This is a genomic window from Bacillus sp. FS02 (assembly GCF_024398395.1).
Classification (GTDB): Bacteria; Bacillota; Bacilli; order Bacillales; family Bacillaceae; genus Bacillus; species Bacillus altitudinis.
The window spans coordinates 2,642,230-2,871,841 of the sequence record NZ_CP074101.1 but is presented as its reverse complement, the minus strand read 5'-3'; the positions used below and the strand labels follow the sequence as shown (position 1 = coordinate 2,871,841).

The following is a 229,612-nucleotide window of genomic DNA, read 5'->3' as shown; positions in this document are numbered from 1 at the left end:
ACCTGCTTCTCCAGCTCTCTTCCCGCTCCTCTACATTTAAAGCATCTAAATACTCTTGTGAAATAATGCCGTGATAAGTCGTTTGCCAGCTCTTCACATGAATTTCAGCAATTTTAGGAATATCATTATGTACTGCATGTCTAACCTTCATCCACGCACCCCTTTTAGCCATTTCTTACTCTATGTTTCATATGATAAGTTTCTATTTTATAAAATTCAATCCCTAATGGATATTCGTTGACATTTTGTCAACACCCCTATATATTGGGTACGACTTCTTCTATTGAAGAGTTGAACTTTATGAAAAGGGGGAAGAAGAGATGGAATTTAAAACAACTGAGCTTCGGCAGTTTTTAAAAGAACAACTGCAAATACGTTCTCTTTCATTAAGAGAACTCAGTACACAAACAGAAATTGATAAAGCCACACTGTCTAGAATCATGAACGGAAAAAGAAAACCGACTTTGAACCATTTACAGCGGCTTTCAGATGCTCTACACATTTCTTTAGATCATCTATTGGCCACGGCCGGATTTTCAATTAAAAAAGAAAGAGTTCACGGTAATACGTTCATTCAAGCAGTAGAAGAGATTGAGCGAACGCTGAAAGATCATGATGTCTATGACGGGACGTTCAGCGAGAATGAATTGAAACAGAAGTTAAATGAATATGAAACCTATAGTCAATCAGATGAGGGAAAAGAAACAATCTCAGCAAATTTTGAAAAAAAGATAGATACGATAAGCGGTGTTGGACCATTTCTTGATCAATTGAAAAGCATGTACTGCTCGTTCATGAGCGGACGGGGGACTTCTCGAGAATTGATGTTGATGGGAGGCGCATTACTTTACTTCATTATGCCCGTTGATTTAATACCAGATTATATTTTTCCGATCGGCTATATTGATGACGCTGCAGCGGTGCAGGTCGTATTAAACCAGCTGACAAATAGGTCATAGCAGGTGACGGAGACATGAAAAAACAGAACAGCATTGACTTCGCATTATTATTCACTGTCATTTGCTTCTTTGTGATCAGCCTACTAGCTGTGTATAGCGGATCGGGACAGTATGAAACGCAAGATATGTTTTATTTCGTCAAAAGACAAGTTTTCTGGTATATCGTCGGCTTTGGCCTTATGGCGGCAGTTGCTTACTTTGATTATGAACTGCTTGAGCGGTTATCTTTTCGATTATTTGCAGGTGGTCTCTTCCTCATCATTCTCGTTCATTTTTTTGGCACGAATCAAAATGGCTCCCAAAGATGGATCAACTTGGGGCCCATGAAAGTGCAACCATCAGAATTTATGAAAATTTTTGTCATTCTTCTGTTAGCGGCTATTTTAAATCGATACAAACATCAGCGCTTTTCGTTTAAAGAAAGCATGATTCCTACAATGAACATCATATGCTGGACCTCTGTTCCTTTTTTCCTGATTTTAATTCAGCCAGATTTGGGGACGGCACTTGTGATCTTGTCTATCGCTTTTACACTGATGCTTGTGTCAGGCATTTCAAGTAAGATGATCGCTGCATTAATCGCTTCTTTTCTCGCGCTTCTTGCATTTTTGACCTACTTGCACAATGAACATTTTGAGCACTTTACAAAAGTGATTAAACCTCATCAGCTTGATCGCATTTATGGGTGGCTCTCCCCTGATGAATTTGATTCGACATATGGGTATCAACTGAAACAAGCAATGCTTGGCATTGGGTCAGGGCAATTATCAGGAAGCGGGTATACAAAAGGAAATCAAGTACAAGGGGGAAATATCCCTGAAGCCCATACAGATTTTATATTTGCAGTCATTGGCGAGGAATTTGGTTTTATCGGCGCCTCCCTATTGATCTGTTTATATCTTATGATGGTCTATCGAATGATTCATGTGGCTATGCATGCGAATACCCTTTATGGGCTTTATATATGTGCTGGGGTGGTTGGGCTGATCGTCTTTCAAGTCTTCCAAAACGTTGGGATGACAGTAGGGCTAATGCCTGTGACTGGTCTTGCCCTTCCTTTTATCAGTTATGGGGGTAGTGCGCTTTTAACCAATATGATCGCCATTGGCCTTGTGTTTAGTGTCAATTTGAGGTCCTCATCCTACATGTTTGGACGTAACTGGGATTGAAGGTGATGTCATTGATTCTTTCTCACCTAAAAAAAATCGACCACATTCTTGCTGGGACGATTGTTTGTCTTTGTTTCTTTGGATTGCTGATGGTGTACAGTGCGAGTTATCCTTTAGGCGAAATAAAATATGGACAGGGCAGCTACTTCTTCATGAAACAGTGGCAATGGCTTTTGATTGGGTTCTTCTTTTTCATCGCTGCAGCCCTGGTTCCATATCAAGCTTACCGTAAATGGATTCGTTGGCTTGTGATGCTGTCACTGCTATGTCTTCTCCTTGTCCTACTTCCAGGAATCGGTGTTGTCAAAAACAATTCACAGCGATGGATTCATTTGGGCTCTCTGATCATCCAGCCGTCTGAGGCTGTGAAATTAGTGATGATCATCTATTTTGCCTATGTATATGCAAGGAAACAAGCGTACATTACATCCTTTAAAAAAGGAGTATTGCCTCCACTTCTTCTTTTAAGTCTAGCTTTTTTATTGATTTTAAAACAGCCAGATTTAGGTACAGCAGTTTCTATTTTATTGAGCTGCGGTATCGTCTTATTATGTGCTGGACTTAGAACACGCCACCTCATTCTACTAGGTTCGACGGCTGCGGCAGGAATCACTTTTTTTGCTGTGACCGCTCCTTATCGTTTGAAACGAATCACTTCTTTTCGTGATCCTTTCATGTATGAGGATGGAGATGGTTATCAGCTGATCCATTCTTATCTCGCCATGAATTCAGGAGGGCTTACCGGGAATGGTTTAGGCGGAAGCATTCAAAAACTAGGGTTTCTTCCTGAAGCCCATACAGATTTTATTATGGCCATCATTAGTGAAGAGCTGGGAATCATGGGGCTGTTGTTTGTGATGGGTGCCTACCTACTCATCATGTATCGCGCCGTTCGAATCGTTCAAGGTTTACAAGATCCATTTGGAAAACTATTAACGATCGGGCTTACTTTTCAAATTATGATTCAAGCAGCCTTTAATCTCGGAGCTGTCTTTGGGCTTCTCCCCATTACAGGCATTCCTCTTCCCTTTATTAGCTACGGCGGATCTTCATTGGTGTTCATGATGATATCTGCAGGCATTCTTGTGAATCTCTCTTCATCTATCAAAAGACACCGGCATGTGCCCCAAGTAAAATAGACACCCTCTATCAGAAGGTGTCTTTGATTTTTATTCTTCTATTTGACGATCAGCGATTTCTTTTTTTCTTGGCTGTTTGATTTCATTCGTCAGTTCTTGGATGCTTTGTTTCACATTGCCTTTGCCAGAGAAATTCTCAATAATTTCTTTAACATCAATTCCAGAAGAAGCTTTCAGACTTTCTTGAAGACTGGACATAAGGTTTGTCGCATAGCTGGTCACTTTGTTGGCACCGCTGCCTTCCCCGTTACCACCTGTATCAACAACTGTAATTTTATCAATGTTAGAAAGTGGAGCAGATACTTGTTTCGCATATTCAGGTAGCATTTTCACAATCATATCAAGAATCGCCGCTTGACCATACTGTTCGAATGCTTCTGCAATTTTCTCTTTCGCTTCTGCTTCCGCAAGTCCTTTCAACCTAATGACTTCTGCTTCTGTTTCCCCTTTTGCACGATCGGCTTCTGCTTTGGCAAGCCCGTCAATCCGAACTTTCTCTGCTTCTGCTTTTGCCATTGCTTCAATGCTGTATTTCTTCGCATCTGCTTCTGCAAGACGCTTCGCTTTTTCCGCCGCAGCCGACTGCTCAACAGCATAACGGTCCGCATCTGCTTTCTTTTTCACTTCAGAATCGTATTGACGCTCACGACGCTGGATCTCTTTTTCTTCTAATTCAATTTGCTTCTGACGTTCAATGATTTTGACTTGCATTTCTTGTTCAGTTACGTGCTGACGATTACGAGCTGTTTCAAGATCATACGCTTGGTCAGCGCTTGCTTTTGCTGTATCTTGTTCACGTCTGAATTCTGCTCTTTTCAGCTCATTGATTTTTTCTGCTTCAGCGATTTCAGTGGCACGCTCAAGCTCAGATTTCTTAGCATCTTTATCTGCTTCTGCACGTTTGATACGTGTTTCTTTATCTGCTTCTGCTGTCGCAATATCTGCATCGCGTTTCACTTGAGCAATTCTAGGTTTACCTAGTGATTCTAAATAGCCATTTTTATCACGGACATCTTTGATTGTAAACGATACAATGACAAGACCCATTTTCGCTAGATCTTGAGAAGCGACACGCTGTACTTCTTGAGAAAATTTCTCTCTGTTTTTATAAATCTCTTCAACTGTCATTGACCCTAAAATGGAGCGAAGGTGTCCTTCTAGTACTTCTCTTGCTTCATTTTCACGATCTTCTTTTGTTTTCCCTAAAAACTGTTCTGCAGCAGTGGCGATTTCTTCAATTGATCCGCCAATTTTAATGATCGCCGTTCCATCCGCCATGACTGGTACACCTTGTTCAGTATAGACTTCAGGCGTTGAAACATCTAGCTTGCTAGATAGTAAGCTGAGCGGCTCTGCTTGTTGAAAAACAGGGAGTACAAAGGTACCTCCACCTCTTACAATCTTAATCTTGTTTCCACCTTCATCCACGTGGACATTTTTACTTCCGAGGTAACTTCCTGTGACAATTAATGCTTCATCTGGACCAGCTGTCCGGTATTTCGAAACAAATACACCAATAAGTGCAATGAGAATCACAAGCACAATTCCAATAATAATTAATATGGTTGTTCCTGGCATAGCATTCCCTCCTAGATTTCTTCATTTGGTATAACAGATAACACGCCTTTGTTCACTTCGACGACCAGCACCCGGGTTCCATATGGAATCTCCTCTTCGTCGAAACTGACGGCAGGCTTTGAGATTTTCCCGCTGTTACTAATTAACAGCACTTCTCCAAACCCATCTTTTGGTACAGATACAATGATCTCCCCAGTTCTTCCTTTTAGGTCGGCCTCCGTATATGAAAGAGATTCTTCAGCAGAGGAAAGCGGGACTAAGACAAATACATGTAAACAAGTAACGAGAACCACTGCGAGGATGGCAGATAATACGGCGCCAAGTCCACTTCCTACAATTGCTGTTTTTTCAGAGATAAATCCTCCAGCCGAGAAAAAGGTAAGAAATGCGAGGATCAATGTTGGTTGAAGGAACGGGACAGGAATCGCTTCAAACAATCCATCAAATACATCGCCAAAAAAGACGAAAACAAGCGTCAGGATTCCTGATACCATCAATATGTATAAGTACAGCGTCTGAAGAGGCAGCCCAAACACATCCATCTTCCTCACCCTTTCTTTATGAAATGAGCAGCCTTTCATTCATTTAGACCATGCTCACATCCAAGTGTATTCCTTCTAACAGGTAATACGAACCACTTTTGTAAAGGTTTCATTTTTCATCACAATTCATTAAAGGATTTCTCGGATAGCTAAAGAATGATTGTCTTGTACCAGTATGATAAAATTTGATCTTGAGGTGAGAGAAATGAGTTTATTACATGATGCAAGACAAGAATTGTGGCAAGAGCTGCAAGGTTTGAACGAAGAACAATTGAATCAAAAATTATCTGATGATACTTGGAGCATTCAAGAGGTTGCAGATCATTTAAAGAAAATGGACCTAATTTCAGCAAAACATCTAGCTGCCGAGGGGAAAAAAGCACCGATTAAAGAATATGAGCCAAAGCCGGTGGAAATGGCAGAGGATCGTTCAAAAAAAGCCACTGCGCCTAGTATTGTTGAGCCAGAGCGCAAGCATGTGACACCTACACATTTAAAAGATGAGCTTGATACAGCTCGTGAGAAATTAAATCAAATTTTATCAACGTTTACAGAGGAAGATTTCAAACGCGTGATTGCACATCCTGTGTTTGAAGAACTTTCATTAAAGCAATACCTTGATTTTATCGGTGCACACGAAAAACGCCATATTCATCAAATTAAAGAAATTAAAGAACAGCTATAAGATGTAAAAAAGGCTCCCAGAAGGGAGCCTTTTTTCATTGTTACACTGTTTTAGGTGTTAAATCAAAGCAGCGAGCGTAAATCCAGTTGTATGCTTTTTCGTTCAGGTCTCTTGGGTTTCCAACGGTTTGCGGATCTTTCATTGCTTCTTTAGATAAACGGTCGATCATATCTTTTGGTACACCTTGTTCTTCTAATGAAGGAACTTCTAGGTCTTCCACTAAATCATACATCCAATTCACTGCTGCTTTTGCAGCTTCCTCTGTTGTCATTCTGCTTGTATCAATACCGAATGCTTGCGCAATCCGGGCGAATTTCTCTGGGTACCCTTTCCAGTTATATTCCATGACAGGTCCCATCATTGCCGCTACACATTGACCATGTGCGACTGGAATAATGCCCCCAAGCGTTTGGCTCATCGCATGGGCTGCGCCAGCTGATTCACTGCCATAGGAAAGTCCGGCAAGCATCGCAGCTTGTGCCATGCCATATCTTGCTTCCAAATCCTCTCCATCGGCAAAGGCACGGCGAATATAATGAGCAGCATATTCAATGGCCATGAGCGCTACCGCATCTGTAATTGGCTGAGCAAACTTCATCGTATAGCATTCGATCGCGTGCGCAAGCGCATCGATACCCGTCATTGCCGTCACATGCGGCGGCATAGATACATGAAGCTCAGGATCAATCACTGTTAGGTGAGCTGCAATGAGCGGTCCACCTGTGTTGAATTTAAATTCCCTTTCTTCGTCAGTGATCACTGCCCACTGCGTGACCTCTGAACCTGTACCAGCCGTTGTCGGAATTGTGGTTAACGGAGGGATTCTATTTTCAAGCGGTTTTTTCCCCTCAGCCGCTTCGTAATCAAGAACTGATCCTTCATGAGTCGCTTCCACACCGATAGCCTTCGCTGTATCCATTGAGCTTCCGCCGCCTACTGCGACTAAACCATTACAGCCTTCTTTTTCATATAACGCAGATCCTTCATTCACTAAACGGACTGGTGGGTTTGGCTCTACTTTATTAAATAGAACCACATCAACTTGTGCTTCTTTTAATGAAGCAATCACTGGATCTACAACACCTGCTTGATAAATACCAGGATCTGTGACAAGCAATACCTTTGAAACGCCGTATGCTTTCACTTCTTCCCCAACATGTTTCACTGCCCCAATGCCATGCTTGATGACAGTCGGAATTTCAAACGTATGGAATTTTTGCATGCTTTCAATTTTCATATTTAAAGTCATATAGAATCTCCTCCAGATAAGTGATATTTATTTAAACCAATGAACCGCTTCTGGTTTTGTATTTCGATATAAATGTTTTAGTTCCGTATATTCTTCAAGGCCCGTACGTCCTAATTCACGTCCAAGACCTGATTGTTTATACCCGCCCCACGGTGCTTGGGCAAAATAAGGATGGAAGTCGTTGATCCATACCGTGCCTAATCTTAATTGACGAGCCACTCGTTCGGCTTTGCCGATATCAGAAGACCACACCGCTCCTGCTAAACCATAAATCGTGTCATTTGCCAGCTCGATGACTTCTTCCTCTGATCGGAAGGATTCGACAGTGAGGACTGGTCCAAACACTTCTTCCTGTACAATTCGCATGTCTGATGTACAGCCTGAGAAAATCGTCGGCAAGTAGAAGAACCCTTTTTGAAGCTCCTCTGCTTCAGGTCGTTTCCCACCTGTTTCTAATGTTGCGCCTTCGTCTAAACCGATGCTGACGTATTTTTCTACTTTTTCTCGATGCTCAGCTGAGATGAGCGGTCCGCTCTGGGTTCCTTCATCAAAGCCGTTGCCTAGCTTGATTTTTTTCGTACGCTTCACCAGTTCTTCTAAAAATTCATCATGAATAGATTCTTCCACTAACAAGCGTGAACCTGCTGAACACACTTGCCCTGCATGGAAAAACACAGCATTCATTGCCTGGTCAACCGCTACGTCTAAATCAGCATCTTGAAAGACGATATTCGGGTTTTTCCCGCCGAGCTCAAGGGCGATTTTCTTCACATTCCCGCTGGCTCCCTGCATGATTTTCTTACCTGTTTCAATACCGCCTGTGAATGAAATTAAATCGACTTGGTCATTGACAGCCAGCTCATCTCCAACAGTTGCTCCAGGTCCAAGTACTAAGTTGGCAACGCCTGCTGGAACACCCGCTTCTTCCATAAGTTTGAAAACTTTGATCGTGGTTAATGGTGTAATTTCACTTGGCTTTAGTACGATTGTATTTCCAGCTGCAAGTGCAGGAGCGATTTTCCAGCTCGCTTGAAGCAATGGATAGTTCCAAGGAGTGATTTGACCGCATACACCGACAGGTTCTCGGACTAATTCACTTTTTGAGTTTGGAATAGGCGATGCAATGATTTCCCCGCCATCCTTATCAGCAAGCCCCGCATAATATTGGAACACGTTCGCAATATCGTCCATATCCGCTTTGCTTTCTTCTAATGTTTTGCCGGTATCAAGTGATTCTAATTTGGCTAATTCATCTAGGTCTCGCCTAATCAATTCAGCAATTTTAAACACAATATTTCCTCTTTCAAGTCCAGGCATGTTTGCCCAATCACCTTGATCGAAGGTTTTTCTCGCTGCCTTAATGGCTAACTGCGCGTCATTTCTTGATCCTTCACTGACTGTCGCGATCACTTCTTGATTAAATGGATTGATGATATCTCTTGTGTCGCCACTCTTAGCGCCAACCCATTGTCCATCGATAAATAGTGTTTGACTCATAGAAGGAACCTCCTCTGATTCTCTTTGGTAAGTTTGTTAAATAAAAATTTAACGTTTTGAACATAATTAACTTAACATGTTCAAATTTTTCTGTCAAAGGGGGATATGCTTCTTTTATTTTGACATTTTGCATTCTTTCGTTAACATATAGTCCATAAAGATTTTTTTGAACGTATTGAATTCACTTAATAGAAAGCAGGGACAAGATGAAAAAGCAGGAACAGCCACAAGCAGAAGAACGCATTTTAGCTGCTAAAGATCTCGTCATTGATTCCATCGCTGAAACAATGGATCTCTATGGCATTACTAGAAGTGCGGGTATTCTATATGGGACGATGTATTTAAATGAGGAAATGACGCTGGATGAAATGCGTGAAGAGCTGCAAATGAGTAAACCTAGTATGAGTACGGGTGTGAAAAAACTGCAAGACATGAATATTGTCAAAAAGACCTTTCACCGTGGCCGAAGAAAACACAGCTTTGTTGCTGAGAAAGACTTTTTTAAGTTTTTCATGAACTTCTTCCCGCAAAAATGGGAACGAGAGGTTGAGGTCAATCTAGCAGCGATTGAAGAAGCGCAAGAACGCCTTCAAGATGTAGCTCGTGATGATCAGGCGGAGGAACATGAAAGAGAGGAAGCGAAACAGCTCATTGAACAGCTTGAAAGCTCAAAAGCCTATTATGACTGGCTTAGACGATTAGCCCACTCGGTTCATTCGGGAGACATCTTTGACTATATTCCGATTGATCAGAAAGAAAAATAGCCGGGGTGTTTGTGTTTTACAGCTTGAATTTTACAGGAGGATTGATTATAATAAGTTATGTCGTAATACTTCGGGGCATTAGCTCAGCTGGGAGAGCGCTACGCTGGCAGCGTAGAGGTCAGCGGTTCGATCCCGCTATGCTCCATTATCAAAAGCCTATCCAATGATGGATAGGCTTTTTCATTTGATTTTACTCATAAAAGCTTATTTGTCTGGTTCTTGAATTTGATAACCAAAGACTCCTTTTATCTCAACATCCCCACAGCCTTCTTTTTTGGTCAGTTTAATACCATGGGGTCTATAAATGTAGCGCCCACTTGATAAAATTCGGTCTGTTGCACTTAGATCATATTGGTTACCTGTATACTCTTTGACTGATGACGGAAAATCCGTTCCTGATAAGGATGTTCTGTAGAGTGTCACCTCTAGAGTACAACCCTCTGCATTTAGTATAGAAAATTGGTAGCCGTGAGTAGATGGATATTGTTCAGGATTATTTTGACCTCCTGGTACCCACAGATATTTTTCCTGTTCCGTCATGATGAAATCAACTTCTACTTCTCGATAAATGGTCTTAGCTGCAACCTTTTCCATATTAAAATGGAACATGACAATGAAACAAAGAGACATCATTACACATATCCGCTTCATACAACCCCTCCATTCATTTTTACCATTATACAACAAATAACGCCAAAAATGGTTTTATTTTACTTTTTTATAATAGATAAGGGTTGATTCATTCCATATGTGTTAACTTTCTATGACCTTTCTTAATGTTTCTTTGGTCTTTGGACCATATATGCCATCTGGGGTTAACCCATGCATCATTTGAAATCGAGACACTGCATTCGCAGTCTTGGGTCCGTAGTACCCATCGATTCCATTATTGATCGCTCCCTTATCAGGATAAAAATAAATCGATGCTAAGGCTTGTTGTACAGCTTTTACAGCTGACCCTTTTGTAAGAGGCTTCGTCACTTTTAAAACACCTGCAGGCAAACTGTATGTTTTTTTTGACCTTGTTGGTTTTAGATGTTGATCTCGTTGATATGGTTTTGATAGATGTTCCTTTCACAGGTTTAGCTGTTGTCATTTGACTGGTAGATGCTGATGCAATACCAGCTTTGAAGCCATCCCACCGATTTAACAGCTTACGCGGACACTCCTTCCCGCTCCAATGCTTATGTGGCACCACGTTAGATAAAGGAATTCCTAAATCCCCCATCAGTTTCCGAATAAGCCATTGGGCGTTTTTAACAGCCTGTTCAAAGTTAGCGCCTGCATTTTCACAAATTTCAATTCCAATTGATTTCAAATTGCCGGTTCCCCTGCCATCTCCTGCGTGCCAGCCATTTTCGTTTAAAGGTAAATGCTGATAAATGACCTGATCATCGACCGTGTAGTGCCAGCTAACCCCGGTACTTGCCCGAGCAACAAATGCTGCATGATTTGCCGCATCAGCCCCCCGTCCAGTGTTCGATGTATTATGCACCGTAATATAGAGCGGCTTCATCCTGTTTCCTGGTCTGTTGCGATTTTGTTTTGGGATGAGTGCTTGAATGATCTTCACCATATTGTTTCTCCTTTAAGAATTATTTTGTTAACCCTCTTTGTTTCAGGGCATCTTTTTGCAATTGACCTTTATAGGTCACATAATTATTTTTAAACCAAGCGATCATGGCAGTGACCATAGTGAAAATTGTGGAACCTGCCACATATAGTGCCTCTCCTACGGTTTGCACTTGCTCCTCGCTAATCGGCAGCACTGTTTGTCCAAACATGACAAGCGTTTGGTTGATAAGCGCAATAAAAAGAAGCACTGTGCGAATCACAGTGCCTTTGTCGAATGTTTTCATGATGTTTTCCTCCTATTTTAAATTCCGTTCAATTTTATCGAGCTTGTCGATCACGACGTCATACTTCTCACTAAACTTTGCTAACACATCATTTTGCGCCTCGATTTGCTCATTGAGTTTGTTTTCTCGTTCTTTTGTTGTGTTGAGAACATAAAACAGAATCCAGCAAAAAAGAACGGCGAATGGGCCTTGTGTCATTAAGTTTTGAACGACATCTACTTCCATTGGAATCACCTTCTTTCCGGCAAAAAAATAAAGCCATTAGGCTTTGTATATTTCTCCAGTTATATTTTGATAGTCTTCTGCCGAGATCCAGCCAATGCTTACATAAAATGCAATGTCCTCTGGGCCGTAACACTGCCAGTCCCAGAATTGTTTGATATCCGCTACAGTTGGAAACATCAATCTGAAGCACCTACTTTTTGCATAGCTAATAGCTGCGTTAATTGTTTTGATAACAAAGCATTTTGTTTCTTTAAAAGTTCTATATCACTTGGCGGGAGAAGGGCCGGTTTTAAGCTGTCTATATACTCTTGGGTCGCTGATTCATACCATTGTTGTTTTTTCACATCAAATGCAGCCTTATAAAAAGAAGGATTATTGGGTGGTGCAATTGTTGTGCATTGCTCTGGAATAATATAATTTCCTTCATCATCCCTTTCGAACACTTCGATAGGTCTGATCAATTCATTTTGCTGATTGTATTCATAGGCTTGTATCATTTGTATCACTTCCTTAATTTAATGGAACAACCATGTCTAAATAGTAGCCAGTTACTGCACTGTTATTCACTGCATGTAAACCAGTTAGTTTTAGCTCTCCTGTATTATAGATATATAATTTACTATGACCCGTTGTACCTGATACCAGAACTGATACTACTATTCCTTTATCTGGTAAACGATCAGCTGGAATCCATCCAAAAATAACTTCTCTATTTGCTTTTAGGTGGCCTCTCAGCAATAATAAATTTCCCCATTTCACATATTCAACTGGTCTATCCCCTATAGAAGAGCTTTTGTCTAAGGTAACACTAAGCCACGAGACATTTTCAAACTCAGTATTGGTCATTAGCTGTTTCCAGCCTCTGAAAATACCATCTGTATGAGTAGTTCCGTACCAATGGCTATTATCGTAGCTTCGACTCACATGAAATGTTTTGCGATTATTTCCCGTTTCTAAAATATCTACATTAAACCACGAGGCATCGGTCGTCGTTGGCATATTCACTGCATTCGTTCCAGAGACATAATAAAAACCAGAGGGCAAGGTGAGTATATCTGTGCCAGTTGGAATAAGCATTCTAGTTCCATTTGCATTTAATAATGGATGATCGTTCAGCCTCTTCCACCCGCTCCATTCTTGCTGAGTGCCCGTGACATCAGTCGTTGATCGATTGATGTACATATCACCTGTATTATTTGCCCCTATAATCCAGCCATAGGTATTTTCACTAAAAACAGATAAGGCTCTCATAGAACTTCTTGTTGGCAGATCAGGGTGTGCTTCATGGATATACCACGAATGGACGCCTGGTAATTTTGTGAGCTTATCTAAAATACTAGGATCATTTGCATTAATTCTTTCGTAAGCCCTTCCGTCATCAGCAGTAATTTTAGATAATTGTCCTGCATCCCATTTATTTCTTTCATTTTGAGTAGGTAATTGAAGCCAGTTGATTCCGACATCATTCACATGATAGGAAAAACAAAATGCGTTGCCCGATGTATCAATTGCAATTCCTACACCGATGTTATTTTGACCTACTAACTGAAAGCCTCTTAAAGCCGCATTCCCGATTGCGGGAGAATCGACTACTCCAGAACCTCCTGGCGCATAAAATGAACAGGCACCTAAAGATTTAATTCCATTATAAATACTCCCGCCAGCAGGGATATTAACCAACTGGGCCCCGTTATCATTCGTCATTTTATAGAGCTGGGATTGATTCCATTTCTGCTTTTCTGTTTCAGCTGCATGAGATGTTGTGTCATTTTTGTGTTGATTGATTTGGTCCAATAGTCCAGCATCATTTTCAAGAATTACTTTAACCATGTTATTAAACAGTTCCGCATGGGCTTTGTCACTGGTTTTGAAAATACGAGGTGTCTTTATCTCCATCAGATTCTCCTTTCACCTTTCAGTTTTATTACATTATCTTGTACTGAACTTAAAACCAAATGTAATAAACTCAGTGGGATTGGCATTATTTGAAGAAGACTGCACACATACATTTCCATTCTTATCTATTAATGTACGATGAAATTGAGGTACTCCTGGTGTCCCTATACTTGAAGCAACTCCTATAAAATGCATCGCTTGCTGCGGCCGATATGGTGCAGGCAAGTTAAACACTGGATTATTTCCTAAAATCCCACCTTTTATCGCACCTACGATCTCGACTTCCCCTAAGAGATTCTTTCGATATTTAACTGGTAAATTAACAGGATCATATTCTTGCCAGTTGCCTTTAATTTCTTTAGGTGTTTCCCAAGCACCATCTAATAAATCGGAAAGCGTTATTTGCTTCTCCCAAGGTGTCCATGATTCTGCATTGTGTTTAAGAACTCTAAAGTAGGTGTTCTTCCCATAAACAGATTCATAAGCTATTTGAACTAATGTATTGCCATAACTCATGACCAATAAAAACACTCGATTCAAGGAAGAAGAGGGACCGTTTACTCCTGTATTATATATGAGATACATCCCTGTCTCAGTAAGGGTATTGTAGTCTGTCTCGCTAGAAAATCCATGATAAAAGGGCTTTCCATTATCTTGAGTGATTTTTACTAATTGACCGTTATCCCACCTGTTTCTATCGCTTTCTGTAGGCAGCTTTGTCCAAGTAATCGATGTATGACCGGTCTGATAATAAAAGGAATAAGCAATCCCAGAACTATCCACCGCAAAGCCAGTGCCGATATTTTCTTGTCCTACTGTCTGCAGTCCCCTGATTGAAACATTCGATGAAGCCGGGGAATCCTCCACACCAGCAGCTGCATAAAATGTACAAGTTCCTTTATCTTTTATCGCATCAAATATTCTTCCGTCAGTTGACACATTGATCAGCTGTCTTCCACTATCTGCTGTGATTTTATAGCTCTGTGAATCATTCCATTTTTTCTTTTCTATTTCAGATGCGTGTACTTTCGCATCATTTGTATGTTTTAAGAACTGCTCTATTAATCTATGATCATTTTCAAGAAGTACTTTGACCATGTCATTAAACAAATCAGCATGTGCTTTATCATTTACTTCAAAAGGCTTTGGTTCTTTTACTTCCATTCAATTTTCACTCCCTTTCTTTGATGCTTGGTGCCATTTCTTTCAGCTGCTCTAGAGTAAGAATTCTTTGCTCATATCCTTCATTTAAATCTTCCATTGAACAATCACCTAGTTCGACTGCTTGTTTGACCAATTCAGGGGTCACCCATTTAAAATATAATGCCATTACCCAATAATTCATGATTCACTATCTCCTTTAAATAAAAGGATCTCATTTTTTAGCTTCTTTAGTTCGCTTGTTAAATGATCACATTGATGTTCAAGCTGTTTTCTCATTAGCTTTTCTTTAGCTACTTCTTGTGCTAGATAATCTAGCGGCAGAGGTGGTTGATATCTTGGATTGATTTGACATTCCTCCCACCATTCTTTCAATTCTTCTACCGTTGGCTCGGGCACATCTAGATGCCACTCGTTTATATACGAACCGTCTCCGTCATTTCTAAGTTCAAAATCTTTTTGCGGGTCTGCATCGGGGTATTTATACTTAATGGCTTCATATAAAATCATCAGAATCCTCCTATACTCTCGGGAAATTTCGTCCGCCTATTTCTGTAATGTCGAAATAGTTGTACCAGCCTGAATTTTCCGACACATATCGACTAACGTCTCCGTCATACCCTACATATAGGTACATTTCTAAATAGTCTCCCTTATTCGCTGGCACATTGGCAGCACCATAAAGCCCGGTACTTAAGCTCAATGTATCAGATGGGCTTGCAGGACTTTGTCTATGGTGAGCAATATTTTTATATCTTTTTCCATTCAAATAGATCGATAATTCAAAGTTCGCGTATCGTTGAAAGCTTTCAATATAAACACCTGCATTCACTGAATACATTCCGTTTTCAGGGCAGATGAACCGATTATTTTTGATATCAAAATTGTTATGACTGTCTTTAATTTTTCGATTAAAAAGGACTTTTTGATACTCTCCTTTGGTTAATAACTGCTTTCCAGTTGTACCTATATTGGCATGACAAAACCCTGAGATTTTGTGCCATTCAGTCCAGCCAGACCCCGTCCACCAGTGACGACACCACGTACCTGTACTATCAAAATAGCTGCCTGCTTCGTTTCCAGTTCCATAGTAATATTGAATAAATCGAAAGTTACTATATTTTTCATTTTTCACAAAGCCAAATCTCGTAGGATAACCGGTATCATTCGCTTGTCCAATATCCATAAACGTAATACCTATTGGATATTCCTCGCCGCTGACTGATGCATCTTGAATGGCTTGATCGCCTGTTAATTTGAATAAACTTTCATTCGTGATCCCTGCTATTTGTTGACTGAGCGCATTGTCATTCTCCACAAGTGTGTTGACCATCCGGTTAAATAAGTTGGCATGGGCTTTGTCAGAGGTTTCAAACGGTAAAGGTGATTTTATGTCCACTTCTTTTCCCCTCCATTAATAAATATCATCAATCTCAAAAACAAATTCGATGTCGCCGTCTTTTTGTTTGTCTGTCATGGTTCGGATGGCGGTGAATTTGCCCGCTTCGTCGACAAGGGCTAGTTCATTGATGACTTCGCCTGCGAGTTCTCCTTCAGCGATGGTGCAGGTGTAGCGGATTTTTGCCGGTTCCATGAAGGTAAACGAGTCAATATTTTTTTGAATCAGTTCTTTTTTGAGTGCTTGTTCGGTTCCGTCAAGAGAGATTGGTTTTCCATCCTTTGTTCCTCCACTTCCGAACGCCATTTTGACGACTTTTGTGAGTTTTGTTCCTTCTGCTCGTGCCTTTGCCATTTGTTGACGTGCATATAGTGTGGTTACGGTTAATTGATCAGCCATTGTGATCCTCCTTATAGGTCTATTTTTTTAGAAGTTGCTGCTAGCATTTTTGATCCATCAAGCGGAATGGATCCATCGAGAATCCAATAATGCTCCTTGATCAGTAAACTGCCGTCTTGTTCATTTTGAACATGTACCGGTAAGCGGAACGTCATCCTCTTTTTCATTTGATGTGAAAGCTGGTTCTTTGCGCGCAAAGTCAGCGTAGCTGCTTGCTTCGTTTCATGCGATGCTCCAGTCATGACATAATTCAGACGATATGCTGTTTCTTTCTCTTGTTGAAGCAGCATTCTCATCTTTAATGAATGCCGAAAGCGAGCAGGGACCTCCGTAGTACCTCGTATCCCGCTGAGATAGAACGTTCCATTTAATACGAATTCACCATTGAGTAAAATTGGAATATGATCGAAAAAGCCCACTCTGCTTCGCAGTGTGAGCCGCTGGTGATGATCATTTGTTTCATGAACATCGGTATGATGAATGGCGGTGAACGTATACGCCAAATGTGCTGGCTTTAACGTTTCGAGTATTTCGACGATATATCTTGTGTTTTGCAGGTCATCTAGGTTGACACGCAATGCAAAATGATAACGGTTGACTGTAAGACGGATGATCGCACTTGGATTTTTAAGAAATCGATTCACAGATTTCTCTAATGAAAGATACGTAATTGGTGGAATGTTCGACATCATATTAAGTAATCGCGCTCTGCGCAGCTCAATCGAATCATCTGACTCTCGCTGCACCTTGAGCATTCTTTCCCACCGATTCAATCCCCACGTCGCTGTTAAAGGGAAAAATTGATCCGTTACATCAAAAATGGATTCATCCAATTGTTCAAACTCTGGCGCCTCCGTTTTTAGTAAATGATCCACATCATAAATCTCTGTGAAATAAGGCGGCAAGTAGTTTTTCATTTCATCAAGTTTGCTCAATAACCTTCACCTGCCTCAGACGTGGTATCTCAATGTCCTGTAATACTAAGTTTTTTGACTCCCCATTCAATAAGACGTTTGCATAATCGGACACACTCTCTGAATGGTACAAAATATCATTTAAAGCGGACATTCGAATCGTACTTTTTTCAAATGCGATTGATTTTAACAGTGCTTTGACCTTTTCTTCTATTTCTTTTTGCGCACCCTCAAGTGTCCAGTCCATCTGAAGTTCGACGGACACTTCTACGTCAATATCCAGCCACTTGGCGCTTTCCACAGTTGCTTTTGAGCCAATAGGAGCTTGCCCTTCTCCTTCTCCCGGTACAGGATCGATATACTCCTGGACCCTTTTGACAAGAAGCTCAGATGCTACATCTAGATTGCCATCTGTGATGACAATTTTGACCGTTCCCTCTCCATTCCATAGCGGGAAAACTTTCGCTCTGCCGACACCAACCACTTCCTCGGCCCACTTTTTGTAATGTGCTCTGTTGGCACTGACAGCCTCTCGCCTTGCGCGTATTAAATACCGATCGTATAATGACGCATCATCTTCTTCCTCTTGCCCTGGTATCACCAATTCCTTCATGATCATCGACTCTAGACCTGGAATGGTATCAAGCGATAGCAGCGGCTGACCTGTTAATTGCCCATTGCCGGCTGTACCAGTTGTCTCGCATTCTAGTGTACCGTCCTTTGAAAATTGAAAATAAACGTCTTCAATAAAGAATCTTGATCCTGCTGGAATGTTTACGTTCTCTGGTTGAATGGTTACGGACCACACCGCTTTGGTGGCTGGCTTTCGTTCAATCCCTACTTCTGCCGCTCGGCGATCTAAAAATTCCCCCTGTGCTGTATCAGCAAAGACAAGCTCAAACACTTGATCAAGCCAAATATACGACTGAGCCAGTTCAGCAGCAGCAGGCGCCAAGGCATTCCAAATGACGCTGTTTTCTCTTTTATCTATGTCATCTGGCAGCCTGTCCAGCATTCTTTCCATCAACGCCTCATACGTTTGCTCCTCAAACATCTCCCTCCATCACCTCCTCTATTTCTAATGTGCCTTCATCTGTGACAATGGTTAGTTTGACTTGAAAGGCATCATTTTGCTTCGTGACCTCTATCTCTTCAATATGATCAATCCGCTCATCAACGACCAATGCTTCTTCAAGCAATCTTGGAATCTCCATTTCTTTGTATTCATCAGTTGCTTCAGTATCAGTCAATAGCTCCTGAATTTCAGTGCCAATATCGTGACTGTAAATGGGATGTGCATAGCGCTCTGTTCGCAATGTCATATAAATAAATTGACGGATCGATTCAATGCCTGTAATGGCTTCATTTGTCAGCCTGCCATTTTCAAAATCTATGCGATACGTCGTCGAGGTTTCTACCTCTTCATCTTCCTCTGTTTCCTCGATTTCTTCCTCTGGTGAAAGTGCCACGTTCATCACCTCCCTTACAATTTGTCGATGATGTAAAAGGACTGCCCTCCTGCCATTGCAAGTACCATAATGCTGTCTCCCCTTTTCAACTCATCATCCTCACCCTTATTTAAGCGTTTAGGCCAAATAAGCAGTTCTTCCGGAATGATCAGCTTACTGTTTTCATTTAATCGGATGTGAAGAGGCGAAGCCATTGTGACCTCTCCAATCACCAGATCAATTGGAGAAGCTGCATCTACTGCATTGACAGCGAGTCGTTTAATTGCTTCACTTAATCTCATGCTTGATCACCCTTTGGCATGGAATTTTTCTCAACGACGTCAATTGTCATGGTGTGCTTCACTCCATTGAATTCATGCTTGTCTTGATCGATCCAGTAGGTTTTTTTGATGTTGATTTCAGGGATTTTCAAATAGATTGGCAGACCGCTTTGCAGTTCAGGGATTCCGAGTGCTTGTATGCTTTTCACTTCTTGTTTGACGCCTTTTTTTTCAGCTAGGCGTACTTTCGCTCTTTTTTGAAGCTGCGGCTGGTTGATTTGACCTGTGACCGTCTCCACATGCTGTAAAATGCCGTACTGACTCTGACCCGCTTTGTCCTGTTCGATCACCACAATATCTGATTTGCTACCTTTTTTCTTATTCTTCCCCTGTTCGTCTACAGACGTGCGCATCTTCACACGTGTTGCTGTCTCTTCAATGGAGGTGCTGTACTGATAACCGATGAGGTTGACGCCTGATTCAATGACCCACACGTCCTCTGGATCGGGCCAAGCTCTCAGCCCCATCTTGCCTTTAGCAGAAAAAATTTGATAATTTCTACCGGTTTGCCGCTTCGTTTCCTTCAATGCTTTTAAAATGATGTCATATAAACTCGTGTCATTTTTAAAAACGAGAGACTTCATGACATGTCCTGTATTTGCGATGGATGTCATAGGAATTTGAAAGTCTGCCCCGATCCGCCTCAAAATTTGATCTGCCCGTTGATTTGAAAAAACATATACATCTTGGTTTTTCACTAAATATTGGAGCATATCGTATGCGGTAAAGGTCAGCTTTCCTTCAACAGGCGTCCTAGAAAACACGATGCCTCTGAACAGCTCTTTTCCTTTCCATTTAAAAAGAACCGTGTCTCCTTCTGAGACACGGTAATATGTTTGACTGCCTTGCTTTGTGATAATATTCGCCTGAATAGAGCGAGGGGCCTGATACCTTTGCCCCTGAAGTGTCACACTCTCTGTGACAAGCTCATACATCGTGCCGCTTCTGATGGCAAAAAGCTCAATCAATGTCAGCCCCCCTATTGTGGTATTTTCAATTTTTGCCCTGGAAAAATCCAATATCCCGGCTGTTTAATATTGAGTTTACTTCGTTTGATCATCGCTGCTTTATTGGCATTCCAAATACGCCGCCATTTTGTACTATCGCCATAAAAACGGCCTGAAATGGCCCACAGAGTATCTCCCTTTTTGACAGTGTACAATTTTGGTGGTGTTTTTGAGGGTCTTTTCTTTTTGGTTTGTTTTGCTTTTTTCTTTCGTTTGATTTTCCTAGGCGATGCGGTTTTATATTCCTTTAACTCGATCGTAAATTCACGATCCCCTATGTCATAAGACCCTTCCTTGTGTGTGAAGCTCTCAATGCTGCACGTCATATTGATTTTAGTCCCTGTCACAATCAGTCGCACAGACTTCTTTGAACGCATCATTCGTTCAATTTTCGCTATTGCATTCTCTGGTGATGGAATGCTTTTATATTCAGCAATTGGCGAATATTTCTTAGGAAATAATGAGGTGAATGATACTTGTTTAGCCGATGGTACATCAATAAAAGTCAGTTCTCCAAAGGAGGAGACCTTCACTGTTTCATTTTGTACATTATTTGTGATCTCAAGTTCGGATGGAAGCACAGGGAATCGCAACTTCTCCTTGCCTTGGGAAATCCACAATTGATACACTGATTTACCCATCGATCACGACCCCTTTCGTTCCTGTCTGAAGCTCTACTTCCAATTCGTCTACAAGCATTTGTCTAATTTTTTCGACAAGCGATTGCTGATCCTGTCCATTACGGAAATGCTGATCACCATTAAACTGGATGGTGATTTGTTTATTACCAGACGTTGTTGTATTCCCAGCTGACTGTGCTGAGGTAACTTGCTGCATCTGTGATTCTGGTAAAGGAGCAGATGCATTTGATGGATCATAGACTTGCATCCCAAGTGCCTTTGCTGCCTGCGTCAATAAATATCTCCCGCGAATGCCTCTTTCTTCTGGAATAATCCACTCGCGTTTGTTTCCTTCACCGACTCTAGCTACCTGCTCCTGAGTAATCAATCCGCCATTGGCGTAGCCTTTATAAGGACCGCCTCTTCTCATACTCCGTAATCCCGGTGTATTGAAGACTGTTCCATATCTGCCCTTAATGTAGTTAATGGCTGCTACGGCATTATGAATTGGGTTCCAAATATCATTCATGCCCTTGCCTTTATTAGAATGAAAGGTCGGCCCAATGGTTTGCATTAACCCTTTAGAAGGCGTTCCCTTCTTGGCGTTGGAATCCCACAAGTTGATGGCTTTCGGGTTACCATTTGATTCGTGCTGAGCGATTGTCATAAGACCTGGAAGCCAGCTCATCGATGTGCCAGTCGCCATCAGAGCTGCCATGAGCCATTGCTGAACACTAAGACCTGAAGCACCCATACCGCTGAACGCTCCGATTAATGAACCCGCTTGATTTTCAGCAAACTTTTTCACATCAACTGAATCGAGCCCTTTGACGACACCAATCGATGCGAATTTCCCTAGACTCATCATGACACGCGAAGGAGAATGAATGTCTAGTTCTTCTCTAAACGCCTGTTCCACTTTCTTCGCCATTTCTTTGGCAGCTTGTGTGACTTCACTTGCTTTTGAACGCATGCCGCTATTGAAGGCATCGATCATTCCTGAACCCCATCCTGGTGATTCTTGTTTGGCTTGCAGGAATGGTTGTTTGACGTGTTGGTCTACGTATTGGCTTGTGCCAATTGATGTGGCATTTTGACCTGTTGCAAAGCCACTAACAGTTCCAGAACCCCAAGTTGGTGATGCTGTCATCACTTGTTGGTATGGTGCTTTTACACGACTTTGCAAAAAGCTATCAGTTCCTGTTGGTGTCATTTGCTGGCCAGTAGCAAATGCCGATACCGTTTGTTGTCCGTACTTTCCTGAATCTGATGTCATTTGATTAAATGGCTGCTGAATGTTTTTTTGCTTCCATTGATCAAGTGAAACCACTTTTTGATTCAGCCCTTGTTCAAAATCATGATTAAATTGCTCACCTATGCTGGCAGATTGGATGTTTCCATTCATTGAAACCGTTCCACCAATTGAACCGGCAGAAGCAGTTGGAGCTGCTGGAGCATTTGGCGTTATTGGAGCTGGAGAGCTAGAAACTGGACTTGCTGCTCCGCTGCTGCTTGGCACAACAGACATTCCAAGATGAGAAGCAGCTTGTGCAAGCAACATCTTCCCACGGCCCCGGTTATTTTGAGTTGGAATGACAAATTCGTTACCCGCTTCACCAATCCATGATAAGGTAGGCTGGGTGATATAGCCGCCTGTTGCATTATTATCAGGTTTTTTCTTTCCAACGATCCAATTTATTACAACATCTACAATACCGCCTGCTTTTTCAAAAATCTTTTGAACCCAACCAAATGCTTTAGAAAAACCATCACTTATGGCACCTGCCACTTTTACGATCGGTGTCTGAATATTATCTTTAAACCATTTGGATAATCCATCCCATATATCTGTCACCACTTTATACGCTTCTTCAAACTTCTTCCCAATGCTATCTTTGATGGTTCCAACCGTTTCTACAAGCGGATTCCATACATTGTTCATAAACCAAGAGGATACTGCTCCAAAAATTGATTGAATGGTTTTCCACGCATTTGATAATGCTGTCCAAATCCCCGTAGCGACTGTGACAACTGTGCTGCTTAGCGGTGTCCACACATTCTCAATAAACCAGCCTGCTACTGCACTGAATGTTTCTTGTATCCACGTCCAGGCATTGACTAGACTTGACCAGATCGTGGTTGCTACCGTAACGACTGTGTCGCTTAGCGGTGTCCAAACGTTTTCAATAAACCAGCCCGCAACTGCACTGAATGTTTCTTGTATCCATGTCCATGCATTGACTAGATTTGACCAGATCGTGGTTGCTACCGTAATAACTGTATCGCTTAACGGTGTCCACACATTTTCGATAAACCAGCCCGCAACTGCACTGAATGTTTCTTGTATCCATGTCCATGCATTGACTAGACTTGACCAGATTGTGGTTGCTACTGTGCCAACCGTGCTGCTTAATGGTGTCCACACATTTTGTATAAACCAGTCCGCAACTGTAGACCACACTTCAACAATTTGATCTTTGATTTCAATGGCCTTTTGGCCAATCTTCTCAAATCCACCGCCATCAAACCATTTTCCAATTGTTTCACCGATAGATTCTCCACCCATACTTCCAGCGATGCCGCCTACTAAGCCGCCTATGGCTGTACCTACCCCTGGAACTACACTGCCAATAGCAGCACCTGCTGCAGCACCTGCCATTCCACCGGCGATTCCTCCTCCAGTCGCACCGATTTTTTCACCAGCATTCTCTTTTTTCATACCAATTAGATTTGTTGCACTAAGTACACTGCCTAGAATAGGTACTTTCTTTAATAATTTACCGCTCCCTTTACCGATATTTTTCAACGCATCCCCTAATTTACTTGGAGGTCTTCTATTCATTTCGGTTCTTGTTGTGGCATTTGGATTTCTAGGTTGTCTTGGTGATTGACCATTTCTATTTTTAGTTTTAGTAGATCCTCCCCTGCTTAAACCTCTTGCACAACAGGGACAACAACTATTGCGAAACAAACCTTTACCACCTCGCGGCTTAGATTTCTTATTGGGAGCTGAATTTGATGGTGTGGATGTTGGCGCTGTTGTTGGTGCCGTTGTTGGCGCTGTTGTTGGCGCTGTTGTTGGCGCTGTTGTTGGCGCTGTTGTTGGCGCTGTTGTTGGCGCTGTTGTTGGCGCTGTTGTTGGCGCTGGAGTGCTACTTCCATTCGATTGATCACCTGCACCAAAGAGACGATCTAATACATTGGTCACCAATTCATCTAGTTTTTTTTCAGGATTAAATTTAATCTTCTCTTTTATTCTTCCGATCACATCTTGCTTGTACTCTTCCATTTTATTTTCAACCCAAGGAAGTGCCTTTTCGTCCCAAAACTTTCTAGGACTTAATTTTTCTTTCACCTTGTCTGCAACATCACCTGCATATTTTTGAATTTCATTTAACCCTTTATTAGCAAGGCTCTGGAGCCAATCCTGTTTAGGTTCATCCGTTTTAACTGGCGGACTAACAGCCTCAGGTTCTTTTTTTATATTTTGTTCTTTCACAACTGACTCTGCCTGATCTCGTTTTTTCAACTTACTCTTTGCATTGTCTTGAACAGATACTCTGATTTCGTGTTTAGCCATTGTCAAGCTTTTGAGTGTCTTTTTGATTCGTTGAATGGCAGCGGTGGCTTGGTCAACCATGTTTAATCTCATATAGTATGTTCTGTTCATGAGCTGAAGGATTGATTTTTTGATCGATGACATTTTTCCTGACAACTGATCATTCAGTTTGAACGTCAGCAGGATTGGACTTGCTTGTGATTGTTTCAAGCGATCTATACTGGATTTAATGACATCTAGTCCTTTTGCTTGAATCGATATGACCATCTGTTTCGGTATCATGTTCAGCTGGTTTGTTAATGATTTGAGATCACGATAGATTCCTTGATCTAGCTTCATGGATAATACAGAAAACCTTCTCATCGATAAATTGAGGTTCCTTAGCTTCTTTTCATCCATTTCCAGGCTTATTTTCACCGGTTTTCTAAATGGCTTTAGCTGCTTCTCAAACGTTTGAAATCGTTTTTGAATGCGCAACAGCTTCTTTGATACTTTGTCTTCTAATTCAAATCGTGCAGTGAGCTTCGCCAGTTTATTTCCCTCCTTTCTTTGCTTCTTTTTCTAGCATGTCGAGTTTGTAGCTGATGAGTCCGAATAAGAATGCCTTAAATTGTCTTGGTGCTTCGTATAAATCGAGAAGTTCTGATGGGGAATAGTGAAGCTCATGCATGGCGTAATATAAAAACACCGCTTCCTTATCCCCATCTTTTATTAGTTTTTTGCTGCGTCTTCTAAATCTTCAATTTCGTCTTCAAATCCATTGATTTCAATCGCTTTGTTTAACCAGTTTGCGTATTCACCGCCGACAGATAAAACACGTTTTGCAACTTCAACTGGATCTTGTGTGCTGTAGGCTTCTCTTAATTCCTTTGAGCGGAAATCTGGATAAATCGTCGATTCAATGGCAATTCGTGCGTAGAAGCGCTGGCTGTCTAAGTCTTTCACACGGCCTCTGCCTTTGACATTTTTGAACGTGGTGTTTTCTTTTTCCAGTTCATCAATACGTTCCGTAGTAATCGCTTTGAAGACAAAAGGAATGACATTCCCTTTTTTATCAACAAAACGCTTAGAAATTGGTACTTTGACCTCTTCTGCTTCTACTGTTTGTCCTGGCATAAAAAATGAAAGATCAAATGTTTGTTTTTCGCTCATGTTTAAAAACTCCCTTTTGTTTGTTTTTTGAATACAAAAAAGCACATCCATTTTTGAATGTGCTTTCCAATCTTTTCATGTATAATATAACTCGTACAATTGAACGGCTTGCTCAAGGGTGTCTGGCTCATCCCCGATAGGAAGGGGGTGATGCTCATGTCAACGTTCCAAGCGATTTCCCTAATGCTTTTATTCGGGATGTTTATCCTTGCTTTGTTGACGTATATAAACAAAAAATAGACTCCCCTTGAGCTTTGGTAGGTGAAAGGGAAAGTCTATCCTTAAAACTATCTAATTGATAAGCCAGCCCCTTGAAGGGCCTCATTGTACATTGCCGGGATGTTAGCGCATCCTGGCTTCTTTTTATTGTATGCAAATCGCTTTGCATGTAAACATCATTTTGTGTGTCATTGAATGCAATGTGCATTACAAATGCATTCATTTTTCATTACATTTGCATTATAGCATATTTGGTTTTTATTTAGCTAATTAATTAGCTAATTTCCTCCGCATTTCTTAGAAAGAATTCTTCAGCTTTTCAGGCAGATCAAAGTCTTCAAATGTAAATGGAACTTCTTCTTCAAGTGCCTCTGAATCGACATCTAGTCCAGCAATTTTAGCTGAATCAAAGTTGACATCGAATAATGTCACACGCTCTGTGCCTCGGCCTGATGATTTATCATCAATTACCGCTTGAAGAGTGAAATAAGGATCTTCCCCTTTTTTCACATAGTTGAGCATGAGTTGAACGAAACGTGACGTAACTTTATAGAATGTTGCCGTTCCTGTTCCGTTTGCCCCAGTTGTTTTATGGCCAGTCATTCGGCGGCCCATTACGTTCACTTCTGATTTATTTTTCTCCACGTTTGCTTCAAACGTTTTGATAAAGGCAAGTTCCTCACCTTCTAAGAAAAGACGACCTTCTTTACCTGAGATTGTATTTTGCGCTTTAAAAGCCATCTTACTTCACCTCCACATTGAAATAGAATTTTTCTGCTGCGTCTACTGGCTGTACTGCTAAATCGATGATAAACCCATCACGATCTTCATTGAGGCCAATGACGATATCTGTTTCTGAGTTAAAGCCTGTAATACCGCTGCCATCTTGAAGTTGTGTGAGATACTGTGTAATCAGTGTTTTCACAAGCTGCACTCCATCATCAGATGCTGGAATGTCATTGCCATTGGCTTTGCGTAATTTAATCAAATTTTTCAGTTCAAATGTTAAATCATTGTTGATTGCATCTAGCACACGGATGATTTTGTTTTTCGCCATTTGCTGGTTCTTTTCAACCGTGAAGCTTGTCAAAGAGTTAATATCTTTTTCAACGCTCACCGTGCGGTCTCTTGCATCGAAAGTGAAAAGAAACTCTCCTTGTGATAAACGGTATTCTACTTGATCATTATCAAGACGCTCTAATGTATCGACTGCGCCTTCGTATTCAACAAAGGTCAGTGACTGATTAAAAGTCGCTCCTGCACTTGCTCCTGCGACCCAAGCTGTTGTTTGAGCAGGCGCGAGTTCTGTTCCGTCTTCTAAAACAACACCGCTTGTGACATTGATGATTCCTTCTTGATCAGCTGCATAGTTAGCCACAACGCCTTGTACCTTACGTCCTTGCTTATTACGTAAACGCTCAATAAATGACGCGAATGTTGCTTTTAATTGCTCACTATTATCGACTGGGAGTGCAATGACATCAAAGTATTCCGTTTCAGCTGCTTCTAGGAAAGCTGTATAATCTGCGACACTTGCCACACCGTTTTTCCCGCCGCTTAAAGCCGCTCCAGCAGTAATGACCGCTTCGCCTTCACCAGAAAATTGAACGTATTTGTTTTTCACAAGATCTTTGACATCTGTGACCACCTGTTTATCGACAATATCTGTTCCAAGATAGGTAATGACGTCACGTTTTGTGCTGTCGAGTACATTTTCTGCCACTTGAATGGTAATCTCATTTCCTTTTTGACCACCGTAATTGGCAGTAACCACAAAGTTTTCTGCGATTTCCGCTTTGGCTGGCTCTCCTTCGTTTAGGCGGTAAAGCAAGACCGTTTGCGCTTTTTTCTTCGCTTCACGGAAAAGAAGAAGTGACTTATCATCAATGTTAAGCCCGACCTTTTTATTTAAGTCTTCCATATCGGAAACGGAAATAAAGGTTTTTGGTTCTCCCCAGCTCATGACAAGAGGAAGTGCAACTGTTCCTCGCTCGCCTAAAGTAATTCGCTGCTCTGCTGTTGTTTTAAAATTAAAGTAAATGCCAGGACGCTTTTTCTCTGTACCTGGTGTAAAAGTGCCTCCGTTCATCCTTTAAACCTCCTTGGACAAAAAAGCATCGATGTGCTTCTTTGCTTCTGTTTTTGTAATTGGTTGATGTTTGATATAAAAAAGAGCACCTTCTAGGATTTCTGGTTTTACCCCAAAAAGATCCTTACTGTGCTCTTTTAAGGCTTCAAATGAAAAGCCAAATTCTTTTTCTTCGCCCGCTGTTTGATCGAGCTGTGTTTTTTTAGTCTTGCTCACGTTTGATCACCCCATCTGAAAAATTGATATCTTCTAGGCTTGGCTGTTTATCTCGGTTGTACCAATAGCTGCTATCCCATGTCAGGACAATCGCTGCTACACCTTGATCTATGATTCTTGTTTCCACTCTTTTTATGCGGACATAATCATCAAGCACCTCTCCATCTTCACTGATCATCTGAATGATTTGACGATCAGCAAGCAATGCATCGACGACTGTTTCCGCCGCATCATGCGCTTTTTCTGTATCCATATGAAACACTTTCACTTGCAGCGAATAAGATTTCATAAAAGTAGACACTGTATCTGGACCACTAATGACAGTCACTGGCGGCACATAAACAGATGGCACTTGAAAACGCTCTGGCAGAAGACGATCATACATTTTCACTGGATAGCGTGTGTATATATAATGCATGATTGCCCCGACTTCTTGATTCATTCCATCACCTCCCAAAATGTCGATCGATCCAGCTTTGAAGCTTTCGATCCAGCGAGTGTTCAAACATTTGTTCATAGAGCATGACGGCATGATCCCAGTACCCATTTCCTTCAATCCATTGAGATGAAAGCATCATGCCAGTACTGGCATTCGGATCATATTCAAAGCGGCTGCCGTTCCATCTGCCAGGCACCCATCTTCGTTCTCCATTTGAAGAAATGGCATGTCCATCATTCACGTAAGAGGCATAATCGAGCTGTGTCCCTACTTCTAGCGTGAGCCCGCCTCGGGAAGTGAGAAAGCGATTCTCCTTGTCACCTTTTTGAAAGGAATTGAGGAGACGGCCTGTATCAACAGCCTTTTCTTTGATGATTTCATCTTGAATGATGTCTAAAAACTGTAAGCCCATTTCCTGTAACCACTCTTGATATTGCGCCGTTAAGCTGCCACTATTTGCCTGTTGGAGCTGGGATAGCAGCCGGTCAAGTCCATCAATTTTCATAGGTTTTCCTTTCTGACGGCCATCACTTCCATGTGATGATTTTTCACTCTTTTTGGCTGCTGCAACTTGAGTGAGATGCCGTTCCACACCATTTTGTCATGCAAGCGAATGTCGCTTGCTAAAGGGAAATGGACGAGATAGGACTGATAGATGACTGTATTCGGTTCTTCTTGCACGAGTGACTGGCTTTTTTCTACAACATAGCAAGCCACATCTCTCATACTTGGTGTATCAGGATACGTGAGATCCGTCTGCAGATCTCCTGCTGGTATACCAAATTTGCCGCGGATTGCCTCTTCATTCTCTAAGTGAAAAAGATCACAGCGATCCGTTAATAGAGAATCATAACTCATAATGATCTCACCTTTAAATTGGCGCTGCCGCCAGTTAGTGAAGGTTCAATATAATCAACAAGAAGGGCATACACATAAGGTCTGCCTTTCACTTTGTCCGCTGCCTTTGCATATGAATAATCACCCATTTTTTCTGAAGTCAAGCCTTTCATCATGGATTCATCATCATTCAGCATGGCAAAATACTGGGCCATTTTTAATAAGGCGATCCTTGCTTTTTCAGGAATGGGCTGATATTTTTCATGTGTAAAATCGTGCCCGACAATTTGAAATACCGCTGCTTCTGCTTCAATAATATCTGCCGCTAGTCTCTCTACAGAACGATTTTTCACGCGATCAAATACAGAATAGGCTTGTAGTTCCTCAGCAGAAATGATCATAGCCTGCTGTCACCTACTCTTTCACTTTCATTACTTTGGCTACAGCATCCTCTTCCTCAAATTTGCTGTCGAGCTTCGCTGTCAGAACAATGATAAACTTACGGCTGCGAATATCTTTTTCTACTTCAATACGAATATTGCGAGAAAACCCTACGATAATGTTTTTCGGATGTGTCAGTAAAATATCTGATACGTCTGTTCCTTCTTCATCATATGGCTGCATATTGGCAAGACCTTTGACCGGAACACCGAATGCAGAAGAAAGTCCGCCTTGAATCGCCGCGTCTCCGAGACCTGTCTGACGGTTTGCTACTTGGTCTTTCCACTCGACCTCTAAACTTGGGGATGTATAAAAACGGAAATCCTGAGGTACACGTAAATATTTTGACGGCATCGCTTTATAGGCTTGTTTGAACATTTGACGGCTAATTTCCGCTCCATTCGCATCGACAATATGAGAAACTGCCTGTTTTCGTACGCCATCCATTTGAGCTAAAAATGGATCTTGTGATGTTGTATCACCGTTGACGATCAGTTCTTCAATATCGACTGCCGCTCGTTCCGCCAGCATTTGCATAATGGTCTGCTGAATCCCGTCTTTTTCAATGTTGTTTTCAATGCTGTCGTACGTCATATGGATCTCAGCAATGACTTCTTTTGCATTGAGCTGGACAGTGCTTGTCGCTGGGACAACACGGTCTTTTGCATCAAGCGCTTTGCCTTCTTCTGCTGGGCGTAAAATGCGCTGACCGAAGCCGATTTTTTCGATTTTTTGTGAATCACTTTCCATTGGAATGATACGTGCATCATTTAAAACGGTTGGTGTATTTTGCATCATTCTAATGAATGTGTTGGATTGGGCTGCGTTCATGAGACCGCCTGTTTTTAAGCTGGCAAGTGTCATTTCAGCCTTGCGAATCAACTCTTGATTTCTCACACTTTTTCCTCCTTATTTAGGCTTATAGTAAGCCATCCCATATGGGCTTTGTCATATCATTTTGTGTATCGTGATTTGTTTGTTTAGAAATGCCCCGCGCTTTTTCAAGCATGTGTATCCGCTCTGAAATAGGCAGTAGCTGTTGCTGAAGCACTTCCTGAATCGCTGCTTTTTCTCTGCCGGCTGATTTCTCTAAGGAAGAGAGCTGATGACGAATTGGCGCAACCACTTGCTCCAGCACTTTTTGTACAGGTTCTTCTTCACCTGTTTGATCTGTCCCTTGTTTATCCGCTTGTTGTAAAACGTTGTCGATGGCCATTTTTGCTTTTTCTAGTTCGCGTACTTGATCAGTCGTTAATCCGGCATCTTGCTTTTGAACGGATGCTGGTCTTTCGCCAATCGTTTGGAGGACATCATTTGTTTTCAACACATCCTGCACGATTGGAATCAATTGTTCAAGTGCCGCTCTTACGCTAGACTCATCACCATCACTTGACTGCAACGTTTCCAGCAGATGATCTAAAACGCTCCAAAATTGTTGTGGCATATTTGCACCTTCCTCTTTCAAAAAGAAATTTTTCAGCAAAGAAAAAAGCCCTCTCTCGTTCGTTTCTTGAGATAGGAGCTGATCGTGTTCCTCTATTGCGATGATGTCTGCTGTTCCAGCCATTGAGTAGCCTGTAATATGGCCTTGCTGAATTTGGTCCCAAATATCTTGTGATGCCTTTGTCACAAGTACCCAAGATCCTTTTTGAATCAGCTCCCCGCCTACTTCAAAATCCGCTGGGGCAATGTATGATTCGACGACTTCGCCAACACCGTCTTGAAAATCATGCTGTTTATCAATGTGACGGGCATCTTTCATAAAACCGTGTGCTGCTCTTTCAATTTCTTTGGCCGACATAAAGTCTTGATGTGCATCAGGTGTATTGGGTTCATACACGACGCCATATACGAGGCGATGGGCATCCTCTGCCTTCGTCAGGACACTGACTTCTTTTTGAAAGTCAGGCTGCTTTTTCTTTGCTTTCATCAAGAAAAATTTCTTTTGGTTGGCGGCCTTGTCCACATAGGAAACATGTGTAATTTTTGCGTTTTTTAATTCCCTTGGCATATGTTCACCCCCTTTCAAAAAAAGCTCACGTCCTTCTATTTCTTCAGCTGGTTTGACTCGGATGGAGACAGCCCATCAGCTGTTTTTATGCGGCTTTCTAAAGGTCGGTGGTAGAATTCTTCCGGCCATTCCTCTAACGTCTTACCAAGAATACGCCCCGCAAGATCTCGTAAATCATTTGGCGATACTGCCCCAGCCTGAATAAATGGTGTCAGAACCTTTGCTATCTCTAATGGATCTCTAAAGTCAGGACCATTTAATAGAAAGCGGACATGCCATATATCTAAATCCGGGAGAAAAAGAGTATTGAGCTTCCCTGTAATAAGATGCCGCTCTGGCTGAAACACTTGCTCCTCCGTTGTTTTTCGCGCGGTATCTGCTGTGGCCTTGTTATAATCTTGTGACTCTCCTGTGTAAATAGGCGGCAGACGAAAAGCGGAGCGGATTTTGTTTCTCGTCTTTTCATCGTATTCTAAAAAGAGCGCATCCTCTTGTAGGATTTCCGCCAAGGATTTAAAGTTCACTTTGACACTTGATACATCTTCTTCACCTGTTAATCCTTTTTCTGTCGGAAGCCCTTCTACTTCAAGCAATAAAAACTTATGCGCATGATCAGACCCTTCAATATCATCCATATAATCTTGTAGCTGCTGATAAGAAGTCTCTGACAGCATGCCGTTTTCGACAATGATGGCACCAGGTACATGCCGTCCTTGCTTAAAATAAAGATAATTCAGCTCTTCTGCTTTTCGTGCGCCATACATATTGACGATGTTGCCAATCCAGCGGGGAATCCCATACGTCCCACTGCCAATTTTAAAATGAATGACTTCTGTTGCTTGAAGTGGTTCTGGTGTAGCATCATCGTACTTGCCTGTTTCATAATTTAATATGCGCGGATCACCATACTCCTTGAAAAAGACTTTCTTCTCATTGATGACCTGCACATATTTTCGGAATCGTTTCTTGCGATTCATCGTCTTTAATTCGCCGTTTTCTGTGTAGCGGAATTCGACGTCGACTGGCTCACTCAGCTTACAAATGCGAATATGGAGTGCATCCAAATACTCGATTCCTGCCGGCTTTCCTTGTCCATCCCGCAGCACCTCTAAAAAGCCATTTCCTGTTTTCTCCCGGTCTTCTAGGACATAACCAAGAATCACGTCAGCAGACTCATCATAGTTCATGTATTTTGTAAACTCTTCGAGTCTTGTCCATTCCTTCTCGGCTGTCTTCTTTTTGACCGGTTTCACATCTTCCGCATTGAAATCAAAGGCGTATTCCACCCCAAAGCCAAAGCCTAAAATGTTTGTTCGATACGCATCTATACATTGCTGAAGAATCGTTGAGTATTCTGCCATGCTTTTTAATTCATTGATATGGTAGGGCGGCGGGACAATGTCATCTTTTTCGTATGAAAATTCATCCTCATACATTTGTTTTGTATGATCAGACATGTTGGCCTTCATAATCGTTGCTTTTAATTGTTTCATTGTATGGACCTCCTCTCTCGGTTTGGACGGACACGCTCTGAAGCAGTCTGTTTCAAATCGGTCACCTCATAATCATCTAGCGCATACCAAATGGCAGATAATGTGTGTGGATCGATTTGAAATTCATCTTCCTCTAAGCGGCCGTTCTTATCTGCCTTATAGGTTAGTGATTGAAGTTCATAGATGGTATAAGGGCAAGCATCAGAACAAATGATTTTCTTAAATCGTTTGATTTTCTTTGTATATTGCAAACGTGACCCTTGAAACTTATGCGCAGCGACCATTTGAAATCCGTGCTGCCGAAAATAGTGAATCGTTTTAGGTTCTGCTGCATCTGCCTTAATCAGTTCCTTTGATTCAACAAATTCTTTCAAATCAACAGCTGTTTCATCATCCGTTTTCCCGCGGTCGTAATATTCCCAATAAATATATAAGTACTTTTTTTCATGATCGACAGCTAACCGAATGAGCGCATTGTAGGATTCGACAAATCCAAAATCCATCCCCGCCCGTTTCAGCGGTCTTTCAATCTGCCCGATCGCTTCTAATACGTCAGCATGCTGTCTGACCTCAAATTGCGGAAACACTTTTGTGCCATTGATACCGAAGTATCCTTTCCTTGCAATTCGATAAAGGTCTGGATCGTATTCTTTCAGCTCATCCAGCTGCTTGACATAGCTTTTAGGAAGAAATAGATTGTCTTCTGCTGTTGAGTGGTGATAGTACGTATCTTTTATCACGATGGTTCGCTGTTTGTATAAGGTTTCGTCATCAAGGACAAAACGTTTCAGCTGCTCATCTCGAAAGAAATGTCTGTACGTCCAATTATCCTGACCAACGGGATTCGTCGATAACATCATATAAAGAGGTAAAACCGGATGTCTCAGCCTTCCAAGCAGTTCTTTAAACCCTTCATAAGAAACCTCGGAACACTCCTCAATCCAAATCATTGAGATGTTGTTGATCGACTTCAATTTCTCAGGCTTGTCCAGTCCTTTAAATAAAATGCTGCTCCCATTGCGAAAAGTGAGAGCAAGCGGTGAACTGCGGCACTTTACTAGATGATCGATGCCAAGATCGCTGACGATTTCTTGTAAAAGAGAATAGGTCGACTCCCGGTGCGTATCATACACTTCTCGAATGACAAGTGCTGTCCGTTTTTCCTCAAGCAGCTTTAAGATCAGCTTTAAAGCAATGTGATAGCTTTTGGATGAGCCATAGCCGCCTACTAAAAACTGAAACTTTTGATTCCAATCGAACAAAAAGTGTTCAAAGTGAGGATTGACTTCTTTTTCAATCAACGGCGTCATGAATCGTCCTCTTTTCTTTTGATCATGATATGAAGATCTTCTTCTTTTTCCTCACGAACTGCTTTTTTTGTTTTTTCGATTGTCAGCTCAATTTGCTTCAGCCTTAATCTTCGTTCATCTTTCGCATGAGCGAGCTCTTCAAACTGTTTAATCAGCCGTCTTAGCTCTCCCATTGCACGAGATTGGGCATTTAAAAAAGTGGCATGCCGATCCCATGAAAATTGAAACGAAAATTCCTCTGCCGTGATCTCTGGCTCTGGATGAATGCCTTCGTCTGTTTCTTCCTCTAATGAAGAAGGCAAGTATGTCGCCTTTTTCAGTTCTTTGATCATGTCATCTTGATCTGCTACATGCATGATGCGCTGCGCTCGAATAATGGCTGCGTATTGAATTTGAATTTGATCCCAGATGATATCAAGAGATGTGCGTCCATCCATTTTTTCCATGATTTCAATCGTTTCATCTGAAAGAAATTGATGAAAGATCGAGTGCGCCTGCTTTGACGGTGTTTTTTGTCTTTGCCAGCCGTATCGTCTTTTCCATGATTTGACGGTATGGATGGAGACGTTGTATTGATCCGCTAGCTGCTGGTACGTCATCCCTTTCATATAATCCTGCTTAGCCTCTATCCGTTTATCTTTCATTTACATTCACCTGCCGCCTCCTTTTAGTTCGAATGATTCCCTGAAGAGGAATCATTTGTGCCGGGCTAGCAAACATTCGTTTGGTCTTTCTAACTATAGGTGGCAACTGTAAGACAAGCTTTTGAAGATTGATGTGATGAAAGAAAAAACGCCTATTCAGCTGCTTTGAATAGGCGTTCTTGTACTTTTTTGGACATTTTGGTCCGAGCTCTTTCCATATGTTTTTGGACTGTTCCTTTTTTTACATCTAGCATGATCGCAATCTCGCTAAATGACAGACCCTGCGTTGTGTGCATAAAAAATACGTCTTTCTCTCGATCTGTCAAAACGGATAAGGCTTCGTCAATTCGCCTTTTGTCCCGCTCACTTACCTCTCTTTCTTTCTCTTGAATGAGGGTGTATTCATGTGATAAAGCCTCTAATACCTCTTGATTAGCAAGAATGGTGCGCTGATACACAGACCGTCTATCTAATCCTCTGCGTGCGCCCGGCTCTCTACCGATTTGAAGCCATTCCACCACGTATTCTAAATCACTGACCATACTGGCGATCATTTTTTGATCATGTTTGTCCTGATCTGACATCTGTTTCTCTTCTTTGTCTTTCAATTGTTCATATCGTTTTCTGGCATCTTTTAAACTTCTTTTATATTCAATCAGTAAATCTTGCATCTATGCTCTCTCCCTTTTTTAAGAAAATAAAAAACGGACACCAATCAGCCCCTTTCTATAGGGTCTTGATCAGTGTCCGCAGGCTTTCCGTCTTGGACTTATTCAGTTGTTTTTGTTCATCAGACTAGCTGATTTTAAAACCAATCTCATGATCGACTCTTGCAAAATGCCCTTTTGCTGTTTGAATAATTGTTTTTCCATGCTCAGGTACATCCATCATATAAGCCGTTCCTACGTTTCCATCTAACACAATGACTTGAATCTTTCCTTTTTCCATTTCACCGACAAATGTCTGGTTTTCTTGAATCATGAGTTGTTTTGGCTCGTTCATATGCTTGTCTCCTTATTTGGTGGTGAGGATCTCATATCATCACCCATCGTATTTAAAATGATTTCCATTCGAGGACGCATGCTATAAAACTGTGAAACTCTTAATTCTACAATCTGTAAAGAGGCGTCATCGGTAAAGGCATGAAGTGCTTCTTGTATATACTGCAAATTTGGTTGAAGAATGCTGATGTGTACCGGGCGTATCAAGCCTTTTTCAGCAGATGTACGCGTGTCTTGGCTGTTCGCTAGATCAATGGGCATATTGTAAAATGAGCGAATGTCGAGTGATAATGCGCCTTTTATTTTGCTTGTGCATTGCGCTTTTGTGGCTGTTTGAATTCTGTTTATCAATGTCTCTTTTGTGCATAAATGTTCTTTTTCAATGATAAAATGAAGGACCATGCTACGATCTCCCGTCATCCTTCGCCCACTGCCGAATGTCTTGTTCGTTTTGACCCGCATTGAGCAAACATTTCAGGAATGTCATGATTTGCTTCAATCGATTCATGTCGCATTCATCCTTTCCTTCTTCTTGTCATCAACGGCTTTTTCTGCCATGAGGGTCATGTATGTGCGTTTTTCTTCTGCCGTGGGGAAAGCAAAAATCGGCTCTTTTTGATGAAAAGTGATCCAGCCGCCAGCTTGTACTAGGCAATGCTGGGCTTCTTTTCGGGCATCAAATGTCATCTGATGTCTCATCATCATCAAATCCTTTCTCACGGTCCTCGTCCTCTAATCGATAACCATTTCGGGACATTTCATATGGCCAGTAACGTTTTGGATAGCCGAAATCATTCATTTGTGTCACCATCGGATGTTCGATACTCATTCTGTTTGTCTCCCCTTTTTAAGAACGGTCTTCCTCAAGACTATTACTCTTTTTGTGTAACTTTTGACCAAAAAAAAGCTCTTGAACACCGATATTTAGCAAATCTGCAATATGCTTGGCTATTTCTAAGCTGGGCTTTGTTCGGCCCATTTCTATATTTGCATAGCCACTCGTGTACTTATATCCAAGTTTTTTCGCCATATACGTTTGTGTTTTTCCTTGTAATATTCGTTCTTCTCGTAAATTTTCAAGTTTCATGTTTCCACCTCTTACTCATTATGTGTAAGTTATATTCATTATGATAATATACACAAAACGAGTAAGTCAATCATATTTTTATTCTTTTTGTGTATTTATTTATCTTTTCCGTGTAATTCATGATAAAATTTACACATAATATGAAAAAAGGTGTTTCCGATGGATAATTTGACTGGAAAGATTCTAACTGAATTAAGAGAGAAACATGGATGGAGTAAGTCTACCGTTGCCAAAAAACTCGGATTAAAGGCGATGTCGACCTATGCTAACTGGGAGTATGGATTGAGAAAGCCAGATGGTGAAATGATTGTGAAAATCGCCGAGTTATACGGGGTCTCAACAGATTATCTTCTCACAGGTAAAGACAAAAACGCCTCTGATGACGATCTTGCAGATGATCCTGATTTGCAAATTGCGTTTAAAGCTGCCTCCGATTTTTCTGAAGAAGCACGAAGACAAACCATCGACTTTATTAACTACATTAGAGAGAAAGAAAAACAAAAAGGCCGTCAGCCAAAACAGACAGACGACAAATAAAAGATCTCTTTTCATAAAGCATCACATAGCTGGGTAGATACCCAGCTTTTTTTATGTCTCTTTTTCCCCCTAAAAAAGAATGACATATGAATAAAAAATCATGTTTTTTGGGATAAAATCGTCTTCCCCTACATAATATGTGACAATTTTCACCAAAAATACTCATTTTTCCACTTATTTTGATTGACATATAATTCTATTATTATTAATATATGTATATACCAAAAAAAGGAGTGTTACCGATGAAAAAATTAATGAAAGCTTGTACATTGTCTTTAGCTGCTTTAGGTGCTCTTACGTTCTTCCAAACAGAAGGTGCTCATGCAGCTGCACAGCCTAAAGAACCAGTTATAGCAAAAGCTCCTATTATGAATAAAGTGATTACGGTGAACCGCACACTTACTGTAGGTTCTTCAATCGCTGTTTCACTTCCAGCAAGTCAAATTTCTGTCTCAGGCGCAACGTATGCCATTCAATTAGACCAAACTGCTCCAAACTTCACATGGATCCGTGCTGTACAACGCGGTTCTGTTACAGTGTCTTACTATAATTCACTAGGGGAGCTTGTTATTAACTATATTACTGTTCGTTAAGCGATTTTTTTCATATGAAAAGGCGATGACTATATGTTCATCGCCTTTTTGTGTTTTTTGTGTTTTTACTTAGGATGCTTACCAGTGCTTGCCAATCTCTATCTATTATGTTAACTTTTAATAAAAATAAGTTTACATATTGAGAGGGGCTTATGATGGGAAAAATAACGTCTTTGTCTTGGGAAACGATCGTGAAGAAAGCCATCAATGATGAACCAATTACGATGGAAGAAGGTCTAAAAATTCTTGAAGCAGACGACGCAGAGTTGCTGCCTATTATGCATGCTGCTTATCAGGTGAGATTTCATTTTTTTCAAAAAAAGGTGAAATTAAATATGATCTTTAACGCCAAAAGCGGATATTGTCCTGAAAACTGCGGGTATTGTTCACAATCGGTGATTTCAACAGCTCTGCTTGAGAGATATACAATGCTTGACCAAAAAACCATTGTGGCCGGTGCGCGTGAGGCGTTAAAAAGAAAAGCGGGGACTTATTGTATTGTAGCAAGCGGGAGAGCACCTTCGCACCGTGAATTAGATGAAGTCACCGCAGCAGTAAAGGAAATTACTGAGACGATGCCTTTGAAGGTGTGTGCATGCCTTGGGTTATTAAATGAAGAAAAAGCGAAACGGCTGAAGGAAGCGGGTGTTCATCGGTATAATCATAATCTCAATACACATCAAGATCATCATGCTCAAATTACAACGACCCATACGTATGATGACCGCGTATCGACCATTGAGAAGGTCAAACAGTCAGGGATGTCACCATGTTCAGGGGTTATTATTGGAATGGGCGAAACCAATCAACAAATTGTCGAAATGGCTTTTGCGCTTAGAGCCCTTGATGCGGATTCGATTCCCGTCAACTTTCTCCATGCAATTGAAGGAACGCCTCTTGAACATCAAGAACGTACACATCCAATCAAAGCGTTGAAGGTTTTGGCACTGATGCGATTTATCAACCCGGCTAAGGAAATTCGAGTATCTGGGGGAAGAGAGTTTAATTTACGAACGCTTCAGCCTCTCGCATTATATGCAGCGAACTCTATTTTTGTAGGCGATTATTTAACGACAAAAGGACAGCAAGTTCAAACCGATCATCACATCATTGAAGATTTAGGTTTTGAAATAGAAGAATGTGCGCTTTAAAAAAAGTCTGCCGATGAATCGGCAGACTTTTGACGTTGAGATTAGAATCTTTTATGGAAATCGACAGTACCGCTTCCTTCTTCGCGGTCAAAGCTGCCAACAAAAGTCCAGTTAATATAGCCCCCGTCACCATTGTTGACAAACGTACCATCTTCAAATACCCAAATACCAAACGTAATGCCGTCATATTCAACACTATCATAATAAACAACATTGTTCAGTCCGCTAAAATCATGATCTTGGCTTAAGTTTTGAACAACTACGTTGTAATTTTGACCTGCTTCATAGAATGCACTGTATGCCGCATTTTTTACAAATCCATCACGATTTTGAGATGATTTTACTGCTTGTTCAATTTTATCGGCAATGGCTACTGGATCAATCGAGACACTTCCATCGACACCTGTTGTCGTAGCAGCTTCAGCCTTTTGACCAAAAGTCGTAAGAGATAAAGGGACAGCAACCATTGACGTAGCAATCATAGAGCTAACAAAAAATTTACTTGTTTTCCTCATTATTTCTAACTCCTCCTTTAATTGGTATGTTTATGTACTACCCTTTTCTTTGTCACTTAAACACTAATTTAAGAAAAAACTTCTTTTTCTACCAATTAAGAGGCTGTTTTTACTGTTTAAAAGAGCAAAACAACAAAAAAACTACTCTTTTAAAAGAGTAGTTTTCCATCATTACATAAACATGATGAATAAAATCAGACCTAGGATGATTCGGTAGATCGCAAAAGGCACAAGTTTGATTTTATTAATCAGTTTTAGGAAGAATCGAACAACAAAGAGAGCCACAATAAACGCACTCACAAAGCCCACAATAAAGAATGGAAGCATGTCTGTTGTTAAATATTCGGCATTTTTAACAAGTGTTAAGAGGCTTGCTCCCGCCATAATCGGCATGGCCATAATAAACGTAAAGTCAGCCGCCGCTCGGTGATTCAGTCCAAGAATAACACCACCTGCTATTGTAGAACCTGAACGCGAGAAGCCTGGCCATAGTGCTAAACATTGAAATAGCCCGATATACAGCGCTTGTCTGTACGTCATATTATCCACAGAGCTTGTTTCTGTTTTACGTTTATTGATCCAATCAGCGACAAGCATCAGCACAGCCCCTAAAATCAAACCGACAGCGACCGTTCTCACATCAAACAAATATTTATCAATATAATCTTCAAATAAGAATCCTAAAATGACGGCTGGGACGAGTCCAACAGCAATTTGAGCAATGGTCAGCTTATGTCCGCTGCGTTTTTGTTCTTCTGTGATATTTTTCTTTAAGCCTAATAAGTTCAAAATACGATCTTTGAACACGATCATGACAGCTAAAATAGAACCTAACTGAATCACGACTTTAAATGTGTTTGCAGCCTCTGGCGTAATGATGTCTTTTGATTTTAGCCAAAGATCATCAACAATGATCATATGCCCTGTAGACGAGACAGGTGCATACTCTGTTAATCCCTCGACAATTCCTAAAACCAGTGCCACGAATAAATCCCATAGATTCATGATTTTCTTTCCTTTCAATTCTGATCTTTTGAAGGCAAACATCTATGTCCACATAAAGACAAGCTTTCTTTTTCGAAAGCTCGTCTTTATGATACTATATTTTTTTCTAAAAAAGATTATGACATCAAACCTTTTCTTCTTTATACAAATTGGATCGCATTTTGAACCAATCAAACAGGTGGGTCGTGATCACTTTCAGAACGGCATACGTCGGAATCGCAACAATGATGCCGACGACGCTGAACAATTTACCTGCTGTTAATAGAACAAAAATAATCGTAATCGGATGGATATGAAGGTTTTTCCCCATGACCTGAGGAGAAATGAATTTCCCTTCAATAAGTTGAACCACTGTCCAGACAATGATGAGTTTTAAAAGCATCACTGGTGATGTCACAAGCGCAATCACAATCGCTGGTGTAATCGCAATGGTTGGACCAAGGTATGGCACTACACTTGTACATGCCGCAATAATCGCCAGCAGCAGCGCATAGTCAAGTCCAATAATCATATAGCCAATTAAAAGAAGAATACCGATACAGAAGCTGACAATGATCTGCCCGCGTATATAAGAACTTAGACGATGGTTCATTTCGTGAAGCACGATATGAGTATGGTCTCTAAACTTATTCGGGATAAATTTCAAGAAATAGTCAGGCAGTTTTTTGCCGTCTTTTAATAGATAAAACAGAATGAACGGAACCGTCACGATCGAGATGATAATTTCAGTAAGCGCCCCTAAGAAAGTGCCGACTCCAGTAAAAGTACTTTCCAAAATCTTCGTCGCTTGACTTGACGCTTTACTCACCAATTCAGAGACGTTAAAGTTCATCGTTTTCTGCACTTGACTAATAAAGTTGCTTCCAGTTAATTGTCTAATCTGTTCTTCTACCGTATCAACGTATTTTGGCAGATTATGAAACAGACTCATCGTTTGTGCTTGTAAAAAAGGAATAATAGATACAATGGTCACTGTAATGATCCCAATAATGACGATATATAAAAGCAAAATCGAAAAGATCCGTTTGACCTTAAATCTCTCTAATAAATTCACAATTGGATTTAATAAATAATACACAACCCCCGTTAAAATAATCGGTAAGGCAATGGTTTTGATGAGTACAATGAGCGGTGTGAAAATAAAAGATGCTTTCATGAAAACAAGGATATTCAACCCTATTAATAGCAGGATGAGTAAAAAGAGAACAAACTTGTTATCAAGAAAAAATTTTCTAAATCGACTGCTCCACATTTGCATAGAATTCATATCTTTCCTCCAAACACGGGCTATTTTATTAGTAAATTGTACACTACTTGATCATCATTTTGTGATCATTGTTTTAGCTTTTTTTCACGTTTCGCAATGGACATGGCCCATCCAATCAAAATCGGTTGTCCGATTAACCTCATCCATAACAAGGCTTGTTCTGTGCTCTCTTGCCCTGGAAATGGAATCCCTTCTCTCGCAGCAAATAGGTTCGCAGGGAAAATGAGCACCAGATAGACAGCGATCATTTTTGCTGCCACAATCCTTACGTTTGGAAGAAGTAGTAATACGGCCAACAGCCATTCCAAGCATGCGGTGGCATAAATGATGCCATAGGGAAATGGCCATCCAGACATCATGCGGGCAAAGCCGCTTGGCTCTATCACATGAAAAACACCGGCTGCTATAAATAAAAGCGCGAATGCGTATGTACTTCCTATATGTAGGATGCGCTTCATGTTCGTTTCCTCCTCCCTCCTTCTCAAGTATTACCCGAATGAAGGAGGAAACTATCCACTTTTCGTACATTTATATTCTTTATGTAAGACGCATCAGCTAAGGTAAAGGTTTCATCCGCTTTTCAATAAAAAAGAAGATTCTTTCATACAAACGCTTTCAAAGCATGTATAATCAGAGAAAAGCAGAAGGAGGGAATGTGATGATTCGATTTGCTGTCATCGGAACGAATTGGATTACAGATCGATTCTTACAGGCTGGTGAAGGAGTGGCGGATTTTACATGTACGGCCGTCTATTCTCGGTCTGCTGAAAAAGGACAGGCATTTGCAGACAAGTATGGCATTGATACCGTCTTTACTAATTTACAACAAATGGCGGCAAGTGATGCGTTTGATGCTGTGTATATCGCAAGTCCAAACGCCCTTCACAAAGAGCAAGCGATGCTGATGATGGCGCATCAAAAACATGTATTATGTGAAAAACCATTGGCCTCTCACCGGAAAGAGGCTGAAGAAATGATTGCTGCTGCGAAAAAATATCAGGTGTGCTTAATGGAAGCGATGAAGACCACATTTCTGCCGAATTTTCTTCAAATCAAACAGCATCTTGATCAACTAGGCCCCATTCGGCAAGTGATCGCTCATTACTGTAAATATTCCTCAAGATACGATGCCTACCGAAACGGTGAGATTCCAAATGCTTTTAAGCCGGAATTATCCAATGGCTCCTTAATTGACATCGGCGTGTATCTTGTCTTTCCCATCATTTATTTATTCGGGCTGCCACATCAAATCACCGCGAGAGGCTATACACTTTCTTCTGGAGTAGATGGGAGCGGTTCATTACTTTTACAATATGAAGGACATCAAGCACTTCTTTTCCATTCAAAAATCTCAACATCTCATGTATCTGCTGAAATTCAAGGGGAGGATGCCACGATGGTGATTGATCAATTCCATCGCCCTTCTCGTATCATCATCCATGATCGGAATGGACAGCAAACCGATATTTCTATTAAAGATGATCAACCGGCTATGTATTATGAAATCGATCACTTCATTCAATGCATCAAGCAAAAAAAGGGGCAGTCTCCAATCAATACATTTGCCTTATCTGTTCAAACCATGTCCGTCATGGACGAGGCGAGAAGACAAATGGGCATTATCTATCCAGCCGACAGACAAATGTAATGAGGCATTGAATGAACAAAGGGCGTTTTACAGCCCTTTGTTTGTTCATGTGAATCTAGTTTGCCGCTAATACATCGGCAAATGCTTTCACATATGGCGGAAGGTCCGGCGGGCGTCTGCTAGATACAATATGACCATCTGTCACAACCGCTTCATCAAACCATTCTGCTCCAGCATTCGTCATATCATCTTTAATACCAGGTGTACTCGTTACTTTTTTACCTTTCAGGATACCAGCTGAAATGAGCACCCAGCCGGCATGACAGATTTGTCCGATCGGTTTGCCCTTTGCATCAAACGTACGAACGATGTCTAATACTTCTGGATATCGGCGCAGTTTATCGGGCGCCCATCCCCCAGGAACGAGAACCGCATCATAATCATCTGCTTGAATGGAATAGAAGTCTGCATCTGATACAGCCGGCACTCCGTACTTCCCGATATATTCATGATCTGCTTTTTCGCCTACGAGATGGGCAGTTGCCCCCTCTTCTCTTAATCGCAAAACGGGATACCATAGCTCTAAATCTTCAAAATCATCACTGACTAACGCAATGACCTTCTTATTTGATAAACGCATAACATCTCTCCTTTTCTTCGGATTTCCTCTATTGTACGAGATCATCTCTTAAAAAGAAAAGCGGTTCCCCTTGAGGAGAACCACTTTCTATTATTCACTGATCTTGAATTTTTTAATTAAGTCACGCAATTCTTCCGCCATTTGGGAAAGCGTCGTCGAAGAAGAACTAATCTCTTCCATTGATGCCAGCTGTTCTTCTGCTGATGCCGCGATATCTTGAATACTTGCTGAACTCTCTCTCGATACATCTGCAATTTCATTCACTGCTTTAGAAATTTGCTCAGATCCTTTTGAAAGCTCACGAACTGTCGTATTCATTTCATTGATTCTTGTCGCAATTTCTGCCGTTTGCTGATTGATTTGTGAGAAGCTTTCTTTTGTTTGGTCTGTAATTGATAGACCATTTTTTACTTCTTCATTCACAGATTTGAACATATTTTGAGACGTTTCAATTTCAGAGACAATTTCTTTGACGAGTTTTTCAATCTCTTTTGCAGAATCTGATGATTGAACCGCCAGCTTACGGACTTCTTCTGCTACAACCGAGAAGCCTCTGCCTGACTCGCCCGCACGTGCTGCTTCAATGGCTGCATTCAGAGCCAGTAAATTCGTTTGATCTGCTATACCGTTAATGACACCTAAAATGTTGGTGATATCTTTTGATTTATGCTCTAATCCGTTGATCACACTTTCAGCTTCTTTCACTGAATGATCAATCGTTTTCATTTGGCCAACTGTCTGTTCAACAAGCTGTCCGCCTGTTTCTGCGACTGTTTTTGATTGAACCGATGATTCTGTAATGACATCAGATGTTTGTGCAACTTCATTTAGCCCTTCGTTCATTTGTTTCAAGTGGGCTGCACTTTGTTCCACCATTTCACTTTGATTTTCGTTTCCGTTCGAGAATGTTTCAATGGATGATGTAATATGTTCGGTTGCTTTTGTCGTTTGACCTGCACTTGCCGTCAGTTCTTCCGACGATGACGCCACGTTTTCAACAGATGTCTGTACAGCTTGGATCACATCTCTGAGTGACTCACTCATTTCATTAAAACTTGTACCGAGCTGACCAATCTCATCCTTTGACCGGACATCAATTTTCTCTGTTAAATCTCCTTCGCTAATCTTCTTAGAAGAGGAGACAAGCATGGAAAGTGGTTTTGTAATAGAACGGATGATAAAGAAGATGAGAATACCGCCAATGATGAGCGCACCAGCTAATATAATGGCCGCCATGTTGAAGACTGGCTGCGCCGCTTCTTCTACTTCACTGACAAACATTGTACCGGCAATTTTCCAACCAGTCGCTTTGTTTGTTGTGAACTCCATTTGCTTTTCTTTCCCTTCAAACATATAACTCATTGAACCTTTGTCTTGTGTATAAAGCTTGTCTACCCAATCACCTGTTAATTTTGTTCCTGCTTTTTTCGTTGGATGTGCCACGTATGTTCGATCTGGGCTTCCGATAAAAGCATGACCTTCTTTACCAATATTGATACTATTAGACTCTTTTACTAGATTCGCAATGTCCAGGTTCATGGCAATAACACCAGAACCGTCCTCTAGTTTTTTAGAAATCGTCACAACAAGTGTACCAGTTGATGCGGTTGGGTATGGAGCGGAAACAGACAGCTCACCGTTTTTCGCCCAGCCATCTTTGTACCAATCCCGCTCAGTTGCGACATAATCAGCAGGCATTTTTTGATTTGGATATCTTGAGAACACTTTTCCATCACTTGAAGCAACAAAGATGCCTTCTGTGTCATCATTCATGCTCATGAATTGCTCAAAGCGCCCTTGAATATCAGTCGTTCCTTTTTGCCCCAGCTTTTTCTTCGTAATCCATTTGCTAAAGAAATCGGCTGCGTCTGTTTTTACTTTCACAACCTTCGTAATGTTTTTGTCCAGCTGTTCTACATTTTCCTTTGCACTTTGCATGATTTGATCATTTAAAGAGGTGCTCGCCGTATGATATGAAGAGAATGCCAATACGATAATTGGGCATAAAAGAATAAATAAGAAAGAGAAAACGAGCTTTTTTGATATAGATGGTTTTTTGAAATACTGTATGAAATTCATAAAAAAGAAAACTCCTTTTAGTAAGATAGTATATATATCGGAAGTACTACTAGGTTCTTTACTTTTTTAATTTATTAAAGTCTAGATAAGTCCAAAATACCCAAATTATGTGCAAAGAACGGAAAAACACCTGACGTCAAAACGTCAGGTGTTCCATATGACTCTTATATTTTAAATTGTTTGATGAGCTCTCTCAGTTCTTCTGCCATTTGGGATAAAGTGGCGGAAGATGAGCTGATCTCTTCCATTGATGCCAGCTGTTCTTCTGCTGAAGCCGCAATATCTTGGAAACCTGCGGAACTTTCACGTGAAAGCTCTTTGATTTGATTGACTGCTTGTGAAATATCGTTTGAGCCATGAGAAAGTTCTTGGGCTGATCCATTCATTTGTTTCATTTGTTCTGTCATTTCTGATGTCTTATGGGTGATTTTCTCAAAACTCACTTTCGTTTCATCTGTAATGTTTAATCCAGATTGAACTTCACCTGCTACTTGTCTAAACATCTTCTGCGACTTTTCAATTTCATCTACGATTTCGTTCGTCAGACTTTCAATTTCTTTTGAAGAGCTGCCTGATTGCTCTGCAAGCTTGCGAACTTCTTCAGCGACCACAGAGAAGCCTCTTCCTGCCTCACCTGCACGTGCGGCTTCTATCGCTGCATTTAAAGCAAGGAGGTTCGTCTGATCTGCAATGCCGTTGATAACTCCAAGAATGCTTGTAATGTCCTTAGATTTCTGTTCTAGCCCTGCAATCACAAGCTCCGCTTCTTTCACTGCTTGTTCAATCGTTTGCATTTGACCTGCTGTTTTTTGAACGAGCTCTCCACCAGCCTGAGCGGTTTTGCTAGACTCGATAGATGATTCCATCATATGAGAAGTCGTGTTGACCATATGTGATAAGCTTCGATCCATGTCGTTTAACTGGACAGAGCTTTTTTCGATCATCTCATTTTGATGTTCATTGCTGTTTGAAAACTGTTCAATAGATGAGGTAATATGCTCAGTTGCTTGGGCTGTCTGTCCTGCACTAGCTGTTAATTCTTCAGATGAGGCAGCCACATTTTCAATTGAATTCTGGACGGCTTGAATGACTTGTTTCAGCTTTGCCGACATATCGTTAAAGCTCTGTGCAAGCTTGCCGATTTCATCGTGTGTGCGCACCTCGATATGCTGGGTGAGATCCCCCTGACTGATTTTCTCAGCAGATTCAGAGAGCTCTATGAGTGGTTTTCGAATCGATTTAATAATAAAATAAATCGCGATTCCACCGATGACAATCGCAGCAGCTAGGATGATCATGGTTAAGTCAAGCACTGGCTGTGCGGCTTCCTTCACTTCGTTGACATACATTGTTCCCGCAAGCTTCCAGCCTGTCGCTTCATTTGTGTCATAAAACATTTGCTTCGGCTGTCCGTTAAATTCATATTCGAAACTTCCTTTTTTATTGTGATACATCTTTTCGATGAAATCGCCTGTCAGTTTCGTCCCGGCCTTTTCCGTTTTATGAGCAATGTAACGTTGGTCTGAGGTAGCGACAAACGCATAACCTTCTTGACCAATTTTGATGCTGTTTGTATCTTTCACAATCGTGTTCAATCGTACATTTATACCAATGACACCAGAACCATCTGCTAACTGTTCTGATATTGTGATGAGCAGGTCATCTGATGACTTGTCTGTAAAAGGATCTGAAATGATGAGTTTGTCATCTCCCATTGATTGTTGAAACCATGGTTCATTTTTTGCGCTTTTGGCACTGCCTTTATGAATCTCGGAATATTCAGTTAGTTTACCATTCTGATCTGCAACAAATACTTCTACGACATCGTCGTCTGTTTCCGATAGTTGCTCTAATTTCACCTTAAGTAAATCCTTATTTTTAGAGGCCAGTTCCTTTTTTTTCACCGATTTAGATAAATATGAAACAATATCAATTTTAGGCTGTACATCTTTATTGATCAATTCATTTAATTGATTCACACCATTTGCAGCGCTAGACATAATCTCATCATTGAGAGACTTAGACGCCACTTCATAGGAAAATGCGGCCAACACAAGAATGGGCACTAGGAGAATCGCTAAGAATGCAGTAATTAATTTCTTTGACATCGTAAAGTGCTTAAAAAAGTTGATTTTTTTCATGACTCTACTCCTTTTGGTTTATGATTTGGGATCATCCCCCTCTATTTTTAGGTAATACGGATTATTTTTCAAGGTGTAATGCTCGAAAACTCACCAAAATAAGCATATTTACCTATTTCTTTCGTTATGTTCAGTTCAAAAAAGAACCCCCTAGCTGGAGGTTCTTTTCATTTTGTTTATTCAACTTTAAATTTGCTAATCAAATCACGTAATTCTTCTGCCATTGAAGAAAGGGTGGCAGAGGATGAGCTGATCTCTTCCATTGATGCCAGCTGTTCTTCAGCTGAAGCGGCAATGTCTTGAATATTGGCGGAGCTTTCACGTGATACGTCTGCAATCTCACGGACAGCCTCAGAAACATGTGCAGATCCTTTTGACAGCTGGACAACTGTTCGATTCATTGTTTGGAGCTGATCTGAGATTTCTTTGGTCATGTCGAAAATATTGTGGAAGCTGACTTTCGTTTGTTCAGTAAAGCTTAAGCCTGATTGAACTTCTTGATTTACTGCTGTGAATACTTCTTGTGATACATCAATATCTTGAACGATTTCTTTGATTAAGTTTTCAATTTCTTTCGCTGAGTTGGCAGATTGAACAGCAAGTTTTCTTACTTCTTCTGCTACAACGGAGAAGCCTCGACCAGATTCGCCAGCTCTTGCTGCCTCAATCGCTGCATTCAGCGCAAGTAAATTCGTTTGATCTGCGATGCCATTAATGACACCAAGAATCTGGGTGATATCTTTTGATTTGCTTTCCAGCGCACTGATGACATTCTCTGCTTTTTTCACTGATTGATCAATCACGTTCATTTGAGAAGCGGTTTTTTCCACTAGCTGTCCGCCTTCTCCTGCAATCTCTGTTGATTTGATGGATGAAGCGGTAATCGATTCAGCCGACTCATTCATGTGCTGAAGGCCTCTGTTCATTTCTTCTAACTCTTCTGAGCTTGATTCCACTTTATCATTCTGGCTTTCGTTACCAGTAGAGAATTGTTCAATGGCTAATGTAATATGCTCTGTTGCTTTACTTGTTTGTCCTGCGCTTGCGGTCAGTTCTTCTGATGAAGAAGCGACATTTTCAACAGAGGTTTGGACGGCGCCAATGAGGGATCTTAATGAGTCAATCATCGTATTAAAGCCTTTACCAACTTGTCCTATTTCATCATCTGATTGAATCTGAAGTTTATCACGTAAATCACCATCGCTGACCTTTTTCGAGAAACGGGCAAGATTGGATAATCTACTTGAAATAGAGCGGACAATAAAGAAGATGAGGGTTCCTGCTACGATCAGTGTCACACTGAACACAATAATGGCAGTATTGAAAACGGGTTTAGCTGCATCCTCTACTTCTGATACGAGCATCGTGCCGCCGATTTTCCAGCCGGTTAGTTCATTGGTGACATACGCCACCTTTTTATCTGTTCCATTGAGTGTATAGCTGCCGTTTCCTTGTTTGTTTTTAAAAATAATGTTCGCCAAATTCTCATTGACTTTGCTTCCTGGCTTTTGGGTTGGATCTGCTAGCACGGTTTTATCCTTCTCCATGATGAAAGCATATCCTTTTTGACCTATTTTAATTTCTTTTAGCTTTTGAATGAGGCTGTCAATTTCCATATCAAGACCAATTACCCCTGAGCCATCTTTCGTTTTTTGGGCAATGGTGATGACCATTTTACCTGTAGATGCTGCGACGTATGGCTTCGTGATGACTTGTTTACCATCAGCACTCATGGCCTCTTGATACCACGGACGCTCTCTCGGATCATAGCCTTCAGGCATTTTTTGAACTGGGTATTGCATGAACAAGCCCTTTTCTGAACCTGCATAAATGGCTGAGACATCTTTTTCATTAATTTTTCCGTATTGCTGCAATTCTTTAATGGTAGCTTTTCTATTTTTTTCTTGAAGATTAACCGCTTTGAGATCATCTGTAAACAGAGTCACAGCCTCTGCCTTGTTCCCAATATTCTCATCGATTAAGGTATCAAATGCATTGACCTGACTCATCGCACTGCCCATAATCTGTTTGTCTAACTCTGTTTTTGATGTAAAAAATGCACTGATTGTGAGTGCGACGGTTGGCAGTATGAGGACTACCAAAAAGGCAATAACTAATTTTTTAGAAATGGATGGTTTTTTGAACCATTGGATCATTTTTCCCATTTTCTCTTTCCCCCTTTACTTCTCTAAAGTTATTATCGGATGAAAGGTTTATTTTTAGAGGGCTGGAAATGACGTTTAAAAATAAAAAAAATACCCAGACAATTCTGGATATTTTTTCATCGTTTTTTAATCAATTTTAAATTGACTTGTCAGCTCTTTTAATTCCTCAGCCATATTGGCAAGTGTGACAGAAGAGGACGAAATTTCTTCCATAGATGCCAATTGTTCTTCAGCAGATGCCGCAATATCTTGAATGTTCGCCGCACTTTCTCTTGAAACTTGACGCATCTCTTGCATGGCTTGTGATACAAGTTTTGATCCGCTTGATAGGTCAACCGCTGTATCATTTAATTGAGTGAGTTTTTTCGACATACCTTCTGCCGCCTCATAGATGTTTTGGAAGCTTTCTTTTGCTTCTTCTGTCATCCCAAGTCCTGCATTTACTTCTCGGTTAACAGCTTTGAACATCTCTTGAGATTTGGAAATTTCCAATACAATTTCTTGGATCAGCTTTTCAATTTCTTTCGCTGAATCTGCAGATTGGACCGCTAGTTTTCTGACTTCCTCTGCTACGACAGAGAAGCCGCGCCCTGATTCACCTGCTCTTGCTGCTTCTATGGCTGCATTGAGTGCAAGTAAATTCGTTTGATCTGCGATGCCATTAATGACATTTAAAATGCTCGTAATATCTTTAGATTTGTATTCTAATTCTTTCATGACTTGTTCAGCTTCTTGTACAGATGTATCGATATGTTTCATTTGATTCGCTGTGCTTTCAACGATACGTCCGCCTTGTCCAGCCGCTTCTGTCGATTGAATGGAGACAGCAGTCACTTCTGATGAAGTTTGTGACATACCTTGTAATCCTTCATTCATTGCGACAAGCTGATTCGTGCTAGATTCGACTTTCTCATTTTGTGCTTCATTCCCATTTGAGAATTGTTCAATCGACATGGTGATATGCTCTGTCGCCTGACTTGTTTGGCTGGCACTAGCAGTCAGCTCTTCTGAAGCTGAAGCTACATTGTCGACAGATTGCTGGACCGCTCGGATAACTTCACGCAAAGATTCACTCATCTTACTAAAGCTTCTTGTGAGGTCTCCTATTTCATCCTTCGATTTGGTTTCGAGGGTTTCCGTTAGATCCCCTTCACTCACCTTTTCTGAGAAATCAACAAGCCTTCTAAGTCCAATTGTGATGGAGCGAACGATAAAGAAGATCGCAATACCGCCAAGGATAAAAGAAGAAATTAAAAGAATAATGGCAGAATTCCAAACTGGCTGTGCTGCTTCTTCTGTTTCTGATACAAACATCGTTCCAGCAATTTTCCAACCTGTTAAATCATTTGTTACAAAAACGAGACGTTTTTGCTCTCCTTTATTCTCATAAGTTGATGTTCCTTCTTTGCTGCTGTAAAGGATTGATGAAATATTTTCAGTCACTGCAGATCCCGATTTTTCTTCTGGATGAGCGACAATCTGTTTGTTTTTATTTGCAATAATTGGATATCCTTCTCGTCCAATTTTAATGTCTTTGATTTTATCGACAATGTCTTGAACTTCAATGTCGATTCCTATTGCTCCAGACCCGTCCTTCAAGCGTTGGGCAATTGTGACAACCATGCTGTCTGTTGTGGCTGAGACGTATGGATTGGTGACAACAGGTTCACCTGTCTCGTCCTGCATCGCCGCTTTGTACCAGTCACGAGTTGTTGGGTCATAGTCCTTTGGCATATCCACTTTAGGATACTGAATAAAGTCACGATTTTTACTTGCTGCATAAAATCCAACTACATCATCTTCATTGATTTTACTGTATATCTCAAAATGCTCATACAGTTCGTCCTGGTTTTTCTTTTTAAAGTCTGCAGCACTGGATGTTTCGGTAAACAGTTTGACTGCGTTCTCCTTATTCAAAAGCTTTTGCTCGATCATGTCATTCAGCTCATTGACTCTTGCGTTGGCTCCGTACATGATTTCATGATCTAATTCTTCTTTGGCAATCTGATATGAAATCGTACTGAGTGTAATGATAGGCAAGACGAGAACAAGTGTGAATGAAATAATCAGCCTTTTAGAAATCGATGGTTTTTTCAACCATTTTATGATACTTTTCATGTTTTTCCTCCTTTTAAACGTTATGTTTTATATCGGACAGCTTCATATTATTTTCATGTTTTTCAAATAAAAAGGATGTCTTTTTGTTTATTTCCACAAATTGATTCCTTGCCCAAGCATCCCGCATACGCTAATACAAAAGGGGGCGCTTTTCATATGATTATCCTTTCAGGACAGCCAGTGACAAATGAGCAGTTGGCATCGTTTCAGCTAGAAGGACAAAAGCGGATCATTTTGATGCAGTTACAAGCCTCAAATGATACGTTCCGTTATAGGCAGGCATCTGATTTGTTATTTGAAGTGACTTTAAGATCGAATATCATGAATGCGGCAAGAGATTTGAATAAGAGCGGTGCCTCATTTGCTATCTTTCAAAGGTCCCGTGCGAATGACGCCTATTGGCGTGTATCAGAGGCCGGAGCGTTAGAACTGCGCTATCAAGTCGAGCCATCTACAGGGATTAAAGACATCTTTGAAAATGGCTCAAAATATGCCTTTGAATGTGCCACAGCGATTGTCATTGTGTTTTATATGGGAGTCTTGCAAACGGTAGGAGACGAGAAGTTCAATCGAAGACTTAGAAGTTTAACACTGTATGACTGGCACTATGATACATTGTCCATTTATACAGAGCGCGGAAATGATTTTATTTATGGGGATTGCCTATATTTCGAGAATCCAGAGTTTAGCTATCAACAGTCTCAATGGCGCGGAGAAAATGTGATTTACTTAGGGGAAGATCAATATTATGGTCATGGGCTTGGGATATTAACAGCTGCAGAGATTATCGATAAATTAAATGCCAGAAGACGGCCAGGGGCGGTTCAGTCCGCTTATTTACTGCCGCAGACTACTAGGATGGATGTTATTTATCTCAGGCAAATGTTTGGCAGCTAAAAAAGGCCTCTTGTCTATAGGTTATGACAAGGGGCCTTTGTATGCCTTTCGTTTGCGGTAATCATGGAGCGTGCCAAGCATTGTGTTTGCTAGGATTTCCATTTCTTCTAGATCGTTTCTTGTGACTGGAGGGTCGTGCTGATTCCATTTCACATAACGAACGAAATAGTAATGACGAATGGGGGTAAGGACGGCAGGGGAGTGCGGAAAATCATCAAATAGAAATTCAATTTGTCCTTTTTTCCGATATGAATGTTTTAAGATTTCCATCCTGTCACACCACCCATCATCAAATTATATCTGCGTGAGTTCATGCATGATCTCTTCAACGGTTAAAATGGAATGAATACGGCCAACCCCCTGACCTGCCCAAAGAGCCATTTGTTCTCGGTTTCCTGCAGCAGCTGCCGCTTTTCGCATCGGTGTTGTCCATACATGCTGTATAGGATAGGGAAGAACCCGGTCTTCATTTCGTCTTTCTTCCTCCATCCACTGATTGACAATACCTCTGGCTTTTTTTCCAGAGAAAAGCCGTGTCATCGCTGTTTCACTGCCTTCTGCCTGTAACAGCGCCTTTTTGTACACATCTGCCGCACCACTTTCTTGACTCGCTAAAAATCGTGTCCCTATTTGAACCGCATCTGCTCCAAGTGCTAGTGCTGCTTTCATAGTGGTCCTGTCTGTGATACCTCCCGCTGCGATCAATGGGATATGACAGACAGACTTGACATCACTGATCAGGCAGAAAAGTCCCTGCAGAGCATCTCCCTTTGAAGGTAAGAAGGTGCCTCGGTGCCCTCCTGCTTCGCTTCCTTGAAGAACAATGGCATCCATTCCTTTTTCTTCTAAAAGCAGTGCTTCTTTTTTTGTTGTAGCTGTTCCAATGAGAAAGATCCCCTTTTGTTTCAGATGATGAATTGTTTGTTCATTTGGACAGGCAAATGTAAACGACACAGCTGGGACTTCTTCTTCTTGAAGAATGTTGATTTTTTGTTCATAGTCCTTCCATAATTCTTCTTCTCTAGGGATCATCTGTGCTTCTTGTATGACAGGCAGCCGGTCTGTCCAAAATGATACATCTTCTGTTTTCGTTTCTGAAATGGGTTCAGGGACAAACACATTCACTTGAAATGGACGAGATGTCAGCTGTTTGACCTGTCTGATTTGCTGCCTCATCTTTTCTGGCTGTACATAACCACTTGCTAAGCTACCGAGACCGCCATATTGTGAAACAGCGGCGACAAGCTGCGGCGTCACCGCTCCTCCTGCCATTGGTGCTTGAATGATGCCATGTTCAATTTGAAGTAACGCTGTGAATTCTCCCATCTTCTCCCCCGCCCTTACTCGTTAGATGACACCTGTACATAAAAGTGACGATGTCTCGGTCCGTCAAACTCACAAAAATAGATTCCCTGCCACGTTCCAAGCACAAGATCACCATGATGGACAAGAACGTGCTGAGATGCTCCCATATAACTAGCTTTCATATGCGCTGCTGTATTGCCTTCCATATGACGATCTTTTGAATGTTCCCACGGAAAGACTTCGTCAAGCCGGCGCAGCATATCTCGTTTGACGTCTGGGTCGGCATTTTCATTAATGGTGATTCCAGCCGTCGTATGTGGACAATAGACCATAACCGTTCCGTTTTGAATTCCAGTTTCCCGGACATATTGCTGAACTTCATGGGTAATGTCTATCATGTCATCGTGTTTGTCTGTTTGTACGTTGATTTTTTTCATTTCTCTGCTCCTTTTGATCATCTCTATAAAACCATACCCTTTTTATGTGAAACCAATCACTGCCGGTTGGCAGAAACAAATCTTCTTACCTAAAGTTTACCAAGCAAAAAAACCTCGTCAATAGCTCCGAGGTTTTTAGGAAAAGTGAACCTTTTTTACTTCTATGGTTCGAATATGATGATCTTCTGCATCGACGATTTTAAATTCACAGCCTTCTGCTTCAATGATATCTCCAATGTCAAAGTCAATTTTATGCGTCATCATCCAACCGGCAATTGTATCAACATCATCATTTTCAATCGCTAAATCCAATAAATCATTTACTTCATCGATCAAAGCTTTCCCATCCATCACATAATGAAAGTCACCTTTTTTCACAATATGAGGGGTTTCATCTTGATCATATTCGTCCCGAATCTCCCCCACAATTTCTTCTAATATGTCTTCAACTGTGACGAGACCAGCTGTTCCGCCGTATTCATCTACAAGCACCGACATATGAATCCGTTCCTTTTGCATCAAAATCAGCAGTTCTTGAACTGGTGTACTTTCAATGACACGAATGACAGGGCGCATTAAGTCTTCAATGGACACCTCTTGATTAAGAAAACTTGCTTTAAATACGTCTTTGCTATTGATCACACCAATGACATGATCTTTATCTTCTTTAATGACAGGATAACGTGTATACCTTTCGTTCAGCATATAATGCGTCACGTCTTCCAGGCTCTGTTCAATTTCAATGGCAGAGATTTCTGTGCGCGGGATCATGATCTCTCTCGCCACTCGGTTATCAAATTCAAATATTTTATTGACATATTTGTATTCAGATTGGTTGATCTCGCCCTTTTCGTAGCTTTCAGACAGGATGAGACGCAATTCTTCCTCACTGATCGCCACTTCATGTTCTTTGACAGAATGAAAACCAAATAATTTCACAATGCCTCGTGCAGCCCCATTTAATGCTTTAATAAACGGAACCATGACTTTATAGAAAAAAATAAGAGGTTTTGCCGTCACAAGACTGACGGCTTCTGCCTTTTGAATGGCAATCGTTTTGGGAGCAAGTTCCCCAACGACAACATGCAAAAACGTAATGATCACAAAGGCAATGATAAACGATATGATGTCTGTCAAAGCGGAATGAAGCCCTGCCTTTTCAAAAAGCGGATGCAGGAAATGTTCCACTGTTGGCTCCCCTAACCACCCTAAGCCTAATGCCGTGATGGTAATGCCAAGCTGACAGGCAGATAAATATTCATCAAGGTTAGTTGTCAGTTTCTGAACATGAATGGCTCTCTTATCACCGCTTTCAATCAGCTGATTGATTTTTGAGCCTCTAATTTTCACAATCGCAAATTCAGTGACAACAAAAAATGCTGTCGCAGCAATGAGTAATAGGACTAAAAATACGTTTAAAATATACAAAAAAACCCTTACCTAACACGGGTAAGGGCTCACCTCCTCTGGCGTCAATTAATCATTACGGCCATTTAGGAAGATCATTACAAAACGGAGCAGTTCAAACAGGGAGACAAGGGCCGCTGCTACGTACGTAAGAGCTGCGGCATTTAACACCTTGTTCACGCCTCTTTCTTCACTGCTTCTAATGATTCCTTCTGAAACAATGATATTCTTTGCACGAGAACTTGCGTTAAACTCAACAGGCAATGTCACTAGCTGAAAGAACACAGCAGCTGAGAACAGAACGATCCCAAGCCCGATTAAGTTAAGGCTGCCGAGCAATAATCCACCTAGGAAAAGAAGCGGGGCAACACCAGATGCAAAGTTCACGACAGGGAAGATCTTATGTCTCAAGACAAGCGCACCATAGGATTCCTGATGCTGCAAGGCATGTCCAACCTCGTGTGATGCGACTGAAATGGCCGAAATGGAATGGCCATAATACACTGGTTCAGATAAACGAACCACACGCTGCGTCGGGTCGTAATGATCAGTCAAAGTTCCTCTTACCGGTTCAACGGGTACATCATATAACCCGTTGCGATCTAAAATATATCGAGCGGTTTCAGCACCTGTTTTCATACTGGCAGCTTCAACCTTTGAATACTTTTCAAAATTATTCTTTACTTTAAATTGTGCCCAAAAAGACAATCCCAATGCGGCAAATGTTAAAAAATAAAAAAACAGCATGCTCATCAGCTTCCTTTTTATTTTATATATTTATTTACAATTTTAATGACTTTTATGTAACGTGTACAGCAAAAAGCACTAGGTCTTTTTAAGGGGAATCACTACACCAATGAAAAAGAAGAACATTCCGATGCATGCTGTATAAAATGTCACCGTTCCATATAGGTCTTGAAAAAAACGAAGCCACGAGAAATCATTCATAAAATGGTTTACCGCATTTAAATCAAACACGAGTAAAATCACCGCAGATGATAAAAAGTGTGCGCCGATAAAAAGAAGTACGGTCTTTTGAACAAACGACATTCGCATTCCCTCCTTCTTCTCTCTTATTTTAAGATATGGGTTCTGTTTCAATACATGACGATGATGAAAAATTGTTTCCTAATCGGGCATACTGACATTAGCAGTCTCCCTGAAAGGACGAGTTCGATGAAATCAAACCGTATCTTCATTGCCTGGCTAAGATGGCCTCTTTATGTTCGCATTGCGATCATCATCTGTTTCTTGCTTCTCTTTTTTGGACAATTAATCGTCATACTTGAACCAAAGCAGTATCATACGATCTTTGATGGGATCTGGTGGGCTCTCATTACAGTCGCGACGGTAGGCTATGGTGATTTTGTGCCGCAAACTATGCCTGGGCAAGTAGCAGGGATGGCGCTTATTTTGATCGGCGCCAGCTTTGTCACTGCATATTTCGCCACACTTGCTGCCGCCGTATTTAGCAAACAGCACCAGTATGTAGAGGGGAAGGTGGCTTTCAAGGGGAAGGGACATCTCATCATTGTCGGCTGGAATGAGAAAACGAACAAACTGCTTCAATCGTTTCAAACCATTGATCCCGCCATGCCGATTGTACTCATTGATGATTCCTTAAAGGAAGGACCTCTTTTAGAGAATGTCCATTTTATTAAAGGCCATGGTACAGAGGATGCCACACTTCGCAGAGCAAATATTATGAGTGCTGATACATTAATGATTACCGCCGACCAGCATGAAAATGAAGTGACAGCTGATATGCAGAGTGTCTTAACCTTGCTTGCGGCAAAAGGATTAAATCCTTCGTTATATTGTTTAATTGAAATTTTAACCGATCGCTATGTGAAAAATGCTGAGCGGGCTGGAGCCAATCAAGTCATCCATACTTCTGATGCCGTGAATCATTTAATGGTGGAGCATTTTCTTTTAAAGGAACAGCTCATGGCGTTAAAAATCAAAAGAAACATGACCCTCCATAAACAGATCACCATCATTCCAGTACCGGCTTCATTAGCTGGAGAGACATTCTTAACGGCACTTCATCACTTTCTAGAGCATCATGTGATCATTGTAGGCGTACAAAAAAAAGAAGGACCCATGATGAATCCTCCTTTTGGATATGAGCTTCATCCAGAGGATGAGCTGATCAGCTTTTAAAGCAGTACATCTTCTAATTCTTTGACGAGTGAAAAGCCAATTTCGGCATAAGCCTTTGACACATCTCCGTCTTTCTCTTTCGGTTCTTGGAATTGGTTAAAAGATGCCCCTACATTTCCAACCATCGCATGGTCATCTAATTTATCTTGATAGACATGCTTTAAGAGAAATGGATGTCCCATTTTCACCACAACGCCTGGCTGATCCAGCTGTCCTTTCTCGGCTGTAAACGGAACTCTGAGAAAGGTATAGCCGTCACGGTTGTCAATTTTATAATCAAAATATCCATGATCATAATCCCAATTCCCATTAATGACATATCCGAGCGGCTTCATGTTTTCTTCTAAATGGTACAGTGAAAAGCTTTCACCAGTTAGCCTAGATGGTACATGAATCATACAGAACCCTCCTTTTTGTATAGGGTTCGTTAAAGAGAGGAATTCATACATTTGCCTTTCGTGATTTGCACATTGTTTGTAAAAGCAGCATCAAATAAGCTTTGGCTGGATGATGCATTTGTCTCGTTCGCACTGCCCGCTCCTGATGTTTCTTTCGTAGCACTCATTGGACAAATCCGCCCAACATTCCCAAAATTAACGATGGCCTGCCCGGAAATGTCATGGATATAAATATGATTTGTTCTCATCGCTTCATCAACCTCCTCCATTGATTATTCTATGTACAGAGCTTAGGGAGGCTTGCACTGACACCATGAGAACATAAAAAAAGGCACACCTTATGAAAAGATGTGCCTTTTATTCTTATGATTGTTTGAGACGGCTCTCAAGTTCTGCCTTTTTCTCTTCGAAGCCCGGTTTTCCTAGTAAAGCAAACATGTTCACTTTATACGCTTCTACTCCAGGCTGGTCGAATGGATTGACGCCTAGTAAATACCCAGACATCGCACATGCTTTTTCGAAGAAGTACACGAGATATCCGAATGTATAAGCATCCATTTCAGGAATCGTCACAATCAGGTTCGGTACTTTTCCATCCGTATGAGCAAGCATTGTGCCTTCAAATGCTTTTTTATTGACGAAATCAACCGTTTTTCCTGCAAGATAGTTTAACCCATCAAGGTCTTGTTCTTCTGCTTCGATGACAAGTTCATGTCGTGGCTTGTCTACATTCACGATAGTTTCAAACAAGTCTCTTCTTCCTTCTTGTACATATTGACCAAGTGAATGAAGATCCGTTGAGAAGTTGGCAGATGAAGGATAGATTCCTTTTTCATCTTTTCCTTCACTTTCTCCGAATAACTGCTTCCACCATTCTGCAAAGTATTGTAAGCCTGGCTCATAGTTAATCAGCATTTCAATTGTCCGTCCTTTATTGTAAAGAACATTACGGACAACCGCATATTGATAAGCCGCATTTTCTGAGAGCTCAGATGAAGCGAAGTCTTCACTTGCTTTCGCAGCACCTTCCATCATTTGATCAATGTCTGCACCGCTTACAGCGATTGGCAATAGACCAACTGCTGTTAAGACGGAATAGCGTCCGCCGACGTCATCAGGGATGATAAATGATTCATAGCCTTCTTCAGTTGCTAATGTTTTGAGTGCCCCGCGTGCCTTGTCAGTTGTCGCATAGATGCGTTTTTTCGCTTCTTCAGCACCATATTTTTCGATAAGGAGCTTTTTAAAGATACGGAACGCAATGGCTGGCTCTGTTGTTGTACCAGATTTTGAAATCACATTAATGGAGAAATCGGCATCTTCTAGCAGATCCATTACATCTGTTAAATAAGAAGAACTGATGTTGTTTCCAATAAAGATGATTTGCGGTGTTTTGCGTTTGCCTTTTGGCAAACTATTATAGAAAGAATGGTTTAAAAACTCAATGGCCGCACGTGCGCCAAGATAAGAACCACCAATTCCAACAACGAGTAATACATCAGAATCAGATTTAATCTTTTCTGCACTTTTTTTAATGCGGGCAAATTCTTCGCGATCATATTGCTTCGGTAAGTCAACCCAGCCTAAATAATCACTGCCAGTACCCGTTTGTTCATGAATATTATGATGGGCCACCTTCACAAAATCTTTTAAATATGTAAGCTCATGTTCTTGAAAGAAAGGTAACGCTTTCGAGTAGTCAAATTGAATATGTGTCATCGCTTGTAAGCCCTCCATTACGTTAGTTCTGTCCCTTTCACTTTAGCGGAACTAGCTATTGAAATCAAGTGATCGTCATTGATGCAGCAAAAAGCCGCTCCTCATGAAGAGAAGCAGCCATCCAAATTATAGAGAAGCTTTCAAAATCGCTAAAATGTCATCACGGCCAAGTTTCATAAAGTTACCAAAACCACCATATTCCATTTCTTTTGCTGCGATGTCAGCAATTTTGTCCAGTTGATCTTCACCAATATCATAATCCGCTAAACGGTTCGGTGCACCGAGGCTTGTCCAGAAGGCTGACAGCTTGTCGATTCCTTCTAATGCGATGTCACGATCCGATTTTCCTTCTGTCTCAATGTCAAACATGTTCAACATAAGGTTTTTAAAACGTTCGACATTATGATCAAGTGTATGACGCATCCAGTTTGGGAAGAGGATCGCAAGTCCACCTGCATGCGGAATGTCATAGACTGCTGATACTGCATGCTCAATCGTATGTGATGCCCAGTCGCCAAAATAGCCCATTTGCAGCGTGCCATTTAAAGCAATTGTTCCTGCATAAAGGATGGTTTCACGGTGCTCATAGTTTTGTAAGTCTTCAAGTAGTTTTGGCGCTGTCTCGATGACTGTTTGAAGAACAGCAAAACACATCCGATCTTGTAGAGGCGTGTTTTTGACATTATGGAAGTATTGTTCAAATACATGGCTCATCATATCAACCATGCCATACACCGTTTGATTCTCTGGCACAGAATATGTGTGCTCAGGATCTAAAATTGAAAAAGCAGGGTGCGTGACTGAACTGCCCCACACGTACTTTTCATTTGTTTCCCAGTTCGTGATCACAGAATCCGGGTTCATTTCTGAGCCTGTCGCTGCAAGTGTCAATACTGTGCCAAATGGCAGTGCTTTTTGAGCGGTCGTTTTCTTTGAAATAATATCCCAAACATTCCCGTCATATTCAGCTCCAGCTGCAATGGCTTTTGTACAGTCGATGACACTTCCCCACCAACTGCTAATAAGAAATCAATGTTCTCATTTTGGCAAATGTCGATTCCTTTTTGCACTGTAGTGAGGCGAGGGTTCGGTTCAACTCCTGACAGTTCAAATACGTCAGCCTCTGCTTCATTTAAAGCGCTGATGACTTTATCATAAAGACCATTTTTCTTAATACTGCCTCCACCATATACAAGAAGCACTCGTTTTCCATAACGAGCGAGTTCACTTTTCAGTCCGTCTAGTTGTCCTTTTCCAAACATTAATTTCGTTGGATTATAGTAAATAAAGTTCTCCATCTGTTCTACATCTCCTTAAAACATTTATATCCAAAAAACATGAAAGACTACTGTAACATATGTACATGCAGAACTCAAAAAAGATAACTGCTTAAAAGCAGCTATCTTTTCCATGTTCGATTATAAAGAAGCGTTTAAAATAGCTAGAACATCTTCTTTGTTCAGCTTTTTAAATTGGCCAAATTCACCACGTGCCATTGCACGGTCTGCAATCAGATCAATTTTCTCATCGTTGATGTCATAGTCAGCTAAACGGTTTGGTGCGCCTAGACTTGTCCAGAAAGCAGAAAGTTTTTCGATTCCTTCTAAGCCAACTTCTTCGTCTGTTTTGCCCGCAGAGTCTACATCGAATACACGCACTGCTAATTGCTTGAAGCGACCTGGGTTTTCTTGAATGACATGTTTCATCCAGTTCGGGAACAAGATCGCAAGTCCGCCTGCATGAGGGATGTCATACACCGCAGATACCGCATGCTCAATATTGTGAGATGCCCAGTCTCCGCGTGCACCCATTGAAAGCATTCCATTCAGTGCAATGGTGCCTGTGAATAAAATCGTTTCACGAAGCTCATAGTTTTCCAAATCATTGATCAGCTTCGGTGCTGTTTCAATGACCGTACGAAGAAGTCCTTCACACATACGATCTTGGTAAGGTGTATTCTCCGTGTGATGGAAATATTGTTCAAACACGTGAGACATCATGTCGACCATGCCATAAATCGTATGGTTTTTTGGCACAGTAAATGTATTGACTGGGTCAAGAATAGAGAATTTAGGGAAGACAGCTGGACTGCCCCATCCGTATTTCTCATTTGTTTCCCAGTTTGTGATGACGGAGCCAGAGTTCATTTCAGAACCTGTCGCCGCAAGTGTTAATACTGTACCAAATGGGATGGCTTCCATTGGGACATGCTTACGAGTGACGATATCCCATGCATCTCCATCATATTTCGCACCAGCTGCGATCGCTTTGGTAGCGTCAATGACACTACCGCCGCCGACTGCCAAAATAAAATCAATTTGGTTCTCTTTGCAAAGCTCAACCCCTTTTCTAACCGTTGTTAAGCGCGGGTTTGGCTCAACACCAGCAAGCTCAGTAATTGTAGCTCCTGATTCTTTTAAGATACTGACAACTTGGTCATAAAGGCCATTTCGTTTAATGCTGCCTCCACCATATACAAGCAATACGTTTTTTCCGTAGTGTTTTAGTTCATCTGAAAGGGCTGATACTTCTCCCTTTCCAAAAATTAATTTCGTTGGGTTCCAATAAGTAAATCGATCCATGTGATCTCCTCCTCGCGCTACATTATGCGCTTCTTTCATTCCAAAAGTAAAGTAATTTGCTTTCATCCATTTTCTTACGCATAGTTTGGCTAAAAATCTGCAAAATATAAATGTATTGATACTGTAGCGAAAGGAGGAATCACGATGAGTGCTATTCAACGTATTGCCCTCGTGCTCACGATTATCGGTGCTATTAACTGGGGACTAATCGGCTTTTTTCAATTTGACTTAGTAGCAGCGATCTTTGGCGGTCAAGGTGCTGCATTATCACGTATTATTTATGGTCTTGTTGGAATTGCAGGTCTTGTCAATCTTGGTCTGTTGTTCAAACCTAGTGAAGAAGCTGTCCGCCGTGACGAGCCAAATCCAGAGGTCCGCTAATGAAAAAGACATAAAAAAAGACTGCCTATGAGGCAGCCTAAGGCACCGTTTGAAGCGGTGCTTTTTTTATTTCTTGATAAGGTCTTTACGGTTTGATTGCTCAATCCACTCTTCAAGTTTATCTTTCAGTGTATTGAAACCTTGTGGTGCAGCAGCTTCTTCTTTCACTTGCTGTGGTCTTTGTTTCTTTGGTTTGCTTTCTTTTCTTTCAGGTGCTTCTTGCGTTGCACGGATAGAAAGGCTGATTTTACCAGCATTTTCATCAACAGAAAGAACTTTCACTTGTACTTCGTCACCAATTGAAAGGTGCTCGTTGATGTCTTTTACAAAACCGTGAGTTACTTCAGAAATGTGCACAAGTCCTTGAGTTTCTTCATCTAATGCAACAAACGCACCATACGCTTGTAATCCTGTTACTTTACCAGTGTAAACACTGCCTACTTCAAACTTTGTCGCCATGATAACAACTCCTAAATAAATGTTTTAATATTCGTTTATACGCAATTAAAAACTATATCACAGAACGCTCTTTTACGCAAAATATTTTTTAATTGGGTTTAGATCCGTTCAAAAGGGGGAATACCTGAAAACAAGAATGCTTTCTAGTATTCCCCCTAATTTGAGAGGCATGAGTCCAGATGGATTGATGCCTTTTTTTATTTTAAGATAGCAGGTGCCTCTTCTTGCACTTGTCTATTCTGCAAAAAACGCTGGATTCTTGAAAGTGATTCCTGCAAGTGATCGAGTGATGATGCATATGAACAGCGAATATGTCCTTCACCACTTGGACCGAATACATTTCCAGGGACAACCGCTACTTTCTCGCTAAGCAGCAGCTCCTCGGCAAATTGTTCTGAAGTCATGCCTGTGCTTTTAATGGACGGGAAAGCGTAAAACGCTCCGTTTGGCTGGTGGCAAGTGAGTCCAAGTTCATTGAGAGAGCCGACAAACAAATTACGGCGCCTTCTGTAGCTTTTCTTCATTTTCTCCACATCTTCAAGTCCATTTTTTAATGCTTCTTCTGCGGCATATTGTGCCATAGCTGGTGCACACATCATAGAATATTGATGTATTTTCAGCATGGCATCACGGAGGACTGGCGGTGCTGCCACATAGCCTAAGCGCCACCCCGTCATAGCAAACCCTTTGGAAAAGCCTGAAATCAAAATCGTTCTTTCCTTCATATCTTGAATCGCCGCTACGCTCGTAAAAGCTTCATCGTACGTCAGCTCTGCATAAATCTCATCTGTAATGATTAAAAGATCATGCTCCTTTGCAAACTGAGCAATATCTTCAAGCTCTTCTTTCGAGTAAACAGACCCTGTTGGGTTTGATGGAGAGCATAGCAAGATGGCTTTTGTTTTCGGCGTCAGCTTCGTACGAAGATCAGCAGAATCGGCTTTAAAATCTTTTTCAGCCGATGTACTTAAATAAACCGGTACACCGCCCGCAAGTGTCGTAAGAGCCCCATATGCGACGAAACAAGGCTCTGGGATGATCACTTCGTCCCCGCTGTTTAAAATGGCGCGAAAGGCCAAATCAAGCGCCTGGCTACCACCAACCGTAATAATGAGTTCTTCTTCAGGACTGTACTCAATGTGAAACCGCTTATATAGATAATGGCTCAATTCTTTTCGCAAAGAGAGCAGCCCAGCATTTGCTGTATAAGAGGTCAGTCCTTGTTCTAAAGACATAATACTGGCTTCTCTCACATTCCAAGCTGTCACGAAATCCGGTTCGCCGACCCCGAGGGAGATAACCCTTCCATTGTGGCTGCCAAATCAAAGAATTTCCGAATACCTGACGGCTGAATACTTTGTACCGTTTCAGATAAATAAGATTTTTTCATTTAAGGAGACACCACGATTCTTTTGTCATCGTCCCCTGTTTCAAAGACTTTCCCATCATGCTTATATCTTTTCAAAATAAAGTGGGTAGTGGTTGAAACAACAGAATCAAGTGTCGATAATTTTTCAGATACGAAGCGGGCGATATCAGACATGGATCTTCCTCTGATCACAACAGATAAATCATACACGCCTGACATTAAATACACGGACTCCACTTCTTGGAACCTGTAAATGCGTTCAGCAATTTCATCAAAACCGACGCCTCTTTTTGGGGTCACTTTCACATCAATCATCGCTGTAACGCCTTCGTGTCCGTCTACTTTTCGCCAGTCAATCATGGTCGAATAATCAATAATGACTTTTTGATCTTCGAGCTTTTGAATAATGGCTTCTGCTTCTTCTGATGTCACACCTGCCATTTTTGCAATTGTATTTAAATCGGCGCGGCTGTTTTCATCTAAAATCTCTAATATTTCAGTTTCTTTTTCGGTTAGTTTCATTGATTTCACACCTCTGATTGTAAAAAGCTAGTTTTAAAAAATCTTCTGAACATTATAGCACGTTTTTCCCATTATGCTAAGCAGGGAAAAGATTCTAATCGTAGCTTAAAATCCACTTTTTAGGGTACAATACAGTCACCTAACAGAGAGTGAGTATCAAATATCGGAGTTGATGAGTGTGGACATTGTACAGCCATCCTATATGAAAAGTAAATTCGGTTTAGATATCTATTACGAACACTATCCAAATGAAGGTAAGAAGACATTGATTTTGATTCACGGCCTCTTCTCATCTACCTTCAGCTATCGAAAGCTCATCCCGCTTCTGAAACAAGACTTCAATTTAATTGCGATTGATCTGCCTCCATTCGGGCAGTCCGAAAAATCGAATACGTTCATTTACAGCTATCGCAACATGGCAAAAATCATTATTGAACTAGCTGGTTATTTGCAGATTCAGCATGCGATCCTCGTGGGGCATTCCATGGGGGGACAAATTGCTTTATATGCTGCATCTGAGCGTCCCGACCTATTTGAAAAAGCTGTTCTTTTGTGCAGCTCAGGGTATATGAATAAGTCCAAAAAGTCGCTTGTTTACAGCACATATATTCCTTATTTTTATCTTTATTTAAAAAGAAAGTTGTTCAAGCAAGGTATTATGAAGAATTTAACCGCTGTTGTGCATGATCATTCGATTATTGATCAAGAGATGGTGGACGGATATTTAAAGCCTTTTTCAGATGACCAAATTTTCAGAGGTATTTTTCGTTTGATTCGGCACAGGGAAGGCGATTTAGCGTCAGATGTCTTAAAGAAAATGGAGACACCTGTCCTGCTGATTTGGGGGAGGAAGACCGGATCGTTCCTATTCAAATTGGCGAAAGACTGCACAAGGATCTACCGCATTCAACCTTGCACGCATTAAAAAAAACCGGGCACCTCATCCCTGAGGAAAATCCGGTCTTTGTGTCTGATCAAATTGGTCATTTCAGCCTGTCTTAAAGCGAGCAGGAGTTACCTTCTCTTATGACAAAAAGCTGATTTGCGATATGCTGGCAGCTTTCCATCGGAAGAAGCTGATCAAATGAGTGATGGTAAATGGCTTGAATGTCTTTCGCGAAAGATAACGGGTCTTCTGCGTCGTATAAGGCACTGATGACGTCAGCAGGCTCCGTTTCGTAAAAGTCCTCTCCATACTGAAAAGGGTCCCATGCCTTAATGATTTGAATCATCTCTTCCACAACTTGACTATCTTTCATGGGGATCACCGCTTATAATAAATTTTGTGATGTTTATTTTAGCACAACCAAGAGTGGTTGAAAAACGGCTAGAGGTGGGTTTCATGAATTTCGACGAACAGATCATACGTAAAGGTTCAAAATCAGTCAAATGGGATCAAGCAGAGTCTTTGTTCCTGACAACAGATGCGCTGCCAATGTGGGTCGCAGATATGGATTTTAAAGCGCCCCAAGTCGTGCTTGATGCTTTAAAAGAACGATTAGATCACGGTGTATTCGGCTATGCATTTCAGGATCAGGAAACGCAGCAAGCAGTAGCTGACTGGCTCAAAAGAAGACACAGTTGGACGATACAAACAGATGCCGTCACCTTCACACCAGGTATCGTGACAGCACTTAGTTTTGCGGTACAAGCCTTTACAGCTCCGAATGATGAAGTGGTCATTCAGTCACCGGTGTATACGCCCTTCTACCAAATGATTGAAAGAAATGGACGTATCGTCTCAACCAATCCTTTAAAAATAGAAAACAACCGTTACATGATGGATTTTGATGATTTAGAGAAAAAATTAAGCAGACCAGAAGCAAAGCTGATGTTTCTTTGTCATCCGCATAATCCTTCAGGGAGAGCTTGGTCAAAAGAGGAATTAAAGCGTGTAGGAGATCTATGTGTACAGTACGGTGTCACCGTCGTGTCAGATGAAATTCATTCCGATCTGATGCTTTACGGACAGCCGCATGTGCCTTTTGCCAGCCTTTCTGATGAGATAGCTAACATCACGGTAACGTGTATTGCACCGAGTAAAACATTTAATTTAGCTGGTCTTCAGGCATCTGCCATTATCATTTCTGATGAAGAAAAAAGAACCCTTTTCACCAATGAATTGCAAAGAAATGGATTGTCTAAACTGAATGCCTTTGCGATTCCTGCCATGGAGGCGGCCTATCGCCACGGAGATGAGTGGCTTGATTCACTTGTTCTTTATCTCGAAAATAATATGAAGATCGCAATGGATTATATTGATGAATATCTGCCGATCATGCGTTATATGAAACCAGATGCTTCTTATCTATTGTGGATGGATATTCGTAATTATGAGCTCACTCAAGCAGAATTGAAACGTAATCTGCTGAAAAAGGGCAAGGTCATACTAGAGCTCGGAAACGTATATGGGCACGAAGGAGACGGCTTTATTCGAATGAATCTAGGCTGTCCTGCCGGAACAGTGAAAGAAGGTCTGAAGCGCCTTCATCAAGCATTCACTCAATCATCCGAATAAAACCATTTCTATCAAAAGAACATCCTAACGGGTGTTCTTTTTAAAGAAAAAAACCCTCCTATTATCATATCTACTTTGTACATGAAATGATATAATGAGAGGAATTACAATTATTTACGAGGAGAGCATTTAAATGGAAATGTTCAAGGATTTTCTGCTCCATGTATCTTTTATTCTATTTCCAATCTTTTTATATCATGCACTATGGCTAAGCCGGACCCCTGCTCATTTCCCTAAAACGAATAAACTGCTCATCACCATATTTGCATCCATTTCATCAGCACTATGTATTATGTATCCAGTTGGTTCGATTTTAGATTTGCAGACTGGGCTTCAATCGATTCCCCTTGTACTGGCTATTTTATACGGGGATATACCGCCGGAATCGTCGCTATCTTGATTAGTTCAACCGTAAAGTTCGTGATGTATGGCTCTTTTTTATGGGTTGGATTGATTGTTGTACCGATTTACTTTTTCATCCCTTTCCTGCTTTACCGGAAATGGCGCCAATATTCTAAGCAGAGAAAGCTGTTATACGGAGTCCTGATTGCGTTATCAAAAGGGATGTTTATTTACATTGGACTGCTTGTGGTCAGCTTAATTGAGTACAGCCCTGCATTCATTATGCAACAAAAGCTGCTCGAATTATTTTTCTCAACTCTTTACTACATATTCTTCCTTGTGCTGAGTATTTATTCCATTGAGTTTGTGAAAGAGAATGCGCAAATGAGAACACAGCTTGTCCAATCAGAGAAACTGACGATTGTGAGTGAACTTGCAGCAAGTGTCGCCCATGAAGTCCGCAATCCACTGACGGTGGTGAGAGGATTTATCCAACTGCTCTTTTCAAGTGACAATACGAAAGAGCCGTCAACCAATAAAGATTATAAAAATCTCGTTTTATCTGAACTTGACCGTGCGCAGGATATTATTACGAGCTATCTTGATATTGCGAAACAAAATTATTATCAAATTGAATCTCTCAATTTATCTAAATTACTTGAAGAGTGTGCATCGCTGATGACATCCTATGCGAATTTTAAGTCGGTCACGATTCATCAATCGATAGAACCAGACTTATACATCCAAGGGGATGAAACGAAAATCAAACAAGTCATGATTAATTTAATCAAAAATGCAATCGAAGCAGCGCCCGAACACGAAGGTAAAATCGAACTGTTTGCTTCAAAAGAAAATCATCGAATCTGCCTTTATTTCGTTGATAACGGTGTAGGCATGTCAGAAAGCCAAATGAAAAAGCTTGGTGAACCCTATTACACATTGAAAAATAAAGGAACAGGGCTTGGGTTGACAGTGACATTTTCCATCATTGAAAATCATCATGGAACGATTCGTTTCAAAAGCTCATTGCAGTCTGGTACAACAGTCACCGTGAAGTTTCCTGAAGATACAAGAAGAAAATGATCAATCCATTTTTTTTGTCCTTTTTTCATCGATCTGCTCCTGCTTCTTAGAAGCACGAACGATCAGACGAAAGCAAATAAATGCAGCAGCAAAGAAAAGCACCGTCGTGATTGCCGCAGGGATATACTCCCTTTTATCTTCAGGAAAATACAGTAGAAAGAATATGATGAACGACATGTTCCGCTCTTCCCCCTTTTGCTCGTTTACTTCACTATATTGGCTAAAAGAAAGGAAATACCTTCTTATGCGAAGGAAATGGAGGAATTTCATATGACAGACATTCAGATTGGACAAATCGTGAAAGGTTTTTACAAAACAGGTGTTTACATTGGGGAAGTGACAGACATTAAACCATCTACTTATCTCGTTCAAGTAAAAGCGGTTTTAACACACCCCACTCAAGGTGACCTGCATCATCCAAAAGAAGCGGACGTACCTTTTTTTCAGGAAAGACGGGCTTTGGCCTTTAGGGAACAGACGAACATCCCTCATCATATGGTCAAGCCTTATGATGGCGACATACCTGATTATCAAGTATCAATGAAAGACGCCGTAGACAAATTGAAAAAAGGGCTCAGTGCGGATGATTCCAAGTGGGCTGAAAAATCAAGAGCGTGCCTCTCTTCTCTTGAAAAAGATTATTTTCCAGAAGACGCCCGCTAATCTGCCGAATCAAAAAAGTGAGAGAAGTCAATGAGTTCACCAATTTTGGTTGTTTGCGGATTTTCCACATAGGATCGATCTTTTTCAAAAAGGGTGAACAGCTGATAAGTGGTCATGGCATCATCGAGTGCTTTATGATGCTTACCAGCTCCTTCACTGCCGTACTCCTTAGCTGCTTTCCGAAGTCCTGTGAGTGTTCTATCCCCAAAAAAGGTTTTATATTCAAAAGCCAGATCCCTTTGATTCCCCTTAAAAGGAAAACCAATATGATTGAGCATACAGTTTTGCTTCAGTACCTTCATGTCCATATTTCCCCATGTGATAATCTCACAGTCTTCTCCCCCATCGAGTGACACGAGCTTCTCGATAAACGCCTCAAAAGAAATCCCGCTTTCTACATCCTGCTGCGTAATGCCAAGGAACGATTTACAGCGCTTTGTCAGCTTCGGGAACTTTTTCGGTTTGACATAGCTTGAGAATGTGTCTATGATCGTTTCATTTGATGCTTTAACGACACCGGCCTCAATGATTTCCGGGAAAAAATTTTGCGGATGATATTTCCCATCAGGCATCGTAAATTCAAAATCGACCACAAGCAGCGTCTTCTGTTCCATCAGTCTCACCCCACTTTCTCGTCTGTTTTCCATCCTGCTACTATTATATTAAGACGGACTTTGAAATCACTTCATTTTCGTGAAAATAATGCAGATTCACTATGCCCAACCTATTCATCAGATGAAAGATCGTTTATTTTCCTTTATAATTATTAAGGAACACGAAATAAATAAAGAAGGTGGTCTTTATCACAAACAGGAAGAAAAACTTGTACATCATGTGGTTTGTGAACTTTTTTGTATCTGCCAGCATTACAATGATCGTCCCTTTTTTATCACTTTACATAGAGTCTCTTGATAGCAGTTATTCGAATGAATTTGTTCAAAGATGGAGCGGCTATGTCTTTGGGGTTACGTTTTTAACAGCCTTTCTCATTTCTCCAATTTGGGGACGGATTGGTGACCGGCATGGCTATAAAAAGATTTTGCTCATTAACGGCATTGGGATTGCAACAAGCATTTTATTAATGGGGCTTGTTCAAACCGTTTATCAACTATTTGCGTTAAGGCTTTTCATGGGGCTTGTGACAGGCTTTATTTCGACTTCGATGGCACTGATTTCTGCACAGACCGAAAAGGCAACAGCCGGTAAGACCCTTGGTACGATGCAGATGAGTAATGTCGCCGGAGGGTTATTCGGTCCATTAATGGGTGGATTTATGGCAGACAGTGTCGGATTCATTTATACATTTTTCTTAACAGCTGCTGTCATATATGTGTCAGCGATTGTCATTATCTTCGGTGTGCAAGAACAGCCGATCCGTTCAAAAGAAGCAAAACGGGTTTCTTACTCACGGAAGGACGTCCTTGTCCATATTTTCAAACAGCCTTTGCTTGTCGTCACCATGCTTCTCACATTTATTACGCAAGTCGGGAACTTTAGTATTCAGCCGCTTTTAGCCTTGTACATTCATGATTTACACGGCCCAGTCAATCTTGCCTTTTATGCAGGGCTGGCGTTTTCTGCAACAGGGCTTGGCAATTTGCTGTTTACACGGAAATGGGGAGACCTTGGAGATCGTATTGGTCACGATAAGGTGCTGCTTGCCCTTCTCATCCTCTCCTCCATTTTATTCATCCCGCAAGCGATGGCAGATTCCTACGGGATGTTAGTGATCTTCCGTTTCTTATACGGGATGGCACTAGGCGGCATCATTCCTTGTACGACGGCCTATATTCGCATCAAAGCGCCTGCCTCTATGCAAGGGGAAGTGCTTGGTTACAATGTCAGCTTCCGCTTTCTTGGAAATGTCGTCGGACCCGTTATAGGCGGCATTGTGGCGAGTCATTACGGAATTCCAGCTGTCTTTTATGTTACCGCCGGCATTTTCCTTTTCGGGGCATTATTTTTATGGGCGGTCCGCTCACAATCAAAGACAAAAGAGAGGAGTGTATGATCCATTATCAGATACTCTTTTCTTCTGTCTAAATGCCTTGTTTACTAGACTTCACGTCTATTCTTTTCTAAAAATAACCTTCTCGTAATCGCAAAAGAATGGTACGATATGGCTAGAAATCCGAAGAAAGTGAGTGACCTCATGTTTCGTGCAATCATTGGTTGGTTATTACTTGCTGCCCTCATCCCATTATTTGTTCTGACTTTTTATCTATCAAAGGAAGAAGCCGCAAGTGTAAAACCTGTTAACGAAGTGCTTGATCAAAAAATCAAGCTGGAAAAGGTAGACTTTTCCCAAAACAGTTATATGTATGATCGAGATGGTTCTCTTATCTCTGAGATCGTATCAAACGATGAGAACCGTGTTTTCGTGAAGTACGATAAAATTCCTGATTCCGTCAAGGAGCTGTTCCTCCGATCAGAGGACCGCAACTTTTATGACCATAAAGGCATTGACTTTATGGGCGTGATTCGTGCCCTTGCCGCAAATGTGAAAAACCATGGCATTAGCCAAGGCGCTAGCACCATCACACAACAGTTATCCCGTAATTTATATTTAAGTCATGAACGTTCATTCAGCCGAAAGTTTACAGAACTGCTCTATTCCTATGAGCTCGAGCGAAAATTTACAAAAGAGGAAATTCTCGAAAGCTATTTAAATACGATTTATTTCAGTAACGGGGTTTACGGTGTCGGTTCTGCGGCTAATTACTATTTTGATAAGCCGCTTAGTTCTTTGACGCTTGCACAGATGGCATTTATTTCTGCGATTCCTAACAACCCTACGCTGTATGACCCATTGAAACAATTCAAACATACAAAGAAACGCCAGGAACGGCTGCTTGGTATTTTAGAAAAAGATGGTGTCATTACTAAGAAGCAATACAAAAAAGCAGTGAAAGAAAAAATCAGCTTGTCCTTAAGTGAAAAGAAAAATCTTTACCCTGACTATGTGACATACGCCAATGAAGAATTTACCGATCTGGTGTCTGATCAGGAAGGCTTTACAAAACGATTGAAAAAAGCCAAAACAGCTGGCGCAAAAAAGGCAATTCAAAAAGAATTATCAGAAAAGGTCAGTGCATTGCTTCAAGATGGTGTGAAGATTTATACAGCACTAGACCCTTCCTTACAACAAAGAGCGGTTTATCAGCTCAATGCACAATTGCCTTATCAAGGTGTGGAAGGCGGTTCAGCAGTCATTAACCACCAAACCCATCAAATCGTCGCACTTGCTGGCGGGAAGAATTATAAAAAATTTGATTTCAACTACGCCTATCAAGCGCAAAGACAACCAGGTTCCGCCATTAAGCCGCTGTTAGATTATGGCCCTTATATTGATCAAACCGGTGCCACGGCATCAAGCAAAATCAGTGCCGGCAAGTTTTGCAGTAGCGGATATTGCCCGCAAAACTATAATCATAAAACGTATGGAACTGTAACACTTGAAACAGCCTTTAAGAACTCTTACAATACACCAGCGATTCGTATGCTTGATACAGTCGGTGTCAAAAAAGGCTTCAGCTATTTAGAAAAGTTTTCATTCGAACATATTGTCGCAGATGATTACCGTCTCCCTTCTGCACTTGGAGGATTTACAAAAGGCTTCTCGCCGCTAGAAATAACCGATGCATATACCGTGTTTGGCAATCAAGGTGCCTATACGCGAAATCACTCCATTACAAAGGTCACAGACTTAAACGGCAAAACCCTTTACAAGTGGAAAGAGTCGCCGAAGCAAATCTATTCTCAGCGTACAAATGAAACAATGCGCAAGCTGCTTGCCTCTGTTGTGAAAAGTGGAACAGGGAAAAAGGCGAATTTCAATTCTCCTTACATTGGGGGAAAAACAGGCACATCCAATGACTACAAAGACATTTGGTTTGTTGGCCTGACAGATCAATACACAATGGGTGTATGGGTAGGAAGAGATAGAGGAACCGTTGAATCGATTTATAGTTCAAGTCCGCACTTACATATTTGGAAACAAACTATGCAATACGCTAGATAAACAGGAGGTTTGATTGCGATGCATTCAACACAACCCTCTCACTTCATTTTATTTGACGGTGTCTGCAACGTGTGCAGTGGTGCTGTTCAGTTTATCATCAAGCGCGACCCGAATGAGCGGATGATGTTTGCTTCTTTACAATCAGATACAGGGCAGCGTATTTTAAAAGAAAACGGCTTGCCTTTAGATGAGTTCAATTCATTCATTTATATTGAAAATGGGACCCTTTATATGAAGTCAACAGGCATCTTAAAAGCCGCGCGGCATTTAAAAGGGATATACAGATGGAGCTATTTACTCCTCGCGATCCCTCGTCCAATCCGTGACTGGTTTTATCAGCTCATTGCAAAGAATCGCTACAAATGGTTTGGTCAAAAAACATCCTGTATGATGCCTACACCTGATATTCAGAAGCGGTTTCTTCCATAAAGAAAGCATCCTCCATCATCGGAGGATGCTTTCTTTCGTCTGATTAAGCTGGCAGACTCGCCATCACACTGTTATAAAGCTTAATAAATAAGTACAAAATGCCGATCAAAAACGTGGCCCAAAACAGCAGATTAAACATCATAAACCCAATTAAATTCAGCATGGAAAGTGATTGATAAATGCGTACCACAACCCAGATAAAATAGACGAGACTTGCTAAAACAAAAAGCCCAACAAGCAGAATAAGCTGCTGCGTCAATAGAAATGCAAGTAAGCTGGCAAACAAATAGACAACCGATGCAATCCGAATTTTCTTTAAGTTCTCCCCTTCAGGGTCCTTTGCAAAAAAGAGCAGCGCCAACTCTAACACCGTATCTGCAATGAGTTTTAAAGCAGATAAAATCATAAAATAAACAAGTGCAAATGCGGCAAATAAAGCAAGACGAATGCCCTGTTCAGAGAAAAATTCCAGCATTCCTTTTAAAATTCCTGCTTGGGTCAAGAAGTCAGTCGTGATACCTACTGTAAAAATAGAAAAGGCAGAGCTGAATAGCAAAATCGAAATCAGCGGAAAATATCCAGTCAAATATGTATTTTTCATAAATAGATCCTTTCTCATAAGCTCATTTTTATTATGGCTCACTTAAAACGGATTGACAAGATGCTTTCCAAGTAAACTGGAATCTAAATCAAATTTGTGATTTTGCACGTACATTCCTTCACAAACTTACATTTTCCCGTTAAAGTATTACTATTACGAAAAAATTGCGCGTTAGGGGTATACTCGTGAAAAAAACTTTAAGACTGCAAACACGGCTGACGATCTTTGTCTGTATTGTTGTCCTGATCTCCCTCTGTATCACATTCTTTACGATCTGGTCAGAAACAGCCAAAAATATTCATCAGCAGGAACGTGATATCGCCCTCTCCACTGCCAAAATGGTCGCAGAGGCTCCGATCACAGCAAAATCATTGGAAAAAGATCAATCATATACAGCACTGCGAAAATATACAACAAGTGTTCAGCGTATTACCAAAACCGAATTCGTTGTCGTCATGGATATGAACGGTATCCGCAAAACACATCCGAATCCGCAAAAGATTGGGAAGCGGTTTGCTGGCGGTGATGAAAAACCGGCATTACAGGGTAAAGAACATATTAGTACCGCATCTGGAACACTTGGCAAGTCCATGCGTGCCTTTGTTCCTGTTTATAACCAAGATGGCAAGCAGCTCGGGGCTGTGGCAGTTGGGATTACATTAAAGGAAATTGATTTAATTATTCATCAAAGCCTGCTCCCGCTCTACTTTGTCACATCGCTAAGCCTTTTATCTGGCATTATCGGCGCACTCATTGTGGCACGTAAAGTAAAGAAGATTATGTTTGGACTAGAGCCAGATGAAATTGCCACATTATTAAAAGAACGAAGCGCTATGCTAGAATCAACAAAAGAAGGCATTCTTGCCGTTGATCAGCACGGTAAAATCAAGCTGGCAAATGCAGAAGCTAAACGTCTTTTTCATAATATGGGCATTATGGTTGACCCTAGAGAACAAGATGTACAGGCTCTTCTGCCTTCAAGCGGCTTAAAGCAAGTAATCGAAACACGGAAACCGCTGCTTGATCGCGATGTCAGAATGAACGGACTGGAGCTGGTCTTTAATGAGGTGCCGATTACGGTAAAAGGGGAAATTGTCGGAGCGATCGCAACCTTCCGTGACAAAACAGAAGTCAAACATCTGGCTGAGCAGCTGAGCGGGGTGAAGATGTATGCCAATGCACTTCGTGCCCAGTCACACGAATTTATGAACAAGCTCCATGTCATTTTAGGATTGGTCCAGCTAAAGAACTATGATGACCTTGGCACCTATATTAAAGATATTGCGATTTATCAGCAGACAGAAACAAATGAAATCATCAACCATGTGAAAAACTCAGTCTTAGCCGGGTTTTTACTAGGAAAACAAAGCTACATCAGAGAACAAGGCGCAGCTTTAGAAGTCAATTGCAGTACACAGGTACCAAACTCGGAGGACCCAGCAGTCACACATGACCTTATTACGGTCATCGGTAATCTATTAAATAACGCACTCGATGCCGTTTCCCATACAGAGAACAAAAATATCTCCATCTCATTCAGATATGTCCAAGAGCAGCTTCATATTGAAATTACAGACACAGGGGTCGGTCTGACAAAAGAAGAACAGGACATTATGTTTGATCAAGGCTTTTCAACAAAAGGAGAAGACAGAGGATTTGGCCTTTATTTTGTTGACCAAAGCATCAAAAAACTGAACGGACATATGATCGTCACAAGCGAAAAAGGAGAAGGAACGACCTTTAGTCTCCGTATTCCATATAAACAAAAGGAGGATTCACATGATTAATGTGTTGATCGTAGAAGATGACCCAATGGTCGGAGAGCTGAATAAACGCTACTTGACCCAAATAGAAGGATTTGAATTAAAAGGGATTGCCACCTCATTTCAAAAGGCACTAGACATCTTAAAATCAGAAATCATTCACCTTGTATTGCTTGATATTTATATGCCTGGACAAAATGGGCTCGCCCTATTATCAGAAATTCGTAAGCAAAATCATTCCGTTGACGTCATCGTCATTTCAGCTGCAAATGAAGTGGATGTCGTACAGCAAACGATGCGAAACGGAGCTGTCGACTATTTAATCAAACCTTTTGAGTTTGAACGCTTCCAATCAGCACTGGCAGAATATAAAAGAAAACATGCCCTATACCAAACGATGAATAGCATCTCTCAAAATGATTTAGACGCGAAGCTTTTTCATAAAAAAGCAGAGGCGGAAAAAGTCCTGCTGCCAAAAGGCCTGACGAAGAGCACACTCAAACTCATCTGGACAAGCATTCAATCATTCGGTCAGCAGGCTTTCACGACCGAAGACCTAGCCAATCATACTGAAATCTCTCAAGTTTCGATTAGAAAATATTTGAAATTTCTTGAGGATATCGAAGTGGTTGATGTGGAGATGGCATACGGGACAATCGGCCGCCCTGTTTTCCAATATAAACTGAATACAAGCAACATGAATTTGATTCAGCAATATCTTTAATTTGACACATCTGACCTTTCACAAAGGCCAGATGTTTTTTTATGGCATACGATGTCACAAACCCCTTGATATCAGTGGTTCCACTGTAGTAGAGCACATCATAAAAGCGGCATTATATCATATTTCAGCACATAAAAAGACATCGAATTTAGCCTTTTAACATTTTTTTAAAAATAAAACAAATTTCTATTTATTTATTCGATGGGAAATGATAAATTATGATTGATTAGTTCAACGAGATATAAGTCTGATGTCTTACATCTTCTCTCCTGTTTCCATCAATTTCAAAAGAATGCAGGATAAAATACCCTTTTCACAAGGATAGGAGAAGGCAAGAGTCGGTCTTTTTTCGCGAGACTTTTCTGAAACTTTTAAATTTTATAGGGGGTTATGTTTTGAAGAAGCGCAAAATTGGACTTGCATTGTCCTTAGTCGTAGCAGCAGGAACCATCCTTGGAGCATGCGGCAACTCTGGCTCAAACAGCGGTGAAAACAAAAAAGATAAAGATCAATTCACTGTTGCAATGGTAACTGATGTCGGTGGTGTCGATGACAAATCGTTTAACCAATCTGCTTGGGAAGGTTTACAAGCATTTGGGAAAGACAACAATTTAACAAAAGGTAAAAACGGCTTTGATTACTTACAATCAAAAACGGATGCAGATTATCCAACAAATTTAAATACACTTGTTAGACAAAAATTTAACCTGATTTATGGTATCGGCTATAAAATGGAGAGTGCCATTTCTAAAATAGCTGATCAGCGAAAAGATTCCAAATTTGCAATTGTGGATGCAGTTGTTGATAAGAAGAACGTAGCTAGTATTACATTTAACGAAAACGAAGGGTCATTCCTTGTAGGTGTTGCAGCGGCTCTTTCTACAAAATCAAACAAAATTGGTTTTGTTGGCGGCGTTGATTCTGAATTAATCAGAAAATTCGAAGTTGGTTTCCGTGCAGGCGTTGAAGCAGCTAATCCAAAAGCAAAAGTTGAAGTGAAATATGCTGGTGCATTTGATAAAGCAGACATCGGTAAAGCAACAGCTGAAAGTATGTACAAATCTGGCGTTGACATTATTTATCATGCAGCTGGAGGTACTGGAACGGGTGTCTTTACAGAAGCAACCAATTTAAAAAAGGCAGATCCAAATCGAAATGTTTGGGTCATTGGTGTTGATAAAGACCAGTATGACGAAGGTAAAGTACCTGGAACAAAACAAAGTGTCACTCTTACTTCTATGATTAAGAAAGTAGACACAGCTGTACAAGACTTAACAACAAAAGCAAAAGAAGGTAAATTCCCTGGTGGCGAAGTCATCACGTACGGTCTGAAAGAAGGCGGCGTTGACATCTCTCCATCTCAAGAGAATCTTGATAAAAATGTATTGAAGAAAGTCGAAGAATGGAAACAAAAAATCATCAAGGGTGAAGTGAAAATCCCTGCAACACGTGATGAACTAAAAGATTTTAAAGCTTAATTTGTGCATCGGGATAAGCGCGCCTTATCCCCTTGCCTCTCCTTTACCTCCTCTTTATTCGTAAAAGGTGGTAAAAGAAAAGCTGCAGCCTTGTTTTGCAGCTTTTCTTTTGCTAGTTTTTATCTTCATCAGCACCCTAAAAAAGGAGCGGTTAAACCTGTGGATTATGTCATTGAAATGTTGAATATACGCAAAGAATTCCCTGGCATTGTAGCAAATGATAACATTACGCTGCAGCTAAAAAAGGGCGAAATTCATGCGCTGCTTGGTGAAAACGGCGCTGGAAAATCAACGCTTATGAACGTGCTTTTCGGACTGTATCAGCCTGAAAAAGGTGAAATCAAGGTACACGGAAAACCGGTTACAATCTCAAGTCCAAATGATGCAAGTGATTTAGGCATTGGAATGGTCCATCAGCATTTTATGCTAGTTGATACATTTACTGTGGCTGAAAACATCATTTTAGGAAAAGAGCCAAAGAAATTTGGAAAGATTGACAAAGAACAAGCCATTCAGCAAGTGCAGGAACTTTCTGACCGTTATGGACTAAAAATAGACCCTGCGGCTAAAGTATCTGACATCTCAGTCGGTATGCAGCAGCGAGCAGAAATCTTAAAAACACTATACCGCGGCGCTGACATCTTGATCTTCGACGAACCAACAGCCGTCTTAACACCTCAAGAAATAAAAGAACTCATACAAATTATGAAAAACTTAATCAATGAAGGCAAATCCATTATTTTAATTACCCACAAGCTTAAAGAAATTATGGATGCCTGTCATCGTGTGACCATTATCCGAAAAGGGCAAGGTATTCGTACACTTGATGTGGAACACACAAACAAAGACGAGCTTGCCAGTTTAATGGTCGGCCGCGAAGTCTCATTTAAAACAGACAAAAAAGCAGCCTCCCCTGCTGAAGAAGTCTTGCAAATTCAAGATCTCACTGTCAAAGATGCGCGAGGAATTGAAGCCGTGAAACAACTCAATTTATCAGTAAAAGCTGGTGAGATTGTCGGAATTGCGGGTGTAGACGGAAATGGTCAATCTGAATTAATTGAAGCCATTACAGGTCTGAAAAAATCCGAATCTGGCACGATCATGCTAAACGGGAAAGCCATTCAAAACCTCCCGCCTCGTAAGGTCACAGAATCTGGTATCGGACACATTCCTCAAGACCGTCATAAGCACGGACTGGTCCTTGATTTTTCAATTGGAGAAAATATTTCCTTACAAACGTATTATCAGCGTCCATATTCGAAGTTTGGCTTGATGAATATGAAAAATATTTATCAAAAAGCAAAACAAATCATTGCTGAATACGACGTACGGACGCCTAGTGAATATACAGAAGCACGTGCGCTATCAGGGGGTAACCAGCAAAAAGCCATTATTGGCCGTGAAGTTGACCGAAATCCTGATTTATTAATTGCCGCACAGCCGACACGCGGACTTGATGTCGGAGCCATTGAATTTGTTCATAAACGTCTGATTGAACAAAGGGATGCAGGCAAAGCCGTTCTGCTCATCTCCTTTGAGCTTGATGAAATTATCAATGTCAGTGATAAGATTGCTGTGATTTTCGAAGGCAGCATTATTGCCATTGTGGATCCAAAAGAAACTACAGAGCAAGAACTTGGTCTGTTAATGGCTGGAAGTACGCAACAGGAAGTGGGGAAAGAAGCAAATGTCTAATCGCTTAACAAATCTGCTGATTCCGCTTATCGCCATTGTACTTGGTCTTTTCGTTGGGGCCATCATTATGCTGGCAAGCGGATATAGTGTCATCGAAGGTTATAGCGCCCTTTGGAATGGCGTATTCGGTGAAACGTATTATATGGGAGAAACCATCAGACAAGTCACACCTTATATTTTATCAGGACTTGCTGTTGCCTTTGCCTTTCGGACAGGCCTCTTTAATATCGGAGTAGAAGGTCAACTTCTCATTGGCTGGATTGCATCTGTATGGATAGGAACAACCGTCCATGCACCTGCGTATATCCACCTGCCTCTTGCACTGATCACTGCAGCTGCTGCTGGTGCATTATGGGGCTTTATTCCTGGGTTTTTAAAAGCGCGTTTTTATGTTCATGAAGTGATTGTCACTATTATGATGAATTACATTGCACTTCATGTGACTAATTTTATTATTACAAATGTTCTTACAGATCATAAAGATAAAACAGATAATATCAATTCCACTGCCTCATTACACTCTGATTTTTTTGAAAAAATCACTGATTTTTCAAGCATGCATAACGGAATCATTGTAGCTGTCCTATCTGCGGTTATTATGTGGATCATTATCCAAAAAACCTCTAAAGGGTTTGAATTGCGTGCTGTTGGTATGAATCAGCACGCATCCCAATATGCTGGAATGAATGTGAGAAAAAACATTATATATTCCATGCTCATTTCTGGTGCCTTTGCAGGTCTTGCAGGTGCGATGGAAGGGCTCGGAACCTTTGAATATGCATCAATAAAAGATGCCTTCACTGGCGTTGGTTTTGACGGAATCGCTGTTGCCTTATTAGGCGGAAACACAGCTATTGGTGTCGTCTTAGCGGCATTATTGCTTGGTGGATTGAAAGTCGGTGCTTTAAACATGCCGCTTGAATCTGGCGTACCGACTGAGGTCGTTGATATTGTGATTGCGATCATTATTCTTTTCGTTGCCTCAAGCTATATCATCCGTCTTGTCATTCAACAATTGAAGAAAAAGGGGGGAAAATAAGTGGGATTTCTGCAAATTCTTGAAATCATCGTCCCTGCTACACTTGTATATGCTGCACCACTTATTTTAACCGCTCTTGGAGGCGTCTTTTCAGAAAGATCAGGTGTCGTCAATATCGGTCTTGAAGGTTTGATGGTCGTCGGAGCATTTTCTAGTATTATCTTTAACTTAATGTTTGCTGATACGTTTGGTGCCTTGACCCCGTGGCTCGGTCTACTTGTTGGTATGGCCATTGGCGGCGTGTTCTCACTCATTCACGCTGTGGCCACGATTACGTTCAGAGCAGATCAAACGGTCAGTGGTGTTGCGATTAACATGCTTGCCCTTGGTGCTACGCTTTTTGTTGTCAAACTGATTTATGGAAAAGCACAAACGGATAAAATTACAGAACCTTTCTATAAAGGAGATATTCCCCTTTTAAGTGACATTCCGATCATTGGTGATATTTTCTTTAAAGATGTGTATTATACGTCCATTCTCGCATTGGTTCTTGCGGTTGTCGCTTGGTTTGTTTTATTTAAAATGCCGTTTGGCTTACGACTTCGTGCAGTCGGAGAGCATCCAATGGCAGCTGATACAATGGGAATCAAGGTATACCGAATGCGCTATATCGGCGTCTTCATTAGTGGTCTATTTGGCGGTCTTGGCGGAGCTGTGTATGCATCGACCATCGCTCTTGATTTCTCACACGCCACCATTACAGGACAAGGCTTCATTGCGTTAGCCGCCCTTGTTTTCGGGAAATGGCACCCATTTGGCGCTATGGGCGCTGCTTTATTCTTTGGATTTGCACAAAGCTTAAGCATCATTGGCTCTCTGCTTCCGCTGTTTCAAGATATCCCGAACGTGTACATGCTCATTGCACCATATGTGCTGACGATCCTAGCTCTTACTGGCTTCATTGGACGAGCAGACGCACCAAAAGCACTTGGTACCCCTTATTTAAAAGGAAAACGATAAATAAATACCATGTATGATCAATCCCTGAAGGACAAACTATCTTCAGGGGATTTTTGTATGATAAAAACGACAAAACCCCCGTTTATTTTACTTTTATTACACTTAATTTAGTTTAATAAATAGATGAGTGTCACAGAATCTTCTACAATTGAGACAAATAGCATTTGGGGTGTTTATGTGGCTAATACACAACAATTGAAATCGATTACAAACGATTCTGACAATAATAAAAGCGTTTTCCGAAAAATTCTTTCTTGGAAAATTGGTGTTATTGATCTACCTGTGTATATAGTACTTGCAGCGATTATTTTAACTGCCGCTTATTTTAATAAAATTCCAGCAAATATGCTTGGTGGTTTCGCTGTTATTATGATTTTGGGGATTTTCCTAGGAGATGTAGGACAACGTATTCCAATCTTAAAAGATATTGGTGGACCGGCGATTCTTTCTTTATTCGTACCATCGTTCCTGGTCTTTTTTCATGTTCTGAATCCAAACTCGTTGGAAGCGGTTACGTCTCTGATGAAAACGTCGAACTTCCTATACTTCTATATATCTGCTCTTGTAGTAGGTAGTATTCTTGGGATGCAACGAACTGTTTTAGTACAAGGCCTTATTCGTATGTTTGTTCCTCTTGTTGCAGGTACAATTACAGCTGTAGCTGCTGGAATTCTAGTGGGTCTTCTAGTTGGTTACACACCACATCATTCGTTCTTCTTTATCATTGTACCGATTATTGCCGGTGGTGTCGGTGAAGGGATATTGCCATTATCAATTGCTTATTCGCAAATTCTTGGTGTATCAGCAGAGTCATTAATTTCTCAATTGATTCCGGCTGCTGTCATTGGGAACGTCATTGCCATCATTTGTGCTGGCGCAATGAAAAAGCTTGGTGAAAAACGTCCTGAACTAAACGGGAACGGAAGACTTGTTAAATCAAAAGAAGCAAATGAAATCTTTGAACAGCCTGACATGGATACTAAAGTTGACTTCAGCTTAATGGGTGCAGGTGTACTTGTTGCTTGTACAACCTTTATCTTTGGCGGCTTATTAGAAAGTTTTGTTCATATTCCAGGTCCAATCTTAATGATTGTTCTTGCTGCATTAATCAAATACTTAAACGTGATGCCTCAGCATTTGCAAAACGGCTCACAGCAGTTCTACAAGTTTGTATCGAAAAGCTTTACATGGCCTCTAATGGTTGGTTTAGGAATTCTATACATTCCACTTGATGATGTGGCCACTGTTATTTCGATTCCTTTCGTATGTGTATGTATTGCTGTTGTTCTAGGCATGGTTGGTTCTGGTTACTTTGTTGGTAAATTCATGAACATGTATCCAGTTGAATCTGCAATTGTGACTGGCTGTCACAGTGGATTAGGCGGTACTGGTGACGTTGCAATTCTTTCAGCTTCTGGAAGAATGGGCCTTATGCCTTTCGCTCAAGTCTCTACACGTCTTGGCGGAGCAGCAACCGTTATTTGCGCAACAATCTTACTTAGAATGTTTACTTAAAAAAAGAAACAAAAAGCATGTCCTTTTCATAAGGGACATGCTCAGATAGTTGACAAAGGGCTAAAATGTACTTTATTTTAGCCCTTTGTCTTCTTTTCAGCGTGATAGAAAACCTTTGGAGTCTAGGAAGGACGAGCACCGGAGCAGAGCGAATTTGACATTCGTGAGCACCGGAGCGCAGGACTGACAACGAATGCGAGGGTTTGTCTACACGCTGAGCATGTCCTTTTCGTAAGGGACATGCTTTTTTTATATATCTTTTCTCCCATACATCCTCATTCATCAGCTAATACAATTCGTATATACTCCCGAGGCTGAAAAGGATACTGTTTCGCCTGCGGATAGGTCATATGGAGGAGATGTTCAGAAAATAGCGGCCATTCACTCCCGGCCTGCCACCTTTTTTGATCATTTCGTTCAATCAAGAATGCTCCTCCTAAAATCGTGCAGAATATGCTTAAGCTGATGGCGATCTTTCGTTTCATTTGATCAGCTCCTTTAAGAAAAGCATGTACGAAATACAAAACAATATACAACGAGTTTCATTTTTGATAAAATATTTTTTGTGGTCAAAAGAACTCAAAACAATTTCGATTTGCCGTAAATCAGTTCAAACCAATGCACTATGTCTGTATTTACGCTATAATTTTAGTTACCAGTTCTTTAGAACGTGAATTTATATTGATCAAAGGAGGTTCATTTTCTTGCAGCTTATTCACTTCGCCATCCTATCACCTTTTTTACTTGCCTTTGTCGTCCCTTTTCTCTTTAAATACGTAAGGCGTATACATACAGGATGGTTTGTTCTCATCTTGCCTATTCTTTTATTTACCTATTTCATCCAAATGCTTCAGATCACCTCGAATGGACGAACGTTGTTCTCACAAGCTGAATGGATTCCCTCTCTAGGGATGAATTTCACTGTGTATGTAGATGGTCTCAGCCTGTTATTTGCTTTACTCATCACAGGTATTGGTGCACTTGTGGTACTGTACAGTATTTTCTACTTATCAAAGGAAAAAGAACAGCTTGGCTCTTTCTATACGTATTTATTAATGTTTATGACCGCTATGCTTGGTGTTGTTCTCTCTGACAACATGGTCGTACTTTATTTGTTCTGGGAGCTAACGAGTATCTCTTCCTTCCTCTTAATTGGGTATTGGTATAAGCGTGAGCGTTCTCGTTACGGAGCAACCAAATCACTGCTTATTACTGTGTTTGGCGGATTAGCTATGCTTGGTGGCTTCATCCTCATTTACCTGATCACTGATTCATTCAGTATTCGCGAAGCAGTCAATCAGCTTCAGCTCATTATGGCATCACCTTATTTCATCCCTGCGATGGTTCTCATTTTACTAGGAGCCTTCACGAAATCAGCGCAGTTCCCATTTTATATTTGGCTGCCTGATGCTATGGAAGCACCAACCCCTGTAAGCAGTTATCTACATTCTGCTACTATGGTCAAAGCCGGTATTTATCTGGTTGCCCGCTTTAGTCCGATTTTTGCTATATCAGAGGTGTGGTTTTGGACCATTTCGATTGTCGGACTTATCACACTATTCTGGGGATCTTTCCACGCCGTTCGGCAAAATGATTTGAAAGCCATTCTGGCCTTCTCGACAGTGAGTCAACTCGGTATGATTATGCTCATGCTAGGAGTAGGCGCAGCTGCCATTCATGAAAACAACCCTGCCTTTTTTGGCGCAGCCGTTCTTGCTGCTATTTTTCATCTCATTAACCACGCAACCTTTAAAGGTAGTCTCTTTATGGCAGCAGGGATTATCGATCACGAAACAGGTACACGTGATATTCGCAAATTAGGTGGATTAATGACCATCATGCCAATTACCTTTACGATTACGTTAATTGGTACATTCTCGATGGCTGGACTCCCGCCTTTTAATGGGTTTTTAAGTAAAGAGCTATTTTTCACAAGTATGATCCGGATTTCTGAGATCAGCTTTACGGATGTGTCAACATGGGGGGCTATCTTCCCTGCTATCGCTTGGCTCGCTAGTGTGTTTACGTTCATCTATAGTATGATGATCGTCTTCAAAACATTTAGAGGCCGTCTGAATGTCGATCAATTGGAGAAAAAACCGCATGAAGCACCAATTGGTATGCTGATCCCGCCAATTATTTTAGCTGCACTTGTGGTCACGTTCTTCTTTTTCCCTAATATTCTTGCCTATTCAGTCATTGAACCTGCCATGCAAGCGATCATTCCTGAAGCCATTCAAACAGGAAGCCGCTTTGCCGTAAAAATTGAAGCGTGGCATGGATTCCAGCCAGAGCTTTACATGACAATTGGTGTAGTTGCGCTCGGTACCATTGGCTATTTAACGCTGTCAAAATGGCGCCCAATGTACAACATATTTAAGGAAAAATGGTCATTTAACGCTTTATATGATCGTTCACTTATAGGTGTAGAAAAAGGGGCTTACCGCCTAACAAACAGTTATATGACAGGATTCCTTCGTGACTATCTTGTCTATGTATTTGGGTTTATGATTATCGTGCTTGGCAGCGTGATGTTCTACAAGCAAGCCTTCTCATTTCAAACTGAGCACGCTGCATCAATCGGCACGTACGAAGCCATCCTTTCACTTGTGATGGTCGCAGCGACAGTCACGACTGTATTTGCTCGTTCACGCTTAACAGCTATTATTGCGCTAGGTGTTATGGGCTACACGCTGTCATTGTTCTTCGTGATTTTCAGAGCACCTGACCTTGCGCTGACACAGCTCATTATTGAAACCATTTCTGTCGCGCTGTTTTTACTTTGCTTCTATCATTTGCCAAAGCTGAGTCTGAAGCAAAAAACACGAAGGTTTAAATTAACAAATTTGATCATCTCATTAGGTGTTGGAGTCGTTGTCACCTGTCTTGCTTTCGCTTCAACAAGCCAGCAGTCTCTTGACACGATTTCAACGTACTTCATTGAAAACAGCTACAAACTGGCTGGCGGAGACAATATTGTCAATGTCATTCTTGTCGATTTCAGGGGCTTTGATACACTCTTTGAGATTACAGTGCTGGCCATTGCGGCACTCGGTATTTATGGATTATTGAAGGTAAAAGCACAAGGTAAACGGAAGAGAGGCGTACGGCGATGAGAAAGATTGATACGAATGATATGCTCTTACAAGTCACAACTAAAATTACAGCATTCATCATCTTGCTTTTCTCACTTCACCTATTTCTTGCAGGACATAACAATCCTGGCGGAGGATTCATTGGCGGTTTGATGAGTGCTGGTGCTGTCGTCCTTCTGCTTTTAGCCTACGACCTTAAAACAGTCAGACGCATTTTACCATTTGACTTTATTTATGTGGCTGGTGTCGGTTTGCTCGTTGCCATCCTAACAGGTATGGGATCTTTTCTGTTCGGAGCACCTTTCCTATCCCATGCATTTGATTATTTCCAACTGCCGTTTCTAGGGAAAACAGAACTGGCGACAGCGGTCCTGTTTGATATCGGTGTGTATTTAGTTGTTGTTGGTGTCACCATGACCATTATTCAAACGATTGGAGAGAAGGAATAATGGAATTTCTAATGTCTATTATCGTCGGAATCATTTTTATGGCAGCGACCTATTTAATGCTTTCAAAAAGCCTTCTGCGGGTCATCGTCGGTACTGCCGTTTTAAGTCACGGCGTCCATTTGCTTCTATTAACAATGGGCGGCTTAAAAAAGGGAGCACCTCCTATTTTGAAAGAGGGGCTCACATCCTATGTAGATCCATTGCCACAAGCATTAATTTTAACAGCCATTGTCATTGCTTTTGGTGTAACATCCTTTTTGCTCGTGATGGCCTTCCGTGCCTTCCAAGAGCTGAGAACAGATGACATGGATCAAATGAGAGGAAATGATCAGCATGAATAATCTCGTGATCCTGCCTATATTAATACCATTACTAGCTGCTACATTATTGATCTTTATGAATAAAAACACCATGCTGTCGAGAGGCTTTAGTGTGTTTGCATCTCTTTTAGCCATTATCTGTAATGTCTATTTGGTCCAAACGATTTTCACAAACGGCATACAAACCCTTTATTTGGGCGGCTGGAAAGCACCGTTTGGCATTGCCCTTGTGGCCGATCAGTTTGCTGCGCTTCTTGTGCTGACCGCTTCCATTGTTGGACTTGTCACAGTTCTTTTTTCCTTTCAAACGATTGGGAAAGAAAGAGAGCGGCTTTTCTATTATTCTGGTGTCCAATTCTTGTTAGCTGGCGTCAGTGGTGCCTTTTTAACGGGAGATATTTTCAACCTGTTTGTCTTCTTTGAATTGTTGCTGATGGCATCTTATATGCTCATTGTTCTGGGTGGTTCAAAGCCCCAGCTTCGTGAATCACTGAAATACATTGTGTTTAATATTATCTCATCGGCATTATTTATTGTTGGCGTAGCGTGTTTATATGCAGTCACAGGCACACTGAACATGGCTGATTTAAGTGTGAAAATAGCTGAATCTGGGCAAACAGGGTTAATCACCGTGATTGCCATTCTGTTCCTGATTGTATTTGGCTTAAAAGCTGGGGTCTTCCCGCTTTATTTCTGGCTGCCAGGGTCTTATCATGCTCCGCCAGCAGCGATTTCAGCTTTGTTTGGTGCACTGCTGACAAAGGTCGGCCTATATGCAATTGCCAGGGTCTTCACACTTATCTTTATACATGATACAGGTTTTACACATACACTTATGGCTTGGCTGGCCGCTCTAACGGTTATATTCGGTGTCATTGGCTCTATCGCCTATTCTGATGTGCAAAAAATTGTGATTTATAACATTGTCACAGCTGTTGGTGTCATTTTGTTCGGGATTGCGGCCAATACACCGGCATCACTCCAAGGCGCCATTTATTACCTCATTCACGATATGGTGATCAAAGGAGCTTTATTTATGCTTGCAGGGGCATTGTTTGTGTATGCTGGAACCAACCATCTGAAAAAAATGGGTGGGCTGATTCAATCCCAGCCTCTACTCGGCTGGATGTTCTTCATATCGGCTTTATCACTTGCGGGTATTCCTCCGCTAAGTGGATTTGTTGGCAAACTGAAAATTGTTGAAGGTGGGTTTTCTGCTGGGTACATGACGTTCTCTATCCTTGTTTTACTGTCCAGTCTTCTTGTCCTTTATTCTGTTATGAGGATTTTCATGCTCGCGTTTTGGGGAGAGGAACAGGATATGCGAAGAAGAAAGCCATCCATTAGAGGAATGGTGTATCCTGGGGTACTGCTTGTTATCTTATCGCTTGCGATTGGATTAGGCACAGAATTCATTGCACCTTATATCAATCAAGCTGCGGAAATGATTTCAACACCAGAAAAATATATTCAAGCTGTGCTGAAGGAGTAGATGAACATGGCCTTTCAAATATTATTAAACGCTCTCCTCGCCTTTACATGGATGTTTATGAATGATACATACAGAGCTGCAGACTTTGTATCAGGCTTTGCACTAGGGATGATCGCCATTTTTATGCTACGGCGATTCTTCCCGCAACGTTTTTACGGCTATGCCCTGTATGCGATTATCAAGCTCGTCATCATTTTTATCAGAGAGCTGCTTCTTGCCAATTTGAGTGTACTCAAGACGGTGTTATCTCCAAAGCTTAAGATCAAGCCTGGTATTTTCGCCTTTCGTACAGATTTAAAAACAGATTGGGAAATCACCATACTGGCTAATATGATTACATTAACACCTGGTACACTGGTCATCGATATTTCGGATGATCGTTCGATTTTATATATTCATGCGATGGATATTGAAGATGCTGAAAAAGCCATCCACGATATTCGGGTATCATTTGAAAAAGCGATTCAGGAGGTGAGCGGTAAGTAATGGAACTGATCTTGCAAATGTCACTTGGGATTCTTGCGCTGTCTACTTTGCTTTTTGTCATACGGGTCATCAAAGGACCTTCTATTCCTGATCGCGTTAGTGCGCTTGATGCGATAGGAATTAATTTAATTGGGATGACAGCCATCGTGTCTATCTTACTGAAAACCACGACGTTCTTTGAAATTATTTTACTGCTCGGTATTCTTGCCTTTATCGGCACTGTCGCTTTTTCCAAATTCCTTGAGAAAGGGGAAGTGATTGAAAATGATCGTCATCGCTAAAGCGATCGTAATTTTCTTTATTCTGCTTGGCGCCATCCTCTGTTTAATTTCAGCCATTGGTGTCCTTCGCCTGCCGGATGTTTACACACGTATGCATGCTGCATCAAAAGCATCGACACTTGGTGTTGTTCTCATTTTAGTTGGTGTGTTCTTTCATGAATGGTTTCTTGCAGGGATCATCTCTGCGAAAATCCTGCTTGGGATTGTCTTTATCTTTCTGACCGCACCAGTCGGCGCTCATTTGATCGGAAGAGCCGCTTACAACACTGGTGTGAAAATGGACAAACGAAGTGTCCAAGATGATTATGGCGGTTTCCGTAACTTTGTCATTAAACGAAAAGAAGACTCTTATTTATAAATGAAGAACCTGACATTCAGGTCTTGTTCACTTTACCCGCATGTTCATAAAAGGGTATTAAAAAAAGCTTCCGCTGCACCGGGAGCTTTTTTATATGCGATCAATGACAGCGAGTGTACATCTTGACGTACAGATATGACGGTCTCGATCATCTTTTATATCGATTTGGAATACCATTGTACGCCGTCCTACATGTACAGGAACAGCTGTAGCCGTCACCACTCCATCACGTACAGATTTTAAATGATTGGCATTGATTTCAATACCTGAACAAACCTGCTTCGTTAAATCCAAATGAGCAGCAGCACCCATGCTTGCCACTGTTTCTGCTAGAGCAGCTGATGCTCCTCCGTGCAGTAATCCAAATGGCTGTTTTGTTCGGTGATCGACTGGCATTGTCGCCACGCATCGTGACGTATTGCATTCCACAATCTCAATCCCCAGTGCCTCAAGCAGTGTATTTGAACCACTCACATCCATCAAGGCCCTCTCCCTTCACACGTTTACAGGACACTTTCCGATTTTGCAATTAACACCGCTTCTGTTCGAGATCCAACATTCAGCTTATTAAAGATGGAGGTCAAACTGTATTCAATCGAGCGTTTGCTCAAATGAAGCACATCGGCGATCTCTTGGTTTGTGTACCCTTTTTCCACTTCTCTTAAGATTAAACATTCACGCTCTGTTAACAGCTCATGATCCGTCTGCTGTGCCTGTTCTGGCTTCTCTTGCTGCTGTGAAATTAATTTCTTTAAATAGGATAGCTGAATGACAACTTCTCCTTGCAATGTGCGGTGTATGTATTCAATAATTTTGTCTTTTGTCTCTGTTTTACTTATTGCACCATGCAATCCAGCTCGAATGGCCTCTTCGAAATAATCATCTACTTCATATCCTGTATAAATGATAATTTTCACTTGTTGATTCGTTTCTAGAATTTGTTTGGCAATGTCCATTCCATTGATATCCCCGAGATTTAAATCCATCAAGATCACATCATAGATGGAAAAGTCATGCGTCTTTAAAAAGGCGCCTTCTGCATCAGGACTTAAACAATCGACTGATAGCTGCTGATCTGATTCTAATATGCTTTTTGTCCCTTCCATGACAGCCGGATGATCATCAATGACCAATATCTTCTTCATGTCTTCCTCCCTTTAAATCACTCACTTCCATTTTATATAAAAGACTTGGCAGATGCCAAGTCTTATTCCTTAAGAAATCGTTACAATTCCATTTCAATTTTCACCTTGAGCCCTTTTTCAGGTGCTGTGTGAATTTGAAGCTTTCCATTTAGAGCTTTGACTCGTTCCCTTATGCCAGAAAGACCCATGCTCATCGTGTGCTGATCAAGCTGGCTTGCATCAAATCCGACTCCATCGTCCTCATAATGGAGAACAACTTGATCTTTAATACAAATGAGCATCACTAAGACTTGGCTGGCCTTAGAATGCTTCAACGCATTGGATAACAGCTCCTGCACAATCCGGTAAATATTCAGCTGTGAGTCAATATCAATGTCCAGTTCTTTATCAAAGCGGGTTGTATTCAGCCTAATATGAAATGGCGCTTCCTCTTGAATTTGCGAAGTCAGCTTCGAAATTGCCTTCACTAACCCCAAATCATAGAGGAGCTGCGGCCGAAGTTCATGACATGTTTCTCTCGTGGTTTGAATCACCTTAGACATTTGTTCATTCCAAGAGATCAGCGAATTTTCAATAGATGTTGGGCATTGGTTGTTTTGGAAATTGGTTAAGAACATCTCGGACTGTCTCTTCAGTGAAATCAAATCCTGCAGCACAGAATCATGAAGATCCCTCGCTAAATCTGAGCGCTGCTTTTCTTCCATGGCGAACATGACTTTCTTCAGCCAGGCGGGATTGGCTTCCCGCTGTTTCAAATCCTCAAGATGCTCCATCAGTTCTTCGATCTTAACGACATTTTCTAAACTGACACTTGTGTAAAATGCCAATGTTTTCAGCCATGAAATTTCATCGCGGGTCAGCTTAGGTGTCCGTAAATTAGATAAACAGCAAATCACAAACGAGTGACCGCCCCGCTCACCAATTTTTATCATAAACCCTTTATTAAGCTCGATGATTTTCCCTACTTCGCCTAATAAATCGTGAAATTGATCGACATACTTTTTCCATAGGTTGCTGTCTTCTGTCTGCTCATCAATTTCTTCAATTTGTCCATCAGCCTTCACCTCAAGCACAAAGGCTTTATTCACAACAAGTACTTCTAAAATGGTGTATTTCAAATGATATAACACTTGATGAAGTGATGAAGCATCACGAATGAGCTGGGTAAATTTAAACACACTATCCTGATAATTATGTTTCTCTGAGAAACGCTTTAGACGAAAACGAAAATCGATGATTTCTTTAAAATAAAAGACGGTGAGCATAAGAATGTATGTGATAATTGTAAATTTCAATGTATAAAAATTAGCACTTGGCTTCTGAATGAAATCAAATATAATCACTACTACTATCGTAGGTGTGATCGCTAAAAGGCTATAATATTTAATTCTTCCCATAAAGAAATCAACATTATATAATTTATTTGACATAAATTGATAGACTAAGAAAAACGGAATTAATAATGCAAACGAAGCAAGAATATAAGGCGAAATAAAATACTTATGAAAAAAATATGGAATGATAAAGAACAGCATAAAAGGACTAAATGACGTGATTAAGACAAGTCCAAATGCACTAAGGACATTACCAATTTCCGTGCCTTTCCACCTTTTAGCTGATCTGAATGTGATAATAATCGTTATAAATGCAAGTGTAAAAAACGAAAGTAAGTTGAAAGCAGCTAAAACCATATTTTTAAAATAAATTTCTAAAACAAGATTTATAAATGGAACTGCATACAAAGAAAGAAGCACACGTACGCTAATAATTTTCGTACCCAATTCCTTCAAATACTGATACATAAAGTGCATATATAAAGGAGGTACACAAGTCATCGTAGTAATGACGATAAAACCACTAATATACTCACCTTTACCAGATCCACCAGAACTGACATATGCTACAGCAACAGCCAATAAAAAAAGGGCAAGGATATAGGCAGACTCTTTTTTCCTAGATTTGTTGATTTTTAAAATCATAAATATACAAAATAGACAGATTGAATAAAAAATGATCGGTATTAAGTAAATAAATAGATTTTCTTGACTTAATAACCTCACATTCTCTATGACAATTTCATCACCATGTCTATCAACAACTAGACTTTTGACGTTTGCTAAATAACCTCTTCTTACTTCTTCGGTTGGTTCTTTATTACCGTTCACTTCAAGGATGATATCGCCTTTTCTAACACCAGCATAATAACTGTCTGTAAAATCAACAACATCCTCTATTTCAAGTTGTCCGTCACTATTCACCGAAACGACTGCTCCTACAAAGATATTAAACACATTGATGTAGGAAATATAAATCACATAAATGAAACTAAGGATAATTAAAATAACAGTTAATTTCGAATAAAATTTTTGCATAGAGCCTCAATAGTCCCCAGCATCTCTCCATTTTTTTGATCTAATGGTATCTTCTTTCTGAAAACCTTCAACAATAATACTCGCAGTCACTTGATCAACGTGAAGTAACGATGCATTTCCATTAGCAACTTGCTTTAACGCCGAGGGGTTTCCCGCTAGATAACTAACTAGTTTCTGAATGTTCATCTTCTCCATCTCCAATTAAAAAAAGTATTAGCTTTTCCTTTTTAGAAGCCTTTAAATGTAGTATTTCGAATGCTTCTTTAAACTTATTTCTGAGAAGGTTTCTCATAATAAATACATATTGTTGAACGCCAGATTCTTTTAATTTATCCTTTAATTCTTCAGAGCCGGCACTCTTATCCTTTGATTGAAAATAACTGAGCAAGTCTGAACTAGATGGATTAAACTCATTTTTCAAGTAAACTAGCGGTAATGTTTGCATTCTTTTAAAGTCAATATTATCTTTATTAAAAAGACCTAGATAGTCATTTTCAAGCTGTTCCGCCATTCCTAGGTAATAAGCATATTCTTCTACCTTCTTTTCAAAAGAACCTGTTGCCAAAACAACACCTAACACACAAGGTAATACAAACAGTGACCCTGCTTTTAACTTCATGATATTTAAACAATCCTGCTCATTCTCTGGCTCCAGTGTCATATCTATATGCTGCCCTTGCATTGACTGAATGGAATAAGAATATACATTGTTTAAAAGCTTCGCTCCATGATCAAGCTTTGAAAACACATCAAAACTCAATGCAAAGAGAACATTCGCCGCATTAATCGCAATTCCGCTCTGACATTTCATCCAAGGATACGAATCATTATCCTGATCTTCAATATCATCTAATATATCGGCAGATAAGATGAGAAGTTCAATCCCTGCTGCCAGTTTTGTAATCGCTTGCTTGTCTTGTCCGCCAAATGCCTCATAATGTTGGTAAGCCAATTGCCCAAAAGGAAATTCATTCTTTATATCTGTAAATTCGAGAAGCAGCTTTTGTAAATCATTTTGCCTGACTGCATGTTGAATAAAATCAGACATTTTCTGCTTGATTTTTGTATTCTCTAGATAGTTTAGCATACTCGATCTTGATCCTCACCCTCTCGCCTCTTATTTTACTAAAAAGAAATAAGTAAATGTCCACTGACATCACTATTTAACAATTATATAATAATATATCCTTTTTTTGTATGTATTTGGATAAAAAAAAGACTTGATGGTTATCAAGTCTTTAAGAAATTTTCACATATTCATATTTGTCGTATTGATCAATGCTTTTGTTAATGTTATGAAGAGAAGCCGTTGTTTCTCTAATTTCGTTTTCAAGTTTCCATAATAGTTGTTTAAGTTCTTCGATTTCATACTTTTCCATCGATTCCACTCTCCTTTTTTGGAAGATCAATGTATTTGTGTATGTTGATTGGGTCATAAGTATTTGATCTGTTACTAACAGTGTAAATGCTATTGAGTATTTTTTCACCGAAAAGTATGCACAAAATGTGTGCGTGATACCGCAAAATTCAATAGGTCTTTTTTCATCATTTTCAGACTTTTCAAATGATACTTTTATCTCAATTTCAAAGGAAATACGTCATTTTTGCGACATGAACAGGCATCATTCGTCACAATTCTCACGATACAGAACGTATGATCCCTTCTGTTTCCTCGGTTTTTCATGTTATAGGTCAGACGACAGGCTCTACTGTAGACACCGCAATTTTTTGGCGACATTCACCGAAATTGACCGCAAAAGTACCTATTTTTATGATGAATATGCAAAGGTAGAAAGATCATTTTGATTCTTTATTCGGATTTTCTTCATACATTTAGAACAGATATCCGTCCAAATTCACTTCAATGAGAGAAGAGGTGACCATGTGTTTTACTATGTTCCTTATCCTCCTTTGCAGGTTCCCGCAATGGGGAACGCATACCTGCGAACACCTATGACTTTTCCTCCAGTAGATGCTCATGCGTTTCAAAAGGCTGCAAAGGAATCAACCCGTCTCGTTGCTGATGCATCCCTCATTACACAGCAGATTTCCGGTTCGCTTTCGTTTGGACAGCGAATCATGGAAGCTGCTGAACGTGCTGACACCGCAAGTGTGATTCGAATGCTGAAGCAGATTGGGGTGAAAAGCAATATCGATATCCGCTTTAGTCCAGAAGGCATCCGCATCTACTTATCCCTCTCTTCAAGCAGGCTTTTTCTACTTTTACAGTGGGGATAACAAAGAAAGAAGCCGCTCTAGTGTGAGCGGCTTTTCTTAAGATTCAAACATTTTATGACACCATTCAATGGCTTCTATATAACAGCCGTAGGCTTCCTGCTTAGGGAGACTTCCACCTAACATCTCATCATCCCATTCATTTCGTTCAATACGTTTGGCAACGTCTAACACAAGGAAATAGTCATTTTCATAGCCAAGCAGTGCCTCACCTACTTCATCCGAAAGAGGCAGTTCTTTCACAAGTTCAGTAATGTCCGCCCTGACAAGCGTATCAATAAGTGAAAACATACCTGTTAGCATATAAGAAGCGGGATGCTCTCGTTCAGTCCGACTAGCAATGAGTTCACACGTTTTGGCACGAATGAACGACATTTTGATGATTTCCTTTTGGCTTGAGTTGGCTTGGACATTTAGTTCTTTAAATGAAAGGATAAAGATCCATCGCCGTATTTCATTAAACCCAAGCAGGATAATCGCCTGACGAATACTCTTGATTTGATAAAGACGTCTCATGCCGCCAGAATTCAGCATTTTTAATAATTGATATGAAAGAGAAAGATCACTTTCTATAAAATGCGTCACGGTCTGAATATTCGGCTGCTCCTTGCTCAGCTCATTCAATAGCTGATGGTATGCGTGGAAGCTAGTCGATAAGGCTCGTCCCGAAATGACGTGCGGCTCACTAAAGAAATATCCTTGAAACAAATGAAAGCCAGCTTCTAACGCTTCTTCATATTCTTTTCGCGTTTCTACCTTTTCAGCAAGGAATCGAAGTCGATACTTTTTATATGTATGTAAAATGTCTCTTCGTTCTTTACATGTTGTTTTCAGAAAATCAATTTTTAAAATATCAATGCAATAGAGGAGTTCATCGAGTAACTTGTCATGAAAATGTGTTCCGCTCAGAAAGAAATCATCGAGCGCAATCGTGTATCCCCACTTTTTTAATTGCTTACATCTCATAATAAGTGCCGGGGTAATCGGTACATTTTCTAATATTTCGATCACAAGCTGATGTGGATCAAAATAAGTGAGCAGATCAGACGAAAGCAAGCTTTCGGTGAAATTGATGTAGCATCGTTTTCCTTCTGTCAGTGTTTCGATGCCAATGTTTAAAAAACTATTGATAATGAGGTCGGTTGTCGCTTGATCACCATCTTCAGCGCTATATGTATTGGTTTCACTATCTCTATAAAGCAGCTCGTATGATACGACTTGTTCTTTTCTGTTAAAAATAGGCTGCCTTGCAACAAACACCCTCAACTGCTCCATTCCTCCTTTATGCAATGACAAACAAGATGTGCCTTCAGTATACCAAATGATTGCCCATAAGGTTCATTTTGAATCGTCCAACATGAAAAAAAAGAGACCATCTGGCTTGATGATCTCCTTTCCCGGGGTAATCAGCTTTCATAAAGCTCTTTTTTGATTTTATTTTTCACATCATGGATAAACTGCATCTTATTATCCCAGCATTTTTGACTCAAATCGACTGGGTATTCTTCTGGTTTGCTGATTCGTTTGTATTCCTCCCAGAAGAGTCCGAGACTGTCCTGCACATATGCTTGAATCGTTTGGATATCTGGATTATCATACACCAGCTTCCCTTGTTCAAAAATTGGGACATGAAGGTCCTTTGCCACAAAATTTGTCACAAATTTGCTGATAAATGTATGAACTGGATGGAACATTTTCAGCTTATCTTCACTTTGAACATCTTCTTCTTCAAGGGCAATGTAGTCTCCCTCAGAGTGATGATTCAATTGATTGATAATGCGATACACTCGTTTACGGCCTGGTGTTGTCACTTTCTCTGGGTTAGAAGAAATTTTGATCGTGTCATTCATCTGACCGTTTTCTTCAATCGATACAAGCTTATATACAGCACCAAGAGCTGGCTGATCGAATGCGGTAATCAGTTTCGTTCCAACACCCCATACATCAATTTTTGCACCTTGTGCTTTTAAGTTCATAATGGTGTGTTCATCAAGATCGCTTGATGCAATGACTTTTGCGTCATGTAATCCAGCTTCATCCAGCATCGTTCTCGCCTTTTTAGACAAGTAGGCAAGGTCTCCGCTATCAAGTCTGACCCCAATAAAGTTGATTTTGTCTCCGAATTCTTTCGCTACCTTAATCGCATTTGGAATGCCTGATCTGACCGTATCATATGTATCCACTAAAAAGACACAGTCTGTATGTGTTTCAGCATATTTTCTAAATGCAGTATATTCGTCGCGATATGCTTGTACAAGGGCATGGGCATGGGTGCCTGATACGGGAATATTGAAGCGTTTCCCTGCACGGACATTACTTGTTGCCTGAAATCCGCCGATCAGTGCTGCTCTTGCACCCCACATGGCTGCATCCATTTCATGCGCACGTCTTGTTCCGAATTCTAATGCTGTCTCATCTTCAATGATTCCTTTAATACGAGCCGCCTTTGTTGCAATTAGCGTCTGGAAGTTCACGATGTTGAGCAGTGCCGTTTCAATTAGCTGCGCTTCAACAAGTGTTGCCTCGATGCGCATAATAGGTTCATTCGCAAAGACAATTTCTCCTTCTTTCATTGAATGAAGTGTCCCTGTAAAAGACAATCCGCTTAAGTATTCAATGAAATCGCTTTTATAACCGAGTTCATCTTTTAAATATGCAAGGTCGCTCTCGGTGAAAGAGAAGTCCGATAAATATTCAATCGCTTTCTCTAAACCAGCAAATACAGCGAAGCCGTTGTCAAATGGAAGCTTTCTAAAGAAGAGTTCGAAGACTGCCTTCTTCTCATGAATGCCGTCTCTCCAATACGTTTCTGCCATGTTAATTTGATAAAGATCTGTATGTAGTGATAAACTGTCGTCAATAAACCGATGCTCCAACTTCCATTCTCCTTCCCTTACTTAACCACTTTCGCACCAAGCGTATGCTCAAAGTGAGAAAGTGCCCACTCGTGCCCCGCTTCATTAAAACTCGCTACGGCATTCTCATGAATCACAAGTTCAAAGCCTTTATTGTACGCATCAACAGCTGTATGAAGTACACAAATATCGGTACACACTCCGGCTAGGTGAAGTTCAGTGATGCCACGCTCGCGCAGTTTCATTTCTAATTGAGTGCCTGCAAAAGCAGAGTATCTTGTTTTTTCCATATAATAGACATGATTTAAATGTGTTGACGTGTGAAATAGTGAACTTAGTTTTCCGTAAAGTTCAATTCCTTCTGTCCCGCGAATATTATGGGGCGGAAATAACTTTGTCTCTGGATGATATGGATCTTGCTCTTCATGATGATCGACGGCAAAAACAACAAAGTGTCCTTCATCAATAAATGAAGAAGTGATCTCTGTGATCTTCGACTCAATCGCCTGTCCAGGCTTTCCGCACGTCAGTTTTCCATCGTCTGCAACAAAATCAACTGTATAATCAATACAAATCAATGCTTTGCCCATCCGCATCTCTCCCATATGCTCTTTTGAATCATTATAGCTTATTCATTTCACTAGGGAAACCTATTCAACAGATTCACGAGAAAAAGCTTTTTGAAAAAGCTCATCTTCTATATAGATGTGCTCTTGATTGATCGCATGCGGCACCTCTATCACAAGCCCAAAAGGTGAATGTGACTCGTGATGGTTGACCACTTTAAAAGAACAACCAGCGGCATTTGCCATTTTGACATATGGAGAATAAGAAGCATATGACAATTCACCATTTAAAAGAACAGTGGCCTCTCGGTTTGCCTTCAATACTTGCTCTACCTCTTGATACGATTTATGTCTCGATACTTGTCCTTTTGTCAGAGCGAGAAGTGCACGTTCTCTTAATGAGCCGAGAAACATTCTTCGTTCATCTGGTTTTGTTTCAGCATGTCCAAATATCCCTTGCTGCAAATAAAAGTCTACGGATTCTTCTTTCATTGCTGTGTTCACTCCTGGTTTCTGAATTTACATTTCTGTGACCCAGTGCACAATTTTTTGTGCGAGTTCACGGGCTTCGTCTATTTCTACTCTTTTATTTAAAGATTGTTCTAGTGCTTGCTCAAGCTGCGTTTTTTCGTCTTCATACGCAATAGAAATACTCCATTCCATATCAGGTACAGCGACAAGCGTTTTATATTCTTTTTTATTTTCATGTAAATATACATTGTAGGTTGTTGGTTGCCCGCTTGTCAGATGCGCTTTTCTTATTTTCATTTGACGTGTTTTCCCCCCTTTTTCTTCTTCCTTCTTCTATCCATTGTACCATAAAAAAAGACAGCTTCTGAAAAGGAGACCCTTTCAAAGCTGGCTATGCGTTAAAGCTCTTATGCTGGCTGATCAGGTTTGAATCCCACACAAATGTGACGTTCGGATTGTTGAAAAATTGAACAAAGTCTCCTGCATTATAGGTGCCTGAACCACCAGCGGAATGATCTACACTTTTTGGCGAAATAGCAAACACATCGCCGAAATGTGCAGAACCGTTTCCTATGACACGGTCAATATGAATGGGTCCAACAATTGCTGGCATCTTTCCACCACCTTTACTACCCTCATCATATGCCTAGCTGAACAATACGTGTCTATCCAACATAAAAAAGACAGCTGATATGTCATATGATCAGCTGTCTCTTATGCATTAAATGATTGAGGCTGGCCAAACAGTGTAAAGTCCCAAAGCATGGTGGCATTCGGATCGCTTGTCAGGGACATATAATCACCTGAATTAAAAGCTCCCGCTCCACCGGTCGAGTGATCTACAGCCAAAGGGGCAATGGCGAGAACGTCACCAAAAGTAGCCGAGCCGTTTCCGCCTAAAGACTCAATATGGATGGGTCCAACAATCGCAGGCATCTTCCTTCTCCTCCCTATTCGCTTATGTGAGTTATGTTATGCAAAAAGGGAAAAGTTGTGCATCTGCCCTAAACGTTTAAATGCTGTTCTTTTCGAGAGCGCTGACGCAGCTGAACCAATCTGACAATATTGAGTGTGATGGCTTTCAGCAGCGCATAGACAGGGACGGCAAAAATCATGCCAAGGATTCCGCCAAAACTTCCTGCCCCAATTAATAGCAAGATAATTGTTAACGGATGTGTGTTGAGACGTTTTCCAATGATCAATGGAGAAATGACGTTTCCATCGATCTGCTGAACAACAAGAATGACAATAACAGTCACAACCGCTTTTCCAGGCGAATCAAGAAAAGCAATGAGCACAGCTGGTGCCGCACCAAGATATGGCCCAAGATATGGAATGACGTTTGTCACCGCAATAATGATGCCGAGAATGAGCGCATATTTCACACCAATTAATAAGTATCCGATAAAACAAGCAACTCCGACAAATAAACAAACAACGATTTGCCCTTGTATGTAAGCAGCAAGCGTATCGTTTAATTCTTTAAAAATCTTCAATCCTTCCTTACGGTAAGGCATTGGCAAAAATTGAACGAGCTTGTCCGGAAACTTATGCCCGTCTTTTAGCATGTAAAATAAAATGAATGGAACGGTAATGACAGCGAGGGCAATATTTGCAATCACGCCAAACACCGCCGACATACTGGAAGCAATATTTTCCGGTAAATCTTTTAATGTCGAAACGATCGACTGTTCAAACTTCGAAACAGACACATAATCTTGGTTCATCATCCACGTAAATGTTTTAGAATGCGAGAAATCGTTGATAAATTTCTGCATGTCCGTGACATACCCCGGGAAGCTTTTGACAAGTCCACCCACCTGCGTGACAATGACAGGTCCAGCAGCATTGACAACAAACGTGATAAGCCCGATGAATAGGAGATAAATAATCAGAATGGCGAGCGTCCTAGGTATCTTCTTCGACAAAAATCGAACAATCGGATTAAAGATGAAAAAGAGAATACCTGCCAGTAAAATAGGAACAAACAACGTTGAAGCAAATAAAATGATCGGCTGAAATAAAAATGAAACTTTTGTTGATACATACACAATCAGTAAAACCAGTAATATTTGGAATGTCCAAAAATGAACTTTAGATTTTAACAAAGATGCTCCTCCTGTTACGTATTGACCTTATTAAAAAACTACTATTCAACCCACCTTCTGTCAACTGCTTCTTGTTTTAGAACCATATTTTTTGAAAAAAAAAGAACAATTGGTATATCATGCACTTTTTCCAGATATACATTCTGTAAGCATTGAAAAAAGCAGACACCTGTGCGTCTGCTTGTTACACTCTTTCACTGTGATCAGGCATCACCGACACGATTTGCTGGATCCGCACATAAAACACTGATTTTGCCCCCGCCTCAATCACAATATGATCCGGCATCACTTCCTTCAACTTTCCACGTACTGTATCTTTCACTGTTTGAACAATCAATCTCATACCGACTACTTTCTGCAATGTTTGATAAACATATGGATCAACTAATGAAACAAGCTGTGGACTTCCTTGTTGTGCCATGCTACCTGCCCCTTTACTTGTGTATTTACCCACAGCGTATGCAATGACCCATGTGAGTGTCACTCAGCAAACCCACAACATTATTACCGTATTTTTACATTTCATATTTTTTTACAATTTTTAGAAGTATAATAGATTGGTGCTGCCAACATCTTAAATTATTTGAAGAGGTGAATGATCTTGAAAAAATTAATCTGTATCGTTGCTGTCATGCTCTTACTATCCTCTGCAAGTTATGCGCACGCAGGCACAATTGGAGATGCACCTGGTACACCAGGGAAGTGGTTTAAAGGAGAAGAACCGGTACAAAAAGACCTGTCAAAACCCCCACTTGTTTTTGTTCATGGCATAAACAGTTCTTCCTCCACATGGTCTGATCGAAACGATATGGCAAAACAAGCTGTTCTGAACGGATACGAAAGCGCGTTCATAGATTTGTATCCAGATCAGGACATGAAAAAGAATGGGAAACTATTAGCAGAAAAGTTAAAAGAAATCTATGAATTTTTCGGCAGAAAACTGATAGTAATCGGTCATAGTAAAGGCGGAGTGGATACGCAGGCTGCACTCGTGTATTACAACGCTCATCCATATGTAGAGAAAGTCATCACACTTGGCTCTCCACATTATGGGACGCCGCTTGCGGATTTAGCCTATAGCAAAGGCGGGAGCTGGCTTGCGCAAATCCTTGGACAAAAGAGCGACGCGCTCTATTCTCTGCAAACCGGGATGATGGCAGCTTTTCGAAGTGAAACCGACCGGCTGGAGACGTTTCCTCATAAATATGTGACCTATTCTGGTTCAGAATGGGGAACCTTTGGCGGAGTGCTCTATTTAGGCGGCATGTATTTAAAAAGCTTTGGTGCAAACGATGGCGCTGTGACGGTCAGCAGCACAAAGCTAGCATATGCAAACAATATTTTAACAGGAAAGTGGGATCACTTTTCGATCAAAAACGGCACAAGCATGTTCCCCGTATTTCAGGCACAGCTGCGTGCAAGTACCGCAAGCGCTGAAAGTGAAGACGAACAAGAGCAAGAACCAGTCTCTTCAGAGCTAAATACAAACGTTTATGTGAAAGGTGGAGAAAGTGAAAAGGATAAAACAGAAGCGTTCTATGTAGAGGAAGGAACGAATGGCCTATCGATTCAGTGGTTAAATGAAAGACAGGAAGCCAATCCGGAAATCGTTGCGCCAAATGGAGATGTCTTAACCAATTTGACGACATCCGAAGCATCATTCCCATATGAAGGCGCCTATTCACACCATGTACAAATCAATAAACCCGTTCCAGGAAAATGGACGATTCGATCAAATTCAGTAAAAAAGGATCCTTATTTGCTACTTGTATCCTTTGATTCACCATTGAATGAAGAAATCAAAATCGCTGCAGCGAAATCAGGAGATGCATCGACACATTCGAGCAAGCTGATTAAACGATTAAGCAAAACTGTAGAGACCACTTATTTTAAAGATGCCGAGAAGGATCATCCACTGAAAACGAGCTCTTCATCTGCCGTTCAATTGAAAAAAGAAGGTGCTTATTCCGTCACGGTTCATTACACAGGTCTCACTGCGTCAGGGACGTCGGCATTTAACCGTACTGTGATCCGCACATTGTATGTGGATCAGCACGGAACGATTCATGGAGATATTCCATATTAAACAGAGCGTTTCATGGGCTGAAGCGCCTGCTGCACCTTCTCATCCAAATCAGCAATTTTTTTGAGCGCAAGTGATTCATCTATTTGTCTGTAATGATGGTGTCCACCAGGCTCTTCGTCCATTTCATCTGCTTTCTTCACAATTTGCTGGAGTGTGTCCTTATGCAGGTCGCCCTCTGGCAAATATGAATCTGTGTGAAGCAAAATCGCAAGGGCAATCTCTTTGGCTGCTTTTGGTTCCTCGCCGAGCCGTATGAGCAGTTTATGTGCCCGCTCTGCCCCTTTAATGGCATGAATATCATTTCGTCTATATGTCTCGTAATCCCATTCTCCGCCTGCTGTATACCATTCATAGTGGCCGATGTCATGCAAGAGTGCTGCTTTCACAGCAAGATCCGGGTTAATCCCCGCCTGCATCGCCAGTTTGAATGCGTGATAAGCACAAGCAATGGCGTGGGCTTTTCCTGAACGATTTAAATATTTTTGAGCGACTGGATGGGTGTAAACATCCATTAATGTAACCTTTCTCATGGAAACCCCTCCTTATCTATATTTTTAGCATCCTAACATATTCTGAAAAGAAACTCAAATGTTCTGTCATATTTCCGATGAGTCTCAAAATTAGCTTATGCTCGATAAGCTGTCTTTGCTTGTACAATACGAAAAAAGCAGCCGTTATGACTGCTTTTTTCCATACTCACGGGCATCGTATACACAACCGCCAGCTGGGTCATCTGCTAGAAGGTCGAGTAAAATACCGGCCACTTCATCTGGGCTCTTTAACGTACCTGTTTCATGTAATTGCTGAAACCGTTCAATTTGTTCAAAGTCCTGTTTGGAGGATTTCCGAATCTCTCCCTGCATATCCGTATCAATCGTACCGGGTGAAAAGGAAAACGTGGTGACAGGATATGCTTCGTCCTGCTGTTCCTCATGTAAAGTCCTCATAAACATATCAAGCCCTGCTTTTGAACTGCAATAGGCACTCCATCCTTTGTACGGGTTTTTAGCTGCCCCAGAAGAAAGATGCACGATGGTTTTCTTCCCTTCAAGAGATTGTGTCTCCCTCACAAACACGTGACTGAGCAAAACAGGGATGACAAGGTTCAGCGTATAATGCTGATGAAGCGTATCTTCTCCGCCTTGCCCTGCACGCTTGATAGGAGTCACCATTCCTGCATTATTGACAAGCAAGACGTCATCAGCGTCTGCGAGAGTTTGCGAGGACAAGATGCCCTGAAGCCACTTTGCAGCCGATTCCTCATCAGTGAGATCGACCTGTGAATGCGTGAGGTGTGGATGGGATAGTGGCGACTCACTTCTTGCAGCGGTATACACGTTATCCCCGCGTGAAAGTAGCTGTTTGACAAGTGCTAAACCAAATCCTTTTGATCCGCCTGTGACGATTGAAATTCGAATGACAATCTCCTCCCTTGATAACACTATTTTAAATAGTGAATCGGTATCACATCAAGCAATCTGCATAAAGAAAAGCCTGCCCTTTTTAAAGAGGCAGGCTATTTCTTTTCCGTCTTCACATTCACCTTTGGAATCAGAATGATCATGACAATGATGCCAAAGGCGATCAAGATGCCAAAAATGATTGGCAGAAGCGCCGATCTCTGCTTTTCATGATCATCGCCAGAAGGCGTTGATACAGCCGAATCGCTGAAAGAGATATTCATCTCTTTCATCATACGAGCTGGCGTTTTAGGCGGATTTTCTTTCAGATCACTAAAAATTTGTGGCGAAAGTTGACCACCAGAGGTCTTAGGCGGGTCAGCAAAGTGAATGTCCGTTTTGACTTTAGATGTTGTTTTGCTTTGTTCGTATTTCGTTTGATCCCTCAATATACTCGAATTAATATTGAGGTTCTTTTCTTGATATTCATTCGGCTTGACATTCGTATCCGTATCTTCACCTGTAGCAGCAAAAGCAGCAGGACTGAGGAGAAAAAGGGATATGACACCAAGTGCCATCCCTTTGACGAATAGATTAAGCCTCATGAGTGACATCACGTTCCTCTGTTTTGTCTTTCCATAGCTTCTTCACTAGTGGAATGACCATGAACAATATCGTTAAAATCAGTAGCCCTGTGATGCCCATACCGAAGTTGTCTCCATTTCCATATTGGATAGACAGATACACGTCTGTCACTGGATTTGTAAAATGGAAGTTTGGCATGACCAAATCAATTAACGGTGCAACAAAGAAGAATATAAGCGCCGTTGCTGCCATCCATCCGGCAATTGAACCGAAAAGGAAAGCTGTGCGAATAAAGGCAGAGCATGCCACTAGCAGCAAAATCGTAAAGATGGACCATTGAATGGCTTGGTCATCAGCTAGTTTGTAAATGTTGAGTCCAAACAGGCTGATCATGAGCCCGACTAACAGATTTAAAATACCAAACAGTGCACCTTTGACCAGCATTGGCGCTGACGCATAGTACGAGCTAAAAAAGCCAATCAACAAACTGCTGATCATGACAATAACCAAAATGACTACTGGCGGTACAGTCTGCGTTTTTTCTTCTGGCACATCGCCGCTAATTTTCAGCGGATTGGCTAAATGGTTATACACATAGTTGCTGTTGCCTTGATCGTCTAAAGTGTTGCCTAAAATACCCTTCAAATCTTGTTGAACAAGCTTCGTAGAATTGACATTCTTACTCCAGTTTTCGTTCAACGTATCTGCTTTTTCTTGAACGGTTGTGACACTTTCTTCAATATTATTCGTATAATCCGCCACCCCTTTTTGGCGGTCGGTTAACGAACTCATATTTTCAGAAAGACGAAGCACTTCCTGACCAATTGAATCCTGTGCACTCACAACAATCGAACTGCCCGCAAGGTCTGCCGTATACACCGCATCTCCTTGATCAGCCATTTGTTCAGCTACTGTGTCCGCACTTTCAGAAATGGCATTTAACTCCTGTTCCATGCTTGCCTGCTGAGTCGAAATGTATTCTGCGTAGCCATCTGAGAATTTTTGCATCTCATCAATAAAGGTAGACACATCATCATTTGACGTCAGCATTTGATTTTTGAGTGTATCCCAGTTTTCCGTTTCTTCTTTTTTGATGGCAAGGATGGACTGGATTTCATCTCCTTTTGTGTCTAGTAGAGATGAGTTGTTTGTTGGTTGATATAGATTCCCAAGCATCATCTCTAGCTGAGACAGTTGATTGGAGTATTCCATTAACTTTTTGGTGCTTGTTGAATTTGTTTTAAACTCTTGATCAAATATTTTCGTATTCACAGTGTTGCCAATCGGCGAGTTTACTCGTTTCAGCTCTTGCACTTTGTTTAAAATAGAGGATTCCTGATTTTTGATTTCATTCGGAATGACGTTATATCGATCTTGTAACCTTAGAATCATCTTTTCAAGCTTCTCTACTTTTTTCGTGAGGCTTTCAAGCTCCTTACTCATTTGACTTACTTTGTCTTTCAATTGGTCGTTATGAGCGGCCGCTTTTTCTTGAATCTTCTTTTTCACTTCTTCTAAACGATTAGACAGTGCTTTCAGGTCGTCTTTTGATTGATTCGTGCCGCTGTTATCTGGCTGAACAGCATCCTGGCCATTTTCACCCTCTTTATCATCTTCATTAGTAGGAGGTGCAGTCTGATCTTCTAATTGATCAGCTAGATCGTTCATTTCCGATGAAATTTGCGAGAGTTCATTTGTTTCATCATCTAAGTTAATGCCAATCTCTTCTGGGTTCTCGTTATCTTGATCTGATTGCCCGTCATCATCAGGATCAGCTGGCTGCTCGGGCGCGTTCATTAACTCTTGCCTTTTTGTCTCTAGCTTATTCTGCAAGGCGATGATCTTACTTTTATAGGCCTCTAAGTATTGACCTTCATAATTCTTCAATAGTTCTTCTTGAGACGCCTTCACAAGGTCCGTTAATCCCGACGATTGCTTAGGAATTACGTCTTCTCTTGCCCTTTGAACAGATTGAATTGCGCTGTCCGTTGTTTTAAGCTGACTTTGGACCCCATTGATATCGGTTTTGAGTCCGCCCATTTGATCGCTAAAGCTGCGGGCGTTTTGGTTTTGAATCTCCGCAAGCTGTTTGAGTCCTTGCTGGATTTGTTTTTTGCTTGTCGATTGCGCTTTGATCAAGAGATCCTTTTGTTTGTCTTGATACTGCTGATATTGATCGACTACTTTTACGAAATCCTTCAGCTGGCTTTTCGCTTCTTCTGTTGTACTTAAACCGTCTTTATACTGTTTTTGTGAATCGGCCATCGCATTTTTTAGTTCTTCTATTTGTTTCTTCTGCTGCTGGACGGCATCAGATAGTTTGTTTGAATTTGGCTTATAGAAGTTGTACATCGTGTTTTGGAATTCGACCTCTTTACCAACAATATGCTCAAACTCTTCTCTGACATTGCCGATTTCCTGTGATACAAAACTCCAATATAAAGTCGACATTTGTTCATTCATTTTCTTTTGAGCATTTTCTAGCTCTCTTTGTACTTTTTCTTTATTCACTGCATTGAGCTGATCTTGGATTGAGAATTGGATAGATGCCTTCTCAGGATGATCCTTATCATAGCTCAGCACATTTTTAGAGAAGTCAGATGGAATATAAAGAACTGCATCGTACTTTCTATTTTTCAGGCCATTTTCTGCCGCACTTCGATTGACGACTGTCCATGTGTAATCTGGACGCTCTGATAATGCCGCCACCACATCCTGTCCGAAACGAGCGGTATTTTCACTTTCGCTCGCCCCCATATCCTCATTGACCACGGCTATGTTACGTGTGGCATTCTTTTTCTGTTTTGCCGGATCATCCCCAATGAGATGGAAAAATAGAACCGGCAAGACGAGAATCAGTATCATGGTCGACACGATTTTGATGGAGCTTTTTTGCTGCTCTGTCATTGAACACTCTTCCTTTCTACCGCACATAAAGGAACCTGGATTTTCTTCTCTTTCCCGTTTTCAACCAAATATCCGAATCCTGGCTGAATCTCTGGTTCTTGTCTTGCATACGGAAGCGGTATGATGTTTTGCTCTGATTTTTTCATCAGTAACATGGCATGACGAACTTGTTTGATTTCGTTTGTGAGTGCATCATAGCCTTTACTGAATTCGGTATGATTTCCTGATGCGATCAAGCTGAAGCCTAAGTGTGCATATGATTTCATGAAATCAGCCAATTGATCTTGAAGGCGTGGGTCGATTGTCTGCTGAAAACGCGTAATGCCATCAATCACAAGCACAATTTGAGAGAACGACAACTGATCAGTCTCTCCTCGGCGCACAGCTTCGACGTACATCTCTTCACGCACCTTGAATAAACGATCTATTTCCTCTGCCCATTCTGTGATATCATCCTTTGTTTCAAGGTAATCAATGTTTTCTTCTTTTGCATAATGAGAGAGCCCCCGATCAATCGAATCAAAGACGGCCAGCTTCTCAGGTTTTGCTACTAATAGCTGATCAAGCATTAGTTTGGTCACATTTGTTTTCCCTCGCTGCGTTTGACCGATGATGAGGCAGTGTTTATTCTTCTTCAAGTCAAAGTAAACAGGTGCAACAGATTCCTCATCTAGTCCGACTGGAATGTGATACGGCTGTTTTTGTTCTTCTAAGCGACTCTCTAGCTCCCAAATGGTCAGCTTATCAGGAAGCATCGGCACAGGTTTTGGTTTTTCAGCTGATTCAAAGCGAGCATCTAGAAGCTGGATCTCTTGTTTTAAATGCTCAAACAATTCGAGATCGTTCTCTCCTTCAACTGGCAGGAACATTTGGGCAAAGTAAAGCTCTTCTTTGTTGATAATGACTCGTCCTGGAATCGGCTCTAAGCTGAATTTCGGTCTGCCAATAATGGAGTATGCCTCTCCTTGATCCATTAAGTAATGGACAATCTTTGTTTTCAAGTTGTTCATAAGAGATTGACGGACTGCGTTGACACGAGTCGCTGTGATTAAGAAATAAATGCCTAACGATTGGCCATCACGGCTTAACTGAATAAATTCAGATTCGAGTTCATGCATTTCGTCTTTCACAATGTCAAAGTTGTCAATCACGATAAATATGAATGGAAGCTTTTTCTCATTCAGCGCATTGTACATTTTGATATGACTCATTTCCTGCTGTCTAAATAAACGCTTGCGATATTCAACCTCTTCACGAAGACGCTTCATCGACTTTTGAATCTTTCTCATTTGATCCATTAAGAAATAATCAGCCGTATGCGGAAGTTTGGCAAGCGGTAGCAAGGTGCCGTTACCGAAGTCATAAATATATGCATGCCATTCTTCAGGTGAATATCTTTCTGCGAAGCTCATAAGCAGTGTTGTTGCAGCAAGTGATTTGCCGTAGCCGGATGAACCGAAGATGCCAATATTTCCATCCTCCATCATTTGATAAGAAAGTGGATGCTGGCTTTGCTGATCTGGCTCATCGACAAGAGCGAAATGGAAGACGTGCTCTTCACTTGATGCATAACGTGTTTTTGGAATACGCTCTTCAAGCGGTGGAAGCCATGGACTCGGAAGCTTTTCAATTCCAAGCTCCTGCTGCATACGTTCAATTTCATCCACAACAGCGGAAATTTCCGTCACTGTCTCTTTTTTCACAGCTGGCTCTGTACTTACCCCTGATAATGGGATCAGTCCAGTGTCCGTTACAATGGCGATGTCATCTTCTGATCCGTAGCCATCTTCCATATACGGTGCACCACTCCAAGCCGATTGGAATAATTCATAGATTTCATTGTTCCCCACTTGTAAATATCCACGACCTGTCACGGTAATCGACGCTGCATCACTATTTTTCAAAATTTCCTTACTGTCTGATGCATCTTGTACCTTTAATGCGACTTTAAAGCGGGAGTTACTCCAAATTTGATCATCAATGACCCCGCCGGGCTTTTGTGTCGCCAAAATGAGATGGACACCGAGACTTCGTCCAATCCGCGCGGCACTGACAAGCTCTCTAATAAAATCTGGCTCTTCACTTTTTAATTCAGCAAACTCATCAGAGATTAAGAACAAATGAGGCATCGCCTGTTCCGCCTTTTTCTCTTTATAGAGTTTCGTATAGTCATTGATATGATTCACATGATACTGATCAAACAAGCGCTGTCTTTTCTTCAGTTCACTTTTAATAGAGGCAAGCGCTCTTTCACTAAAGTTTTTGCTGCCTTCAATGTTTGTGATCGTACCAAGTAAGTGCGGAATATTTCGGAACGGCTGCGCCATTCCGCCCCCTTTGTAATCAATGAGCAGGAACGCCACTTCATGCGGGTGAAAGTGTACAGCCAAGGATAAAATATACGTCTGTAAAAACTCACTTTTTCCTGATCCCGTTGTTCCTGCTAATAGACCATGTGGGCCATGTGCTTTTTCATGCAGATTTAGATCGACAATATCGTTTTTTCCTTTATAACCGATAGGCACAGATAATGACTTTGCTGTTTCAGATGTCAGCCATTTTTCACGAATGCCAATGTCATCTACCTGTTTGGCATGAAACAAGTCAAGGAAGGAGACTGTTTCTGGAATCGAGTTGGTCATCCCGACTTGATGATCTAATGTTCTTAAGGTTCTGGCAAACAGCTCATTGTCCGCTCGCTCATGTGCATCCAGCTGAAATGGAATTCGTACAGCCTTCTTATGCTGAATGAGAATATCTCCTTCTTCTTCGTTAATGTAACGAACAAGCGTTGAAATATTTTCAGCCAAGCTTTCCTTTGTTTCTGCCGCAAAGATAATTGAGATGCCTAAATCCGTCCGGCTGCCTTCTAGGTATTCTAAAATCACATGTTCCGCAATGAGTTCATGGTTTGTCACGATAAACACAAAGTGAGGCGTAAAGATTTTTTTCTCTTTTTCCTCTTCCAGATCACGCTCTCGTAAAATTTCATAAATAGAAGACAAAAGCTGATCACGTGTTTGTTCGTTGTATATAAACCCTTTCCCGTATGTATGAGGAAGTTGGAAGTGCGGCAGCCATTTCATCCATTCCCAGTTCTCATACTCCTGTTCATTAAAGATAAAAACAAATCTCAAATCATGATAGCTGTGCGAGAAAGCAAGCTGACCGACAAGCTGGTGAAGCTCATTTTTGACAATTGCCGGTTTTCCTATTAATCCGGTTGGACCGTCCGCAAGACCGAACGTAATCGGTACATCTTTTACCTCGCGATAGACGTTTTGCATATGCTGTGTTTGTTCCATTAAGTCATCGATGTCACGATTGGCCATATCGCCGCCGCTCGTCGATAATTCATAACTTGAAGGAACTGCACCTGTCCCTAGACGCAACTGTAAAAAATCATCACTGACAAGCGTCTTTTCCCAAATACGCCCGCTGATTTCTGACGTCAAATATTTCATTTGTTCAAAAGACGGATAATGATACGTTAAAATAAATTGTTGACGGTCATACAACTCTTGCAGCTCTTTCCGCTTATTTTCTAAGTAAAGAGAGTAAACGCGTTGCCGCTTCTCTTCTCGTCTTTTGCGCTGTGATTTCTCTTTAAAATATTGAACGGACGAAGTAATTAACGTCATAATAAACATCGCCATCGACACGACAATAAAGATACCTCGCGGCTGTACAAGGGCCACGATCCCCATGACAATCAGCATGACAAGCGGCGGAAGAACCACGAGCCAAAGTCCTCTGCCGTTATTTTCACTCTCCTGTGAAGGAAAGCTGAAAGACACCCGGTCATCTGGCAGATCGTAAATCAAACGTGGTGTTCGTCTATATAAAGGATATTTTTGTTTCGTTTCGGTACTCGGCGGCCTTGTTTTTTCTAAACTTGTTTGAAATGGTTCAAATGCTATTACTTGCAATAAATCATCATCTTTCAATGACAGCGTCAAAAAGTTCCAAAACAGCTCATCTCCAGCAAGAAGCTGCTGTGGACCGTGCAGCTGTTTCCCGTTCACATAGATCGTTTCATCTTGGGGAATCACATACCAAGCGCCTTCTATTTTTTCCAACGTGAAGGATTTGGCATTTTGAAACATTGAATGGGCTTCTTCTTTCCACACATCCGCTTCATCTATTTCTTCACTTGAAATAGTCACTTCGACTCTATTTCCTAGGTAATAAATGATTTGATCATGATGTGAATCCATCAACATGAGTGTGAGTGAACCAACCTGATATGGTTCATGTGGAAGTAAGTGACCTTTCTTTTTTTCGCCCTGATAAAGAGAAAAGCCGTCATTCGTTTCATCTGGAGATAAACGAATCAATCCTTCATCAAACGAAAGGGAAGGAATCGTTACTGTATGCTCTATTTCAGGTCCAATCACAGCTTCCCGGTTGAACTGCTCATCTAAACGGACGGTTTGATAATCTTCTTCATAAAAAACCCATAGAAGACTCAAACGCTCCACCTCCTCATCGGACAGCACCAACTGTCAGTTGTATCGAAAGAATTATTTTTTCTCATCTTTTTTCGTCTGAGAGGTTTTCTTTTTTGCATCAGATTCTTTCTCTTTTTTCTCCTGATCGGCTTTTGACTGCTCTTTTTGTTCAGCTGTTTCATCTGTTTGGCTTGCATCTGAGGAGTCATTGGTGCTCGTCTCCGTTGTTTCTTTTTCTTCATACTTCGCCATTTCCTTAATGATTGGATCTAGCTGTTTTTGTTTTTCTTCAGCAGATAGGCTGTCGTCATTTTGAATTTCATTGCGGTAGGCGACGAGTGCTGTGAATATGTATCGGTCGTCCCCGAGCACCCTTGCAATATCCAGAGCTTCCTTGCTATTGCCTTGTCCAATATGAATCCAGAACAGGAAGTATTGCGGGTCTGTCTGCAATGTGTACGTATCCGTGATTTCTTTTTTGTGCTGGTCAAGCAATAGATTCCCTTGATTCGTTTGCACATACGAAATGGCCAGTTCATATTGAAGAGAGACTGGCATTTGATCGGCTTTGTATTTTTCGAGCGTATCCACCACTTGGCTGTACTGTTTGTTGAGATAATATTTGTTCGCTTCCACATACGCTTCTTGTTTCGGCATGGCGAAAAAGAACGTGTAAATGGTATACACCAATGCAGGAATCAAAAGAACAAGGAGACCAAGTCCAATGTATCGTTCAATCTTCCATTTCTTTTTTGGAATGGTTAAGAGCGTCTTTTCTTTTGCTTCGATGGCTTCTATTTTTTGTTGAATCAAAGCAGACAATTCTTCCAGCGACTGTGTGTCACTTATTTCCTTTGCCTGCTCAGATAATTTCAACGTATCATGATAAGCCAAATATTCTTGAAACTGATATTCATGGTCCACCACTCGAAGAATGACGGCTTTGACCTCTTTTAATAGACGATGTTGGTCGGTTTCATATGGCGGGATGCTTTCTTTGACCCCGTAATGCAAAAATGCAGGCGCTAAGCCTTGATGAAAAACAATGTTTTCAGGAGAAACAATAGGATGCAGCCGCTTCACGTCGTGTTTGCACACTGCATCGACAAGCTGGTATGAAAAAATCCATTTGCTTTTTTCATCCTTTGCATGGATGAAACGAAATTCCTGATAGGCAGGAGGCGGTTGAATCGAAATGATGACCTCACCTTCGGTTAATTGGATCTCTTTTTTAAATGAAGGATTGATGTCTTTAATCGGTGCCGCTTCTAAACCGTCTAAGAGTTTAATTGTCTCTCTTTGAAAAATGAAGGTGTAAGTGCCTTCCTCTTTTTTCATGACTGCTTCTAATTGTTCTTCTAAATAGGAACTCTTTTTATCTGCCATTTACAAAAGTCCTTTCATAGTATTTCCAGCCTGTCTCCTGTGGTGATTCCACAGTCTGACAGCTTATATTCGCCTGAAAACACAGCTTTCTTATTGACTACACGCACCCATCCGCCATCTCGTTTAGGTAGTGAGATTTGTTTTGCCTGCCAGGCGATATGGATGACTTGTTTAATATGTAAATAATTTGATAGTCTCAAATCAAACACACTGCCATCATAGTTTTTTAAGTCGATGGTAATATCGATATACACAAATTTCCACCTCACAAAATAGAAAGAGCGCCGGCATCAACTGACAGACTCGGCGCTTTTTCTGCTTTTCACACTTAGAAAGGAAATCCCTTTGATTAGCCGCGGATTTGGCTAGCGATGTCTTGGTCAGTGCTTTCAAGTGTATTTGCAGTTTGATCAAGCTGATTGCTGACATCTGTTAATAGATCAGACATTTTGATGAATGAAGGTTTTAGCTGTTCGTATTGATCAGCGAATGCTTCACTAGAAGCACCTTCCCACATTCCTTTTAGGTCAGAGATCATTCTATTTAGACGATCAACTTGGTTTAACACTTCTTGACTTTCAACACCATATTGCTTAGCGGTCGCTCTTAGTTCTTCTGGGGTTACGCGAATAATTCCTGACATATTCCTCATTACCTCCCGTGCATAGCCGCCATATAATGGGCTAATCCACTTATTTTTTGACGTTATTATTATAAAAACAGAAATGATACACAGTCAAACAAATCTGTTTTTATTTTACAAAATGAGTCTATAGAATTACTGTTTTTTCGCTCTTTATCTAGTATTTAACAATTTTTTGGTCATATATTCTTAATAAAAGGGCGTGCACTTCGATGAACCTTTCCGCCTATTGATTTTTTACTACATTATTATTGTACTATTTCTTTTTGTGATAAACGCATGACCAATGTGCTCATTTCTCAAGCTTTTTGTTTTTTTAATGATTATGGCATTTTCTTGTTGATTTACGTACCTGATTCTCTTCATAATGTAAGTACGTGAAATATTCGAAAAAGCAGGGGTTTTTTATGACAAAAAAGACAGATCCATTTAAGTATAGCCTTGATCGTTTAGAGGATGTGGCAGACCAAATTAGTGATGTGCTCAATTGCCCTATTACTATAGAAGATACTCATCATCGATTATTAGCCTATAGCACACATAATGATTTCACTGATCCCGCCAGAACTTCAACCATTATCTCCCGCCGTGTACCGGAAAAAGTCATTAATCGGCTTTGGAAAGACGGTATCATTCCTACACTCCTTAAAACAGATGAACCGCTTCGCGTACCTCAAATTGCAGAAGTCGGTCTATCCAGCAGGGTTGCCATTTCCATATGGAAAGACAAAGAGGTGCTCGGTTTTATCTGGGCAATTGAATCCACGCAGCCTTTTTCAGATGAAGAAATGGACCTTCTCAAGATGGCAGCACATGCCGTGAAAAACAAATTACTCAATTTACAAATTCGAAAAACGAAAACAGAAGAACGCAATCAGGAGCTATTTTGGAAGATGCTCACAGGACATATTCATGAAAAGGATGAGATGCTTGATCTCTTCTTGAGGCTTGGGATGAGGTGTCCAGACACGTATGCGATTATTATTTTTCGCCTTCGTGATGAACTGACAGAAGATACGGAAAAGAAGCTCTCCTATCTGCTTGAAACAACGCAGCAAGTGCAGGTGCTGTTAACGACTGTTGATTTTAACGAATTCATTATTCTTGTCTCGCCAAAAACAGAACATCCGCTTCAAGATATTAAACAATTCACAAGCGGCATGCTAAAGCAGTTGTCTGATCGGTATCAGCTCCATGACGTTCAAGCGGCCATTGGTGGAATTTACGATCACATTACTCATATTCAGCCATCCTATAAAGAAGCACTGGCCGTCTTAAAAACAAAAGAACGCTTTCCTGTGGAAACAGAACAATTAAACAGCTTTTCTGAACTGGGTATTTATCAATACTTAGATGTGCTTGCTGAAAAACGAAAGGGATCGTCTTATTCCAGTTACTCTTTATCAAAGCTTGAGGATTACGACCTCAGGCATCATTCCAACCTCGTCGAGACCCTTGAACGATTTATTGATTGTGACAGCAACGCCAATATCGCCGCAAAGCAGTTAAATATTCATATCAACACACTGAATTACAGACTGAAGCGGATTACGGACATTGCAGAAATTGATTTAAAAAACATGAATGAGAAAATGACCATTTATCTTGATATGAAGCTAAAAAACGTCCCTTTGTGAAATTTCACAAAGAGGCGTTTTTTAATTTTTTCATTCAACCGAAGAATTTTCTAAACTTTCAGGATACACTAGACATACAATATCAATAGATAAGCATAGGAGGAATTGATATGATCATCGGCATTCCGAAAGAGATTAAGAACAATGAAAACCGGGTCGCATTAACACCAGGAGCAGCATCTCAATTGCTTTCAGCTGGACACCAGATTTTAATTGAAACGAACGCTGGTTTTGGAAGCGGATTCACTGATGACGATTATGTATCTGTTGGTGCAGAGATTCTTGATCAAGCGAAAGATGTGTGGGCATCTTCTGATATGATTATGAAGGTAAAAGAACCATTACCAGAAGAATATTCATATTTCAGAGAAGGTCTGATCTTATTTACGTACCTGCATCTTGCAGCAGAGCCCTCCTTGGCTGAAGCATTAAAACAAAAAGGTGTGACAGCCATTGCTTATGAAACGGTAACGGACGGAAAATCACTCCCTCTATTAACGCCAATGTCTGAAGTTGCAGGTAGAATGGCTGCTCAAATTGGTGCTCAATTTTTAGAAAAGCCAAAAGGCGGAAAAGGCATTCTGCTCGCAGGCGTGCCAGGAGTATCGAGAGGGAAAGTCACCATTATTGGCGGCGGTGTCGTTGGAACAAATGCAGCGAAAATGGCGATCGGACTTGGCGCAGATGTCACTCTTATTGATGTAAATGCGGAACGATTACGCCAGCTGGACGATCAGTTTGGTCATCAAATGAAAACGTTAATGTCTAATCCTGTTAACATTGCAGATTCAGTGAGCGAGGCAGACCTGCTCATTTGTGCGGTTCTCATCCCAGGTGCCAAAGCTCCAACCCTTGTCACAGAAGAAATGGTGAAACAAATGAAGCCTGGTTCTGTCATTGTCGATGTAGCCATTGACCAAGGCGGGATTGTGGAAACAATCGATCATATCACAACACATGATCAGCCTACTTATGAAAAGCACGGCATTTTACATTATGCTGTTGCCAATATGCCAGGAGCGGTTCCGAGAACATCGACAGTTGCTTTAACAAACGTCACGGTCCCATACGCACTGCAGATTGCAAATAAAGGCGCTGCAAAAGCGATCAAAGAAAACAAGGCGATTGCTGAAGGCGTCAATGTGATGAACGGACATATCACCTATGAAGCTGTCGCTCGTGATCTCGGCTATGATTATGTGCCTGTTAGTAAAGCCCTTCAAACCTCTTCCATGACCGAAGCTTAATATCTAGCCCGCCCTTTTCAGGGGCGGGTTTTATTGTTAACCTAAAATAAAAATGAGTTGACAAAAGAACCTCTTCCCCTTAATCTATTTGTACAGATAAGACAGGGGGAAATATCATGCAAAAGAAGACAAGAACAGCTGACTTTGTGCTCGTCGGGATGTTTGCTGCACTCATGGCTATCGGAGCCAATATCACATCCATTGTGCCATTTTTACAGGTCGGCGGAATCCCACTTACGATGCAGCCGTTTTTTTGTGTGCTTGCTGGTCTTTTGTTGGGCAGACGACTTGGCGCATTGGCCATGATTGTCTATGCTCTTGTTGGGATCGCTGGTGCACCTGTATTCGCACAGTTCTCGGCGGGTCTCGGCGTTATTTTAGGAAAAAGCGGTGGCTTTGTGTTATCATACATTCCTGCTGCTTGGCTTGCCGGATTCATTCTTGAAAAAAGACAAAACCCTGGTTTTGGCCGCTTTTTATTTGCAGCCATTGCAGGAACGACCGTGATGTATGTGATCGGGACAACTTATACATACATCGCATTAAATGTATGGCTGAACGCACCAATCTCTTATCAAACTACATGGTTCTTCATGATTTGGTTTATGGTAAAAGACTATGCGCTGACCATCCTCCTTGCGATGCTGGCACCTAAAATTTATCGATCGGTTTCAAAAGCCACATCCTTTCGAAAAGAACAAACAGCTTCCTAATATCAGAAAAGGTTCCTTTACTCTATGAGTAAGGAACCTTTTTTCATTTATAGCATAATTGCCGCAAGCCAGCCGAACAAGACGAGCGGGATATTATAAAAAGCGAATGTTGGGACACATGTACCCCAAATGTGGTGATGCTGTCCATCCATATTCAGTCCAGATGTTGGTCCGAGTGTACTGTCGCTTGCAGGTGAACCTGCATCTCCTACCGCCGCAGCTGAACCAATAATCGCAATAGTCGCCATCGGGCTGAATCCTAAGTGTAAACAAAGCGGGACAAAGATCGTCGTAATAATCGGAATCGTTGCAAATGATGAGCCAATGCCCATTGTCACTAGCAGACCCACCAGTAGCATTAAAATAGCCGCTAAGCTTTGGCTGTTTCCGATAAATTGAGAAGACGCCTTGACGAGAGATTCAATATCTCCTGTTTTCGTTAAAACATTGGCAAATCCAGCTGCAACAAGCATGACAAATCCGATAAATGCCATCATGTTCATGCCAGATGTAATCAGCGCATCTGCTTCATCGCGTTTCATCATTCCCGTTACAAACAAGACAAGCAAGCCTGCAAGCGCACCGAAGATCATCCCTTCGACTCCAAGGCTTTGAGAGAGATATAACTGAACAATAAGTGATACAAGGATCGCAAGTCCAGCAAAGAATAAGCTCTTTTTTGTATATGCTGATTTTTCTACATCCGTAATGTCACGATTCTCATATGTTTTTGGCTTACGATAGACAAAGAGTGAAACGATCAAGCCAAGAACCATGCCGCCTACAGGAATCAGCATCGCATACGGAATGTCTGCTAAATTCACTGTTAAACCTGCATCTTTCATGTTGTCACGAAGCATTCCGTGAAAAATCTGTCCAAAACCGACCGGAAGCAAAATATATGGTGCAGTAAGTCCGAAAGTCATCACACATGCTAGCAGTCTGCGGTCAATTTGAAGCTCGTTAAACACCTTTAATAATGGCGGGATTAAGACCGGAATAAAGGCAATATGAACAGGAACAACGTTTTGAGAAAAACAAGATACGATCAAAATGACCAGAATAATGAGCACTTTTGATAATGTTTTTCTTCTTGAATCGCCTTCTTTTCCAAGAAGCTTCACAGCTCCTTCGACCATGGCATCAGGAAGACCCGTTTTCGTCAGTGCGGCTGCGAATGCACCTAATAGTGCGTAACTAATCGCCACTGTCGCATTTCCGCCAAGACCGTCAGTGAACGCTTGAACTGTTCCCCCTAGACCTAATCCACCTGCAAGTCCGCCCGCTAAAGCGCCAAGTGCCAGCGCAATCACGACATTGACCCGCAGCAAGCTTAATATCAACATTAAAACAACCGCTAAAACAACTGCATTCATGGTGAAACCTCCGAAATCCTTTAGTTTACTAATGTAGTAGATAATTAAAGTACCAACGTATGTTACCATAGAAAATTTACTTCGTCAAATGGCGTATGTCCTACATAAAAAGCTCTGCCAGTTGGCAGAGCTTCCGTCGTTATTTCTTCGGTTCAAATCGTTCCACAAATGTTGCTAATGATCTGACCATCACACCTGTTGCTCCTGTTGGACCAAAGCATGAAGGCTTTTCTGTCGTGGCTGTTCCTGCAATATCTAAGTGAACCCAAGGGGTGTCTTCAGCGAATTCCCCAATGAATGCACCTGCCATGATCGCATGACCATCACGACCTGGTGAGTTATTCAGATCAGCCATTTTGCTGTTTCTTACTCGTTTTTTATCTTTTTCGGTGATTGGCAGCTGCCAAATCATTTCCCCACATTCTTCTGATGCCTCTTTAAACTGGGCATACAGTTCATCGTTATTGGTCATCACGCCTGTTGTTTCATTCCCAAGTGCCACAATGACACCGCCTGTTAATGTCGCAACATCCACAAGCACAGAGGCACCATGCTGCTTCGCATAGGTCACACCATCTGCTAAAACAAGACGACCTTCTGCATCCGTGTTAAGCACTTCGATTGTTTTGCCGCTTAGTGAGACAATGACATCATCTGGCTTCATCGCATCTGCTGAGACCATATTATCTGTTGAGGCGATGACCGCAATGACATTCTGCTCTGGACGAAGTTCACCGATGATTTCCATTGCGCCTAAAACAGAGGCTGAACCGCCCATATCTGTTTTCATCCCCACCATACTTGCTCTTGGCTTTAAGGAATACCCACCTGTATCATACGTAATGCCTTTACCGACAAGGCCGATGACGTCTGTCCATTCTTCCTTGCCTTGATATTTCAATACAATCAGCTTCGGTGGTTCTGTTGAGCCTCTATTAACGGCTAGAATACCGCCCATTCCGAGCTCTTCCATTTGTTCTTTATCTAAAATTTCAATCTCGAATTCATATTTATAAGCAAGCTCTGCCGCATAGGATGCAAGATCAGAGGACGTGAGCATGTTCGGCGGCATATTCACAAGTGTACGAGCCGAATTGACCGATTGTCCGTAGACTTCGCCCACTTTCAGACTTGCCTGAATTTCGGCAGCATCATGATCCGTTGTTGCATAAACAAATTCGATAAAGCGATCCGGTTCATTCGTTTTATGTTTAAAATCTTGTAATTCATATGTAGCTAAAAGGCAGCTTTCAGAAAGGGCATGGGCTGCATCTTGAACAGGCAGATCCTTTCCTGTAAATGTATCAAGCAAAACCGAAACTGCTTGCTTTTTATCTTGATGAAGCTTTTTAAATAAATGCGCAAACACTTCCTTTGCCTCTTCAAACGTGTAATCTGACTCCTTCCCAAGCCCGACAAAATAAATACGTTTAATGCCGGTTTCAGGGGATGGGAAAAATTTCGAAAGCTGATTTCGCTTAGACGAAATATCGCCTTCTTTTAGTAATTCAGTGATTCTTCCTCCATGTAATTCATCCATTTCTTTTGCTTTTCCTGATAATTGGCTCTTTTGAAAAAGTCCGATGGCCAGTGTATCTTTATGTTGCAACTCATTTGTCGAGAAAAACATATTTATCACACGCTCCTTCAATGAACTCCATATTTCACATTGGAACTTCTATTATATCAAAATTTATGTGCTGATACGATCATTGCCAGCCTGTCTTCCCTTGAAGAACATTTATATTTTGGCACGCGGAAGGGCATCATGAAAAAGCGGCAGCGATCCATAGCAGCCTGTCCATGGTCTCCTCGTTCCACATCTACTTTCTTTAATGTTATAATGAACATGGACTTGGCAACAGTTCTTACTGCCATCATTTTTTTATCTTACTAGGGTAAATACTTTATCATTTCGCACGTTATTTTTTCTTAAAGAGAGGATGTTTCTTGTTCATGAGCGTACTGACGAATTTTCCGCTGCTTGCCAGCCTTGCAGCCATCTTTTTTGCACAATTTGTAAAAGTACCGATTCAATTTATCATTTCTAGACGACTAGATTGGTCGCTCATTACAAGCACAGGCGGAATGCCAAGTTCACACTCCGCAGCAGTAACAGCACTCTCAACAGCAGTTGCTTTAGAGCACGGGCTAGGAACATCTATTTTTGCCATTTCCGCCATCTTTGCCATTATTACGATGTTTGATGCGACAGGTGTTCGCAGACAGGCAGGAGAACAGGCAACTGTCCTGAACAAACTGGTCACAGATTTTAACCGGTTTGTTGCCGAGGCAAAGAACTTCCCAAATGCGGAAGAAAAAGAGAAGCAAAAGAAATTGAAAGAGCTTCTTGGGCATAAGCCGATTGAAGTCTTCTTCGGCGGCTTAACAGGAATCTTGCTCACACTCATCTTAGATTATTACTTCATGTAGAAACGAAAAAGCTTTGGACCTTTTGAGATCCAAAGCTTTTTTATTCTTTATTGGCTTGAAACTGCTGCCGGAACACTTGCATCGATTCTGCTTCATTCAACTGATTTAAGTCTTTTTCTGTCAGCGTTCCTTCACCCTTTTTAATCACATAAACGTCCAGCACTTTTTTACCCCATTCTCTATACACATCATCAACCGTTTCATAATATAAATCAAGCTTATGACCTTTAATCGCTTTCCCAGTATCTGCGACTACACCATAGCCATAATTGGGGATAAACAGGACAGTTCCAATCGGAAAGACAGATGGGTCCGCTGCCACGGTTGAATATAAGTCACGTTTTACTTTGACGCCTGAATATGTAATGCCATATGCACGATGTTCTTTCGTCTTGCCTGTTGATTCTACTCCTGCTGTATAACCTGTGGCGACAACCTTTTGCTTCGGATAATCGTTCCAATTAAATGCTTCTTCGAGAGAAACAGCACGCAAATCGTCACTTTTCACCGCCATCGTCTGCCTTTTTGGATGCTTTAAAAAAGAAGATACGTGCTTACCGGCATCGTTCTCTTTCACCCATGCAGCTAAATCACTTGGTTCTACGCCAGATATGCCCGTAAAGCTTGTCATCAAGGCAAGCATAAACAGAACTGTCATGAACAATCGTTTCATCCATGTTTTCATTTCTATTTGTCACTCCTCTACCCATCTATTTGTTTCCAAACAAAATGGAAACTATGCAAAGGAGAAACAAAAAAACCCACTTGCGTGTAGACAAGTGAGTTAAAACATTTGATAGCCTCTTTTACGAAGGGCATTGATGACAAAACCAGAGGCAATGGCACCAATCAGACCGCTTAATAAAATGATGATATCTGCCGCAGCAAGAGAAACGATGCGGTCTCCTATCCCGGAAAAAGCAATGCCTGGTTCTCTTACATAAGCGATCATCTTTTGATTATTGATAATGAAAAGGCATACAATTGGATATAAAATTGCCATAATCCATGACATTCTCAGCAGCATATTCAGCAAAAAGCCAATGCCGAAGAATAACACGAAAAATAAAATAACTGAAATGATAACGACTGGTAAACTGATCACTTCATCTCCACCCCCAAATATCCCATCATTAGTTTAACTTGGAAATAGAGATGAAGTCAATCAATGGAAAAAGCCGTAAGATTAATGCTTCTTTCCTGTCCCCTTACATTCCTCACATGTTTCTGATCCGCCGAGCAATAACTGAAAATATCCTTTTCCTGAACAATACTGACAAGTTGACTTTTTTTCTTTCGTTTGTGCATTCATATTGCTCACTCCTTAATCTAAATTTTCTGATAATTCATCATAACATATTTTTCTGTCCAGTACCAAGTGAGAAAATATTCCGTCAAACATGAAAAAACGTGTACCACAGGGATACACGTTTTTGTCTATATCGGTTTAGAAGAACTTGAATTTTCCTTTTTTCAGAACAAGTCCTGGTCCGCCAACCATGAATAATGAACGGTTGTCGATGATTTTTTTCATTGCAGAAGCTTTTGTTCCTTGAAGTTTTTTACCAAACGCAACACCTACAGCGTCGTGTTCACCAAGAGAAGCAACTGTTCCTTTGATGTCTGGCTTAAAGCTTTCAAGCGTGCCACCTTTTACTAGTGCTGCAAGGTTTTTCGCTACTGTTTCACCTTGCTGCATCGCAATTTGTGCAGTAGGTGGGTATGGACGATTAATTTCTTCATTGATGATTAATGAGCAGTCACCGATGATGAATACATCTTCATTTTCTGGTACACGAAGATCTGGAGACACTTTTACGCGGCCGCGCATGTTTTCAAATCCAGCTTCTTCAACGATTGGGTTACCACGTACACCAGCAGCCCATACAACAGTTTCAGCTTTGATTTCTTCTGTATCATCGTCTTTTCCAACAATGATGCCTTCAGGCGTACATTCTTTGATCGCTGTACCGATTTTGAACTCAACACCTTTACCTTGAAGGTAGTTCATCGCATAGTCGATCAATTCAGGATCAAATCCTGGAAGAGCTGTTGGTGCAGCTTCTACACAGATAATACGCACGTCTTTTTGATCAATATCATACTCTTTGCAAAGCTCAGGTACACGGTTTCCAAGCTCACCAAGGAACTCAATACCTGTGAAGCCTGCACCGCCGACAACGATAGTTAGACGCTCTGGGCGCTTTTCAGCATCTGTATTATAAGTCGCAAATTGAAGCTCAATATGCTCACGAAGCTGACGAGCAGAGTTAATGTTAGAGATTGAGAATGCATATTCTTTCAGTCCTGCAATACCAAATGTTTCAGGAACAGCACCAAGCGCAACAACAAGGTAGTCATAAGAAAGTTCGCCATCTGATGTCACAACTTTCTTCTCTTCCTTATTAATGCTTTCAACTGTTGCTTGTACAAAGTTGACACGGGAACTGTTAATCACATCTTTGATTTGATAACGACAACGGTCATGATGAAGAGTACCTGCACTTGCTTCATGTAACCATGTTGTTTCGTAATGATAATTATGCTTGTTCACAAGAGTAATGTCCGCATCATTTGTGCCAAGCTGTTTTGTTAATCTTGTTACAGTCATTAATCCGCCATAACCTGCACCTAATACAACGATTTTCGGTTTATTCACTGGAATCACATCCACCTTTTTTAAATTTGCTGTAAAACGGATAAAGAATTACATATCGTTATTCTCAACCGCTTTGCGGCATTTTATGAAATTTAAACAAAAAATAAGTATGTGAAAATCTGAACTTTCACCTACAAAAAACGAAAGCATTTGACCGTTTCCGACAAAAATTCATAAAAAATTAATATTTAGTTCCCTTAACAATAATAGCGAGTTCTGCTCCTTTTTTCAAGGCTTTAAACTGAAAATCCTTAGGATAAACGGTCTTTCTCTCTTTTTTCCCCTTTTCACAGCATCGGCATCAAAAAACGACAAGTTTTTCAAAACAAGTCAAACGACGATATGTGTTATGATATGATATAGTGATAACAATTTTCATTTGGGAGGATTAAGGAATGCAAGAAGATTCTAAGGTATATGACATTACCGTTATCGGGGGCGGCCCAGTCGGATTGTTTACTGCGTTTTACGGAGGCATGAGACAGGCAAGTGTGAAAATCATTGAGAGCCTTCCTCAGCTCGGCGGTCAACTATCCGCTCTTTACCCTGAAAAATACATTTATGATGTGGCTGGTTTCCCAAAAATCCGCGCACAAGAATTAGTTGATAATTTAAAGGAACAAATGGATAAATTTGACCAAACCATTTGCTTAGAGCAAGCTGTGGAAACGGTTGAAAAACAAGCAGACGGTATTTTCAAACTCGTTACGAATCAAGAGGTTCATTATTCAAAAACAATCATCATTACAGCTGGTAACGGTGCATTCCAACCGAGAAAGCTTGAGCTAGATGCAGCAGAATCATTTGAAGGAAGCAACCTGCATTACTTCATCAATGACCTGAACCAATTCGCTGGTAGACGTGTTGCTGTTCTTGGCGGCGGAGACTCTGCGGTCGACTGGGCACTGATGCTTGAGCCAATCGCAAAAGAAGTATCGATTATTCACCGTCGTGATAAATTCCGTGCACATGAGCACAGTGTAGAAAACTTGCACAACTCGAAAGTCAATGTGCTGACACCATTTGTGCCAACTGAGCTCATTGGTGAAGAACGCATTGAACAAATTGTGCTTGAAGAAGTGAAAGGCGATAAAAAACAAGTACTAGATGTGGACGATGTGATCGTCAACTTCGGTTTTGTTTCCTCCCTTGGACCAATCAAACAATGGGGCCTTGAAATCGAAAAGAACTCTATCGTGGTCAAATCCACGATGGAAACAAACATCGAAGGCTTCTATGCGGCAGGAGACATCTGTACGTATGAAGGAAAAGTCAAATTAATCGCAAGCGGATTTGGTGAAGCACCAACTGCTGTGAACAACGCGAAAGCCTACATGGACCCGAAAGCCCGTGTACAGCCGCTCCATTCCACAAGCTTATTTGAAAATAAATAAGAACGGATCAAAAAAAGGAGTTCCATCTGCGGAACTCCTTTTTTGTTTATTTAAAAATCCCAATATAGGCATTCGCCATTCCAAGTACCATTGCAGCAAGTAGCACCACAACAATTCCTGCCACAACCAAAATCACCCGATCCTTCACACGTTCCTTTTTCGGAAGCGGCTTGTCTATCCCGCAAGATGGACATGTTTTTGAACGATACGGAATCAGTTCATGACAGTTCCTGCAATTGATTTGTTCACTCAAACCTCAGCAACCTCTTTTCTGATGACAGTTTATGTTTGGTTCTCATGATACTCTTTTCGAGTGGAAATAGCCAGTTGTGAGGACAAGCTGTAACAAAATTGAGCGATTTACAAATTGTTTAAGAAGGAATGGAATCAATGAAGGTTTGATTGTTTCAACCGATATAAGAAGGAGAAGATCGTCATGAAGGATAGGTGGAAAGATGATAAAGCGTTTCATGATTAGTTTAAGCTTGTTACTGATGATTGGCGGTTCAGTTGAAGTGTTCGCAAAAGACTATAACAAACATTATGCTCAATTCGCTGCTGGATCGAATATGGATGTTGATCAGCTAGAACCTTTTTTAACACATGTGTCCACTTCGATTTTAAATGCTGGTTTGAGTGATCAAGAAATCAAACAGATACTCACCAACGTTCAAAAAATGAATAAAAACAATGAAACAAAAAGAATGGGCATCTTTGAAGTGGTATACCATGAAAAACCAGCAAAGATTAAAATTGAAATTGAAGTCCATGTGGAAGATGGCAATAAAGAAGTGGTGATCTATATGTTTAGCACCCAAGAGTTGGTGGATGTCTTGGATAAAGAACTATTGAAAATAGAAGAAGCAATTTGAGAAAGAGACGCTGAATGAGTGTCTTTTTTTCATTTTTTACACCTTCATTGATCCCTTTCTATTGACCCTCACGTAACGTCATACTTTATAGTGAATATCATAAGGAGATGTGTTGAATATGAAAGTAAAAGAAGTCGCTAAATTGTTTGATATTAGTATTCGTACACTTCATCATTATGATCAAATTGGTTTGTTGACCCCAAAAGAAGTCACGGATGCTGGTTACCGGCTTTATTCAGAAGAAAACCTTGAAACACTACAGCAAATATTATTTTTCAGAGAACTGGGATTTAACTTAAAGGAAATAAAAGAAATCATAAACAATCCGTCATTTGATAAACATGAAGCATTTATATTACAACGAAAAATGTTGATGGAAAAACGAAATACACTCGATAGAATGATTGAAAATATTGACAAGACGCTAAAACATATAACGGGAGAAATTCACCTAACAAATAAAGAGAGGTTCAAGGGAATGAACATGAAATTCAACCAATATGAAGAAGAAGCTCGCTGTCGCTGGGGGAATCAGTCCATTGATAACGTGAACTTCAAATTAAGTCGATTGTCGAAAGATGAACAACATGATTTATCTTTGAGATGGGATAGAGTTTTTCAAAACTTAGCATCCCTCCGCAACCTCACTCCTCAATCCAAAGAAGTACAAGCCGCCATCAGAGAATGGTATGAATTTTTAAATCATCACTTTACTCAATACTCCCTCGAGGCATTTTATGGATTAGGTCAACTTTATATTCAAGATGAACGATTTACAAAAAATATAGATCAATATGGTGAGGGCTTGGCTTCATTCATGAGTGAAGCCATGAAAGTATTTGCTGATCAACAGAAAAGAGGTCCCAGCGATGAACATCATCATTGAAGATACAATCGCTCAATACGAAAAATTGTTTTCGCTGAAAGAAAATAAAGAACACTTTTTTCGATACAACATGATGAGACCTTTTGAAAAGATGTGGAATATGATAAACGTTCCGTTAAAAGCTACACAAAAAAATGGCTATGATGTCATCATGGCAACCAATATGCTTGGCTATCTTGATGTATCACAAACACAAACTGGTAAACAAGCGTTAAAAAAACTACAAGAAATTCAAGCTCTTCAAATGGCAAATACCACCTTGAACTATTGTATGAATTTTATCAAAAAACACAACCTTCATATAAATTCTGATGAATTGAGATTTGGTCTATATATAGCTGATCCGAAAAAGCTAGAACAACAAAAAGGGTATTGTGGCTTTGGAGGAATTCCGGGATTTATCCAATGCTCAATATATCCGAACTCTTATAACATCCCACGGATCCCCGCTCTAATTGCGCATGAATTCCATCATAATATTCGTTTTTCCTATTTTGAATGGGATTACGGAAATGTAACGGTTGGAGATTACTTAATTATAGAAGGTTTAGCTGAATCATTTGCAAAAGAACTTTATGGTGAAAAGATGCTAGGACCTTGGGTCACTTCTTTTGATCAACAGGACTTAGAATATTCAAAAGAAGTGATTAAAGACGCTTTATATACGAAAGGGTTTGCTGAGGTCAGTAGTTATATGTTTGGTGATAACATTGCAAAAGAACAAGGATATCAACCTGTCGGATTATCACCCTTTGCAGGCTATGCAGTAGGTTATCAAGCTGTACAATCTTTTATGAAAATGAATAATGTAGGAATTGAAGAAGCAACCGTACTTGATACAAATGAAATTTTAAAAAATTGCGGATTATTTTTCACCTAAACATTTTAATGAATTTCAAAGCAAATCGGTGTAATAATGAATTCTAATTATCGTACGAAACATACTGTATGCTCATGCTATATCTAATCATTTCAAATAGACTTGTTGAAAACCTTGTTAGAATTTTAAGCACCTTTAAAAAAGAACATAAAAAAACCTCCTCAAATTTATAATCTAATTGAGGAGGTTTTTATTCAAAATGGATTTACAGAATTCATTGATACTGAAATTCTAACACTCTTCCGGCGTACCGGTATTCGTGGCTGTTCTGAACGAAGAACCGCATCCGCATGACGCAATCGCGTTCGGATTGTCAATCGTGAAACCGCCGCCCATTAGTGATTGTTTGAAATCAATGATGGTGCCGTTCATGATGTCAAGGCTTTCGGAGTCGACAAGAACCTTGATGCCGTGCTGTTCGAACTGCGTGTCTTTCTCTGAGACTTCATGGTCAAAGCCCATCCCGTATGAAAGACCGCTGCAGCCGCCGCCTTTTACGCCCACTCGCAGGAACGCATTTTCTTCTTCATGTTCTTTCATCATATCTTTAATCTGCAATGCAGCAGCTTCTGTAATCGTTACTGGTGTACTCACGATCATCCCTCCTTTTGACTGGATGTTTCTTTTCAATTATAAACGTGATGTTGCCTTTTCTCAAATAAATGGTTTAGAGATAAAATGTACCGTCACAAATCGTTTCAGCAGGTCCTGTCATCAGCACATGGTCATTGTCTTTCCAGCGAATGATAAGGTCTCCGCCAGCTAGATGAACGGTCATGTCCGTTTCTTTTTTCGCATGCCCATTCACAATCGTTGATACAGCCGCAGCACATGCTCCTGTTCCGCACGCTTGCGTAATCCCTGATCCTCTTTCCCACACGCGAAAATGCAGTTCCGTTTCACTGACACGTTCCACAAATTCTACATTGACGCCTTCTGGAAACATGTCATGCTTTTCAATAATTGGCCCAACTGAATCAAGCGGCGCCTGTTCAATGTCTTCTAAATAGAAAACGATATGGGGATTCCCCATTGAAACAGCTGTTCCATTTAAGGTCGTCGTGCCAAAATCAAGCGGTTCATTGATCGTTGTACTGGCCGGTTCACCAAGCATTGGCATCGCTTCTTTTTCAAAACGAGGTTTACCCATATCAACTGTCACTAACTGAACGTGACCATCCTGCACATGAACGGTCGCCTCAACGAGTCCTGACAATGTCTCAATCTGGAACGTTGTGTCTGTTACGATTTGATGCTCATACACATATTTTGCAACGCAACGCAGACCGTTACCGCAGTTTTTCCCCTCTGATCCATCATTGTTGAAAATGCGCATCTTCACAGGCGCAACATCTGATGGGCAAATGAGGATCATTCCGTCTGAACCGATACCTGTATAAACAGAAGAAACGCGGATCGCTATCTCTGACAGCTGCTCTTCTGGAAGCTGTTCCTTCATCTGATTGACGTATATATAATTGTTTCCTAGTCCGTGCATTTTCGTGAATTGAAATGATGTCATGAGCGTCCTCCAAAAATGTTGTTTCTTTATAGTATAAAAGGAGTCGATTCAGGAGACAATCTTATCATCCCCCGTTTTTCATACATAGAAGCTCTTTGCTGCCATGGCAAAGGGCTTTTATTATGCATATGCCTCTTTTTCTCTCGTGTGATGCTTCATTTTGATGATATTTTATTAGCATAACATATTGGATGCGCTTTCTACATTTTCTCCTGAAAAATGGAAACTGAATATATGAAAAAAATGCACCTCATGACCCATGTGGTGCATTTAAAACATGTCGTTTTCCTCTATAAAAGCATAAATACGCTCGACTAGCTGCTCTGCATTTTCTCCAGAAACAAATTCTCCATTCACAAGCGCAAATGGGGAGTCCATACATTTGCCGCAGTAGCTTAAACAACCGTATTCCATTACATCTAAGTTTGGGTCTTTTTCTAGCTTCTCTTTTGCTTCTTGAGACCCTTGTGCAAGATTACTTACACAAAATTCGATCAGTGGAAACACTGTGCTTCACCTCACATTTGCCTTACTATCCTACCGAAATTCCTTCTATTAGTCAAAACATGAGCTTCAATAAATCGTTACGCCTATTCCCCGTAAAATGTTTTACTATTTAGGACTAAGTAATGAATATGTAGGTTATTTTGAAACAATTATTGTGGTTTCACAGTAAATTCGATATAATTTTATTTGGTATTTTAACTTAAAGTTTTTTAGTATAAGTGTTTTTCAATGTCTAGGGGGAAAAGGAGAATCGTCATGAAAAATTTAGTCTTGATCGGCGGAGGTTACGGGAATATGCGGGTTCTCCACCGCTTATTGCCAAATCAATTACCTGATGATGTTACTATCACATTAATTGATCGAAATCCTTACCACTGTTTAAAAACAGAATATTATGCACTTGCTGCTGGAACGATCTCTGATCATCACATTCGAGTATCTTTTCCAGAGCATCCGAAGCTGGATATTCAATACGGGGAAGTAGAAAAAATTGATATTGAAAACAAACAGATCTTATTTAGCGACCGTGAACCGATTCCATATGATGATACGGTAATCGGACTCGGCTGTGAGGACAAGTATCACAATGTCCCTGGTGCGAAAGAACATACATACAGCATTCAAACCATTGATCAGTCAAGGCTTGCGTATAACAAATTAAACAATTTGAGTGCAGGTGCAACGGTTGGTATCGTCGGTGCTGGACTTAGCGGGGTAGAGCTAGCCAGTGAACTACGTGAAAGCCGTTCTGATTTAAACATCATTCTTTTTGACCGCGGAGAACTGATTCTTTCCAGTTTCCCAAAAAGATTAAGTTTATATGTACAAAAATGGTTTGAAGAAAATGATGTGAAGATCATTAACTGCGCCAATATTACGAAGGTTAAAGAAGGAGTTGTGTACAACCATGATGATGCCATTGAAGCAGATGTCATTGTGTGGACAGCAGGAATTCAGCCAAGTAAAGTCGTGCGAGATATGGATGTTGAAAAAGATGCACAAGGCCGTGTCGTCTTAACTCCTCATCACAATCTCCCTGGAGATGAGCATGTCTATGTCGTAGGTGACTGCGCAAGCTTGCCTCATGCACCAAGTGCACAGCTTGCCGAGGCACAGGCAGAGCAAATTGTGCAATCTCTACAGAAACGCTGGAAAAATGAGCCACTTCCTGAGGCTTACCCGCAGTTTAAGTTAAAAGGCGTACTCGGCTCTTTAGGGAAAAAAGCCGGCTTTGGCTTAGTGGCGGATCGCCCGCTTGTTGGTCGTGTTCCAAGACTCTTAAAATCTGGACTTCTTTGGATGTACAAGCATCACAATGGATAAAATGATGTGAATTTTTTCTCAAAGCTCCTTCTAATGAAGGAGCTTTTATTATGAAACGGCATGTGCCGATGAATGGTTCACTTTGATAGGAGCAAGCGCAAGGATGCAGTCTTTACGAAACGTTCTGATCGTCTTCTTCGATAAACAATACGCTTGTATGAACTGTTCAGTTTGACGATGTACAATGATTTTTCGTTTCGAGCACTCTCCATTTTTCTTCATATAAATCATATCAATCGGTATTTGTTGATGAAGAGATTGTTTTAGTAAATAATTCATGATGCTCACGCTCCTTTCATCTCATTATAAACGAACAAACGTTCTTAATCAACCTAAAAAAAGAACGTTTGTTCTGTTTGTTTTCCTAAAAAAAGAACAGCTCATTCACTGCCCTCTTCGTACCCGTATTTCTCCATTTCTTGATAAATATCTTTTAATTTCGGATTGCCCTCTCCAACAATTTGATCCTCAACAAGGACAAGCGGATAAAAGAATTCATCATCAAGAATTCGTTCAGACAATTCCTTTTGGCGTTCGTTTTCAGGCGGGTGCTCAATATCGATATATGTGATGCGAAACGGCTGATTTGGATATTTTCGTTTTAATGCTGCATCTAACCACTCAAATGTATCTTTTGAAGAAGGCAGATTCACGCAGCTAGCGCACAGGACATCTCTTCCATATACATAAAGATCAACGGTTTTTTTCATTTGACAAGCCCCTTTTCTTTCTTTATTTTAGCTGAATTTTCTGTATGAAAAAAGTCAAAATCACTTTTTGTTTCAAGATGAGATTGTGCTATAATGAGAAGGAAACTTTGAAACCAATCAATAGATTTTTATCGTCCAGATGAATATAATGGTGATATGTTGTGAAAGGAGCGATTATATCTAATGACTGAAGTCGAAATGAAAGACCAAGTACAGGAAGTACTGGACAAACTTCGTCCATTTCTATTACGTGATGGTGGAGACTGTGAGCTTGTAGACATTGAAGATGGCATTGTGAAATTACGCCTTCTTGGTGCATGCGGCAGCTGCCCAAGTTCAACCATTACATTGAAAGCCGGTATTGAGCGCGCATTATTAGAAGAAGTACCTGGCGTTGTAGAAGTTGAACAGGTTTTCTAATTCATATATGACATGAAAACGACCCTTACTGGGTCGTTTTTTAATTGTTGACAAAGGGCTAATTTTAGCCCTTTGTCTTCTTTTCAGTGTGATAGAAAACCTTTGCAGTCTAGGAAGGACGAGTACTGGCGCAGAGCGAATTTGACATTCGTGAGCACCGGAACGCAGGACTGACACCGAATGCGAGGGTTTGTCTACACGCTGAAACGACCCAATCAGGGCCGTTTTTTGATTAGGATAACTTCTCTCTAAACCATTCTTGAATAAAGGTCAGTCTTTGAATACGTTGCCCAGGGTGGCCACTTCTGGATAAATCATGAGAAGCCTTAGGAAACTTGACTAATCTCGTGTCTTTTCCAAGCTCCTTCAATGCCACAAAAAGCTGCTCTCCTTGATCGACTGGGCAGCGGTAGTCTTCATCACTGTGCAGGATGAGAAGCGGTGTGTTCACCTGTTTTACATACTTTAGCGGCGAACGATCCCATAGCTTATCAACCGAATCATAAATATCCCCATCCACCTGCCATTTTGTAAAGAAATAGCCGATATCACTGATGCCATAAAAGCTAATCCAGTTTGAAATGGAACGCTGTGTAACAGCTGCACGGAAACGGTCTGTCTGTCCGACAATCCAATTGGTCATAAAACCGCCATAGCTGCCGCCTGTTACGCCAAGCCTTGTTTCATCAAGAAAGTCATAGGCTTCGAGCACATGATCAACAGCCAGCATGACATCCTCATAATCAACGTCACCATAGCTGCCTCTTACCCGGTCTGTAAACATCTGTCCGTATCCATGACTGCCATGAGGGTTGATGTAAACAATCGCATACCCTTCAGCGGCGAGCATTTGAAATTCATGAAAATACGTATGACCGTACATCGCATGCGGCCCGCCATGAATTTCTAAGATAAGTGGATATGTCTTCCCCTCTTCCATCTGAGCAGGCTTCATCAACCAGCCATGTACAACGTCTCCATCTTTTGACTGGAAAGAAATTGGTTCAGGTTCGGATATGACATGTTCCTTTAGAAAGTCATCATGCTCAAACGTGATTTGCTTGAGTGAGGATTCCCCTAAAGTCAGCTCATACAGCTCACTAGGCGAGACAGGTGAAAGACGGCTGATCAGCATTTTTGATTCATCTGGATGAAGACTGAAATTCGTCACATGTTCTGCCTCTAAACGAACGGGATAGGCTAAGCCTTCAATAGAGAAATAATAAATCCCGGTACTCCCTTGATCAGAAACAAGCGCATAAAACCCCTGACTATCCTTCGTCCATTGCGGAAGCTGATTGGCTTCACCTATGACACTATCCCCTGCCATACAGTTACCAACATACATATCGAGCATTTCTGACAGTTGAACGGTCTTTTTCTCCTTCAGATCATACAGCCACAATGATGGGAAGGTTGCATTCTGAAATTCACGCTCGTGTCCAATGTACAACAGGCTTTCTCCATTTGGAGAAAATGATACGGTCGAGTAAGCGCCTGTTGATTGGGTGATTTTCTTGGATGTACCGTCCTCTAATGACAGGAGACAGATATCACTTATGTAAAACGTCTGCGGGTTGGATTGAATATAGGCGAGCCACTTCCCGCAAGGAGAGACGACATGATTCACATGATGATGCTGCTCACTCGTAACCGTCTCTACCTCCCCTGAGCAGACATCGATTTGTACAATTTGCGTCAGACGCCCGTCTAAAAAGCCTCTGCCATCTGCTTTATAAGTCAAATCATCATATACTGCCGGAGCAAAGTCATCGCACTCTTCCTTTTTTTCATCATGAACAGATTCTTCTTGTTTTAATGAGACCGATGCATAAATGAACGCTCCATCCGGTGAAAATACAGGATGAGATACGCCGTAAGGAATATTCGTTAAAGTACGAATGCCGCCGCCATCGCTCTGAATGAGTGCGAGCTGAGGGACTTCCTTTGGCTTCTGCAAAATAAACGCAAGCTGCTTCCCGTCATTTGACCACACTGGCTGATGATGCTTTCCATCATCGAATGTCCATTGTGACAGCTCCCCTGTCCCTTCATCTCGAACCCATAAATGAATATTGTAATCATCCTTTTTTTCATTCACCGATACTTTTGTAAAAACAGCCTTTTTTCCATCTGGTGAATAGACTGGATGAGAAACAGACACGATTTGTGTTAAATCCTCTGCTGTTATCAATTTCTTCATCAATAGATCTCCCCTTTTATGTATCAAAAATAGTTCGCTTCTCTAAATAATAATCCCTGCTTTTGTTGTGAAAAACAAGGATAAAAAAAGAACGTGCTCATTTATAGCACGTTCTTCATTTGATTCACAGAATGATGCTCGACGATGACACCTTCTACCGGCACCGTCAGCACATCTACTTCACAATGCGGGAAATTTTGGGCAAGCTGTTCTTTCAACGCTTCTCCCTTCCCTTTTTCCACTAAGGTCAAAATGGTCGGCCCAGCACCGCTTAATGCTGTTCCATACGCGCCTTTTAATGAAGCAACGTGCTCCACCTTTGATAGCTCTGGGACAAGCATCGTGCGGTATGGCTGATGAAATAAATCTTTATTCATCATTTCCCCTACAAGCGGCCAGTTCTGCGTCATTAAGGCGGCGACAAGGACGTTACTCACTGCACTCGCGCTCACGGCCTGTTTATAGGAAAAATCCTCTGGCAGGACATCACGGGCATCCTTTGTGAGCACTTCATAAAAAGGAATCACGACGACGACATCTACATCCACATGCTGCACTTTAACGGCATGTGTCTTGTCTTCTTCATGAAGACCGATGAGTAAACCACCGAATAAAGAGGCACCCGCATTATCTGGATGACCTTCTACCTCACTTGCAAAAAAGAGCTTCTGATCATCGGTCATCTTTAATTCAAGCAGCTGATTGGCGAGCTCAATAGCGGCGACAATGGCAGCAGCGCTGCTGCCCAGCCCCCTTGCTAATGGAATATCACTCCACACTTTGACATGAACAGGCGGGAGTGTTTTTCCAAAGTCATCTGCGACCTTTTTAGCTGTTTGGTAGATCAGGTTATCGGTGCCTGATGGAATACCAGACACGACATCTGTTTCTGCTTCAAACAGCCAGCTATCATGGTCATAGACCGATAGCTTTAAATAGCGGCTGAGCGCCATTCCGACTGAGTCAAAGCCTGGTCCTAAGTTGGCAGTGCTTCCCGGTACTGTGATTGAAAAAAGCATGGAGGCGTTACTCATACGCGTGCGGCCTTTTCTAAATGTTCAAGAATTTGATCTTCATCTGCATCCAGTGTGACCGGTTTGATGTGCGAAATATCAATCGCCGTATTCGGATCTTTTAATCCGTTTCCTGTCAGTACAGCGACGACTTTACTGCCTGGCTTAATTTCTCCAGATTTCACTTGTTTGAGTACACCTGCAATTGATGCACAAGACCCTGGCTCTGCAAACACCCCTTCTTCACGTGCGATCAATTGGTAGGCATGAAGAATTTCTTCATCTGTCACTTCATCAATTTTCCCGTTCGATTCATCTGCCGCTGCTACAGCTTGTTTCCAGCTTGCAGGGTTTCCGATGCGAATGGCTGTTGCGACTGTTTCTGGCTGCTCAATGACTTCATTTCGAACGATGGCTGCAGCACCTTCTGCTTCAAAACCACGCATGACTGGCAGTCCAGTGCCTTTTTTCTCATGATATTCTTTGAAGCCTTTCCAGTACGCTGTAATATTCCCCGCATTCCCAACAGGAATCGCCAGTACGTCCGGTGCGGAGCCTAGCTGCTCACAGATTTCAAATGCCGCTGTTTTTTGTCCTTCAATTCGGTATGGATTGACGGAGTTAACAAGTGCGATCGGTGCTTTTTCACAGATGCTGCGGACAATTTTAAGTGCATCATCAAAGTTGCCGTCAATGGCAATGATCTCTGCTCCGTACATGACAGCCTGCGCCAGCTTACCGAAGGCAATTTTTCCATCTGGAATGATGACAATACATTTCATATCAGCGCGCGCCGCATAAGCTGCCGCTGCTGCAGACGTATTCCCTGTCGATGCACACATGATCGTATCATTACCTTCTTCTTTTGCCTTTGCGACGGCCATGACCATCCCGCGATCCTTAAAAGAACCTGTAGGGTTGACGCCTTCTGTTTTCACGTGAAGCTCAATCCCAAGCTTTTCAGATAGCTTTGCGAGATGAATCAGCGGTGTGTTTCCTTCATTTAATGTTAGTTTAGGTGTTTGTTCGTTTACTGGTAAGAATTCTTGAAATTCTTCAATGAGTCCATTCCACTTCATCAGCTTAAACCGTTCCCTTCTACTCGGTACGTGCTCTTCACTTGAACCACCACGTCGAGATCGTTTAATGTTTGCAGGATATTTGAGAAATCTTCTTCTGATGTTTGATGTGTAATAATCACAATTTCAGCCAGCTCATCATGCCCTTTGACAGGAAGCTGAAGGATCTTTTCAAAGCTGATGCCTCTTTCAGAAAAAATGGATGTAATGCGGGAGAAAGCTCCGACTTGATCTCTCACATGTATTCTTAAAAATTGCTGAGCAAATACTTCGGATGATGATTTGATTTTCTTGTCAAATTGCGGTGCAATAAATCCACTGCCATTCACACCAAGACGCATGTTTTTCATAACAGCGACTAAATCAGAGACAACAGCTGTTGCCGTTGGCAGGCTGCCTGCTCCAGGTCCGTAAAACATCGTTTCTCCGACAGCACTTCCGTAAACATAGACAGCATTAAATTCATTGTTGACGGAAGATAACGGGTGATGATCAGGAAGTAAAGTTGGCTGTACGCTGACCTCCACTTTCTCTCCGTCCCTTTGGGCAATTCCAATCAGCTTCATTGTATAGCCAAAACGTTTACTGAAATTAATGTCCTCATCCGAGATGTCCGAGATGCCTTTCACTTTCACATCCTCTAAGTCTACATTCATGGAAAAGCCGAGTCTTGCCAGGATGGCCATCTTTCTTGCCGCATCTAGTCCTTCTACATCCGCCGTCGGATCTGCTTCTGCAAAGCCAAGATCCTGCGCTTCTTTTAATACATCTTCATACGCACTTTTATCGACATTCATTTTTGTTAAAATAAAGTTCGTTGTCCCGTTCACGATTCCCATCATTTTTGTGATGCGGTCAGAGGCTAAACCTTCCTCTAGTGTACGCAAAATCGGAATCCCACCTGCGACACTCGCTTCATAGTAAAGGTCACAGCCGTTTTCTTTTGCTACATGTAAAAGCTCTGTGCCATATAGCGCCATTAAATCCTTATTAGCTGTAATGACATGCTTCTTCTCATTTAGTGCATCTATTAAATATTGTTTTGTCTCTTCAATGCCGCCCATCACTTCAATAATGACGTCGACCTCTGGATCTCGAATCACATCGTATACTTCAGTTGTGAAGACCTCTCTTGCCACATCCACATCTCTTTTTTTATCGGGATTGCTCACAAGCACTTTTTGTATTAATACCGGACAGCCGATCTGGTGCATTAATTTATCCTGATGATCTTGAATAATCTTAACGACACCGCTCCCCACTGTTCCTAATCCTAGTAGTCCAACTCGAATTGCCTTCACCTGAAATTCCACCTTTCTCCGTAAATGTCCTCTCTAAAAAGACATTTGTTAACCTAACACAGACATTCAATGTACACACATTATAAAGGGGTATCCTCATTTTGACAAGGTAATAAAATAAGAGAATATGAGAATGAAACCGCTTAACAGCTATTTATATCAAGATTCTATATTTTCAAAATATTTTTGTGAGAAAAGCTCCCGAAGCCGGGAAGCTTGAGATTACGCCTGAACTGGCGTTTTGGCTTGCTGATCTTGCAGGACAAGCGCAATATTTTCAGCACATAAATGCATCATGTTTTTTCTCGTTTCAACACTCGCACTTCCGATATGAGGAAGCACTGTCACATTTGGTAATGTAGTTAACGGGTGATCCGGACTGACAGGCTCCCTGCTAAATACATCCAGACCTGCTCCTGCAATTTTTCCTGTCGTGACAGCATCATATAAAGCCTCTTCGTCTACCGTCTGCCCTCTGGAAACGTTGATGAAGTAAGCCGTGTTCTTCATCTGCTCAAATGCTTTCTTATTAAACATTTCTTTCGTTTCAGGCGTTAAAGGCGTCAAACAAACGATGAAATCAGACTGCGTAAGTAGCTCATCAAATGCGGCATAGGTCACACCTAGCTGCGCTTCTGCTTCTGGCTTTCTTGAACGATTATGATAAAGAACATTCATATCAAAACCTTTTGCCCGCTTGGCCAGTGCGGTTCCAATACTGCCCATTCCGACAATCCCTAACGTTTTATGATGAACATCAGCACCGGCTAGAAGAAGCGGCCCCCAGCCTGTCCAGTTCCCATCCTTAATCCAATCACTCGCTTCGACAATTCGTCTTGCTGACGCCATCAAAAGCGCAAAGGCTAAATCAGCTGTCGATTCTGTTAAGACGTCCGGTGTATGACATACCGTGATCCCGTGCTTTTTAGCTGCCTTTAGATCAATATTGTCATAGCCGACCGCGAGATTCGCGACCACTTTTAGATTTGGAGCATTTGATAAAAGTGCCTCATCTACTTGATCTGACAGCATCGTGAGCAGCCCATCTGCTTGAGCCGCTTGTTTTTCTAACTCTTCTCTTGGACACGGCTCATCCTCGCTCGTCCACATGTCAATATGAGCGACTTCTTTTAATGGTGTAAGTGTTGTTTCATCAAGCTTTCTTGTGATATAGACATAAGGTTTCGTCAAGAAGAACACTCCTTTGGTTGATTTCTTTAAGCATAACGAAAAACGCCTCAAGAGAAAAGAGACGTTTCGTCTGTTCACTGAAACTTCAAATCAGCGGATTGATGAATCCATCCAACAGGAGGAATGAGATGCCCACCGCTGCGCATGGCACTCAATTCTTGAAACACCTTGAGAAAATATTCGTAGCGGTTCGCATCATTTAAAACGTAATCTAATCGTTCTTCATAATAAGATTTTTCATTTTCTCCTGACATATAATAACCTTCGACAATTTCAAAATAATGAAGCGGAAACAGAAGACGGCTGTACAGCAGGCGCTTTGAAAATGATGAAAGAGGCGTAACCTGCTCATATTGCTGCAAAAAGGAGAATCCCTCTTCAATTAAATCCTCCTTATGCTGGACAAAGGTTTCTCTTAAATATTCTGCGATGTCTCTTGTTGGATGGTCAAATACCCAGTCAACAGGTAAACGAAGCGGCTGCTCATGTGGCCAGGTCATACGTGAAAAGCGCTGATGACAAACAGTACCTGAATCACATTCTTTTGGTTCATCATCAAGCTCTGTATCCACTAAATATTGAATGGCATTTTCCGTTAATCCGAGATAATACGGAAAGGATTCAATAAATTTCTTTTCAAATCGTTCAAGTGGTTTTTGATGCATTTGCTGCATCCAAAAGCCTTCCAGCTGGTCTAACCGTTTTGCCCATAATTCCTTCCAAGCTCCGACACGTTTTGTTTCAGACACCTCATAAGGAAACCCTCTTCCCCTGACATGAAAGGCCGCCAGCTCTGATGCGTGCTGAAATGAGCGGCTTGTAACCCGCGGTGCTGCCTTTAATAGAGCGTACAGTTCTTTTCCATGGGTAAAAGTCGGTTTCTCTTCGTTTGTTAATTCAAACACGGCAACGTATGGGTCACCGTCATTCAGTAAATACTGACTGATATGATAAAGCTCTGTGAGTTCTTCTTCTCGCAAATGAGACACGGGAACAATGATGAAGAGAGCTTTCGCCGTTTGAAAGCTCTGATAACTGCCATATGACATAAATTGACGCACATCAATACCAAATGTGTGATAAATGGTTTCTTTCATGATTTCACCTGCGTTCATAAAATCAGTCTCTTATCATATCGTAGTCGCAGGTTGAGGGATTTATGAATACTATTTACTATCCGAAGCTTTTTCACACGTTGTGGACAAATTACGAGGATTGGGTGAGGAACATGCCGCATCATCATGAGATGAACGAAGTAGAAAAAACAGCAAGACGCCGTTTACAAGAACGAGGCGTAACCATTCAAGATATAGCAGACCTTGTCTTCTTTTTACAGGAAAAATATCATCCTGGCTTAGACATGACAGAGTGCATCCACAATGTGGAACGTGTCATCGCAAAACGTGAAGTCCAAAATGCCATCTTAACAGGCGTTGAACTAGACGTTCTCGCTGAGCAAAAAAAGCTGACAGAACCGCTGCAATCCATTCTTGAAACAGATGAAAGTCTATATGGGGTTGATGAAATTTTATCCTTTGCCATCGTTAATATTTATGGCTCCATCGGCTTTACGAATTACGGATATATCGATAAAGAAAAACCAGGGATTCTTGGGAAACTCAACGATAAATCCTCAGGCGAATGCCACACCTTTTTAGATGACATTGTCGGTGCTATTGCTGCGGCAGCATCAAGCAGACTGGCACATAGTGCGAGAAATGCAGAATAAAACACAAAAGAGGACGTGCGTCTGACGCTTGTCCTCTTTTCATTAAGATAATCGTTCAATCCACTCAGATAATGAATCAATGACATAGGTTGGCTGTTTGTCATATTTCTGAAGCAGCTCTTTTGTCGTGACGCCTGTATGGACAAGCAGTGTATCCATCCCTGCATTCATCCCTGCCATAATATCGGTATCATAGTTATCGCCCACCATGAGCGTCTCTGACACATCTGTCCCGAGCACCCGCATGGCCTGTTCCATAATGATAGACTCTGGCTTTCCGATAAATGTTGGCTGCACTGTTGTTGTAACCGTCAGCACAGATGTTAACGATCCATTTCCAGGTAACAGCCCTCTTTCTGTCGGAATGGCAATATCTCCATTTGTTGAAACAAATTGTGCACCTTGACGGATCGCAATGGCTCCTACCGCTAGTTTTTCATATGTAATACCGCGGTCTATTCCAACGACAACGAAATCAGCGTCTTCTTGACCAAACGACAAGCCTTTTTCTTCGATGGCCTGCTGAATGCCTTCTTCTCCGATCACATACACCGAGGCATCTTTCTTTTGTTCTGCGATATAGTTTGCCGTCGCCATACTTGTTGTAAAGACTTGCTCTTCCGTTGCTGGAATATCGAATGAAACCAGTTTCTCTGCTACTTGCTTCGGTGTGCGTGAAGAGTTATTCGTGACAAACAAATAAGGGATGTTCAACTCATTTAACTTGTGAACAAATTGCCCCGCCTCTTCAATCTTTTCTGTTCCTTTATACATCGTCCCGTCTAAATCAATTAAATAGCCTTTGTATTTCATGCTGCTTACAACTCCAATGGTTTATTTAAACGCTGATACTGGTCCAAGCTCCTGCTCCAAGTAAGTGCGAATTCGATTCGGGAAGACTTGCAGCGCCTGTTCTACCTCACTGATGACCTGCAACAAATCGTGATGAACCACTTCTTGGTATTGCTGAACAAGTGTTTTACGGCACGAGACCAGTTTTTTCAGGTGAGTGCCTTCTTCTGTTGGTACAACTTTTTCGTCCACAAGAATATCCATGATGTCGTCATAGCTTCCTGGGTCCCGCATGATAAAGCCGTCAATCATATCATTTCCTGTATCAAGAATACATTCGACGAGCAAATGAACAATTCGTTCTAGCGCTTTTTTTTCTAAAGGGCTTGACCATGTTTGATGACTGCGCATCAAATTATATTGCTCCTCAAAAAAACGTAATGTCTCTTCAATCTTCTTTCTGTCTACGAAATACATCATGACGCCCCCTTTGCGTTATTTTCTAATCCGCTTTAAGACAAAATAGGCACAGCCAAAATTACAGTATTCATAAATGTATTCATCGAGTGTACTGATTTTTGTATCGAATGTGGCCTTTTGGTTTTGGTCATCAAAAAACCCCTTCAGCCTAAGCTGGTTATAGCCCCAATCCCCCACAATATAATCATACTTATTTAAAATATCTGAGTACCTTGCTTTAAACGCTTCCTCATCAAAGCCGTCTTTGATTTCTCTGACAAGATCAAAGGTAGCATTCTGAATGACGATCATCTTCTCACCTCTTTTTAAACGATCCACCTTTAATGATAATTCATTGGAACAACTCCATCAATTGCTAAAGCATGTTTTTTCCGATTTAGCCGAAGCTAAAGAATAAAGGAGGTCACATTTATGATGAAACAACTGACAGCCACTATTCTCCTATGCATGCTTTTAGGCGGGTGCGGCTTTCAATCAGGCATGAACCGGCAAGTGGATGAAGATTCTTCCAGCAAGACAATTCGCCTGTCTGATCGTCATGAAGGAAATAATTCCAACATGCCAGAAGCAGATACGAATCGAGCAGGCTATGTTCGTTATCAGCGCCAGCAAGTCACCGATCAGAAGGAAAGAACGCCTGCTTTAAATCGTGAGCATCTTGCCCACGTGATTACAAGTTTAGCCATTCAGCTGCCAAATATAAAGGACGCAGCAACACTTGTCACAGACGAGGATGCCCTCATTGTGTATCGAACAGGCAACAAAAACCGAGATGAATCAGCCGATCAAGTGAAAAAAACAGCGGTTTCTGTTCTCCCTCGTTATTATCATGTGTACGTCTCTGATAACCCAGAGCACTTTCAATCCATTGCCAATTTTTCACGTCTTCAAACCAATTCACGTGATTTTGATCAAATTTTAACGAAAACGATTCAACAAATGAAATACTCTCCTCAAGGCGGAGATATTTCAACGAAAGAAGATGCCAATGGCATGACGAATTCCGATCGGACCATGAGACGAAACGCACCTTACGGCCAAAATTAATACGAGAAAAAACGCCAGAGAGCTCTGGCGTTTTCTTTGTTATGCTTGCGCCTGACGCTTTTTAGACGCTTCGTTTACTTGTTCGTCTGCATGGTAAGAAGAACGGACAAGCGGTCCAGCTTCACAGTGACTAAAGCCTTTAGACATGGCAATTTCCTTCAGCTCTGCAAACTCATCTGGATGGTAGTATTTTTGCACTTTCAAATGCTTTTTCGACGGTTGTAAATACTGACCAATTGCCATGATGTCGACGTTATTGGCAAGAAGATCATCCATAACTTCGATGATTTCTTCCTTCGTTTCACCAAGTCCAATCATAATGCTTGATTTCGTTGGAATGTCAGGCTGCATTTCTTTTGCACGACGCAAGAATTCCAATGAACGATCGTATGTAGCTCGTGCACGAACTCTTGGTGTTAACCTGCGAACTGTTTCAATATTGTGATTTAAAATATCAGGGCGTGTATCCATTAACGTTTTCAAATTATCATAATTGCCACCCATGTCTGAAGGGAGAACTTCAATTGTTGTGAATGGACTTTTTCTTCTAATGGCACGAACAGTTTCAGCAAATACGCCTGCTCCGCCATCTTTTTGGTCATCCCTTGCAACCGCTGTTATAACAGCGTGCTTTAAATTCATTAAAGCCACTGAATCTGCCACGCGTTCTGGCTCTTGCAAGTCTAATTCAGTAGGAAGTCCGGTTTTCACCGCACAGAAACGGCATGCGCGCGTACAAACAGATCCGAGGATCATAAATGTAGCAGTTCTTCTCACTGCCCAGCATTCGTGAATATTCGGACATTTCGCTTCCTCACAAACGGTATGCAGGTTGTTTTCCCGCATCATTTTTTTCAAACCGGTATAGTTTTCATTCGTATTCAGCTTAATTTTAAGCCAGTCCGGTTTTCTTACGTGCTCTTCCTTCTTTGCCAATTCCATCATCTCCATATGAATTCGTTAAAGGTGCATATACAATCATCTTCCTGCTATATACGATGGATGCAGCTGTTGCCGCAAAAAATTGAATCTTCGGCCTAAGGCCTTTTCTTTAGACACTTTAACATAGTACAGATTGAACAACAAGGGAATGAGCTGCAAAAATACCCAAAAGACTCCTAAAATAACAGAAGAAAATTACTAACATTTTCTTCTTATGAAATAACGTGATCAAACCACACTAAACGGTAGAAGAGATGTTCGAAGAAAGGAGATGGACGTTTGTGAAAGTGGTTTTAGCGATCATCATCGCTCTTTCAATGATTCCCGCATCAGTCCATGCACAAGGGACAAACAAACAGCCCGATGAATTAAAACAGCGAATGGCACTGTATGAAAAGATCGCCATCACCACACAGGTCCCGTGGTATGTACTTGCTGCGGTTGATCAGTATGAACACAATATACGCAAAAGCAGAAGAGATTTACCCAAACAAACAGGTGTGATTGGTATCTACATTCCCCGGGAAATGTGGATAGGACCAGAAAATCCAAATAAGCAGGATACCTCTCCATTAAGCATTAAAGTTTTTGACGGTATTGGGCTTGATGGAAATGGGGATGGAAAAGCAGAAATCGATAACGATGAAGATGTCCTGTTCACGTTTGCTCAATACTTGCTCCATTACGGCAGCAGCATCGACCAATTAAAAATTGCGCTGTGGGATTATTACGGACGTGATCAAACCGTTGGAATCATTTCATCTTTTATGAAGCTCTATCAGCATTACGGCCATCTTGACCTTGGAAAGCATGCGTTTCCTCTTCCGGTTGGCGCTGACTACAGCTACAGGAGTACATGGGGTGATGCGAGAGGCTTTGGAGGCAGAAGAATTCATGAGGGCACTGATCTATTTGCTCATTACGGTCTTCCTGTTCGTGCGACATCGTACGGCGTGATTGAAATGAAAGGCTGGAACCGCTTTGGCGGCTGGCGGATCGGCATTCGAGATATTCATAATCATTATCATTATTTTGCCCACTTAAATGGCTTTGCAAAAGGACTCAAAGCTGGGCAGATTGTAGAACCTGGTCAAGTCATCGGATCAGTCGGAAGCTCCGGTTACGGTCCACCTGGCACAGCAGGAAAATTCCCGCCACACCTTCATTATGGCATGTATAAAGACAATGGACGAACTGAATGGTCGTTTGATCCTTACCCTCATTTAAGGGCATGGGAAAGAGCCGAGCGGAAACGTCGATAAATAAAAGGAGAAGTTTAGCGATACCGCTGGCTTCTCCTTTTAATATGTATCAACATTATCACTTGTCTACTGTTACTGCTTATGCTTTTCTTTCAATCCTAAAACTAAAAAAAGAATACCCATGATGAAAAAAAGGAGATACACAACTGTTACTTCAAGTGGAATCATGTCAAACATCCCTCTAAATAAGTCGACACTCAAACTGTCGCTCCCAGCTAATAATATCGATGCTGACATATATTTAGCACTAAATACAATGGCAAATACTAAAAAACAAAACCCGCTTACATGAATTTTCTTCATATCAATCAAATCCTCCTCTCACTTTCATAACAGACGATCGTGAAAAATCAGCCTTCAGGATAGCTACACTATTCAAATAAGGAAAACAATGAACATTTATCATGGCACGTGATTCGTATGGAATCAAGTGGTCAATTAGGATAAGATGAACAGATCACATAAAAAAAGTCTAAGCATCGCAGCCAATGAAAGATTACTTCACAAAGAGTTAGGGGGTTGTTTTTTTGAAAAGAGGAATGACCTTTACCATTCCAAATGAATATGGAGCCTTCCTTGGAGAAGTGCTAAAACCGATCGACATCACCAAATTCAGCTGGCGAATCGATACCGAAGACTCGAATATACTAGTTGATGGCGAAAAAGATGAAGAACTTTTTCCTGAAGGTAAAACAGAAATGGACGGTATAGAACTCAAACACCTCATTGAAAACAAGACGTATTATATGATTTTCGCCGATTTACAAGCATATCCAAAAGGGACATTGTCTCATATTAAGACCTATGAAGAATTTATTGAAAGCCAATGCGAGCTTGTTCTTTTAGTGGCCGATTGCTCCTATGTTACGATCTATTGCAAAAATAAGGGAACACTCGAATGGCTATACAAGAATGCAGTTGAATGTGGATTTGAAGACGTGACCTATATCACCGATGAAAATGATGCAAGGACAAGACTGTCTGTTTCGTAACAACAAAACGTTCATCACAAAAACACTATATGCAATCACAGCGTATGAAAAAAACAGCCCAATTCGTCCATTGGGCTGTTATTCTTTCTTATCCTTTTTCTCTGGCAGAACAATCGATGGTGCGCCTGAATTTGTTCCGCTGCCATTATAATAATCTGGGACGTCTCCTTGAACGGCTTGGATGGAGACAGGCACGGAATTTTTGACGACGATGGTTTCTGAGGCGAATGGGATGATGACTCTCACCTTCACCTCAATGAGCACACTAATATCAATCAAGGCATTGTTAATGCCATATGGCTTGATGTTTTTTTCAACGTCTGTATGCGGGTCACCAATGACACTAAATCGTACAGGTACTTTTGGTCCTAGGTTGGCGATAAGTGCATTTCCGGACGCTTGCCCAAGCGGAATGTTATATATAATGCCGTCATGTCCATCTGTTTGATCCTTTAATGCTTCTTTTGCCTCTTTTTGAAAATTCCCCTTTTCAATGTCCTCTAGATTTTTTTGAAGGTGACGTGACAGGTCAGCCATTGCTTTCGATGTTGCTTGCGCATTGAAGTCGATAGTTGTCACTTTTCCGTTCTCACTTGTATTCATCACAACCATATCTTTCATATTCTCCTGATCATCTGCAAAATCTTGAACAGAATATTGGATGAGATGATTGGCAATTCGTTCTGTTTCTAGTTCAGCAATGTGAATCAACGTTGGTTTAATGGAACGATTGATGAAGAATAGGCTAATGACAGTTGAGAGCACAAAAAATAATACGGCAAGCAGCATGACGTAACGAAATGGCAGAGGGCCCTTTTTATAGGGCGATAACGGCGGTTTAATCTCAATAAAAAATCCCCCCTTCTCCATTACAAGTGTATGCAGACAGGCGGGGGGATAGGAATCATCTGTACATTTTATTTCACCATTTTTAATAATGCATCTCTTCCAATTGTGCCAGCATGAATGCCGAGTGACTCAGCGGCATATGTCACAGATTCTAAAGGTGCATCCAGCAATTGCTCGATAGTTCTTACACCGACTGCTCTTCCTGCGATGATTCCTCTATCTGCAAGCTTTTCATTTAGGAGCCCGACATCAAGTGCACCGCACATAATATAACCATGCTCATTTGTCACTGCCATGAAATTGGTCTTTGGCAGTTTGACGGTGACGGCTGTAAAGGAATGGCCATCAATTGTAATAGGTGTTAAATTCACCATATCCCTTCACTCCCTTCAACACAATCTATGTGAAGGGAGGGCAAGTGTTGTTAGGCTGGAGCGGATTTCACTTTGCGTCCCTCAATCGCCAGCTCAGGACATCACGTAAAAATTCCGGCATAAAATATTCGATGTGTTCATGGTCACGTATATGAGGAAAAAGAGAACCAAGTGTATACATATCCACTGTGCCAACCTTATAGGAATCATCTTCTTTGACGAGTTGATCGTTTACATAGATATCTTTTACTCGTTTGGTTTCGCCCTCTTCTAATGAATAAGTCAAACCGCTGTATAGTATTTTCCCCATCAGTTCGCCTCTAAAGCCAAAGCCTTTGATGCGCAGTTGTTCCATTTTTTCTTCACAGCCACGAGAAACTGTTTCGATCAATTGCTTCCCAGTAAGCGTCACCCGGATTGGATTAATGGGGTGCGGGCATATCCGGTGAATGTCTTCTCTAGTGACGATGCCAGCCTCTAATGAATCAAGCACCATCCCTGCATTCATCATGCCGATATCTGCCTCGCACCATTCTTTAATGGCATCTGTTAAAAGTTGCGGAAGCTGGGAGTCATCAAACCACTTTGTTTCGAGCTTTGATTTAATGGATGTCACTTTTTCCTGCATGAGTGACTTCGCTCGTCTTTCTGCTTTCTGTAAAGTCATGATCGCTTCATCGGATTCGCTGATCAGCTGGTCCACTGATTGCACCGTCGCTTTTTTCTCGATGAGCTCGCTACTCGCTGTGTCAATGGTCAGCTCGACACAGCCAATATAATGCCCATACTTTTCAGCACATGCAAGAAGAACGCCATTATCCATTTCGCCCTGTTCTAAAAGATGATGCGTATGTGAGCCTAAGATGATGTCGATTTCCGGGAAGTCATGGGCTACCTCTCGATCATGGATGATGCCTAGATGGGAAAGAAGAACAATGACATCGGCTTGTCCTTTCACTTCTTGCAGCATCTCCCGTATGCTCTCAAATGGGTCTGTAATGTCCCAGCCCAGCTTTTCATAGACAGGTGTATACGCAATGGTCACCCCTAAGACGGCGATCTTCAGTCCATTGTTCAACGTGATCACTTCATAAGGCTTTGCCCACGATGGTCTTTTGCCTTTTTCAAATAAATTAGATAAAATCACCGGGAATTGCGCGTCTTTGTACAATTGGTCGAGCTGCTCATGAGGCAACGTAATGCCTTCATTATTACCAATTGTGACGCCATCATAGCCAAGCTGATTGAGAAGTTTGACATTCACTTTTCCATAATCCGCTTCTGATACAAGGTTTACTCGATCCATATGATCGCCAATATCAAATAAGAGCATCTGATCGTGAACTTGACGCTTTTCTTCAATATAAGCTGCGATTTTTGGCCAATTTTCAAAGTGGCTGTGCAAGTCGTTTGTATGATATAACCATAGCTTCTGCAGCATGTTGATCTCTCCCTCAAGTTGTCACTGAACCGTCTCGTTCAAGTTGAAAGCCGCAGCTCTCGTTTAACTAAATAAATCTAACTGCTTCGGGGATAAGCTTGAATACGTCAAATCCAGCAAATCAATCATTTGCTGGCCATTCGTCGCCGCATCTCCGCCTGAGTTATTATTAAATACGACATATACATCTTTCGACTGCTGATGCAGGATGTCGAGGTTCTTTTTCCATTCCTTTAGTTCAGCTTCATTATATAAATATAAGTAACGAACTTCACGCCAGTTCTCATGATCTGCCGGGTGAAGCCAGCCTTGTTTATTTCTTCCGTGGAAACGGACCAATGTTTTGTCAAGGTGTGTGGCTTTTATGACTGGCGGTATAGACCCTTCTCCGACTTGCGGTTCATCACAGACGGAATGAATCCACCCTTCTTTCTCCATAAAGGATAAGGTTTGTTCATAAAACTCGTCTGAAAACCAAGTCCGGTTTCGGAATTCAAGTGCACAAGGAATGTCCCCCATCTTCTCCTTACACCATCTTAAATAGTGGACGTGCTCCTTTTTGCAATCAAACCATGGTGGAAATTGAAACAGAACCATCGCCAGTTTCCCTGCTCGAATGAGAGGAGTCAGTGAAAGAATAAAGGCATCAAACATTTCTTCCTTTGAAGCAAACGGGATCTCACCTCTTTGATGCCCGGTCATTCCTTGATATGCTTTCACGACAAATTGAAAGGCGTCTGGCGTATCTTTTATCCATTTTTCATGGTTCCGCTCAGGCTGAACAGCATAAAAGCTTGCATCCAGTTCCACAATGGGAAACGTTGATGCGTAGTGAAACAGCTTTTGAGAACTGCCGATTCTCGGCGGGTACAGACTGTCATGATCGCCCCAGCCAGTTAATCCGATATAAATCATCTATCTCACCTCTTGCCACTTGCTTGTCTAAACGGATTTTCCCATTGAAAGTCTTTGTTTCTTGGGATACCCATCTTTCTGAAAGAAATTCTTCTGTCTACAATATCATATTTACCTATTTTTCTGAATGAAGATGACTGATGTGATGTTGCCCTGCCATCTTTTTTGTGATATTACATCACAACTTTCTATCTAAATTGAATGGAGCTGATAACATAAAATTGATATCAGAGACTTTGACAGCGATTGTCCATTTTTTTATTCATCTTCACCAAAGGATTCAGCTCTAAAAAAAGGAGAATGAGTGGATATGAACATTGTCGATCATCATGTTGAAGCATTGCAAAAAGTGGCCCAAAGAATTCATCAGCCTGTCTATTTGATCAATCAGTATGGACGTGTTCTTTTCACCTCACCCCAAGGTATGACAAACCCAGATTGGATACAAATGCTCCGCTTGTTTCACAGTACGCAGCAGCATTATTTTTCTATGGTTCATTCAAAAGAAAGCGTTTCTGTTTTTCCTATCTATATAAACGAACAATCTTATAATTATTTAGTCGTTCCCGCCTTCATTCATCCTCAAGACGACATGGAGCTACATTTGGCCATTGTACAAGCTGTAAATGCCATGTCCATTTCACGCATCAAACAACATGCCATCAAGCAATCGACAGAGCGAGCCAAAAATGAATGGTTTCGCAAATGGATGGAGGGGACGATTTCCTCAGAGCAAGATGTCACCCGCCTAGCACGCATGTTTGGATTAAACACAACGATTCCCTATCTATGTATTGTCTGTCAACTTGATCAGAGCAGTCATTTCTCTTGTTTCCTTAAGCAGCAAACCCTTGTAGATGATGTGTTTGATTTACTTGAAAGCACCCTTTCGCACTGTCCATATCCCGCCTTTCTTTTTGTCAAAGGAGATATCGGCATCATCCTTATAGAAGAGACTGGCGGGTGGCAGGCAATGAACAAATCGATCTGCTCTTTTTTAAAACAACTGCAGATCCTTATTAAACAGCATGTGAATGCCACCATTTCCTTTGGTGTGAGCTTAAGCGGTTATCTCATCACCGATCTGCCAAAAGGATTCAGTGAAGCTGTCCATGCTCTGCAATCAGGCCAGCTCTCATTAAGAGCTGAATATATTCAGTTCTATCAAGCAAAAGATGTGTCAGATTTACTGAAGCTCATCCCACCAAAAGATTTAACAACATTCTATGAGCAGTACCTCCACCCATTATATGAACAACCACAAGTCGATCCAAACCTTCTCCACACCTTATCTGTTTATGTCGAAACACATTGCCATATTTCAGAAACAGCCAAGCGTTTATCTGTTCATCGCAACACCGTGATATATCGACTAGAGAAATGTGAAGAACTGCTCCAGATCAGCCTAAAAGATCCTGACGCAACATTGCGCTTGCGATTAGCTTTGCGGATTCAAAAACACCTTTCATCCGATTCCAATTGAATCTTTTTTTCTTACGCCTCATATATTTTGGAGGAGAAATGTGAATGACAAGGAGTGGTGTCAAATGGATGAGGAGATTCGTCACATCCCGCAACCAATTCGAGACGATGGGGCCGGCGCAACCGATTTAGGCCCGCGAGACGTTCTGCGCGATTTGGAGAACCCAGATATGTTCGTCCCCCCAAAAACGGATGCGGGGACGATTCCTAATTTAAAATTTTCATATTCTGATACACATATGCACTTGAATCATGGCGGCTGGTCGAGGGAAATTACCGAGCGAGAGCTGCCTGTTTCAACAACGATTGCTGGTGTAAACATGAGGCTTACGCGCGGAGGTGTTCGTGAGCTTCATTGGCATAAGCAGGCGGAATGGGCATATATGATTTTAGGCAAAGCCCGGATCACATCTGTAGATGCAGAAGGACGGAATATGATCGCTGATGTTGAAGAAGGAGACTTGTGGTATTTCCCGCCCGGTATTCCGCACTCCATTCAAGGTCTTGAGGATGGCTGTGAGTTTCTCCTTGTGTTTGATGATGGTGCTTTTTCTGAATTTGATACGTTCACCATCACAGACTGGTTTGCTCATACACCAAAAGACATTCTTTCTGCTAATTTCGGCGTGCCAATCAAGCTGTTTGACCGCATTCCTCATAAACAGCGCTATATGTTTCAAGGCTCTTCACCGGCATCCATTGAAAACCAAACAGTCTCTGATCCATACGGCGGCATCAAACCGCCATTTACCCACCAGCTCCTTCGTCAAAAACCAATCGTGACCTCTGGTGGAACCGTACGAATCGTCGACTCACGCAATTTTCCAGTATCGAAAACGATTGCTGCTGCACTTGTGGAGGTAAAACCTGGCGGGATGAGAGAAATGCACTGGCACCCGAATAATGATGAGTGGCAATACTATTTAACCGGCACAGCCAAAATGACGGTTTTTGGAGCAGGCGGGACAGCTCGCACCTTTAATTACAGAGCAGGTGATGTTGGTTATGTTCCTTTCGGGATGGGGCATTACATACAAAATATCGGGCAAACGAGCCTTTGGTTTCTAGAAATGTTTAAAAGCGATCGATTTGCTGATATTTCATTGAACCAATGGATGGCCTTAACCCCTCCTCAATTAGTGAAGGAGCATTTGCATGTAGACGATGCATTGATTCATGCGTTGCATAAAGAAAAATCACCAGTTGTGAAGTATGAGCGATGACGAAAAAAACCGATCCATTTGTGCTGATCGGTTTTTTCTATGCTGTCATTACGATACGGCATGGGAATGTTGCTGCGCTTTTTTCGCCCATAAAATAGAAGCAATGAAACTCATACAAAGCACCAGCGTTCCAAACATAAATGGCAGCTCAATATTCACATCAAATAAAATACCCGCAAGACTTGGCCCGACGATATTCGCAAGGCTCATAAAGGAGGTATTGAGGCCGCCTGCTACCCCCTGCTGATTCCCTGCCATTTTAGAAAGTAATGTATTAAGAGCTGGACGAACAAACGAGGTGGCTGATAAAAATAAAATAGAGCCCGTAAAAATGAGCCAAAAGGAAGGAGCAAAGCGGCAGGCGATCAGCATAAATGCCGCAGCTAAAAGGGCATAACGGACGACACGCATTTCGCCAAATCGTTTCACAAAGGTATTTACTAAAGCACCTTGAACGATGACACCCGCAAGTCCAGCTACCGTAATGACAAATGCAATATCCTTCGGTGTAAAGCCATGTTTTTGGTCGACATATAAGCCAAAGATCGATTCAAAATGAATGATTCCGAAATTCAAAACAAAGGCCAAGATAAACAAAAAACCGTATGGTGTTTTTAAAGCCTGAATCATCTGCGTAAAAGGATTGAAATGAAGCTCTTTATTCAATCGTGCTTCTTCCTGCTTTTCCTTTGTTAAAGTTTCAGGTAAGAACAAGAAAGACAACAGCGTCGACAGGGCTGCAAAAGAACCAGCGATGAGGAAAGGAAAAGCAATCCCAAACTCAACCAAATAACCGCCCACACCCGGTCCAATGACAAAGCCTAACGTCATTGCTGCACTAAATAGCCCCATTCCTTTCCCTCGATCCTTTTCACTTGTGATATCAGCAATGTAGGCAAACATGGCGGGCATCAGCAGCGCACCAGCAGCTCCGCCTAAAAATCGAGACACAAACAGCATCCAAAGCTGATCGGCAAATGCAAAAATAAATTGAGCTACCGTAAAGCCGGCAATCCCAGCAATAATCAATTTTCTGCGTCCAAATCGATCAGTCAGCGCTCCGGCGACGGGTGATAAAGCAAATTGTGTCAGACCAGTTGCAGCAACGAGGAAACCAAGTGTTTTCCCAGTTGCGCCAAAGGCTTCAATATAACTTGGCATGACAGGAACGATCAGACCAAATCCAAGCATGGCAATAAAAATATTGAGCATCAAAATGTACAATCTGCCCATTTTTTTCATATTAAAACCTCTTTCTTCAAAATAAATGAAAATGATGACAAAAATGATAAGAACTTCTTCAGTATAGCGATATCGCTCTCTATAAGTCTAGTTTTTCAAAAAACAGCGTTTTTTCCCAAATAAAAATACCCGCTGGTGGCGAGTATTTTGAGTATCCCTTTTTTATTCAGCTTGTTCATAGATGGAAAGAGCCGCCTGTAACCCAGCGCCACAATTGATGGCTGCGCCGTATTTCATCAAGATGGCTTCAAGGCCTGCTAAAACAAATAGAATATTTTCCTTTCGGCAGCTATAGCCCATTGAGCCAATTCTCCATATCCGTCCTGCAAGCGGACCAAATGAACTCGCAATTTCAATTCCAAAATGATGAAGAAGATCAGCCCGGACCGCTTCTCCGTCGATATCACTTGGAATGACGATACACGTCACGACCGGCATTTTGCAGTCTGGATCACCGAATAATTCAAGCCCCATCGCTTCAAGGCCTGCCATTAAAGCCTTCTCATGAAACAAGTGGCGCTGAAAACGTTCCTCCAAGCCTTCTTCCAGCACAAGACGAACCCCTTCTCTCAGTGCATAAAGCATCGTTGTCGCTTCTGTATGATGATTTAACCGCCTCGGGCTCCAATAATCTTGCAGCTGGCTTAGATCAAAGTAATTGCTTTTGATTGGAGAAATGTCTACCTGTTTTTGCAGTTCGTCCTGTGTTGCAATCCCTTTTTCGACTTTCTTTCTCAATTGTACGACGTCTGCCACTCGTTCATTATATGTGATCGGTGACATCCCTGATGGAACAGACAAGCATTTCTGCGAGCCCCCAATTGCCGCATCGATTTTCCATTCGTCTACCTTGACCTCGACTCCACCAATTGTCGCCACAGCGTCTACAATAAAAAGCGCATCAAGCGCTCGGCATGCTTCACCAATTTTCTCAAGCGGCTGTAATCTTCCGGTAGATGTTTCACCATGAACCATCGCAACAATTTTCGGCTTGACTTGATGCATCTCTACGATGATGTCGTCTTGCTTAAAAACCGTTCCCCATTCACATTCCATTGTATGTACCTCAGCACCATAGCGCTGTCCAATTTCAATCAGCAAATGACCGAAGCGTCCAAAGACCGGAACGAGCATCACATCTCCGGGCTCGATCACACTGGCAAGCACAGCTTCAAGTCCTGAGCGGGACGTCCCATCAATTGGATAAGCCCATTCATTTTCTGTTTGAAAAAGTGATCGTAATAAGGTCATCGTTTCGTTCATGATCTCTGTAAATGCAGGATCAAATTGACCAAGAATTGGTGTACTCATCACTCGAAGGACTCTCGGATCTACTTCGACAGGTCCTGGTGTCATAATGGTTCTAGTAGGTGTGTTTAGTTCTTTCACGTTATCCATCCTCTCCCTTGCTGTGTCCATCCTTATATGCCCACTTATACAGCAATGCTGATAAAATAGCAATCTCTTTTCTTACGAATTGATTACATAAAATTTACGATAAATCCATTTATTTCTTTATGGCAATATGATAGAACTAAAGAGTATACATTCCCTATGAAGGAGGAAATAGAATGAAAAGATCTTTATTTGGAACTGTGGCCGCCGGAATCATGATTTTCGGTACATTTGCCGCTCCGCTGCCTCCCGCTGCAAATGCTCAAGGCTTTACTCTGAATGAACCGAGTCAAACCATCACCTTTTCCCCGTTACAGCTACAAACCGAAACATCTGCTCAACATGCCAAAACAACCGCTTCAAGTCAAATTGATTCCTATTACCAATCTGCTGCTGGCAAATCTGGGCCTGCTCTTAAGAAAGCATTACACGATATTATTGATGATCATACGCAGCTATCCTACAGCCAGGTTTGGGATGCATTAAAGAAAACGGATGAAGATCCAAAAAATCCAAGCAATGTGCTCTTGCTCTATAGCGGTATCTCCAGGTCTAAGCAAGCAAATGGAGGAAACGTGGGACAGTGGAACCGGGAGCATGTGTGGGCTAAATCTCACGGCAATTTTGGGACGAGCCAAGGACCTGGTACAGATCTCCATCACCTTCGGGCAACAGACGTACAAACGAATAGCACACGAGGAAATTTAGATTTTGATATAGGCGGAAATGAATACAAGGGAGCTCCGGGTAACTTCTACGACAGCGACTCATTTGAACCTCATAGCCGGGTGAAAGGAGATGTAGCAAGAATGCTCTTTTATATGGCCGTCCGATATGAAGGCGATGACCGCTTCCCAGATTTAGAATTGAACAACAAAGTGAATAATGGAAGCGCCCCTCTTCACGGCAAAATGTCTGTCCTCTTGAAATGGCACAAGCAAGATCCAGTCGATCAAATCGAACGGAATCGTAACGAAATCATCTATCAAACGTACCAGCACAATCGCAATCCTTTTATTGATCACCCTGAATGGGTAAGCGATATTTGGGAATAAAAAAGAGAGGCACTGCTATGAGCAAGCAGTGCCTTTCTTTTTTTCAAGCGGACAGACGAGACAATAATCAAGGCTCTCTGATTTTTTCTCAAGCTTATAATACATACAGCAAGTCTTTCGATTTGATGTGTCTAGCAAACTTTCATCTAAATTTAAGCTGTGCTGAAAAGGATTTTGCTTCGCTCCGAAAAGATCACCCGATGCCTTCTTCAGAAACAAATAATCCTCCCGTACGCGCTCTTTCATTTTAGGCTCTTCCGTTTCTCGCATCATGCTACGGTAAAGAGAATTGATACGTACCGCTACATTTTCCCATAAAATTGAATACGGAAGTCTTGAAGTACGTTTCAATACATCTAAAAGTGGTGTGACACACTGCGTAAATAGCATGCGGACGACCTGTTCTCTCCACTCATGACGATCTCCTTCTAACTGAACAAATGAACAGAGCGTTTCATCTAGCTCAATTTTACGATCTTCTCTAAAGACACACGCCTCTGGTGAAAACCGGTAGACAGCATCATACATCGTCATCAAGTACAAAGTAGAACTAACAGCTAAATAGGCATAGCGTTTTGAAAACATGGACGCCGCCACTGCTATATTCGGTGCATGCATCGCTTCCTTTTCAGCTTCTAATAAACGTCTGATAGATGCTTCTGAAAAAAGCGCAGCAAGTGTGCGATCAGATGTCATTGGTCCATTTGTGATGTGTACCCCGAAATCAAGTAATTCTCTCTCAACCCACTCTGGCTTCATGTCAAAACCCCCATCTTTCGTTTAACGATTTCGCTGTTGATATAACAAATAAATAAAGAACGGTGCACCAATCGCCGCCGTAAACACACCTGCCGGGACATCTAACGGGAGAAAGGCCGTTCTCGCAACTAAGTCTGCCAGCATCACGAGAATACTTCCAACAAGCGCAGATGCTGGAACAAGCGCAATAAAGGAACGACCGATGATCATCCTTGCCACATGTGGCGCCATCAGTCCAACAAATTCAATACCACCTGCGAATGCAACGGCAATACCGGCTAATGTCACACTCATCAGTAGAAAGAATAACCGCTTCGCCTGAACCTTGACTCCGAGACCTGTTGCAAGATCATCTCCAAGCTCCTTTACATTCATCGTTCTTGCCAGCACCATGACAATCGGTAAAATCATCAATACCCAAGGGAGCATTGCGATGACGTCCTTCATTGTAGAACCATATAAACTGCCCGTCAGCCAGATGTATGACTTGGTCGTGGTCATCGTATCGCTGAGCACAAGAGTAAACGTCACACACGCCTTCATAATGGCGGAAATCCCAATCCCCATCAAGACGAGCGTGATCGGCTTGACGCCTTTTTTCCATGAAAGCATATAAATCAGGCATGATACCGCAAAAGCGCCTGCAATGGCCCACAACGACTGATAAGCAATAGGCACAGTGCCCATCCAAAAGACGATGAACATAATGGCGCCAAACGACGCTCCGCTCGTAATTCCTATGATGTCAGGCGATGCAAGCGGATTTCGAATGAGACCTTGTAAAATAAGCCCCGATACCGCAAGTGCCGCTCCCACTAAAACCGCAAGCAGGGTCCTTGGAATCCTCAACGTATTTAATACAAACGTATTTCCCTCGCCTTGTCCGAAGATATGCAGCAGCACATCCGTAGGCGGAATAAACCGGCTGCCCATACAAAGGCTCAGAATAAATAAACCAAAGGCAATGCCTGTCAATAATAGTAAAATTAAAAACGTCCGCTTTGAAAATTGAAATGAAATGCGTCCGCCCTTTGAACGCACTGTGTATGTTTTAGCCACCTGTCTTCAACCCCTTGCGCACGAGATAAACAAATAGAGGCGCTCCTGCTACCGCCGTCATGACACCAATCGGTACTTCCTGCGGCATGATCAGAAAACGTGCGGCAAGATCTGCGACAAGTAAAAGCGACGCCCCTACAACGGCACAATACGGCAGTACCCAGCGGTGGTCAGGTCCAACAAGCTTTTTCACAATATGCGGCACAAGAAAACCAACAAATCCAATGGATCCTGCGACAGCGACGGAACCTCCTGCTAAAAAGACGACAAGTATCCCCATCGTCATCTTCAAAAGAAGCGTACGCTGGCCAAGCCCTTTCGCAATATCATCACCCGATAAAAGGACATTGATCGAGCGGCCAAGAAGCAGCGCCACCACAGTCGCCCCAAGAATATAAGGCAGCACAGGCAGCAGCATATCTATACTTCTTCCTGACACTGAACCAGCCATCCAGAACAGGATGCTTTGAATGGACTGTTCATTCACGATTAAAAGTCCTTGAGTAAAGGACGCAAATAGAGCAGATATCGCAGCACCTGCGAGTACAATTTTGACCGGTGTCAGTCCGTCTCTTCCAATGGAGCCTAGAAGAAAGACGAGCATACCTGCAATGGCAGCGCCTAAAAAGGCCGTCCACATATAACCTGTTAACGACTCGGTAGAAAAGAAAACAATCGAAATCACAATAAAAAAGAGTCCACCTGCATTAATACCTAAAAGATCTGGTGCAGCCAGCGGATTTCTCGTCAATGCCTGCATGAGTGCACCTGAAATCGCTAGACTTGATCCAACGACCGTCGCAATTAAAGCTCTTGATAATCTGGATGTCATGACAATGACACTGTTTGGATCTGACTCATCGAACTGAAGAAACGCATGGATAGTGGCTTTGAGGGGAATGGAGGTTTGCCCAAGAGAAATACTGAGCATAAAAAAGACCAACATCAATACGATGAATCCAGCAAATAGCAGTGCCTTGCTCGAATCCTTTTTTAATAAACTTCTCATCTGATTCCCGCTTTCAATCTGTTATGGAAAAAAGGAGAAAATGGTATGTTCACATTTTCTCCTCCGTTCTACTTATTGATCAATTCCTAGACGATCATAAATATCATCAAGCATCATGTTTGCAGCAATGATTCCGCCTGCCATGTTCCAAGTGATTTCATCCACTTTATGCACTTCTTTTGCTTTGACTGCGTCAAGCTGTTTCCATAAAGGATGACTTGTCCACTCTTTATATGTTTTTTCAGCAGCCTTGTCTTGTTCACCTATGAAATAGTAGATCACATCCGCATTCATTTGTGGAATGCTTTCCTTGTCTGTTAATTGGACAACATCTAGTTTTTTATCTTTAATATTCTTAGGCCCTTCAAATCCTAACTCTGTCAAAATCGAACCTGCAAATCCAGTTTGGTAGATTCGCGTATGATCCGCTCGGAAATTAACAACTGCGACATTCAATGGCCAGTTTTTAATGTCCTTTTTCGCCTTTTCTTTGAAATCAGCGACACGGTCATCCCACTTCGTCAGCAATTCTTTTGATTTATCTTGCTGATCTAGCGCTTCACCCATTAACTTTACTGTATCTTTAAAAGTATACACTGTGTCAGTTGCAACAGTTGGCGCGATTTCTTTCAGCTGATCAAATATTTCTTCGTGGCGAATCTTTGATGCAAAGATGACATCTGGCTTCAGCTTTTCAATTTCTTCTAAGTTTGGTTGTGTTTCCTGCCCAACAATTTTGACACCCTTTAAATCATCTCTTAAATATTTATACGTAGGTGCTTCAAGCCAAGATTCTACAACACCCACTGGTTTAATGCCCATAGCAACGGCTGCATCCGTTGCTCCTTGATACAACGTCACCACACGTTTAGGCGATCCTTTAATTTCAGTTGAACCGATAGCGCTTTCAATGGTTCTTGTTTTCTCATTACTATCTGACTTGCCTTCACTGCTATTACTGCCACAAGCCGCAAGTAATACGATGGAGAGCACAACTAATAGCGACCAAAAAGATTTTTTGAACATGTACCTCACCTATCCATTCTATATGTAGTCATATCGTTTGATAACGATTCTCATTATCACAATTTGATTTTATCATAGAAAAAGATGGTGTCAATGTAAAATATAAAAATAACAGATAATAACCTTCCAATCTAAAATGGAATATTACGGAAAATATAATTCTTTCGTCTCTTTTTTGATGACATCTATTTTCCTATAATGAGGTTGTAAGTAAATACAGATTTTGGAAAGGGAATGATCTTAATGAAATGGAAAAAAACTATGACTGGTGTCGCTCTTTCTTTTGGGTTACTTCTTTCTTCGTATGTTCCAGCAGCTAGTGCTACTTCATCTTCACAAGCAGACAGTACAGATCTCGTTGCTCGTACAAGTGCAACTGTCACAACCTGCCCTGAAGAGATCTTAAGGAAATTCCGTAACTCAAACAAACCTTACTTATGTATGTACTCTGACACAGCTATTTTTGCCAACTCTTTCACAGCATACGGAATGAAATGGTATTTTAAAGGAAGCTCTGGACTCTATGCTTATTATGAGGGTGCTGTATAATCGATAAAGTAAAAAACACCGATAAGAGAATGTTGTGATCTTTAGCAACGTTTCTTTTATCGGTGTTTTGTTACATTCACAGTGAGTCGATATCACTGTAAAGGGAACGTCTTACTTTCAATAATAGCGACAATTTGTTTTAACGCTTGGTTCGCTTCGGGAATAGGGAAGACAGGAAAGACGTGATTCATTTTTGGGTATTCGATATAGTTGATGGGAACACCCTGCTTGTCTGCCATCTCTTTGAATTTCCGGGCATCTGGGAGAAAGAATTCATGAGTGCCAATAAAAACAGAAATTCGTCCTAACGATTTGATTTCTCCATAGATCGGGCTGATCAAATGATGTGTTTCATCTGTATCACCTGCATAGGCTTTGCCCGACTCGATCAGTAAATCTAGGTTGAGCATTGGCTCTTTTGGAACCATTTTAGCGATATCAGGATGACTTAATGTCACATCAAGCCATGGTGATAATAGAATCAAGTTTCCAGGCTGCGGAAGACCTTTTTTTGCTAAGTATTGAGCAAAGGCGAGCGATAAACCGCCGCCAGCAGAATCACCCATGATGACGATTTTTTCTGGTGTTCCTTTTTCTAAAAGAGCTTGGTAAACTGGGAGAACACTCTCGATTGCATCCATATACTGATGATTCGGTGCTTTAGGATAAACTGGCACATACACCGTACTATTTAATTGCTTCGTCAATCGATCCAAGAAACGCCAATGCCATACGAGCGGCTGCTCAATATAGCCTCCTCCATGTAAAAATAGCACCTGATGATCATCTGGCTGCACATCTGATTTCAACATGTACGTATCGACTGAAAACGTGCTGCTTTTGGTGATGTGATATTTCTTTTTCAACTTCTCAGGCAGCACATAAGGTAATTGATTCGCCATTCTTCGTTCTTCTAAATACCCCTCAACATTTAGTTTCTTCTTTGTAAGTACAAGTAACCATTCAACAAACAAACTTTGAATACTTCGCATACGATCGACCCCTATAGATAGAATGATGACAATCAATGTCTAGGAAAAGAATGGTTTCTCTTTTTCTAAAGCATAACATAAGAACTTGTGAATCCGTTAACTGCTTTGGACAGAATACTTTTTTTATACATCTATTCATTTATGAACACCTGTCTATTTATATTATATTTTCTAGATACATCATCATCAATTGTCAATCTTTCAATCATTGTTCATTAATCAACACATATTCAAAAACTGTTCATTTAAACACAAAAAAGACGAGTGTTGACCACTCGTCCCAGATTGTTGACAAAGGGCTAAAATGAACTTGATTTTAGCCCTTTGTCTTCTTTTCAGCGTGATAGAAAACCTTTGCAGCCCTAGGAAGGACGAGCATCGGCGCGGAGCGAATTTGACATTCTTGAGCACCGAAGCGCAGGACTGACACCGAATGCGAGGGTTTGTCTACATGCTGAGACGAGTGTTGACCACTCGTCCTTCTTCTTCCTTACTTCACTTCCTCATGCTCTTGAGCAGCATCTCTTTTGCTCGCAATAAAGAGTGCACAGGTCATTGCAAGTATGGCCAGCGCCCACCAGAACGTCGATACCGCCTCTTCATGATCAATGATAATCAAACGGATGACCGCTGTGATCCCTATATAAATAAAATAGCGAAGCGGAAAATGAAAGTTAGATTTAAAGTATTTAATAATTAAGGCGATAAATTCAAAATACATAAAGAAGATCAGCAGCTCGCCAAGCATTCCATAATAGCTTTCTCCTTTGTTAAACAATGTTTTATAGACGAATTGCACGATGTACCATGTTTTACTAATTAAGAGTACGCTTAGCGCAATCGCTAGAAAGAACAGGCAGATATTCAGAAGGGCTTGCAGAAGATCAGGTACCTTTTGGAAATTGTTGAATCGTTTCATCAGATTGTTTCCCCATTCCATGATGTTGTTTTTGCTCTCTACATTTTGGTATTCCAAAATCGCAGTACGATGTAGTAGGTATCGTTCTTTTCTACACTTTCAAACTGTCCATGCATTCGGGACATCATCCGCTTGATGCTTCGTTCCCCGAGTCCATTGCTTTCCGGTATGATGTCTGTCTTTTTTATCGCATTGCTCACATGAATTTCAAAGACATCTTGGTCGGATAAAAAAGTGATCTGAATGTCCTTTTCAGGATCTGCGTATTTACGTAAGTTAGACATCACATTATCAAACACTCTGCCAAGTTCCTCGACGTTTACGTTAATATAGCTATCCGGCATTTCGCCTACAATATGGACCGTGAAATTCTCCTGATGCAGCAGGGCGACCTGATCTGATAGAAGATCATAAATCACTTCTTTCACTGCAACGGTTTCAAGCTCGGACTCGTGCTCTTTATCTAGCAGGAAATAGGCAAATAGATTGTCAGACAGATTCTTTAATTGCAGGGCTTTTCCATACGCACTCGCTATATATTGCTCCTTGCGGGTATCCGCTAGAGCCTCCTCTTTTTTCGCAAATTCCAGATTCATGATGAGTGATGTCAGCGGGGTCCTCATATCATGCGACATTTCGGTCACCAAACTGCGGCTCTCTTCCTGCAGATCATCAATAGCCTGAAGCTTGTCCAAAAAGGCTGTTCTTAAATCCTCAATGCTCTTTGCAATCATGGCCAATTCATCATGCCCCTTCACTGTCATCTCATAATCGAGCTCACCGCCTTCAAGAATATGAATCTCTTCACGGATCGTTTGCAAGTACCGCAGACTTCGGCGAATGCCAACAAGCACAATCAGGAGAAAAATGAGTGTTGCACCAAGCAGTTCTAGTGTAAAGGCGAGATCGTGATATCGAGAGGAGTAAAATCCGTCTACCATAACCCTACCTTCTCCGTCGCTAAATTGAACCGGGTAAGAATGACGCTTTGCGTAGTCGGTCACCTTTTCTTTCCCATAGGCCGATTCGTCAGCGACAGAGTAAATCGAGTCATATTGAAGCACTTCATCCTTGTAAACAGTGAGATTAATATAATCTTCTTTTTTCACCCACTCACCGAATGCTTTTCGATCCGTTGAAGTCAGCTCATGTTCTGAAACGTAGCGGCTGAATGTTTGAATGTATCTAGCAGATTCTTCCTTATAGTACTCATCCGAACTTAAATATCCTTCAATCAGGTGATCGGTGATCTTTTGCAGTGTCAAAAAGACAACACCACTTACGATAGCAGCGACCAAAATGAGCAGTGACAGCTTTTTGGTCAGCGTATATTTACGATGTGCCAAACCGGTATCCTCTCCCCCATTCTGTTTTGATATACACGGGACGAGCCGGGTCATCTTCAATTTTGGCACGCAGCTTTCGGATATGCACCATGACCGTATTGTTTGAACAATAAAAATAAGGCTGGCCCCACACGCTTTCATAAATATTTTGAGCAGAAAATATTTTGTTTCGTTTGTTCATGAGCAGTTTTAATATCCGATATTCTAAATCAGATAACTTGATTTGCTGCCCATTTTTCCACACTTCATTAAATTCCTCACTCACCTTCAGGCTACCGCCAACTAAATAGGTTTCTTCCTGTTCCTTTTTTTCCTGATAGATGGTATATCTGCGCAATTGCGCCATGACCCTAGCGTGAAGCTCCTCTTCTGAAAAAGGTTTTGTCATATAATCATCTCCGCCAGCGAGTAATCCTTCGGTTTTATCCCATGTACTAGATCTGGCGGTCAAAAATAAAATCGGCACATTTGAGGTGGCTCTTATTTGCTGGCACGTTTCGATCCCAGAGATACCTGGCATCATAACATCCAAAATCACCAAATCCAGCGAATCATCTATAACATGCAATGCCTGCTTGCCATTCATGGCTCTCAACACCTCATACCCTGTACGTGTCAGAGATTCCTGCAACAGGTCACCAATCTCCTGATCATCCTCTACAACTAATATTCGATGGGTCATATCTCTGTCACCTCATCCTCCATGACTTCATTCTTATATATTATTACTATATATCATCTAGCTATGTGAAAAGATACACCATAAATCTTAAGTGTTTATGAATATGATCAATTGCCATCAAGTTGCCACATTTATTTTCAAAAAATTGGATCTTCATAAATAATTAAGAATTGGCCTGTATATTGATTCATTGAAGGATCTATCTTTAGATCCAATACATGAAAAGGAGCATTAATATGAATGTAAGCAAGGTAGAACACGGACAACCAATGAGTCTTAAAGAACGGGTGCATTTCTTGGACATCGTACGAGGATTCGCCTTAATGGGAATTATTTTGGTCAACTATTTTTTGATTGTGGATTCGGTCAAGGGATTTGAGATGGAGTCTAATGATGGTTTTCACCACATTGTGAATTGGTTTGCCTCGGGGAAATTCATTACGTTATTTTCTTTTCTATTCGGGGTTGGTTTTATGATATTTATGGATCGAGCCGCTCAAAAGGTGGACAGCCCGAACAAGTTGTTTGCTCGGAGATTAACCATTCTCTTAGGGATTGGTCTTCTGCATGTCACGTTTGTATGGATTGGAGATATTTTAACCTATTATGCTGTCGCGGGCTTTTTACTGCTTTTCTTTTACAAACGCACAGCCAAAACCATCCAGTACTGGCTCATCACACTCTTTGTGATTCAATTGCTCACGCCTCTTTTCACCATGCTGCTCAATACCATCAGTACAGGATCATCAGGCAAGCCGGATTCTGCCGATTTTGAATTGACCAGTCACAACAGTCTGACTTATTTAGCATCGATAGGTGACCGGTGGACGGATATGTTCACGATGGCTTCGAGCTCATTTTCCACCGTCTATTCCATGTTCTTCATGTTTTTACTTGGTGTGTATTTTGTGAAAATGTCATTTTTCAAAAAAATGGAGACGAAAAAAGCGCTTTGGAATCGTATTTGGATGATTTGTACAATTGCTTTTCTTATCACACTAGCCAGTACGATTATGACAGCGGTCACCCCTTTTGAACATACGCCATGGATGAACATTGTCTCTGCACTTGAGCAAAATGGGGGATTGACTGGCAGTATGTTTTATATGAGTTCCCTTGCGATGCTGTTTCTGCACATTCCTCAGCTGCGAGGTGCTTTAATGGTGTTCACCAAAGTCGGACGAATGTCCCTGACCTGTTATTTGCTTCACTCCATTATTGGAACAATGCTATTTCTCAAGTACGGAGCTGGACTTGCCGATCATCTTTCACCGGCTGGCACGTTCTTCATGGCTATTGGCGTGTATGCCTTCCTTGTCCTTTTCAGTACGTTATGGTTAAAGCGATTTAAGTCCGGACCGATGGAATTTATCTGGCGTCAGCTTACGTATGGGAAGGTCAATGACCAATCAAAAACAAATACATTTCAGGCAGCGAAGTAATAAAAAAAGGCGAATTACGACAGTTCGCCTTTTTTCATGTGTTAAGTTTTTTGTGATTCAGATACAATCCGATCATTATATATATTGATCCATCATTTCTTGCAATTGAGTCAAATAACTCTTTTTTAATTCATCGGGGTATTCAATTTTCACATGTTTCCCAAATGAGATCAAATAGTGAGTCATATACGATAATTCTTCTTGGTTGTACCCACCCACTATATAAGGCGTATCATCAATGGTCTCCAATCTCATATTCGGATAATGATTCTTCAAAAACTTCTCTTTCCCTTGTTCCGTTAATCGACATTTAAAAGAGATATCATGATAGGTTTTTTCGTACTCGAGCTGCAGTGCTTTTAATTCTTCCTTCGTAAAAGTGTCTTTCGTTTCTTCTTCGATCATCATGTCCGTCATACAATCACATCTGTAGATGCCCCACTTTTTATTCTGAACATCATATGCTTCGGTGAACCAAATCCCATTTCGATAAAACAACTCAAGAAATTGTAGCCTGATCCTTTTATGTTCATATTGAGTGTATGTCATCTTCACGATTTGATCTTCCATCATTGCCTGCAATATCAAATCCAAATGATGTTGTTCACTCACTGGCGCGACATGATAGTAATGAATCACATCCAAAATCTCCGTGATCCGATGTTTTCTCTCATCAGACATTGTAGCAAACAGTTTTTGGCGAATTTGTGAGTAAGACTTTTTAAACGGTGTTGCTGACAACAGATCTAAGGCTTTAAGAGCGAAAAAAATGGCTTGAACTTCATCTATTTGAAAATAGATCGGAACCAATGGAGATTGATTCACGAGCCGATATCCTCCATGTCTGCCATTTTCAACATAAAACGCTAAGCCCATGGACTCTAGCTCTTCCATATCTCTTAAAGCCGTACGTTTAGAAATGCCAAATTCAGTTTCTAAATCTTTTAATTGAAATGAATATTTATCACTTAAAAAAATAAGCTCTTGGTTTAAGCGTTCTGATTTTTTCATTTGATTTTCCTTCTGAAAAAGGTGACATGTTTTGTCACCTTTATATTTTATACTCAGTTTATCAAAAGAAAAGGAGCATGCATATGAAAACATTCATTATTAACGCACACCCTGATTTCACTCATCAAGAAAGTTATTCAAACAAACTGCAAACACTATTTTTAGAACAGTTTAAAAAAAGATTCCCTCATGAGGAGCCAACAATTTTACATTTATATGGAACTGAAATTCCTCGTATCGAAAAAGACCAGCTGCTAGGAATTTGGGATAAGCAAGCATCTGAACAATCATTAACAGCTGCCGAAGAAAAAATCGCCGCTTCTTCTGCTGCTTTATTGGCTCAATTCAAAGCACATCATCGAATCGTGATTGTATCACCTGTTCATAATTTCAATGTGACGTCACGTATGAAAGATTATATAGATAATATCTTCATTGCTAGAGAAACGTTCAAATATACAGAAAATGGTTCAGTTGGTCTGATGACTGACGATTATCGTGTACTTTTGCTTCAAGCAAGTGGCTCAATTTTCACAAATAACGATCGGTACACACCACTGGAAATTTTCATATTATTATCTAAAGGAAATATTCCAAAACTTGATGGGCTTTCAACAATTTCATATTGTCCGGGCACAAGGGACAGCGATTTTAGATCAAGATGTGATCTTACAATCTGCATCTGATGATATGACGAAAACCTTAGATGCGTTTTATGCACCTCGTTAACCTCTATTTTTCAAGACCCAGAACGAAAAATTTTGCTCACTTGTCATCATTCTCATTTTTTCGTTTTGGGGTGTCTCTTATCTGCTAGTACAAATATTATTGATGACTAATGCTGCCGTTTCACTCGGATGGCTAAGAGGGAAATGGTGGCCATACGGAACAAAATCAACCTTCCCAAGATGCGATGGTGCAGAATAGCCTCTGTCATACTCCCCCCAAATCATGTGTAAGTTATCCTTTGTAACTTCTTTAAAGTCACCCTGATCGGTTTTCAGTAATAAATGGTTAAGCTGAACCGTTGTATTTAAAATTCTAGGAGAAGTAAAGCTGTTTCTGATTTTTTCAATATAATGTTTAGGGATGCTCTCCGTGCTTTCAAACAACCCATTTCTTAATGCATAACTCTCTATCAAATGAGTCGTTGCCAATTTAAATGTCCATTTGTTCAGAAATTGAGGAACATGAAGTGATTTTGCCTTTTGTTTAGCAACAGGCGGCTGAAGTAAAGTGATGGAATACTTCTTATCGATGTATTCTTGTCCCAATGCTTCCAAAAGAATATACGCACCGAATGAATGGCCGATTAGATGTGCACCATTCGTCGCTTTTTCTATTACTTTTTTCACTACATTTATATAGATATCTAGAAGATGTTTCTCTCGTTTAAATGGAGAACGCCCCAAACCAGGAAGATCCAAGACCCATACAGGTTGACCTGTTTTCTCATGAAGCTCTTGTGCTAAAGGAAATAAATCTTCTCCATCACTCAATAAACCATGTAATAAAATAAACGGCTTCCCCTCTCCTTGTAATTGGTAAAGGGTGTTATTATCGCATAATGTTCGTTTAAATAAATGTTGGTGCTCACCATTTTGAGCCATCATTCGATAATCTAGATCAGCTACTACAGCAGGGAAAAATGTCATGACACTCGTCTTCTTAAACCAATCTTCTCCCATTATTTTTTTCGCTGAAACATTTGAAAACGTTCGTTTTGTCATAAAATTCAGTCCGTCAGAAGGAATGTTTGTGAGTTTACTGACACCACTCTTCATGATAGCTTTCATCAGTGGCATTGGGACAGAGATGTTTGGCGTCCTCATATTCATGCTTTCTGACATCATACTTAATAGTTCAGCAACATTCTGATCGTGCTCTTTGTCTTCAACAAGTGTATATGTTTGAATAGCCGGCTGCTCCAACTTGAAAACCTGTACAATAAACTTCGCAAACTCATCGTTTGAAATAAGTGGTAACCGATAGTCCTTACCTCCAGGAATCACCGGCATGAGCCCTCTTCGCATACTCTTTACAAGCAAACCCAATCCTGCAATTTGCTCTGTACTCCCTGTTTGACTACTACCAACGACAGTTGGCGGATTAATGACAGAAAGCGGATAACCTACTGCTGATGCCTGCTGACGAATATAAAGATCTGCTAAAAACTTTGTTCTCTCATAAGGATTTTTTATTTTCAAGTAATCGTTTCCTTCTTCAAACACGTCGATGGCAATCTTGCTATTTTGATCATCAAAGGGACTCATATAACCGACAACATGAATAAATTGCTGCAAGCCCTTCGATTGATGAATACTTTTAGCTAATTCACCAATATATTTGGCGCCATTTAAAAAGACGGAAGCTGCCTCTTTACTTGTCGCTTGAATATCCATAGGGCCTCCTGCGTGAATGATCACATCCGTTTTCAATACCCTCTCCTGATCTTCAGCACTTAGACCCAAATCGACTTTCGTCAAATCACCTTCAACAAAGTGCATCACTGCCTCTTTTAAAATGCCTCTTTCTTGAAAAATGCGTGTTGCTTTACTTTTTGACCTCACTAAAAGAAGAATGTTCACATCCTCTTTGACTAATTCTTTCACTAATTGCTTTCCAATAAAGCCTGTTCCACCAATTAAAAATACTGTTTTCATATGAGGTCTCCTTTTTAGTACTAACCAGTACTAATTTGATGTAAAAAAAATGCTTCTTTATCGAAGCAAGTTAAATAAATGATCTGCTGTTTTTGTAATGACAGTGGCATCCTTCAATGTTTCTGAAATAAATAACGCTCCTTCAAGATTTGTCATAAAAAGTGATGCCACCTCATCAATCTGAATCGTATGTCTGAATTCCCCGTTCTCTACCCCTTGTTTCAGTAATAGAGAAACTTTCTCTTGTAATCCTGTGAAAAAAAGTCCTATTTTTTCTTTTATTTGTGTGGCCTTTGCAGGACTTTGAATATAAAGAGTAATAAATGGACAGCCGCCCTTATACTCTCTCGACTGAACGCCTTGTGATAATTGCTTTAAAAACAGTTGAATACGATCTTCAACTGAAAATTGGGTCTGAGACAGTACGTCATCCATTGCAGATTGATACATGTCAATCCAATAATCAACGACCCCTTCTAATAATTCCTCCTTATTAGAAAAGTGATAATACACATTAGACTTTGATACTTTGCTAACACGAACTAATTCGTCCATACTCGTATAAGCAAACCCTTTTTCTAAAAATAAAGTTGCAGCTACTTCAAGTACACGTTTTTGATTCATTAATTTTGCCTTTGTCATAATTAGAACTATACAGTACTAATTTGAATGTGGCAAGTATTTATTTTGAATAAAGTTGATCTGAACCTCGAAGTTGTTAGCGGCCTTAAAGGTAAAATCATTTCTCCTTTAAAAGGTTCAAAACAAATGTTGTGAGAAAGTATTTCAGAGAAGTTTATAAAAGACATGCATTGAGCATAGCCATGCTGTAAACGTTTTGAATAAGAACTATGTATGGGAAAGGTTAAGACATTCTAGTATAAAAAACAACCGCAGACACGTATCTCCATGTCACCCAAAAATTGAGGACCAAAGGAATTGTATCTGCGGTATGTTCAATAATTAAATTTTGTGGGCGCTTTGTGGGTGCTTAATATAAATATAACGTCTAAACACCTTTAATCCCCGGTATATCAACGGTTAACCTATACTACCTTCCATTTCAAACTTAATCAAACGGTTCATTTCAACGGCATATTCCATTGGTAGTTCTTTTGTGAATGGTTCGATGAAGCCCATGACGATCATTTCTGTTGCTTCTTCTTCAGAAATTCCGCGGCTCATCAAGTAGAATAGCTGCTCTTCTGATACTTTCGATACCTTCGCTTCGTGCTCTAATGAAATGTTGTCGTTTAAGATTTCATTGTAAGGAATCGTATCAGATGTTGATTTGTTATCCATGATGAGTGTGTCACACTCGATGTTTGAGCGTGCACCCTCTGCTTTGCGTCCGAAGTGAACGATTCCGCGGTATGTGACTTTACCGCCTTGTTTGGAAATCGATTTCGATACGATCGTTGAAGATGTGTTTGGTGCAAGGTGAATCATTTTTGCACCTGCATCTTGGTGCTGACCTTTACCTGCTAGGGCAATACTTAATGTCATACCACGAGCGCCTTCACCTTTTAGGATAACCGCTGGGTATTTCATTGTCAGCTTAGAACCGATGTTTCCATCAATCCATTCCATTGTTGCATTCTCTTCACATACTGTACGTTTTGTCACAAGGTTGAAGACGTTGTTTGCCCAGTTTTGAATCGTTGTATAACGGCAGTAGCCGCCTTTTTTTACGATAATTTCAACAACCGCACTATGAAGTGAGTTTGTTGTGTAAACTGGAGCTGTACAACCTTCTACGTAATGTACATGTGCGCCTTCATCAACGATGATCAGTGTACGTTCGAACTGACCCATGTTCTCAGAGTTGATTCGGAAGTATGCTTGAAGTGGTGTATCTACTTTTACGCCTTTTGGTACGTAGATGAATGAACCACCAGACCATACAGCCGAGTTAAGCGCAGCAAATTTGTTGTCAGTCGGAGGAATGACTTTTGCCCAGTGCTCACGGAAGATGTCTTCGTTCTCTTTTAATGCACTGTCTGTATCTTTAAACACAATGCCTAGATCTTCAAGATCTTGCTTCATGTTGTGATACACAACTTCAGATTCATACTGAGCAGATACACCTGCTAAGTACTTTTGCTCTGCTTCAGGGATTCCAAGCTTATCAAAGGTCTGTTTGATTTCTTCTGGTACTTCATCCCAAGAACGCTCAGAGCGTTCTGATGGTTTTACGTAGTACGTAATTTCATCAAAGTTTAATGCATTTAAATCTCCGCCCCATTGTGGCATCGGCATGTTGTAAAAGTGCTCAAGAGATTTCAAACGGAAGTCGAGCATCCACTGAGGCTCTTCTTTCATACGAGAAATTTCTTCAACGATCTCTTTTGTCAGTCCGCGCTCTGAACGGAAAATGGAAACGTCTTTATCAGAAAAGCCGTATTTATATTCACCAACATCTGGCATTTTTTTAGCCATCCATTTTCACTCCAATCTTATGATTTGCCGTTATCTTCGGCAGATGCGCCTTTTTCAAGCGCCTTCCAGGATAATGTTGCACATTTGATGCGCGCTGGGAATTTTGCGACTCCCTGCAGCGCCTCAATGTCACCAAGATCAATGGAATCGTCGTATTCTTTTCCTAGCATCATATCGGAGAAAATCTGAGACATTTTCAAAGCTGTTTCAATATCTTTCCCTTTAATCGCCTGCGTCATCATAGAGGCAGATGCCATCGAAATCGAGCATCCTTCTCCTTCAAATTTCGCATCGATGACTTTTTCGTCTTCGATTTTCATCGTGAGACGAATGCGGTCACCACACGTAGGGTTGTTCATATCGACGACAATGCTGTCGTTTAACACACCTTTGTTTCTCGGATTTTTATAATGATCCATAATCACTTGTCTGTACAGTGTGTCTAAGTTTACATTAAAAGACATTCGTAAAATACTCCTTTGTCTTACGGAGCGCTGCCATGAGCTCGTCAATCTCCTCTTCTGTATTGTACAGATAGAAGCTTGCTCTTGCAGTCGCTGATACACCAAGCCATTTCATGAGCGGCTGTGCACAGTGATGTCCAGCACGAATGGCGACACCTTCCGTATCTAGAACAGTTGAGGCATCATGAGGATGGACGTCGTCTAAGTTAAACGTCACAAGTCCAGCTCGGTGCTGCGGTCCGTAAACCGTGGCACCTTCAAGCTCCTTAAAGCGCTCAAGTGCGTAAGTCGCAAGCTGATGCTCGTAACGACTGACTTCCTCCATTCCGATGTCATTTAAGAAATCAATCGCTTTTCCGAGCCCAATTGCTCCTGCAATAATCGGTGTTCCCGCTTCAAATTTCCACGGCAGTTCTTTCCATGTAGAATCATATAGATCCACAAAGTCGATCATTTCACCGCCAAACTCAGCAGGCTCCATATTATTCAAAAGGTCCTTCTTCCCGTAAAGAACACCAATGCCAGTCGGTCCACACATTTTATGCCCAGAGAAAGCGAAAAAGTCACAATCTAGATCCTGAACATCAATTTGCATGTGCGGGGTGCTCTGGGCACCATCGACGACAATAATTGCACCGTGATCGTGAGCAATCTTTGCGATGTCTTTAATTGGGTTGATGGTTCCTAATACGTTTGAGACATGTGTGACAGCAACGATTTTCGTTTGATGTGTGATGGTTTGCTTCACATCTTCAAGCGACAGCGTGCCGTCTTCCTGTAACGGAATATATTTCAATGTGGCGCCAGTTGCTTTTGCTGCCTGCTGCCAAGGGATGATATTCGCATGATGTTCCATATGCGTAATGACGATCTCATCGCCTTCTTTAAGGTTTGCTCTAGCATAGCTGATTGCCACTGTGTTTAGTGCTGTTGTTGTACCTCTAGTAAAAATAATCTCCTGGACAGAAGAAGCGCCAATGAATGCTCGAACTTTTTCTCTTGCACCCTCGTATGCGTCCGTTGCTTTTGTGCCAAGGGTATGAACACCCCGGTGGACGTTCGAGTTGTAAGACCGGTAATACTCATTCATTGCATCAATGACAACTCGTGGTTTTTGAGATGTCGCTGCACTGTCCAAATACACCAAATCATGTCCGTTCACTTGCTGATGAAGGATTGGAAACTGCTCACGAACGTCTTTGATATTCATTATTTTACTTTCCTTTCAATCACAGAAACGAGCTGCTTTTTAACTCCTTCAATCGGCAGTTCTTTGACGACTGGATTTAAGAAGCCATAAATGACAAGTCTTTCTGCATCTTCTTTGGAAATCCCACGGCTCATGAGGTAATAGAGTTGAATTGGATCAACACGCCCAACAGACGCAGCGTGTCCTGCTGTTACATCATCTTCATCGATTAAAAGAATTGGGTTAGCGTCACCGCGTGCTTTCTCACTCAGCATGAGAACACGAGATTCTTGCTCTGCATTTGACTTCGTTGCGCCATGCTCGATTTTACCAATTCCGTTAAAGATAGAGGATGCTTGATCCTTCATGACACCATGCTTCAAGATATACCCTTCAGAGTTTTTACCGAAGTGGATGATGCTTGTTGTGAAGTTTTCCGTTTGATTCCCGCGGCCAACAACAACTGATTTCGTATCTCCGAATGTACCGTCGCCCATAAGCTTTGTGATGTTTTCAGACACAACGTCTCCATCATTCATCAGACCAAGCGCCCATTCGATTTTACTGTCACGACCATTTGCCATACCACGTCTATTCACATAGACTGTCACACCTTCTGCAAGGTTATCCACTGCACCGTAAGTGACGCGGGCATTTGCACCTGTGAAGACTTCAGACACGATATTGAAGATCGCTTCTTCTGGTGTTGCCGTACTGATGTAGTTTTCGACATATGTCACAGCACTATGATCGTCTGCTACAACGATGACATGGTTGAACAACGTTGTTTCGTCATTTTCATGAAGATAAACGGCTTGAATTGGTGCTTCAAGCTCTACGTTTTTCGGTACATAGAGGAAAGCTCCGCCATTCACTAAAGCAGCATGTAGAGCTGTTAGTTTGTGCTCATCCACTTTCACTGCATCAGTCATGAAATATTTCTTCACTAGGTCTCCATGTTCGCGAATCGCAGTATGGATATCAGTGAAGATCACGCCTTTGTCTTTTGCTTCATTAGAAAGAGACAAGTATGCTGGCGTTTGATCACGCTGAATATAGACTGTCTTATCTGTGTCCTCTAAATCAATAAGAGATTTCACTTCTTCAGGAAGCTCTTCTAAAGATCCAAATGGCGCACTTTCAACTGTATGCTGTTTGAAATTGGTTAAATTCCATTTTGAAATATTCGTTTTGTCAGGCTTTGGCATTGGAAGGTCTTCTGCTTTTTCAAGAGCCTGTAAGCGAAGGGAACTCATCCATGCCGGTTCCTGATGCTTCTCGGAGAAGCTTTTGACATAATCTTGATCTACTGATAATTTCGTTTCTAATGTCATCAATAATCCTCCTAACGCTTACGCTTCTTGACCAACAGTTTCGTCTTCAATTCCTAACTCTTTTTTAATCCAGTCATAACCTTCTGCTTCTAGACGCTGCGCGAGTTCTGGTCCGCCAGATTTCACAATACGTCCTTGCATCATAACATGAACGTGATCTGGTGTGATGTAGTTCAATAGGCGCTGATAGTGAGTGATCATTAAGCAGCCGAAGCTTTCGCCTCGCATTTTATTAATCCCTTTAGAAACAACTTTCAGTGCATCGATATCAAGACCAGAGTCGATTTCGTCAAGGATGGCGATTTTTGGTTCAATCATCATTAATTGAAGAATTTCGTTACGTTTTTTCTCCCCGCCTGAGAAACCTTCGTTTAGGTAGCGCTGTGCCATATCTGGGTCCATTTCAAGGAATTCCATGTTTTCGTCCATTTTGCGGATGAATTTCATGAGAGAGATTTCATCGCCTTCTTCTCTGCGTGCGTTAATAGCCGAACGAAGGAAGTCTGCATTTGTTACACCACTAATTTCAGATGGATATTGCATTGCAAGGAAAAGACCCGCTTGAGCGCGCTCATCTACTTCCATTTCAAGAACATCTTCGCCATCAAGCAAAATGCTGCCTTTTGTCACTTCATACTTAGGGTGGCCCATGATTGCAGCAGATAAAGTAGATTTACCTGTACCGTTTGGTCCCATTACTGCGTGGAATTCTCCACCTTTTATTTCTAGGTTTACACCTTTTAAGATTTCTTTCCCTTCAATCTCAACGTGCAAGTCCTTAATTGTTAATGTCGAAGCAGTCATATATCGATACCTCCAAAATAATCATTATTCTCAATTTATTCTCATTCTAATTTTATAACAAATTAAAAGTGAATACAACACATTCACGACAAGCGTGAGAGGATGCTCTCAAAATTCTAACAAAAAATACAGGTAGATAAAAGGATTTATGTCGAAAAGACTGTTTTCATAAAGAAAGGACGGGAAACTATTCTCCCCGCCCCTTAGCTATCAATAGCCTCGTATATTCATTTTTGCGAGCTGTCTTTTCTCATCTCGATAGGACTGCTCTCGTTTAAGTTCTACTTTCATTCGTAAGTCATGGTCTCTTTCGTACTCTGCATAACTCATGCCATGAGATTGATGCATGGCCTTTTCCATCTCGGCGGTATAATCCAATCCCAGTGTACTCTGGTCCGAACAAATAATAAACCATTCCCTTCTTTGAGTGTAGCTTCATTGTATCAAAGGCATGCTGCTTCACTCAAAAGGGATATAACACGCTATGCTGGCATATTTTCTCACACAACCGGCTGAGAACGACTCAACTCCTTGATATGGAAAAATACCATCTTATCCTTCCCTTAATGCGTCTGTCCTCCAAATTCGTCAATACATTGCTGAACAACTGTGATGCCTTGACTTAGCGCAGCACCGCCGCCAAACGCTGCCGCCACACTGACGACCTCCAGCAAATTCTCTTCTGTTGCGCCTTGGTCGAGCGCTCCCTTTGTATGATAGATCATGCAATATTCATCCTGTGCATGAATGCTGATGCCGAGGGCAATCATTTGTTTTTCTTTTTGTGTTAAGGAATCGCTCTGAAAGCACTGCTCCGTAAATTCATTGAATTTCTTGCCAAACACCGGCATTTTCTTCTGAAATTCACCCATTGCCGTTTTATAATCCGTCAGTGATTGCTGCATCGATCCGCTCATATGTTGTTCATTCATCTTCATTCCATCCCTTCAGGTCATTTGTTCGTTTTTATTATGAGCGAGATTTGAAAAAATACACAAAAAAACCTCGCTTTCATGAAAGCGAGGTTTACAAGTTGTTATTCAGATACAGGCAATACTGCACCATCATACTTTTTGTCGATGAATTCTTTGATTTTATCAGAGTGAAGAACTTCCATTAATACCTTGATCTTCTCTGATTTTTCGTCACCTTTGCGAACAGCGACGATGTTTGCATATGGGTTGTTTTTCGTTTGCTCAAGTTCAATTGAATCTTTTTTCGGATTCAATTTATTTTGGATCGCATAGTTAACGTTGATAAATACAGCGTCGCCTTCACTGTTTTCATAAGCTTTCGCTGTTAGTTCAGGAGCGATTTTTTTGAATTTTAGGTTCTTCGGGTTTTCTTTGATGTTTTTGACTGTTGCGTTGATTGTATCTACTTTTGGATCAAGCTTGATCACACCAGCATTTTGTAATAGAGCAAGCATACGTCCTTGCTCAGCTACGTTGTTTGTCATGATGATCGTGCCGCCGTTTGGAATATCTTTTACTGATTTGTATTTCTTAGAGTAGATACCGAAAGGCTCAAGGTGAACGGCACCAGCACTTACTAGGTTGTAATCTTTGTTTGATTTATTTTCTTCGTTTAAGTAAGGGATATGTTGGAAAAAGTTCGCATCCACTTCTTTTTCAGCTAATGCTTTGTTGTACATTTTATAATCGCTCAGTACTTTCACTTTTAGATCGTAGCCTTTTTCTTTTAGAAGTGGTTTTGCTTCTTCAAGAATCTCGGCATGTGGTGTTTTTGAAGCGGCAACCGTGATAGTTTTGTTATCGCTTGCGTTATTTGATGAACCGCAAGCAGCTAAAATGCCTGCAAATGCTAGAAATAGTGCACTTAAAATCAATTTCTTCATGAATAATTCCTCCCTTAACGTTTATCAATTTTATTTGTAATCAAATCACCGATTATTTGAATGATAAAGACGATGATCAGAATAAACACAGTGGCTACAAGTGTGACATCTGTATTACCAGATTGGTATCCTTCTACATAAGCAAGGTCACCAAGTCCGCCTGCTCCAATTGCTCCTGCAATCGCAGTAGAGCCAATCAGAGCAATTGCTGTTACAGTAATTCCTGAAATAAGGGCTGGCAGTGATTCTGGAAGCAATACTTTGAAAATAATGGTCGACGTTTTTGCTCCCATAGATCGTGCTGCTTCAATGACTCCTTTGTCTACTTCACGCAGTGCAATTTCAACAAGACGTGCGTAGAAAGGAGCTGAGCCAATGACAAGGGCTGGTAATGCTGCATTTGGACCTAATATCGTGCCCATAATTAGTTTAGTAAATCCTAATAATAGAATGATTAATATGATAAAGGGAATCGATCTGAAAATGTTGACTACTGCGCCGATGACAGCATTAATTGGTTTGTTTTCCCACAAACCGCCTTTACTTGTCAAAAAGAGCAACAGCCCAAGGATGATGCCGATAGCAAAAGCAAACGCTAATGCAATGAGTGTCATATACACCGTTTCACCCGTCGCGTTCCAAATAACCTCTAGATCAACGTTCGGAAACCATTTCTCAAACATGTGTCATCACCTCGATTTCAACCTGTTTGCTTTGGATATAGGCGATGGCTTTTTCAACTTCGTTCTCGTCTCCATTAATATGGATAAAGAGTGTTCCAAACGCGCCTTCCTGCGTTTGAGAAATCTTTCCTTGCAGGATGTTCACATCGACCTTGAAGGATCGAATGATTTCCGTGATCAACGGCTGTTCGGCAGAATCTCCGATAAAGGACAACCGGACGACCTGACCTTCTTTTACTCTCTCTAGGACGTGCTCGATCGTTTCTTTTGCTTCTTCTGGTTCAGCAAGCTGTTTCACGAATCGTTTCGTCATTTCTTCTTTCGGCTGTCTGAAGACACGTAATACTTCGCCTTCTTCGACAATACGGCCATTCTCCATCACCGCCACACGATGACAAATTTTGCGAATGACGTGCATTTCGTGTGTGATCAATACAATGGTGAGTCCTAGTCGTTTATTAATATCCGCTAAAAGCTCCAGGATGGAATCCGTTGTTTGTGGATCAAGCGCAGAAGTGGCTTCGTCACATAGCAGAACTTTTGGGTCATTCGCTAATGCTCTCGCAATCCCTACACGCTGCTTTTGCCCGCCGCTGAGCTGAGAAGGATATGCATTTTCTTTTCCTTCTAAACCGACCAATTTAATCAGTTCGTTTGCACGAGCTCTCCGTTTTGACGTTGGTACACCTGCGATCTCGAGCGGGAACATAATATTTTGTCTCACTGTTCTTGACCAGAGCAAGTTAAAGTGTTGGAAAATCATGCTGATTTCTTGTCTTGCTTTCCGAAGTTTCGCATTCGATACTTCATTGATCCGGTTGCCTGCCACTTCAACGATTCCTTCTGTTGGCAACTCCAGACCGTTTAATAGGCGAATCAAGGAGCTTTTCCCAGCGCCGCTATACCCGATAATTCCGAATATTTCACCTTTATCGATATCCAAGTTGACGTCTTTCACGGCATCAACATTTCCGCTTTTTGAAAGATACGTTTTTGATACATTCTGTAAATGGATCACAGTCTGTTCACCTGCTTTCTTGCTGAATCTATAGGTTGCCATCACATACGTTCAATTATTCTTCCGACTGTTATGACTCTAGCCTGACGCAAGGTCAGTAAAAAAGACCTAACTGCAACGCAAGCAGAAAGGCCTTTTATATCAAATACGCCTTTCTCTCATCTTTCAAAGCGTTGCGGCTTTGAGTGAATTGGCACCAATTTCAGCTATGCTGACGGTTGCCGGGTTTCATAGGGCACGTCCCTCCACCTCTCTTAATAAGAGAAAATATGTTGTTTTATGTGATGTTCATGTTTTTACTAACGTAGAATATCATGCTATCTGAGATATGTCAACGCTGTAAATCGCTAATTTCCAAGTAAACGACTACGTTATCATTTTTCGAAAAAAAACCGTTCGTCAGCCAAAGTACCGCTTCTAGTCTTAGAAGAGCTCGAAATGAGCCTTTCACTTTCACTTGTCCTCTGCTGATCAGCTGCTGTAAGGACATGTCTCCATCTAATAATTGCAAAATCTCTTTTCGCTCACCATAAAAGATGAGATCCGATAACTCAATTGCAGGTAGTTTCTTCACTTCACCACGTTCATCCACAATCAATGTACAAGAGTCCGTTTCCGCCTCAAATGTAATCTTCAAGGATGATGATGAGAGCAACGGCTTTAACAATAATCGCTGCCCTGCACTTCCATGGGCTTTCACATTTTCCACATGTATAACCTCCCTGTCATTTGGTTATACATAACATTTCTCTACAAACATCGGCTTGTCCTTTATAAATAGCTCGACAAATTTTCAAATGAATTGCTTGAAATATGACAAAAAACCGCTTTATTTAGCGGTTTCAATCATTTCGTGAAGATATGGAACGGAGTGAAAGGCATAGCCTTTTTGCACGATTTCACCCTTTTTAAACAGGAGAAAGCAAGGGACACTTTCGATCTCAAATGCTTTTGCAAAACTTGGCGAGTAATTTAAGTTATTTTCATAAAAAGGAACTTCCGGCTGCATGGCATCAACCACTGCCAGCATCTTCTTTGCCAGCTGGCATGTTCCGCAAAATGGTGTATATAAGTACAAAAGAAATAAATCGTCCTCTATCTCCTTGAATTCATGCTCTTCAATCTCTTTCATATACGTCACCCTTATAAATATTTCGAATGAACATCAATGTTTGCAGCTAATAGAATAGATGCAATGTGGGCTGACGGTGAAGCGGCCACTTCGCGGTACGTTCTGTCGACAAAAAGATGCAGTGCTTCAGGGAATTCTTTTCGGAATTGCTTCCGCAGTTTGTCGCCAGCATCGTCACTGTCTGCTAATATGTAAACGTCTTTCCCGAATAAATCGTCCACAAGCTGATCCAGCTTCGATGTACTGATCGTGCCATTGGTGCAAATGATGGTAACAGGTTCACTTATGACTTCTTTTAGCTTCTGTTTATCTGATTTACCTTCTACAATGATGACCTTTTCTATCTCGACATTCATCACGATCACCTGGCCCTTTTGACGTTGATTCACTTCTTCCTTAGATTACAATCTTTCATTCGGGTTGTAAAGATTGGGCACTTGATCAACAAAAAGGCTGTAGCATTCACTCACTACAGCCTTATCTGTGATTAGCACCAGCCATTTTCATCGTCACAGTCTACATATTTTTCAGTCCCATGGGTCAACGTATCTGACAGACGATAAAAACGGTTTTGATCATAGGAATAACCTGATTTTAATTCATATTGATTTTCACTAATCATCGTGCCAATCTCTTCGTTTTGATGGTAAAGCACCATGCCGCTCTCTTTGAATCGTCCAGTGACATGCTCTGTTATATCCACCTGTTCTTTTTGAAAAGACAAATTGGACACCCCCCATAAAGGTAGAGTGTCCAATTTCACATGAATTAGTCTTCTTTTGTCATTTCTTCATATTGCTCAGCTGTCATTAAGTTCTCGATTTCAGACGCATCCGCTGGCTCTACTACGATCATCCAAGCTTTTTCGTATGGAGAGTCGTTGACGAACTCTGGACTGTCATCAAGCTCATCGTTCACTTCAACGATTGTGCCGTTAATCGGTGCGTATAGTTCAGAAACTGTTTTGACTGATTCTACACTTCCGAAAGGCTCGTCCGCTGTGATTTTGTCTCCTACTTCAGGAAGCTCAACGAACACGATATCCCCTAGCTCAGATTGAGCAAAATGCGTAATACCGATACGCACCTTATCTCCTTCTACTTTGACCCATTCATGTTCTTCTGAATAACGTAAATCTTTTGGTGTGCTCATTTCATACCCCTCCAGTCTTTTCTTACAATCTATATTGAAGATACCACAATCTGAATGAAAGTTACATCATTTCCAGACGCTTTTAAATGTATCTTCATTAAATCCAACTGTCACTCGTTTGCCGTCTGTTGTAATTGGACGCTTGATTAGCATTCCGTTAGACGCAAGTAATTCAAGCTGCTCGTCCTCTGACATTGCAGGAAGTTTATCTTTCAGCTGCAGCTCTCTGTATTTCTGACCGCTCGTATTAAAGAATTTCTTCAGCTCTAAACCGCTTTTTTCGTAAAGGGCTTTTAATGTTTCTTTATCAGGCGTCTCTTCGACGATATGTATGCTGTTGATGTCTTTATTGTGTTCTTCCAGCCATTTCTTTGCTTTTCGGCATGTACCGCAAGATGGGTATTCGTAAAAATCTAAAGCCACCATTTTCACCTCCTGCAAATAGTGACAACATTTTATCACAAAACATATGAAAAACCTAAATGTATGCTTACAAAAAGGTGCGGCATGATATCCGCACCTTTTCAGCCGTCTTATACGATATATTTCTCTGCTTCAAAGATTCGTTTCGCCACCTCACGCTTTTTCGCAATGACATTCATTGGCGTGAATCTTGTCAGCTTGCGAAGGGCTGACAGACTCATACGGAGTGAATCTCCTTCTTCCATGGCAATCAATGATTCTTTCGCATGAGCTTCAATTTTTAAAAAGGCTTCCTGCGTGAAAATTTGTGTATACGCAAGCTTTTGTGCATTTTTTTCTGTGCCTGATGCTGCGATTGCTTTTTCCGTACGCAAGACCGCCGACTCAGCAGCAAAGAGTTCATTGACGATATCTGCTATATTCACAAGGATTTCTTGCTCTTTGTCTAATGCTTTCCCATATTTCATGGCGGCCATACCTGCCACCATCAAGGCGATCTTTTTCGCATGGGCAAGTAAGTATTTCTCTTGATCAAGCGGCTGATCACCCGGCTCTTCCGGCATCATCATCATTAGCTCTTCCTGTAGGGTTTGCGCTTTTTGAAGAAGCGGAAGCTCTCCTTTCATCGCTTTCTTCAAGAAGGTGCCTGGCACAAGCAATCGGTTAATTTCGTTCGTTCCTTCAAAAATACGGTTAATTCGTGAGTCGCGATAGGCTCTTTCGACTTCGTATTCTTGCATGAAACCATATCCGCCGTGAATCTGCACACCTTCATCCACAATATAATCGAGCGTTTCAGAGCCAAGCACTTTACAAAGAGAGCATTCAATCGCATATTCTGCAATGGATTGCGCAATTTGTTTCCCATCCTTTTGCTCCTCGTCACTTAACAGACCCATTCTTTGTTCAAATAACCCGACTGTGCGGTATACAGCACTTTCCATGGCATAAAGCTTTGCCGACATGTTGGCTGCTTTTTCGCCAATTAAGCTAAATTGAGAAATTGGTGTTTTAAACTGCTTGCGCTGATTGGCATACTCTGCCGATAATTGAATGACTCGTTTTGATGCTCCGATTGTCCCTACAGCCAGCTTATAGCGTCCAATGTTCAAAATGTTAAAGGCAATGACATGACCTCTGCCTGCTTCACCAAGCAAATTCTCCTTTGGCACTTCGGCATCTTCAAGGATTAACGTTCTCGTCGATGACCCTTTAATGCCCATCTTTTTCTCTTCAGGTCCTGTTTTGACTCCAGGAAAATCCTTTTCTACGATGAAAGCAGAGAAGTGTTCACCATCAATCTTCGCATACACGACAAACACATCGGCAAATGCGGAGTTTGTGATCCATTGTTTTTCCCCATTGAGGACATAATGTGTTCCAGCTTCATTCAGGACTGCCGTTGTTTTCGCACCTAGCGCATCAGAACCTGACCCTGGCTCTGTTAGGGCATAGGCCGCAATTGTTTCTCCAGAGGCGAGTCCTGGCAGGTACTTTTCCTTTTGCGCTTGATTGCCGAACAGCACGATCGGCAAAGAACCGATCCCAACATGGGCGCCGTAAGAAAGAGAGAAGCTGCCTGCTCTTGCAAATTTTTCAGTAATGATGGCTGAGCTGATTTTATCTAGCCCAAGCCCGCCAAATTCCTCAGGAACATCAGCACCAAGCAGGCCAAGCTCTCCAGCCTTTTTCAAGAGACGAACAGAATGCTCGAATTCATGATTTTCAATTTGATCGATGTGCGGAACGACATCTTGTAAAATGTAATCTTCTGTTGTTTTCCCGATCATTTGATGTTCATCAGAGAAATCCTCTGGTGTAAAGATATGCTCATAATTCGTCTCATCAATTAAGAAACTGCCACCCTTTTTTACTTCTTCCATTGCTTTCATCCTGTTTTCCCCCTTTAGATCAATTCAAAAATGCCTGCTGCTCCCATGCCCCCGCCGATACACATCGTCACAATACCAAATTGTTCATTTCGCCGTTTCATTTCATGAATGAGGGACAGCGTGAGTTTCGTTCCTGTACAGCCTAGCGGATGTCCTAATGCAATGGCGCCGCCGTTGACATTTACCTTCTCTTCATCGATCCCTAAATGACGAATGACTTGAATCGCCTGAGAAGCAAATGCTTCATTTAATTCAAACAGCCCGATGTCCTTCAGCTCTAGACCAGCGATTTTCAGCGCACGCGGAATGGCTTCAACCGGCCCAATTCCCATGACTTCAGGTGGTACACCACCAACAGCAAACGCTCTGAACTTGGCGAGCGGCTGAAGAGAAAGAGAAGATGCTTTTTCGCGATCCATCATCATGACACATGCCGCTCCATCACTCGTCTGCGAAGAGTTTCCTGCAGTCACTGTGCCTTTTGTTGAGAAGGCAGGTCGTAACGTTGAGAGAACCTCCTCTGTTGTGCCCGCTCTGACACCTTCATCTTGTGAGAACGTAAATTGGCGTTCTTCTAGTTGATTCTGCTCTCCTACCCGTCTTTCTGTCACATCAACGGGAACAATTTCATCTGAAAATTTCCCTTCTTGAAGTGCCTTTGCTGCCTTTTGATGGCTCCTCACCGCAAAAGCATCTTGATCTTGCCTTGTGACCTGATACTTTTGCGCCACTTGCTCCGCTGTGTGGCCCATGCTCATATAGTATTCAGGCGCTTGCTCTGTCAAAAGAGCGTTTGGACGAATGGAGTGACCCATCATTGGGACTTGCGACATCGATTCGACGCCTCCGGCCAAAATGGTTTCTGCCTGCCCAAGCATAATTCGTTCACCCGCATAAGCAATTGACTGCAGACCAGAAGAGCAATAGCGGTTAATGGTAATAGCAGGTACTGTATATGGCAAACCTGCTAATGCCCCAATATTCCGGGCCACATTCAGCCCTTGCTCTGCTTCTGGTGTCGCACATCCGATGATTAAATCATCGATTGTTCCATCATAATCACCGGCACGCTTTAGCGTTTCTTTTACACACAATGCGCCCATATCATCAGGTCTGACATGTTTTAATGATCCCTTTTTGGCTTTCCCTACTGGTGTTCTTGCGCCAGCTACAATCACTGCTTCTCTCATTTTGACTCCCCCCTAGTTACGTAAAGGTTTTCCTTTAACGAGCATGTGCTGCATGCGTGCCTGAGATTTGACTTCCCCTACAAGACTTAAAAAGGCTTCTCTTTCAAGCTCTAATAAGTATTGTTCATCCACCTCTGTACCAAATGGCAATTTGCCGCCAGAAATGACATGCGCTAGTTTTTTCGCAATGGTCATGTCATGGTCTGAAATGTATCCAGACAACCTCATATTTTCAGCAGCCAGCACCATTGCTGCGTAGCCTGTTTCCCCCATCACAGGCACCTTTTGCATCAGTGGTGCACGATAACCCGCTTCATCAAGAGAAAGAACGAGTTGTTTCGCATCATGGATTAAATGATCACCATTCATGCTGATCCGGTCATTCACTCGGAGCATCTTCATATCACGCGCTTCCTCTGCTGATGTAGATACCTTTGCCATCGCAATGGCTTCAAAGGTTTGTAGCGCAGCATCTTGGATCGCAGTTGCTGATGGCTTTTCCGCTCCTTGCAGATGGCGAATATAGAGTTCTTTGTTTCCGCCTCCGCCCGGAATGAGTCCGACCCCCGCTTCGACAAGCCCCATATACGTTTCACTGGACGCTTGGATAGCGGCTGCTGGTAGACAAAGCTCCGTCCCTCCGCCAAGTGTCATACCAAATGGTGCAGCCACAACTGGACGGTCACTATACTTCACCTTCATCATCGCCTGCTGGAACCTACGAATGACAAAATCAATTTCAAAGAAGTTGTCGTCCTGTGCTTCCATTAAAATTAAGGCGAGATTCGCACCAACACAGAAGTTCTTTCCTTGGTTACCGATGACCAGCCCTTTATAATTCTTTTCCGTTTCATCTACAGCACGGTTGATCATATCAATGACATCAAGCCCAATGGCATTACTTTTCGAATGAAATTCAAGCAAGGCCACATCATCCCCGATATCGATCAAGCTTGCACCCGTATTTTTAAAAATGACATCGTGTTTCTTTTTCAATCTAGCTAACGAAATATTTTTGTCGTTGCCCTTTTCCTGTTCATAAGCACCATTCTGATAAAATGCACGATCTCCTTCGGCATTTTCTTGATAGAACGTGTCATGTCCTTCTGAAAGCATATCTTGCACCCACGACGGGATGCTGTGCCCTTCCGCTTCCATTCGACTGACGGCTTTTTTCACGCCAATCGCATCCCACAGCTCGAACGGGCCATGCTGCCAGCCAAATCCCCATTTCATGGCGTTATCGATGGACTGAATATCATCCGCAATGTCGCCTTTTAGTTGAGCTGAATAAAGAAGAACAGGTGCGGTCATATTCCAAAGCAATTGCCCAGCACGGCCGTCTTGATAAATAAGCGCTTTCAATTTCGCTTTTGTCCCCTTTTGCTGCTTGGCAATGTCAATGCCCGGATCCTTCAGCTTTGTCCGTTCTCCGTATGTGAGTGTGACAGGATCAAGCTCTAAAATGGTCTTCCCATTTTTTTGATAAAATCCTTGCCCTGCTTTGCTGCCGATCCACCCTTTTTCGAGCATTCTTTCCATAAACTCAGGCAGCTGAAAAATATCTTTTTCCTTTCCTTCTACCTGTTCATACACATTGCGGGCTACATGAGAAAATGTGTCGAGTCCCACCACATCAAGTGTGCGGAAGGTCGCACTTTTCGGTCTGCCAATGAGTGGACCTGTAACAGAATCGACCTCTCCGATCGTGTATTTGTTCTCAAGCATTTCACGCACTGTGACAAGAAGCCCATAAGTGCCAATTCGGTTGGCAATAAAGTTCGGTGTATCTTTTGCTTCGACCACACCCTTGCCAAGTACATCTTCACCAAATGTTTTCATATATGAGAGTACTTCTGGATCTGTTTCTTGAATAGGAATTACTTCTAACAGCTTTAAATAACGAGCTGGGTTAAAAAAGTGAGTGCCTAAAAAGTGGCGTTTAAAATCAGCTGATCGGCCTTCTGCCATTTTTTCAACAGAAATACCGGATGTATTGCTGGATACGATGCTGCCTTCTTTGCGGTGTTCGTCGATGAGAGAGAATACGTGTTGTTTAATGCTGAGCTTTTCAGTCACGACTTCAATGATCCAGTCAGCATCGTGTACTAAGGAAAGGTGATCTGTGAGATTTCCGGGTGTGATGTATGATAGGTTTTTGGCTGAAGTAAGAGGTGCTGGCTTTTGCTTTAACAATTTTTTCATTGCGTCTTGGCTTAATCTATTCCGAACACTAGGGTGATCAAGCGTTAGCTTTTTTGCCGTTTCTTCCTTTGTCAGTTCATGTGGCACAATATCTAGCAATGTTACTGGTATCCCGATATTGGCTAGATGTGCAGCAATGCCTGAGCCCATGACACCTGAACCAATGACAGCCGCCTTGCGAATATGTTTGCCCATAAATATCCCCCTAAACATTTTGAATGAACAGTCATTCATTTTTTGTCCAAAAAAAAGCAATGCCTCTTTCTTTATCTTAAAAGATTTTCCGAAACAGTTCAATAGCAGATTTCAAAAATTTACACATTCTCATGCGTCTTTCTTTACAGCGTATGAATTAAAGACGAGGGGGAATTGTAAGAATGGAGGTGATGTCCACATGTCTCGTTTGCAAAAGAACCCATCAAAAGCAGGCGTAAGTGCTGCAAGTGTGAAAGGAAACGCAGGTCCATCACAAGAAGCAGACCTAGGTGGTAAAAAGACCAGTCAAAATCAGCAATATAAAAAGAAATCGTAAGGAGGAACACATCTTGAACAACCAGCAAATGAATATGCCCCCACAGGTGATTTCAGTAAAAGATTCCTTGTACCTAGAGGATATGCTGAACTGGAATTTGATCGCCATGAAAAAGGCTCATTTTATGGCCGAGCATTGTCAGGATCAAACATTGAAACAAGAACTCAATCAAGTTGGCCAAATGCATCATCAGCATTACACACAAATTCTTCAGCATTTAGGCAGCTCAGGGCAAGGCCAGTCTTCTGGCTTTATGCAATAGGAGGTAACAGACATGGAACAGCAAAACCAACAAAAAATCGGGAATCCACAAACGCCGGTTCCAACAACGACAAACATGAACGATCGCGACTTTGTCACAGACCTTTTGTCGACTGAAAAATATATGACAAGCGGATATAACACAGCGCTCAATGAATTCAGCCATGAATCTCTTTACCAAGATATTCAGCGAATTGCGCTAGAAACACAAAAAACGCAAAGACATTTATATGATGTCATGTTCAAATATGGCTGGTACTCTGTCGAAGCCGCTGACCAGCAGAAGCTCCAGCAGGCACATCAGAAGTTCCAGCAAACACTGACAGATCAATCACCGTACGGATCATCACCCATGTCATAAAGAAAAACTGCCAGCTCGTACTGGCAGTTTCAGCGTGTAGACAAACCCTCGCATTCGGTGTCAGTCCTGCGCTTCGGTGCTCACGAATGTCGAATTCGCTCCGCTCCGGTGCTCGTCCTTCCTAGACTGCAAAGGTTTTCTATCACGCTGAAAAGAAGACAAAGGGCTAAAATAAAGTTCATTTTAGCCCTTTGTCAACAATCTCAAACTGCCAGCTCGTACTGGCAGTTTTTTAACGGTCTTTATTGGCACGATGAGCTTCATTTAATTGCTTGATCCGCTGAATCGTTTCTTTGATGTCTTCTTTTGCCTCTGGATACGTGTCATTAAAATGCTTGGCTAAAGGCGGCATGCTTTTGGCAATATGAGAATAGATGATCCACTGCGAGACATCTCTTTTCAGTTCCTCATTCGTTTCACCAAGCAGCAGCTCTGTATATTTATCAAGCAGGCCTTCGAGCTTTTCATCTAATTCATTTCCCATTTGTATTCCGCTCCTTTTTTCAGAAAAAAGCCTGACTCTGCGTGTAACAGATGTCAGGCTTTTCACATACGATTATCTTGCAGCAAGAAATGTCTCAGCTTGTGCCTGTTGGACAATACAGCGTCCTCTGCCGTGCGGAATACATAACGGTGTTCCGAATAAAGGATCTGTTGTGACTTGGCAGTTCATATCAAAGACATTTTTCACAAGATCACAGTTAATGACAGTTTCCGGTCTTCCTTCTGCATAAATTGACTTGTCTTTAATGGCCACAAGGTGATGCGCATATCTGCAAGCGAGATTGAGGTCATGCAGAACCATGACAATCGTGCGCTGCTCTTTTTCATTTAGATCAAAAAGAAGATCCAGGATTTCAATTTGGTGCGTCATGTCTAAATACGTTGTTGGCTCATCTAATAGAATAATATCCGTCTCCTGAGCCAGTGTCATCGCAATCCATGCACGCTGCCTTTGTCCACCTGATAATGAATCAACCGTTCGATCAGCAAGGTCTTCCATCTTCGTTGACTTTAGTGCGCGATTAACCGCTTCTTCATCTTGCTTTGACCATTGCTTCAGCCAATTTTGATAAGGATATCGCCCTTGCTTGACGAGCTGATGCACCGTTAATCCTTCTGGCGCTTCTGGTCCTTGCGGAAGAATGGCGAGCTGTTTCGCCACTTCCTTTGTTGGTAATTTTGCAATGGAATGACCTTCAAGAAGGACAGAACCACCCATTGGCTTCATGAGACGGGCCAAAGAGCGAAGTAGCGTGGATTTACCGCATCCATTGCTGCCAATAAATACTGTGATTTCACCCTTAGGGATTGACACATTTAGTTCGTCTATGATCATTGTTTCTCCGTAACCTAAGCTTAAACCTTCAGTAGAAATGGCACTCATTCCGCTCAAACGCTCCTTTTCTCATCCAAATTTTTTATATTGAATATCGTCTATGTAGACGTCAAAGATCACTTATCTCAATTTAGTGTATCAGATTTAAGTGATCTTGAAAATCATTTTCAATTAAAAAATGAGAAAGTCTCGTTTACTTTTTCTTTTCGAATGCACGTTTTGTCCCATCTTCGAGCTTGATATCGACTCGTATCCGCTGATAATCATCATCTAAATTAAAAGCAGATAATAACTCATTGACATATGTTTCATTCAGCTTTGCACTAGGAATCGACATATCATTGAGCTTCATTTTCATTTCACGTAAAGCTTCTTCCCCTTCATAGCGGACACCATTCATATGATCTCGAATCAGTGCTTCTTCTCTTCCACCAGCTTGACGATAGGTAGCTTCATATAATTCGCTTTTTTGTCCATATTGTACGTGCAATTGCAAATGCTGAAATGGCAATTCCTTCATTTGAACAGCTGACAGACTTTCAGCTTCTGCTTCATGTGGATGTTGTATTGGTTCGATTGAACGACAGCCAGACAGCATAAAGAACAGCACTCCTAGCAGTCCCGCCTTCTTCCAGCACATCATGTGTTTCCTCCTATTTCATAGCATCGTTTTTTATTCTTCTCCAAGCCCCTTTTGGTTATTCAATAAAACAGCAGACTATGGTAGATTAAAACAAAAAGGAGAACCGGAAGATGAATAAAACAGCCATTGTGACTGGTGCCAACAGCGGTTTCGGAAAGCTCATCACACTGCGTCTCGCTCAGCAAGGGTACACTGTGATTGCTGGCGTAAGACAGGAAACCAATGCGAAAAAGCTTGCCGAAGAAGTAAAGAACGCCGCTTTATCCGAATCAATACATATTGAAGCATTAGATGTGACAGATACACAGTCCATTCAAGCATTTCAGAAAAGGCTTAATGCCTATGCTCCGATTCACCTGCTTGTGAACAATGCGGGAACGGCCTATGCTGGTTTTGCTGAAGAGGTGCCTGTTGATCAGTACCGAGAGCAATTCGAAGTGAATGTCTTTGGTGTGATGGAAATGACACAAGCAGTCCTTCCGTTGATGACGAGCGGTGCAAAAATATTGAATATGAGCAGTATCAGCGGACTCATGGGAATGCCCGCACTCTCTCCATATGTATCGTCAAAGTTTGCGCTAGAGGGCTATACAGAGAGTTTGCGAATTGAGCTGGCTGCGTTTGGCATTCAGGCCGCTTTGATTGAGCCGGGTTCTTTCCAAACGAACATTTGGAACACCTCCATGAATGAGCAAATGACGCCGCCTGCAGAAGGTTCTAAATACACAGCTATTTATCAAAAGATGATGTCCTATATAGAGGCGCAAAAAAACAACTATGGAGATCCCGGCGAAGTTGCAGAGCTTGTGGTTTCGCTTGCAGAGAAGAAGCGGCTAAAAAAGCTAAGGTATCTTGTCGGGAAAGGTGTTCGGCTTTCATTCATAGCAAAGCAGCTCTTGCCTTGGAATGTATGGGAAAACATTATTTTACGGACACTATCCTCAAAAAAATAGGCACAAAAAAACAGGTGGATAAACGATCCACCTGTTTTCTTTTATTCGTTATCAGACTGCCCAAGGGTAATATCAAGATTTTTGTTCTTTCCATCACGGATGACAGTCATTGTCGTTTTATCGCCAATTTTTGTTTCTTTATAAAGGATTTCTTTCAGTTGTGAGCTGTTTGCTACATCTTTTCCTTTGAACTTGATGATGACATCTCCAGACTTCAAGCCTGCTTTTTGTGCAGGAGATCCTTTTGAAACATCTTTTACATAGATGCCTTTACCGATTTGTTTATCAAATAGGCCAAGTGTATTTTCCTGATACGTTTCAGGTACTTGCTCAAGGTCAATCATTTGTACGCCAAGGTAAGGACGTTCGACTTTTCCATTTTTTAATAGCTGATCTACGATCGGTTTTACATCGTTACTTGGGATCGCAAATCCGAGTGATTCTACTCCGCTTTCGCTAATTTTCAAGCTGTTGATGCCGATGACTTGACCGTCTGTATTGATCAGCGGACCGCCACTGTTTCCAGGGTTAATGGCTGCATCTGTTTGAAGCACATTCATCTCAACAGTTCCAGATGATGTATTGGCTTCAACGGTACGATCGAGACCACTAATAATCCCTTCTGTTACTGTACCAGAGAACTGCGCACCGAGCGGGTTCCCGATTGCGATGACTTTGTCTCCAGCCCGAAGCTTAGAAGAATCTCCAAAGCTTGCAACTTTATCAATGCCGTCAGCATTTATTTCCACGACAGCTAAATCTGTCATTACGTCACTACCGACAAGCTTCGCATCTTTTGTTTTTCCATCGTATAGTGTGACCTTTAATTTATTGGCACCCTCGACTACATGGTTATTTGTGATAATGTATGCTTTTTTGCCATCTTTTTTGAAGATGACACCAGAACCCGTTCCAGCTTCTGCTTCAGTTGAATCACCGCTAAGACCGAACGAGTTTTGTGTAGATTGATAGTTTGAAACCCCTACAATCGTCGGCTCTAAATCTTCTACCATATCAGCAACATTCGTCGCATTGGTGATTTGTTTTGTTGAGAAATTTTCAGATGAAGCCGGTTCGCTTGATGCTGTTTGGGTTTGAGTGTTTGCCGCTGTATCTTGTGACTGCGGTAAAAGCGGTGTAATGCCAAGCACAAGACCGCCACCAATAATCCCTCCAAGAATCGGACTCAGCCATGCAGCCTTCCGTTTTTTCTCCTTTTTAGACGAACGGTCATCAATCACTTGAGGAGACCCGTTTGACACCCTCTCCTGAGAGGCAGATGCTTCGTTTTCATGATGGTGAAAAACGAGTTCTTTCTCTTTTTCTGGTTCTTCTATTTGTTTCTCATTCTCTTGATGTGTGTGTTCTTGATCATTCATCTTTTTCTCTTCATCTTCTCTTCGGAAATCCATCGCTTGCACTCCTTTGCATCATTTTCATGAAATGCTTCATTCATATGTCTAGACAGGACTCATGTCCTCTTAATGGCAATATCATTGAAAAATTCTTTATGACAATATGTCAAATTATATAATACTTATTCATAGAAAAAAAGCAAGGTGTGCACATTGGTGAAAAGCACCTATTCATTAGCCTTTTGTCTATGCCCTTTTTTCCCTTGAGCTTATCATAAACAAACATTATGGGATAATGATGAGAAGAATATGTGAAATTGTGAAAAAAGCGTGTGATTGTTGACATGCCGCCTTTGTATCCCGTTATAATGACGTTGAGAGGATGTGGAAGACTTTGTCGTACACCATTTATTTAGTTGAAGATGAGCAGAATTTAAATGAACTGTTAACCAAATATTTAGAGAGTGAAAATTGGAATGTGTCCTCTTTTTTAACCGGAGAAGCGGCACGCGAAGCAATGAACAAGCCCCCGCATCTATGGATTTTAGATATTATGCTGCCTGATACGGACGGCTACACACTCATTAAAGAAATCAAAGCAGCCTCGCCTGACGTACCGGTCATTTTTATTTCGGCACGTGATGCCGATATTGATCGTGTGCTTGGCTTAGAACTCGGGAGCAGTGATTATATTGCGAAACCCTTTCTTCCGCGTGAGCTGATCATCCGCGTGCAAAAGCTGCTGGAGCTTGTATATAAAAATAGTGACACACCGCAGCAAAGCGTCACACCCGTTTCTTCCTATATCATTCATGAGGACGTAAGAGAGGTGTATGAAGGAGATCAGCTGATTAACTTAACGTCTAAGGAATTTGATTTGCTGCTCTTATTTACCCATCATCAAGGACATGCCTTTTCCCGGGAAGATATCCTCGTCAAGATCTGGGGGCACGATTACTTCGGGACAGATCGTGTGGTCGATGATCTTGTCAGACGGCTGCGCAAAAAAATGCCTGACTTAAAAGTCGAGACCATTTATGGATTTGGCTATAGGATGCTAAAAGGATGAAGAACAAACCACTCGCTTTTCAAATTTGGGTTGTCATCTCTGGCATTTTACTCACCATCTCGATTGTCCTGATCATTTTATTTTCAAATACATTACGCAGCTTCTTTACGAATGAAATTTATAAAAACATTGAAAACGAGCAGCAAGTGTTAACAGAATACCCTCTGAATCGAGACGGCTCACCAAAGTCGACACCAGAAAACCGCTCGGTTCAGCACATTCTGATTCCGTCAGATGAATTAAATCAAATGGCTCAGTTTTTCCCGCATGCCTTTATTGAAAAAGTGCAGTCCTTTGTTAAAAAACAAAAAAGCGCAACAAAACGCTATTCTGAAGAAGTGAATGGTCAGCATATCTTTTTTGTGATCAAAAAAGTCTCAACAGGCAATACACAATATATTCTCTTGTCATATGCACCCGATTCTTATCGAGATGACTTGTCCTTTACACTGTTTAAACAGCTGATTTTCATCTTAGGAACGGTTATTTTACTAAGCTGGATTCCATCGATTTGGCTTGCCCGCTACTTATCACGTCCAATCGTCGCGTTTGAAAAGCACGTCAAGCGCATTGCACAAGAAGACTGGGACGATCCTGTCATTGTTGACCGGCAAGATGAAATTGGCAAACTGGGGCATACGATTGAAGAAATGAGACAAAAGCTCATTCAAAAAGATGAAACAGAACGAACGCTTTTGCAAAATATATCACACGACTTAAAAACACCTGTGATGGTCATCCGCGGTTATACGCAGTCTATTAAAGATGGAATTTTCCCTAAAGGAGATCTTGAACAAACGGTGGAAGTGATTGAAGGCGAAGCGGAAAAGCTTGAGAAGAAAATCAAAGATTTGCTGTATTTAACAAAGCTTGATTATTTATCAAAACAACATCCGGCGCATTCTCCCTTCCTTGTGAGTAATACAATGCTGGAAGTGGTTGACCGTTTACGCTGGTCGAAAAATGAATTGCAGTGGAACGTGGACTTAGATGATGAGGCTACACTTGAAGGCGATCCAGAACAATGGAGCAAATTATTTGAAAATGTATTAGAAAATCAACTTCGCTACGCAAAAAATAAAATTGATATTCATATGAAGCAGGAAGAGGATCAAATTCGCATCGTCATTCGTAATGATGGCCCTCCAATTGAAGAACACATGCTATCCAGCCTATACGAACCTTTTAGTAAGGGAAAAAAGGGCGAATTCGGCATTGGATTAAGCATTGTCAAACGAATTCTTTCAATGCATCAAGCGTCCATATCAATTGAAAATGATGAACTAGGTGTACGCTATACGATCACTGTTCCAAAGAAGAGGCTGTAGGTTTTACACCGCAGTCTTTTTTTAGATGAATGAATACCCATTGAAATCACGGTATGTGGCTTTGATCTTCTTGCCAGCTTGATACATCCATTTCTTTTCAATGGTTGTCTCTTTCGGCATTTTGACTTTTTCTACTTGAATTCCTTTTGCTTTCAAGCGTCTAATCATATCATCAATTTCTCTCATGGAACATCATCCTTTCACATTTTTTGACCGGTTGGTCACCTTACTTTATAATATAAAGAATTACACTGTAAAAAACAAGTTACAATCTGATTAATTTTTGAAAAGTTTTGTCGTTTATGACCGATAAGTCACATCTCTTTGCGCACGTTTCCTAGGACATTTGTCTCTCGGTAAGAAAGGATGACATTCATATTGAAAAAGAAAGAAAAAATGATTATTGAGGCTGGTATGAAGTTATTTGCTAGCAAAGGCTATAATACAACGTCTGTTCAGGAAATTGCAGATGAATGCCACATGTCAAAGGGTGCGTTTTACCTTTATTTCAAATCGAAAGAAGCACTGCTTATTTCGATCTTGCATTACTATTACGATAAGGTATTTACCCGGATTCACGAGGTTCAAACAGAGGGCGGCACACCAAAAGAGGCCTACCGGAAACAGCTCACTGTCTATTACGATAATATTTTACAGCAAAAAGATTTTATTAAAATGCAGCTAAGCGACAGGGCGCTCCCATTGAACGAAGAAACGCAGCAGCTCGCAAAGCAAATTCGACTTGCGACGATTCAGTTGCACATTGATAACATTAAGCAAGTGTATGGAGATGCAGCCATTCCTTATATGGCTGATCTATGTTTAACGATTGAGGGCATGAGTCACGTTTACTTTGAGCTTGCCATTTTATATGATTTTCAGCTCGAAGCAGAGGAGCTTGCCGCAACAATGATTCACCGTATCGATGATCTAATGGGCGGTATGATGAAGCGAAATGACCATCCGCTCATTTCTGTGGACCAAGCAAGCGACTGGTTCGGCCCGATTTATGAACGATCATTTGACCCGCTCACAGAATCTCTATTAAAAGAATTAAGAGAGCTGGCAGAAGCACATTATGAAGTGAAAGACGAGCCAGATTTATTTGAAGCGCTTGGCATTTTAGAAAACGAGTTAAACAAACAAAAACCAAGACAAGTCATTGTCAAAGGCATGCTTTACCAATTGAAATTATACACACCACTTCAGCCGGTCTCAGGCTCCTTATTACGCATTCTAAAAGAAGATCATTTATAAAACCCAGGGCTTGGTTGCCCTGGGTTTATGATTGTGACAAACAATCAAACTTCTTTTCTGTGATTTCAGGGAGTTTCCATTAAAAAACCAGAGGCACAGAGGCCTCTGGTGTCTTATTTTGCTTTCGGTGTCACCATTTCTTCTGGTTTCACAAACTCTTCAAACTGCTCTTCTGTTAATAGTTCTAATTGAAGGGCAGCTTCTTTTAGTGTTAATCCTTCTTTGTGCGCAAGCTTCGCAATTTTCGCTGCATTTTCATATCCAATGTGCGGGTTGAGTGCCGTTACAAGCATCAATGAATTGTTTAGGTTTTTCTCGATTGTTTCTAGGTTTGGTTCAATTCCAATAGCACACTTGTCATGGAATGAGTTCATACCGTCAGCAAGCAATTCAACTGACTGCAGGAAGTTATAGATGATGACCGGCTTAAATACGTTCAGCTCGAAGTTTCCTTGGCTTGCGGCAAAACCGATCGTTGCATCATTCCCCATGATTTGTGCGGCAATCATTGTTAAAGCTTCACTTTGAGTTGGGTTGACCTTTCCTGGCATAATGGAGCTGCCTGGCTCATTTTCAGGAATGATCAATTCACCAATTCCGCAGCGAGGACCACTTGCAAGCCATCTCACATCATTGGCAATTTTCATTAAGTCAGCTGCAAGTGCTTTAAGCGCACCGTGTGCATATGTGATTTCATCATGACTTGTCAGCGCATGGAATTTGTTTGGTGAAGAATTGAACGTTTGACCTGTTAACTGGCTGATTTCTTCTGCCACGTATTTACCAAACTCAGGATGTGCGTTAATTCCCGTACCAACAGCTGTTCCGCCAATGGCAAGTTCTCTCATTTTTTCAGTAGATTCTAAAATCATTTCTTTTGAACGATCAAGCATGTACACCCAGCCGCTAATCTCTTGGCCCACTGTAAGAGGTGTTGCATCTTGCAAATGCGTACGGCCAATTTTCACGATCTCTTGGTATGCTTTTGCTTTCTCATCAAGCGTCGCTCTTAACTGGTCAATCGCAGGCAATAGCTTTTTGTACACAGCTAAAACAGCTGCCACGTGCATAGCCGTTGGGAATGTATCATTTGAGCTTTGGCTGCGGTTGACATCGTCATTCGGGTGAATGCTGAATTCACTATTTTTATCTTTCAAGTAAGCAGTTGCTCTATTTGCAACGACTTCGTTCATGTTCATGTTACTTTGTGTTCCACTTCCTGTTTGCCATACAACAAGCGGGAAATGCTCGTCATATTTTCCACTGATGATGTCATCACATACAGCAGCAATCGCTTCTGCTTTTTCACTTTCTAAGTTGCCTAGACGTTCGTTCGCAATCGCTGTGCTACGTTTCAAAATTGCAAACGCATTCACAACTTCCTTTGGCATTTTCTCAGAACCGATTTTGAAATTTTCTTTGCTTCGTTGTGTTTGTGCACCCCAGAACTTGTCCTGTGGCACCTTGATTTCGCCCATTGTATCTTTTTCGATTCTAAATTCTGTCATTATGTATCCCTCCATAGCTTCATCACTCAACTCTATTCTATACAAAAAACGAAAATCCTTTAAGCGTTTTCAATTAAAATTTTATCTTTATTTTAATTTTAGTTCAATATAAACACGAACATCTTTGGAATATTTGTATTTTGGATTTGTTTTTCCGTAATCTTTTGACGTATAAGTCACCTCATAATGCTTGTCAAACGACTGTAGAATAAGGTCGATCTCCTCTTTTGTTCCTGCTAAACGAATTTGCGCCATCTTCTTTCCTCCAACACCGTGATTCTTTCATATACCACAAAATAATGTAACACAGAATATTGTTTTTTCAAGCAGGTAATGCTAAGAAAAAGAAATTGAGGTGGGTGATCCATTTGAATCAAACTCCATTGAAAGAGCACTTATACGATAATCTCTCTGTCATTCTCCCTCAGTTAAAGGACATGGATGATTTGATCCATGAGAAAAAAACATTGCCTCATGGACAGGTTGTCTACTATTTATACATTAAAGAAATGAACGAAGCGATGCAGATTCAAACCTTCTTAAAGCTGCTATTGCAAGATCATGCCTCTCTAACAAAAGAGAAGCTAGAATCCAATTTATCGATGATGACTACCCGTACGGTAAAAACCTCTGAAGAACTAGTAGATGCTATTTTTCAAGGACATTGTGTCGTACTGATTAATGGATTTCAGCACGCTTATATTTTAGAAACGCACGGAACGAAGAAACGCAGTTTAGGAGATGCTACGTCTGAAACCGTCGCAAGGGGGCCAAAAATTGGCTTCATTGAAGATATCAACACGAACTTAGCTCTCGTCAGACAACGTTTGAAAAACCCTGATCTCAAAACAGTTGACATGAAGATCGGCGAAAAGAAATACACCCAAGTATCGATCATGTACATTGACGGGATCGTTGAGCCCTCTGTTTTAAAAGAGGTAAAAAAGCGTCTCAAACAAGTCACCATTGATGATATTCAAGACTCAGGCGTTCTTGAGGAGCTCATTGAAGACAATGTGTATTCTCCTTTTCCGCAAATTCAAAACACAGAACGGCCTGATAAAGTCGCATCTGCTTTAAACAATGGGCGCGTCGCCATCTTTGTCGATCATTCGCCTTTTATCTTAATTGTGCCTGCTTCCCTCGCGACGATTATGCAGTCACCTGATGATTATTATGAAAGATGGATCGCCGCTTCTCTTATTCGTTTGCTACGTTTTACGTCCATCTTTCTCACATTGTTTTTATCAGCCATTTATATTGCCCTTGTGTCCTTCCATCAAGGTCTTTTGCCCACAACTTTAGCTATTTCCATCTCAAGCACACGAGAGAATGTCCCATTTCCTCCTATTGTGGAAGCACTCATCATGGAAATGACCATTGAGCTGCTGCGAGAGGCTGGGTTAAGGCTGCCTAATCCACTTGGACAAACAATCGGACTTGTGGGCGGAGTTGTCATTGGACAGGCAGCCGTACAAGCACATATTGTCAGCTCCATTATGGTCATTATTGTCAGCGTCATTGCACTTGCATCCTTTACCTTTCCTCAATATGGGATGGGGATGTCATTTCGTGTCCTTCGCTTTGTGTCCATGTTTACTGCAGCTACATTCGGTTTATATGGACTTGTCCTGTTTATGCTCGTCTTACTCACTCATTTGACAAGACAAAAAAGCTTTGGCACCCCATATTTTTCACCAGATTTTGTGTTCAGTTATAAAAATGAGGACAATTCCATCATCAGATTGCCTTTGAAAAATCAAAAGAAAGGGGAACGACATGGTCAATCATAAAGAGTCGATCACAAGCTATCAGGCAAGTGCCATTATCGCCAATACCACGCTAGGCGCAAGTATGATGATTCTGCCAAGATCAATGGCTCAAGCTGCGCCTACACCTGACGGCTGGATTGCACTCTTACTCATGAGTGTGATATACATTGTGTTCATTTTTGTCAATGTGCTCATGATGAAAAAGGTCTCCTTTTCTTCCTACTATGACTATACAAAAGAAGGACTTGGGAAATGGATTGGCTCACTTGCCAACCTGTTGATTATTATTTACTTTCTCGGCGTTGCCAGCTATGAAGTACGAGCCATGTCTGAGATGGTGAAATTCTTTCTACTTCAAAACACACCTGTAGCCGTGACGATGATCAGCTTTATTTTGGTTGGTTTTTATCTTGTGATTGGGGGATTGGTGATTTTGCCCGGCTATGTCCTTTTTTTCTGATTGTCACACTCATCATCTTATTTGTGGCCTTCGGACTTAGTGTACAAGAGTTTGAGCTGGATAACCTCCGACCAGTTTTAGGAGAGGGCTTCTCCCCTGTCTTCAATTCCTTTAATGCTTCGGCCATTTCGTTTGTCGGTATTGAAATGATGCTCTTTATGCCTGCCTATATGAAGACGCAAAAACACACCTTTGCATACGGAACCATCGGCTTTTTGATTCCTGCGATCATCTATATTTTCACCTATATTCTTGTGGTTGGTGCGCTCACGGTGAAAGAAACGGCGACTCTGACGTGGCCGACCATTGCCTTATTTCAATCATTTGATATTCAGGGGATTTTTATTGAACGGATTGAATCCTTTTTGCTGATTGTTTGGCTTGTCCAGCTTTATACGAGCTTTGTAGGATATACGTTTTTTGCTACGATAGGAGTCATCAAATTGACTAAATTCCCTAAAAAAATCGCGCTCGCCTTGATGGGCATTGTGATCTTCTTTGCCGCTCTTTTCCCAAAAGATGTTGATACGGTCCGAGACTATTTAACCTACGTAAACAACTTGTTCTTTCTTCTATTTGGTATACTCCCGTTTCTTTTATTTATCATCGTATTTTTCAAAAGGAGGCGGAAAACAGCATGAAAAAGAAAGCGGTTCTTGCGCTCTTCTCACTGATTCTATTATGCGGGTGCTGGGATAGTACAAATATCGAGGAGCTCAACATGGCAATTGGATTTGCTGTAGATAAAGGAGATGGCGGACATAAATTGAAGCTGTCTATGCAGGTGCTCGTTCCGCAAAAAATTGAGCAAGAATCAAGCGTGAAAGATCCGACGAAGATTATTGAAACAAGCGGTGATTCCATACACCAAATTTTTCGTACGACGGCCCTAAAAACACACCGCATTTTTGCTCAGCAGCTGAGGGTTTATTTGTTTTCTCAAGACCTTATCAATGAAAATAATTTCGATTTGGTCATCAATCAATTCATTCGGGACAATGAAACACGAAGAGGAAGCCTTGTCTTTATGGCCTCTGAGAAGCCTGGAGATATGCTGAAAATCAATGACGACGGGCAGCCTGCCGCTTCCACCTTATACGATATTTCTTCGAATACAAAAACGACCATTCGTATGTTCAAGCCCGTTTCCTTAGGAGATATTTCTTCTGCCATGCAAAACAACGTATCTTTTGCCATTCCGAAAGTCAGTGTCAGTCAGGGCAAATTAATGCTGGATGGTGCCTCGATTATTCAGAACAAACGATTTCTCACCAACATCTCTCCTTTAGCGGTGCAGTCCTACAACCTGCTGACTGGAGATGCAACAGGCGGAGTGATTGAATTCCAATATGAACATAGCATTTATTCTTTTGAGATCTTTAAAATCAAACACAACATTGACACCCATAAAACAGCCAGTGGCAAATATGAATTTGATGTGTCAGTGGAGCTTGATGGAAGATTGTCTGAGGATTGGAATGAACGGGAAAATTCATTTAATGAAAAATACCTCCAAGAAATTGAGAAAGTCGTGGCACATCGACTTGAGGAAAATGTAAAAGATTTTATCGGGGAATTACAGCATGAGATCAAAGCAGATATTTGTGGATTTTATCAAAAAGCGAGTATTGCCTATCCGAAGGAATTCCGAAAAGAAGCAAAACATTGGGATGACATTTTTAGTGAATCGGATATTCGTTACAAGGTAAATGTGAAAATCCGTGACTTCGGGACTAAGGGCGCAACACAATCCTGATAGAGTATGTTAAAATGGTAAGAAAAAAAGGGTGTCAATCATGAAACGAGCTTTACTTTCGGCCGGCATTCTATTTTTGATTCTAGGAATACTTCTGTTAGTCGTGGTATTCATGCAATCAAAAGAAGATTTCTTCATTGAAGCCGACAGCTTTTCAAGCACATTTTTGATCGTGATTTATTATGGACAAACCCCTGCGCTCCTTCTGATTGGAGGCGGTTTATTTGTTGGACTTTCACAGATCATTGATTTGCAAGAGAAAAAAGCGGCAGTGGCAAAGGAAAGCGTCAAACTGCTTTCCGAGATGAAGAAAACCCTGGAAGACAAATCGGCCGAGGAGCAGGAGGCTTTTCCAGTTCCTGAGCTCCATCAACTATCCGAACGTCCAATCACAGGACAGAAGGACTAATTTTGCGCATGTTCCAGCAGCTTTCATTTGAAAGCTGTTTTTTTATTGAATCAGCTTATGGCGATGTGCATACACGGCTGCTTGTGTGCGGTCTTCTACATCAAGCTTGGAAAGAATGTTGGTAATATGCGTCTTGACTGTTTTGATGGTAATAAACAATTCCTCAGCAATGACCTTATTCGATTTCCCATCGGCAATCAGCTTTAATATTTCCATTTCTCTTGCGGTTAACGAATCGTGTAAAATGGACCCATTTGATGAATGGCGGAGTTTGTTCATGACCTTTCCAGCTACTTTTGATTCAAGTCTTGGTTCGCCGATACTCGCAGACCTGATGGCATCAGCAATTTCTCCTGCTTTCGATGTTTTTAAAAGATAGCTTAAAGCACCAGCCTCAATCACTGGATACACTTTATCATCATCAATAAAGCTCGTCAGTACAATAATCCGGGCATCCTCTATTTCCTGACAAATTCTTTTCGTTGCTTCGATGCCATCCATGCCTTCCATGACAAGGTCCATTAAAATCACGTCTGGCTTTAATTCAACCGCTAGTTCTACACCTTTTTGTCCATCTGACGCTTCACCGATGACTTCAATATCCGCCTGTGCCTCTAAAAAAGCAGCAAGACCCATTCTCACCATTTCGTGATCGTCAATTAAAAGCACTCGAATCATCGAACGTTCTCTCCTTTTCCTTCATCAAAAATGGGAACCTTCACATCAATTTGTGTGCCTTTTCCCTCAAATGACATAATCTCTGCGACACCGCCTACTTCACTTGTTCTTTCTCGTATCGATTCAAGTCCGTAGGAAGCAGTCTTCACATGATCTGTTTGAAAACCAATCCCGTTATCAATTATTTTCAGCTGAACTTGACGGTTTCGAATGAGCAGACGCACTGTCACCTTTGTCGCCTTTGCATGCCTAAACACATTGGAAAGGGCTTCTTGCACAATTCGGAACAGATGGTCCTCCACCCCTTTAGACAGCGGAGCATCATCTTCTATTTCCCAATCAATATCAATTGGCTGCTTTGCCTGAAATTCATTGAGTAGCTCAATCAAGCCTTTTTTCAAGTCTTTTCCTTCAAGGGTGATCGGTCTTAAATGCAGAAGGAGTGCACGCATCTCATTTTGTGCATCGCCAGCCATTCGTTCCACAAGACGCATTTGCTTTAAAATCTTTTCATCCTTTTCCTTCATCCCTTCAAGAATCGCAGACGTCATCATCGAAATGGCGAATAGCTGCTGGCTGACTGCATCATGCAGCTCACGCGCTAGACGCTGACGCTCTTCTGAGACAACCGATTTTTTCATTTGAACCTGCCATTCAGCTCGCTCATTTGAGAGCTTTTGTAAGGAGGCTACTTGCCCTTCCACTCGTTTCGCCATTTCATTTAATTGATCTGCCGCCAAACCAATTTCATCATCACCTAGAGAAGGCAGTCTATAGGCAAAATTCCCATTTTCAAACTTCAAAATCGACTCTACAAGCTGATCCAGCCGCTTCTTATGCTGATAGCCAAACACATGCCCCGCTGATACACCAATGGCGAGACTAATAATGAGCAAAATACAAAAAAACGGGATGCCGAACCACCGCGTAGACAGCAAAATCATGGGATCAAGCTGATAATAAAAAAACATCGGGAGTGTCGTCATGATGACAACACCAAGCGAGATACCGACTGCAAGACGAACAGATTGCCACTGGATGCCTAAATGCAGTTTCCTCATAAGTACCTCACATCCACATCCCCAATCAGGAGAGAAATGGAGATTTTCACTTTTCGCTTGCTCTCATCATAATCATTTGTCATGACATACACTTTACTGCCGAACCCACTTCTTTTTTCATCAATGATTTTCATATCACCAATTGCAGCCGAAGCACTCACACATACTTCAATATCCTGAGGTACATAAATATCGACATCTCCAATGAGCCCACTAATGACGATCGTGCTCTCTTCCTCAGCAATAATCGCCTTTGATAAGTCGATTTTGACATCGCCAATAAAACCTGAAATGGTCAAATCACTTAATTGAAATGGTTTTTTCATCAGCCTGACTTCACCGATAAAGAAATCATGTTCTTTGCGCGGCTTTGCCTGGCTTTTTGTTTTCTTCTGATCGCCCTCTTTTTCAAGATTGACTTTCAGTGAAGGCTTTCCATCGTCTGATGAATCCTTTTTATCGACATCAAAAACAGGTTTGTTTTTCAATAAACGATAGCCCGCATAGATCAAAAAGGCAGCAAATAAATACCCAGTCAAACTAAACGTGATATTTAGTAGAAATTTCAAGAAGAGAAAGCCTGCAAAAATATAGGAAACCGAACCGAGCCAACGTTTAGATCGAGAGTGCAGCCAATAACCAAATAGAGCAAAAAACACTGGCCAAAATAGGTCTGCCCCAATCCCAATAATTTTGAGAAAAAGATTAATACCAAAAATCACCACAATGATGCCTAAAATTTGATTTCTAGAAAAACGCAGTTGACTCGCCTCCTTCCTTTTTTCGTTTGTTTACCGCAATTTTAAGTTTCCGCTTGTCATCTCAATATCGACTAAGTGTGTCCCTTTCCCATGCGTGCCTGTAAAACCTCGGCCTTCACTATCCGCTTGGTCAAAATCATACGAATGATCAATACGTCCACTCGTTTTTTTCACTTGAACTTTGAAATCTCCCTCATCTGGCAAGTTCAATTTCGCACTGCCTGATGTCATGTGAAAGTCGACTGGTGAATCAATTGTATCAAAGCTTGCTGTCAGCCTGCCGCTTGTCATGCCTAATTGCAGCTTTCCTTTTACATCTTGAATATCAGCACGACCAGAAGTGGCACCAATATCACTTTCCTTCGCATCAATATGAGACACTGAAAGTCTGCCAGAAGTCGCTTTGATTTCCACACGATTTGCTGAGAAGTTCTCAGCTGTGAGGTTTCCGCTCGTTGATTTGAGCGTCACATCTTGAAGAGACAGCTTTCCTTCGCCATTTACTTCGCTCACGCCGATTCCACCTGTTATTTTCACATCTTTATGATAATCTGTTGGAATTTTGACTAAGAGTTCTCCTTTTTCAAATGCAGAGAAAAACAAAAATCCTTTATTTTCAGCACGGACTTTGAATGTTCCGCCTGTTTGTTCAGCATACATTTTCCCTTTTCCATTCACAACCATCACAGAAATATCCGAACGATCTTCCGGCTCCACCTTGATGCGAAATCCAGAAAGAGAGATATCTAATTGTTCAACCTCATCCTTTTTCGCTGAAGCTGTTGTGACCGCTTTATCACGAGAAAAGCTCAAATGAAAGAGATCTCCATTTTTGAAAAGCATCCCAATCATCAAAAAAACACCAACAAGTATACAAATTAGACCAATGAACCGTTTCATTTATATCATCCCTTTATCCTTTGACCTTTTTATTATAAGGAAAAGCGAAACAGAAAGAAATCAAATAACGGAAGAAAAATCCTGTTTTTCTTCCGTTTTGACACATTTCCATTAGTTTGCCGGCTGTTTCTCAAGCTGCTTTGATCGTTGAAGCTTTTGCCATTCCTTTTCAACCTCATCAGCGTAATCAAGATGAGCATATGCACCCTGATCAGCAAATTGTGCATAGCTGCCCGCTTTTGTCTCCATTTCCTCTATACGGTTCTCCATGCGTAGAAATTCTTTATAAGCACTTTCACTATCAACTTTATTCATAGATTCATTCATATGCTGCTTTGCCTGTGCGGCATTGGCTCTTGCAATCAGCGCTTGCTTCTTGTCTTTAACATCACGCAGCTTTGTTTCTAGATGCTGCAACTGTTCTTTCAGCTCTTTCAGCTGTTTAACAGATTGCTGATAGGCATCTTGATATTCATTGTGCTTTTCTTCAAAATACTTCATTTCAGTCAGTGCTTTCCGTGCAAGTTCTTCTTCTCCTGCATGAAACGCCAGCTCCGCCTGTTTCTTTCGCTTATCAGCAAATGCTTCTGTCTCTTCTGCTTTTCTCAAGAAACCTTGCTGAATGGTTTGCTGTTTGATAATCGCATGTTTCGCTTTGGCAATATCGTCCTCCATATCACGAACATATTGATTCAGCATGACACGCGGATTCTCCAATTTATCTAAACCTTCATTGACTGTTGCAACAAACATATCACGTACTCTTCTTAATACCATTTCATATTCCTCCCTTTATTTTTTCTTTAAAAAGTCTTCCCATTCTTGATCAAATGTCGTGTGCATGGGTTCTTCCATGTTCGGTGCCGTGTTTGGCTCCATATATGTTGTTCTGCCGGATGATTCCTTAGCAGATTCACCATTGATCATCTTCCAGCCAAAGTAGAGAAGTACTCCAGCAAATGCGATTCCGAGTAAAAATGGCAGCGACTGTGCGACGAGCAATACACCGATAATAGTGAGTATGACCCCTGTTGTTTTACTGCCTTTATCATATTTTTTGACACCTACATAAATGAGCCACGCCCCAATCAAAGTCGGGATCAGCCCGCCCAATGAACCACCAAAGAAGATGGATAAACCGATGAACATCAGGATTGAACCGATGATGGTTTTACTTGTGATTTTCATCTTCATGCCTCCTTTCTTGCTCCTTGCTTTAACTATAGTCAAAAAAGGAAGCCGGCAAAACGTGTCGTAGATTGATCTTTGGTTGCGACCAGAGTCGTAACATGGCTCAGACTGAACGGTTGAATCTATAGAAAAAGCACTCTTCGACTAGAAGAGTGCTTTTCCTCATTTAGAACGAAACACGTCTGCACTTCGTTCATATTCAACATCCGCTTCACCAAGCCGATGATTCACAATACGGGCGGCAGCAAATAAATAATCGGATAGACGGTTCACATATGTGAGCGTAACTGCTGGAATTTCCTCCTGCTTTGCGAGTGTCACAATATGCCGCTCGGCTCTCCTGACGACTGTTCGCGCTACATGTAAGAGGGCAGCACCTTCCTGGCCGCCAGGTAAAATAAATTTAGTCAGCGGCGCGGCTTCTTCTACATACACGTCCATTCGCTTTTCAAGGACTGTGACAGATTCTTCTTTTAACTTGCCTTCTTTCGGTGGTTTCACCGCTGCTAAATCACCGCCGCAGTCAAACAGTTCATGCTGAATGACCATCAGCTCAGATAGAATATCTTGAAACAATTCGCCATGCTGCCTTAAGTTTGCATGGGCTAGTCCAATCAAACTATTCGCCTCATCTAATGTACCGTACGCTTCTACTCTTGCGTCATCTTTATCAGCCCGCCCGCCAATCAAGCCTGTTTGACCTTGATCTCCGGTTTTTGTATAAAGTTTCATTGAGGTTCCCCCTTATCCATTGCTTGTTCCTTTTAGTATACCCTGAAGTGGAAAAGATGTATTTGTTTTATTATGAAACACTTTTATTCAAAACCTCTTCATTTCCACTTTATATGTTGAATGATGAAACATCACATTTTATAATAAATGAAAGCGCTTTTTAATTATGACAGATGGGTGGGATGATAGATGATTTTACAAAACAAAGTAGCAATCATTACAGGTGCAAGCAGAGGGATTGGCCGCGCCATTGCGGAGGCATTTGTCTCTGAAGGAGCTAAAGTGGTGCTGAACGGAACGAATGAAGTGCTATTGCAAGACGTTTGCTCCTCTCTGAATAAGGAAGAGACACGCGCTGTTTCTGTCGCTGGTGATGCTAGTTTACCAGCGACAGCTACCTCCCTCGTTGAGAAGGCAAAAAACCATTTTGGACAGATTGATATATTGGTCAACAATGCTGGGATCAATTTACGGAAATCAACAGTCGATACATCTGTTGATGAATGGAAAAGACTAATTGATATTAATTTGACGGGTACGTTTCTCATGTGTCAAGCAGTCATTCCTGACATGATCAAACAGCAAGGCGGGAAGATTGTCAACATGAGTTCAACTACTGGCAAAACCCCTCATCACAATGCATCACCCGCTTACGGCGTTTCAAAGGCAGGTATCAATTACTTAACGATGCATCTTGCCAAAGAATTAGCAGCACACCACATTCATGTAAATGCTGTCTGTCCTGGGCCAATTGAGACAGACATGAGCAAACAGTGGAGTGATGAATACCGTAGATCTGTTTTAGAAAGAATTCCTCTGAAAACAATTGGAACACCGCAGCAAGTCGCAAACGCCGTTACCTTTTTAGCCTCTGATCAGTCAGATTTCATCACAGGAGAAACCATCAATATGAATGGCGGAACGTATATGAACTAAATAAAGAGCCTCCATAGGAAGGCTCTCAGATTGTTGACAAAGGGTTAAAATGAACTTTATTTTAACCCTTTGTCTTCTTTTCAGCGTGATAGAAAACCTTTGCAGCCCTAGGAAGGACGAGCATCGGCGCGGAGCGAATTTGACATTCGTGAGCACCGAAGCGCAGGACTGACACCGAATGCGAGGGTTTGTCTACACGCTGAGAGCCTCCATTGGAAGGCTCTTTCTCTTTTACTATCGGTTCTCTCTCGTACCAGAAAGCATGATTGCCTGCCGAATGGCTTCTTCCATACTCGCAGAATCAGCCTTTCCTGTTCCTGCAATATCAAATGCCGTCCCATGATCGACACTTGTACGGATTATAGGCAATCCAACTGTAATGTTCACGCCTGATTCTAAGCCAAGCACCTTGATTGGTCCATGCCCTTGATCATGATACATCGCCACAACGATATCAAAGTCGCCTCTTGTCGCCCTAAAGAACAGTGTATCAGCTGGTAGCGGGCCAAATACTTGAACCCCTTCATCCTGTGCTCGTTCTACCGCTGGAATGATCTTCTCCTCTTCTTCTCCGTTTCCAAACAGACCATTCTCCCCGGCATGCGGATTAATCCCGCACACAGCAATTCTAGGTGCAGGGATACCAGATCGAACGAGGGTATCATGAGCCAGTTTAATCGTTGTGTATACACGCTCAGGATTGATTTTTAAGATGGCATCCATTAATCCGATATGTGTCGTCACATGCACCACTTTTAAATTAGGAGCTGCCAGCATCATGGCATAATCGTTCGTACCTGTCAGGTCAGCTAAAATTTCTGTATGCCCTGGATACATATGACCAGCCTTATGAAGTGCTTCCTTGTTTAACGGTGCTGTACAAATGCCGTCAATTCTACGGTCATTCGCAAGTGTAATGGCTTTTTCAAGATATCGAAAAGCGGCATTCCCTGCTTCTTTTGAAATCTCTCCTACTGGAATATCGCTTGTTAATAGATGAAGATCAAGACAAGGAACGGCACCAGATTTTACTTGTTCCGCTTCCTCCGGTTCTTTAATACTGACGATCTCCACATCTGTATTCACAAAATCTTTCGCCCTATTTAATATATGGGTGTCTCCAATGACAAATAGAACGGCTTCTTCATGTAAACGGCTTTGCTGGAAGGCTTTTAAAATAATTTCAGGACCAACCCCAGAAGCATCTCCCATCGTTACAGCAATGATTGGTTTTGCCATTCGTCTACCCCCTCTATGTTTTTCAACACTTCAACCGCATGGAGCACAGAATCTTTTTGACCATATGCCCCTGCTTTTGTGACCGCATATACACTCGTATCAACGAGCCGCCCAAGCGGGATGCCGGGTTCAATTTCTTTCAACAGCTGAATCCCGCCTGCTCCAAGCTCATGGCATATCGCACGCGCCGTATCTCCACCAGTTAAAAAAAGGCGTTTTACCCCTGTTAATTCAACAATGTCTTTTGTGATCTTACCAAGACAGACAGATAAGGTACTTCCTACTTCTTGTCTTGTCATACCATTCGCTTCACCGTATGCCAACATCTGTTCAACCATTTCTGGCCTTGCGTCTGTATAAAGGAGAATATCTTCATCCTGACGCATGAGCAGCTGATCCATGACTGATTTCCTTTCCCATGCTTCACGGCCGTTTAATACATTCAACGGGTTCACTTTCACCTCGAGACAATCGTGCTTTTCTCTTAAAAAAGCAAACTGCTCATTTGTTTTTTGAGAAGCACTTCCTGAAACGATGAGAACAGATTCATGCTTTTTTGCATGAGAAAGATTGCGGTGTTTCGCAACATAGGATGATAATGCGCCAGCGAGTCCAGCTGACCCGACCCAAAGCACTCTTTGATTGATCTTCATAAACAAATCAACGATCTGTGTTAAATCATGGTTCGTTTCTGCATCACACACAAACCATTGATGACCATGTTTTAATAAAGATGAAACGTCATGACTCGTTTCGTTTAGCTCTGAATAGATCGCTTGCTGCGAAAGATGTTTTGGCTTGATGTTTGTCTGCTCGTCAATTAAGTCTGAAATACTGGATGTCAGGACAGGCGTTTTTGGGTCCTTCGCTGCTTCTGATAGATGAACAGGCACACCCTCCACATAATGAATCCCATAGGCCGTAGATCTATTCGCATCGGGGTAAGCAGGGGCAATGACTGCCGCATCAAACCGGCCAAGATCCATTAGTGCCTGAAGCTCTATTCCTATATTTCCTCTTAACGTTGAATCTATTTTTTTAAAGAAAAGGTGTGAATCCCCTTGTAGAAACGGCTGAACCATTTGACTGACCTCATTATACGCTCTTTCAGAAGACATACTTCGCGAGTCTGTATCGACAATCAGTACATCTTCCTCCTTGTACCGGCTCATATCCTCAAATGACGGCTGGAACAGCACAGAGGCTTTTAAACCGGCCTTCACAAATTGAACACCTGTATCACTTGCGCCTGTTAAATCATCAGCCACAATGATCACCTTTTGCTCTAAGTTCGCTCCTTTTTTTAATAGATCGTTTGTCATTTAGACACCTCGGTCTCATTGCATATTATTCCTTTAACTTTCTCCACAGCGTCGTGCGGTTAATATTCAGCCGCTTTGCTGCTTTTGATTGATTCATATTTTCTTCTTCCAGTACCGTCCGAATGATTCGTCTTTCAATCTCGTCAAGCGTGCCATGTAAATAGCTGGACAGCTGTTTTTCTTCATTCTCAAAAGCAAGTTGCTCAATTGCCGGCTTTGCTTTACTCAACGTGATATATCCACTTTTTGTTGTCAGCACCAGTTCCTCCATAATCCGCTTGAACTGCCGGACATTTTCTCTAAATCGCTCGTTTTGAAAGGCGGCAATCACATCTGCTGACAGCCCAACAACCTGCGTCCCATAAAGAGAATTTAATTCAGCTATAAATAACCGGCTCATGTCCTCAATATCTTCTGCCCGTTCAGATAACGGCGGGACATGAATGACGAGCTCCTGCAAACACGTATATAGGTCTTCATGAAACGCCCCAGATTGCATCAATTTGAACAAATCAACTGTAGATGCAGCCAGCCAGCGAATGTTCTGCTGATGATGAATAAGCTGCTCGGCCATAATGGGCTGCATAGCCATTGGGACACGATCAATATCCTTCAGAAAGATCGTCCCTTTTTGATGCACCGGAATTATGTTTACATCATCTAATTCAGTCAAACGGCTGCAATGCACCGTCATAAAGCTCTCATTTTTCCTCTCGCTCATTTGGTGAATAGCAAAAGCAAGGCTTGATTTACCAGTTCCTTGTTCACCATAGAGACAAATCGATCGATCTGTTTGGCTGAACGCCTTTGCCCTTTTAATCACATCTTTCATATTTGAACTCTGCTCAGTAAAAAGAGCAAATGGATGTGCTGAATGAACAGGTGCAGCCAGCGTCCATATACGCTGCCCCTCCCTATTAATCACAACAGAAGGCTTCTCAATCGTCAAAAGCAGCTCACCTTTAGATAATAAGCTTCCTTTGACATGCCACACTTGCTGCTGAAAGGAGATTTGAGAATATCCATTTTGTTTTCCTTCTCGAACTGCTTTTACTGCTGGTTCAAGCGCCGGGCACCAATCCATCACATCAACATGAGACGTAAACGGTGCAAATAACCCTTTTTCTGTCCATTCTTTCATTTGCTGATTGATAAAATAAAGCTGATTGTGCTGATCAATGATCAGCATCCCTTTTGACTCTTGGTCAATCATTTCACGAAAGAGGCGCTGCTCAGCTGTCGCCTCTTTATATAAACGGTACATTTGTTTTGCTTGATGAAACGCTTCTTTGACAGATTCACGTCCTGAGGTAATGAGCATGCTTTGCATCCCCAACTCCTTGGCCGCTTTATCTGTAATCACATCACCCAGTACAACCTGTGTCCCTTGCTCCTGTAACTGCTGTAAAAGATCCCACACTTCTTCCTCTTGCTGTATTGTATAAATATCAATTTTGATCCCGTATAACTCTCCGATGGTGCGTACACCTTGTGTAATATTTTCAAATCCAACTACTGCTTTTTCCCCTTGGTAATCTTTAATCAGCGTCAGGGCACGAAGCAAGTCGTAGCCTGACACAGGGATATCCACCACTGGAATGTTGACGTGTTTTTGAATAAGCGCAGCTGTCCCCCGCGGCTCATAATAATATCCATTCCTTGAGCCTCGGCCTGTTCTGCCAGTGCAACACCAGACCTAAGATCTCCGACTTCAAGCTGGAATGTGATGCTTTTTTCGTCTTTGGCAAGGTCGGTTAATACATCGCCTAATCCTTTATACGGCGCAATACCTAATACTTTTATATTCATGAAAAGGACCCCCATTTTTTATCTCTTCATCGTGAGACATACGTTGAGGGAGTCCAAATGTTAGCAAATTGAGACAACCCTCCAAACATCAATTATAAATGAAGAAAATGAGGGTTACAATTCACGGAAACACTGATCCCTTGCGGTTAAGACGTGTGATGAGTCCATTCTTCTTTCACACACACATACTTGATGGCCTGCCGGTAAAAAGTAAACGCAATGTGCAGACTCCCATCTTTTCCTTCTATGATGGATGGATAGGAATATTCTCGATTCAATTTGTCCTTTGAGTTGTTTGTCATGGCGTAGCCATCACCAATTTCAAGGTTACGTCTGACGGGCCATGTCGCACCATCATCCGTCGAGATGGCAAGTGTCATTGGCGCACGAGGTGTTCCCCAAAAGGCTGGACGTGCCTCTGTATCAATGGCCGTGCGTGTATCGCCTTCATCCTCAATTTCATCATATAAGGACGCCCTTCTTTCTGTTTGATCATCCGCATTGATATGGTTATACACGAGGGCAAGATGACCATTATGGAGCACCGTAAATTGAATGGATGAGTTATTGTTTGGCAGCTCTGTTGCTTTTGGCTCAGACCATGTCCGTCCATGATCCACTGAACGGCTCATATAAATCGAATCAGCAAACCGGCTTCTAAAGAGAGCAAGCAGGGAACCATCCGCACATTTTCCGATATTCATATGAACACAGCCAGTACTGTTGGGCACAGTGACCTCTTCCCAGGTCTTCCCTTGATCTGAGGAAATCTTCACAGCACTGACATCACGGTTTCCTGTCCATTTTACGCCAGGAATCGTTTTACAATAGAACACCGGAAGGAGCCAATCATCATTATCCAATACAACAATAGGCTGTCGTATAAACGTCCCCGGCTGATCAAATAAAGTACCAATCTCTCCCCAAGTCTCTCCTCTATCCTCCGATAAACGATATCTCACAAGAGCTGTATCTTGATTGCCAGAAAGTTGTGCTGTATAAAGCAGCCACAGCCTGCCATCTTTCTCTTGAAAAAGAACTGGATTTTGTTCAGATCTTGTAGAATCATCAGACAGCTTCACAGCCTTCGTCCATTGATTACTTCCTTGCTTGAGCCTTGACATATAGATAGAGATATCAGGAATTCCTTCTTGCGTACCGCCAAACCATACACACAGCAAATCTCCATTATCCAGTTCGATGAGATTAGCCGCATGGTTTTGCACGCAATCTGTTGGTAAAAAGGCTTCTTTTCTAGCTGCGTCTTGTTCATTTTGTCGCAATTTTCCATCTATTTTGATCATGATGTCTTCATTTGTCATCATAATTCTCCTTTCAGTGATTGATCCTTTTTAGCTGGCGGGCTGATCCATCGATCCATCACCAGAACTAGGAAAGGAATGATAATGGCCACATACATATTATCGATTCCAAATGGATTATCGAGTAAATACCACACCGTCGTGGCGATGCCTGAAGCGGCAAGACCAATGGTTGCTCCTCTATTTGAATTAAAGTATGGCAAGTAAAAGCCCATTGCTGCTACAACTGCAATCGATGTTCGAAGTGCTCGTGTAAAAAAGGAAAGTGACAGCAACTCTGGTGCAAGTGCGACCCCCACAAGCGGCACAATCCCAACCATGACAGCTACATACCGAGTCACCTTCATACGCTGCTCTGGTGATGGTTTCTTTTTCGGTACATAAAAGTCATCAATAATCAACGTGGTTGTAGCAAGTGCAACCGTCGAGACACCAACAAAAATGGATGCGACAAGCGATGTTGCCACAATAGCGCTCAAAATCGGATTCATATGCTGTAAAAAGACAGGGAAAGCATAAATAGGGTCAATGTCTGGATACAAATAACGGGCTGAGACACCGATGATCCCGATCGCAATGGCAAGCGGCAAACAAAGGAGTGCTGCATACAGAGTCGATTTTTTCGCTTCTCGCTCACTTTTCGACGAGGTGATCGCTTGAATGATAAACTGCGTCGCAAAAATGGCCCCCATGTTTCCTATAAACCAAGCTCCAATCGTTCCCCAACCGATGGTCCCATCCCATGTAAAGAAATGGTCGGGTAATGTTTGTTTCATTGGCTCAAAGCCTTTTGTTAAATAAAGGGCTACCCCTAGTGTAATTAAAATCCCCGCATACTTCACAATTGAATGAAGGATCGTGACCCATGCAACCCCCTTCATTCCTCCGAAAGTAAAATAAAATGTACTCACAACCGCCGTGATGATGGCACAGGTCATTAAAGGAAGGCCAAGAATAGATGCAATGGCAGCTGAACCACTTAAATAGTTTCCTAGATTCACTAAGAGCAGGGCTGCAATCATAATGACAGAGACAACAAGCTTTGTTGATTTTCCAAATTTTTGATCGATAATACCTGAAATCGTGTATTGTCCTGTTCGATAAAACTTTCCCACTAAGAAAAAGGAAAAAATAAAAAAGGCAATAGCAACTGTGATAACAGACCATGAAGCGGAAAGCCCGTGTGTAAAAGCAGATTCAGCTGTTCCGACAGTTGACTTCGTCCCAATGAATTCACTCATTAACAAAATACCGACCACAATAGCTGGAAGTGACTTAGCGGCATTGTTAAATTCTGAGTTAGACTTACTACGGAAACGCATCGTCAGCCAGGTCGTAAACAGAATATAGAGAATAATGACGATTAAAATAAATGTGATGACAGAACTACTTAAGACATTCACTTAAAATCCCCCTTTGTGTGCAAGCCGTATGAAGCAACTTCTCATGTCCCATCCCAGTGACGTATGAAGTGTTAAACGTGGAGCAGTTTCATGTAGATCTGTTCAATATCAGAGACAGACATCGGCTTCGGGTTGTTATCCATTAATCTCTTCACCTCCGAAGCAGCTTCAGCAAGTGCCGGCACATCTTCTTTTGACACGCCGAAGGCTTTGAGTTGTTGAGGAATGTGTAAATCCGCTGTCCACTCTTCTACTTGACGAATCACTTGCTCTGCAAGCGTATGCTTTGAGCCTTTCTCTTCGATCCCTATCACTCTAGCAATATCTTCAAGACGATCTTTGATATGGTCTGCATTAAACGCCGTGACATGAGGAAGCAGCATGGAATTAGCGACACCGTGTGAAATTTTGAATTTCCCCCCTAACGGATAAGCCATTGCATGAACAGCAGCGGTTCCGGCACTTGTGAGCGCCATCCCGCCATACATGGCACCAACCAGCATATCTTCCCTTGCTGTCATATTATCCCCGTGATGATAGGCCTCCTGAATACTTCCTGAAATGAGCCTCATCGATTCGAGTGCAAACATATCACTAAATGGATTGGCTTTATTTGAAATATACGATTCAAGCGCATGCGTAAACGCATCCATCCCTGTAGCTGCGGTAATGGCTTTTGGCAATTTGAGTGTCAGTGCGGGATCTAAGATCACAAGATCAGGCAAAAGGTATGGGCTGACCATGCCAATTTTTAATTCTTTTTCCGGAAAGGTAACAATCGCGTTTGGTGTCACTTCTGATCCCGTACCTGAGGTTGTTGGAATGAGAATCGTTGGAACTCCTCTTTTTTTAACAAGGTTCGTGCCAACGAGATCAGAAATTGGCTGATCATTCGTCTTTAGAACAGCTAATATTTTGGCCGCATCCAGCACACTCCCGCCACCAATCCCAATAATGGCTTCATGCTCCCCTTTTAAAAATGTCTGGAATACGTCCTCGATATTTTCTTCCGTTGGTTCAGGCTTAATCTCTGTGCTGATCTCACTCGCAATCCCTTTTTTCGCAAGTTCTGTTTTGATTTGATCTGCGTAACCAAGAGATACGATGGATGGCTGCGTTAAAATAAAAATCGATCTCAATTTGCTAAGTCCTAATAGCTCTAGTTTCTCCCCAAGGAGCTCTAGAGAGTGGGCGCCAGAAACAATGTGTGATGCCGTTTGAAAGTGATAATGTGATATTGTCATCTCTTCACGACTCCTTTGCTGCTTTTGCTTGTATCCGATAATTCTCCATCATGTTCATCACAGCTTCTAAAGCCTCGCCGGATAATGCTTTGACCGGGCTTTTTGGCGGACCTACAGGAATCCCTGAAAGTTCAGCTGCTTTTTTCAAAGGTGCTGGTAACGTTCCTAATGTGAATGTCGCTCTTAACGGCTGCAGCTGCTGCTGACATTGCTCACTTTGGTCAAGATTTCCTTGCTGAAACGATTCATAAATGCCAACGACGGTTTTGGGAAGCACATTTGCCGTTGCCGCCACTGCACCTGTTCCGCCTAGCTTCAATGTCTCTAAAATGAGGGAATCCGTTCCTGCAAGCACGACAAACTCTTCATCCTTTGTGACATCGAGATACGCTTTGATATTGGCAATATCTCCACTACTGTCTTTAATACCTAACACATTCGGTAGGACGCTGAGCCTTGCAACCGTCTCTGGCGCAAGTGACACACCTGTTCTTGATGGAATGTTATAAAGTAAAATGGGGATGGTCACATTCTCTGAAATATGACGAAAATGCTCATACAGCTCCTCTTGTGATGGCGCAACAAAATAAGGGGTGATAACCGACAAGACATCTACGCCTAAATCTGCGAACTTGTTTGACAGCTTAATGGTTGCCTTAGTGCTATTCTCACCTGCTCCCATGTATACAGGCACCCTGCCGCCCGCAGCCTTTACAACAGTTTCAGCAATTTGAAGCTTTTCTTCCTCTGAAAACAAATGAAATTCGCCGTTTGTCCCTAAAGCAAAGATGCCGTGCACACCTGAGTCGATTAAATGATCAATAAGTTGCTTTGTCACTTCTGGATGAAAATGCTCTTCTTCTGTAAGCGGTGTCAAAATAGCTGGAATGATTCCTTGAATGTTCAAATGATCCTCCCCTTCCGATTGTTGCATTTTTAAACAATTAATTATTGAAACGCTTTCATTATTCTTATTATAAAAGCAATATGATTTATTTAGCAACATATTTTTCGTTTTTTTCAAATATTCAGTGGATGACATAAGTAGATGTTGATGTTTTCAACAAAAAAAGTGAACCAGCCGGTTCACTTTTTTATAGCATTCAATGTATGAAGAAGATGCTTCACTTTCAGTCTGACTCTTTCATGTAAATGAGCAGTATGCTCCTTTTCTTCTGCATTGGCAGCAGCGATACAAAGATGATGCACCTGGATACTTGTCTCTTGTTTAATGAAGTGCGTCAGCTCGCCCATCAGCTGGACAGACGCACCATCTGATATCGTTCCTTTCAGCACAAGCCAAACGGACAGCTCTCCTTCTTGATGCATCCCATAAAGAAGGACATCTTCATCATCATCATCATCTTCAGCGGCGTATTGCTTCGGCCCATCAGATTGACCAAGAAATAAGTACCCTTCCTCATCATCCAGCATGTCATGGAGTGCTTCAGTTCCCGTTCCAAGGGAGCGTGTCCAAAAGAAACCCCCGCTTTTCTCATGTGATGAAAGGATGCGCAATGGCTGATGAGTAGAAAATGTCATTCCGTTTGTGCCATATGTTTTCCACCCATCCGCTAAGTTCAGCCTTGAATGTTCAGAGATGGACGCAGGTTCAATTACCAGCTGAGGGTTTGCCCGCAGTGGATGTTGGAGAGGTGTTACATCTGTTTCATACACCCGGTTCACCCGTTCGGTGGTCAACACATGATGCGGTTCTCCCAGCATGTCCGTCTTTCCTTCATTCAGCAAAAGCAGGCGGTTACAATACAAACTGGCAATGTTCACATCATGAAACACACCGATTACCGTTAAGTTAGAGGAAGCGGTCTCTTGTTTAATCAAATCGAGTAACTCTTTTTGATAAGCTAAATCAAGAAAACTCGTTGGTTCATCCAGCAATAAATAGTCAGGGCACTGAGCCAGCGCTTGGGCTAAGTAAACCCGCTGCTGTTCTCCACCGCTTAACTCATGGATGGATTGATCCTTAAATTGAGCAATATCTGTTTGGTCCATCACCTTGCTGACAATCTCGATATCTTCTTTTGTAACAGATTGTAGCCACCCTTTCTGATAAGGATAACGCCCAAACTGGACCGTTTCTTTCACTGTAAATGAAAAGGCTTGATCGGTCTTCTGGGGAAGAACCGCCAATTTTTGCGCAAGTGCCTTTGGCCGGTAGGATTGAACTGGATGGCCATCTAGTGTTACTTGGCCGCTCTCAGGTGCTAAAATACCTGCGATCATTTTAAGCAGTGTCGTCTTACCGCTCCCATTTGGACCAAGGATGCCGAGGAATTCCCCTCGCTCCACTTCAAAACTCACGCCGTGAATGACCTCTTTTTCTCCATATCCTCCTCTAACTTCCTTCACTTGAATCATAGATGCGTCCCTCCTCTATATCTGCGAATGAGGATGATGCCAAAGACAGGTGCACCAATTAACGCTGTAATGATGCCAATAGGCAATTCAGTCGGTTCAATGATCGTACGGGAGAGCACATCTGCTAAAACGAGAAAGGAAGCACCATTCAGCATCGACAAAGGCAGCAAATGACGATGATCCGTAATGGATAAAAGACGGATAAAATGCGGAATCACCAGTCCTACAAATCCGATCGTTCCTGACACAGCCACCGCACTTCCAGTCAGAATCGAACCAGCAAGCAACACCACATATTTGCTCCGTTTCACATGAACCCCTAACAGTTTTGCCTTTTCTTCGCCATATGTCATCACATTTAAATCTCTTCCCATCAAGATCAATGCAAATGTACCAATGAGGAAAAAAGGAAGGAAAAGAGCAATATATCGCCAGCCTCTCATAGACACACTGCCTAGAAGCCAATGAATAATCTCTTTTAAATCATCACCTGTTAACGCAATCATTAATGAAATGAGCGCTCCTAAAAAAGAGCTAAAGATGACCCCCGTCAAAATTAAAGAAGAAATGCTCATTCCTCGGTGAACCAGACGGGCAAAAAAGAGGACGAGACATAGTGTGACAAGCGCTGTTGTCATACTCAAAAAAGGCAGTGTAAAACTGCCGAGCAAAGGAAACTGCAAACTGAAAAACAATGTGGCTACAGCCCCCACAGATGCCCCTTGAGATACCCCAAGTGTATAAGGGTCAGCGAGAGGATTTTTTAATAAACCTTGAAAGGCTGCACCAGATAACGCCAGAGCTGCTCCGACTAACGCCGCTAATATCACTCTCGGCAGCCGGATATTCATCATAATATTGCGGTCAATTGCATCAATGGTTCCGGCCTGAATTCCAAATACTTCATGAACAAAGATCCGAAGTATAGAAGGAATGGGAATCCCTAAACTGCCAAATGAGATTCCCATTCCAATGCTCACCACAAGAAGTAAAACACTTGCTGTGTATGCGATGATGATTTTATTTGAACGTGTCAGGATAGATGCTTTTCGCAAGAGCCTCCACTCCTTCAACCAATCGCGGTCCCGGTCGTGATGCCAGATCCGTATTCAATTGAAAGACTTGTTTTTCTTTGACTGCTTTGATCGCCTTCCAGCCGTCTCTTTTTTTCAGATCATCTAAGCTTGCGCCATCAATCGTAACAATAGCATCAGGATTTCGTTTAATAATTGATTCTTCCGTCATTTGCACCCAGCCTGTTTGGTCGCCAGCAGCATTTTTTGCATGAATGACAGACAACATTTCGTCCATAAACGTTTGTTTACCTGTTGTATAAATTTCAGGCGCACCTGATACTTCGACAAAAACTGTTTTTTGTTTGTCTTTGGAGATGGATTCTGCTTGTTTTTTAATGTCATTCAGTTTTGATTTCATCTCATCTACAAGCTTCGTTGATGCCTCTTTTACGCCAGCTGCTTCACCAATCATATTAATAGACTTATACACATCTTTGAAGGAAGCTGCATCATTAACAGTCAGCACTTGAATACCTGCATCTTCAAGCTGTTTAAATCCGTCTTTTGAACTCATTTGTGATGCATGTGCTAAGACAAGATCAGGCTTTAAGGAAATAACCTTCTCTACATTGAAATCAAGACCGCCAATCTTCTCGACCTTTTCTACTTCCTTTGGATAGTTGTCAAAGTCTGATCTACCAACGATTTTATCTCCAAGACCAAGGGCATAGGCAACCTCTGTATTACTTGGAATTAACGAAACAATTCGTTTAGGCTGTTCTTTGATTTCAACTGTTTTACCAGCTGCATCTTTGATGGATACAGGAAATGCCGCAGCCGCTGTCTCTTTAGGCTTTGAACTGTTTGTTTTTTGGTCCGTTTCCGCACCTTCACACCCTGCTAAAACACCGATCACAAGTAACAATGATAGCCAAATACCAGTTAACTTCTTCATCAATAAACCCCCTGCTTTATGTACTGCTTGACGTCATCTCTTTCGTCAATTCTTTTCTAATTTCGGGAATATTATACTACAGTGCAGATTGGTTGTATATGTGACGGCCAATACGTTTTTTTGCCCTTATAAAAGAAAAACAGCCTTTGACGTGGCTGTTTTCACTTCCGCTATTGGTTGATATGTTCACCATTAATGACAACTTTCTGAAATGAAGGAGATACTGCATGTTCTAATGAAAGAGGGTACGTGACATCGTCAATGACACAGTCTTTCATTTTAAAGTGTGTGACCGGGGAATGTGAGTATGCGGCGATCTTGACACCATATCGCCCTCCGCTGCTTTTTAACCCTTCTACTTCAATATGACGGACTACAGGTCTATGCGGACCGGTATCCCCTTCCTCATACATCATGTCGATACAGACCACCTCATGCTTTAAGCTTTTCACTAGATTGTTTTTAAAATAGATGTGTTCAATGGTACCGCCCCTGACAGAGTTGGTCTTAATGCGCAATGCCCTGTCGAGGTTCGGACTGTCCATGACATTATCCTCTGCATATACATACTTGACGCCTCCAGAGATTTCACTCCCGATCGTTACTCCGCCATGACCATCACGCATCGTATTTCTACGAATGACGATGTTTTCAGATGGAACACCGATTCTCCGGCCGTCCTCATTTCTGCCCGATTTAATGGCAATACAATCATCGCCATTATCAAAATAACAATCTTCAATGAGCACATGTCGACACGACTCTGGATTCACACCATCTGTATTTGGGCCATGACCGATGATATTCACCCCGCGGACGATGACGTTTTCACTTAACACCGGATGGACTTGCCACATCGGTGAATCCTTTACTGTTACTCCTTCAATGAGAATGTTTTGGCAATTGTATGGCTGGATAAAGCTTGATCTTAAATAATGTCCTTCGCCAAACACTCTTTCTTCCACTGGTATTCTTTTTTCAGCCATTTCAAAAAGAAGCTGACGATCCCGATCTTGAGAGGGTTGACCATTTGTTCCATACTTCCAAGGCCACCAGTGGTGTTCATCCCCTCTCCCGTCCAGCGTGCCTGCTCCTGTAATCGCGATGTTTTCTGCATGATGGGCATAAATAAGTGGTGAATAATTATAGAGCTCAATGCCTTCATATCTTGTTAGAACAAGTGGGAGATAATCACGTGTATCTTGGCTAAAGGCCACATAGGCGTTTTCATGAAGATGAAGCTCTACATTGCTTTTCAATTCTAAAGCGCCTGTCAAAAATGTCCCTTCAGGAATCAGCACACGCCCTCCTTTCAAACGATGTGCATCATCGATGGCAGACTGAATAGCATTTGTCGAAAGCTCTATCCCTTTGTTATCTGCACCATAATGAATGACATTGAATTCACGATCTGGGAACTTTGGTGCTTTTATCTGCTTTAACACCTGATCTATGCCATTTGTTTCTTTGTCTTTTTTCCCTTGCTTTGCTAAACGTGCGAGTCCAATTCCTGTTAGTACTGTTCCTGCTGTCACATACATCAAATTCCGTTTTTTAGACATTTCCTTATCCCCCAGACGCCTTAAAGTGTCACACCTGTTTTAAAAATAGCCAACTCTCTAAAATTGTTTTTTTCATGATTTAACAGCTTTCCACTCGCCACATCAATCACCGTGGCAATGAACTTCTCTAGCACCACATCTTCTGATACATCCTCAAGCAATTCCCCCGCATTAAAGTCAATCCAATGTTTTTTTGTTTCATATAACGCAGTATTGGTCGATACCTTCATCGTTGGAACAAATGTGCCAAACGGTGTGCCTCTGCCTGTTGTAAAGAGGACGAGCTGACAGCCAGACGCTGCGAGAGCAGATGAAGCAACCAAATCATTCCCAGGCGCACTTAATAAATTCAATCCTTTTCGTTTTAGCAGCTCACCGTATGTTAAAACATCCTTTATAACGGAAGTACCCGCTTTTTGTGTACAGCCGAGAGATTTATCTTCTAATGTCGAAATTCCTCCTGCTTTATTTCCCGGGGAAGGATTTTCATATACTGGCTGTCGATGATCCATAAAGTATTGTTTAAAATCATTGATCATCTGCACAATATTGTCGAATGTCGCTTTTGATTCCGCTCTCTCCATTAAGATTGTTTCAGCCCCGAACATTTCCGGTACTTCTGTTAAGACGGTGGTTCCGCCTTGAGCCACAATGAAATCGGACAGTCTGCCTAAAAGTGGATTTGCGGTAATGCCTGAAAATCCATCTGATCCTCCGCATTTCAAGCCAATTTTCAGCTCAGATAACGGAATGTCTTCACGCTGATCTTCTTTCGCTGCGTCATAAATTTCCTTGAGCAAAGCGACACCCGTCTCAATCTCATCCCCTACTTCTTGGCTTCTTAAAAATTTCACCCTCGTCTGGTCATACTCCCCTAATGTTGCCTGAAAATCCTCAATGTCATTGTTTTCACAGCCAAGACCTAGAACGAGAATCCCTCCAGCATTTGGGTGCTTTACGGCATTTTGAAGTATTGTTTTTGTGTTTTCATGATCATCCCCAAGCTGTGAGCACCCATAATTGTGCTTTAATACGAGAGCCGTTTCAAAAGGATGGATGCTCCCCCCCATTTCAGCGGTAAATATTTGAATGATTTGATCGGCAATGCCATTGACACACCCAACTGTTGGGACAATCCAAAGCTCATTTCGTATACCACTTGCACCATTTTTTCGTTTATACCCTTTGAATGTCAGATTCGTTTTTTCATAGGGGTTTTCTGTTAAAGAAGGTCGGTATTCGTAATCGAGCTTACCTGATAGATTCGTTTTGATATTGTGCGTATGCACCCATTCTCCAGTCGAAATCGCAGTGGATGCATGACCAATGGGGTAGCCATATTTGATGATATTCTCTTTTTCTTTGATCTCAGCCAATGCAAATTTATGACCTTTAGGAACGGTTTCTTTTAAAATGATTGTATGACCTTGGTGCTGAAGCTCTTCGCCTTGCTCAAGCACTTTTAAAGCGATACCAACATTATCTGAAGGATGAATCACAACAAAGTCTCTCATGCCTTCTCCCCCTGACTTTCATATTGAAGAATTTGGTGAACAGCAGCTCTCATGCCATTTTCATGTATGAAGGTGAGCTGCTCGGCTACTGCATCCCTCAGCCCTGCTATCCTCGTCAAATCCATCCCCCATAAAACTTCGTTTGAAAGAAGTTGATCGACCATTAATTCATAGGAATGGTCCACTTCCTCCCATGCTTCCTTCATGAATGTCATCACAGACTCATCATCCTTTATCTGATCTGCATGGACTTGATAAAAATAAATCAAACTGCTCAGTGAGAACATAAGCTTCGTAGGCAACTGTTTTTTTAGCTCTATATAATCTAGAAGAGACGGGAGAATACGCGCCCGAAATTTAGATACACCATTTAAGGCAATATCGAGTAATTGATGTTTGACAAAAGGGTTGCAGAATCGATCCCACACGGATTGTGTATAAAGCAGCAGCTCTTCTTCAGGAAGTGGCAAACCTGGCAGCACTTCCTCCTCAAGCATGCGGCGAATGAACACACCAACATGCTCATCATCCACCGCTTTTTTGACAGTATCCAAGCCACATGAATATGCAATCGGCACCATCGCTGTATGCGCACCGTTTAAAATGCGAACCTTGCTCATACGATAGGGAGCGATATCTTCCACAAAAAGTACGTTTAACCCTGCTTCTTGAAAAGGAAGCTCTTTTTGAACAAACGCAGGTGCTTCAATGACAAACAGGTGATAATATTCTGCTGTGACAAGCAATTCATCGATATACCCCTCTTCTTTTTGAACAGTCTCCGCTGCTTCCTGAGAAAATCCTGGGACAATTCGATCAACTAACGTATTACAGAACGTGTTGGCTTCCTTGACCCAAGCCACAAAATCAGGCGGAAGATTCCACTCAGCTGCCATTGTGATCACATATTCTCTTAATCGATCACCGTTTTGTTCAATCAATTCACAAGGTAAAATGATCAAGCCCTTTTTCTCATCTCCAAAAAAAGCTTTAAAGCGGTGATACAAGAAGGCTGTCAGCTTTCCTGGAAAACTTGCTTGCGGCCGATCTTCTAATCGGTCCTCTTTTCTTAACACAAGTCCTGCCTCTGTTGTATTAGAAAAGACAAAGCGCACATCAGGACTTTCCGCTACATGTAAAAAGACTTCATAATCTGTATATGTGCTGATTCCCCTGCTGATGGATTGAATGACGATCCGTTCGTTCATTTCTTTTTGGTCATGAAATCCTTGAATACATAAAGTGTACAAACCATCTTGTTCATTTAGAGCAGTCACTGATCCTTTTCGAGGAGGAACAACCACTGCTCTTCCTTTAAAATCTGTACAGTCGTTTAGCTTCTGGATCTGCCAATTCATAAATCCTCGCATAAAGTTCCCTTCGCCAATTTGTAGAATGGTTTCAGGATATTCAGCCACTGGGTACACATCTTTGGATAATCGTCTCAAAC

At 41.4% G+C, this 229,612-nt stretch carries 244 protein-coding genes, 1 tRNA gene, 12 pseudogenes and 1 riboswitch (1 of these 258 cut by a window edge); of the genes and pseudogenes, 70 read left to right on the top strand and 187 right to left on the bottom strand.

Annotation, left to right across the window (positions count from 1 at the left end):
* Positions 1-151, bottom strand: partial view of a GNAT family N-acetyltransferase gene (locus KFQ09_RS14610; RefSeq protein WP_255835784.1) — the start only. Its footprint begins 404 nt before the window's first position; 151 of the gene's 555 nt are visible here — the first part of the coding sequence; it begins with the start codon at positions 149-151; its stop codon lies beyond the left edge, outside the window.
* 169 nt (positions 152-320) lie between these two features.
* Here KFQ09_RS14610 and KFQ09_RS14605 point away from each other — a divergent pair, with 169 nt between their 5' ends.
* Genes KFQ09_RS14605 through ftsW form a run of 3 tightly spaced genes read left to right on the top strand, consistent with a single transcriptional unit; the run spans position 321 to position 3,267 of the window.
* Positions 321-959 (top strand): DUF1232 domain-containing protein, encoded by a 639-nt coding sequence (locus tag KFQ09_RS14605; protein WP_138826323.1) that lies wholly within the window; start codon positions 321-323, stop codon positions 957-959.
* A 14-nt stretch (positions 960-973) separates the two neighbouring features.
* A complete protein-coding gene (rodA, locus tag KFQ09_RS14600; RefSeq protein WP_206115675.1) occupies positions 974-2,128 on the top strand; it encodes a rod shape-determining protein RodA in 1,155 nt (384 codons plus the stop codon).
* 5 nt (positions 2,129-2,133) lie between these two features.
* Positions 2,134-3,267 carry a putative lipid II flippase FtsW gene (gene ftsW, locus KFQ09_RS14595; RefSeq protein ID WP_370648304.1) on the top strand — a complete coding sequence of 378 codons (1,134 nt, stop codon included), beginning with the start codon at positions 2,134-2,136 and terminating at the stop codon, positions 3,265-3,267.
* Between the two features lie 30 nt (positions 3,268-3,297).
* Here ftsW and KFQ09_RS14590 read toward each other — a convergent pair whose 3' ends face one another.
* Complete coding sequence (locus KFQ09_RS14590) at positions 3,298-4,845, bottom strand: flotillin lipid rafts scaffold protein FloT (protein WP_007500611.1); 1,548 nt, start codon at positions 4,843-4,845, stop codon at positions 3,298-3,300.
* A gap of 11 nt (positions 4,846-4,856) precedes the next feature.
* Entirely contained in the window at positions 4,857-5,387 is a 531-nt protein-coding gene (locus KFQ09_RS14585) for an NfeD family membrane protein (RefSeq protein ID WP_017367919.1), read from the bottom strand.
* Positions 5,388-5,592: 205 nt separating this feature from the next.
* Here KFQ09_RS14585 and KFQ09_RS14580 point away from each other — a divergent pair, with 205 nt between their 5' ends.
* Positions 5,593-6,072 (top strand): DinB family protein, encoded by a 480-nt coding sequence (locus KFQ09_RS14580; RefSeq protein WP_048002154.1) that lies wholly within the window; start codon positions 5,593-5,595, stop codon positions 6,070-6,072.
* Between the two features lie 40 nt (positions 6,073-6,112).
* On the opposite strand, the gene KFQ09_RS14575 is transcribed toward KFQ09_RS14580, so the two are convergent.
* Both KFQ09_RS14575 and betB read right to left on the bottom strand, forming a co-directional pair.
* Positions 6,113-7,321 (bottom strand): choline dehydrogenase, encoded by a 1,209-nt coding sequence (locus tag KFQ09_RS14575; RefSeq protein ID WP_008344050.1) that lies wholly within the window; start codon positions 7,319-7,321, stop codon positions 6,113-6,115.
* A gap of 27 nt (positions 7,322-7,348) precedes the next feature.
* Positions 7,349-8,818, bottom strand: coding sequence for a betaine-aldehyde dehydrogenase (gene betB / locus KFQ09_RS14570; protein WP_008344052.1), 1,470 nt, complete (start codon positions 8,816-8,818; stop codon positions 7,349-7,351).
* Between the two features lie 206 nt (positions 8,819-9,024).
* Here betB and KFQ09_RS14565 point away from each other — a divergent pair, with 206 nt between their 5' ends.
* Positions 9,025-9,582 carry a transcriptional regulator GbsR gene (locus tag KFQ09_RS14565; RefSeq protein ID WP_035389194.1) on the top strand — a complete coding sequence of 186 codons (558 nt, stop codon included), beginning with the start codon at positions 9,025-9,027 and terminating at the stop codon, positions 9,580-9,582.
* Between the two features lie 72 nt (positions 9,583-9,654).
* Positions 9,655-9,727 (top strand) — tRNA-Ala (locus tag KFQ09_RS14560).
* Between the two features lie 59 nt (positions 9,728-9,786).
* On the opposite strand, the gene KFQ09_RS14555 is transcribed toward KFQ09_RS14560, so the two are convergent.
* From KFQ09_RS14555 to KFQ09_RS19600, 19 genes and pseudogenes are all read right to left on the bottom strand, one after another.
* Entirely contained in the window at positions 9,787-10,233 is a 447-nt protein-coding gene (locus tag KFQ09_RS14555; RefSeq protein WP_008344056.1) for a hypothetical protein, read from the bottom strand.
* A 102-nt stretch (positions 10,234-10,335) separates the two neighbouring features.
* Positions 10,336-11,158: pseudogene (locus tag KFQ09_RS14550) on the bottom strand (N-acetylmuramoyl-L-alanine amidase).
* Between the two features lie 19 nt (positions 11,159-11,177).
* Entirely contained in the window at positions 11,178-11,441 is a 264-nt protein-coding gene (locus KFQ09_RS14545) for a phage holin (protein WP_116306105.1), read from the bottom strand.
* 12 nt (positions 11,442-11,453) lie between these two features.
* A complete protein-coding gene (locus tag KFQ09_RS14540; protein WP_017367922.1) occupies positions 11,454-11,666 on the bottom strand; it encodes a BhlA/UviB family holin-like peptide in 213 nt (70 codons plus the stop codon).
* Between the two features lie 36 nt (positions 11,667-11,702).
* Positions 11,703-11,843, bottom strand: a complete 141-nt coding sequence (locus tag KFQ09_RS14535; protein WP_039170001.1) for an XkdX family protein — start codon at positions 11,841-11,843, stop codon at positions 11,703-11,705.
* Positions 11,843-12,163, bottom strand: a complete 321-nt coding sequence (locus tag KFQ09_RS14530; protein WP_019743387.1) for a heme oxygenase-like domain-containing protein — start codon at positions 12,161-12,163, stop codon at positions 11,843-11,845. Before KFQ09_RS14530 ends, KFQ09_RS14535 begins: the two co-directional genes overlap by 1 nt.
* Before the next feature lie 13 nt (positions 12,164-12,176).
* Positions 12,177-13,496 (bottom strand): hypothetical protein, encoded by a 1,320-nt coding sequence (locus KFQ09_RS14525; RefSeq protein ID WP_255835783.1) that lies wholly within the window; start codon positions 13,494-13,496, stop codon positions 12,177-12,179.
* Between the two features lie 99 nt (positions 13,497-13,595).
* Complete coding sequence (locus KFQ09_RS14520) at positions 13,596-14,726, bottom strand: pyocin knob domain-containing protein (protein WP_008344072.1); 1,131 nt, start codon at positions 14,724-14,726, stop codon at positions 13,596-13,598.
* A gap of 7 nt (positions 14,727-14,733) precedes the next feature.
* A complete protein-coding gene (locus KFQ09_RS14515; RefSeq protein WP_017359001.1) occupies positions 14,734-14,907 on the bottom strand; it encodes a phage portal protein in 174 nt (57 codons plus the stop codon).
* A complete protein-coding gene (locus KFQ09_RS14510) occupies positions 14,904-15,233 on the bottom strand; it encodes an XkdW family protein (RefSeq protein ID WP_008344076.1) in 330 nt (109 codons plus the stop codon). Before KFQ09_RS14510 ends, KFQ09_RS14515 begins: the two co-directional genes overlap by 4 nt.
* Before the next feature lie 10 nt (positions 15,234-15,243).
* A complete protein-coding gene (locus KFQ09_RS14505; RefSeq protein ID WP_008344078.1) occupies positions 15,244-16,122 on the bottom strand; it encodes a hypothetical protein in 879 nt (292 codons plus the stop codon).
* 15 nt (positions 16,123-16,137) lie between these two features.
* Positions 16,138-16,521, bottom strand: a complete 384-nt coding sequence (locus KFQ09_RS14500) for a phage tail-collar fiber domain-containing protein (protein ID WP_008344081.1) — start codon at positions 16,519-16,521, stop codon at positions 16,138-16,140.
* Positions 16,522-16,532: 11 nt separating this feature from the next.
* Positions 16,533-17,456 (bottom strand): YmfQ family protein, encoded by a 924-nt coding sequence (locus KFQ09_RS14495; protein ID WP_008344083.1) that lies wholly within the window; start codon positions 17,454-17,456, stop codon positions 16,533-16,535.
* Positions 17,443-18,489 carry a baseplate J/gp47 family protein gene (locus KFQ09_RS14490; protein ID WP_008344084.1) on the bottom strand — a complete coding sequence of 349 codons (1,047 nt, stop codon included), beginning with the start codon at positions 18,487-18,489 and terminating at the stop codon, positions 17,443-17,445. Before KFQ09_RS14490 ends, KFQ09_RS14495 begins: the two co-directional genes overlap by 14 nt.
* Positions 18,482-18,904 carry a DUF2634 domain-containing protein gene (locus KFQ09_RS14485; protein ID WP_008344087.1) on the bottom strand — a complete coding sequence of 141 codons (423 nt, stop codon included), beginning with the start codon at positions 18,902-18,904 and terminating at the stop codon, positions 18,482-18,484. The genes KFQ09_RS14490 and KFQ09_RS14485 overlap by 8 nt, the downstream gene beginning before the upstream one ends.
* 14 nt (positions 18,905-18,918) lie before the next feature.
* The gene (locus KFQ09_RS14480; protein WP_017358996.1) at positions 18,919-19,185 is read right to left on the bottom strand and encodes a DUF2577 family protein; all 267 of its coding nucleotides are present in this window, start codon (positions 19,183-19,185) and stop codon (positions 18,919-18,921) included.
* Entirely contained in the window at positions 19,182-20,192 is a 1,011-nt protein-coding gene (locus tag KFQ09_RS14475) for an XkdQ/YqbQ family protein (RefSeq protein ID WP_052320655.1), read from the bottom strand. Before KFQ09_RS14475 ends, KFQ09_RS14480 begins: the two co-directional genes overlap by 4 nt.
* Before the next feature lie 11 nt (positions 20,193-20,203).
* A complete protein-coding gene (locus KFQ09_RS14470; protein WP_008344093.1) occupies positions 20,204-20,872 on the bottom strand; it encodes a LysM peptidoglycan-binding domain-containing protein in 669 nt (222 codons plus the stop codon).
* Positions 20,865-21,518, bottom strand: a complete 654-nt coding sequence (locus KFQ09_RS19600) for a lytic transglycosylase domain-containing protein (protein ID WP_370648333.1) — start codon at positions 21,516-21,518, stop codon at positions 20,865-20,867. The genes KFQ09_RS14470 and KFQ09_RS19600 overlap by 8 nt, the downstream gene beginning before the upstream one ends.
* Before the next feature lie 2,356 nt (positions 21,519-23,874).
* Here KFQ09_RS19600 and KFQ09_RS19595 point away from each other — a divergent pair.
* A complete protein-coding gene (locus KFQ09_RS19595; protein ID WP_224559374.1) occupies positions 23,875-24,021 on the top strand; it encodes a YMGG-like glycine zipper-containing protein in 147 nt (48 codons plus the stop codon).
* Positions 24,022-24,942: 921 nt separating this feature from the next.
* On the opposite strand, the gene KFQ09_RS14460 is transcribed toward KFQ09_RS19595, so the two are convergent.
* A complete protein-coding gene (locus tag KFQ09_RS14460) occupies positions 24,943-25,080 on the bottom strand; it encodes a hypothetical protein (RefSeq protein WP_008344097.1) in 138 nt (45 codons plus the stop codon).
* A gap of 41 nt (positions 25,081-25,121) precedes the next feature.
* Complete coding sequence (locus KFQ09_RS14455; RefSeq protein ID WP_008344099.1) at positions 25,122-25,562, bottom strand: phage tail assembly chaperone; 441 nt, start codon at positions 25,560-25,562, stop codon at positions 25,122-25,124.
* A 150-nt stretch (positions 25,563-25,712) separates the two neighbouring features.
* Here KFQ09_RS14455 and KFQ09_RS19590 point away from each other — a divergent pair, with 150 nt between their 5' ends.
* On the top strand, positions 25,713-25,802 hold the full coding sequence (locus KFQ09_RS19590; RefSeq protein WP_074041930.1) for a putative holin-like toxin: 90 nt from the start codon (positions 25,713-25,715) through the stop codon (positions 25,800-25,802).
* A 276-nt stretch (positions 25,803-26,078) separates the two neighbouring features.
* Here the strand turns inward: KFQ09_RS19590 and KFQ09_RS14445 are convergent, their stop codons facing one another.
* From KFQ09_RS14445 to KFQ09_RS14360, 18 genes are all read right to left on the bottom strand, one after another.
* Entirely contained in the window at positions 26,079-26,522 is a 444-nt protein-coding gene (locus KFQ09_RS14445; RefSeq protein WP_003213309.1) for a phage tail tube protein, read from the bottom strand.
* A 1-nt stretch (position 26,523) separates the two neighbouring features.
* Positions 26,524-27,870: a phage tail sheath family protein gene (locus tag KFQ09_RS14440; protein WP_024719687.1), complete on the bottom strand. Its 1,347-nt coding sequence runs from the start codon at positions 27,868-27,870 to the stop codon at positions 26,524-26,526.
* 3 nt (positions 27,871-27,873) lie between these two features.
* Complete coding sequence (locus KFQ09_RS14435) at positions 27,874-28,086, bottom strand: YqzN/YkzM domain-containing protein (RefSeq protein ID WP_008344108.1); 213 nt, start codon at positions 28,084-28,086, stop codon at positions 27,874-27,876.
* On the bottom strand, positions 28,073-28,528 hold the full coding sequence (locus KFQ09_RS14430) for a phage tail terminator family protein (RefSeq protein WP_047946736.1): 456 nt from the start codon (positions 28,526-28,528) through the stop codon (positions 28,073-28,075). Before KFQ09_RS14430 ends, KFQ09_RS14435 begins: the two co-directional genes overlap by 14 nt.
* 4 nt (positions 28,529-28,532) lie before the next feature.
* Positions 28,533-29,030 carry an HK97 gp10 family phage protein gene (locus KFQ09_RS14425; RefSeq protein ID WP_236797679.1) on the bottom strand — a complete coding sequence of 166 codons (498 nt, stop codon included), beginning with the start codon at positions 29,028-29,030 and terminating at the stop codon, positions 28,533-28,535.
* Positions 29,027-29,383: a YqbH/XkdH family protein gene (locus tag KFQ09_RS14420; protein ID WP_057079151.1), complete on the bottom strand. Its 357-nt coding sequence runs from the start codon at positions 29,381-29,383 to the stop codon at positions 29,027-29,029. The genes KFQ09_RS14425 and KFQ09_RS14420 overlap by 4 nt, the downstream gene beginning before the upstream one ends.
* Positions 29,380-29,763, bottom strand: a complete 384-nt coding sequence (locus tag KFQ09_RS14415; protein ID WP_024719690.1) for a protein YqbG — start codon at positions 29,761-29,763, stop codon at positions 29,380-29,382. Before KFQ09_RS14415 ends, KFQ09_RS14420 begins: the two co-directional genes overlap by 4 nt.
* Before the next feature lie 13 nt (positions 29,764-29,776).
* Complete coding sequence (locus KFQ09_RS14410; RefSeq protein ID WP_008344119.1) at positions 29,777-30,700, bottom strand: phage major capsid protein; 924 nt, start codon at positions 30,698-30,700, stop codon at positions 29,777-29,779.
* Between the two features lie 22 nt (positions 30,701-30,722).
* Positions 30,723-31,814 carry an XkdF-like putative serine protease domain-containing protein gene (locus tag KFQ09_RS14405; protein ID WP_039169992.1) on the bottom strand — a complete coding sequence of 364 codons (1,092 nt, stop codon included), beginning with the start codon at positions 31,812-31,814 and terminating at the stop codon, positions 30,723-30,725.
* Between the two features lie 35 nt (positions 31,815-31,849).
* A complete protein-coding gene (locus KFQ09_RS14400) occupies positions 31,850-33,307 on the bottom strand; it encodes a phage portal protein (RefSeq protein ID WP_213406959.1) in 1,458 nt (485 codons plus the stop codon).
* Complete coding sequence (locus tag KFQ09_RS14395) at positions 33,304-34,605, bottom strand: PBSX family phage terminase large subunit (RefSeq protein WP_155518479.1); 1,302 nt, start codon at positions 34,603-34,605, stop codon at positions 33,304-33,306. Before KFQ09_RS14395 ends, KFQ09_RS14400 begins: the two co-directional genes overlap by 4 nt.
* 8 nt (positions 34,606-34,613) lie before the next feature.
* The gene (gene terS, locus KFQ09_RS14390; protein ID WP_255835781.1) at positions 34,614-35,261 is read right to left on the bottom strand and encodes a phage terminase small subunit; all 648 of its coding nucleotides are present in this window, start codon (positions 35,259-35,261) and stop codon (positions 34,614-34,616) included.
* Between the two features lie 152 nt (positions 35,262-35,413).
* Positions 35,414-35,932, bottom strand: a complete 519-nt coding sequence (locus KFQ09_RS14385; RefSeq protein ID WP_017358981.1) for a sigma-70 family RNA polymerase sigma factor — start codon at positions 35,930-35,932, stop codon at positions 35,414-35,416.
* Positions 35,933-36,056: 124 nt separating this feature from the next.
* Entirely contained in the window at positions 36,057-36,242 is a 186-nt protein-coding gene (locus KFQ09_RS14380; protein ID WP_370648332.1) for an XtrA/YqaO family protein, read from the bottom strand.
* Between the two features lie 17 nt (positions 36,243-36,259).
* Positions 36,260-36,664: a RusA family crossover junction endodeoxyribonuclease gene (locus KFQ09_RS14375; protein ID WP_060781344.1), complete on the bottom strand. Its 405-nt coding sequence runs from the start codon at positions 36,662-36,664 to the stop codon at positions 36,260-36,262.
* A 102-nt stretch (positions 36,665-36,766) separates the two neighbouring features.
* On the bottom strand, positions 36,767-36,961 hold the full coding sequence (locus KFQ09_RS14370; RefSeq protein ID WP_226650593.1) for a hypothetical protein: 195 nt from the start codon (positions 36,959-36,961) through the stop codon (positions 36,767-36,769).
* Positions 36,939-37,091: a hypothetical protein gene (locus tag KFQ09_RS14365; RefSeq protein ID WP_017358977.1), complete on the bottom strand. Its 153-nt coding sequence runs from the start codon at positions 37,089-37,091 to the stop codon at positions 36,939-36,941. The genes KFQ09_RS14370 and KFQ09_RS14365 overlap by 23 nt, the downstream gene beginning before the upstream one ends.
* Positions 37,092-37,109: 18 nt before the next feature.
* Positions 37,110-37,349, bottom strand: a complete 240-nt coding sequence (locus KFQ09_RS14360; RefSeq protein WP_017358976.1) for a helix-turn-helix transcriptional regulator — start codon at positions 37,347-37,349, stop codon at positions 37,110-37,112.
* A 159-nt stretch (positions 37,350-37,508) separates the two neighbouring features.
* On the opposite strand from KFQ09_RS14360, the gene KFQ09_RS14355 reads away from it, so the two are divergent.
* The 3 genes from KFQ09_RS14355 (at position 37,509) to bioB (ending at position 39,630) form a co-directional block, all read left to right on the top strand.
* Complete coding sequence (locus tag KFQ09_RS14355; RefSeq protein WP_007500560.1) at positions 37,509-37,886, top strand: helix-turn-helix domain-containing protein; 378 nt, start codon at positions 37,509-37,511, stop codon at positions 37,884-37,886.
* A 242-nt stretch (positions 37,887-38,128) separates the two neighbouring features.
* A complete protein-coding gene (locus tag KFQ09_RS14350) occupies positions 38,129-38,479 on the top strand; it encodes a hypothetical protein (protein WP_003213146.1) in 351 nt (116 codons plus the stop codon).
* A gap of 155 nt (positions 38,480-38,634) precedes the next feature.
* A complete protein-coding gene (bioB, locus tag KFQ09_RS14345) occupies positions 38,635-39,630 on the top strand; it encodes a biotin synthase BioB (RefSeq protein WP_017358975.1) in 996 nt (331 codons plus the stop codon).
* A 41-nt stretch (positions 39,631-39,671) separates the two neighbouring features.
* Here the strand turns inward: bioB and KFQ09_RS14340 are convergent, their stop codons facing one another.
* The 4 genes from KFQ09_RS14340 to KFQ09_RS14325 all read right to left on the bottom strand — a co-directional run bounded on the left by KFQ09_RS14340 (position 39,672) and on the right by KFQ09_RS14325 (position 42,875).
* Entirely contained in the window at positions 39,672-40,145 is a 474-nt protein-coding gene (locus KFQ09_RS14340) for a hypothetical protein (RefSeq protein ID WP_007500557.1), read from the bottom strand.
* A 171-nt stretch (positions 40,146-40,316) separates the two neighbouring features.
* Positions 40,317-41,150, bottom strand: a complete 834-nt coding sequence (locus KFQ09_RS14335) for an undecaprenyl-diphosphate phosphatase (protein ID WP_035390159.1) — start codon at positions 41,148-41,150, stop codon at positions 40,317-40,319.
* A gap of 124 nt (positions 41,151-41,274) precedes the next feature.
* The gene (locus KFQ09_RS14330) at positions 41,275-42,417 is read right to left on the bottom strand and encodes an AI-2E family transporter (RefSeq protein WP_007500555.1); all 1,143 of its coding nucleotides are present in this window, start codon (positions 42,415-42,417) and stop codon (positions 41,275-41,277) included.
* A gap of 65 nt (positions 42,418-42,482) precedes the next feature.
* Positions 42,483-42,875: a DoxX family protein gene (locus tag KFQ09_RS14325; RefSeq protein ID WP_008344160.1), complete on the bottom strand. Its 393-nt coding sequence runs from the start codon at positions 42,873-42,875 to the stop codon at positions 42,483-42,485.
* Positions 42,876-43,075: 200 nt separating this feature from the next.
* Here KFQ09_RS14325 and KFQ09_RS14320 point away from each other — a divergent pair, with 200 nt between their 5' ends.
* On the top strand, positions 43,076-44,065 hold the full coding sequence (locus KFQ09_RS14320) for a Gfo/Idh/MocA family protein (protein ID WP_255835779.1): 990 nt from the start codon (positions 43,076-43,078) through the stop codon (positions 44,063-44,065).
* 55 nt (positions 44,066-44,120) lie between these two features.
* Here KFQ09_RS14320 and KFQ09_RS14315 read toward each other — a convergent pair whose 3' ends face one another.
* From KFQ09_RS14315 to KFQ09_RS19550, 9 genes and pseudogenes are all read right to left on the bottom strand, one after another.
* Positions 44,121-44,645: a type 1 glutamine amidotransferase domain-containing protein gene (locus KFQ09_RS14315; protein WP_255835778.1), complete on the bottom strand. Its 525-nt coding sequence runs from the start codon at positions 44,643-44,645 to the stop codon at positions 44,121-44,123.
* 90 nt (positions 44,646-44,735) lie between these two features.
* Positions 44,736-45,521, bottom strand: coding sequence for a methyl-accepting chemotaxis protein (locus tag KFQ09_RS19585; protein ID WP_370648331.1), 786 nt, complete (start codon positions 45,519-45,521; stop codon positions 44,736-44,738).
* 207 nt (positions 45,522-45,728) lie between these two features.
* Positions 45,729-46,583 (bottom strand): annotated as a pseudogene (locus tag KFQ09_RS19580) (cache domain-containing protein); the annotation flags it as partial.
* A gap of 305 nt (positions 46,584-46,888) precedes the next feature.
* The gene (locus tag KFQ09_RS19575) at positions 46,889-47,668 is read right to left on the bottom strand and encodes a methyl-accepting chemotaxis protein (RefSeq protein ID WP_370648330.1); all 780 of its coding nucleotides are present in this window, start codon (positions 47,666-47,668) and stop codon (positions 46,889-46,891) included.
* Between the two features lie 207 nt (positions 47,669-47,875).
* Positions 47,876-48,724 (bottom strand): annotated as a pseudogene (locus tag KFQ09_RS19570) (cache domain-containing protein); the annotation flags it as partial.
* A gap of 317 nt (positions 48,725-49,041) precedes the next feature.
* Positions 49,042-49,992 (bottom strand): methyl-accepting chemotaxis protein, encoded by a 951-nt coding sequence (locus KFQ09_RS19565; protein ID WP_370529239.1) that lies wholly within the window; start codon positions 49,990-49,992, stop codon positions 49,042-49,044.
* 42 nt (positions 49,993-50,034) lie between these two features.
* Positions 50,035-50,874: pseudogene (locus KFQ09_RS19560) on the bottom strand (cache domain-containing protein); the annotation flags it as partial.
* Positions 50,875-51,156: 282 nt separating this feature from the next.
* Positions 51,157-51,984 (bottom strand): methyl-accepting chemotaxis protein, encoded by an 828-nt coding sequence (locus KFQ09_RS19555; protein ID WP_370539193.1) that lies wholly within the window; start codon positions 51,982-51,984, stop codon positions 51,157-51,159.
* Between the two features lie 162 nt (positions 51,985-52,146).
* Positions 52,147-52,965, bottom strand: a pseudogene (locus KFQ09_RS19550) (cache domain-containing protein); the annotation flags it as partial.
* Between the two features lie 339 nt (positions 52,966-53,304).
* On the opposite strand from KFQ09_RS19550, the gene KFQ09_RS14290 reads away from it, so the two are divergent.
* Positions 53,305-54,045 carry a protein-glutamine gamma-glutamyltransferase gene (locus tag KFQ09_RS14290; protein ID WP_008345763.1) on the top strand — a complete coding sequence of 247 codons (741 nt, stop codon included), beginning with the start codon at positions 53,305-53,307 and terminating at the stop codon, positions 54,043-54,045.
* 21 nt (positions 54,046-54,066) lie between these two features.
* On the opposite strand, the gene KFQ09_RS14285 is transcribed toward KFQ09_RS14290, so the two are convergent.
* The 6 genes from KFQ09_RS14285 to KFQ09_RS14260 form a co-directional block, all read right to left on the bottom strand.
* Entirely contained in the window at positions 54,067-54,315 is a 249-nt protein-coding gene (locus KFQ09_RS14285) for a hypothetical protein (RefSeq protein ID WP_017358966.1), read from the bottom strand.
* A gap of 24 nt (positions 54,316-54,339) precedes the next feature.
* A complete protein-coding gene (locus KFQ09_RS14280) occupies positions 54,340-55,371 on the bottom strand; it encodes an NAD(P)H-dependent flavin oxidoreductase (protein WP_241511416.1) in 1,032 nt (343 codons plus the stop codon).
* A 14-nt stretch (positions 55,372-55,385) separates the two neighbouring features.
* Complete coding sequence (locus tag KFQ09_RS14275) at positions 55,386-55,787, bottom strand: secondary thiamine-phosphate synthase enzyme YjbQ (RefSeq protein WP_025207889.1); 402 nt, start codon at positions 55,785-55,787, stop codon at positions 55,386-55,388.
* Between the two features lie 135 nt (positions 55,788-55,922).
* Positions 55,923-57,215, bottom strand: coding sequence for a hemolysin family protein (locus KFQ09_RS14270; RefSeq protein ID WP_255835777.1), 1,293 nt, complete (start codon positions 57,213-57,215; stop codon positions 55,923-55,925).
* Positions 57,216-57,263: 48 nt separating this feature from the next.
* Positions 57,264-57,938, bottom strand: a complete 675-nt coding sequence (locus KFQ09_RS14265) for a zinc metallopeptidase (RefSeq protein ID WP_024719711.1) — start codon at positions 57,936-57,938, stop codon at positions 57,264-57,266.
* Positions 57,939-58,019: 81 nt separating this feature from the next.
* A complete protein-coding gene (locus tag KFQ09_RS14260) occupies positions 58,020-58,244 on the bottom strand; it encodes a YuzI family membrane protein (protein WP_008345775.1) in 225 nt (74 codons plus the stop codon).
* A 126-nt stretch (positions 58,245-58,370) separates the two neighbouring features.
* Here KFQ09_RS14260 and KFQ09_RS14255 point away from each other — a divergent pair, with 126 nt between their 5' ends.
* Positions 58,371-59,357 carry a potassium channel family protein gene (locus KFQ09_RS14255; RefSeq protein WP_099496712.1) on the top strand — a complete coding sequence of 329 codons (987 nt, stop codon included), beginning with the start codon at positions 58,371-58,373 and terminating at the stop codon, positions 59,355-59,357.
* On the opposite strand, the gene KFQ09_RS14250 is transcribed toward KFQ09_RS14255, so the two are convergent.
* The 5 genes and pseudogenes from KFQ09_RS14250 to KFQ09_RS14230 all read right to left on the bottom strand — a co-directional run bounded on the left by KFQ09_RS14250 (position 59,354) and on the right by KFQ09_RS14230 (position 64,056).
* A complete protein-coding gene (locus tag KFQ09_RS14250) occupies positions 59,354-59,755 on the bottom strand; it encodes a YugN-like family protein (RefSeq protein WP_024719713.1) in 402 nt (133 codons plus the stop codon). The genes KFQ09_RS14255 and KFQ09_RS14250 overlap by 4 nt on opposite strands.
* 29 nt (positions 59,756-59,784) lie before the next feature.
* Entirely contained in the window at positions 59,785-60,003 is a 219-nt protein-coding gene (locus KFQ09_RS14245; RefSeq protein ID WP_025207892.1) for a spore germination protein, read from the bottom strand.
* A 115-nt stretch (positions 60,004-60,118) separates the two neighbouring features.
* On the bottom strand, positions 60,119-61,474 hold the full coding sequence (locus KFQ09_RS14240; RefSeq protein WP_024719715.1) for a glucose-6-phosphate isomerase: 1,356 nt from the start codon (positions 61,472-61,474) through the stop codon (positions 60,119-60,121).
* A gap of 126 nt (positions 61,475-61,600) precedes the next feature.
* Positions 61,601-62,772 (bottom strand): annotated as a pseudogene (locus tag KFQ09_RS14235) (iron-containing alcohol dehydrogenase).
* A 120-nt stretch (positions 62,773-62,892) separates the two neighbouring features.
* On the bottom strand, positions 62,893-64,056 hold the full coding sequence (locus tag KFQ09_RS14230) for an iron-containing alcohol dehydrogenase (protein WP_060832596.1): 1,164 nt from the start codon (positions 64,054-64,056) through the stop codon (positions 62,893-62,895).
* 144 nt (positions 64,057-64,200) lie between these two features.
* Between KFQ09_RS14230 and KFQ09_RS14225 the strand changes: the two genes are divergently transcribed.
* The gene (locus KFQ09_RS14225; protein WP_008345792.1) at positions 64,201-64,437 is read left to right on the top strand and encodes a DUF378 domain-containing protein; all 237 of its coding nucleotides are present in this window, start codon (positions 64,201-64,203) and stop codon (positions 64,435-64,437) included.
* Between the two features lie 66 nt (positions 64,438-64,503).
* On the opposite strand, the gene yugI is transcribed toward KFQ09_RS14225, so the two are convergent.
* The 3 genes and pseudogenes from yugI to KFQ09_RS14210 form a co-directional block, all read right to left on the bottom strand.
* Positions 64,504-64,896 carry a S1 domain-containing post-transcriptional regulator GSP13 gene (gene yugI / locus KFQ09_RS14220; RefSeq protein WP_008345795.1) on the bottom strand — a complete coding sequence of 131 codons (393 nt, stop codon included), beginning with the start codon at positions 64,894-64,896 and terminating at the stop codon, positions 64,504-64,506.
* A gap of 197 nt (positions 64,897-65,093) precedes the next feature.
* Positions 65,094-66,286, bottom strand: a pseudogene (locus KFQ09_RS14215) (aminotransferase).
* Positions 66,287-66,787: an Lrp/AsnC family transcriptional regulator gene (locus KFQ09_RS14210; protein ID WP_007500517.1), complete on the bottom strand. Its 501-nt coding sequence runs from the start codon at positions 66,785-66,787 to the stop codon at positions 66,287-66,289.
* Between the two features lie 178 nt (positions 66,788-66,965).
* Between KFQ09_RS14210 and KFQ09_RS14205 the strand changes: the two are divergent.
* Positions 66,966-67,789, top strand: a pseudogene (locus tag KFQ09_RS14205) (alpha/beta fold hydrolase).
* Here the strand turns inward: KFQ09_RS14205 and KFQ09_RS14200 are convergent.
* Positions 67,786-68,046: a YugE family protein gene (locus KFQ09_RS14200; RefSeq protein WP_017358959.1), complete on the bottom strand. Its 261-nt coding sequence runs from the start codon at positions 68,044-68,046 to the stop codon at positions 67,786-67,788. The pseudogene KFQ09_RS14205 and the gene KFQ09_RS14200 overlap by 4 nt on opposite strands.
* 83 nt (positions 68,047-68,129) lie before the next feature.
* Between KFQ09_RS14200 and KFQ09_RS14195 the strand changes: the two genes are divergently transcribed.
* Complete coding sequence (locus tag KFQ09_RS14195) at positions 68,130-69,305, top strand: MalY/PatB family protein (RefSeq protein ID WP_255835776.1); 1,176 nt, start codon at positions 68,130-68,132, stop codon at positions 69,303-69,305.
* A gap of 133 nt (positions 69,306-69,438) precedes the next feature.
* Positions 69,439-70,730: pseudogene (locus tag KFQ09_RS14190) on the top strand (ATP-binding protein).
* On the opposite strand, the gene KFQ09_RS14185 reads toward KFQ09_RS14190, so the two are convergent.
* Positions 70,731-70,907 (bottom strand): hypothetical protein, encoded by a 177-nt coding sequence (locus KFQ09_RS14185; protein WP_008345810.1) that lies wholly within the window; start codon positions 70,905-70,907, stop codon positions 70,731-70,733.
* A gap of 93 nt (positions 70,908-71,000) precedes the next feature.
* Here KFQ09_RS14185 and KFQ09_RS14180 point away from each other — a divergent pair, with 93 nt between their 5' ends.
* Positions 71,001-71,393: a kinase-associated lipoprotein KapB gene (locus KFQ09_RS14180; RefSeq protein ID WP_056702618.1), complete on the top strand. Its 393-nt coding sequence runs from the start codon at positions 71,001-71,003 to the stop codon at positions 71,391-71,393.
* Here KFQ09_RS14180 and kapD read toward each other — a convergent pair.
* Positions 71,390-72,007 (bottom strand): 3'-5' exonuclease KapD, encoded by a 618-nt coding sequence (kapD, locus tag KFQ09_RS14175; RefSeq protein ID WP_008345814.1) that lies wholly within the window; start codon positions 72,005-72,007, stop codon positions 71,390-71,392. The two genes, KFQ09_RS14180 and kapD, sit on opposite strands and share 4 nt — an antisense overlap.
* A gap of 218 nt (positions 72,008-72,225) precedes the next feature.
* Between kapD and KFQ09_RS14170 the strand changes: the two genes are divergently transcribed.
* From KFQ09_RS14170 to KFQ09_RS14160, 3 genes are all read left to right on the top strand, one after another.
* The gene (locus KFQ09_RS14170) at positions 72,226-73,404 is read left to right on the top strand and encodes an MFS transporter (RefSeq protein WP_272936804.1); all 1,179 of its coding nucleotides are present in this window, start codon (positions 72,226-72,228) and stop codon (positions 73,402-73,404) included.
* 108 nt (positions 73,405-73,512) lie between these two features.
* Complete coding sequence (locus KFQ09_RS14165) at positions 73,513-75,414, top strand: transglycosylase domain-containing protein (protein ID WP_255835775.1); 1,902 nt, start codon at positions 73,513-73,515, stop codon at positions 75,412-75,414.
* An 18-nt stretch (positions 75,415-75,432) separates the two neighbouring features.
* Complete coding sequence (locus tag KFQ09_RS14160) at positions 75,433-75,843, top strand: thiol-disulfide oxidoreductase DCC family protein (protein WP_017358953.1); 411 nt, start codon at positions 75,433-75,435, stop codon at positions 75,841-75,843.
* A gap of 43 nt (positions 75,844-75,886) precedes the next feature.
* Here KFQ09_RS14160 and KFQ09_RS14155 read toward each other — a convergent pair whose 3' ends face one another.
* Positions 75,887-76,444, bottom strand: coding sequence for a YufK family protein (locus tag KFQ09_RS14155; protein ID WP_017367952.1), 558 nt, complete (start codon positions 76,442-76,444; stop codon positions 75,887-75,889).
* Between the two features lie 185 nt (positions 76,445-76,629).
* On the opposite strand from KFQ09_RS14155, the gene malK reads away from it, so the two are divergent.
* The 7 genes from malK (at position 76,630) to KFQ09_RS14120 (ending at position 85,618) form a co-directional block, all read left to right on the top strand.
* Positions 76,630-78,231 (top strand): malate sensor histidine kinase MalK, encoded by a 1,602-nt coding sequence (malK, locus tag KFQ09_RS14150; protein WP_017367953.1) that lies wholly within the window; start codon positions 76,630-76,632, stop codon positions 78,229-78,231.
* Positions 78,224-78,931: a response regulator gene (locus KFQ09_RS14145; RefSeq protein ID WP_041091824.1), complete on the top strand. Its 708-nt coding sequence runs from the start codon at positions 78,224-78,226 to the stop codon at positions 78,929-78,931. Before malK ends, KFQ09_RS14145 begins: the two co-directional genes overlap by 8 nt.
* A gap of 395 nt (positions 78,932-79,326) precedes the next feature.
* Positions 79,327-80,409, top strand: coding sequence for a BMP family lipoprotein (locus tag KFQ09_RS14140; RefSeq protein WP_255835774.1), 1,083 nt, complete (start codon positions 79,327-79,329; stop codon positions 80,407-80,409).
* 159 nt (positions 80,410-80,568) lie between these two features.
* Entirely contained in the window at positions 80,569-82,104 is a 1,536-nt protein-coding gene (locus tag KFQ09_RS14135) for an ABC transporter ATP-binding protein (protein WP_058213661.1), read from the top strand.
* The gene (locus KFQ09_RS14130) at positions 82,097-83,143 is read left to right on the top strand and encodes an ABC transporter permease (protein ID WP_025207902.1); all 1,047 of its coding nucleotides are present in this window, start codon (positions 82,097-82,099) and stop codon (positions 83,141-83,143) included. The genes KFQ09_RS14135 and KFQ09_RS14130 overlap by 8 nt, the downstream gene beginning before the upstream one ends.
* Positions 83,144-84,103 carry an ABC transporter permease gene (locus KFQ09_RS14125; protein WP_008345835.1) on the top strand — a complete coding sequence of 320 codons (960 nt, stop codon included), beginning with the start codon at positions 83,144-83,146 and terminating at the stop codon, positions 84,101-84,103.
* Positions 84,104-84,280: 177 nt separating this feature from the next.
* Positions 84,281-85,618 carry a 2-hydroxycarboxylate transporter family protein gene (locus KFQ09_RS14120; protein ID WP_017367956.1) on the top strand — a complete coding sequence of 446 codons (1,338 nt, stop codon included), beginning with the start codon at positions 84,281-84,283 and terminating at the stop codon, positions 85,616-85,618.
* 275 nt (positions 85,619-85,893) lie between these two features.
* Here the strand turns inward: KFQ09_RS14120 and KFQ09_RS14115 are convergent, their stop codons facing one another.
* A complete protein-coding gene (locus KFQ09_RS14115) occupies positions 85,894-86,103 on the bottom strand; it encodes a hypothetical protein (protein ID WP_017358947.1) in 210 nt (69 codons plus the stop codon).
* Positions 86,104-86,322: 219 nt separating this feature from the next.
* Here KFQ09_RS14115 and KFQ09_RS14110 point away from each other — a divergent pair, with 219 nt between their 5' ends.
* From KFQ09_RS14110 to mnhG, 7 genes are read left to right on the top strand one after another with little or no spacing between them, the layout of a single operon-like run.
* Positions 86,323-88,734 carry a Na+/H+ antiporter subunit A gene (locus KFQ09_RS14110; protein WP_136944515.1) on the top strand — a complete coding sequence of 804 codons (2,412 nt, stop codon included), beginning with the start codon at positions 86,323-86,325 and terminating at the stop codon, positions 88,732-88,734.
* A complete protein-coding gene (locus tag KFQ09_RS14105; protein ID WP_008345843.1) occupies positions 88,731-89,162 on the top strand; it encodes a Na(+)/H(+) antiporter subunit B in 432 nt (143 codons plus the stop codon). The genes KFQ09_RS14110 and KFQ09_RS14105 overlap by 4 nt, the downstream gene beginning before the upstream one ends.
* The gene (locus KFQ09_RS14100; RefSeq protein ID WP_003213576.1) at positions 89,162-89,503 is read left to right on the top strand and encodes a Na(+)/H(+) antiporter subunit C; all 342 of its coding nucleotides are present in this window, start codon (positions 89,162-89,164) and stop codon (positions 89,501-89,503) included. Before KFQ09_RS14105 ends, KFQ09_RS14100 begins: the two co-directional genes overlap by 1 nt.
* On the top strand, positions 89,496-90,974 hold the full coding sequence (locus KFQ09_RS14095) for a Na+/H+ antiporter subunit D (RefSeq protein WP_255835773.1): 1,479 nt from the start codon (positions 89,496-89,498) through the stop codon (positions 90,972-90,974). Before KFQ09_RS14100 ends, KFQ09_RS14095 begins: the two co-directional genes overlap by 8 nt.
* Positions 90,975-90,980: 6 nt before the next feature.
* Positions 90,981-91,460, top strand: a complete 480-nt coding sequence (locus KFQ09_RS14090) for a Na+/H+ antiporter subunit E (RefSeq protein WP_017358944.1) — start codon at positions 90,981-90,983, stop codon at positions 91,458-91,460.
* Positions 91,460-91,741: a Na(+)/H(+) antiporter subunit F1 gene (locus KFQ09_RS14085; RefSeq protein ID WP_008345849.1), complete on the top strand. Its 282-nt coding sequence runs from the start codon at positions 91,460-91,462 to the stop codon at positions 91,739-91,741. Before KFQ09_RS14090 ends, KFQ09_RS14085 begins: the two co-directional genes overlap by 1 nt.
* On the top strand, positions 91,725-92,099 hold the full coding sequence (mnhG, locus tag KFQ09_RS14080; RefSeq protein WP_003213369.1) for a monovalent cation/H(+) antiporter subunit G: 375 nt from the start codon (positions 91,725-91,727) through the stop codon (positions 92,097-92,099). Before KFQ09_RS14085 ends, mnhG begins: the two co-directional genes overlap by 17 nt.
* A gap of 90 nt (positions 92,100-92,189) precedes the next feature.
* On the opposite strand, the gene KFQ09_RS14075 is transcribed toward mnhG, so the two are convergent.
* The 6 genes from KFQ09_RS14075 to degQ form a co-directional block, all read right to left on the bottom strand.
* Positions 92,190-92,579 (bottom strand): hotdog fold thioesterase, encoded by a 390-nt coding sequence (locus tag KFQ09_RS14075; RefSeq protein ID WP_017358943.1) that lies wholly within the window; start codon positions 92,577-92,579, stop codon positions 92,190-92,192.
* A gap of 23 nt (positions 92,580-92,602) precedes the next feature.
* Positions 92,603-93,244 (bottom strand): two-component system response regulator ComA, encoded by a 642-nt coding sequence (locus tag KFQ09_RS14070; RefSeq protein WP_007500477.1) that lies wholly within the window; start codon positions 93,242-93,244, stop codon positions 92,603-92,605.
* Positions 93,245-93,324: 80 nt separating this feature from the next.
* Positions 93,325-95,616: an ATP-binding protein gene (locus tag KFQ09_RS14065; protein WP_255835772.1), complete on the bottom strand. Its 2,292-nt coding sequence runs from the start codon at positions 95,614-95,616 to the stop codon at positions 93,325-93,327.
* A 6-nt stretch (positions 95,617-95,622) separates the two neighbouring features.
* The gene (gene comX / locus KFQ09_RS14060; protein WP_039963855.1) at positions 95,623-95,802 is read right to left on the bottom strand and encodes a competence pheromone ComX; all 180 of its coding nucleotides are present in this window, start codon (positions 95,800-95,802) and stop codon (positions 95,623-95,625) included.
* Complete coding sequence (locus tag KFQ09_RS14055; protein ID WP_326849155.1) at positions 95,780-96,703, bottom strand: polyprenyl synthetase family protein; 924 nt, start codon at positions 96,701-96,703, stop codon at positions 95,780-95,782. The genes comX and KFQ09_RS14055 overlap by 23 nt, the downstream gene beginning before the upstream one ends.
* A gap of 151 nt (positions 96,704-96,854) precedes the next feature.
* Complete coding sequence (degQ, locus tag KFQ09_RS14050; protein WP_003213123.1) at positions 96,855-96,995, bottom strand: degradation enzyme regulation protein DegQ; 141 nt, start codon at positions 96,993-96,995, stop codon at positions 96,855-96,857.
* A gap of 505 nt (positions 96,996-97,500) precedes the next feature.
* Between degQ and KFQ09_RS14045 the strand changes: the two genes are divergently transcribed.
* The gene (locus tag KFQ09_RS14045) at positions 97,501-97,854 is read left to right on the top strand and encodes a YuzC family spore coat inner layer protein (protein WP_017358939.1); all 354 of its coding nucleotides are present in this window, start codon (positions 97,501-97,503) and stop codon (positions 97,852-97,854) included.
* A 36-nt stretch (positions 97,855-97,890) separates the two neighbouring features.
* On the opposite strand, the gene KFQ09_RS14040 is transcribed toward KFQ09_RS14045, so the two are convergent.
* The 9 genes from KFQ09_RS14040 to KFQ09_RS14000 form a co-directional block, all read right to left on the bottom strand.
* A complete protein-coding gene (locus KFQ09_RS14040) occupies positions 97,891-99,117 on the bottom strand; it encodes an EAL and HDOD domain-containing protein (RefSeq protein ID WP_017358938.1) in 1,227 nt (408 codons plus the stop codon).
* A 140-nt stretch (positions 99,118-99,257) separates the two neighbouring features.
* Positions 99,258-100,667 carry a nicotinate phosphoribosyltransferase gene (locus tag KFQ09_RS14035; protein WP_255836247.1) on the bottom strand — a complete coding sequence of 470 codons (1,410 nt, stop codon included), beginning with the start codon at positions 100,665-100,667 and terminating at the stop codon, positions 99,258-99,260.
* A 77-nt stretch (positions 100,668-100,744) separates the two neighbouring features.
* Complete coding sequence (locus KFQ09_RS14030; protein WP_008345872.1) at positions 100,745-101,296, bottom strand: cysteine hydrolase family protein; 552 nt, start codon at positions 101,294-101,296, stop codon at positions 100,745-100,747.
* A 60-nt stretch (positions 101,297-101,356) separates the two neighbouring features.
* Positions 101,357-101,764 carry a YueI family protein gene (locus KFQ09_RS14025; protein WP_007500468.1) on the bottom strand — a complete coding sequence of 136 codons (408 nt, stop codon included), beginning with the start codon at positions 101,762-101,764 and terminating at the stop codon, positions 101,357-101,359.
* Between the two features lie 27 nt (positions 101,765-101,791).
* The gene (locus tag KFQ09_RS14020; protein WP_008345876.1) at positions 101,792-102,040 is read right to left on the bottom strand and encodes a YueH family protein; all 249 of its coding nucleotides are present in this window, start codon (positions 102,038-102,040) and stop codon (positions 101,792-101,794) included.
* A 94-nt stretch (positions 102,041-102,134) separates the two neighbouring features.
* Positions 102,135-102,356 (bottom strand): spore germination protein, encoded by a 222-nt coding sequence (locus tag KFQ09_RS14015; protein WP_076821018.1) that lies wholly within the window; start codon positions 102,354-102,356, stop codon positions 102,135-102,137.
* Positions 102,357-102,457: 101 nt separating this feature from the next.
* Complete coding sequence (locus tag KFQ09_RS14010; protein WP_008345880.1) at positions 102,458-102,679, bottom strand: spore germination protein; 222 nt, start codon at positions 102,677-102,679, stop codon at positions 102,458-102,460.
* 68 nt (positions 102,680-102,747) lie between these two features.
* On the bottom strand, positions 102,748-103,851 hold the full coding sequence (locus KFQ09_RS14005) for an AI-2E family transporter (protein WP_008345881.1): 1,104 nt from the start codon (positions 103,849-103,851) through the stop codon (positions 102,748-102,750).
* 184 nt (positions 103,852-104,035) lie between these two features.
* Positions 104,036-104,272: a YuzF family protein gene (locus KFQ09_RS14000; RefSeq protein ID WP_003213721.1), complete on the bottom strand. Its 237-nt coding sequence runs from the start codon at positions 104,270-104,272 to the stop codon at positions 104,036-104,038.
* 180 nt (positions 104,273-104,452) lie between these two features.
* On the opposite strand from KFQ09_RS14000, the gene KFQ09_RS13995 reads away from it, so the two are divergent.
* Positions 104,453-105,937: an esterase/lipase family protein gene (locus KFQ09_RS13995; protein ID WP_326110547.1), complete on the top strand. Its 1,485-nt coding sequence runs from the start codon at positions 104,453-104,455 to the stop codon at positions 105,935-105,937.
* Here the strand turns inward: KFQ09_RS13995 and KFQ09_RS13990 are convergent.
* From KFQ09_RS13990 to KFQ09_RS13955, 8 genes are all read right to left on the bottom strand, one after another.
* Positions 105,934-106,467, bottom strand: coding sequence for an HD domain-containing protein (locus KFQ09_RS13990; protein ID WP_007500462.1), 534 nt, complete (start codon positions 106,465-106,467; stop codon positions 105,934-105,936). The genes KFQ09_RS13995 and KFQ09_RS13990 overlap by 4 nt on opposite strands.
* 144 nt (positions 106,468-106,611) lie before the next feature.
* Entirely contained in the window at positions 106,612-107,355 is a 744-nt protein-coding gene (locus KFQ09_RS13985) for a (S)-benzoin forming benzil reductase (RefSeq protein WP_039963912.1), read from the bottom strand.
* 98 nt (positions 107,356-107,453) lie between these two features.
* Positions 107,454-107,951, bottom strand: coding sequence for a type VII secretion protein EssA (gene essA / locus KFQ09_RS13980; protein WP_041091830.1), 498 nt, complete (start codon positions 107,949-107,951; stop codon positions 107,454-107,456).
* Positions 107,932-110,829, bottom strand: a complete 2,898-nt coding sequence (gene esaA / locus KFQ09_RS13975) for a type VII secretion protein EsaA (RefSeq protein ID WP_048002198.1) — start codon at positions 110,827-110,829, stop codon at positions 107,932-107,934. The genes essA and esaA overlap by 20 nt, the downstream gene beginning before the upstream one ends.
* Positions 110,826-115,301 carry a type VII secretion protein EssC gene (essC, locus tag KFQ09_RS13970; protein WP_255835768.1) on the bottom strand — a complete coding sequence of 1,492 codons (4,476 nt, stop codon included), beginning with the start codon at positions 115,299-115,301 and terminating at the stop codon, positions 110,826-110,828. The genes esaA and essC overlap by 4 nt, the downstream gene beginning before the upstream one ends.
* 51 nt (positions 115,302-115,352) lie before the next feature.
* Positions 115,353-116,666 carry a type VII secretion protein EssB gene (essB, locus tag KFQ09_RS13965; RefSeq protein WP_045034547.1) on the bottom strand — a complete coding sequence of 438 codons (1,314 nt, stop codon included), beginning with the start codon at positions 116,664-116,666 and terminating at the stop codon, positions 115,353-115,355.
* A gap of 14 nt (positions 116,667-116,680) precedes the next feature.
* Entirely contained in the window at positions 116,681-116,920 is a 240-nt protein-coding gene (locus KFQ09_RS13960; protein ID WP_008345897.1) for an ESX secretion system protein YukD, read from the bottom strand.
* A gap of 95 nt (positions 116,921-117,015) precedes the next feature.
* Positions 117,016-117,309, bottom strand: coding sequence for a WXG100 family type VII secretion target (locus KFQ09_RS13955; RefSeq protein WP_003213769.1), 294 nt, complete (start codon positions 117,307-117,309; stop codon positions 117,016-117,018).
* 407 nt (positions 117,310-117,716) lie between these two features.
* Here KFQ09_RS13955 and KFQ09_RS13950 point away from each other — a divergent pair, with 407 nt between their 5' ends.
* From KFQ09_RS13950 to KFQ09_RS13940, 3 genes are all read left to right on the top strand, one after another.
* The gene (locus KFQ09_RS13950) at positions 117,717-118,946 is read left to right on the top strand and encodes a sporulation transcriptional activator AdeR (protein WP_008345900.1); all 1,230 of its coding nucleotides are present in this window, start codon (positions 117,717-117,719) and stop codon (positions 118,944-118,946) included.
* A 110-nt stretch (positions 118,947-119,056) separates the two neighbouring features.
* On the top strand, positions 119,057-120,193 hold the full coding sequence (gene ald, locus KFQ09_RS13945) for an alanine dehydrogenase (RefSeq protein ID WP_050826570.1): 1,137 nt from the start codon (positions 119,057-119,059) through the stop codon (positions 120,191-120,193).
* Positions 120,194-120,309: 116 nt separating this feature from the next.
* Positions 120,310-120,906, top strand: coding sequence for a biotin transporter BioY (locus KFQ09_RS13940; protein ID WP_008345905.1), 597 nt, complete (start codon positions 120,310-120,312; stop codon positions 120,904-120,906).
* A gap of 47 nt (positions 120,907-120,953) precedes the next feature.
* Here KFQ09_RS13940 and KFQ09_RS13935 read toward each other — a convergent pair whose 3' ends face one another.
* The 3 genes from KFQ09_RS13935 to KFQ09_RS13925 all read right to left on the bottom strand — a co-directional run bounded on the left by KFQ09_RS13935 (position 120,954) and on the right by KFQ09_RS13925 (position 124,160).
* Complete coding sequence (locus KFQ09_RS13935) at positions 120,954-122,282, bottom strand: Na+/H+ antiporter family protein (RefSeq protein WP_008345907.1); 1,329 nt, start codon at positions 122,280-122,282, stop codon at positions 120,954-120,956.
* A gap of 139 nt (positions 122,283-122,421) precedes the next feature.
* Positions 122,422-123,912: a leucyl aminopeptidase gene (locus KFQ09_RS13930; protein ID WP_008346787.1), complete on the bottom strand. Its 1,491-nt coding sequence runs from the start codon at positions 123,910-123,912 to the stop codon at positions 122,422-122,424.
* A 56-nt stretch (positions 123,913-123,968) separates the two neighbouring features.
* Positions 123,969-124,160: a hypothetical protein gene (locus KFQ09_RS13925; protein ID WP_142407259.1), complete on the bottom strand. Its 192-nt coding sequence runs from the start codon at positions 124,158-124,160 to the stop codon at positions 123,969-123,971.
* 78 nt (positions 124,161-124,238) lie between these two features.
* On the opposite strand from KFQ09_RS13925, the gene KFQ09_RS13920 reads away from it, so the two are divergent.
* Positions 124,239-124,715 (top strand): divergent PAP2 family protein, encoded by a 477-nt coding sequence (locus tag KFQ09_RS13920; protein WP_008346791.1) that lies wholly within the window; start codon positions 124,239-124,241, stop codon positions 124,713-124,715.
* A gap of 40 nt (positions 124,716-124,755) precedes the next feature.
* On the opposite strand, the gene KFQ09_RS13915 is transcribed toward KFQ09_RS13920, so the two are convergent.
* The 4 genes from KFQ09_RS13915 to KFQ09_RS13900 form a co-directional block, all read right to left on the bottom strand.
* The gene (locus KFQ09_RS13915; RefSeq protein WP_046526543.1) at positions 124,756-125,400 is read right to left on the bottom strand and encodes a 3D domain-containing protein; all 645 of its coding nucleotides are present in this window, start codon (positions 125,398-125,400) and stop codon (positions 124,756-124,758) included.
* 99 nt (positions 125,401-125,499) lie between these two features.
* Positions 125,500-125,820 carry a YuiB family protein gene (locus tag KFQ09_RS13910; protein ID WP_003212933.1) on the bottom strand — a complete coding sequence of 107 codons (321 nt, stop codon included), beginning with the start codon at positions 125,818-125,820 and terminating at the stop codon, positions 125,500-125,502.
* 81 nt (positions 125,821-125,901) lie between these two features.
* Complete coding sequence (locus tag KFQ09_RS13905) at positions 125,902-126,027, bottom strand: YuiA family protein (RefSeq protein WP_008346797.1); 126 nt, start codon at positions 126,025-126,027, stop codon at positions 125,902-125,904.
* Positions 126,028-126,162: 135 nt separating this feature from the next.
* A complete protein-coding gene (locus tag KFQ09_RS13900; RefSeq protein ID WP_162149727.1) occupies positions 126,163-127,380 on the bottom strand; it encodes an NAD(P)/FAD-dependent oxidoreductase in 1,218 nt (405 codons plus the stop codon).
* Between the two features lie 389 nt (positions 127,381-127,769).
* Here KFQ09_RS13900 and yumC point away from each other — a divergent pair, with 389 nt between their 5' ends.
* Positions 127,770-128,768: a ferredoxin--NADP reductase 2 gene (gene yumC, locus KFQ09_RS13895; protein ID WP_008346801.1), complete on the top strand. Its 999-nt coding sequence runs from the start codon at positions 127,770-127,772 to the stop codon at positions 128,766-128,768.
* A gap of 46 nt (positions 128,769-128,814) precedes the next feature.
* Here the strand turns inward: yumC and KFQ09_RS13890 are convergent, their stop codons facing one another.
* Positions 128,815-129,021 (bottom strand): hypothetical protein, encoded by a 207-nt coding sequence (locus KFQ09_RS13890; RefSeq protein WP_008346803.1) that lies wholly within the window; start codon positions 129,019-129,021, stop codon positions 128,815-128,817.
* Between the two features lie 202 nt (positions 129,022-129,223).
* Here KFQ09_RS13890 and KFQ09_RS13885 point away from each other — a divergent pair, with 202 nt between their 5' ends.
* The 3 genes from KFQ09_RS13885 (at position 129,224) to KFQ09_RS13875 (ending at position 131,406) form a co-directional block, all read left to right on the top strand.
* Complete coding sequence (locus KFQ09_RS13885; RefSeq protein WP_255835767.1) at positions 129,224-129,640, top strand: hypothetical protein; 417 nt, start codon at positions 129,224-129,226, stop codon at positions 129,638-129,640.
* Positions 129,641-129,758: 118 nt separating this feature from the next.
* On the top strand, positions 129,759-130,526 hold the full coding sequence (locus KFQ09_RS13880; protein WP_017367975.1) for a MerR family transcriptional regulator: 768 nt from the start codon (positions 129,759-129,761) through the stop codon (positions 130,524-130,526).
* On the top strand, positions 130,510-131,406 hold the full coding sequence (locus KFQ09_RS13875) for a DUF2268 domain-containing putative Zn-dependent protease (RefSeq protein WP_017367976.1): 897 nt from the start codon (positions 130,510-130,512) through the stop codon (positions 131,404-131,406). Before KFQ09_RS13880 ends, KFQ09_RS13875 begins: the two co-directional genes overlap by 17 nt.
* A gap of 231 nt (positions 131,407-131,637) precedes the next feature.
* Here the strand turns inward: KFQ09_RS13875 and erpA are convergent, their stop codons facing one another.
* The 3 genes from erpA to KFQ09_RS13860 all read right to left on the bottom strand — a co-directional run bounded on the left by erpA (position 131,638) and on the right by KFQ09_RS13860 (position 133,435).
* Positions 131,638-132,000 (bottom strand): iron-sulfur cluster insertion protein ErpA, encoded by a 363-nt coding sequence (gene erpA, locus KFQ09_RS13870; protein WP_008357254.1) that lies wholly within the window; start codon positions 131,998-132,000, stop codon positions 131,638-131,640.
* 73 nt (positions 132,001-132,073) lie between these two features.
* Positions 132,074-132,928: a diaminopimelate epimerase gene (gene dapF / locus KFQ09_RS13865; protein WP_008346809.1), complete on the bottom strand. Its 855-nt coding sequence runs from the start codon at positions 132,926-132,928 to the stop codon at positions 132,074-132,076.
* Positions 132,929-133,198: 270 nt separating this feature from the next.
* Positions 133,199-133,435 carry a YuzB family protein gene (locus KFQ09_RS13860; protein WP_008346813.1) on the bottom strand — a complete coding sequence of 79 codons (237 nt, stop codon included), beginning with the start codon at positions 133,433-133,435 and terminating at the stop codon, positions 133,199-133,201.
* Between the two features lie 255 nt (positions 133,436-133,690).
* On the opposite strand from KFQ09_RS13860, the gene KFQ09_RS13855 reads away from it, so the two are divergent.
* A complete protein-coding gene (locus tag KFQ09_RS13855; RefSeq protein WP_255835766.1) occupies positions 133,691-134,758 on the top strand; it encodes an NAD(P)/FAD-dependent oxidoreductase in 1,068 nt (355 codons plus the stop codon).
* 48 nt (positions 134,759-134,806) lie between these two features.
* On the opposite strand, the gene KFQ09_RS13850 is transcribed toward KFQ09_RS13855, so the two are convergent.
* Together KFQ09_RS13850 and KFQ09_RS13845 are read right to left on the bottom strand one after the other, a co-directional pair.
* Positions 134,807-135,037, bottom strand: a complete 231-nt coding sequence (locus KFQ09_RS13850) for a WYL domain-containing protein (RefSeq protein WP_182488906.1) — start codon at positions 135,035-135,037, stop codon at positions 134,807-134,809.
* Between the two features lie 101 nt (positions 135,038-135,138).
* Positions 135,139-135,468: a YuzD family protein gene (locus KFQ09_RS13845; protein ID WP_255835765.1), complete on the bottom strand. Its 330-nt coding sequence runs from the start codon at positions 135,466-135,468 to the stop codon at positions 135,139-135,141.
* A gap of 120 nt (positions 135,469-135,588) precedes the next feature.
* Here KFQ09_RS13845 and KFQ09_RS13840 point away from each other — a divergent pair.
* A pseudogene (locus KFQ09_RS13840) lies at positions 135,589-135,888 on the top strand (NifU family protein).
* Between the two features lie 232 nt (positions 135,889-136,120).
* On the opposite strand, the gene KFQ09_RS13835 reads toward KFQ09_RS13840, so the two are convergent.
* From KFQ09_RS13835 to yutH, 6 genes are all read right to left on the bottom strand, one after another.
* Positions 136,121-138,091, bottom strand: a complete 1,971-nt coding sequence (locus tag KFQ09_RS13835) for a S9 family peptidase (RefSeq protein ID WP_255835764.1) — start codon at positions 138,089-138,091, stop codon at positions 136,121-136,123.
* A gap of 101 nt (positions 138,092-138,192) precedes the next feature.
* Entirely contained in the window at positions 138,193-139,125 is a 933-nt protein-coding gene (thrB, locus tag KFQ09_RS13830; RefSeq protein ID WP_017358917.1) for a homoserine kinase, read from the bottom strand.
* A complete protein-coding gene (gene thrC, locus KFQ09_RS13825) occupies positions 139,122-140,183 on the bottom strand; it encodes a threonine synthase (protein ID WP_008346825.1) in 1,062 nt (353 codons plus the stop codon). The genes thrB and thrC overlap by 4 nt, the downstream gene beginning before the upstream one ends.
* Positions 140,183-141,484, bottom strand: a complete 1,302-nt coding sequence (locus tag KFQ09_RS13820; protein ID WP_008346827.1) for a homoserine dehydrogenase — start codon at positions 141,482-141,484, stop codon at positions 140,183-140,185. The genes thrC and KFQ09_RS13820 overlap by 1 nt, the downstream gene beginning before the upstream one ends.
* 222 nt (positions 141,485-141,706) lie before the next feature.
* Positions 141,707-142,675: a 2-hydroxyacid dehydrogenase gene (locus tag KFQ09_RS13815; RefSeq protein WP_019743821.1), complete on the bottom strand. Its 969-nt coding sequence runs from the start codon at positions 142,673-142,675 to the stop codon at positions 141,707-141,709.
* Between the two features lie 74 nt (positions 142,676-142,749).
* Positions 142,750-143,790 carry a spore coat putative kinase YutH gene (gene yutH / locus KFQ09_RS13810; RefSeq protein WP_304941605.1) on the bottom strand — a complete coding sequence of 347 codons (1,041 nt, stop codon included), beginning with the start codon at positions 143,788-143,790 and terminating at the stop codon, positions 142,750-142,752.
* Between the two features lie 113 nt (positions 143,791-143,903).
* On the opposite strand from yutH, the gene KFQ09_RS13805 reads away from it, so the two are divergent.
* The gene (locus tag KFQ09_RS13805) at positions 143,904-144,404 is read left to right on the top strand and encodes a phosphatidylglycerophosphatase A family protein (RefSeq protein WP_024719755.1); all 501 of its coding nucleotides are present in this window, start codon (positions 143,904-143,906) and stop codon (positions 144,402-144,404) included.
* A 42-nt stretch (positions 144,405-144,446) separates the two neighbouring features.
* On the opposite strand, the gene KFQ09_RS13800 is transcribed toward KFQ09_RS13805, so the two are convergent.
* From KFQ09_RS13800 to KFQ09_RS13790, 3 genes are read right to left on the bottom strand one after another with little or no spacing between them, the layout of a single operon-like run.
* The gene (locus KFQ09_RS13800; RefSeq protein ID WP_008346835.1) at positions 144,447-145,217 is read right to left on the bottom strand and encodes a TIGR01457 family HAD-type hydrolase; all 771 of its coding nucleotides are present in this window, start codon (positions 145,215-145,217) and stop codon (positions 144,447-144,449) included.
* Between the two features lie 21 nt (positions 145,218-145,238).
* On the bottom strand, positions 145,239-145,673 hold the full coding sequence (locus tag KFQ09_RS13795; RefSeq protein WP_017367989.1) for a DUF86 domain-containing protein: 435 nt from the start codon (positions 145,671-145,673) through the stop codon (positions 145,239-145,241).
* 18 nt (positions 145,674-145,691) lie between these two features.
* Positions 145,692-145,967 (bottom strand): YutD family protein, encoded by a 276-nt coding sequence (locus tag KFQ09_RS13790; protein ID WP_008346837.1) that lies wholly within the window; start codon positions 145,965-145,967, stop codon positions 145,692-145,694.
* 120 nt (positions 145,968-146,087) lie between these two features.
* On the opposite strand from KFQ09_RS13790, the gene KFQ09_RS13785 reads away from it, so the two are divergent.
* Entirely contained in the window at positions 146,088-146,723 is a 636-nt protein-coding gene (locus tag KFQ09_RS13785) for a YhcN/YlaJ family sporulation lipoprotein (protein WP_007500413.1), read from the top strand.
* A gap of 39 nt (positions 146,724-146,762) precedes the next feature.
* On the opposite strand, the gene lipA is transcribed toward KFQ09_RS13785, so the two are convergent.
* Complete coding sequence (gene lipA / locus KFQ09_RS13780) at positions 146,763-147,659, bottom strand: lipoyl synthase (protein ID WP_008360456.1); 897 nt, start codon at positions 147,657-147,659, stop codon at positions 146,763-146,765.
* Positions 147,660-147,982: 323 nt separating this feature from the next.
* Between lipA and KFQ09_RS13775 the strand changes: the two genes are divergently transcribed.
* On the top strand, positions 147,983-148,927 hold the full coding sequence (locus KFQ09_RS13775) for a M23 family metallopeptidase (RefSeq protein ID WP_223255603.1): 945 nt from the start codon (positions 147,983-147,985) through the stop codon (positions 148,925-148,927).
* A gap of 72 nt (positions 148,928-148,999) precedes the next feature.
* Here KFQ09_RS13775 and KFQ09_RS13770 read toward each other — a convergent pair whose 3' ends face one another.
* On the bottom strand, positions 149,000-149,230 hold the full coding sequence (locus tag KFQ09_RS13770; protein WP_008346846.1) for a hypothetical protein: 231 nt from the start codon (positions 149,228-149,230) through the stop codon (positions 149,000-149,002).
* A gap of 224 nt (positions 149,231-149,454) precedes the next feature.
* Here KFQ09_RS13770 and KFQ09_RS13765 point away from each other — a divergent pair, with 224 nt between their 5' ends.
* Positions 149,455-149,919, top strand: a complete 465-nt coding sequence (locus KFQ09_RS13765; protein ID WP_255835763.1) for a DUF2691 family protein — start codon at positions 149,455-149,457, stop codon at positions 149,917-149,919.
* Positions 149,920-149,997: 78 nt separating this feature from the next.
* Here KFQ09_RS13765 and yunB read toward each other — a convergent pair whose 3' ends face one another.
* The 4 genes from yunB to KFQ09_RS13745 all read right to left on the bottom strand — a co-directional run bounded on the left by yunB (position 149,998) and on the right by KFQ09_RS13745 (position 153,498).
* Positions 149,998-150,789: a sporulation protein YunB gene (gene yunB / locus KFQ09_RS13760; RefSeq protein ID WP_255835762.1), complete on the bottom strand. Its 792-nt coding sequence runs from the start codon at positions 150,787-150,789 to the stop codon at positions 149,998-150,000.
* A gap of 47 nt (positions 150,790-150,836) precedes the next feature.
* The gene (locus KFQ09_RS13755; protein WP_007500404.1) at positions 150,837-151,142 is read right to left on the bottom strand and encodes a YunC family protein; all 306 of its coding nucleotides are present in this window, start codon (positions 151,140-151,142) and stop codon (positions 150,837-150,839) included.
* Positions 151,143-151,209: 67 nt separating this feature from the next.
* Positions 151,210-152,583: a bifunctional metallophosphatase/5'-nucleotidase gene (locus tag KFQ09_RS13750; RefSeq protein WP_099496729.1), complete on the bottom strand. Its 1,374-nt coding sequence runs from the start codon at positions 152,581-152,583 to the stop codon at positions 151,210-151,212.
* 63 nt (positions 152,584-152,646) lie between these two features.
* Complete coding sequence (locus KFQ09_RS13745) at positions 152,647-153,498, bottom strand: DUF72 domain-containing protein (protein ID WP_046344412.1); 852 nt, start codon at positions 153,496-153,498, stop codon at positions 152,647-152,649.
* 310 nt (positions 153,499-153,808) lie between these two features.
* Here KFQ09_RS13745 and KFQ09_RS13740 point away from each other — a divergent pair, with 310 nt between their 5' ends.
* Together KFQ09_RS13740 and KFQ09_RS13735 are read left to right on the top strand one after the other, a co-directional pair.
* The gene (locus tag KFQ09_RS13740; protein ID WP_046344414.1) at positions 153,809-154,981 is read left to right on the top strand and encodes a PucR family transcriptional regulator; all 1,173 of its coding nucleotides are present in this window, start codon (positions 153,809-153,811) and stop codon (positions 154,979-154,981) included.
* A 64-nt stretch (positions 154,982-155,045) separates the two neighbouring features.
* A complete protein-coding gene (locus tag KFQ09_RS13735) occupies positions 155,046-156,203 on the top strand; it encodes an oxalate decarboxylase family bicupin (protein ID WP_255835761.1) in 1,158 nt (385 codons plus the stop codon).
* Between the two features lie 48 nt (positions 156,204-156,251).
* Here KFQ09_RS13735 and KFQ09_RS13730 read toward each other — a convergent pair whose 3' ends face one another.
* Entirely contained in the window at positions 156,252-157,445 is a 1,194-nt protein-coding gene (locus KFQ09_RS13730) for an MFS transporter (protein WP_019743815.1), read from the bottom strand.
* A gap of 162 nt (positions 157,446-157,607) precedes the next feature.
* Positions 157,608-158,843 (bottom strand): pyridoxal-phosphate-dependent aminotransferase family protein, encoded by a 1,236-nt coding sequence (locus KFQ09_RS13725; protein WP_255835760.1) that lies wholly within the window; start codon positions 158,841-158,843, stop codon positions 157,608-157,610.
* Positions 158,844-159,016: 173 nt separating this feature from the next.
* Between KFQ09_RS13725 and KFQ09_RS13720 the strand changes: the two genes are divergently transcribed.
* Entirely contained in the window at positions 159,017-159,895 is an 879-nt protein-coding gene (locus tag KFQ09_RS13720) for an endonuclease I family protein (RefSeq protein ID WP_017367997.1), read from the top strand.
* A 15-nt stretch (positions 159,896-159,910) separates the two neighbouring features.
* On the opposite strand, the gene KFQ09_RS13715 is transcribed toward KFQ09_RS13720, so the two are convergent.
* From KFQ09_RS13715 to KFQ09_RS13700, 4 genes are all read right to left on the bottom strand, one after another.
* Positions 159,911-160,654 (bottom strand): IucA/IucC family C-terminal-domain containing protein, encoded by a 744-nt coding sequence (locus KFQ09_RS13715; RefSeq protein WP_096881817.1) that lies wholly within the window; start codon positions 160,652-160,654, stop codon positions 159,911-159,913.
* Positions 160,655-160,675: 21 nt separating this feature from the next.
* Positions 160,676-161,713 carry a FecCD family ABC transporter permease gene (locus KFQ09_RS13710; protein WP_217816330.1) on the bottom strand — a complete coding sequence of 346 codons (1,038 nt, stop codon included), beginning with the start codon at positions 161,711-161,713 and terminating at the stop codon, positions 160,676-160,678.
* On the bottom strand, positions 161,706-162,722 hold the full coding sequence (locus tag KFQ09_RS13705) for a FecCD family ABC transporter permease (protein ID WP_129547802.1): 1,017 nt from the start codon (positions 162,720-162,722) through the stop codon (positions 161,706-161,708). Before KFQ09_RS13705 ends, KFQ09_RS13710 begins: the two co-directional genes overlap by 8 nt.
* Before the next feature lie 72 nt (positions 162,723-162,794).
* Positions 162,795-163,748, bottom strand: a complete 954-nt coding sequence (locus tag KFQ09_RS13700; RefSeq protein ID WP_050826585.1) for an ABC transporter substrate-binding protein — start codon at positions 163,746-163,748, stop codon at positions 162,795-162,797.
* A gap of 243 nt (positions 163,749-163,991) precedes the next feature.
* Between KFQ09_RS13700 and KFQ09_RS13695 the strand changes: the two genes are divergently transcribed.
* Positions 163,992-164,297 carry an LCI fold-containing protein gene (locus KFQ09_RS13695; protein WP_234823377.1) on the top strand — a complete coding sequence of 102 codons (306 nt, stop codon included), beginning with the start codon at positions 163,992-163,994 and terminating at the stop codon, positions 164,295-164,297.
* Positions 164,298-164,389: 92 nt separating this feature from the next.
* Here KFQ09_RS13695 and KFQ09_RS13690 read toward each other — a convergent pair whose 3' ends face one another.
* The 4 genes from KFQ09_RS13690 to KFQ09_RS13675 form a co-directional block, all read right to left on the bottom strand.
* Positions 164,390-165,289 (bottom strand): alpha/beta hydrolase, encoded by a 900-nt coding sequence (locus KFQ09_RS13690; protein ID WP_181891724.1) that lies wholly within the window; start codon positions 165,287-165,289, stop codon positions 164,390-164,392.
* A 490-nt stretch (positions 165,290-165,779) separates the two neighbouring features.
* Positions 165,780-166,208 carry a phosphate-starvation-inducible protein PsiE gene (gene psiE / locus KFQ09_RS13685; protein WP_255835759.1) on the bottom strand — a complete coding sequence of 143 codons (429 nt, stop codon included), beginning with the start codon at positions 166,206-166,208 and terminating at the stop codon, positions 165,780-165,782.
* A gap of 38 nt (positions 166,209-166,246) precedes the next feature.
* Positions 166,247-167,554 (bottom strand): HAMP domain-containing sensor histidine kinase, encoded by a 1,308-nt coding sequence (locus KFQ09_RS13680; RefSeq protein WP_129547804.1) that lies wholly within the window; start codon positions 167,552-167,554, stop codon positions 166,247-166,249.
* Positions 167,541-168,236 carry a response regulator transcription factor gene (locus tag KFQ09_RS13675; RefSeq protein ID WP_079919070.1) on the bottom strand — a complete coding sequence of 232 codons (696 nt, stop codon included), beginning with the start codon at positions 168,234-168,236 and terminating at the stop codon, positions 167,541-167,543. The genes KFQ09_RS13680 and KFQ09_RS13675 overlap by 14 nt, the downstream gene beginning before the upstream one ends.
* A gap of 236 nt (positions 168,237-168,472) precedes the next feature.
* Between KFQ09_RS13675 and KFQ09_RS13670 the strand changes: the two genes are divergently transcribed.
* On the top strand, positions 168,473-169,678 hold the full coding sequence (locus tag KFQ09_RS13670; RefSeq protein ID WP_255835758.1) for a DUF418 domain-containing protein: 1,206 nt from the start codon (positions 168,473-168,475) through the stop codon (positions 169,676-169,678).
* 75 nt (positions 169,679-169,753) lie between these two features.
* On the opposite strand, the gene KFQ09_RS13665 is transcribed toward KFQ09_RS13670, so the two are convergent.
* Complete coding sequence (locus KFQ09_RS13665) at positions 169,754-170,689, bottom strand: helix-turn-helix transcriptional regulator (protein ID WP_255835757.1); 936 nt, start codon at positions 170,687-170,689, stop codon at positions 169,754-169,756.
* An 83-nt stretch (positions 170,690-170,772) separates the two neighbouring features.
* Between KFQ09_RS13665 and KFQ09_RS13660 the strand changes: the two are divergent.
* Positions 170,773-171,418, top strand: a pseudogene (locus KFQ09_RS13660) (FMN-dependent NADH-azoreductase).
* 77 nt (positions 171,419-171,495) lie between these two features.
* Here KFQ09_RS13660 and KFQ09_RS13655 read toward each other — a convergent pair.
* The 21 genes from KFQ09_RS13655 to KFQ09_RS13555 form a co-directional block, all read right to left on the bottom strand.
* Positions 171,496-173,352, bottom strand: a complete 1,857-nt coding sequence (locus KFQ09_RS13655; RefSeq protein WP_255835756.1) for an alpha/beta fold hydrolase — start codon at positions 173,350-173,352, stop codon at positions 171,496-171,498.
* Between the two features lie 57 nt (positions 173,353-173,409).
* Positions 173,410-173,976: a TetR/AcrR family transcriptional regulator gene (locus tag KFQ09_RS13650; protein WP_129547808.1), complete on the bottom strand. Its 567-nt coding sequence runs from the start codon at positions 173,974-173,976 to the stop codon at positions 173,410-173,412.
* Positions 173,977-174,393: 417 nt separating this feature from the next.
* On the bottom strand, positions 174,394-175,791 hold the full coding sequence (sufB, locus tag KFQ09_RS13645) for a Fe-S cluster assembly protein SufB (protein ID WP_007500362.1): 1,398 nt from the start codon (positions 175,789-175,791) through the stop codon (positions 174,394-174,396).
* Between the two features lie 17 nt (positions 175,792-175,808).
* Positions 175,809-176,255 (bottom strand): Fe-S cluster assembly sulfur transfer protein SufU, encoded by a 447-nt coding sequence (gene sufU / locus KFQ09_RS13640; RefSeq protein WP_008347017.1) that lies wholly within the window; start codon positions 176,253-176,255, stop codon positions 175,809-175,811.
* Positions 176,245-177,465, bottom strand: a complete 1,221-nt coding sequence (locus KFQ09_RS13635) for a cysteine desulfurase (protein ID WP_008347019.1) — start codon at positions 177,463-177,465, stop codon at positions 176,245-176,247. Before KFQ09_RS13635 ends, sufU begins: the two co-directional genes overlap by 11 nt.
* Positions 177,465-178,778, bottom strand: coding sequence for a Fe-S cluster assembly protein SufD (sufD, locus tag KFQ09_RS13630; protein ID WP_017359290.1), 1,314 nt, complete (start codon positions 178,776-178,778; stop codon positions 177,465-177,467). The genes KFQ09_RS13635 and sufD overlap by 1 nt, the downstream gene beginning before the upstream one ends.
* 18 nt (positions 178,779-178,796) lie before the next feature.
* A complete protein-coding gene (gene sufC, locus KFQ09_RS13625) occupies positions 178,797-179,582 on the bottom strand; it encodes a Fe-S cluster assembly ATPase SufC (RefSeq protein ID WP_007500355.1) in 786 nt (261 codons plus the stop codon).
* A 210-nt stretch (positions 179,583-179,792) separates the two neighbouring features.
* Complete coding sequence (locus KFQ09_RS13620) at positions 179,793-179,930, bottom strand: YuzK family famiily protein (protein WP_008356693.1); 138 nt, start codon at positions 179,928-179,930, stop codon at positions 179,793-179,795.
* A 215-nt stretch (positions 179,931-180,145) separates the two neighbouring features.
* A complete protein-coding gene (locus KFQ09_RS13615; protein WP_003212803.1) occupies positions 180,146-180,514 on the bottom strand; it encodes a carboxymuconolactone decarboxylase family protein in 369 nt (122 codons plus the stop codon).
* A 104-nt stretch (positions 180,515-180,618) separates the two neighbouring features.
* A complete protein-coding gene (gene metQ / locus KFQ09_RS13610; RefSeq protein WP_007500351.1) occupies positions 180,619-181,440 on the bottom strand; it encodes a methionine ABC transporter substrate-binding lipoprotein MetQ in 822 nt (273 codons plus the stop codon).
* Between the two features lie 14 nt (positions 181,441-181,454).
* The gene (locus tag KFQ09_RS13605; protein ID WP_025207943.1) at positions 181,455-182,123 is read right to left on the bottom strand and encodes a methionine ABC transporter permease; all 669 of its coding nucleotides are present in this window, start codon (positions 182,121-182,123) and stop codon (positions 181,455-181,457) included.
* On the bottom strand, positions 182,116-183,141 hold the full coding sequence (locus KFQ09_RS13600) for a methionine ABC transporter ATP-binding protein (RefSeq protein WP_017359288.1): 1,026 nt from the start codon (positions 183,139-183,141) through the stop codon (positions 182,116-182,118). The genes KFQ09_RS13605 and KFQ09_RS13600 overlap by 8 nt, the downstream gene beginning before the upstream one ends.
* 155 nt (positions 183,142-183,296) lie before the next feature.
* Positions 183,297-183,405, bottom strand: a riboswitch (SAM riboswitch).
* Between the two features lie 67 nt (positions 183,406-183,472).
* Positions 183,473-183,850, bottom strand: coding sequence for an SCP2 sterol-binding domain-containing protein (locus KFQ09_RS13595; protein ID WP_255835755.1), 378 nt, complete (start codon positions 183,848-183,850; stop codon positions 183,473-183,475).
* Between the two features lie 120 nt (positions 183,851-183,970).
* Positions 183,971-184,273 carry a thioredoxin family protein gene (locus KFQ09_RS13590; RefSeq protein WP_007500346.1) on the bottom strand — a complete coding sequence of 101 codons (303 nt, stop codon included), beginning with the start codon at positions 184,271-184,273 and terminating at the stop codon, positions 183,971-183,973.
* A gap of 11 nt (positions 184,274-184,284) precedes the next feature.
* A complete protein-coding gene (locus tag KFQ09_RS13585; RefSeq protein ID WP_008347035.1) occupies positions 184,285-184,629 on the bottom strand; it encodes a toprim domain-containing protein in 345 nt (114 codons plus the stop codon).
* A gap of 131 nt (positions 184,630-184,760) precedes the next feature.
* Positions 184,761-184,997, bottom strand: coding sequence for a YusG family protein (locus KFQ09_RS13580; protein ID WP_008347037.1), 237 nt, complete (start codon positions 184,995-184,997; stop codon positions 184,761-184,763).
* A gap of 44 nt (positions 184,998-185,041) precedes the next feature.
* Entirely contained in the window at positions 185,042-185,425 is a 384-nt protein-coding gene (gcvH, locus tag KFQ09_RS13575; RefSeq protein WP_008347039.1) for a glycine cleavage system protein GcvH, read from the bottom strand.
* A 66-nt stretch (positions 185,426-185,491) separates the two neighbouring features.
* Positions 185,492-185,848, bottom strand: coding sequence for an arsenate reductase family protein (locus KFQ09_RS13570; protein WP_008356673.1), 357 nt, complete (start codon positions 185,846-185,848; stop codon positions 185,492-185,494).
* A 110-nt stretch (positions 185,849-185,958) separates the two neighbouring features.
* Entirely contained in the window at positions 185,959-187,740 is a 1,782-nt protein-coding gene (locus KFQ09_RS13565; protein WP_017359285.1) for an acyl-CoA dehydrogenase family protein, read from the bottom strand.
* A gap of 14 nt (positions 187,741-187,754) precedes the next feature.
* Positions 187,755-188,930: an acetyl-CoA C-acetyltransferase gene (locus KFQ09_RS13560; protein WP_019743167.1), complete on the bottom strand. Its 1,176-nt coding sequence runs from the start codon at positions 188,928-188,930 to the stop codon at positions 187,755-187,757.
* A 12-nt stretch (positions 188,931-188,942) separates the two neighbouring features.
* Complete coding sequence (locus KFQ09_RS13555) at positions 188,943-191,330, bottom strand: 3-hydroxyacyl-CoA dehydrogenase/enoyl-CoA hydratase family protein (RefSeq protein WP_074041907.1); 2,388 nt, start codon at positions 191,328-191,330, stop codon at positions 188,943-188,945.
* A 199-nt stretch (positions 191,331-191,529) separates the two neighbouring features.
* Here KFQ09_RS13555 and KFQ09_RS13550 point away from each other — a divergent pair, with 199 nt between their 5' ends.
* The 3 genes from KFQ09_RS13550 to KFQ09_RS13540 are packed head-to-tail and all read left to right on the top strand — an operon-like array spanning position 191,530 to position 192,289.
* Positions 191,530-191,667, top strand: coding sequence for a YuzL family protein (locus tag KFQ09_RS13550; RefSeq protein WP_008347049.1), 138 nt, complete (start codon positions 191,530-191,532; stop codon positions 191,665-191,667).
* A gap of 10 nt (positions 191,668-191,677) precedes the next feature.
* Positions 191,678-191,929, top strand: a complete 252-nt coding sequence (locus KFQ09_RS13545; RefSeq protein WP_060698253.1) for a hypothetical protein — start codon at positions 191,678-191,680, stop codon at positions 191,927-191,929.
* Between the two features lie 12 nt (positions 191,930-191,941).
* A complete protein-coding gene (locus KFQ09_RS13540; protein ID WP_007500333.1) occupies positions 191,942-192,289 on the top strand; it encodes a spore coat protein in 348 nt (115 codons plus the stop codon).
* Positions 192,290-192,521: 232 nt separating this feature from the next.
* Here KFQ09_RS13540 and KFQ09_RS13535 read toward each other — a convergent pair whose 3' ends face one another.
* The 3 genes from KFQ09_RS13535 to KFQ09_RS13525 all read right to left on the bottom strand — a co-directional run bounded on the left by KFQ09_RS13535 (position 192,522) and on the right by KFQ09_RS13525 (position 194,268).
* The gene (locus KFQ09_RS13535; RefSeq protein WP_017359282.1) at positions 192,522-192,773 is read right to left on the bottom strand and encodes a YusU family protein; all 252 of its coding nucleotides are present in this window, start codon (positions 192,771-192,773) and stop codon (positions 192,522-192,524) included.
* A gap of 72 nt (positions 192,774-192,845) precedes the next feature.
* Entirely contained in the window at positions 192,846-193,676 is an 831-nt protein-coding gene (locus KFQ09_RS13530) for an ABC transporter ATP-binding protein (RefSeq protein ID WP_008347057.1), read from the bottom strand.
* 145 nt (positions 193,677-193,821) lie between these two features.
* Positions 193,822-194,268, bottom strand: a complete 447-nt coding sequence (locus KFQ09_RS13525) for a YusW family protein (protein ID WP_171465740.1) — start codon at positions 194,266-194,268, stop codon at positions 193,822-193,824.
* 113 nt (positions 194,269-194,381) lie between these two features.
* Between KFQ09_RS13525 and KFQ09_RS13520 the strand changes: the two genes are divergently transcribed.
* Positions 194,382-195,224, top strand: a complete 843-nt coding sequence (locus KFQ09_RS13520; protein ID WP_017368022.1) for an oxidoreductase — start codon at positions 194,382-194,384, stop codon at positions 195,222-195,224.
* Positions 195,225-195,265: 41 nt separating this feature from the next.
* Here the strand turns inward: KFQ09_RS13520 and KFQ09_RS13515 are convergent, their stop codons facing one another.
* On the bottom strand, positions 195,266-196,636 hold the full coding sequence (locus tag KFQ09_RS13515) for a S1C family serine protease (protein WP_017368023.1): 1,371 nt from the start codon (positions 196,634-196,636) through the stop codon (positions 195,266-195,268).
* A 337-nt stretch (positions 196,637-196,973) separates the two neighbouring features.
* Here KFQ09_RS13515 and KFQ09_RS13510 point away from each other — a divergent pair, with 337 nt between their 5' ends.
* Both KFQ09_RS13510 and KFQ09_RS13505 read left to right on the top strand, forming a co-directional pair.
* On the top strand, positions 196,974-197,648 hold the full coding sequence (locus KFQ09_RS13510; RefSeq protein ID WP_017359278.1) for a response regulator transcription factor: 675 nt from the start codon (positions 196,974-196,976) through the stop codon (positions 197,646-197,648).
* Positions 197,645-198,976 carry a HAMP domain-containing sensor histidine kinase gene (locus KFQ09_RS13505; RefSeq protein ID WP_008347068.1) on the top strand — a complete coding sequence of 444 codons (1,332 nt, stop codon included), beginning with the start codon at positions 197,645-197,647 and terminating at the stop codon, positions 198,974-198,976. The genes KFQ09_RS13510 and KFQ09_RS13505 overlap by 4 nt, the downstream gene beginning before the upstream one ends.
* 21 nt (positions 198,977-198,997) lie before the next feature.
* On the opposite strand, the gene spxO is transcribed toward KFQ09_RS13505, so the two are convergent.
* Positions 198,998-199,162, bottom strand: a complete 165-nt coding sequence (gene spxO / locus KFQ09_RS13500; RefSeq protein ID WP_008347070.1) for an anti-adapter protein SpxO — start codon at positions 199,160-199,162, stop codon at positions 198,998-199,000.
* A gap of 192 nt (positions 199,163-199,354) precedes the next feature.
* On the opposite strand from spxO, the gene KFQ09_RS13495 reads away from it, so the two are divergent.
* A complete protein-coding gene (locus KFQ09_RS13495) occupies positions 199,355-200,233 on the top strand; it encodes a TetR/AcrR family transcriptional regulator (RefSeq protein ID WP_017359276.1) in 879 nt (292 codons plus the stop codon).
* A gap of 113 nt (positions 200,234-200,346) precedes the next feature.
* On the opposite strand, the gene fumC is transcribed toward KFQ09_RS13495, so the two are convergent.
* Positions 200,347-201,741, bottom strand: a complete 1,395-nt coding sequence (gene fumC / locus KFQ09_RS13490; protein WP_008347076.1) for a class II fumarate hydratase — start codon at positions 201,739-201,741, stop codon at positions 200,347-200,349.
* 87 nt (positions 201,742-201,828) lie between these two features.
* A complete protein-coding gene (locus KFQ09_RS13485; protein WP_017359274.1) occupies positions 201,829-201,996 on the bottom strand; it encodes a YvzF family protein in 168 nt (55 codons plus the stop codon).
* A 113-nt stretch (positions 201,997-202,109) separates the two neighbouring features.
* Between KFQ09_RS13485 and KFQ09_RS13480 the strand changes: the two genes are divergently transcribed.
* The 4 genes and pseudogenes from KFQ09_RS13480 to KFQ09_RS13465 all read left to right on the top strand — a co-directional run bounded on the left by KFQ09_RS13480 (position 202,110) and on the right by KFQ09_RS13465 (position 206,138).
* On the top strand, positions 202,110-203,534 hold the full coding sequence (locus KFQ09_RS13480; protein ID WP_072367964.1) for a spore germination protein: 1,425 nt from the start codon (positions 202,110-202,112) through the stop codon (positions 203,532-203,534).
* Positions 203,521-204,614 (top strand): annotated as a pseudogene (locus KFQ09_RS13475) (endospore germination permease). Before KFQ09_RS13480 ends, KFQ09_RS13475 begins: the two are co-directional and overlap by 14 nt.
* Positions 204,611-205,729, top strand: a complete 1,119-nt coding sequence (locus tag KFQ09_RS13470; RefSeq protein WP_255835754.1) for a Ger(x)C family spore germination protein — start codon at positions 204,611-204,613, stop codon at positions 205,727-205,729. Before KFQ09_RS13475 ends, KFQ09_RS13470 begins: the two are co-directional and overlap by 4 nt.
* A 40-nt stretch (positions 205,730-205,769) precedes the next feature.
* On the top strand, positions 205,770-206,138 hold the full coding sequence (locus KFQ09_RS13465) for a hypothetical protein (RefSeq protein ID WP_007500307.1): 369 nt from the start codon (positions 205,770-205,772) through the stop codon (positions 206,136-206,138).
* Between the two features lie 42 nt (positions 206,139-206,180).
* Here the strand turns inward: KFQ09_RS13465 and KFQ09_RS13460 are convergent, their stop codons facing one another.
* From KFQ09_RS13460 to KFQ09_RS13430, 7 genes are all read right to left on the bottom strand, one after another.
* Positions 206,181-206,816, bottom strand: a complete 636-nt coding sequence (locus KFQ09_RS13460; protein ID WP_007500305.1) for a two-component system response regulator LiaR — start codon at positions 206,814-206,816, stop codon at positions 206,181-206,183.
* Positions 206,813-207,877 carry a two-component system sensor histidine kinase LiaS gene (gene liaS / locus KFQ09_RS13455; protein WP_007500303.1) on the bottom strand — a complete coding sequence of 355 codons (1,065 nt, stop codon included), beginning with the start codon at positions 207,875-207,877 and terminating at the stop codon, positions 206,813-206,815. Before liaS ends, KFQ09_RS13460 begins: the two co-directional genes overlap by 4 nt.
* Positions 207,874-208,638 carry a cell wall-active antibiotics response protein LiaF gene (gene liaF, locus KFQ09_RS13450; protein WP_035389364.1) on the bottom strand — a complete coding sequence of 255 codons (765 nt, stop codon included), beginning with the start codon at positions 208,636-208,638 and terminating at the stop codon, positions 207,874-207,876. Before liaF ends, liaS begins: the two co-directional genes overlap by 4 nt.
* 30 nt (positions 208,639-208,668) lie before the next feature.
* Complete coding sequence (locus tag KFQ09_RS13445) at positions 208,669-209,538, bottom strand: LiaG family protein (RefSeq protein WP_046527522.1); 870 nt, start codon at positions 209,536-209,538, stop codon at positions 208,669-208,671.
* A gap of 111 nt (positions 209,539-209,649) precedes the next feature.
* Positions 209,650-210,315, bottom strand: a complete 666-nt coding sequence (gene liaH / locus KFQ09_RS13440) for a stress responsive protein LiaH (protein WP_017359269.1) — start codon at positions 210,313-210,315, stop codon at positions 209,650-209,652.
* 15 nt (positions 210,316-210,330) lie between these two features.
* Positions 210,331-210,726 (bottom strand): hypothetical protein, encoded by a 396-nt coding sequence (locus KFQ09_RS13435; protein WP_050826601.1) that lies wholly within the window; start codon positions 210,724-210,726, stop codon positions 210,331-210,333.
* A gap of 165 nt (positions 210,727-210,891) precedes the next feature.
* Entirely contained in the window at positions 210,892-211,461 is a 570-nt protein-coding gene (locus KFQ09_RS13430) for a cob(I)yrinic acid a,c-diamide adenosyltransferase (RefSeq protein ID WP_025207953.1), read from the bottom strand.
* Positions 211,462-211,650: 189 nt separating this feature from the next.
* On the opposite strand from KFQ09_RS13430, the gene KFQ09_RS13425 reads away from it, so the two are divergent.
* Positions 211,651-212,397: an SDR family NAD(P)-dependent oxidoreductase gene (locus KFQ09_RS13425; protein WP_056702701.1), complete on the top strand. Its 747-nt coding sequence runs from the start codon at positions 211,651-211,653 to the stop codon at positions 212,395-212,397.
* A gap of 234 nt (positions 212,398-212,631) precedes the next feature.
* Here the strand turns inward: KFQ09_RS13425 and pdxA are convergent, their stop codons facing one another.
* The 14 genes from pdxA to KFQ09_RS13355 form a co-directional block, all read right to left on the bottom strand.
* Positions 212,632-213,636: a 4-hydroxythreonine-4-phosphate dehydrogenase PdxA gene (gene pdxA, locus KFQ09_RS13420; protein ID WP_074041903.1), complete on the bottom strand. Its 1,005-nt coding sequence runs from the start codon at positions 213,634-213,636 to the stop codon at positions 212,632-212,634.
* Positions 213,612-214,958 carry a four-carbon acid sugar kinase family protein gene (locus tag KFQ09_RS13415; RefSeq protein ID WP_074041902.1) on the bottom strand — a complete coding sequence of 449 codons (1,347 nt, stop codon included), beginning with the start codon at positions 214,956-214,958 and terminating at the stop codon, positions 213,612-213,614. The genes pdxA and KFQ09_RS13415 overlap by 25 nt, the downstream gene beginning before the upstream one ends.
* A gap of 25 nt (positions 214,959-214,983) precedes the next feature.
* Positions 214,984-216,537 (bottom strand): sigma-54-dependent Fis family transcriptional regulator, encoded by a 1,554-nt coding sequence (locus tag KFQ09_RS13410; RefSeq protein WP_255835753.1) that lies wholly within the window; start codon positions 216,535-216,537, stop codon positions 214,984-214,986.
* Positions 216,507-216,767 (bottom strand): hypothetical protein, encoded by a 261-nt coding sequence (locus tag KFQ09_RS13405; RefSeq protein WP_255835752.1) that lies wholly within the window; start codon positions 216,765-216,767, stop codon positions 216,507-216,509. The genes KFQ09_RS13410 and KFQ09_RS13405 overlap by 31 nt, the downstream gene beginning before the upstream one ends.
* A gap of 146 nt (positions 216,768-216,913) precedes the next feature.
* Positions 216,914-218,089 (bottom strand): sialidase family protein, encoded by a 1,176-nt coding sequence (locus KFQ09_RS13400; protein WP_046527679.1) that lies wholly within the window; start codon positions 218,087-218,089, stop codon positions 216,914-216,916.
* Entirely contained in the window at positions 218,089-219,492 is a 1,404-nt protein-coding gene (locus KFQ09_RS13395) for a sodium:solute symporter family protein (protein WP_008347100.1), read from the bottom strand. The genes KFQ09_RS13400 and KFQ09_RS13395 overlap by 1 nt, the downstream gene beginning before the upstream one ends.
* 71 nt (positions 219,493-219,563) lie before the next feature.
* Entirely contained in the window at positions 219,564-220,736 is a 1,173-nt protein-coding gene (locus tag KFQ09_RS13390; protein ID WP_017359261.1) for an iron-containing alcohol dehydrogenase, read from the bottom strand.
* A gap of 4 nt (positions 220,737-220,740) precedes the next feature.
* The gene (gene dapA / locus KFQ09_RS13385) at positions 220,741-221,643 is read right to left on the bottom strand and encodes a 4-hydroxy-tetrahydrodipicolinate synthase (RefSeq protein ID WP_035701352.1); all 903 of its coding nucleotides are present in this window, start codon (positions 221,641-221,643) and stop codon (positions 220,741-220,743) included.
* Positions 221,644-221,822: 179 nt separating this feature from the next.
* Positions 221,823-223,115, bottom strand: a complete 1,293-nt coding sequence (locus tag KFQ09_RS13380; RefSeq protein WP_099496741.1) for a heme ABC transporter ATP-binding protein — start codon at positions 223,113-223,115, stop codon at positions 221,823-221,825.
* Positions 223,112-224,170, bottom strand: coding sequence for a FecCD family ABC transporter permease (locus KFQ09_RS13375; protein ID WP_052320875.1), 1,059 nt, complete (start codon positions 224,168-224,170; stop codon positions 223,112-223,114). Before KFQ09_RS13375 ends, KFQ09_RS13380 begins: the two co-directional genes overlap by 4 nt.
* The gene (locus KFQ09_RS13370; RefSeq protein WP_052320874.1) at positions 224,136-225,086 is read right to left on the bottom strand and encodes an ABC transporter substrate-binding protein; all 951 of its coding nucleotides are present in this window, start codon (positions 225,084-225,086) and stop codon (positions 224,136-224,138) included. Before KFQ09_RS13370 ends, KFQ09_RS13375 begins: the two co-directional genes overlap by 35 nt.
* A 170-nt stretch (positions 225,087-225,256) precedes the next feature.
* Positions 225,257-226,648 (bottom strand): glycoside hydrolase family 28 protein, encoded by a 1,392-nt coding sequence (locus KFQ09_RS13365; protein WP_052320873.1) that lies wholly within the window; start codon positions 226,646-226,648, stop codon positions 225,257-225,259.
* A 20-nt stretch (positions 226,649-226,668) separates the two neighbouring features.
* A complete protein-coding gene (locus KFQ09_RS13360) occupies positions 226,669-228,162 on the bottom strand; it encodes a UxaA family hydrolase (protein ID WP_255835751.1) in 1,494 nt (497 codons plus the stop codon).
* Entirely contained in the window at positions 228,159-229,610 is a 1,452-nt protein-coding gene (locus tag KFQ09_RS13355) for a tagaturonate reductase (protein ID WP_255835750.1), read from the bottom strand. Before KFQ09_RS13355 ends, KFQ09_RS13360 begins: the two co-directional genes overlap by 4 nt.
* Between the last annotated feature and the right edge of the window lie 2 nt (positions 229,611-229,612).

Coding starts and splice junctions, on each gene's coding strand:
- KFQ09_RS14605 (WP_138826323.1), top strand. CDS start 321: ATGGAATTTAAAACAACTGAGCTTCGGCAGTTTTTAAAAGAACAACTG.
- rodA (WP_206115675.1), top strand. CDS start 974: ATGAAAAAACAGAACAGCATTGACTTCGCATTATTATTCACTGTCATT.
- ftsW (WP_370648304.1), top strand. CDS start 2,134: ATGTCATTGATTCTTTCTCACCTAAAAAAAATCGACCACATTCTTGCT.
- KFQ09_RS14590 (WP_007500611.1), bottom strand. CDS start 4,845: ATGCCAGGAACAACCATATTAATTATTATTGGAATTGTGCTTGTGATT.
- KFQ09_RS14585 (WP_017367919.1), bottom strand. CDS start 5,387: ATGGATGTGTTTGGGCTGCCTCTTCAGACGCTGTACTTATACATATTG.
- KFQ09_RS14580 (WP_048002154.1), top strand. CDS start 5,593: ATGAGTTTATTACATGATGCAAGACAAGAATTGTGGCAAGAGCTGCAA.
- KFQ09_RS14575 (WP_008344050.1), bottom strand. CDS start 7,321: ATGACTTTAAATATGAAAATTGAAAGCATGCAAAAATTCCATACGTTT.
- betB (WP_008344052.1), bottom strand. CDS start 8,818: ATGAGTCAAACACTATTTATCGATGGACAATGGGTTGGCGCTAAGAGT.
- KFQ09_RS14565 (WP_035389194.1), top strand. CDS start 9,025: ATGAAAAAGCAGGAACAGCCACAAGCAGAAGAACGCATTTTAGCTGCT.
- KFQ09_RS14555 (WP_008344056.1), bottom strand. CDS start 10,233: ATGAAGCGGATATGTGTAATGATGTCTCTTTGTTTCATTGTCATGTTC.
- KFQ09_RS14545 (WP_116306105.1), bottom strand. CDS start 11,441: ATGAAAACATTCGACAAAGGCACTGTGATTCGCACAGTGCTTCTTTTT.
- KFQ09_RS14540 (WP_017367922.1), bottom strand. CDS start 11,666: ATGGAAGTAGATGTCGTTCAAAACTTAATGACACAAGGCCCATTCGCC.
- KFQ09_RS14535 (WP_039170001.1), bottom strand. CDS start 11,843: ATGTTTCCAACTGTAGCGGATATCAAACAATTCTGGGACTGGCAGTGT.
- KFQ09_RS14530 (WP_019743387.1), bottom strand. CDS start 12,163: ATGATACAAGCCTATGAATACAATCAGCAAAATGAATTGATCAGACCT.
- KFQ09_RS14525 (WP_255835783.1), bottom strand. CDS start 13,496: ATGGTTAAAGTAATTCTTGAAAATGATGCTGGACTATTGGACCAAATC.
- KFQ09_RS14520 (WP_008344072.1), bottom strand. CDS start 14,726: ATGGAAGTAAAAGAACCAAAGCCTTTTGAAGTAAATGATAAAGCACAT.
- KFQ09_RS14515 (WP_017359001.1), bottom strand. CDS start 14,907: ATGAATTATTGGGTAATGGCATTATATTTTAAATGGGTGACCCCTGAA.
- KFQ09_RS14510 (WP_008344076.1), bottom strand. CDS start 15,233: ATGATTTTATATGAAGCCATTAAGTATAAATACCCCGATGCAGACCCG.
- KFQ09_RS14500 (WP_008344081.1), bottom strand. CDS start 16,521: ATGGCTGATCAATTAACCGTAACCACACTATATGCACGTCAACAAATG.
- KFQ09_RS14490 (WP_008344084.1), bottom strand. CDS start 18,489: ATGTTTGAGGAGCAAACGTATGAGGCGTTGATGGAAAGAATGCTGGAC.
- KFQ09_RS14480 (WP_017358996.1), bottom strand. CDS start 19,185: ATGAGATTAAGTGAAGCAATTAAACGACTCGCTGTCAATGCAGTAGAT.
- KFQ09_RS14470 (WP_008344093.1), bottom strand. CDS start 20,872: ATGGGTAAATCAGTGTATCAATTGTGGATTTCCCAAGGCAAGGAGAAG.
- KFQ09_RS19600 (WP_370648333.1), bottom strand. CDS start 21,518: ATGACAATCGCTCAGCACGAATCAAATGGTAACCCGAAAGCCATCAAC.
- KFQ09_RS14460 (WP_008344097.1), bottom strand. CDS start 25,080: ATGCATGAGCTTCACTATTCCCCATCAGAACTTCTCGATTTATACGAA.
- KFQ09_RS14455 (WP_008344099.1), bottom strand. CDS start 25,562: ATGAGCGAAAAACAAACATTTGATCTTTCATTTTTTATGCCAGGACAA.
- KFQ09_RS19590 (WP_074041930.1), top strand. CDS start 25,713: ATGCTCATGTCAACGTTCCAAGCGATTTCCCTAATGCTTTTATTCGGG.
- KFQ09_RS14445 (WP_003213309.1), bottom strand. CDS start 26,522: ATGGCTTTTAAAGCGCAAAATACAATCTCAGGTAAAGAAGGTCGTCTT.
- KFQ09_RS14440 (WP_024719687.1), bottom strand. CDS start 27,870: ATGAACGGAGGCACTTTTACACCAGGTACAGAGAAAAAGCGTCCTGGC.
- KFQ09_RS14430 (WP_047946736.1), bottom strand. CDS start 28,528: ATGAATCAAGAAGTCGGGGCAATCATGCATTATATATACACACGCTAT.
- KFQ09_RS14425 (WP_236797679.1), bottom strand. CDS start 29,030: ATGAAAATTGATGGACTTGACCGGCTGCTATCCCAGCTCCAACAGGCA.
- KFQ09_RS14420 (WP_057079151.1), bottom strand. CDS start 29,383: ATGAGTTATGATTCTCTATTAACGGATCGCTGTGATCTTTTTCACTTA.
- KFQ09_RS14415 (WP_024719690.1), bottom strand. CDS start 29,763: ATGATCATTTCTGCTGAGGAACTACAAGCCTATTCTGTATTTGATCGC.
- KFQ09_RS14405 (WP_039169992.1), bottom strand. CDS start 31,814: ATGCCAAGGGAATTAAAAAACGCAAAAATTACACATGTTTCCTATGTG.
- KFQ09_RS14400 (WP_213406959.1), bottom strand. CDS start 33,307: ATGAAACAATTAAAAGCAACGATTATGAAGGCCAACATGTCTGATCAT.
- terS (WP_255835781.1), bottom strand. CDS start 35,261: ATGAAAGATAAACGGATAGAGGCTAAGCAGGATTATATGAAAGGGATG.
- KFQ09_RS14385 (WP_017358981.1), bottom strand. CDS start 35,932: ATGCAAGATTTACTGATTGAATATAAAAGAAGTTTAAAAGATGCCAGA.
- KFQ09_RS14380 (WP_370648332.1), bottom strand. CDS start 36,242: ATGATTCAAGAAAACCAGACATTTGTCGGTGAAATGGAAAAAGGAAAG.
- KFQ09_RS14375 (WP_060781344.1), bottom strand. CDS start 36,664: ATGGTCCTTCATTTTATCATTGAAAAAGAACATTTATGCACAAAAGAG.
- KFQ09_RS14370 (WP_226650593.1), bottom strand. CDS start 36,961: ATGAGACATCAGATGACATTTGATGCCCGAAAAGAAGCCCAGCATTGC.
- KFQ09_RS14365 (WP_017358977.1), bottom strand. CDS start 37,091: ATGAGTATCGAACATCCGATGGTGACACAAATGAATGATTTCGGCTAT.
- KFQ09_RS14360 (WP_017358976.1), bottom strand. CDS start 37,349: ATGAAACTTGAAAATTTACGAGAAGAACGAATATTACAAGGAAAAACA.
- KFQ09_RS14355 (WP_007500560.1), top strand. CDS start 37,509: ATGGATAATTTGACTGGAAAGATTCTAACTGAATTAAGAGAGAAACAT.
- KFQ09_RS14350 (WP_003213146.1), top strand. CDS start 38,129: ATGAAAAAATTAATGAAAGCTTGTACATTGTCTTTAGCTGCTTTAGGT.
- bioB (WP_017358975.1), top strand. CDS start 38,635: ATGGGAAAAATAACGTCTTTGTCTTGGGAAACGATCGTGAAGAAAGCC.
- KFQ09_RS14340 (WP_007500557.1), bottom strand. CDS start 40,145: ATGAGGAAAACAAGTAAATTTTTTGTTAGCTCTATGATTGCTACGTCA.
- KFQ09_RS14335 (WP_035390159.1), bottom strand. CDS start 41,150: ATGAATCTATGGGATTTATTCGTGGCACTGGTTTTAGGAATTGTCGAG.
- KFQ09_RS14330 (WP_007500555.1), bottom strand. CDS start 42,417: ATGAATTCTATGCAAATGTGGAGCAGTCGATTTAGAAAATTTTTTCTT.
- KFQ09_RS14325 (WP_008344160.1), bottom strand. CDS start 42,875: ATGAAGCGCATCCTACATATAGGAAGTACATACGCATTCGCGCTTTTA.
- KFQ09_RS14320 (WP_255835779.1), top strand. CDS start 43,076: ATGATTCGATTTGCTGTCATCGGAACGAATTGGATTACAGATCGATTC.
- KFQ09_RS14315 (WP_255835778.1), bottom strand. CDS start 44,645: ATGCGTTTATCAAATAAGAAGGTCATTGCGTTAGTCAGTGATGATTTT.
- KFQ09_RS19585 (WP_370648331.1), bottom strand. CDS start 45,521: ATGGTGGAACAAAGTGCAGCCCACTTGAAACAAATGAACGAAGGGCTA.
- KFQ09_RS19575 (WP_370648330.1), bottom strand. CDS start 47,668: ATGATCGAAAAAAGCTCTGTCCAGTTAAACGACATGGATCGAAGCTTA.
- KFQ09_RS19565 (WP_370529239.1), bottom strand. CDS start 49,992: ATGATTGACTCATTAAGATCCCTCATTGGCGCCGTCCAAACCTCTGTT.
- KFQ09_RS19555 (WP_370539193.1), bottom strand. CDS start 51,984: ATGTCGATTGAACAATTCTCAAATGGGAATGAAGCACAAAATGAGAAA.
- KFQ09_RS14290 (WP_008345763.1), top strand. CDS start 53,305: ATGATTATCCTTTCAGGACAGCCAGTGACAAATGAGCAGTTGGCATCG.
- KFQ09_RS14285 (WP_017358966.1), bottom strand. CDS start 54,315: ATGGAAATCTTAAAACATTCATATCGGAAAAAAGGACAAATTGAATTT.
- KFQ09_RS14280 (WP_241511416.1), bottom strand. CDS start 55,371: ATGGGAGAATTCACAGCGTTACTTCAAATTGAACATGGCATCATTCAA.
- KFQ09_RS14275 (WP_025207889.1), bottom strand. CDS start 55,787: ATGAAAAAAATCAACGTACAAACAGACAAACACGATGACATGATAGAC.
- KFQ09_RS14260 (WP_008345775.1), bottom strand. CDS start 58,244: ATGTCGTTTGTTCAAAAGACCGTACTTCTTTTTATCGGCGCACACTTT.
- KFQ09_RS14255 (WP_099496712.1), top strand. CDS start 58,371: ATGAAATCAAACCGTATCTTCATTGCCTGGCTAAGATGGCCTCTTTAT.
- KFQ09_RS14250 (WP_024719713.1), bottom strand. CDS start 59,755: ATGATTCATGTACCATCTAGGCTAACTGGTGAAAGCTTTTCACTGTAC.
- KFQ09_RS14245 (WP_025207892.1), bottom strand. CDS start 60,003: ATGAGAACAAATCATATTTATATCCATGACATTTCCGGGCAGGCCATC.
- KFQ09_RS14240 (WP_024719715.1), bottom strand. CDS start 61,474: ATGACACATATTCAATTTGACTACTCGAAAGCGTTACCTTTCTTTCAA.
- KFQ09_RS14230 (WP_060832596.1), bottom strand. CDS start 64,056: ATGGATCGATTTACTTATTGGAACCCAACGAAATTAATTTTTGGAAAG.
- KFQ09_RS14225 (WP_008345792.1), top strand. CDS start 64,201: ATGAGTGCTATTCAACGTATTGCCCTCGTGCTCACGATTATCGGTGCT.
- yugI (WP_008345795.1), bottom strand. CDS start 64,896: ATGGCGACAAAGTTTGAAGTAGGCAGTGTTTACACTGGTAAAGTAACA.
- KFQ09_RS14210 (WP_007500517.1), bottom strand. CDS start 66,787: ATGAAACTAACCGAAAAAGAAACTGAAATATTAGAGATTTTAGATGAA.
- KFQ09_RS14200 (WP_017358959.1), bottom strand. CDS start 68,046: ATGAAAGATAGTCAAGTTGTGGAAGAGATGATTCAAATCATTAAGGCA.
- KFQ09_RS14195 (WP_255835776.1), top strand. CDS start 68,130: ATGAATTTCGACGAACAGATCATACGTAAAGGTTCAAAATCAGTCAAA.
- KFQ09_RS14185 (WP_008345810.1), bottom strand. CDS start 70,907: ATGTCGTTCATCATATTCTTTCTACTGTATTTTCCTGAAGATAAAAGG.
- KFQ09_RS14180 (WP_056702618.1), top strand. CDS start 71,001: ATGACAGACATTCAGATTGGACAAATCGTGAAAGGTTTTTACAAAACA.
- kapD (WP_008345814.1), bottom strand. CDS start 72,007: ATGGAACAGAAGACGCTGCTTGTGGTCGATTTTGAATTTACGATGCCT.
- KFQ09_RS14170 (WP_272936804.1), top strand. CDS start 72,226: ATGTGGTTTGTGAACTTTTTTGTATCTGCCAGCATTACAATGATCGTC.
- KFQ09_RS14165 (WP_255835775.1), top strand. CDS start 73,513: ATGGCTAGAAATCCGAAGAAAGTGAGTGACCTCATGTTTCGTGCAATC.
- KFQ09_RS14160 (WP_017358953.1), top strand. CDS start 75,433: ATGCATTCAACACAACCCTCTCACTTCATTTTATTTGACGGTGTCTGC.
- KFQ09_RS14155 (WP_017367952.1), bottom strand. CDS start 76,444: ATGAAAAATACATATTTGACTGGATATTTTCCGCTGATTTCGATTTTG.
- KFQ09_RS14145 (WP_041091824.1), top strand. CDS start 78,224: ATGATTAATGTGTTGATCGTAGAAGATGACCCAATGGTCGGAGAGCTG.
- KFQ09_RS14130 (WP_025207902.1), top strand. CDS start 82,097: ATGTCTAATCGCTTAACAAATCTGCTGATTCCGCTTATCGCCATTGTA.
- KFQ09_RS14115 (WP_017358947.1), bottom strand. CDS start 86,103: ATGAAACGAAAGATCGCCATCAGCTTAAGCATATTCTGCACGATTTTA.
- KFQ09_RS14105 (WP_008345843.1), top strand. CDS start 88,731: ATGAGAAAGATTGATACGAATGATATGCTCTTACAAGTCACAACTAAA.
- KFQ09_RS14100 (WP_003213576.1), top strand. CDS start 89,162: ATGGAATTTCTAATGTCTATTATCGTCGGAATCATTTTTATGGCAGCG.
- KFQ09_RS14095 (WP_255835773.1), top strand. CDS start 89,496: ATGAATAATCTCGTGATCCTGCCTATATTAATACCATTACTAGCTGCT.
- KFQ09_RS14090 (WP_017358944.1), top strand. CDS start 90,981: ATGGCCTTTCAAATATTATTAAACGCTCTCCTCGCCTTTACATGGATG.
- KFQ09_RS14085 (WP_008345849.1), top strand. CDS start 91,460: ATGGAACTGATCTTGCAAATGTCACTTGGGATTCTTGCGCTGTCTACT.
- mnhG (WP_003213369.1), top strand. CDS start 91,725: ATGATCGTCATCGCTAAAGCGATCGTAATTTTCTTTATTCTGCTTGGC.
- KFQ09_RS14075 (WP_017358943.1), bottom strand. CDS start 92,579: ATGGATGTGAGTGGTTCAAATACACTGCTTGAGGCACTGGGGATTGAG.
- KFQ09_RS14070 (WP_007500477.1), bottom strand. CDS start 93,244: ATGAAGAAGATATTGGTCATTGATGATCATCCGGCTGTCATGGAAGGG.
- KFQ09_RS14065 (WP_255835772.1), bottom strand. CDS start 95,616: ATGCAAAAATTTTATTCGAAATTAACTGTTATTTTAATTATCCTTAGT.
- comX (WP_039963855.1), bottom strand. CDS start 95,802: ATGAACATTCAGAAACTAGTTAGTTATCTAGCGGGAAACCCCTCGGCG.
- KFQ09_RS14055 (WP_326849155.1), bottom strand. CDS start 96,703: ATGCTAAACTATCTAGAGAATACAAAAATCAAGCAGAAAATGTCTGAT.
- degQ (WP_003213123.1), bottom strand. CDS start 96,995: ATGGAAAAGTATGAAATCGAAGAACTTAAACAACTATTATGGAAACTT.
- KFQ09_RS14035 (WP_255836247.1), bottom strand. CDS start 100,667: ATGGCAGAAACGTATTGGAGAGACGGCATTCATGAGAAGAAGGCAGTC.
- KFQ09_RS14030 (WP_008345872.1), bottom strand. CDS start 101,296: ATGGGCAAAGCATTGATTTGTATTGATTATACAGTTGATTTTGTTGCA.
- KFQ09_RS14025 (WP_007500468.1), bottom strand. CDS start 101,764: ATGAAAGAAGAATCCGTAGACTTTTATTTGCAGCAAGGGATATTTGGA.
- KFQ09_RS14020 (WP_008345876.1), bottom strand. CDS start 102,040: ATGAAAATAAGAAAAGCGCATCTGACAAGCGGGCAACCAACAACCTAC.
- KFQ09_RS14015 (WP_076821018.1), bottom strand. CDS start 102,356: ATGCCAGCAATTGTTGGACCCATTCATATTGACCGTGTCATAGGAAAC.
- KFQ09_RS14010 (WP_008345880.1), bottom strand. CDS start 102,679: ATGCCTGCGATTGTTGGACCCATCCATATTGAGTCTTTAGGCGGAAAC.
- KFQ09_RS14000 (WP_003213721.1), bottom strand. CDS start 104,272: ATGGCACAACAAGGAAGTCCACAGCTTGTTTCATTAGTTGATCCATAT.
- KFQ09_RS13990 (WP_007500462.1), bottom strand. CDS start 106,467: ATGAGAAAGGTTACATTAATGGATGTTTACACCCATCCAGTCGCTCAA.
- essA (WP_041091830.1), bottom strand. CDS start 107,951: ATGTCACTCATGAGGCTTAATCTATTCGTCAAAGGGATGGCACTTGGT.
- esaA (WP_048002198.1), bottom strand. CDS start 110,829: ATGACAGAGCAGCAAAAAAGCTCCATCAAAATCGTGTCGACCATGATA.
- essB (WP_045034547.1), bottom strand. CDS start 116,666: ATGGCAGATAAAAAGAGTTCCTATTTAGAAGAACAATTAGAAGCAGTC.
- KFQ09_RS13955 (WP_003213769.1), bottom strand. CDS start 117,309: ATGTCAGGAATTATTCGCGTAACCCCAGAAGAACTAAGAGCGACCGCT.
- KFQ09_RS13950 (WP_008345900.1), top strand. CDS start 117,717: ATGACAAAAAAGACAGATCCATTTAAGTATAGCCTTGATCGTTTAGAG.
- ald (WP_050826570.1), top strand. CDS start 119,057: ATGATCATCGGCATTCCGAAAGAGATTAAGAACAATGAAAACCGGGTC.
- KFQ09_RS13940 (WP_008345905.1), top strand. CDS start 120,310: ATGCAAAAGAAGACAAGAACAGCTGACTTTGTGCTCGTCGGGATGTTT.
- KFQ09_RS13935 (WP_008345907.1), bottom strand. CDS start 122,282: ATGAATGCAGTTGTTTTAGCGGTTGTTTTAATGTTGATATTAAGCTTG.
- KFQ09_RS13930 (WP_008346787.1), bottom strand. CDS start 123,912: ATGTTTTTCTCGACAAATGAGTTGCAACATAAAGATACACTGGCCATC.
- KFQ09_RS13925 (WP_142407259.1), bottom strand. CDS start 124,160: ATGGCAGTAAGAACTGTTGCCAAGTCCATGTTCATTATAACATTAAAG.
- KFQ09_RS13920 (WP_008346791.1), top strand. CDS start 124,239: ATGAGCGTACTGACGAATTTTCCGCTGCTTGCCAGCCTTGCAGCCATC.
- KFQ09_RS13915 (WP_046526543.1), bottom strand. CDS start 125,400: ATGAAAACATGGATGAAACGATTGTTCATGACAGTTCTGTTTATGCTT.
- KFQ09_RS13905 (WP_008346797.1), bottom strand. CDS start 126,027: ATGAATGCACAAACGAAAGAAAAAAAGTCAACTTGTCAGTATTGTTCA.
- yumC (WP_008346801.1), top strand. CDS start 127,770: ATGCAAGAAGATTCTAAGGTATATGACATTACCGTTATCGGGGGCGGC.
- KFQ09_RS13885 (WP_255835767.1), top strand. CDS start 129,224: ATGATAAAGCGTTTCATGATTAGTTTAAGCTTGTTACTGATGATTGGC.
- KFQ09_RS13880 (WP_017367975.1), top strand. CDS start 129,759: ATGAAAGTAAAAGAAGTCGCTAAATTGTTTGATATTAGTATTCGTACA.
- KFQ09_RS13875 (WP_017367976.1), top strand. CDS start 130,510: ATGAACATCATCATTGAAGATACAATCGCTCAATACGAAAAATTGTTT.
- dapF (WP_008346809.1), bottom strand. CDS start 132,928: ATGACATCATTTCAATTCACGAAAATGCACGGACTAGGAAACAATTAT.
- KFQ09_RS13855 (WP_255835766.1), top strand. CDS start 133,691: ATGAAAAATTTAGTCTTGATCGGCGGAGGTTACGGGAATATGCGGGTT.
- KFQ09_RS13850 (WP_182488906.1), bottom strand. CDS start 135,037: ATGAATTATTTACTAAAACAATCTCTTCATCAACAAATACCGATTGAT.
- KFQ09_RS13845 (WP_255835765.1), bottom strand. CDS start 135,468: ATGAAAAAAACCGTTGATCTTTATGTATATGGAAGAGATGTCCTGTGC.
- KFQ09_RS13835 (WP_255835764.1), bottom strand. CDS start 138,091: ATGAAGAAATTGATAACAGCAGAGGATTTAACACAAATCGTGTCTGTT.
- thrB (WP_017358917.1), bottom strand. CDS start 139,125: ATGAGTAACGCCTCCATGCTTTTTTCAATCACAGTACCGGGAAGCACT.
- thrC (WP_008346825.1), bottom strand. CDS start 140,183: ATGAAGTGGAATGGACTCATTGAAGAATTTCAAGAATTCTTACCAGTA.
- yutH (WP_304941605.1), bottom strand. CDS start 143,790: ATGAACGCAGGTGAAATCATGAAAGAAACCATTTATCACACATTTGGT.
- KFQ09_RS13805 (WP_024719755.1), top strand. CDS start 143,904: ATGCCGCATCATCATGAGATGAACGAAGTAGAAAAAACAGCAAGACGC.
- KFQ09_RS13800 (WP_008346835.1), bottom strand. CDS start 145,217: ATGAAATACAAAGGCTATTTAATTGATTTAGACGGGACGATGTATAAA.
- KFQ09_RS13795 (WP_017367989.1), bottom strand. CDS start 145,673: ATGTATTTCGTAGACAGAAAGAAGATTGAAGAGACATTACGTTTTTTT.
- KFQ09_RS13790 (WP_008346837.1), bottom strand. CDS start 145,967: ATGATCGTCATTCAGAATGCTACCTTTGATCTTGTCAGAGAAATCAAA.
- KFQ09_RS13785 (WP_007500413.1), top strand. CDS start 146,088: ATGATGAAACAACTGACAGCCACTATTCTCCTATGCATGCTTTTAGGC.
- KFQ09_RS13775 (WP_223255603.1), top strand. CDS start 147,983: ATGATTCCCGCATCAGTCCATGCACAAGGGACAAACAAACAGCCCGAT.
- KFQ09_RS13770 (WP_008346846.1), bottom strand. CDS start 149,230: ATGAAGAAAATTCATGTAAGCGGGTTTTGTTTTTTAGTATTTGCCATT.
- yunB (WP_255835762.1), bottom strand. CDS start 150,789: ATGGAGAAGGGGGGATTTTTTATTGAGATTAAACCGCCGTTATCGCCC.
- KFQ09_RS13755 (WP_007500404.1), bottom strand. CDS start 151,142: ATGGTGAATTTAACACCTATTACAATTGATGGCCATTCCTTTACAGCC.
- KFQ09_RS13750 (WP_099496729.1), bottom strand. CDS start 152,583: ATGCTGCAGAAGCTATGGTTATATCATACAAACGACTTGCACAGCCAC.
- KFQ09_RS13745 (WP_046344412.1), bottom strand. CDS start 153,498: ATGATTTATATCGGATTAACTGGCTGGGGCGATCATGACAGTCTGTAC.
- KFQ09_RS13740 (WP_046344414.1), top strand. CDS start 153,809: ATGAACATTGTCGATCATCATGTTGAAGCATTGCAAAAAGTGGCCCAA.
- KFQ09_RS13735 (WP_255835761.1), top strand. CDS start 155,046: ATGGATGAGGAGATTCGTCACATCCCGCAACCAATTCGAGACGATGGG.
- KFQ09_RS13730 (WP_019743815.1), bottom strand. CDS start 157,445: ATGAAAAAAATGGGCAGATTGTACATTTTGATGCTCAATATTTTTATT.
- KFQ09_RS13725 (WP_255835760.1), bottom strand. CDS start 158,843: ATGGATAACGTGAAAGAACTAAACACACCTACTAGAACCATTATGACA.
- KFQ09_RS13720 (WP_017367997.1), top strand. CDS start 159,017: ATGAAAAGATCTTTATTTGGAACTGTGGCCGCCGGAATCATGATTTTC.
- KFQ09_RS13715 (WP_096881817.1), bottom strand. CDS start 160,654: ATGAAGCCAGAGTGGGTTGAGAGAGAATTACTTGATTTCGGGGTACAC.
- KFQ09_RS13705 (WP_129547802.1), bottom strand. CDS start 162,722: ATGAGAAGTTTATTAAAAAAGGATTCGAGCAAGGCACTGCTATTTGCT.
- KFQ09_RS13700 (WP_050826585.1), bottom strand. CDS start 163,748: ATGTTCAAAAAATCTTTTTGGTCGCTATTAGTTGTGCTCTCCATCGTA.
- KFQ09_RS13695 (WP_234823377.1), top strand. CDS start 163,992: ATGAAATGGAAAAAAACTATGACTGGTGTCGCTCTTTCTTTTGGGTTA.
- KFQ09_RS13690 (WP_181891724.1), bottom strand. CDS start 165,289: ATGCGAAGTATTCAAAGTTTGTTTGTTGAATGGTTACTTGTACTTACA.
- psiE (WP_255835759.1), bottom strand. CDS start 166,208: ATGAAACGATTCAACAATTTCCAAAAGGTACCTGATCTTCTGCAAGCC.
- KFQ09_RS13675 (WP_079919070.1), bottom strand. CDS start 168,236: ATGACCCATCGAATATTAGTTGTAGAGGATGATCAGGAGATTGGTGAC.
- KFQ09_RS13670 (WP_255835758.1), top strand. CDS start 168,473: ATGAATGTAAGCAAGGTAGAACACGGACAACCAATGAGTCTTAAAGAA.
- KFQ09_RS13665 (WP_255835757.1), bottom strand. CDS start 170,689: ATGAAAAAATCAGAACGCTTAAACCAAGAGCTTATTTTTTTAAGTGAT.
- KFQ09_RS13655 (WP_255835756.1), bottom strand. CDS start 173,352: ATGAAAACAGTATTTTTAATTGGTGGAACAGGCTTTATTGGAAAGCAA.
- KFQ09_RS13650 (WP_129547808.1), bottom strand. CDS start 173,976: ATGAATCAAAAACGTGTACTTGAAGTAGCTGCAACTTTATTTTTAGAA.
- sufB (WP_007500362.1), bottom strand. CDS start 175,791: ATGGCTAAAAAAATGCCAGATGTTGGTGAATATAAATACGGCTTTTCT.
- sufU (WP_008347017.1), bottom strand. CDS start 176,255: ATGTCTTTTAATGTAAACTTAGACACACTGTACAGACAAGTGATTATG.
- KFQ09_RS13635 (WP_008347019.1), bottom strand. CDS start 177,465: ATGAATATCAAAGACGTTCGTGAGCAGTTTCCAATCCTTCATCAGCAA.
- sufD (WP_017359290.1), bottom strand. CDS start 178,778: ATGACATTAGAAACGAAATTATCAGTAGATCAAGATTATGTCAAAAGC.
- sufC (WP_007500355.1), bottom strand. CDS start 179,582: ATGACTGCTTCGACATTAACAATTAAGGACTTGCACGTTGAGATTGAA.
- KFQ09_RS13620 (WP_008356693.1), bottom strand. CDS start 179,930: ATGCATCAATCTCATGGCATGAGTTATGCAGAGTACGAAAGAGACCAT.
- KFQ09_RS13615 (WP_003212803.1), bottom strand. CDS start 180,514: ATGAATGAACAACATATGAGCGGATCGATGCAGCAATCACTGACGGAT.
- metQ (WP_007500351.1), bottom strand. CDS start 181,440: ATGAAGAAATTGATTTTAAGTGCACTATTTCTAGCATTTGCAGGCATT.
- KFQ09_RS13605 (WP_025207943.1), bottom strand. CDS start 182,123: ATGTTTGAGAAATGGTTTCCGAACGTTGATCTAGAGGTTATTTGGAAC.
- KFQ09_RS13590 (WP_007500346.1), bottom strand. CDS start 184,273: ATGAAAGAGATTGAAGAGCATGAATTCAAGGAGATAGAGGACGATTTA.
- KFQ09_RS13585 (WP_008347035.1), bottom strand. CDS start 184,629: ATGAATGTCGAGATAGAAAAGGTCATCATTGTAGAAGGTAAATCAGAT.
- gcvH (WP_008347039.1), bottom strand. CDS start 185,425: ATGAGCACACCAAAAGATTTACGTTATTCAGAAGAACATGAATGGGTC.
- KFQ09_RS13565 (WP_017359285.1), bottom strand. CDS start 187,740: ATGAAAGCAATGGAAGAAGTAAAAAAGGGTGGCAGTTTCTTAATTGAT.
- KFQ09_RS13560 (WP_019743167.1), bottom strand. CDS start 188,930: ATGAGAGAAGCAGTGATTGTAGCTGGCGCAAGAACACCAGTAGGGAAA.
- KFQ09_RS13555 (WP_074041907.1), bottom strand. CDS start 191,330: ATGGGCAAACATATTCGCAAGGCGGCTGTCATTGGTTCAGGTGTCATG.
- KFQ09_RS13550 (WP_008347049.1), top strand. CDS start 191,530: ATGTCTCGTTTGCAAAAGAACCCATCAAAAGCAGGCGTAAGTGCTGCA.
- KFQ09_RS13540 (WP_007500333.1), top strand. CDS start 191,942: ATGGAACAGCAAAACCAACAAAAAATCGGGAATCCACAAACGCCGGTT.
- KFQ09_RS13535 (WP_017359282.1), bottom strand. CDS start 192,773: ATGGGAAATGAATTAGATGAAAAGCTCGAAGGCCTGCTTGATAAATAT.
- KFQ09_RS13530 (WP_008347057.1), bottom strand. CDS start 193,676: ATGAGTGCCATTTCTACTGAAGGTTTAAGCTTAGGTTACGGAGAAACA.
- KFQ09_RS13525 (WP_171465740.1), bottom strand. CDS start 194,268: ATGTGCTGGAAGAAGGCGGGACTGCTAGGAGTGCTGTTCTTTATGCTG.
- KFQ09_RS13520 (WP_017368022.1), top strand. CDS start 194,382: ATGAATAAAACAGCCATTGTGACTGGTGCCAACAGCGGTTTCGGAAAG.
- KFQ09_RS13515 (WP_017368023.1), bottom strand. CDS start 196,636: ATGGATTTCCGAAGAGAAGATGAAGAGAAAAAGATGAATGATCAAGAA.
- KFQ09_RS13505 (WP_008347068.1), top strand. CDS start 197,645: ATGAAGAACAAACCACTCGCTTTTCAAATTTGGGTTGTCATCTCTGGC.
- spxO (WP_008347070.1), bottom strand. CDS start 199,162: ATGAGAGAAATTGATGATATGATTAGACGCTTGAAAGCAAAAGGAATT.
- fumC (WP_008347076.1), bottom strand. CDS start 201,741: ATGACAGAATTTAGAATCGAAAAAGATACAATGGGCGAAATCAAGGTG.
- KFQ09_RS13485 (WP_017359274.1), bottom strand. CDS start 201,996: ATGGCGCAAATTCGTTTAGCAGGAACAAAAGAGGAGATCGACCTTATT.
- KFQ09_RS13470 (WP_255835754.1), top strand. CDS start 204,611: ATGAAAAAGAAAGCGGTTCTTGCGCTCTTCTCACTGATTCTATTATGC.
- KFQ09_RS13465 (WP_007500307.1), top strand. CDS start 205,770: ATGAAACGAGCTTTACTTTCGGCCGGCATTCTATTTTTGATTCTAGGA.
- KFQ09_RS13460 (WP_007500305.1), bottom strand. CDS start 206,816: ATGATTCGAGTGCTTTTAATTGACGATCACGAAATGGTGAGAATGGGT.
- liaS (WP_007500303.1), bottom strand. CDS start 207,877: ATGAGGAAACTGCATTTAGGCATCCAGTGGCAATCTGTTCGTCTTGCA.
- KFQ09_RS13445 (WP_046527522.1), bottom strand. CDS start 209,538: ATGAAACGGTTCATTGGTCTAATTTGTATACTTGTTGGTGTTTTTTTG.
- liaH (WP_017359269.1), bottom strand. CDS start 210,315: ATGGTATTAAGAAGAGTACGTGATATGTTTGTTGCAACAGTCAATGAA.
- KFQ09_RS13435 (WP_050826601.1), bottom strand. CDS start 210,726: ATGAAAATCACAAGTAAAACCATCATCGGTTCAATCCTGATGTTCATC.
- KFQ09_RS13430 (WP_025207953.1), bottom strand. CDS start 211,461: ATGAAACTTTATACAAAAACCGGAGATCAAGGTCAAACAGGCTTGATT.
- KFQ09_RS13425 (WP_056702701.1), top strand. CDS start 211,651: ATGATTTTACAAAACAAAGTAGCAATCATTACAGGTGCAAGCAGAGGG.
- pdxA (WP_074041903.1), bottom strand. CDS start 213,636: ATGGCAAAACCAATCATTGCTGTAACGATGGGAGATGCTTCTGGGGTT.
- KFQ09_RS13415 (WP_074041902.1), bottom strand. CDS start 214,958: ATGACAAACGATCTATTAAAAAAAGGAGCGAACTTAGAGCAAAAGGTG.
- KFQ09_RS13405 (WP_255835752.1), bottom strand. CDS start 216,767: ATGAATATAAAAGTATTAGGTATTGCGCCGTATAAAGGATTAGGCGAT.
- KFQ09_RS13400 (WP_046527679.1), bottom strand. CDS start 218,089: ATGACAAATGAAGACATCATGATCAAAATAGATGGAAAATTGCGACAA.
- KFQ09_RS13390 (WP_017359261.1), bottom strand. CDS start 220,736: ATGACAATATCACATTATCACTTTCAAACGGCATCACACATTGTTTCT.
- KFQ09_RS13380 (WP_099496741.1), bottom strand. CDS start 223,115: ATGATTCAAGTGAAGGAAGTTAGAGGAGGATATGGAGAAAAAGAGGTC.
- KFQ09_RS13370 (WP_052320874.1), bottom strand. CDS start 225,086: ATGAAGAAGTTAACTGGTATTTGGCTATCATTGTTACTTGTGATCGGT.
- KFQ09_RS13365 (WP_052320873.1), bottom strand. CDS start 226,648: ATGTCTAAAAAACGGAATTTGATGTATGTGACAGCAGGAACAGTACTA.
- KFQ09_RS13360 (WP_255835751.1), bottom strand. CDS start 228,162: ATGAGAGACTTTGTTGTGATTCATCCTTCAGATAATGTTGGTATCGCT.